The organism is Rhodococcus sp. 15-649-2-2 (assembly GCF_002258645.1).
GTDB lineage: Bacteria > Actinomycetota > Actinomycetes > Mycobacteriales > Mycobacteriaceae > Rhodococcoides.
The window spans coordinates 403699-634384 of sequence record NZ_NPFM01000031.1; the positions used below are offsets into that span (position 1 = coordinate 403699).

Below are 230686 nucleotides of genomic sequence, written 5' to 3' on the forward strand. Positions count from 1 at the left end.
GACCAGGACGTGGTTCAGGTCTGTGCGGCGTGGCATTACTTCTTCTCCTGAAGGACGCTGGTGAAACGGTCGAAGAGGTAGGCGGCGTCGTGCGGACCGGCCGCGGCCTCGGGGTGGTACTGCACGGAGAAGGCGCTCCCGTCGATCAGTTCGACGCCTTCGACGGTGCCGTCGTTGGCGCACGTGTGGCTGATCCGGGCGCGACCGAAGTCGGTGTCGAACTCCTCACCTGCTTCGCCTTCGAGTGCGAATCCGTGGTTCTGTGCAGTGATCGCGATGCGGCCGGTGGTGTGTTCGATCACCGGGATGTTCATGCCGCGGTGCCCGAACTTCATCTTGTAAGTGCCGCGTCCGAGTGCCCGCCCGAAGATCTGGTTGCCGAAGCAGATGCCGAACAGGGGCAGCTTCCGCTCGAGCACTTCTCTGGTCAACACGACGCTGGTGTCGGCCGTGGCCGGGTCGCCCGGTCCGTTGGACAGGAAGACACCGTCCGGGTTCAGCTCCAGAACCTGCTCGATAGTGGTGTTCGACGGCACCACGTGCACGCGGATACCGCGCTCGGCGAACATCCGCGGAGTATTGGTCTTGATACCGAGATCGACTGCGACGACGGTGAATCGAGCGTCGCCGGACGGCTCGATGGTGTAGCCGGCCCCCGTGGTCACTTCACCGGCGAGATCGGCACCGAGCATCGACGGCTGACCGACCACCTGCTCGAGCATCTCGTCCGAGGTGCCGAGCGCGTCGCCCGAGAACACTCCCGCTCGCATCGAGCCGCGGGTACGCAGGTGCCGGACCAGAGCGCGCGTGTCGATTCCGGCGATGCCCACGACATTCTGCGCCTCGAGCTGATCCTGCAGCGTCCCGGTCGAGCGCCAACTCGAGGTGCGGCGGGCCGGATCTCGGACCACGTACCCTGCGACCCAGATCTTGTTGGGATCCTGGGCGCTGGCGGCTTCACCGTCCTCCTGGTTCCAGCCGGTGTTGCCGATCTGCGGCGCAGTCGCAACGACGATCTGTCGGTGGTAGCTCGGGTCGGTGAGTGTCTCCTGGTACCCCGTCATTCCGGTGCAGAACACGGCCTCGCCGAGGGTGCGCCCCTGTGCGCCGAATGTGGTGCCGCGGAATGTCCGGCCGTCCTCCAGAACAAGAACTGCGCTGCTCACGCGGTTTCCTCCTTGGTTTCTCCGGTGGAACTCGCTGTCCACACCGGGTAGATCTGCTTGTCGTCGGCCCGGAAGCCGGTATCTATCTCGGTCCCCGTCGGAAGCTCCCAGCGGATGACAAGGAGCCCGTCCTTGGTCATGACCTTGCCCGCCAACCCGCGTTCGGTGCGGATCGCGCGAATCGATTCCGCCGGAATCCAGATGGGAGATTCGCCGTTCCGATCGAGAAGAATTCCCTTCTCGTATCGGGAGAGTTCACCGGTGGCGCGGTGGCCGATGTCGCCGACGGCGATCCGGTCCTGCCAGCTCGGCGCGATGGTGCTGCCGACGTACAGGCCGGTGGTCGGCTCGATGTGCGTGGCACCCAGATCGTCGGGCACGGCCGGGAATTCACCGATTCGATCTTCCTGACGCTTCTGCCGTCCTCGCCAACCCCAGAAGATCAGCGCGATCATCAGCGCCCAGAACAGAATGAATCCGATGACGATCAGAACTCTGTCCACCGCTCTACTCCCCTGCTCTGTTCGCCACTGAGCCTCTGTTTGCTACGGCGCCTCTGTTTGCTACGGCGCCTCTGTTTGCTACTGCACCGTCGCGGACTGTGATTCGTCCGCGCAACACGGTCGTGGTCACCTTCGAGGAAAAGGTCATGTCCTCGAACGGCGTGTTGTGCGCGACGCTGGCCAACTTCTTGCCCGATACCGTCCAGCTCGCGCCCGGATCGACCACGGTGAGGTTGGCGATCTCGCCCACCTCGATCGGCCGGCCCTGGTCGGCCAATCCCACGATCTGCGCGGGACGCTCGCTCATCACTCGCGCCACACCCCGCCAATCGAGCAGGCCGGTTGTCACCATCGTGTCGACCACGATGGACAGTGCGGTCTCCAGTCCGAGCATGCCGGGACGTGCGATCGAGAATTCGCAGCATTTGTCCTGCTCTGCGTGGGGCGCGTGATCGGTTGCCACACAATCGATCACGCCGTCCGCGAGGCCCCGACGGAGGGCGTCGACATCGGACTTCTCGCGCAGTGGTGGATTCACCTTGTTGATCGCGTCGTACGTTTCCAGACGCGAGTCGTCGAGCAACAGATGGTGCGGGGTGACCTCGGCGGTGATCGAAATGCCCTGTCCGCGTGCCCACTTCATCAACTCGACGGTGCCCGCGGTGGACGCATGGCAGATGTGCACCCGTGCACCCGCGTCTCGGGCGAGCAGGGCGTCGCGCGCGACGATCGATTCCTCGGCCGCGCGTGGCCAACCGGCCAGTCCGAGCCGCGCGGCGGTGGGCCCCTCGTGTGCGACGGCACCGACGGTGAGCCGTGGCTCCTCGGCGTGCTGAGCGATGAGTACGCCGAGCGAGCTCGAGTACTCCAACGCCCGACGCATGATCAGCGGATCGTCGACGCAGTGTCCGTCGTCGGAGAACATCTTCACGCGGCCGATTCCCGCGGCCATCGTGGCCATCTCGGCGAGTTGCTTGCCCTTCAACCCGACGGTGATCGCTCCGACCGGGTGGACGTCGACGAGCCCGACTTCCTGTCCGCGGCGCCACACATGGTCGGTCACGACCACCGAATCGGCAACCGGATCGGTGTTCGCCATGGCGAACACCGCGGTGTAACCGCCCAGAGCGGCAGCGGCCGAACCGGATTCGATCGTCTCCGTGTCCTCACGGCCCGGCTCGCGCAGATGAGTGTGCATGTCGACGAATCCGGGCAGCAGAATGTGGCCGCGGGCTTCGATCACCTGCGCGCCGTCGGCATCGAGGTCGGCACCGATCGCGGCGATTTCCTCGCCGTGGATCAGCACGTCGGTTTCGGAGCCCTCGCCGTACAGCAGGACGCCTCGCAGCAGAACCGAGGACGTGGATGCGGTCATGAAGCGCCCCCGTCCGAACCGACCAGCAATCGGAACAGCACTGCCATCCGCACGTGAACTCCATTCGTAACCTGTTGCAAGACTGCAGTTTTGGGAGAATCTGCGACCGACGACGCAATCTCCATACCGCGCAGCATCGGACCGGGGTGCAGCACGACGGCATGATCGGGCAGCAGCTCGAGCCGGCGCTGTGAGAGCCCGTACGTGATGGAGTACTCCCGAGCCGAGGGGAAGAACCCGCCGTTCATCCGTTCTGCTTGGACGCGCAGCATCAGCACGGCGTCCAATCCGGGCAGTTCGGCGTCGATGTCGTGTGACACCCGCACCGGCCAGCCGGTCACTCCGACGGGAAGCAGAGTCGGTGGCGCGATCAGCACCACCTCGGCACCGAGCTTGGCCAGCAGGATCGCGTTCGAGCGCGCCACCCGGCTGTGCAGGATGTCGCCGACGATCGCGACTCGTCGGCCGGCGATGTCGCCGAGACGTTGACGAACCGTCAGAGCGTCGAGCAGGGCCTGGGTGGGATGTTCGTGCGTACCGTCGCCCGCGTTGATGACGGCAGGACCTCCACCTGATCCTTGGTCGGCAGTCCACTGAGCGATCTGGTGAGCGGCACCGGATGCCGGGTGTCGAACGATGAGGGCGTCGGCTCCGGCAGCGCGCAACGTCATCGCGGTGTCACGGAGCGACTCCCCCTTCGACACCGATGAACTGCTGGCGCTGACGTTGATGACGTCGGCACTCATCCACTTGCCGGCCACCTCGAACGAGACGCGAGTGCGCGTCGAGTTCTCGAAGAAGACCGTCATGATCGTGCGGCCGCGCAGCGTCGGCAGCTTCTTGACCTCGCGGCCGAGCAGCGCTTGCTCGAAGCGTTCGGCTTCGTCGAGAAGTTCGGTGGCCGAGTCGACGGTGAGATCGGCGACCGAGAGCAGATGCTTCATCGCGCCGATCCTCCCTCGGACAGGCTGACACCGTCGCGGCCGTCGTGTTCGGACAGCAACACCGAGACGTCCTCGGTGCGCGCGGTGGGGACGTTCTTGCCCACGTAGTCCGCGCGGAGGGGAAGTTCGCGGTGGCCGCGGTCGATGAGAACCGCGAGCTGCACGGCGCGTGGACGACCGAGATCCCGTAGCGCATCGAGCGCGGAGCGAACTGTTCTGCCCGAGAACAGCACGTCGTCGACCAGCACGACCAACGCGTCGTCGACGCCGCCGACCGGGACCGAGGTGCGCTCGAGTGGGCGGTGCGGCTTGTTCCGCAGATCGTCGCGGTACAGGGTGATGTCGAGAGATCCCAGCGGGGGTCGCACGCCGGAGAATGCCTCGATGCGTTCGGCGAGGCGCTCGGCCAGGGTGGTGCCGCGAGTGGGAATACCAAGCAGGACGACGCGCGGCGAGTCGGCAGCGTCGAGCGCAGTTTTCTCGATGATCTGATGAGCCATGCGGGAGATGGTTCGTCCCACATCGGCCGAGGACAACAATTCGCGAACGGCAGGGTTCGCAGACGAGCTTTCGGGCGCAGGCAAACTACGACCTCCTTCTCCGCCTCTCTGGACGGATCGTTAAAGGATGTCTGACATAGAACTTCGTAGAGCCTAGCAACGCTCTGCGAACCGCACCTACCAGGCTCGCAGAGCGTTCGGTCACAGGACCGTCGAGCGTTCGATCAGTTCTCGGCGTCGCCGGCCGTGTCTACCTGCGGACGGCTCGATACGGCCGCCGCCGCGGCACGCACCTGCGGTGCCACGAGGACGATCTGGCCGAGCACACCGTTGACGAAGCCGGGCGAGTCGTCGGTGGACAACTGTTTGGCCAGCTCGACGGCCTCGTCGACGGCCACGACCGGAGGCACGTCGGTGGCATGGAACAGCTCCCAGACGGCAATCCGAAGGATGGCACGGTCGACCGCAGGAAGACGCGTGAGCGTCCAATCCTTGAGGTGATCGGCAATCACCCCGTCGAGGCGATCCAGGTTCTCCGCAACACCCTCGACCAACGTCGAGGTGTAGTCGCTGACCGGCGCGATGGTGTCGTCGGCTCGAGCGAGCTCGATGCGCTCGGCGGCCAGGTTCACCGGATCGACGTTGCGCGCCTCTGCTTCGAACAGAAAGTCCACCGCGCGCTTCCGGGCCTTGTGACGCGCGCCCAGCTTCTTCGCGCCGGGGGCACCGTTCTGCGCGCCGGAGGATGTCGACTTCTTCGATGACACGTTAGGAGTTCACACGCCCGAGGTAGTTGCCGTCACGCGAGTCGACCTTGAGCTTGTCGCCGGTGTTGATGAAGAGCGGCACTGAGATCTCGGCTCCGGTCTCGAGTGTCGCAGGCTTGGTACCACCGGTGGAGCGGTCGCCCTGCAGACCCGGGTCGGTGTGCTTGACCTCGAGCTCGACGGTGACGGGGAGCTCGACGTACAGCGGGACGCCCTCGTGCATGGCGACCTGAACGCGCAGGTTCTCGAGCAGGAAGCGCGCGCCGTCGCCGACGGTGGCCTCACCGATCGAGAGCTGGTCGTACGTGTCTGCGTCCATGAACACGTAGTCGCTGCCGTCGTGGTAGAGGTACGTCATGTCGCGGCGGTCGACCGTCGCGGTCTCGACCTTCACACCGGCGTTGAACGTCTTGTCGACGACCTTGCCCGAGAGCACGTTCTTGAGCTTGGTCCGCACGAATGCGGGTCCCTTACCTGGCTTGACGTGCTGAAATTCGATGATCGACCACAGCTGGTTCTCCAGGTTGAGAACCAGTCCGTTCTTGAAATCGCTGGTGGAAGCCACTTGCTTCGCGTCTCCTCAATCGTTTGTGCGCGTGACGCGCCGTCGGTCACGTGCGGGATTCGCTCCCGCCCGCGCGCTAGACGGACGTGAGTTCCTTGCTTGTCAGGGTGAGCAGTTCCGGACCCCCGTCGCGAACGACGAGTGTGTCCTCGATCCGAACGCCGCCGCGACCGGAGAAGTAGACACCCGGCTCGACGGTGACCGCTGCACCGCTCAGCAGTGTACCGGTGCTCGTCTTCGCGATTCCCGGCGCTTCGTGGATTTCCAGGCCCACGCCATGACCGAGCCCGTGCAAGAAGTACTCGCCGTACCCTGCGTCCTCGATGACCGAGCGCGACGCCGCGTCGACCGAGACGGTGTTCACCCCTGGTGCGAGCGCCTCTCGCCCGGCCGTCTGCGACTGCTGCACCAACTCGTACAGGTCGCGCTGCCACTGCGCCGGACTACCGATCACGAAGGTCCGGGTCATGTCGGAGTGGTACCCGCCCACGAGCGCCCCGAAGTCCAGCTTCACGAAGTCACCCTCGGCCAACACCGCATCCGTCGGTCGGTGATGCGGCACTGCGGAATTGACGCCTGCAGCAACGATGGTCTCGAACGAGATCGCATCGGCACCGTGGTCGAGCATCGCAGATTCCAGTTCGCGGGCCACCTCACGCTCGGTTCTCCCGGCGCGAATGCTGCCCCTGGCCAGTAATTGGGCGAGCGCATCGTCGGCAGCGCGGCACGCGTCACGGAGCAATCCCACCTCGAACTCGTCCTTGACCATGCGCAGCGACTCGACGACACCGGGTGCGCGCACCAAGTTGACGCCCCCGTCCAACTCGGCCCAGCTGCGATGGGCATCGACCGTCACGACGTGACTCTCGAAACCGATCCGGCCGCCACGGCCCGACACTCCCGACCGGACGAGGTGGATCGCCGATGCGCGGTCGATCTCGGCACGCAGATCCGGCACCTGCTCGGCGACCTGGGTGACATACCGACCGTCGGTGCAGATCACGGTCTCGTTCTCACCGTCGACCGAATCCGATGCCGAGACCAGCAGGGCCGCATTCGAGCCGGTGAAACCGGTCAGATAACGCACGTTCAGCAAGTCGGTGATCAACATCGAATCGAGGCCGTCGGCGGCCAACAGTTCTCGCAGGGCGCCACGACGGGCACCGAAATCAGCAGGCATGCGCTCGACATTACTGCTCGCCCCGACGTGCCTGGGCCCGGACACATCGGACTCGAACTTTGTGGGCCCTGCCACACGAACGGCGACGTGCGGATATGCTGTGCCGCATGACTGGGTGGGCAGTGCGTGGCATAGGTATGGGATTGATCAACGCCGTCGTTCGATTGCTGCTGGGGGCGGCAGTATCGATGTGGCCGCTGAGCGGCTCGGCGTTGCGATGGGTGGCGTATGCCCTCGTGATCCTCGTGATCGTCGTCTGGGCAGGAATCGACGGCGTCCGCGATCGACGCAATCATCCTGATCCCGACGACGGCCAGGACCTCACGATGGTGTGGCTCAAGGCCGCGGTCGTCGCAGGATTGCTCGCTGGACTGCTCAGTTGGATCATCGACTTCTTCGTCGACTTCAGCCTCGGTCAGAACGGTCTGATCTTCGAGCTCACTTCCGGTGCAGCGTTCACCATCCTCACCATTTTCGTCGTTGCCACCATTGCGGTGTTCGTGGGTCGGCTGATCGTCAACCGCGACGCGAAGAAGAAGCTGGCCACCTCCGACGCCGACCGTGCGCACGACCGCGAGCTGGTGAATGCGGGCAGCGCGGAACGCGCCGAGTCGAGTCGCGGCACTCGATCGCAGGCAGAGCAGGCGCGGTCCGAACCGACGCGTTCCGAACCTCAGTGGGCTGCAGAGCACGGCGAAGCCGACACCGAGGTGTTCTCGGCAGTGGACGCCGACGGAAAGCCCCGACTGGACAAGCGCGGCAACCGGCACGGCACCGCCGACGGTTCCTGACTCCCGCTACGAACACACGGGCGGTGAGTGACGCATGACGCGTCGCTCACCGCCCGTTCTCATCTCGTCCGGAGCCCGGGGCCGAGTGTCACAACATGATGGCGGACCCACCGGTTGCCGGGGCCTCGCGACCGACTGCGGAGAATGCGGCGACGAGCAGCGCTGGATCGGGACCCTCCAGCCGTCCCGGCTTGGCCAGACCGTCCAGGACCACGAACCGCAACAGTCCGGCGCGATTCTTCTTGTCCGTCTGCATGCCCTTGAGCAGGTCCCCGAACGCGTGCTCGTCGTAGGTGACCGGCAAGCCGACCGATTCGAGAATCGATCGATGTCTGTCGGCCGTGGCGTCGTCCAGACGGCCGGCGAGCCGTCCGAGCTCGGCCGCGAACACCAGACCGACCGACACGGCGGCACCGTGGCGCCACCTGTACTGCTCGCGTCGCTCGATGGCGTGGGCAAGAGTGTGACCGTAGTTCAGGATCTCGCGCAGGTTCGACTCTCGCAGATCCGCCGCCACGACCTTCGCCTTGACCTCCACCGATCGCCTTATCAACTCCGGTAGAACGTCACCGGTCGGATCGAGGGCGGCCGCCGGATCGGCTTCGATGATGTCCAGAATCTTCGGATCGGCGATGAAACCGGTCTTGATCACCTCGGCCATGCCCGAGACGATCTCGTTCTTGGGCACGGTCTCGAGCGTGGCGAGGTCGATCAGCACGGCAGCCGGTTCGTGGAAGGACCCGACGAGGTTCTTTCCGGCGTCGGTGTTGATGCCCGTCTTGCCGCCGACGGCCGCGTCGACCATGGCGAGCAGCGTCGTCGGCACGTGCACGATACGGACCCCGCGCATCCACGTTGCTGCCACGAATCCGGCCAGGTCCGTCGCGGCTCCGCCGCCCAGGCTGACGATGGCATCGCTGCGGGTGAGGCCGATACGGCCCAACACCTCCCAGCAGAATCCCGCCACAGCGAGGTCCTTACCGTCCTCGGCATCCGGAATCTCGATGCGGTGTGCGTCGATTCCCTTCTCCGCCAATGCCGCACGCACGGCCTCGGCCGTTTCGGCCAGCGGCGGCTGGTGAAAGATCGCCACGGTGGCGGTTCCGGCGAGCTCGTCGACCAGGTCCGTCAACAGACCTCGACCGATGATCACCGGGTACGGGCTGGCAGTCTCGACCTGGACGCGCACTGGCTCTGTCATCGAATCACCTTCATCTACTGGGGGTTTCGTCGTTCACATTGCGCGCGGGCACGGGTGCGATCGCAGTCAGTTTCGAGACCAGCTGGCCCACCACTCGGGCCGGGCTGCGACTGTCGGTTCGCACGCGCACCGTGGCCACCGAACGGTAGAGGGGCCGCCGATACCGCATCAGTTCCTGATACTTCGCGCGGGGATCGGGACCGGCGAGGAGTGGCCTCACCGTATTGGCCCCCGTCCGCCGAAGCCCTTCTGCCACACTGATTTCCAGGTAGACAACCGTGTGCTTCGACAGCAGAGCCCGCGTGGCAGCGGACAGCACTGCACCACCGCCGAGGGAGACGATGCCGTCGTGCGAGGCCAGCGCGCCCGCCACTATCCGCTCCTCGATCTGCCGAAATGCCGGCTCGCCGTCGTGGGAGAAGATATCGGCGATCGTGCGACCGGTCTCTCGTTCGATGGCTACGTCGGTGTCGAACAGCTCCAGATTCAACGCCTGCGCAAGCCGTCTACCGATGGTCGACTTGCCTGCTCCCGGCGGTCCGACGAGGACCGCGTACGGGCTCATCGTGGAGGTCGGGCGGCGGTGCCCTTCACGTAGTGGTCGACGTTGCTCGTCGTCTCCGCCAGCGAATCCCCACCGAACTTCTCCAACGCTGCCTGCGCGACCACCAAGGCGACCATCGTCTCGGCGACGACACCGGCGGCCGGAACGGCGCAGACGTCGGAGCGCTGATGAATGGCGACCGCTTCGTCTCCGGTGCTCATGTCGACTGTTGCCAGCGCGCGCGGGACCGTGGAGATGGGCTTCATCGCGGCCCGCACTCGCAATGGCTCGCCGTTGGTCATCCCGCCCTCGATGCCGCCTGCGCGGTTGGTCGAGCGCAGCACCCCGTCGGGGCCGGGCTTGATCTCGTCGTGGGCGACACTGCCGCGGCGGCGAGCGGTCTCGAAACCGTCGCCGATCTCGACACCCTTGATGGCCTGGATTCCCATCAGCGCTGCGGCCAGCCTGGCGTCGAGCTTGCGCTCCCCGGAGACGAAGGACCCGAGGCCGACGGGGAGGCCGTGCACGACGACTTCGACGACACCGCCGAGGGTGTCGCCGTCCTTCTTCGCCGCTTCGATCTCGGCGATCATCGACTCCTCGGCGGCCTTGTCGAACGCGCGCACCGGGGAGGCGTCGATCGCGTCGAGATCGTCACCTGCAGGCGGCGGACCCACGTAAGGATCGGAGGCTCCGATGGAGATCACATGGGACACCACGTCGACGCCGAACGCCTGCTTCAGGAAGAGGCGCGCCACCGTGCCGATGGCAACCCGGGCCGCGGTCTCGCGTGCGCTCGCGCGTTCGAGAACCGGGCGCGCATCGTCGAAGCCGTACTTGAGCATTCCGGAGAAATCTGCGTGTCCGGGGCGCGGGCGAGTCAGCGGGGAGTTACGTGCGAGATCGGCAAGCACGGCTTCGTCGACCGGATCGGCCGACATCACCTGCTCCCACTTGGGCCATTCGGTGTTGCCGACCTCGATCGCGACTGGCCCGCCCATGGTGCGGCCGTGCCGCACACCGCCGGTGAGCGTGACTTTGTCCGCCTCGAACTTCATTCGGGCCCCGCGGCCGTAACCGAGACGACGGCGGGCGAGTTGGGAGGCAATATCGTCCGAGGTCACCTCGACTCCCGCGACCATTCCTTCGAGAATGGCGACGAGAGCGGGTCCGTGGGATTCTCCGGCAGTTATCCAGCGCAGCACTCGAGCATCTTTTCACGTCAGGCAAGCTGCAGATGCCAGCAGGGTCGCCGCGCACATGGACGGGCCGTGCGGGATACGTGCCCGACTGTGCCCGACGGCAGCGACGATCGATCCCACCACGGCAGTTGCCAGTGGTGCCGAGAGCGCCGCGATCACCCATCCTTCCCCACCGCCGAGAGCTGCGATCGAGCCCACCGACCACGCCAGCTTCACGTCCCCGGCACCGAACGCAGACGGCGCGAGAAGGTGCACGACGAGGTAGATCGCGAACAGTAGAACTCCGCCGAGCAATGCCCTCGCCGACCCCACCGACACGAGCATCGTCGTGACCACGATCGCACCCGGGATCGTCAATTCGTTCGGCAACCGGCGACGCCGTAGGTCGATGGCACTGAGCGCAACGAACCACCATGTCAGCACGCACAGTGGAACCCAGTAGGTGGTCCCACCGAACCGCCACCAGACCCATCCGGTACCCACCGCGGACAACAACGGCAGAAACCGTGGATCCCACCGGACCAGACCGAATCGCATCGCTACCCCGGCACCGGCACCGATCACCGACGCTGCACACAGACCGAACATGGCCCGAAGGGTCGCATCCCTCCCACGGCCGGCCACGGGAAAACACCTGATCGCGGATTGCCCTGTGGACAACCCGCTGGCTGTGGACTACCGGGAAGTCGTACTCACTCGGCAGTGGCCAATGCAGCACGCATGACCGCCCGGGGTGCCGGCTCGCCGGTGAACTGCTCGACTTGCCCGTACGCCTGCTCGAGCAGCATCGCGAGGCCACCGACAACAGTTCCACCGGCCTGCTCCACCGCGGCTGCCAGCGGCGTCGGCCAGGGATCGTAGATGGCGTCGAGCACCAACGGCGCGTGGGCGAGTGCAGTAGCGATGTGTGCGGCTCCGGCCGCAGGCACTGTGCTGACCAGTACGGCCGATGCACTCGCGATGGCAGCGAGACGGGGATCGGTCATGTCTGCGAACTCCGCGCGCAGTCCTGCGGAGACGGCGCACCGGAGTGTGTCCGACGCCCGGTCGGCCGAGCGCGCGACGACGGTGACGGCGTCAGCCCCCAACCCGGCCAATGCGACGATGGCCGGCCGTGACGTTCCCCCGGCTCCGACCACCGTCACGGAACTACCCGACAGGTCGACGACCCCCGCACCGCGTAGGGCACCCACGATTCCGTCCACATCGGTGCAGTCGGCCCGCCAGCCCGAAGCCGTGCGCACCAGTGTGTTCGCCGAGCCGGCCAACACCGCCCGTTCGGTGCGTTCGCCGGCGTAGTTCAAGGCAGCGACCTTGCCTGGCATCGTGACGGACACCCCGACCCATTCGGGACCGAAACCGTCGAGCATGCCCGGCAGCTGCTCACCGGTGCACTCGATTCGGTCGTACGTCCAGCCGTCGAGACCGAGGGCGCGGTACGCAGCGCGGTGCAGTAGCGGCGATTTCGAGTGTTCGACGGGGCTTCCGAGGACTGCGGCCCGCACGTCAGCGCCCGCTGTCGAGGAAGCCTGGTTCGACCTTCGCGATGTTCGCGAGGTGTTCCTCGTAGCTTCGGGTGAACAGCGTTTCACCCGCCTGATTGATGGTCACGAAGTACAACCAGTCACCGTCGGCGGGTGCCTCGACGGCTTGCACCGCACCGATGCTCGGTGAGGAGATAGGCGTTGCCGGCAACCCTTCGCTGGCGTAGGTGTTCCACGGGGTCACACGCGCCCGGTCGGCGTCGGTGGTGGCCACCTCGGTCGTGTCGAGCGAGTAGTTGACCGTCGAGTCGAACTCGAGTTTCTGCGGAACCGCGAGCCGGTTGAGAATCACCCGGGCCACCTTGCTGAAATCCTGCGGCAGGGACTCCCGCTCGACGAGAGATGCAGCGACCAGAGTGTCGTACGGAGTGAGCCCGGAGTTGGTGCCCGCGGTGAGAATCCCGGTGTCCTCGTAGCGAGTGGCACTCTCGGACACCAGCTGCTTCAAGATGTCGGCGGGTGCGGCACTGGGATCGAAATCCCAGGTTCCCGCTGCGATCAGGCCTTCGAGCTGACGATCGCGGTCCGGAACTCCCTCGACGCGATCGGTAGCCCAGGCGGGAACGCCCAGCGCCGCTGGGTCGTCCACTGCTCCGGCCGCATTGAGGTCGTCGTAGCTCACGCATGCCGGAGTGCCGCTCCCCGTTCGATCCACGCAGCTCGCCTCGGAGATCAGCGTGTAGATGCCCTTCTTGACGGCACCGGTGTTCACGTCGCGCGCGTCGTGCAGCTGACGTCCCTCCGAGATGACCATGTTGCCCACCCGGGAGGCGGGGTCCACCAGTTCGCTCACCGCTCGCGAGGCGGGCACGTTACTGGTGAGCAGGTAGAAGCCCGGTTGGACCGAAGTGATGGCGTTGTTCGCAATCGCAGCTTCGAGGAATGCCCCCGAGCTGGCGACGACACCCTTGTCCGCTGCCTCGGTACCGATTTGTTGGGCGGTGTCGTTGGGATGAACCTGAATCACGACGCCGTCACCGGAGGACCCGGCCGCGAAGTCTGCATTCGGGGTCGTGCGATTCCCGAATTTGCTCACTGCGAAATACCCTCCGCCTGCAACTGCGACGATCAGCACCAACCCGAGCGCCAATGCCACGATTCGGCCGCGACGCTTGCGAGTGGACGCGGCACGGTCCCTGCGGCTCGCGGCACGGCTGCGGCCCACCTCCCGCGGCTCCGCGCCGCGCTCGGAATCCGAGCGCGCAGTACGGTCGCGTTCGCGATCTGCGCCAGGTGCAGGCGTGGGGTGCGGTTCGTGCCGTTGCGGCGGCCGCGGACGGCCGTTCATACGGCGATCGAAGTCGCTGCCCTCGTCCACGCGATACCCGATCGGATCGGTGTGCGCCTCGTCGGAGCGCGCATGTCGCCGGTCCCGATCGAAGGACCCATGGTTGTTCACTCGTCGACCTCCGTCGATCCTGAATTCGTCCCTGCGTGATCCGAGACCGCGTCATCCGAGACCGCGCGATCGGCAGTACCGCGAGTCGACACGGCACGGCGCTCGTCGAGCCAGCCCTGCAATATCGCCACCGCCGCAGCCTGATCGATCACCGATCGTTGATTCTTGGCCCGCACACCGCTGTCCCGTAGTGCACGCGACGCACTCACGGTAGTCAGTCGCTCGTCGGCCATTCGAATCGGCACGTCGCCCAACCGTCTGTGCAGGGAACGCCCGAATCTCTCGGCGGCATCGACGGCACTGCCGCGCTCACCGCGAAGTGTGCGGGGCAGGCCGATCACGATCTCGACGGCCTCGTACTCGGCCACGATCTCCGCGACGCGTACCACGTCCGGGGCATCGGGACCCTTGATCTTCGAGCGCGGCACCGTCTCGACAGGCGTCGCGAGCACACCGTCGGGATCGCTGGACGCGATTCCGATACGAACGCTGCCGACGTCGATACCGATTCGCCGGCCCCGGCCCGGATCGTCGACGCCGGGCCGATCGGGGCCACGCCCCAGGTTGGCCATACTCGTCAGCGAGACGTGAGTTCGGACAGTCGAGCCCGGGCAGCGTCGATACCGGCGGCGATTCCGGCGACGTCCGACCCCGACCCCTGGGCCAGTTCGGGCTTACCGCCACCTCGGCCACCGATGCTCGGACCGAAGGCCGCCACCAGGTCACCGGCTGCGACACCCGCATCCTGGGCAGCCTTGTTGGTCGACACCACGAACGGGACCTTGCCGCCGACCGTGCCGAACAGCACCACGACGGCCGGATCCGCACCGAGGCGTCCACGAATATCGGTCACCAGGGTGCGCAGGTCGTTGCCGCCGACACCGTCGGGTGCCTGCGCGACCACCGCGCGAACATCGCCGAACCGCTCGGCCTTTCCGACGAACTCGCCCGCCGAGGCCAGTACCGCCACCGCCTTGACCGCGTCGAGCTCCTTCTCGGCGACACGCAGACGCTCGACGAGGGTCTCGATACGCGCCGGGACCTCCTCGGACGGCACCTTGAGCGACGACGCGATGCCTGCGAGCAACGCGCGTTCCTTGGCGAGATAGCGGTACGAATCGAGGCCGACGAATGCCTCGACGCGGCGCACACCGGACCCGACCGACGATTCACCCAGGATGGTGACCGGGCCGATCTGCGACGAGTGCTGCACGTGCGTACCACCGCACAGTTCCATCGAGAACGGTCCGCCGATCTCGACGACGCGCACTTCGTCGCCGTAGTTCTCGCCGAACAGGGCCATCGCGCCCATCTTCTTGGCACTGTCGAGGTCGGTGACCAGGGTGTTGACCGCGAAATCGGAGCCCACCGCATCGTTGGCGACGTTCTCGATGTCGTCGCGCTGCGCCTCCGAGAGCGCGCCCTGCCACGAGAAGTCGAACCGGAGGTAGCCGGGCTTGTTGAGCGATCCCGCCTGTGTCGCGTTCGGCCCGAGGACCTGCCGCAAGGCAGCGTGCACCATGTGGGTACCCGAATGGCCCTGAGTCGCGCCTTTGCGCCAGGCGTGGTCGACGTCGACGTGGACGGTGTCACCCTCGGTGATCTGACCCGACTCGACCACCGACTTGTGCGTCCAGACCTTCTTGGCGATTTTCTGCACGTCGTTGACCTTGACATCGAGGCCAGGCGCGGTGATGGTGCCGATGTCGGCGATCTGTCCACCGGATTCGGCGTAGAGCGGGCTGCGGTCGAGGATGATCTCGATGCTCTCGCCCGCAACTGCGGTCGGAACGCGAACTCCGTTCGAGATCAACGCCAATACCGTTGCTTCGGAACCGAGTTCGTCGAATCCGGTGAATTCCGTCGGCGAACCGTCGACGAAATCCTTGTAGACCGTGAGGTCGGCATGTGCATGCTTGCGGGCGCGGGCGTCGTCCTTGGCCCGGTTGCGCTGCTCGGCCATCAACGACCGGAAACCGTCCTCGTCGACCGAAAGACCCGCCTCTGCGGCCATCTCGAGCGTCAGATCGATCGGGAACCCGTACGTGTCGTGCAGCGCGAACGCTTCGGCACCGCCGATCTTTTTCGCGCCCGACGCCTTGACCGCCTCGGCCGCGCCCTCGAACAATCGCGAACCCGAGGTGAGCGTCTTGAGGAATGCCGTCTCCTCCCCCACTGCGACGGTCAGAATGCGGTCGAAGTCGGTGACCAGGTTCGGGTAGGACTCCGCCATCGTGTCACGCACCACAGTGACGAACTGCGCCATCGTCTCGTCGGGCGCACCGAGCAGACGCGCCGAGCGCACGATGCGGCGTAGCAACCGGCGCAGCACGTAGCCGCGACCGTCGTTGCCGGGGTTGACGCCGTCGGAGATGAGCAGCGCGGCGGTTCGTGCGTGATCGGCGATGACGCGGAAACGTACGTCGTCGTCGTGATTCGCACCGTATGCGCGTCCCGAGAGTTCCTCGGCCTTGGCGATCACCGGTCGAACGAGGTCGGTCTCGTAGACGTTGTCCACTCCCTGCAGCAGAAACGCAACGCGCTCGACGCCCATGCCGGTGTCGATGTTCTGCTTCGGCAGCGGACCGAGGATCTCGAAGTCGTCCTTGCTGATCCCCTTGCCGCGCTCGTTCTGCATGAACACGAGGTTCCAGATCTCGATGTACCGATCCTCGTCGGCCTCAGGGCCGCCCTCGGCACCGAACTCGGGTCCGCGGTCGTAGTAGATCTCGGAGCACGGGCCACAGGGTCCCGGAATGCCCATGGACCAGTAGTTGTCGGCCATTCCGCGGCGTTGAATTCGCTCGTCGGGCAGCCCGGCGATTTCCTTCCAGAGTTCGATTGCCTCGTCGTCGTCGAGATACGCAGTGGCCCAGATACGCTCGGGGTCGAACCCGTAACCGCCGTCCTCCACGCTGTCGGTCAACAACGACCAGGCGTGCCGAATCGCGTCGCGCTTGAAGTAGTCGCCGAACGAGAAGTTGCCGGCCATCTGAAAGAACGTGTTGTGGCGGGTAGTGATGCCCACGTTCTCGATGTCGAGGGTGCGCACGCACTTCTGGACGCTCGTCGCGGTCTTGTACGGGGGCGTCTGCTGACCGAGGAAGAACGGCACGAAGGGAACCATGCCGGCATTGACGAACAGCAGGTTCGGGTCGTCGAGAATCAACGATGCACTGGGTACTTCGGTGTGCCCCGCCTTCACGAAATGGTCGAGGAAACGCCTGCGGATCTCATGGGTCTGCACTGATACAGGTTAGCGTCGTCGGACCCTGTGCCGACTCGAGGGCCTATCGGCCCCGGATGATCCGACGGAGTTTGCCCACCCTGGTCGCAATTTCGCGCTCGGCACCGTGCTCGGTGGGCTCGTAGTAGTTCACACCGACCAACTCGTCCGGAGGGTACTGCTGACCGAGGACCCCGCCGGGACTGCTGTGCGGATACCGATACCCGACGGCATTCCCCAACCCCTGGGCTCCCTTGTAGTGACCGTCGCGGAGATGCGGCGGTACCGATCCCGACTTTCCGGCCGCTACATCGGCCATGGCCGCACCGAGAGCTGCGATCACCGCACCCGATTTCGGTGCAGTGGCCAGGTGGATCGTGGCCTGCGCAAGCGCCAACCGCGCCTCGGGCATGCCGATCATCTGCACGGCGTTCGCCGCGGCCGTGGCCGTCTGCAGTGCAGTCGGATCGGCCATCCCGATGTCCTCGCTGGCGTGCACCACCAACCGTCGGGCAATGAACCGCGCGTCCTCGCCCGCAGTGATCATGCGCGCCAGATAGTGCAGCGCTGCATCGACATCGGACCCTCGGATCGACTTGATGAACGCACTGATCACGTCGTAGTGCTGGTCGCCGTCGCGGTCGTAGCGCACAGCGGCCTTGTCGACACTGGCCTCGACCGTCGCGAGGTCCAGCGTTCCGTCGGTTGCGGCGCCCGCTGCCGCTTCCAGCGCCGTCAACGCTCGGCGGGCGTCCCCGGCCGCGAGCCGCACGAGGTGGTCCATCGCGTCCTCGGCGATGGTCACCGCCCCGTCCAGCCCACGCGGGTCGTTGGCCGCGCGGGTCAACAGCAATTCGATGTCCTCGGTCCCCAGCGGCTGCAACTGCAACACCAAAGACCGCGACAACAGAGGCGACACCACCGAGAACGAGGGGTTCTCGGTGGTCGCCGCCACCAGCAACACGATTCGATTCTCGACGGCTGCAAGCAGCGCGTCCTGCTGCGTCTTGGAGAAGCGGTGCACCTCGTCGATGAACAGCACCGTCTGCTCACCCGACAGCAACCGGCGTCGCGCGAGTTCGATGACGTTACGCACTTCCTTCACGCCCGCCGACAGGGCCGACAACGCCTCGAACTTGCGTCCGGTGGCCCCGGAGATCAACGACGCGAGCGTCGTCTTTCCGGTTCCCGGCGGACCGTAGAGCATCACCGAGGACGCACCGGATCCCTCGACGAGCCGACGCAGCGGCGCCCCGGGAGCCAGTAGATGAGATTGTCCGACCACCTCGTCGAGGGTCGTCGGACGCATTCTCACCGCCAGCGGCGCGTCGGGCCGGACGTAGGTCGAGGTCGGGCGCGACTCTTCGATCGTCGTCTCCGGGGGTGCTGGGGTGTCGAAGAGACCATCGCCGGGGTCGTCGCTGCTCGAAACATCACTGCCCGACATGTCACTTCCGAAGCCGCCACTCACCGGTCGAACGCTACCGATCGCGCTGTCGAGAATGCGAACGACGTCGTGGCTACCGCTCCCACTTCGCCCGCAACGCGGTCGCGACCGATGCTGCGTACTCGGCGATGCCGGTCTCACCGGCACGCTCGGCGCTGTCGGCCAGCACCGCCCACCGAGAAACGAGCGCCTGCGAGCGTGGAACCGACAGGTGGTGCGCCCGCGCCGCGGCGATGCGCGTGTGGTCGTCGGGCAGGAACCAGTAGGTGGTCAGCCATACCCAGATCAGCCGCGCGTCGAGGATCTTGCTCGCCAGGGCGGTGTCGTCGGCCAGTGCAGGCCAGATCCCGACGACCTCCGAACGCCATGCATCGATCATCGCCTGCTCACGTTCGTGCGTGAGCTCGAAGCTGCACAGGCACCCCGGGAACGAGGCCAGGGCATAGGTGATGTCGAGGGTGGCGTCGCGGAATCCGCCCCACTCGTAATCGAGAAAACGGACACCTTCGTCGTTGACGATGATGTTGTCGGGACACAGATCGGACGGGCTGAATGCGCGGAAGGTGCCGTGCGCGAACAGCCTTCCGCTACGAGATACGCGATCGAGAAGCGCATCAGGGGTGGGACCCACCCCGGGCAAGCCGGCCAACAATTCGGGAACCTCGGTAAGTGCATCGGGAATCTGCGCGGAGATTCCGTCCGTGGTGTCGGGTTGGCCGACGCGACGGAGGAGCGCTGCGAAATCGTCCTCGCGGCCGACGGTCGCGGCATGCATCCGACCGAGCGCCTGGGCCATCGCCATCAGCGAGTTGGTCACTGCGGCCTCGTCCGAGTTTCGCAACAGAGTGGTGATGGGGCTGGCGTCACCGAGGTCGCTGAGTACGAGCAACCGCGCGTCGAGATCGTAGGCGTGCAGTTCCGGCCCCGGCCTGCTGTCGGTGGCCAGTGCATTGGCGAACTGATACGAGGCCGCCTCCCGCAGGAATGCACTCGACCCTGCGATGTCGGCCAACTCGGTATGCAATTCCGACTCGCCGGCCACATCGCGTACTTGCTTGAGCACCAAGGTGCGGGGCAACTGAAAGGGGTTCTCGGAGACCTTGACTCGCAATACGATCGCCTGGCCGCTACCGCCGAGATTCACCGGGTCGATCAGCGTCACCGGAGCTCCGGTGCGCTTGGCGAGGAGGCGCTGCGCTGCTGCTACTACCTCTGATACAGGGTCTGCCAGTGTTGCGGTCATCGATGTCCAAGCTACCCGTTCGCTGCGATCTTCTGTGCTGAGTCGACGACTACGAATGGGCCACGATTGTCCGTTTTGCGGCTTTTCGCACGTCACATTCCCAGATTCGACCAGATGGTCGGTTACCCCCGAACCATCGAATTATGCAGGGTTCGCTACTGCGGTGCAACGTCCACCGACACGGAGATAGTGCTCTCCTCCGCCTCGGTGTAGATGACCCCGCGCAGGGGTGGCACATCGGCGTAGTCACGCCCCCACGCCACCGTCGCGTACCGCTCGTCGACCAATTGGTCGTTGGTGGGGTCGAAAGCGAGCCACCGATCGTTCGGCATCCACACCGCAGCCCACGCGTGGGTCGCATCGACGCCGATCATCCGTTCCTTCCCTGGCGGAGGTTCGGTCGCAAGATATCCCGACACGTACCTCGCGGCGAGACCCTGCGACCGCAGGCAGGCAATGGCCAGTCGGGCGAAGTCCTGGCACACACCCGAACGCGCGGAGAGCACATCGACCACGGTGGTCGAGACCGTCGTGGAACCGGACAGATACCGAAAGTCCGTGAAAATGCGATGCGTCAGATCGACGATGACGTCCGCCAGCGGTCGACCGGGCCGGAAGCTGGGCGCGGCATACGCGCGCACCTCGTCGGTGATCTCCGGAGTGGGAAGATCCAGAGCGAACTCCACCGCGGATGCCCGGGCCGAATCCGCCGGCACGGTCGGGTCGAACAGCGCCATCCGAGCGGACTCCCACGGCGCGGTTGCCGGCCACGACGTGGTCTCGTCCACCGGCCGCGGATAGACCTCCACCAGCGAGTCCGCCGTCACCACCAGCTTCTCGTGATCGTGCGTCACGTGGAAATACACGTCCTCGTTGCCGTAGACGTCGACCCCGAAGGACTGATCGGTCGGCGCAGGTTCCACGGTGACCGATTTCTCCGTGCAGTGTTGCCCATCCATGTCACGCGGTGCGAGAAATCCTCGCCCGTACGACGAGGAGACGCGATCGGAGTAGGTATAGGTCGTGATGTGCTTGATTCGGTACCGACGGCTCATCACCGCACCCCGTTCGCAGTTCGAATGTTCGAGCTACCCCACAGCGGCTGCGTGCCACCCGGCAACGACATGTGCGTCGCGAGGACCACGCGAGACAGCTCCTCGAGGGAATCGTGGATGCCGTCCACCAACTCGATCAGGTCGACCCGGCGACCGTTGGCGTCGACCGATTCCAGATCGCCCGGGTCCACTCGCCGCAACCGCACCCGCATCTGCTCGACGAGTTGCTCGGGCCGTGAGGTACCCGAGGCGTCGGGCAGCGATCCGAGGTCGTCGCGAAGACGATCGAGCTGATACACCAACGCTCGCGGATTTCCCTCGTCGAACAACAGCAGCTGCGCAACAGCCGCCGGACGCGCCCGGCCGCTGTTGCGTCGGCGATAGATCACCGAGGACTCGGCCGCAGACAACACCGAATCGATAACGGCCTGTTCCGTGGACGGTGTGAGGGCGTGGCTGAGGGTTGCCGACAGCAGAGCTGTCAGTTGCAGGCCACGTTCGATCCGTTTGCCCGCGTCCATCAGGTACCAGCCGGCATCTCGAACCATCGACTCCGACGCCAACCCGGACACCGCGAGCAGACCCCGCAGCACGCTCGACTGCGACGCGGCCAGTTGGGCACCGTTGTTGACCGGGGATTCTGCCAATTCTTCGAGCGCGGTGTCGATGCGGTTGAGCACCGCCCACGTGTCGTTCGAGAGCTGATCGCGCACCGCGCGCGCCGCCTGCTGCATTCGATCCACCGATTGCGCCAGCGATCCGAGGCGTGCCGTCGACAGCATCAGCGAACGCAGTTCGACGATCGCGTCGGCGCGGGTCTTCTCGTCGAGGAAACCCGGTCCGGTGCGCGAGACCTTGGTGACCGCTTCGAGCAGGATCGGCAAGCTCTCGCTGCCCTCCAACCACGGCATCGACCGGTAGTCCTGATTACGTTCGCGCGCCGCGATCAGCAGGCGAGTCATGTCCTCGGCACGCTCGGTGTAGCGACCGAACCAGAACAGATCGCCCAGCACACGTGGTGAGCTGACCACGTCGACGTTGGACGCGGCGTACTGCGGCAACTCTTCCACCGTCGCAGGCGGGGTGTGCGGCGCAGAATCGGCCGGCGTGACCCGTTCCAGCGACTTCACCCAGACATCCTTCGAGGCCACCGTGATGAGCGGATCGGTGACCGGAGCCGTGATCACCACCTGCCCCAGTCCACCGCGCATCGGGGTGTACCCACCGCGCTGCGCGACCGTGAACAGCCTCATCCCCACTTGCGCGGGAGCCACCGCCAACTGCTCTCCCGCTCCCCCGCCGATCGACGAACCGACCGGAGCCACCGAGAATTCCGGTACTTCCTGACCGGTCCACTTCCAGGGCTCGGCAACGATCCGATCCCACAAGTCGCGAGCTCCGGCATCCGTGAGATCGTGTCCCACCACCGTGCGACGCGACGTGGTCGACCGCAGCACCAGCGAACGCAGTCGATTACCGATGTGCGAGAGCTGATCAGGGTCACCACCCCAATAGGTGGCAACCGAATCCAGTACCAAATCCTCGTCCAGTAGCGCCCTGCTGAGTGCCGGCAGCAACGGAACCAGTGCCGAGTTCTCGAGTACCCCACTGCCGAGGGTGTTGACCACACTGACAGCACCCCGCCGCAGCGCCTCGACCAGTCCCACCACACCCAGATGCGAGTCCGGGCGCAAGTCCAGTGGATCGGCGAACTCGGCGTCCACTCGACGAAGCACCACATCGACTCGGCGAAGCTTGCCGAGCGACCGCATCCAGAGGCAGCCGTCCCGAACGACGAGATCGGCGTTCTCCACCAACGGGAAGCCGAGAACCGTTGCGAGATACGCCTGATCGAACGCAGTCTCGGAATGCGAACCGGGGCTCAGTACAACCACCACCGGATCCTCGGCGGATGCGGGCGCAGCGTCGCGCAGCGCCAACCGCACCGCACGCGCGAACGTCGAGAGCGGCCTCGGGTTGCTCTCCTGGAACAGCTCGGGCATCGCTCGCGACATCACGCGCCGATCCGCGAGCGCATACCCCACGCCGGACGGTGCCTGAGTTCGGTCGGCCACGACCTGGAATCGACCGTCCGAGCCGCGGGCGACGTCGGCGGCATGCATGAACAACTGATGCGGACCCGGAATGGTGATCGCATGCGCCGCCCGCAGATAGCCTGGGTTGCCGAAGATCAGCTCCGGCGGAATCAGCCCGCGCCGAACGGTCTCCTGGGCACCGTAGATATCGGCAAGTACCGCATCGAGCAACATCGAGCGCTGAACCAAACCGGCTTCCAGACGGTCCCACTCGTCGGCCGCGACCACCAACGGAACGCTGTCCAAGCCCCACCGCACTGCACTGGGCACAGTCTCGGAACCGCCCGACGGAATGGGGTTGTACGTGATGCCGTGGTCGTCGACGAGTCGGCTGACCCGTGACTGCAACGTCTGCATGGCCCCCGAACCGGCCTCGCGCATTCCGTCGATCAACCCCGCCCAATGCGGACGGATGTTGTCGTCGGGATCGAGCATCTCGTCGAAACGATCTGCCCGACCGATCACGGCCTCACGCCGACCCCGATAAGCAAGCCAGGCCGACCCGGCTCCACTGGAGACTTCTTCGCTCCGGCCGGCTCCACCCATCACAGGTTCGTTCCGGCCGGCTCCACCCGTCACAGGTTCGTTCCGGCCGGCTCCACTCAGGGCAGTATCTACGGGCACCATCGAGCCGCTGTTCCTTCCGTCGGTCGATCACCCTCCGACGCCGGGTGAACTCGTGACCGAATTCACCCGAAGCGCGTCGGACCGAGATCGCTACCGGTCGACTCGTTCTGTTGTGCAGGTACGCGTCAGGGCGTGTGAACTCCTGTTCGGCGCAGGTCCAACATGCCGGGAGCACTCACATCGATCGCCTGTCGAGCGTGCATCTCGAGCAATCTTGCTACGTCCACCTTGCCCGAGGTGAACCCACCCTCCTCGAAGCGGCCGTTACGGCGTGCTTCGGCCTCGACGGAGTTGACGGGTGGACCGTCGTACGACCTACCGCCCGGGTGAACGACATGGTACGAGCATCCGCCCACCGCGCGCCCGGTCTGCATCTCCACGAGATCGAAACGCAGCGGACTCTGTACCTCGATCGTCGGGTGCAGAGCGCTCGGCGGCTGCCATGCGCGGTACCGCACCCCAGCGACCTGAACGTCCTGTCGATCGGTGCGCAGCAGCGGCACCGGCACCCCGTTGCACGTCAACAGGTATCGACCCGCATCGGCTCCGGCGACCTGGACCTGGATCCGCTCCACCGAGGAATCCACATAGCGCGCCGTTCCCGAGGACGTCGATTCCTCACCGAGGGTGTTCCACGGCTCGATCGCGCCACGTAGTTCGATCTCGGCGTCGCCGACCACGGTGGTTCCGATCCGCGGGAAACGGAACTCGGTGAACGGGTCCAGCCAGCTGGTGTCGAACTCGATGCCGTGCTCGCGAAGGTCCTCCACCACGCGGCCGATGTCGTTGATGACGAAGTGCGGCAGCATGTACCGCCCGTGCAGGTTCGCGCCGTGCCGAATCAGAGGTGCCTGGAGCGGGGTGTCCCAGAAGCGCGAGACCATCGAACGCACGAGCAGTGACTGCACCATTGCCATCTGATGATGGGGCGGCATCTCGAACCCGCGCAGCTCGAGCAATCCCAGTCGGCCCCGAGTGGAGTCGGGACTGTAGAGCTTGTCTATGCAGAACTCGGCACGGTGCGTGTTCCCGGTGATGTCGGTGAGCAGGTGACGCAACGCCCGATCCACCACCCAGGGCGACGCGGATCGATCTCCATCGGTCAGTCGCCTGATCTCGCTGAACGCAACCTCGAGTTCGTAGAGCGATTCCTCGCGACCCTCGTCGGCACGAGGAGCCTGCGACGTGGTTCCGATGAATCGACCCGAGAACAGGTACGACAGCGACGGGTGACGCTGCCAATGCGTCAGCAGCGACACCAGCAAGTCCGGTCGACGGAGCACCGGCGAGTCCACGGGTGTGACCCCGCCCAGGGTGATGTGGTTGCCACCCCCGGTTCCGCGAGTGGTGCCGTCGTTGTCGAATCCTTCGGTACTCAACCGAGACTTACGTGCCTCGAGGTAGAGGCGTTCCATGAGCTCGTTCTGTTCGGCCCACGAGGACGTCGGTTGAACGTTGACCTCGATCACACCGGGATCCGGTGTGACGGTCAGGGTTTGGATGCGCGGATCCGACGGCGGAGCGTAGCCCTCGATGACGACCGGCGTGTCGATGGTCGAGGCCGCGTGCTCGACGCGCGAGACGAGGTCGACAAAATCGTCCAATCGATCCATCGGCGGCATGAACACGTGCAGAACGCCGTCGCGGACCTCGGCGACCAGCGCGGTCACGGCGGTGCCGCCTACCCCGGACGTCTCGTTCACCAACTGCGCGTACCGCGACTCGGCCGGATTCACCGCACGCGGCGGTTGCTGCGTCAATTGCCGAATGGGTAGATCGGGAGTGGGCGCGGTGGGATCGGACGGGTTCTCGACCGGACCACCGTCCCAGGAGATCGCGCGGAGCGGCAACCGTAGACCGGCAGGAGAGTCGCCCTCCAGCAACACGATTCGGCCTCGGCGCAACTTCCAGTCCGAGCTCTCCCAGCCGGAGCCGTCCTCGGTGCGAGATATCGGCAACACGAACGCCGCAGGCTCGTCCGTGCTGGCGTCGAGCCGCTCGAGCAGTTGTTTTCTGGCGTTCGCGGAATCGGCTCCCGGTTCGAGATCGTCGTCGTCGGCCGGCGGGTCACCGTAGGGCTGACGAACCAGGTCCAACAGTTTCACCAGCGGGTCCTCGTAGGCGGGACGGGCTTGTGAGGCAGGCAGTCCGAGCGCCTTGACCAACTCGTCGATCAACTCCTGCGACGCCGAGTTGTCCACCGGCTCCGGGCGAAGGTCCTCGGCCAACCAGGGATCTGCGATCAGATCGGAATCGTGCCACAGGGCTTGACCGTCGGTGCGCCAGAACAGTCCCACCTGCCACCGCGGCAGCGGCTCGCCGGGGTACCACTTGCCCTGACTGCGCTGTACAAGTCCGTCCGGCGCGTAGATGGTCCGAAGGCGTTCGGCCAGCACACTGGCCAGCTTTCGCTTGTGTGGGCCGTCGGCTGTGGTGTTCCACTCCGGGGCTTCCTGATTCTCGATGGCGACGAACGTCGGCTCACCACCGACCGTCAACCGGATGTCCTGGTCGTGCATCCGCTTGTCGATCTTCGCCGCCGTGACCTTGATCGATTCCCACTGATCGGCCGTGTACGGCAACGTCGTTCGCGGGTCCTCGTGCACGCGGACGACGGTGTTCGAGAAATCGAGTTCGGCCTTGCACTTGCTCGTCGCACCGGAGATCGCGGCCGCCGTGGACGGGTGCGGCGTCGCCGAGAGTGGGATGTGCCCCTCGCCTGCGAACAGACCCGATGTCGGATCCATCCCGACCCAACCCGCCCCGGGCAGATACACCTCGGTCCATGCGTGCAGATCGGTGAAGTCCTCGACAGGACCGGACGGACCGTCCAACGACTTGACGTCCGAGGACAACTGAACGAGATAGCCGGAGACGAAACGCGCAGCGAGACCCATCTGGCGCAGCACCGAAACCAGCAACCATGCCGAGTCACGGCAGGACCCCACAGCAGACGTCAGCGTCAGATCGGGCGTCTGCACCCCGGGCTCCATCCGCACGGAGTAACCGACGTCACCCATGACGGCTTGGTTTGCCATGACGAGAAAGTCGATGGTGCGCAACGACTCTCCGCGTTCGACAACGGCTGCCTGCAGCTTCTCCACCCAGGCCGAGACCACCGGACCGGGACCCGAGCCTGCCTTGTCTTCATCCACCGGACGCAGGTACGGCTCCAGATCAGGAAGGTCGTGCTCTTCGTACGCGAATCCGAAGTGCTCCGCCCATTCTTCGACGAAGAAGTCCAGCGGGTTGATCGACGCCATGTCTGCGACGAGCCCGACCGTGATCGACAGATGGTCGGTGCGCTCGGGAAACACCACCCGAGCAAGAAAGTTACCGAAGACGTCCTGCTGCCAGTTGACGAAGTGTTCCGCTGGTTCGATCTTCAGCGAATACGCCTCGATCGGTGTGCGCGAATGTGGCGCGGGGCGCAACCGAATTTCATGCGGAAAGATCTTGACAGTGCGGTCGAACTGATAGCTGGTGCGGTGTTCGAGTGCAACCTTGATGCCCACGGCGAGCCCCTCGTGATAGTCCCGGTATGGGTGGAACACACAACCCTAGTAGGGCCGAGCCCGGTGCGCTCGGCAAGAATTCGCGATCGGTGCACGCGGGCTGGAACATTTAGGACCCCCGCGCCGTCAGAATGTCGACGCCTTGACACACAGAACTGTCTACGGTTCGCTCAGCCTGAAAATACGGACGAATCGTCGACGTACTTCGCAAGACACTGAAGGGTGAAACGTGAGTGAAAACCCGCCCAATGGACCGCAATACGGTGGCGACCCCAATCCGGACCAGCCGGACCTGAACAAACCGCAGACGCCAGGCAGCGGTTATCCCCCTCCCGGCGGCTATCCCCCTCCCGGCGGCTATCCACCGCCCGGAAACTATCTACCCCAGGCCGGCGCACCCGGTGGATATCCCCCACCGCCTCCCGGTGCCTACCCACCGCCTCCCGGAAACTACGGGAATTACGGAAACCAGGGCTACGGGCAGGCACCGATGGGCCCCAATCCCGGCCGACTCGAGGTCGGTGCGGCGCTGAGCTACGGCTTCGACAAATTCAAGGCCAATGTCGGTCCGTGGCTCGGACTGACCGCCATCGTGCTGGCGGTGGGCGTGGTCGCCTTCGTGGTTACGTTCGCGTCGACCTTCGCTGCTGCGATGGACGCCGGCAATCGCGGTGAGACCCTGGACGTCGGCACCTTCTCCGTACTGTCGATACTCCTGACCGCCGTCGCTACCTTCGTGGGGTACTTCGTCAACGCGGCCTTCGTACGCGGAGCGCTGGACGAGACCGTCGGCCCGCAGAAGCCGACGTTCGGCCGGTTCTTCCAACTGACCAATGTGCCTCAGCTCGCCGTCCTGGCCGCGATCTGGACCGTGGTCACCGTGGTGCTCGGATTCATCCCTTTCCTGGGAACGCTCCTGCAGATCGTGTTCGGCGTACTGACAGCCTTCACTCTGACGTTCGCGCTGGACCGGAACCTGGCCGCGTTCGACGCCATCAAGACGAGCGTCGATCTGGTGGTCAAGAACTTCGGCCCCGTCATCCTGCTGATCCTCGCTCTGGCTGCGATCAATATCGTCGGTGCCATACCGTGCGGACTAGGGCTGCTGGTCACCGTCCCAGTTTCGGTGATTGCACTGAACTACGCCTACCGCGTGCTCACCGGTGGGCCGTTGTCCCCCGCTCGCTGACGACACAGCTCGATATACGCGAATGTCCCCGTAACGCTCGGCGTTACGGGGACATTCGCGTTCGGAAGTCGACTGTTACGCGTCGACCACAGTCTCGGCCGAAGCTAAAGACTCTTCCTTCTTTTCCGGCTTGAAGTCGACGCCCGATTCCTTACGCTGCTGCGGCGTGATCGGTGCAGGCGCGTCGGTCAGCGGATCGATGCCACCACCGGACTTGGGGAATGCGATGACCTCACGGATGGAATCGACCCCGGCGAGCAGCGCGGTGATCCGGTCCCAGCCGAACGCGATTCCGCCGTGCGGCGGTGCGCCGTAGGAGAAGGCATCGAGGAGAAAGCCGAACTTCTCCTGAGCTTCTTCCTTGCCGATACCCATGATCGCGAACACTCGTTCCTGAATGTCCTTGCGGTGGATACGAATACTGCCGCCACCGATCTCGTTGCCGTTGCAGACGATGTCGTAGGCGTAGGCCAGAGCAGACCCGGGGTCGGTGTCGAACGTCTCCATCGACTCCGGCTTCGGCGAGGTGAACGCGTGGTGCACAGCCGTCCACGCGCCGGATCCGACGGCTACGTCACCGCTGGCGGTGGCATCGGACGTCGGCTCGAACAGCGGAGCGTCGACGACCCAGACGAATGCCCAGGCCTTCGGGTCGATCAGGTCGAGCTTGCGGGCGATCTCGCCGCGGACGGCACCGAGCAGTCCACGCGAGGCCTTGACGGGTCCTGCGGAGAAGAAGATCGCATCGCCGTTGTTCGCACCGACGTGCGCAGCCAGGCCGTCGCGTTCGGCGTCTGTCAGATTCTTCGCGACCGGGCCGCCGAGGGTGCCGTCCTCGCCGACGAGAACGTAGGCGAGGCCCTTGTGCCCACGTTGCTTGGCAAATTCCTGCCAGCGGTCCAGTTGCTTGCGGGGCTGAGATGCGCCACCGGGCATGACGACCGCGCCGACGTAGGGAGCCTGGAACACCCGGAAGGTGGTCTCGGAGAAGAAGTCCGTGCACTCGACAAGCTCGATGTCGAATCGCAGGTCCGGCTTGTCGGATCCGTAGCGGCGCATGGCCTCGGCGTAGGTGATCCGCGGAATCGGCGCGGTGAAGTGATGCCCGACGAGCTTCCACAGCGACGCCAGAATTTCCTCGGCCAGCAGGATGACGTCATCCTGAGTGACGAAGCTCATCTCGACGTCGAGCTGGGTGAACTCGGGCTGACGGTCGGCGCGGAAATCTTCGTCTCGGTAGCACCGGGCGATCTGGTAGTACCGCTCGATACCGCCGACCATGAGCAGCTGCTTGAACAGCTGCGGGCTCTGCGGCAGAGCGTAGAAGCTGCCCGGCTGCAGACGTGCGGGAACGAGGAAGTCTCGTGCGCCTTCGGGAGTGGAACGCGTCAGCGTCGGGGTCTCGACCTCGACGAACTCGTGATGCGCAAGCACCGACCGGGCGGCAGCGTTGACGTGCGAACGCAGCCGAATGGCACGGCCGGGGCCCTCACGGCGCAGGTCGAGGTAGCGGTACTTCAGACGCGCTTCCTCGCCCGGCTGATCGTCCAGCTGGAACGGCAGCGGTGCGGCCTCGGACAAGACCTCGATCTCGGAGGCCTCGACCTCGATGGCACCGGTGGGGATCTCGTAGTTTGCGTTGCCCTCGGGACGACCCTCGACCTTGCCGGTCACCTTCACCACGTACTCGGCACGCAGGCGGTGTGCCTGCTCGAGTGCTGCTCCCTCGCGGAAGACGACCTGGGACACACCGGAGGCGTCACGAAGGTCGATGAAGATGACGCCGCCGTGATCGCGTCGACGGGCCACCCATCCCGTCAGCGTCACGGTTCGGTCGACGTGCTCGGGGCGTAATGAGCCGGCGAGGTGGGTGCGCAGCACGGGTGTCCTTTCGAGAAAAATCCGCTGATCGTGTTCTTCGCTCACCGATCCTACGGAGCACATCACCGTAGAAGGAAACGAGATGCCGTCCCGGCATGCGAAGCTAAGGCCGACAGCGGCGGTATCGGTTCGCATCGTCAGATGCTGGCTCGGCGGAGGGGAACTCGGTCATGACGTTCAGAGAAGGCTCGCAATCGGAACCGGGCCGAGTCTCGGTCGGCGGCGGCGGGGGCGGTGGACGCGGCAAGTTGGCGATCGGCGGCGGAGCGGGTGGCTTGGTCGTCATCGTCCTTGCCCTGCTGTTCGGCGGCGACCCGGGAGCAATCCTGAACCAGATCAGTGGCGGCGACAGTTCCGCCGGACAGAACGACTCCGGGTCGTCCGGAACGCTCGACTGTGACGTCACAGAGGCGAACAGCAATGTCGACTGCCGAGTCGATTTCACGGTGGCGAGCCTCGACACCGTGTGGGAATCGCAGCTGCAATCGCAGACCGGCGTCGCGTACGTCCAGCCGGCTGTCAACCTGTTCTCGGGTGCAACGAACACTGGCTGCGGCAACGCCACCAGCGCCGTCGGGCCGTTCTACTGCCCGGCCGATTCCACTGCATATTTCGACACCAGCTTCTTTCAGGTACTAGTCGACCAGTTCGGCTCCAGCGGCGGACCACTCGCGCAGGAGTACGTGGTGGCGCACGAGATCGGCCACCACATCCAGAATCAGCTGGGTGACATCGGGCGCGCGCAAGCCGATCCGCAGGGACCCGAGTCCGGTGGCGTCAAGGTGGAGTTGCAGGCAGATTGCTACGCGGGCATCTGGGCGCACTACGCAGCCGAGACGGTCGATCCGAAAACCGGGGTTCCGTTCCTCGAGCCGCTGACCACCACCGACATCAACGACGCGCTCTCGGCCGCGTCGTCGGTGGGCGACGACCGGATTCAGCAGGCATCCACCGGCCGCGTCAACCCCGAGGGCTGGACGCACGGGTCTTCTGCCCAGCGACAGGCATGGTTCACCGCCGGGTACGAGACCGGACAGGTCGCGGCCTGCGACACGTTCTCGGCGCGCGATCTGAACAACCCGTGATCGCACCACTCAGAACAGCGTGAGGGCCGGTCCCGAGGTCGCCAGTTCTCGGGGTTCGGCGGGCTCGTTGGCAGGCAAAGACCGGGTTTGTTCTACGGCGAACCCGTACGTCTCGAGCAACGGGTCGATACGCCCTCGGAGCCACTGCTTGTACTCGGGCGTCACGTACGCCCCGTGACCGTAGAGCTGACGGTATCGCCGGACCAACGCCGGGTGCTCCTTCACCAGCCAGCTCATGTACCAGTCCTTGGTGCTGGACCGTAGATGCATCGGCAACGCCGTCACACTCGTAGCTCCCGCGTCGGCCAGTGCGCTGATCAGACCGTCGAGATGCTTGGCACCGTCCGTGAGGAAGGGAATCACCGGTGCGACCAACACTCCACAATCCAGGCCTGCGTCACGGACGGCACGGATGAGGTCCAATCGTGCACGTGGACTTGGGGTCCCGGGCTCGAGCTGCTTCTGCAGATCGGGGTCGTGGATGGCGAGGCTGATGCTCACGTGCACATCTACCTGCTGAGCAGCCAACGTCAACAAGGGCAGGTCGCGACGCAGCAGTGTGCCCTTGGTCAGGATCGAGAAAGGCGTACCGGACTCCGTCAACACCCGAATGATGCCGGGCATCAACCGGTATCGGCCCTCGGCGCGCTGATAGGGGTCGGTGTTCGTCCCGAGCGCTACCGGCTCCCTTTTCCAGGATCGACGTGCGAGCTCTTTGCGTAGGACTGCCGCGACATTCGTCTTGACGACGATCTGCGAGTCGAAGTCGTTGCCGGAGTCGAGGTCCAGGTATTCGTGTGTCGGTCTGGCGAAGCAGTACCGGCACGCATGGGAACATCCCCGCATCGGATTCACGGTCCACGAGAAGGGCACCTGCGATTCACCCGGAACCTCGTTCAGGGCACTCTTGCACAGCACCTCGTGGAAGGTTATTCCCTCGAACTCCGGGGTCTGTACGCTGCGGACGAGCCCGGACCGTTCGAGCCCCGGTAGCGCGCCGTCGTCCGCGGCTTCGAGAGTCTGACCGGCCCATCGCATGCACACAGTCGAACATTTGTTCTATGTGGTGTCAAGGTCGGTATCGTTCCCCCGCATCCCCGCTCGGATCCGGCGGCCGGTAAGCGATAGCGTAGGGCCTCAAGTCGATCCTAGGAGTGCACCGCACGTGACCGCCCCGAACACACCGACCCTCGAACCCATTCTGCGCCTGGGACTCACACTGGGACCGGCCATCGAGATCGGTCCGGTGCCCGAAGGCGACCGACTCGTCACCACCGTCCTCGGCGGGGCCGCCCCCGGCCCGGACATCGAGGGCACTCTGGCTGCTCGATCGACAGTCGTCAGCGTCACCCGACCCGACGGATGCACCGAGTTCAGCAGTGATCTCGTCCTCGAATTGGCAACCGGCGGTTATCTTTCGCTCGACTATCGCGGGGTTCAGTTCGGCCCGGCCGAGGTCATCGATGCGCTCGACGATCCCGACCGGGAGGTCGATCCCGCTACCTACTACTTCCGTGGCACGTTGCGAGTGTCGACGGCTGTTCCGAAGTTCACGTACCTCAACCGTGCGCTGGTCGTCACTTCCGGCTCACGATCGGCCGAGGCCGTGGTCCTCGACGCGTTCCTGGTGACCTGATACCTGCTCGCTCATCGGAGCAGCTGGGCGACCTCACGGTCGGTCAGCGTCGCATGCGGAGTGCGGCCCTTGCTGCGAACCAGTTCGATCGCTCGGTACAGGGGCCGTTCGTCCAGTCCGGCGTCACGTGCCTCGGCCCGTAGCTGGTCCACCAGGACCGACGCGATGGCCGCGGCGGGGACGAGCTCGGTGGTCCACAGCGAATCGGCGAGGGTGCGTAGGGCGAGGATCGGCAGTTCACGACCCCCACCGTTGGTGTACAGCGCCAGTGGTAGGACTACGCGAGTGCGACCGTCGTAGAGCCGCAACGAGATCTGATCGATCCCAGCCGTGCGAATCGTCAGCTCGGCCGTCACCACCTCCGGCATCCTCAGCCGGCGAGTGCGCAACCCTCGCGCGCAGAGTTGCGGACCATCGAGCCACACCCGCCGACGCAGGCCCAGCCAGCCCGACAATACTGCGGGGCCACCGATGACCACCCCGACGAGAACGGCAACCCACACCGGCACGAACAGCGCCAGGACGACGGCGAGAACGATCCCGATCGCAGCCGACCCGACAATGATTTTCCGCAGGCGCGGTGCCAGGAACTCCACCGAGACCAGGTCCAAGGCTACCGGCCCGGAAGCGGGCCGAGGGTTATCGGCCAAGGCGGACCCCGAGGGCGTCGACCACGTCGGCCAACGCGACAGTGTCCTGCTCCCCGTTCGAGAGGTCTTTCACCACAACCGATTCCGCTGACAGTTCTTGATCGCCCAGCACCAGCGCGTATCGGGCACCCGATCGATCGGCTGCCTTCATCGCTCCCTTGATGCCGCGATTTCCGTACGCCATGTCCACTGCGATACCCCGTTCGCGTAGCTGCGCGGCGATATCGACGATCGCCAGTTTGGCTGCGGCACCCATCGGGATGCCGAACACCTGACACCGAGACGTGGCCCCCGCAGTCTTTCCCTCGGCGGCCAGGGCGAGGACGGTGCGGTCGACGCCGAGCCCGAATCCGATACCCGACAACGCTTGCCCGCCCAGCTGTTCCATCAGCCCGTCGTAGCGGCCGCCGCCGCCGATGCCCGATTGCGCCCCCAGCCCGTCGTGCACGAACTCGAACGTGGTCTTGGTGTAGTAGTCCAGGCCGCGCACCATCCGCGGGTTCACCAGATAAGGGACGTTCATCACGTCCAGATACGCCAGCACCTCGTCGAAGTGTTCTTTGGCCGAATCGGAGAGGTGATCGAGCATCAACGGCGCGTCCGCGGTCATCTCGCGCACCTCCGGCCGCTTGTCGTCGAGCACCCGCAGCGGGTTGATCTCGGCGCGCCGACGCGTGTCCTCGTCCAAAGGAAGCGCAAAGAGGAACTGCTGCAACAACTCTCGATACTGAGGGCGGCAGGTGTCGTCACCGAGCGAGGTGATCTCCAGGCGGAAACCGGTGAGCCCGAGAGCGCGAAAACCGGCGTCGGCCACGGCGATGACCTCGGCGTCCAACGCTGGGTCGTCGATGCCGATCGCTTCGACACCAACCTGTTGCAGCTGCCGGTACCGCCCGGCCTGCGGGCGCTCGTAACGGAAGAACGGCCCGGCGTAGGCCAACTTCACCGGAAGCGCGCCCCGATCCAATCCGTGCTCGATCACCGCACGCATGACCCCCGCGGTGCCCTCGGGACGCAGCGTCACCGACCGATCTCCGCGATCGGCGAACGTGTACATCTCCTTGCTGACCACATCGGTCGACTCCCCGACCCCACGGGCGAACAGCCCGGTGTCCTCGAAGATCGGCAGTTCGATGTGTCCGTAGCCGGCGTTGCGGGCGGCGTCGAGCAGCCCCTCTCGCACGGCGACGAACTCGGCCGAGTTGGGGGGAAAGTAGTCGGGAATGCCCTTGGGCGCAGAAAAGGTGGTCGGCTTGCTCACGCTCACAGCTTCCCTTGCTCGGGGTCGCCGAGTCCAACGAGGAACGGATTGGACGCACGTTCCTGGCCGATCGAACTCTGGCCGCCGTGTCCGGGCAGTACCACGGTGTCGTCACCGAGCGGCAGCAACCGGGTCGCGATGGACCGCAGTAGCTGCTCGTGGTCGCCGCCGGGTAGATCCGTCCTACCGATCGCCCCCGCGAAGAGGGTGTCTCCGGTCAGCGCCAGCGGGACCGCACCGTCCGGCCCGTCGGCCCGAGCGAGAAACACCACCGAACCCTGGGTGTGCCCGGGCGTGTGCACCACCGAGAACTCGATTCCGGCGAGATCGAGCTGCTCGCCGTCAGCGAGTTCGATCACCTCGGCCGGTTCGCGGAACTCGATGTCACCCAGCACGGCAGCCAACGCTGGACCCGTTCCCTTGATCGGGTCCGACAGCATGTATCGGTCTTCGGGTGCGATGTACGCAGCAATGCCGTACTTTTCGCAGATCGGCTCGACCGACCACGTGTGGTCGAGGTGGCCGTGCGTGAGCAGCACAGCGGTGGGAGTGAGCGAGGATCGCGTCAGAAAATCGATCAGCGGATCGGCGGCGTCCTGGCCGGGATCGACGACGACGCACTCGGACGCGTCGTCCTGGGCCAGGATGTAACAATTCGTCTGAAACATGCCTGCGGGGAATCCGGTGACGAGCAAACCAATCGCTCCTAAAGGCTGAGGCCGAAGTACCGAACAAGCTTAGTGGGGCCGTTCGGATCGGGTCCCCCCAGCATGCTCTCAGGCATTGATGGCACACTCGCGTTGGCCGATTTCGGCCTGTTACCACACGATCGGTCCGTGCAGCGAGCGGGCAAGGTCGATTTTCGGACAAGCGGGAGGAACACGAATTGCCCAGCAACGAGCAACGGCGCGAGGCTGCCAAAAGAAAGCTCGAACGCCAACTCGTACGCCGTGCGGAGCGCGCACGGCGTCGTAAGCAATTGACGATTGCAGGTTCCATTCTCGGTGTCGTCGCAGTCGTGGCCGTCGTCTCGGTCGTGTACGTGGTGACCCGCGGTGACGACGATGCGAGTACCGCCCAGGAATCGACGACGTCCGCACCCGCCGACTCCCTCATCGCGGCGGGACGTTCCGAGCCCTTGCCCGAGACGGTGAACTGCTCCTATCCCGCTGCGGCACAGCCTGCAGCCAAGGAGAACACTCCCCCGCGCACCGACAACGTCCCCACCAGCGACGAGCCGCTGAGCTACAGCATGACCACGAACCAGGGCAATATCGGTTTGACTCTGAACAACCCCGAGTCGCCGTGCACGGTGAACAGTTTCGTCTCGCTCGCCAACCAGGGCTACTTCGACGGCACCACCTGTCATCGACTCACCACCGGTGCCGGTCTTCAGGTGCTGCAATGCGGCGATCCCACGGGCACCGGAAGCGGTGGACCGGGCTACCAGTTCGCCGACGAATTCCCCACCGACACGTTCGCCGAGGGCGACCCCGCTGCGCAGACACCGATCGCGTACCCGCGCGGCACGTTGGCGATGGCCAATGCAGGTCCGGGAACCAACGGCAGCCAGTTCTTCCTGGTCTACGGAGATTCGGAACTGCCGCCTGCCTACACCGCGTTCGGCACGATCGACGAGACCGGCCTCGCCACGCTCGACGCCATCGCGGCCAAGGGAGTGCAGGGCGGCGCATCCGACGGAGCACCCGCCGAGCCGGTCGACATCACGAACATGCTGAGCGACCTGTGAACCGCACCTCTGTCCTTCTGACCGGGCTCTCGGCTACCGCTCTGGTGCTGGCCGGCTGCTCCAGTTCCGCCGAACCCGCTGCCCAGCCTGCTGCAGCAACCTCGTCGACGACGTCGTCCGCTCCGGCGGCAACGACAACACAGCGGCCGGCGTTGGACCTGTCTCGGTTCGGTGCGCTGCCAGCCGTGCCACAGCCGACGACCGACACTGTGTCCTGCGCCTATCCGGCTGAGACGCCGGCCGCGAAGGAGGTCGATCCACCTCCCGTCGACAATGTCGACGTGTACGGAACCGTCGACGTCGCACTGGCCACCAGCCAGGGGCCGATCGACATCACGCTGGACCGGACGCAGGCACCGTGCACGGTCAACAGCGTCGTCAGCCTCGTCCAGCAAGGATACTTCGACGGCTCTCCCTGCCACCGGTTGACCACGTCACCGGGCCTCGAGGTGCTCCAGTGCGGCGATCCGTCCGGATCCGGTCGAGGCGGACCCGGATACAGCTTCGCCAACGAGTACCCCACGACGACATACACCGGCGATCCCGCACAGGCCGAGAATCCGGTGGTCTACCCCCGCGGGACGCTCGCGATGGCCAATGCCGGCCCCGACACCAACGGCAGCCAGTTCTTCCTGGTGTACGCCGATTCTGTGCTGCCGCCGCAGTACACGGTGTTCGGCACCATCTCCGAGAGCGGACTGGCCACCCTCGACGCCATCGCGGCGGGAGGGGTGACCGGAGGCTCCGAGGACGGCGCGCCTGCGAACCCGGTGATCCTGGAGTCGGCAACGGCGTAGACAGATTCGAAATACGAGAGGGTGAGCAGAGAATCTCTGCTCACCCTCTCGTGGTTGTCGGGACCGCTCAGGCGGCCGATGTCAGCCGGTAGACGTCGTAGACGCCCTCGACATTGCGGACCACGTTCAGCACGTGACCCAGATGCTTGGGATCACCCATCTCGAACGTGAATTTGCTGATCGCAACCCTGTCTCCCGACGTGGCGACGGATGCCGAGAGGATGTTGACCTTCTCGTCGGCCAGCGCTTTGGTCACATCGGAAAGCAGTCGGTGGCGGTCGAGTGCCTCGATCTGAATGGCCACCAGGAACACCGAGGACGCCGACGGTGCCCACTGAACCTCGATGAACCGCTCGGACTGCTCCTCGAGTGAGCGAGCGTTGGTGCAGTCGGTGCGATGCACGCTGACCGAACCGCCGCGGGTGACGAATCCGAGGATCTCGTCTCCTGGCACGGGAGTACAGCACTTCGCGAGTTTCGCGACGACGCCGTCCGCACCGGTGACCAACACCCCGGCATCGCCGACCTGGCGAGGACGGGTAGGAATTGTCGACGGAGTCGACCGCTCGGCGAGTTCTTCCTCGACATCGCCGACACCGCCGAGATGAGCGACCAAACGCTGCACCACGTGGCGAGCGGACACGTGATTCTCGCCGACCGCGGTGTAGAGCGCCGAGACATCGACGTACCGCAGTTCGTGCGCGATGGCCGACATCGATTCGGCATTCATCAACCGCTGCAACGGTAGTCCGCCTCGGCGCACCTCTTTCGCGATGGCGTCCTTGCCGGCCTCGAGTGCTTCCTCGCGGCGCTCCTTGGCGAACCACTGACGAATCTTGGTCTTCGCTCGCGGCGATGCCACGAATCCCTGCCAGTCCCGGCTCGGTCCGGCGGTGGCGGCCTTGGAGGTGAACACCTCGACCACTTCACCGTTGTCCAGGGTGCGCTCGAGTGCGACAAGTCGACCATTGACGCGTGCGCCGATACAGCGATGGCCCACCTCGGTGTGTACCGCGTAGGCGAAGTCGACCGGACACGAACCGGCGGGCAAGGTGACGACGTCGCCCTTGGGCGTGAAGACGAAGATCTCCTTGACCGCGAGGTCGTACCGCAGCGACTCGAGAAACTCTCCGGGATCGGCCGCTTCACGTTGCCAGTCGAGCAGTTGGCGCATCCACGCCATGTCGTCGACCTCGGCGTTGTCCTGAGAGTGCTTGCCCTTGGTCTCCTTGTACCGCCAGTGCGCAGCAATTCCGAACTCTGCCGTCCGGTGCATGTCCCGCGTGCGGATCTGCACCTCGAGAGGCTTGCCCTCGGGTCCGATCACCGTGGTGTGCAGAGACTGGTAAACGCCGTAGCGCGGTTGAGCGATGTAGTCCTTGAAGCGGCCCGCCATCGGCTGCCACAGCGAGTGCACGACACCCACGGCGGCGTAGCAGTCGCGGATCTCGTCGCACAGGATCCGGACACCCACGAGGTCGTGGATGTCGTCGAAATCGCGGCCCTTGACGATCATTTTCTGGTAGATCGACCAGTAGTGCTTCGGCCGCCCCTCGACCACGGCGCTGATTCTCGACGCCGCCAGTGTCGCGTTGATCTCGGCCCGCACCTTCTCGAGGTACGTGTCGCGTGATGGTGCTCTATCGGCAACGAGACGAACTATCTCGTCGTACTTCTTGGGGTGCAGGATGGCGAACGCCAGGTCCTCGAGCTCCCACTTGACCGTTGCCATTCCGAGCCGATGCGCAAGCGGCGCAATGACTTCCAGCGTTTCTTTCGCCTTGCGGGCCTGCTTCTCCGGCGGCAGGAAACGCATGGTGCGCATGTTGTGCAGTCGGTCTGCCACCTTGATGACGAGCACCCGCGGATCTCGCGCCATCGCGATGATCATCTTGCGGATGGTCTCGCCTTCGGCCGCGGTTCCGAGAACCACCTTGTCGAGTTTGGTCACCCCGTCGACCAGATGGGATACCTCCTCGCCGAATTCCTCGGTCAACTTGGCGAGCGAATACCCGGTGTCCTCGACCGTGTCGTGCAGCAACGCCGCTACCAGCGTCGTGGTGTCCATTCCCAGCTCGGCCAGGATGTTCGCCACGGCGAGCGGATGAGTGATGTAGGGATCGCCGGACTTACGCATCTGCGATGCATGCAACTCGTCCGCGACGTCGTAGGCCCGCTGCAACAACGCGAGATCGGCCTTGGGGTAGAGCTCGCGGTGCAGGCTGACGAGAGGTTCGAGCACCGGCTTGACGGCGGCGCTGCGTCCGGCGGTGATGCGGCGCGCCAGACGGGCCCGCACCCGCCGCGACGCCGACGTCGGTACCGGTGCCGAATTGCGCGTACCGGACGGAGCCTGCGCGTCGTTCGGCACAGAATCGGGGGAAACAGAATCACGGGACATCGGGGACTCGACTGCGGGGCCGGTGTCACCGGAGCCGGTCTCGCCCTCGGTCACGACGTCGACTCCGGCCTGATCGGAAACGTCAGGCCTTTCGGGGACGGCGGGCCCATCCGGCAAGGGCTGATCGATGTAACGGGTCACTCTCATCACCTCCTGCCACGCGCTCCACGCTGTCGCCGGACGCATCCGGAGAACGCATTATGTAGAGACTTTAGTCCTCATACTCGAACCAGGCAGGCGAGCGGGTAGTCACTGCACCTCTCACGCCCTCCCAGGGCCGTGATCTCGAGAACGACGGCGGCACCGACTATCACCGCACCCTGATCGGCCAACAACCGTGCGGTCGCGTCGACGGTACCGCCCGTCGCCAGCACGTCGTCGATCACCAACACCCGCCGTCCAGCCAGCTCGATCGCCGTCGGGATCTGCAACTCGGCGGTCCCGTATTCGAGGTCGTAGGCCCGCGAATGCACCGGAGGTGGCAGCTTGCCCGCCTTGCGCACTGCCAGCACACCGCAGCCCAGCTCCAGGGCCACACCGGCACCCAGCAGAAAGCCACGCGCGTCGATTCCCGCAACCAGATCGACATCGTGGTGGCCCTGCGCCAACTCCGACACGACGCTGCGCAAGGCGCTGCCGTCTGCGAACACCGGCGTCAGATCGCCGAAACGCACTCCGGGAACGGGGAAGTCGTCGACCCACCGCGTCAGCCGAGCCACGGCAGCGACTGCGTCTGCCCGATCACCTGCGTCGTTCATCGAAGAAGAACCCACCGATCCATGTTCCATCCGGCACCAGCGGCCGTCGGGTTGGGCACCACATCCTGCATTCCGTCGCTGACGACGGTGGTGCGCGGCTCGTTGTACAGGGGAAGCGACGGCATGTCGTTCCACAGGATGTTCTCGCCCTCCGTGGCGAGAGCCAGCACTCGCTCGGGGTCATCGGTCACCGCCAGCTGATCGACGATGGAATCGATCCTGCCGTTGCTGTAGCCGCCGACGTTCAGTCCGATTCCCGTCCTGAGCGAATACCGTGCGACAGCTCCACCTGCCGACCCCGATGGCCCGGGCAGAGAACCACTGCTGCCCAGCACCGCGTCGACGGCACCGCCGCGCAGGGCGGACGGCGTGAACTCCGGCGAGCTCGCATCGACGACGGTGATGCCGGCAGCAGCGCAATCGGCAGCCATGCGGCCGACTTCCTGTGCGCGACGAGCATCCGGTCCCCGGTAGCCGACGCGAACGGTGAGGGCACTCTCGCCTGCCGCAGCAAGTTCCTTGCCCGCCTGATCCAGGTCCGAGCGCCGATACCGATCGCCGACGACGGTTGCGACCGCCGGATACTCGAGGGTGTCCAGTTGCACCAGTCGAGCATCGACGATTCCCGAGCCGAGCCCGGCCGCTGGAGCGTCCGATCCCGGATGCCCGAGCGTGTCGAACAGATCCGATCTCGGGATGCACGCGGCGACCGCTCGTCGCGCGCTCGCGTCGGCCAGTACCCCTTGTGTGGCGAAGGTCAGCTGTTCGAGGCCTCGTGACGGCTCCTCGCTGGTCGCGAATCCCTCGGTCGTGCCGAGATCGACGGCGCCCGCACCGTGGTCGAGCACGTCGAGCGAGCCGTCCGCCACCTTGGCAGCCACGTCGGTGCCCTTGGGCCAGACGACTACCTGCTCGGTTTCGGGCGGAATTCCCCACCAAGCCTCGTTCGCGACGAGAACAAGACCTCCGTCGGCGGTGTACGACTCGACGCGGTACGGCCCGGCCGAGGGCAGCAACGAGGTGTCGATCGCGCCCGGCGTCAGTGTCCATCCGGTATTCCAGAATTCGGCGATGCGGCCCACCACATCGTTGTCGCCGGCCAGGATGGGATCGACGACGTTCGGCACTCCTGCCGCCCGGGCCGCAACGTGCGCAGGCAACAGATCGGTGGCACCGAACAGGGCGCGCCAGTTCTGGTAACTGCGCCCTGGAGCGAACACGACCGTGGCCTCCTTGGCCCCGGGGACACAGTCGATGCGTTGGATGTCCGAGTACCCGGCCGACGACGCCGCGTCGAACATGGGACCGTCGGTGGCGAATCGGCCGCTGTTCGCAGCCCAGGCCAACACGAGGTCGTCGCAGGCCATCGGTGCACCGTCGGAGTACTTCGCCGCTGGGGCAATGGAGTACTGTACGGTCAACGTGTCACCGGGAACCACTTCCGTGGTCCCGATATCGTTGTCCGACAACGCATCCCCCTCGGGACCGAGGTAGCTGAAGCCCACCTGAACCCGGGTGAACGCCTGCCGAGCTCCCGACGCCGCGCCGTCGACCGTTCTGGCGTTGTACGTGTCGACGACGTTGTCGAACGAGTAGCCGATCGAGGGAACCTTGTCCTCGGGCGACGAACACGCGGTGATGGACACCGCAGCGACACCGGCCGCCACCAGTGCCGCGCTCCACCTGCGTTTCACGTGCACTCTCCGTCCCAGTCGAGGGTGGATATCTACCGTCGCTTCTTGTTTCGCTTTCCGGTGGGCCGGTTACCCGGCTGCGGAGTGGACGCCTTGGTGGTGGACACTCCGACGGCCACCGGTTCGGGAGCGAGACCGGCCGCGCGGGCAGCGGCATCGGCCCGCTTGGAGTGGACCTTGCGTGTGTGGGCAGCAACCGGGCCCCACTTCTCCTTGAGCGTCACCAGCAGCGGAGTAGCGAAGAAGATGGACGAGTAGGCACCGACGATCATGCCGACGAGCTGCACCAGCGCCAGGTCCTTGAGTGTGCCGACCCCGAGCAGCCAGACGGCGACGATCATGAGCGCGATCACCGGCAGAACGCCGATGACGGTCGTGTTGATCGAGCGCATCAGGGTCTGGTTGACAGCGAGGTTGGCCTGCTCTGCGTACGTCTTGCGGTGCAGGTTCAAGATCCCGCGGGTGTTCTCCTCGACCTTGTCGAACACCACCACCGAGTCGTACAACGAGAAACCGAGGATCGTCAGCAGTCCGATGACCGTCGCAGGAGTCACCTCGAACCCGACGATCGAGTACACGCCTGCCGTGACGACGAGGTCGAATCCCAGAGCAGCCAGAGCGGCGAACGCCATATCCCGTTCGTATCGGACAGCGATGTAGATGCTGACGATGACCAGGAACACCGCGAGCGCGATCAACGCCTTCTGGGTGATCTGGCCACCCCAGGTCTCACTGACGTCGGACACACTGATCGCATTGGGGGTTGCGGTGCCGCTGTTGTCCTGCGGCTCGAAAGCCTGGAACAACGCCTGACGCAAGCTGTCCACTTCACCGGGGTCGAGAGCTTCGGAGCGAATCTGCACCGTTGCTGCCGCGCCCGAGCCGACCGTCTGCACCGACACCGGGGGCATACCCAGCGAGTCGTTGTACACGGTTTCGACCTGCTCGGTGGAGATGTTGTCGGCGGCCGGCAGGGCAATCCGAGTCCCGCCCTCGAAATCGATGCCGAGCGTGAATCCGCGCACGAGGAAGCTCAGCAGGCACACCAACACGATGACAGCGGTGAGGATGTAGTAGAAGCGGCGACGACCGACGATGTCGAAGGCACCGGTTCCGGTGTAGAGCCTGGACAGCCAGCTGTGCTTGGGCTGGGTGGACTGATCGACACTCGAGTCGTCGAGGGGCGATGGGGTCGACGTGGTCGTATCCGACATGTCATGCCTCCTTCGACGGCGTGGTGCCGGTCTTGACGGCGAGCGCCTTGTTGGCAGCACGCTTGCGTTCGAGCGCGATCTGCTGGACGGCACCGAGACCGTTGACGGACGGCTTGGACCAGAATTTCGACTTCGACGCCAGGTACACCAGTGGCCAGGTCACCAGCACCACGACGATGATGTCGAGGATCGTCGTCAGACCGAGGGTGAAGGCGAAGCCGCGGACCTGCCCCACAGCGAGTACGTACAGCACCGCGGCCGCGATGAAGCTGACCGCGTTGCCGGACAGGATGGTTTTGCGTGCGCGTGCCCAACCGCGTGGTACCGCCGACCGGAAACTGCGACCCTCACGAATTTCGTCCTTGATGCGCTCGAAGAACACCACGAAGGAGTCCGCGGTCATACCGATGCCGATGATGAGTCCGGCAATTCCTGCGAGGTCCAGGGTGAAGCTGATCCACCTGCCCAACAGAACGATGATTCCGTAGACGACGAGACCCGCCAACGCCAACGACAGCGCCGTGAGCAGACCCAGGGCGCGGTAATAGAGCAGGCAGTAGACCAGCACGAGCGCCAGTCCGATGGCTCCGGCGATGAGGCCGGCTTCCAGCGAAGCCAATCCCAGTGTGGCCGAGACAGTTTCGGCTTCGGAGGATACGAAGGACAGCGGTAGAGAGCCGTACTTGAGGGTGTTGGCCAGCTCCGAGGCACTCTGGGCGTTGAAGTTTCCGGTGATCGAGGTGGCGCTGCCCGCGGGGGTGGCACCCTGAATCACCGGCGCACTGATCACCTTCGAGTCGAGCACGAATGCGACCTGCTTCTGCAGGTTGGCGGCGGTGAACTGAGCCCACGTGTTGGAACCGTCCGAGTCGAACGTCAGGCTCACCTGGAACTGGGCCTGTTGGCTGTCGAATCCGGAGGTTGCGTCGGCGATCTGCTGCCCGTCGATGATCGTCGGGCCGAGCAGGTAGACGGCCGTCCCGTCGGTCGAGCACGCAACGAGGGGAAGAGCCGGATCGTCGTTGCCAGCGAGGGGGTCGGCCGCGTTGCAGTCGAGGGACTGCATCGCCAACTGCTGAATCTGCTGATCCTCGCTCTGCCGCAGCGTCTTGGCGTCGGCGATCTCCTGTGCAGCACGATCGGCGTCCGACAGCGACGCATCCGCGGCGGGATCGTCGGTAGCGGGTGCATCGGTCGCGGGAGCGGGCGTCGGATCCACCGCAGACGGATCCTGCGCCGGGAAGACCCGACTCTGAGGAGCGGCCGGTGCGGCGGGATCTGCAGCAGGAGCGGCGGGATCTGCAGGAGCGGCCGGATCGACCGGCGCGGCGGGGTCGGCCGGCGTTTGCTGCGACCCTGCACCCGCGCCCGCCGACGGGGCAACCGATCCCACCACGGGTCGGATGAACAGTCGTGCGGTCTGGCCCAGAGTGCGCGCCTGAGAACTGTCGTCACCGGGCACCGTGATGACGAGGTTGTCTCCGTCGACGACCACCTCGGAGCCCGTGACACCGAGACCGTTGACGCGAGTCTCGATGATCTGCTGGGCCTGCTTCAGGCTGTCCTGCGTCGGCGCATTGCCGTCGGGGGTTCGCGCGGTGAGTGTCACGCGCGTGCCGCCCTGCAGGTCGATTCCCAGCTTCGGCGAGGGGTCTTTGTCTCCGGTGAAGAAGACCAGGGCGTACACCGCTGCTATCAGCACCGCAAAAACGGCGAGATAGCGGGCGGGACGCACCGGTCCGCTGGTAGGTGCCACGGTGAGTGTTTCTCCTCTAAGGCGATGGAAAGTGTCGGTTCCTGCGGGGACTGTCGGCCCGATATGTCAGCGGCGAGCGCTGCGATTGTGCACCACATCGGTCACCGCAGACGAAACCGCTGCCGGATCGAAGTCTCCGACAGCGGTTCGGATCAACGGCTGCTCACTCTTTTTCGAGCCGCTTCGCCGTCTGTTCCACGGTCTCGTCGGGCCCGCTGACGTCGGTCTTGTGCAACGACGGCCCTGCGCTGGTGCTCGAGTCGAGGGCCGCGATGTCGGCGTCGGTGGTGGTCTCGAACTCGGTGTCGTCGAATTCGGAGCCATCGGGCAGCACCTCGCGTACTACGGCGCGAGACCAGGTGGTGATGACGCCGTCCGCGATCTCGAGGTCGATCGTGTCGTCCTCGACCAGAACCACGCGGGCGTACAGGCCCGCCGTGGTGACGACCTCGTCACCGACCTTGAGCGAGTCTTGCATCTCCGTGGTTTTGGCCAGCACCTTCTTCTGTCGACGCGCATTGAGAAACAGCGGTACCAGAAGGGCCACGATCAGCAGCGGAAACAGCAAATCCATCGGAAGGTCAGTCCTCGAAGTTCGGGTCGAAAATCGTCATTGTCTCGTGCGAGAACGCCGTGGGTGTGGGCCTCGCAGCTACCCAGTGTGCCATCACCGGGAACCGATCCGGTCCGTTCGTCTCGTGTTCTGCCCGATTCAGTCGAATAATCCCTGCGCAGCCTCCGAGGATCGGACCGAAATTCCCCCTACCGCGAGGTCCGGCGGCGGGGTCAGACCGAGATGTTGCCACGCGGTGGCAGTGGCAACGCGGCCTCGTGGTGTGCGGGCGATCATGCCTGCGCGCACCAGGAAGGGTTCGCACACTTCCTCGACCGTCGAGGGTTCCTCCCCGACGGCGACGGCCAGCGTCGATACGCCGACCGGTCCCCCGCCGAAGCTCCGGATGAGTGCACTGAGGACGGCACGGTCGAGTCGGTCGAGGCCGAGCTTGTCGACGTCGTACACCACCAGAGCCGCTTTGGCCGTCTCCCGGGTGACGGTGCCATCGCCCCGCACATCCGCGTAGTCGCGCACTCGCCGGAGCAGTCGGTTCGCGATACGTGGAGTGCCACGCGAACGGCCGGCGATCTCGGCGCAGCCGTCTCGGTCGATCGGCACCCCGAGTATTCCGGCCGACCGCATGAGGATGCGCTCGAGCTCGCTCGGCTCGTAGAAATCCATGTGCGCCACGAATCCGAATCGGTCACGCAGCGGCCCGGTGAGAGCACCCGACCTGGTGGTCGCTCCGACAAGCGTGAACGGAGCCACCTCGAGCGGTATCGACGTCGCACCCGGCCCCTTACCGACGATGACGTCGACGCGGAAGTCCTCCATCGCCAGATACAGCATCTCCTCGGCCGGACGGGCGATGCGATGGATCTCGTCGATGAACAGCACGTCTCCCTCGACCAGGTTGCTGAGCATCGCTGCCAGGTCCCCAGCGCGCTCGAGCGCCGGCCCGGACGTGAGCCGCAGCGAGGTTCCCAACTCGGCGGCGATGATCATCGCCATACTGGTCTTGCCGAGCCCCGGAGGCCCGGACATCAGGATGTGATCGGGAGTGCCGCCGCGCATCTTGGCACCGGACAGTACGAGCTGAAGCTGCTCACGTACCCGAGGCTGACCGATGAAATCGGTGAGGTTCTTCGGACGCAGGCTCGTCTCGACATCCAGGTCGTCGGACATGGCGTCCGCGCCCACCTGTGATTCGGCGGCCTGGTCGTCCTCGTCCACGCCGGCCTACCTGGACTTTCCGAGGTACGCCAGGGCCGACCTCAGCGCAATCGACGTCGTGGCCTCCGGCTGCTGGGCGAGTACCGCGTCGGTGGACTCCTCGGCCTGCTTCGCCGGGAATCCGAGCCCGATCAGCGCCTCGACTATCTGGTCACGCACCGAATTTCCGGCACCGGATCCCGGCAGAACCGAATTACCAGCGCGGCCGACCACTGCGTCCACCTTGTCGCGCAACTCGACGACCATTCTCTCCGCGCCACGTTTGCCGATTCCGGGAACCCTCGTCAGTGCTCCGATGTCACTGTCCGCCAACGCCGTTCGCAGCGCGTCCGGTTCGTGCACGGCCAGCGTGGCCATTGCGATCCGCGGTCCGACGCCGGACACGGTGAGAAGCAACTCGAACAGCTCGCGTGACTCCTTGTCCGGAAACCCGTACAGCGTCTGCGAGTCCTCGCGCACGATCATGGTTGTCAGGAGCGTCGATTCGCTCCCGCGGTGCAGCGTGGCCAGCGTCGCCGGAGTGGCGCTGATGCGGTATCCGACGCCGGCAGCCTCGAGCACGGCGTGATCGAGCGCGATGTCGATCACCGAGCCTCTGATCGATGCGATCATCGTGCGCCCGCCTCTTTCTTGGCCATCTTCTCGATTCTGCGTGCAACGACGGCGCGAGCCCTACGCTCCTCGGCCAGACGCGCGTCGTACTTGCGCTTCTGTTCTGCCGCCATGGCTTCTGCTTTCGCCATCCGAGCGATCATCGGAGCCCTCCAGCAATGACAGATGCCCAGCGCAAGTGCGTCGGCGGCATCCGCCGGGGTCGGGGCAGTCTGCAGACCCAGAATGCGCATGACCATCGCAGTGACCTGGGCCTTGTCGGCCGAACCGTTGCCGGTGACCGCGGCCTTGACTTCACTGGGGGTATGGAAGCAGACATCGACGCCCCGCCGGGCCGCCGCCAGCGCGATCACTCCGCCGGCTTGCGCGGTTCCCATGGCGGTGCGGACGTTGTGCTGCGCGAACACCCGCTCGATGGCCACCACCGAGGGCTTGTGGGTATCGAGCCAATATTCTGCTGCCTCGGAGATGCGCAGCAACCGCTGCGCAAGATCCATGTCCGCGGGCGTGCGCACCACATCCACGTCGAGAGCAACCACCGATCGACCCACACCACCCTCGATCAAACTGAGCCCACACCTGGTGAGACCGGGGTCGACACCCATCACCCGCACGCCACCACACCTTCCGCTTACGAACTGTTGTTCGATAGCGTAGCGGAGCGCACCGACGGATCAGGGATACGACACCCGGCCTGTTGGCTCGATCGAGTCGACGCGGTCAGTCCTCTTCGTCGAGCTCGGCCATGACCTCGTCGGACAGATCCACGTTGGACCAGACGTTCTGCACGTCGTCGCTGTCTTCCAGCGCGTCGATGAGCTTGAAGACCTTGCGCGCGCCGTCCGCATCCACCGGAACGTTGACCGAGGCCTGAAAGCTCGCCTCGGCCGAGTCGTAGTCGAATCCGGCCTCCTGCAGCGCGGTGCGCACTGCGATCAGGTCCGTCGGCTCGCTGACGATCTCGAACGTGTCGCCGTTGTCGTTGACTTCCTCGGCACCGGCTTCGAGAACGGCCATCAGGACGTCGTCCTCACTCTGACCGTTCTTCTCGAGAGTCACCACGCCCTTGCGCGAGAACAGGTACGAGACCGAACCCGGGTCTGCCATGTTTCCGCCGTTGCGCGTCATTGCCACGCGTACCTCGCCTGCGGCGCGGTTGCGGTTGTCGGTGAGGCACTCGATCAGAATCGCCACACCGTTGGGGCCGTAGCCCTCGTACATGATGGTTTGCCAGTCGGCTCCACCGGTCTCTTCGCCTGCGCCTCGCTTACGGGCCCGCTCGATGTTGTCGATCGGAACCGAGGTCTTCTTCGCCTTCTGGATGGCATCGAAGAGAGTCGGGTTGCCCGTGGGGTCACCGCCACCCGTGCGGGCCGCCACCTCGATGTTCTTGATGAGTTTGGCGAAAGACTTGCCGCGTCGGGCGTCGATCACCGCCTTCTTGTGCTTGGTGGTGGCCCATTTTGAGTGGCCGCTCATGCGATAGAGCCCCTTCCTGCTCGAAATCAGTGTTGTCGACTTTACTCGCCCGCTACCCCGCTCGGGACCGACCTGCTCCGGCGAGTTCGAAACGGCGGCACACCGTTTCTAACTGCGACGCACCATGTCGACGAACAGTCGGTGCACACGATCGTCCCCGGTGACCTCGGGATGGAAGCTCGTCGCCAGCACCGAGTTCTGCCTCACGGCCACCACACGTCCCGCAGCCGGTCCATGGGGCACGGTGGCAAGGACCTCGACGTCTTCGCCGACGCGCTCGACCCAGGGTGCCCTGATGAACACCGCGCGCACCGGGCCGCCGTCGATGTCGATGACGTCGAGATCGGTCTCGAAGGAGTCGACCTGACGGCCGAAAGCATTGCGCCGCACGGTGATGTCGAGGGAGTCCAGATGCCGCGCGTCGGGTCGGGTATCGAGAATCTCGGACGCCAGCAGGATCATGCCCGCGCAGGATCCGTATGCGGGCATGCCCTCGGCCAATCGGGCACGCAACGGGTCGAGCAGATCGAACACACCGAGCAGGTTGCTCATGGTCGTCGATTCCCCACCGGGGATGATCAGCCCGTCGATCTGTGCGAGTTCGGCCGGACGCCGCACCGTGATGCCGTTCGCACCACTCGACTCGAGTGCTGCCAGATGTTCGCGAACATCGCCTTGCAGTGCCAGAACTCCGATGGTCGGAGAGGTCACTTCAGGCCGAACGGATCGACGTTGGATTTGCTGGTGTCTCGCTCGTACCGCATCAGCCCCTCCTGCACCACCGCGGCGACCATGCGTCCGGAGGTGTCGAAGATTCGGCCCTGAGTCAGCGCCCGCCCGAAATCGGCGGACGGTGACGTCTGGTCGTACAACAACCACTCGTCCGCACGGAACGGCCGGAGGAACCACAGGGCGTGGTCGAGGGAGGCGGTCTGAGTGACGGCGTCCGGGTGCGGCACCTTGGCCGAACCCAGCAGCGTCATGTCGCTCATGTAGGCCAGTGCACAGACGTGGAAGACCTGATCGTCGGGCAACGTATCGCGATAGCGGAACCAGACACGTTGCTGCGCAGCGAAACTCGGATGCTTGACGGTCTGGCCATCGGGAATGAGACGGATGTCCCATTCCGACCACTCCTTGTAGTACGAGTTGTCGTACTCGGCGAGGGTGGTCGGATCGGGCAGAGTCTCCGGGCCGACGACCTCGGGCATGAGGTCCTGATGAGAAATACCGTCGTCGTCGCTGTGGAACGACGCAGACATCGTGAATATTGCTTTGCCGTGCTGAATTCCGGTGACGCGGCGCGTGCAGAACGACCGTCCGTCACGGATTCGATCGACCATGAACACGGCCGGTTCGTTGGGGTTGCCCGGACGCAGGAAGTAGCCGTGCAACGAGTGCACACGAAACTCGGGGGCCACTGTGCGCACCGCCGCGACGAGCGCCTGGCCCGCAACCTGGCCGCCGAACGTCCGGGGTAGACGACTCGGGAAAGTCCGTCCCCGATAGATGTCGTTCTCGATCCGTTCCAATTCGAGAATGTCCTCGATACTGGCCATGGCTGGTGCCCACCTTTCTCCAGTGGATCAGGCTAACAATGGATCGACCAGGCAAGATGGTCGGTGTGGGTCAACCTGTGCCGATCTTTCCCGATCTCCTCGTGGCATCGATCGTCGAATCCTGTCCGGCCGGCGCCCGAACGATCGTCGTGGTGGACGGTGCCGATGCTGCGCGGCCGGTCGAGTTCGCCTCGCGCACAGCAGAACACGCCCGCTCCGGCGGCCGTTCGGCAACCGTGATCGATCTGCACGACTACGTCCGACCAGCGTCGATCCGATTCGAGTATTCACGCCACGACGAATTGAGCTATCGCACACTGTGGTTCGACTACGACGCCGTATCTCGGGAGGTCATCGCACCGCTGCGACCCGGTGGCCGAGGTCACTTCCTGCCTCGTCTGTGGGATGAGGCAACCGATCGATCGGCTCGTGCCCGCAGCGTCCCGGCCGCGCCGAACGAGATCGTGCTGATTGCCGGTCCCATGCTGCTCGGGCGAGGCCTCGACGTCGATCTGTCGGTGCACCTCCGGCTGTCCGAGACTGCGCTACGGCGCAGAACCGATGCGGCCGAAGAATGGACATGCGAGCCCTTGGCGACGTACTACGACAGCCTGAATCGGTCGGACCGTTCCGCCGGCCGGCCGGATTTTTTGGTCCGATGGGACCATCCGGACCGCCCGGCATTGGAACACCGACCCTAGAAGCGAGTCACCAACCGCGCTCGGCGAGCCGGTGTCCGACGGGGAGGTCGTCGACATTGATGCCGACCATCGCCTCACCGAGGCCACGCGAGACCTTCGCAAGGACGTCGGGGTCGTCGAAGAACGTGGTGGCCTTGACGATTGCCTCGGCGCGCTCCTTCGGGTTGCCGGACTTGAAGATTCCCGACCCGACGAAGACTCCCTCGGCACCGAGTTGCATCATCATCGCCGCATCGGCAGGGGTAGCGATACCGCCGGCCGTGAACAGCGTGACGGGCAGCTTGCCCGCCCTGGCGATCTCGACGACGAGGTCGTACGGTGCCTGCAGTTCCTTCGCCGCCACGTACAGCTCGTCCTCGGGCAGCGAGGTGAGTCGGCGAATCTCGTCGCGGATCTTGCGCATGTGCGTCGTCGCATTCGAGACGTCACCGGTGCCGGCCTCACCCTTGGAGCGAATCATGGCCGCGCCCTCGGTGATTCGGCGCAGGGCCTCACCCAGGTTGGTGGCACCGCAGACGAAAGGAACGGTGAAGTTCCACTTGTCGATGTGATTGGCGTAGTCGGCCGGGGTGAGCACCTCGGACTCGTCGATGTAGTCGACGCCCAGGCTCTGCAGGATCTGCGCCTCGACGAAGTGTCCGATGCGTGCCTTGGCCATCACCGGAATACTCACCGAAGAAATGATGCTGTCGATCATGTCGGGATCGCTCATGCGCGACACCCCACCCTGGGCGCGGATGTCGGCGGGAACGCGCTCGAGAGCCATGACGGCGACAGCTCCGGCGTCCTCGGCGATCTTGGCCTGATCGGCGGTGACCACGTCCATGATGACGCCGCCCTTGAGCATCTCGGCCATACCCCGCTTGACGCGCGCGGTGCCGACTCCGTTTTCGCCGGATCCACCGTCGACCGATGCGGCGGGCGTGTTCGAGGCGTGTGGGGTAGTCAAGCGAAACTCCTGTGTTCTTCGACGCTGTTACGGCGCTGCGGGCTGATAGGTGCGATCGCGCGCGGCGCGATGTCGCGCCCAGAACGATAGGCCTTCGCCCGTGCGATTCCCATAACCACTTGAAGATTGCTGGACTGCTCGAAAGGGTCCAGATGCCTACCGAATCGCGCGCACGTCCGGGTCGCCGCGTCGAGCGAGAGCCACGTTCACCTCGTCGAGCAGTTCCGCCAGGTCCTGAGGATAGACGTTCTCGCCGAGGGCGCTGAGCGCCCGGATGTCGGACTCGGTGCACCACTGATGCCCGGTCACGGTCCGTCGCTCGAAGTCGGTGAACCCGGCGCTCTCCGGCTCGAACTCCTGTGTTCGGTGCGCGAAGAACAGTTCCTCGGACCTGATCAGGGTTCCGTTGAACGGGAACGTTGCGACGCGCCGCCACAACGGACCGCGTAGATCGGCTGCAGCGACGCGCAATCCCGTTTCTTCGTGTACTTCTCGCACCGCTGCCTCGCGGAGCGATTCCCCCTTCTCCACTGCCCCACCGATCGTGAACCAGAAGAAGGTGTCGGGCACTGTCGGATCGTGGCCCCGCAACAGCAGTACGCGCCCGCGCTCGTCGAGCAACACCACTCGCGCGGAGGTTCGCGGAGTGGCCCGATTCTCGCTGCCGAACGTCGCAGCGGCAGAACGCTCCGCGATCTCGAAGTACGACGGCAGTGCGGCCGTTCCACCGAGATGCAACCACCGGACCGGTCGACGGATGCGCAACGCCAGAGTGTCGCGCACGGCATCGTTGTGGAACCGCCGGGCAATCAGTACACGAGCCTCGGCGTCGGCCAATTCTGCAACCAGTTGCGGGGGAAGCTCATTCGGTTCGACGACCGCGAGCGCCATCGATACCGCGTTCTCGGCTTCTTCTCGCTGCGACCGGTCGGCTCGCTCGGCTCGGTCCGCCAGCGCGGCGAGTTCTCTGCTCGACGGCACCGAGTCGCGGGTGGCCGCAGACACTGCACGCGCGACGACGGCACGGCGGGCGAGTGCGGCGTCGAGGGACTGCCACGCGAGGTCGGTGCGCACGTGCAAGCGATCGAGTCGATTGGCCGTCCCGTAGGCCCACAGACCGACGACGAGAATCAGGACTGCAATCAGCCCGAGCACCAGAATTGTGACGGCAGACAGGGTCATCAGGTCGACGCTCGCACTTTCTGTCCGCCGAGGGTGACGGTCTCGTAGACCCGCAGGATCTGCTCGGCGACGACGGGCCAGTCGTAGGCGGACACAGCCACCGACGCGGCGTCGACCAGTCGGTCTCGGACGGTGTCGTCGGACAGGATCGAGGTGACGGCTACAGCGAGGGCATCGGAATCGTCGATCGGAACCAACAGTCCGCAGGTGCCGTCCCTGAGCACCCTGCGGAAGGCGTCGAGTTCGCTTGCCACGACCGGTGTTCCGGCTGCCATGGCCTCGACGAGCACGATGCCGAAGCTCTCCCCGCCGAGATTCGGGGCGCAGTAGACATCGGCACTGCGCATCGCGGAGGCCTTCGTCGCGTCGTCCACCTGTCCCAGGAAGGTCAGGTGTGACGACAGTGCGCCTGCGTCCTTGCGCAGTTTGTCCTCGTCGCCGCGGCCGACGACGAGGATCTCGATGTCGGGATGTGATTCGACCAGTGCGGGCAGGGCGCCGAGCAGAACGGCCATTCCCTTACGCGGTTCGTCGAATCGGCCGAGGAAGAGCACCGTACGGCCGGCTCGGGGATAGCCTTCCAGCACAGGGGCATCGGCGAACGCGGGCACGTCGACGCCGTTGGGGATCTCGACGGCATCGGATCCGAGTGCCTCGACCTGCCAGCGTCGAGCGAGCTCCGATACGGCGATCCGGCCGCTGATCTTCTCGTGGTACGGACGTAGGACGCCCTGGAACGTGCTGAGCACCAAGGACTTCGTGGTGGAGGTATGGAATGTCGCCACGATCGGACCGTCCGCAGCCTTGAGGGCCAGCATCGACAGACTCGGAGCGTTCGGTTCGTGGATGTGCAAAACGTCGAAATCGTTGTCCGATATCCACTTTCGGATGCGGGAATACGTCACCGGTCCGAATCGAAGACGCGCGACCGATCCGTTGTAGGGAATGGCGAGCGCCTCCCCCGCCGACACCACGAACTCCGGCAGCTCGACGTCGTCCGACGCCGGTGCCAGCACGCTCACCCGATGCCCGCGCTCGATGAACACCTCCGCCAACTGTTGGACGTGCGCCTGCACCCCGCCGGGAACGTCGAACGAGTACGGGCAGACCATACCGATCTTCACGCGCCCTCGATTCGGGCGCGTCGTTCGGCCGACCAGTCGCTCATCCACAGGGGTTGGAGCATGTGCCAATCGGCCGGGTGCGCCCGAATGCCGGCAGCGAAGTGATCTGCCAATGCCTGTGTGGCGACATCGATTCCGTGCGAGACATCCACCGCGGGAAAGATGTCGAAACCCCACCCGTCACCGTCGAAGTAACCGTGCACCGGCAGCAGCGTCGCCCCGGTGTCGATCGCCAGCTTCGCGGCCCCCGCGGGCATCCGGGTCGGTTCACCGAAGAAGGTCACCGGCACTCCGTGCTTGGCGAGATCACGTTCACCGAGGAGGCAGACCACTTTGTTCTCGCGCAGGCGCTCGCTCAGCGCCTGCAGAGGCGGCTGCTCACCGCCGCTGAGCGGGAAGATCTCGAAGCCGAGGCTCTCCCGATAAGCAACGAACCGCTGGTACAGCGATTCGGGTTTCAGACGTTCGGCAACTGTCGAGAGTCCACCGTGCTTGCGCACCAGCCACATTCCCGCCATGTCCCAGTTGCCACTGTGCGGCAGCGCCAGCACGGCACCCTTACCCGACGCGAGGGCAGCCTCGAGATGCTCCTGTCCGTTCACACACCGGTCGATGACGGCGGCCTGGGCGGCCAGATCCATCGACGGCAACCGGAACGCCTCGCGCCAGTAGCGGGCATACGACCGGACGCTGTCGCGAATCAGCTCGTCGGGCACTTCGCCGGGGGTGGTTCCGAGGACACGAGCGAGATTGCGGCGCAATTGGTCCGGGCCACCGTTTCGGGTGGACGCGAAATCCGCACCGCGATCGAAGAGACCTCTCGCCACGCCCTCCGGCAGCGATCGGACGAGTCGCCAGCCGGCTGCGTATCCGAGGTCGCTGGCTCGTTCGGAGAAGTTCACGACGCGGCCACGTCACCATCGTCGGAGGCCGGTGCCGTCGGAGGCACGATGATGTCGCGAGCCCCTTCCGATCCACGGACCGCGAGCACGCGTTGGAACACCGTCACGATGCTCAGGGCAGCGAGGATCCACATCGCCGGGTAGATCAGACTGTCCAGCCACGGAATGTCGAAGTGTCGACCGACGCCGGTCAGGCCGGCTCCGACGAGAACGATGACGAGGCGATCGGGGCGTTCGATCCAACCGCCGTCGGCCGAGAGTCCGCTGGCCTCGGCGCGCGCCTTGGCGTACGAGATCACCTGCGAGGTGACCAGGCAGATCAGGGTGGCCACCAGCAGCGGCTTGTCCTGCTCGGAATACACCGCCCACCAGGCAAGGCCACCGAAGATCGCGCCGTCGGCCACTCGATCGCACGTCGCATCCAGGACGGCCCCGTACTTGGTTCCGCCGCCTCTGGCCCGTGCCATGGCACCGTCGAGCATGTCGAAGAGTACGAACAGGGTGATGACGATCGAGCCCCACCACAGGTAGCCGGCCGGGTACATCGTCACTGCCGCCGTCACAGTGACGACGGTGCCGATGATCGTCACCGAGTCGGGGGTCAGTCCGGTGCTGTTGAGTGCGCGCCCGAGCGGGGCGGTCACCTTCGACACCGGCGCACGGCCGAAAATGCTCAGCACGGCGCGTGCTCCTCTCGCCTGTTGTTCATTCGTTCCAGGCCGACGCGAGCAGGGCCCGAGTGTCGCGAAGCAACTGCGGCATCACCTTGGCACCGCCGATCACCGTGATGAAGTTCGCATCGCCGCCCCACCGCGGGACGATGTGCTGGTGCAGGTGCTCGGCCAACGATCCGCCTGCTGCGGCACCGAGATTGAGGCCCACGTTGAAGCCGTGCGGGCGCGACACCGTCTTGATGACGCGAATCATCTGTTGGGTGAACGCCATCAACTCGGCGCTCTCGGCGGGCGTGAGATCTTCGAGTGCCGCGACCCGGCGGTACGGAACGATCATCGCGTGCCCGGGGTTGTACGGGTACAGGTTGAGTACCGCGTAGACCGATTCGCCGCGCGCGACCACCAGCCCGTCCTCGTCGCTCATCTTCGGGATGTCGGAGAACGGCTCACTCGACTTGGCCGAGGCCTGTGGGGCCTCGGCTATGTAGGACATCCGATGTGGGGTCCACAGTCGCTGCAACCGATCGGGCTCACCGGCACCGGTGGCGACGATCGACTCGTCCTGATCGCCCATGTCAACTCACTCCTGCGGTACTGGTCTGCACGAGTTCGGCAGTCGGTGATGCATTGTTGCGCTGGGAGATCCAGTCGGTGATCGTTGCTACTGCCTGCGCAACCGGAACACCGTTGACCTGAGTGCCGTCACGGAATCGGAAGCTGACGGCACCGGCCTCGACGTCGCGTTCGCCGGCGAGAAGCATGAAGGGGATCTTCTGAGCTGTCTGGTTGAAGATCTTCTTCTGCATCCGATCGTCACTGGCATCCACCTCGGCGCGCACCCCGAGCTTCTTGAGCTCCTTCACCACCGAGAAGAGGTGGTCCTGGTGCACCTCGGCAACGGGGATACCGACAACCTGAACCGGTGCCAGCCACGCCGGGAATGCGCCGGCGTAGTGCTCGGTGAGCACGCCGAAGAATCGCTCGATCGAACCGAACAACGCGCGGTGGATCATCACCGGGCGTTCCTTGACTCCGCCCGAGGCGGTGTATTCGAGCTCGAAGCGTTCGGGCAGGTTGAAGTCGAGCTGGATGGTCGACATCTGCCAGGTGCGCCCCAGAGCATCCTTGGCCTGCACGGAGATCTTCGGTCCGTAGAACGCCGCGCCGCCCGGATCGGGCACCAGATCCAGACCCGACGCCGCCGCGACCTCCGCGAGCGTGTTGGTTGCCTCTTCCCAGACCTCGTCGCTGCCGACCGACTTCTCCGGATTACGAGTGGAGAGCTCCAGGTAGAAATCGTCGAGGCCGTAGTCCTTGAGTAGACCGAGGACGAATTCCAGCGTGCTGGTGAGTTCGCCGCGCATCTGCTCGCGGGTGCAGAAGATGTGCGCGTCGTCCTGGGTCATGCCGCGCACGCGAGTCAGACCATGGATGACGCCCGACTTCTCGTACCGGTAGACCGAGCCGAACTCGAACAGGCGCAACGGCAGTTCGCGGTACGAGCGGCCGCGGGAACGGAAGATCAGGTTGTGCATCGGGCAGTTCATCGGCTTGAGGTAGTAGTCCTGGCCGGGCTTGCGGACGTCGCCGTTCTCGTCGAGTTCGGCGTCCAGGTGCATCGCCGGGAACATGCCGTCCCGGTACCAATCGAGGTGACCCGAGACCTCGTAGAGATGGCCCTTGGTGATGTGCGGGGTGTTGACGAACTCGTAGCCCTCTTCGATGTGCCGTTGGCGCGAGTAGTTCTCCAGCTCGTTGCGGATCACACCACCTTTGGGGTGGAACACCGGAAGACCGGAGCCCAGTTCGTCGGGGAAGCTGAACAGGTCCAGCTCGGACCCGAGCTTGCGGTGATCGCGGCGCTCGGCCTCGGCCAACAGTTCGAGATGAGCGTCGAGCGCCTCGGTCGACTCCCATGCGGTTCCGTAGATGCGCTGCAGATCCGCGTTGTCCTGGTTGCCGCGCCAGTAGGCTGCCGAGCTGCGGGTCAGCTTGAACGCAGGAACGTACTTCGTAGTGGGGATGTGGGGGCCGCGGCACAGATCGCCCCAGATCCGCTCGCCGGTGCGTGGATTGAGGTTGTCGTAAGCGGTCAGCTCTCCCCCACCGACCTCCATGACCTCGGGATCGTCGATTCCGGACTTGTCGTCGATCAGTTCGAGCTTGTACGGCTCGTTCGCCAGCTCCTCGCGAGCCTGCTCCACCGATTCGTACACCCGACGCGAAAACCGCTGTCCGGCTTTGACGATCTGCTTCATCTTCTTCTCGAGGGCGGCCAGATCCTCGGGAGTGAACGGCTGCTTCACGTCGAAGTCGTAGTAGAAGCCGTCCTTGATGAACGGTCCGATGCCCAGTTTGGCGTCGGGAAAGAGCTCCTGAACGGCCTGCGCCAACACGTGTGCGGCCGAATGCCTGATGACGCTTCGCCCGTCCTCGGTGTTCGCCGGCACGGGCTCGACCTCGATGTCGCCCTCCGGCGACCAGGACAGATCGCGCAGCTTGCCGTCGGGATCGCGCACGACGACGATGGCGTCGGGTCCCTTGTTCGGCAGGCCGGTGTCGCGGAGCGCCGTACCTGCCGTCGTTCCTGCCGGCACCATGATGCGGGCGGGTGGAACGGTGGCGACAACGGGCATGCTCACGGCGATGTACTCCTCGATCGGTTCTTCGGGCCAGGAAGGCCTCCGACAGCCTATCGGCATCGAGCCCCTCGTCGGCCCTCAGCGCGGCGCGTTGATCAGATCGGACTTTCGAGCCACGTCCAGTCGAGTCCGAACCAGCCGCCCACCAGCGCGAACGTTCCGAGCAGCCACAGAGTCGCGAGCACGACGACCGTGGTGAACAGCACGCCGAGACCCTTGACGAACATCGACTGCTTCGAGAACCAGGCCATGAAAGCGTCGTATCTCTTACGGACGAATCGCAGTGCACTCTTGGCCCACGCGAATTCCGACGCCAGGATGCCCAGTCCCGCGAACACGATCAGCCAACCCGGCCCGGGATATGGAATGGCAAGCACACCCAGGATGAGCACGACTGTTCCGACGACTCCGACCGTGATGCGGTACGCGAGGTCGAGAGACTTGTTCTCGGCGATGCGCGCCCGAAAACGCCGGTGCTCGACCTTCGCTGTGTCCATCGGACCTTGGTCTGCCACACCCTGGGGCTTCGACTGTTCGGTGCTCACCGGCTCAGGCTACCGGCCTCGAACGCAAGAAGGTCCACACCGACGGGCGGTGTGAACCTTCTTTTCTGTGGTCCCGGCTGGGATCGAACCAGCGACCTTCCGCGTGTGAAGCGGACGCTCTCCCACTGAGCCACGGGACCGAACGAGGCAAAACATTAACACGAGGTGTCACGGCGAACCGAATCGCCTGCCCGATCGCCGAACAGACAGTCACAGCGCCCAGCCAATGCCGTCACGCCACTGCTTTCACATCGTTCACAGGCACCGAACGCGCGAATTCTGCAGCTGACCACGAGATTTGTGAGTTTCACTCCCGTTGGGTTAATGTTTTCCCCGCACCACGGAGACAACAACTGCCCAGCAGTGAGCGCCTCCGGGGTATGCGGATGTGGCGCAGTGGTAGCGCATCACCTTGCCAAGGTGAGGGTCGCGGGTTCGAATCCCGTCATCCGCTCGAGGGTCTCGACCCATGGTGGAGTGGCCGAGTGGTGAGGCAACGGCCTGCAAAGCCGTGCACACGGGTTCGATTCCCGTCTCCACCTCGCTAGTGCATCGATTGCAGAATCGATGCGAGGACATGCGCGATTAGCTCAGCGGGAGAGCGCTTCCCTGACACGGAAGAGGTCACTGGTTCAATCCCAGTATCGCGCACCAGAGTCAGACGGATCAGACCCCCTTTCGAGGGGGTCTTTTTTGTGTCTCACGAATCAATTGTGGTGATTCACGCCATAGGAGTGCACAGTGGAGATGACGCACACACTTCGATGGAAGGACACTCACGTGTCGGACGATGCTCAGAGCGAACCCACAGTCGACGACGCAACCCTCGAGGATGCGAAGAAATCCGTCGAAGGGCTCGACGATCGCTATCGACCCGGTGCCCGGCCCACCGTGGCGCTACCGGGAACGAACGGCACCGTCGCCGGGACTGCATTCGCCGACATGGTCGACGACAACGGTGAGCTCGTCGACGCCGACGATCAGGATGCATCCGACAGCTCCGAAACCGGCAGCACGGACTCGAGCCACGCAGACACCGACAAAAAGGTAACGTCCTCGAACGATGCCTGAACTCGATGGTCCCGACGCCCCCGCCGACATCGAACTCGGCGGGGGCGTCGCTCATCTGCACACCCCGTCCACACCGTCACGTGGCGGAATTGCTCTCACCCACGGCGCGGGCGGCAACTGCGAGTCGCTTCTGCTGCAGCGCATCGCTGCGGTGTGGGCCGCAGCCGGGTTCACGGTGCTGCGGTTCGACCTCCCGTTTCGAGTACGCAAACCCAAGGGCCCGCCGCATCCGTCTCGGTCGGCCGAGGATCGGCTGGGCATCGCCGCGGCGATCGACCGCCTCCGCGCCGAGACATCGGGCTTCATCGCATTCGGTGGGCATTCCTACGGTGGCAGACAGGGGTCGATGATCACAGCCGAGCGCCCGGATCTCGTCGACGGACTCGTTCTGACCTCCTATCCCCTGCACCCACCGGGCAAGCCGGAAAAGGCTCGTACACAGCACCTTCCTGACCTGCGAACACCGACGGTGGTGGTGCACGGCACCAAGGACCCGTTCGGCACCACGGCCGAACTGAGCGCTGCGCTCGCTCTCGTCCCGGCCCCCACACTGCTCGTCGACATCGAGGGCGCGGGCCACGACCTCGCTCCGATCAAATACGACGCGGCGACGAAAACCCTTGCCGGTGCGGTCTCGTTGTTCTCCGATTCTTCGGTAGTCGTCCCGCCCTTCGACCCGTCACGCTGAAGTGGTCTACTAAGGCATGCCGACCTGGGGATGGTTCATCGTTGCTCTGGTCCTCGTCGATGCCGCGGTGCTTGCAGCATGGTTGTTGGCCCGAAAGAAGCCCGGCTCGAGCCCGGAGACATCGCGCAGCATCGGGCTGATCGGCCTCGATGGCAACGCCCGTGCAGACATTCATCAGTTGTTGGCGGCGAACAAGAAGATCCAGGCCATCAAGATCTTTCGTGAACGGACAGGTGCCGGTCTCATCGAAGCGAAGAACGCGATCGAAAACGTTCAACGCGGCGAACCCTTTCCGTCTTCGTCCACCATCGTCGACGCGGCTCAGTCCGGTCCGACACCCTGGGACGACCTCATCCCGCGGTTGCAGTCGCTGAAGTCGGAGGGCAAGGCGATCTCGGCCATCAAACTGCTGCGCGATCGAACCGGCTTGTCGTTGCGGGAGGCGAAGAACGCAGTGGATCTGCTGTGAGTGTGCGTGTGGCGACAATTGCCGATGTATCCAACGTCGCAGAATTGGCCGCGCAGACCTTTCCACTCGCCTGCCCACCGGGAACTCGCACCGAGGACATCGAGCATTTCGTCTCGAACGTGTTGTCGGTCAGCAATTTCGAGGGTTACGTTGCCGACCCGAACCGAACCGTTCTGGTCGACGAAACACCCACCGGCGAGGTGGTCGGGTACGCGATGCTCGTGTCGGGCGCTCCAGCGGACCCGGATATCCGAACAGCCCTCTCGCACCATCCGACGCTGGAAGTCAGCAAGCTGTACGTACGGCCGGCCGAGCACGGCGGCGGAGTGGCGGCACGGCTGATCTCGTTCGCATTGACCCACGCGCGCGAATCCGGTTGCGCAGGAGCGTGGCTGGGCGTCAATCAACTCAACGTGCGTGCCCAGAAGTTCTACGCGAAGCACGGATTCGAGATCGTCGGCACCAAGACATTCGTTGTCGGCGTGCAGACACACGACGACTACGTCATGCAGGCACGACTGTGACGCGGATTCAGCCGACTGCGGCGAAACGGGACAATGCGAGCAGACGCGAGGTCGCGCGCAGATACTTCTTGCGGTAACCGCCGGCCAACATCTCCTCGGTGAAGATCTCGTCGAGCTTGCCGCCCGAGGCTGTCACCGGGATGCCCGCGTCGTACAGGCGGTCGGCGAGCACCACCAGGCGCAGGGCGATGGCCTGATCCGATGCCGGGTGCACGTTCTTCAGGAACACCGCAGGAATGCCGTCGAGCAACTTGCCGTAGCGCGAGGGGTGCAGCGTGCTCAGATGTGCCAACAGCTCGTCGAAATCGTCCAGGGTTGCGCCGTCGACGGTCTCCGCGCGCTCGACGAGCTCGGACTCGGATGTCGGCTCGGGGGCGGGAGGAAGGTCGCGGTGCCGGTAGTCGGGGCCGTCGACGCGGATGGACTCGAAGATCGAACCGAGCTTCTTGATCTCCCGCATGAAGTCCTCAGCAGCGAAGCGGCCCTCACCGAGCTGGCCGGGCAGGGTGTTCGACGTCGCGACGATGGACACTCCACGCTGAGACAGCTCGGACAGCAGCCGCGAGACCAGCATCGTGTCGCCGGGATCGTCGAGCTCGAACTCGTCGATGCAGAGCACGCTATGGCCCGAGAGTTCTTCCAGCGCCTTGTTGAAGCCGAGTGCGCCGACCACGTGGGTCAACTCGACGAAGGTGCCGAACGCCTTGGGCTCGGGAACGCTGTGGTAGATCGACGCCAGCAGGTGGGTCTTGCCGACGCCGAAGCCGCCGTCGAGGTACAGACCCGCACCGGTGGCCGGGGTCTTCTTGCCGAAAAGTCCGCGCTTGCCCTTGCCGCGGATCTTCTGAACTTTGTTCGCGAATTCCTCGGCCTTCGCGACCGCAGCAGCCTGGCTCGGCTCTTTGGGGTCGGGAATGTACGAGGAGAAGCTGACGTCGTCGAACATCGCCGGCGGGACCATCTGCGCGATCAGCTGATCGGAGGGGACCACGGGATTTCGGTCGACAAGGCGTGCGGGCATTTGTCGAGCGTAACGACGTGGTCTGATCTCTCTCATGCAGCTTCTCGATATTGGGACCTACTTCACATCGGAGCAGGCCGCCGAGTCCGCGTCCACCGTCGGGTCGATTCTCGACGACGATGCCGTCCGCGACCTGTACGCCTACCCGGCAGACCTGGGCCGACCGTGGATCCGCACCAACTTCGTCGCCAGCATCGACGGATCTGTCACCGCGAACGGAAAGTCGGCGGGCCTGGGAACCCCCGCAGACTCACGATTGTTCGGCATTCTGCGAGAGCTGTGCGACGCCGTTCTCGTCGGGGCCGGAACTGCTCGCACCGAGAACTACGGCGGTGTCTCGCTGTCCGCCGAAGCAAAGGCACGGCGGGTGGCGGGCGGATTGGCACCGGTTCCGACGATCGTGGTGGTCACCGCCTCCGGTTCGATCGATGCGGATTCTCGGCTCGTCACCGACACCGAAGTGCAGCCGGTGGTGCTGACCTCGGTGGCGGCGGACACTGCGAAGGTGGGCGCGCTGCGTTCCGCGGGCGCAACGGTGATCGAGGTGTCCGGTGAATCGGTGTCGACCGAAGACATCGTCGACACGCTGAGCGAACTCGGATTTCGTCGCATCCTGTGCGAGGGCGGACCAGGACTGTTCGGGCAACTCGCATCCGACGGGGCGGCAGACGATCTGTGCCTGACGATCTCGCCGATGCTCGTCGCCGGAGAGGCGGGCCGCATCGCACACTCGGCCAGTGGCTCCGACACACCGATGCAGCGGGCGCACGTTCTCGCTGACGCGGACGGAACGCTGCTCACTCGCTGGGTGCGTCGGCCATGAGCAGCGCTCGGTGCGGCATCGATCGAAAAGTCGATAGCCTCGCACGGTGACGCAGAAACGTACGTTGCTCGCCGCCGTCCTCGTCGTGGCCACGATGTGCGCGGCCTGCGGCACCGGGCCGTCGATCCGGCCCGATGTCGCGGTGGAGCAACGATCCCCCGGTCAGCCCGGCGAGCCGTCCGCAGAGGCTCCGCCGGAGCCGGCTGCTCTCCCCGTGCCGACGACTGACCTCGACTGGGCCGACTGCACCGCCGCAACTCTCGGGACGTTCGGGCTCACCTCGACCACGCCCGGACTGACACTCGAGTGCGCCGAATACGAGGCCGATGTCGATGCCAGCGGGCAGATGTTCGGCACGTTCGCCGTCGGCGCTCTGCGCGCCCGACTCGATGGAACGCCGGCCGATGCGGGTCCGCTGGTGTTCACCTCCGGCTCCGATCGATCCTCTATCGCCACACTGGCGACGATGGCAGCCGGTCCGCTCTCGACACTGCTGGAAGCTCACCCCATCGTCGCCGTAGATCGGCGCGGGATCGGCCGCTCCACCGCTGTGGACTGCATCGACGACACCATCGACTCCCCTACCAAGACAGCAGTCGATGCCCTGGGACAGTTCACCAGATCCGACGCCGATACCGCCGACCGCGCAGTCGACGCAGGCCGAGACGCCACCATCGAATGCACCGACACACTCCAGCCACAGGAACTCGCCTTCGGAACCACCTACGCCGCGGACGATCTCGACCGTCTGCGGCAGCTCTGGGGCGTGAACCAGATCGGAGTGATCGGATCGGGGAACGGTGCGCTCACCGCGTTGGCCTACGCGGCGAAGTTCCCGGACAACATCTCGCGTCTGATTCTCGATTCGCCGCCCGGGGTCAACACCGATCAGATCACGCTGGCCGAGCAACGCACCCAGGGCAAGGAAGCAGCCTTCGCGGCGTTCGCACAACGATGCGTCGCGCTGAACTGCTCACTCGGGGCCGATCCGACGGCTGCTGTGGAGCAGCTGCTCCGACGCGCCGCCGGTGGCGAGTTCGCACCGCTGTCCACTCACGAAATTCTCGACGGCATCACCTTCGCGCTCGCATCGACTGCAGGGGACGCGTCGTCCCGGGCCACCACCCTGTCCACGACCTTGTCCGCAGCGGCCGGCTCCGACACCGCAGCTCTGCTCGCTCTCGCCGAACGAGGTCGAAATGCCTACGGCACCGACGGGCAGTTCGTCTCCCGGTGCACGGACGGCCAGCAGTGGCCGTCTCCGCAGGGCGTGCGTGACCTGTCGTCGCAATGGACCGACCGCTACCCGGTCTACGGCACCGACGCCGCCCTGACAGCGTTGCTGTGCTCCTCCTGGCCGACAGCACCGTCGATCCCCCTGCCCACCTCGTTGGACGTTCCGGTACTGGTCCTGTCGAACGCGGGCGACCCGATCGTCGGCAACGGAGGCCTGTCCTCGGTCACCGGGCTGGTCGGGGCAACCGGTGCAGCAGTGGCGTCGGCGGCGTGGCAGGGCAGCGGACACCCGAGCCTCGGCGGATCGCAGTGTCTGCAGAGCGCTGCGGTGAATTACGCGCTCGATACGTCGCTTCCCACCGACGGCACCGTCTGTCCCGCCTGATTCCTCGACCGGACTCCGGCGATCGATACCTGCCGGTAGGTTCCGTCGGTCGGCCCGCTGAACTTGCGGGGTGTCCTTTCTCTGGTGCGGCACCGGCTCGGGTACCGTTCGCGGGTGTCACTTAGCTTTCTGGAGCCGCGTTCAGGGCGGACGACCGCCGAGGTAATCAAGTACGCCCTGTGGCCCATCGCCATCATGACCGTGATCCAGCGGGTGGTCATCAAGGCGGTCAACGGTGATATCACCAACGACTTCAATCCCGTGTACAGCGCAGCTCTGGCGTTCCTGAATCGACAGCCGGTGTACACGGCGAATTTCGACTCCGTCGATCCGCACTACCTGTACCAACCGAGTGCGACGATGCTGCTCTCCCCCATAGCCATCATCGACCCAGAGCGATCTCGCTGGCTGTTCATCATCGCCAGCACCATCGCAATTCTCGTGGCGCTGTACATCCTGCTGCGCATCTTCGGATTCCGGCTCGATTCGGTTGCCGCTCCCGCGCTGCTCCTCGCCGCATTCGTCAGCGAGACGGTGACGAACACGTTGGTGTTCACCAACTTCAACGGCTTCGTCCTCCTCGGCGAAGTAGCGTTCCTCGGGTTTCTACTCCAGCGCAAAGACCTGTCGGCCGGCGTTGCCATGGGTCTGACTCTGGCGGTCAAGCCGATGCTCGCGCCGCTGCTGCTGCTACCGCTGATGACGCGTCAGTGGAAGGTCTTCGTCACCTCGATCGCGATCCCCGTGGTGATGATGGCCATCGCCTGGCCGCTGTCGGTCGACCCGATGAACTTCATCGACCGGACGCTGCCGTACCTGCTGCAGACTCGCGACTACTTCAACAGCGCTGTCGTCGGCAACGGTCGCTACTACGGTGTTCCCGAACTGCTCACCCTCGGCATCCGCGCGGTTCTGGGGATCATGGTTCTGGTGTCGCTGTGGCTGCTGTACCGATACTGCCGCGAGGACCGTCTGTTCTTCTTCGCGACCACCTCGGGATTGATCCTCACCGCGCACTGGTTGCTGGGCTCGCTGGGCCAGATGTACTACTCGATGATGCTGTTCCCGCTGCTCATGACTGTGGTGCTGAAGAACTCACTACTTCGCAACTGGCCCGCCTGGCTCGCGATCTACGGGTTCATGAACTACGACCGATGGCTGTCCGGGCGCTGGATCGAAACGGGCCGTGCCCTCGATTACCTCCGAACCACGTTCGGGTGGGCGCTGCTGATCGTCGTCATCTTCGGTGTTCTCGTCGGGCGCTATTTCGCCGCTCGAAGCGAAGGACGACTGGACGACGGAATCGAACCGAACTACCTTTTGCCGAGCGCGCCACCAGCGAAAACGGCATAGCCCGACAAATCGTATTAGCGTGGAAGCATGAGTTCAGCAACCGACAACAACTCCGCTCCCGCCGTCCAGCTCACCGACGCACAGTGGCGCGAGAAGCTGACCCCCGAGGAGTACGCGGTGCTCCGCCAAGCAGGCACCGAACGCCCGGGCGTCGGCGAGTACACCGACACCACCACCGAAGGCATCTACGAATGCCGGGCCTGCGGAGCCGAATTGTTCCGCAGCACCGAGAAGTTCGAATCCCACTGCGGCTGGCCGTCGTTCTTCGACCCGGCCGACAGCGACGCCGTGATCCTGAAAGAGGACACCACGCTGGGAATGCGCCGTGTCGAGGTCGTCTGCCGCAACTGCCACAGTCACCTCGGCCACGTGTTCGAGGGCGAGGGCTACCCCACGCCGACCGACCAGCGCTACTGCATCAACTCGATCTCGCTGGTACTCAAGCCTGCATCCTGATCGGCGCTGATTCATCCATACTGTGAACATGCGCACTTTCACCTCACCAGAGCAGATCAAAGCGGCCGTCGGCGAAGACCTCGGCACCAGTGACTGGCTGCAGATCACCCAGGAACGGGTCAACACCTTCGCCGACGCGACCGGCGATCACCAGTGGATTCACGTGGATGTCGAGCGGGCGAAGAAGGAAAGCCCGTTCGGCGCGCCGATCGCACACGGATTCCTGAGCCTGTCCCTGGTGTCGATGCTCAACTGGCAGATCTACACGATCGAGAACACCAAGCTCGGAATCAATTACGGCTCCAACAAGGTTCGCTTCATCAACCCGGTGAAGGTCGGAGCCCACGTGCGCCTGCAGACCACCCTCGTCTCGGTCGAAGAGGTATCCGGCGGAGCACTGCAGATAGTGACAGCGGGAACATTGCAGATCGAGGGCGAGGACAAGCCGGCGCTGGTCGCCGAGATCATCTCTCGGGTCGTGTTCTGACCCCTGATCGAACTGGTGGATCGAACGCGGTGATCGGCGGCAGTGGTTCGTCGTAGCGTTCGATCTCCACCAGCACATGTTGTCCTGTGCATCCACGCGACAGCGAGGACGCCCCGTCGTCCGCGGTAAGTACGTTCACGCTGCCGTGCTTGCACATCGAGCCGGGATCAGCTGGATCGAGCGGGTCGTACCAGGCACCCGTGGACAGCTGCACCACCGTTTCCAACATCGCGTCGTCGACAACGACACCGGCCAGGCACGAGCCACGGTCGTTGAACACCCGCACGACATCGCCGTCCGACATTCCCCTGGCCGCGGCCGCAGACGGGTGCATTCGTATCGGCTCTCGGCCCTGAATCTTCGAGTGTCGGCTCACCGCGCCGTGATCGAGCTGACTGTGCAGCCTGGTGCGTGGCTGATTGGCGATCAGGTGCAACGGAAACTGCTGGGCGCGTGGCCCGCCGAGCCACTCCTGCGGCTCGAACCACATCGGATGCCCTCGGCAGTCGTCGTAGTCGAAGCCCGCAACCGTTGCCGAGAAGATCTCGATCTTGCCGCTCGGGGTACGCAGGGCGTTCCCCACCGGGTCTGTTCGGAAGTCGTGGAGGAACGTCAGATCGTCCTCGGTCTGCATTCGGAACGAACCCTCACGCCGGAAGGCCTCGAACTCCGGGGTCGCGACGCCACCCGCGCGTAGATATCCGCGCCACTGCCCGTACAGATGCTCCAGCCACTGCTCCGAGGTACGCCCCTCGGTGAACTGCTCCCCCACACCGAGTTTCGTGGCCAGCTCGGCGAACGTGTCGTAGTCGTCGCGAGCGTCCGCGTACCGGGCGGCGGCCGGCTCCATGGCGACCAGCAACGGATCGTTGCGTGTGCAGCTCAGATCGGACCGTTCCAGTGACGTGGTCGACGGGACGACGATGTCGGCGTGCTTGGCCATCGGTGTCCAGTAGGGATCGTGTACCACGACGGTGTCGGGTCTGCCGAGAGCACGACGAAGCCGTCCGAGATCCTGGTGGTGGTGGAACGGATTGCCGCCGGCCCAGTAGACGACCTTGATGTCCGGATACGTCAATCGCTGACCGTCGTAGTCGAATTGGCCACCGGGATCGAGCAACATGTCCGAGACCGCCGCCACCGGAATCAGATCGGGCACCGGATTGATTCCCTGCGGCAGGGTCGGTAACGGATACGGCACCGGGGCCAGACCGGGCTCGTTCATCGAGCCGTAGCCGTGTCCGAATCCCCCGCCGGGCACGCCGATCTGACCCAACATCGATGCCAGCGTGATGCCCATCCACGGGGCCTGCTCGCCGTGCTGCGTCCGTTGCAGTGACCACGTGACGGTGACCATCGTGCGCTTCGACGCCATCTCCCGCGCGAGATCCGCGATCACCGCAGCCTCGATGCCGCAGATCGTCGACGCCCACTGCGGGGTCTTGGGTGTGCCGTCCGAGACGCCGAGCAGGTACCGCTCGAACTCCGGATAGCCCTCGCAGTACGTGTCGAGAAAGGCTGTGTCGTGCAACTTTTCGTCGGCGAGCACGAATGCGAGAGCCAACATCATCGCCACGTCGGTTCCGGGTCGCGGCGCGATCCATCGAGCGTCGCCGCTCATGTCGTTGCGCAGCGGACTGACCGAGACGATCTGTCCGCCGCGAGCACGCATCGCGTCGAGCGAATCGACCGTCGGATGGTCCGACGTACCGCCGTGATTGATACCGGTGTTCTTCACCGGAACGCCGCCGAAGGCCACGAGTAGGTCGGTGTGCGCGGCGATCACGTTCCAGGACGTGGAGCGCGAGAACATCTTCCAGTGCGCACCGAGTACGTGCGGCATGATGACACCGGTCGCACCCAGTGAGTAGCTGTGCACCGATCGGGTGTAACCGCCGATGCAGTTGAGGAATCGATGCACCTGACTCTGCGCGTGATGGAAGCGTCCGGCACTCGCCCACCCGTACGAGCCGCCGTAGATGGCGCTGTTGCCGTATGTGCCGACAACTCTGCGCAATTCGTTGGACAGGAGCTCGGTCAACTCGTCCCACGACACCTCGACGAACTCGTCGCTGCCACGGTCGTCGGTCGGCCCCGGGCCGCGCTCGAGCCAGCCTCTGCGTACCGCGGGTGAGGTAACGCGCGATCGGTGGGTCACCGACCCGACGAGGTTACCCAACACCGGGGAAGGATTGCTGTCCGAGACCTCGGGATGAACAGCGGTGACATCGCGTCCGTCCGACTCGGCACGAAACATGCCCCAGTGGCCCATGTGCTGGACGCCGGCCACTCCGGTCATCGAACTACTCCGGTCATCGAATTCCGAACGCGCTCAACGCTGCCAGCAGTGCATCCGGACGCTCGACCGTCGGTACGGGATCGACGAGCGCGAAGCTGCACCCGATCTCCCTCGCCGCACCGTCGGCCTCGGCGCTGTCGCCCACCATCAATGTCACCGAAGGGTCGACGCCCAAGCTCGCGACTGCGTGCCGGAAGATCTCGGGCTGCGGTTTGACGTGACCTACCTCGAACGAGAGCACGAACTCGTCGACGTACCGATCGAGACCGCGATCGACGAACGCAGGACGGATGTCGAAGGCGATGTTGCTCAGCACACCGACCCGAATCGACTCGGCAGCAAGCTTTTTCAGGACCGACTCGGTATCCGGGTACGGCGTCCACGAATCGGCATCGATCACCCGCCCGTAAACCGATTCCGCCTGCGCACGGTCCGTGACACCGGACTGCTCGAGCACGTGCAGATAGGCCTGCCGGTGCAGTGCCGGATCGAGGTCTCGGTTTCGCCAGGCATGACGCGTTGCATCGTCGAACTCGACTGTCTCGCCTACCGGCGCGGTCATACGCCGCATCAGTTCCGCGGCTCCGGCACCGTCGACCGGGGTGCCGTCTGCGTCATGGATGCCGTCGAACCAGGTGGGATCCTCCTCGAGCCGAAACAGCGTGCCCGAGAAGTCGAACAGGACGGCCTCGATCGTCGATGTGCCCGTCGTGGTCACGGCAGTGATTCGACGAGTGCGTCCACCTCGACCCGCGGGCCGGTGAAGAACGGGGTCTCCTCACGCACGTGCCGTCGCGCCTCGGTGGCACGCAGATCCCGCATCAGATCGACGATGCGGTCCAACTCGGGAGCCTCGAAGGCCAGAATCCACTCGTAGTCGCCCAGTGCGAACGACGGCACGGTGTTCGCGCGCACGTCCTTGTAGTCACGCGCGGCCTTGCCGTGGTCGGCGAGCATCGTGCGGCGCTCGTCGTCGGGCAGCAGATACCAGTCGATCGACCGGACGAACGGGTAGACGCAGATGTACGCACCCGGATCCTCACCCGCGATGAAAGCCGGAACGTGACTCTTGTTGAACTCCGCCGGGCGGTGCAGTGCGGTGTTGCTCCAGACCGGAGTGCTTGCCTTGCCCAGCGCGGTGGTGCGCCGGAAGTCGGAATAGGTGGCTTGCAGGTCCTCGATGCGCTCGGCATGCGTCCAGACCATGAAATCGGCGTCGGCGCGCATGCCGGCGATGTCGTACACACCCCGCACTGCGACGCCCTTGTCTTCACGACCTTCGAAGAAGACTTTCGCCTCCTTGGCTGCTGCGGCCCGATCGTCGCCCAGCACACCGGGCGTGACCTTGTAGACCGAGAACATCAGATAGCGGAGTGTCGAATTGAGCGCTGAGTAATCGAGGCGTGCCATGGCCCTATCGTGCCACCTCGACCAGACGGGCGGCAGCGGTGGTGGCGGACGCAATACACGCGGGTACACCGACACCGCGCTGCCAGGCTCCAGTGACCTCGAGGCCGGGGAGGTCGGCAACACCGGACTCCACGGCGGCGACGCGATCGAGGTGCCCGGGCGCATATTGCGGCAGACCGCCCGGCCAGCGCTGCACTGTCGCGGCCAGTGGTGGGGTGTCGATGTTCGCAACCGTTCGCAGATCCCGCAGCGCCGTCTCGATCGACTCGGCCTCGGATCGGTCCGAGGCCGTGGAGTCTCCGAACCGGCCGAGCGAGGCCCGCAGCAATACCGCGTCACGCTCCCCCAGGTGTGGCCACTTCCGGCTCGACAATGTGAACGCTTTGACATCGAGGCCTGCGTCCGTGGCCACGAGAATGCCCGAATTCTGGGGCAACTCGGTCGCTTTCGGAAAGGCCAGCGCTACGACCACCGACGACGCCAGCTCGATACTGCGTGCCGCCCGCGAGGCCTCGGGTGCCACCGCGGCGATCAGGTGACCGAGGACGGGCGCGGGTACCGCCAGGACCAGTCCGTCCACGACGCCCACGCGATCGACGTACCAGCCGTTCGCCTCACGGCGTACCTCGCCGGTGCCTGCGTCGACGATCGTCCGGGCATCGGTCGCGGCGATCAGCGCATCGAGCAGCACCGCATAGCCGTCGCGCAGGCCGCCGAACACCGGTCCGGGCGACGGCGTGGGCAATGCCGCCAGCACTGCCTCGGTGAGGCTCGCTGCCCCGCCGTCCAATGCGGCTGCCAACGTCGGAAGGGCAGCCCGGACGCCGATCGAGCTCGCCGAGCCGGAGTACACGCCGCCGAGCAGCGGATCGACCGAACGGCTCACGACCTGGGAGCCGAAGCGGCTGCCCACGAGATCGGCCACGCTGACGTCCGAGCCCGCGGTCCACGTGAACGGCCGTGTTGTTTCGGTCTCGATGAGGTGCAGTTCCTCCGGGTCCACCAGATCCCGCACGGAATCGGCAGAGGACGGGATACCCATCAAGGTGCCCAACGGGAGCGCATGCGTTCGGCCGCCCGAGAAGACCAGCGGACGCGCCGACGACGGGTGCACCAGCTGATCCGACAGGCCGAGTTCGGCGAGCAGAGCCGGTACTTCCGGACGACGACCGATGAACGCTTCCGCGCCGACGTCGAGCGACTCGGCACCGACCTCGGTGGTCCGCAGGGTGCCACCGAGGCGAGGGGATGCCTCGACGAGAGTGATCTCCGCATCGGGACCACAGGCCTGCCGGAGGCGATACGCCGCGACGAGGCCGGAGATCCCGCCGCCGACCACGGCGTAGCGCCGCAGCGTCACAACGAATGCACCAACGAGACCACCCGGGTCAGAATCTCGGGATCGGTGTCGGGCAACACGCCGTGTCCGAGATTGAACACATGCCCCCGCGCACCGGCCGCCACCGCGCGGTCGGCTTCGGCGGCAATACGTCGAACTTCGGCCTCGACGGCATCCCAGCCGGCGAACAGCACCGCCGGATCGAGATTTCCCTGCAAGACCTTGCCGCCACCGACTCGGTGCACGGCGTCGTCGAGCGGAATCCGCCAGTCGACACCGACCACATCGGCGCCGGCCTCACCCATCGCACCGAGCAACTCGCCGGTACCGACCCCGAAATGAATCTTGGGAACGCCCGCCGAGGACACGGCGTCGAACACTCGCGTCGAGTGCGGCAGCACGTACTCGCGGTAGTCGGCGAGCGACAGCGCACCCGCCCACGAGTCGAACACCTGCACCGCGTCCACTCCGGCGGCCAACTGAGCCTGCAGGAATGTGATCGTTGTGGTCGCCAGCGCGTCGAGCAGGGCATGCCAGGTCGCCGGGTCGGAGCGCATCAGCGCCTTGGTCTTCTCGTGATTGCGACTGGGGCCACCCTCGACCAGGTAGGACGCGAGGGTGAACGGCGCTCCGGCGAACCCGATGAGCGGCGTGCCCGCGAGCTCCCTGGTGAGGATCCGCACCGCATCGGCCACCGGCTCGACCTGATCGGCGGTCAACGTGGGGAGCGCCGCGACATCGGCCGCCGAACGCACCGGCTGAGCCACGACCGGACCGGTACCGGCAACGATGTCGAGATCGATACCGGCAGCCTTGAGCGGAACCACGATGTCCGAGAACAGGATTGCCGCGTCCACATCGTGTCGACGGACAGGTTGCAGAGTGATCTCGGCCACCAGATCCGGTCGGAAGCACGAATCCAGCATGCCGATGCCGGCGCGGATCTTTCGGTATTCGGGGAGAGACCTGCCGGCCTGACGCATGAACCACACCGGCCGACGCGAGGGCGTTTCACCGGCGATCGCGGCCAAGAACGGCGCGTCCGGGAGTTCTCGACGGGCGGGGGCTGTGGTGTGTGCTTCGGCGTTCATCGAGTTCCATGCTGCCACGCGTCAGGAAAGCTTCTGCCACCAAGGGCGACACACCCACTTCGGTTCTATCACGGCTCGGCGCGCCTCCGCCGCCGGACAACGTGACGCGTCTAACGTCCGATCACGTGACCGAACCCGAATCCACCGCCGAACCTGCGCCTTTCCGCGCCGCCATCGACGCGATGCATCGGGCCCAGGTACACCCGGCGATCGAAATCGGTCCGATCCGGCCGCCGCAGCGTCTCGCCCCCTACAGCTATGCGATCGGGGCCGAGGTCAAGCATCCCGATTCCGACCAGGTCGACGAACAGAGTGACGGTGACGCCTTCGGCCGCCTGATCCTGCTGTACGACCCCGACGGTGCAGAAGCCTGGAACGGCACTCTTCGACTGGTTGCCTACATTCAAGCGGACGTCGACGAATCGCTGGCCGACGATCCTCTGCTTCCCGAGGTCGGGTGGAGTTGGCTGGTCGACGCACTGGAGTCACGGTCGGAGCCGCTCAACGCACTCGGCGGCACCGTCACCTCGACCAGCTCGGTGCGTTACGGCGACATCGCCGGTCCCCCCAAGGCCCATCAGCTCGAACTTCGCGCGTCCTGGACCGCGACGTCCGAGGACCTCTCGACACACGTCGAGGCCTTCTGCGAGGTTCTCGCGTACGCGGCAGGTCTGCCGCCCGCGGGCATCACGACCCTCGGTCGACGCAGTTCCAGCCGGACATAGTCTCCGGACCCACCGACCGTAGGGCTTAGAGTCACTGTCCATGTCAGCCGAGAGTTCCCCCGACGCCACGTCGGACGACGCCACGTCGGACGAGCAGGTCAACGAGCCGGTCGCCGTTCCGTTGCTTGCCCCGGCTGACGGTGTGCCCGATGTCGTGGACACACCGGACGCCGTTCTCGCGGCCGCGAAGCTCCTCGCCGCAGGTCACGGGCCTCTCGCGGTCGATGCCGAACGCGCGTCGGGCTTTCGGTACTCCCAGCGCGCCTACCTGCTGCAGTTTCGTCGCCGCGGAGCGGGCACCGTTCTGCTCGATCCGATCCCGGTCACCGGCGACCTCGCGCCTCTCGCCGAGGTGATCAACCCGCTCGAATGGGTGCTGCACTCCGCCGATCAGGACCTCCCGGGGCTGGCCGAACTCGGCCTGGTCCCCGCCACGCTCTACGACACCGAGCTCGCCGGCCGTCTCGCCGGATTCGAACGCGTCGGCCTCGGCGCCATCGTCGAACGCACCCTCGGACTGGCGCTACAGAAGGGCCACGGCGCTGCCGACTGGTCCACTCGTCCCCTGCCCGACACCTGGCTCAACTACGCCGCGCTCGACGTCGAAGTTCTGCTCGAGCTTCGCGACGAAATGGCCGCGGAGCTCGAACGACAAGGCAAAACGGACTGGGCGGCACAGGAATTCGCCCACATCCTCTCTCTCGGACCGCCCAAACCCAAGACCGACAGGTGGCGTCGGACATCCGGGATTCACGCGATCAAGTCTCCCCGCACGCTCGCGGCCGTCCGCGAACTATGGACCACCCGAGACGAATTGGCGGCCAAACGTGACGTGGCGCCGAGCCGGGTGTTGCCGGACTCGGCGATCGTGGCGGCGGCAACTGCCGATCCGAAGACCTCGCGCGAGCTCGAGCAACTACCGGTCTTCGGCGGTCCTCGCCAGCGTCGATCTTCCCGCCTGTGGGCGTCGGCGCTCACGCGTGCGCGGGCCCTACCGACCTCCGAGTTGCCCTCCATGGCAGCGTCTTTCGACGGCCCGCCCCCGGTCAATCGATGGGCGCGTCGCGATCCTGACGCGGCGGCCAGGCTCGCCGACGTACGAGCGGCGATGACCGACCTCAGCGAGTCGGTGTCGGTTCCGGTCGAGAACCTCCTGATGCCGGATCTGCTCCGTCGATTGGTGTGGGATTGGCGGACTCCTGACGACGAAGGCCTCGATCCCGGAGAGCTGATCGACAGTCGGCTGACCGAGGGAGGGGCGCGGCCCTGGCAACGCTCGCTGGTGGTACCGGTTCTGGCGAAGGCACTGCACCCTTCCCAAGTTACCGGCGGGTAATACCCGCTACAGTAGGTGGCGCGTCCGGGCACCCGGGCGAGTCGTCCGCATCTGTCGGGAGGATCGAAAAGCGTGTCTGTACCCGCGTCCACCAGCTCACAAAGGAATGTTGTCTTCGTCGACGGCATCCGTACCCCGTTCGGCAAAGCAGGCCCCAAGGGCATGTACGCCGACACTCGCGCAGACGACCTGGTCGTCAAGGCAATCCGCGAACTTCTTCGCAAGAACCCCAACCTCCCTCCCGAACGTATCGACGAGGTCGCCATCGCCGCGACCACACAGACCGGTGACCAAGGGCTGACCATCGGCCGCACGTCCGCCCTGCTCGCCGGACTCCCCCGCAGCGTCCCCGGATTCGCCATCGACCGCATGTGTGCGGGTGCAATGACCTCGGTGACCACCACCGGATCGGGCATCGGCTTCGGCCAGTACGACGTCGTCATCGCCGGTGGCGTCGAGCACATGGGCCGCCACCCGATGGGTGAGGGCGTCGACCCCAACCCGCGCTTCCTCGCCGACAAGCTGGTCGATCCCAGCGCCCTGGTGATGGGCAACACCGCCGAGAACCTGCACGACCGGTTCCCGAGCATCACCAAGGACCGCACCGACACCTACGCCGTCGCGAGCCAGAACAAGTACGACGCAGCGAAGAAGGCCGGCTACATCGCCGACACCCTCGTTCCCGTCGCCACCAAGTCCGCCGCAGGGTGGGGCCTGGCCACCGAGGACGAGCCGCCTCGTCCCGGCACCACCGTCGAAGACCTCGCCAAGCTCAAGACGCCGTTCCGCCCTGCCGGCCGCGTCACCGCAGGCAACGCCGCGGGACTCAACGACGGTGCCACCGCCGCGATCCTCGCCGGCGAGGACACCGCGCACGAACTCGGCCTGAACATCGGCATGCGCATGGTCGGCTTCAGCTTCGCAGGCGTCGACCCGGCCGTCATGGGCATCGGACCGGTCCCCGCGACCGAAAAACTGCTCGGCCGAACGGGATTGAGCATCGAAGACATCGGCCTGTTCGAGATCAACGAGGCCTTCGCCATCCAGGTACTCGCCTTCCTCGAGCACTACGGCATCGCCGACGACGATCCCCGCGTCAACCAGTGGGGAGGTGCCATCGCGTGTGGCCACCCCCTCGCGTCCTCGGGCGTCCGCCTGATGACCCAGCTGAGCCGCCAGTTCGCTCAGCAGCCCGACGTCCGCTACGGCCTGACGACCATGTGCATCGGTCTCGGCATGGGCGGCACCGTCATCTGGGAGAACCCCAACCACGCTGACTACTCGGGAGCAGCCAAATGAGTGACATCACCACAGCGTTCAGCGACGAGGTAGTCACGAACGCGTTCACCAAGATCGTCTCCGTACCGGGGCTCGAGGGCACCATCGCCCTCGTGACGCTCGACAACGGCTTCGATCACACCAAGCCGTCGACCTTCGGTCCCGGCGGACTGGCCAAGTTCGACGCGGCCCTCGACGAGGCCTTCGCAGCGAACCCGGTGGCCATCGCCGTCACCGGCAAGCCGTTCATCTTCGCAGTCGGTGCCGACCTCAACGGCGTACCGAACATCAAGACCAAGGACGAGGCGCTGCAGATCGGGCAGCTCGGGCACAAGGTCTTCCGTCGCCTGCGCGAGTCCACGATTCCGACATTCGCCTTCATCAACGGTGCCGCACTCGGCGGTGGCCTCGAAGTGGGACTGCACTCGCACTACCGGACCGTCGCGGAGAACGCTGCCGCACTCGGTTTGCCCGAGGCCTTCCTCGGCCTGGTACCGGGATGGGGCGGAACCCAGTTGCTGCCCAACATCATCGGAGCCTCGAACGCTGTCACCGTCGTCATCGAGAACGCACTGAACCAGAACCGCGTCCTCAAGCCGCAGCAGGCACTCGATCTCGGCATCGCCGACGCCCTCTTCGGCGGAGCCGACTTCCTCGAGCAGTCCCTCGCGTGGGCTGCTCAGGTGATCAAGGGCGAGATCACCCCGGCTCGTCCCGAGATCGACCGCGGACAGGCGTGGGACGACGCCATCGCCCGCGCCAAGGGCATCGTGGCGGGCAAGACCAACAACTTCGCCCCCGGCCCCGTCGCCGCTGTCGAACTGCTAGAGCTCGCCAAGAACACCGACATCACCGACTCCGCCTCGCTCGACACGGCCTTCGCCGCCGAGGACGAGGCCCTGTCGACCCTGTTGGTAAAGGACGAATTGCGTGCCGGGCTGTACGCCTTCGATCTGGTGCAGAAGCGCGCAAAGCGGCCTGCCGGTGCACCCGACAAGTCCCTCGCCCGCAAGATCTCCGGCGTCGGCATCGTCGGTGCAGGTTTGATGGCCAGCCAGCTCGCGTTGCTGTTCGTGCGGCAGCTGAAGGTGCCGGTGATCCTCACCGACATCGATCAGGAGCGCATCGACAAGGGTGTCGGCTACGTCCACGGCGAGATCGACAAGCTGCTCGGTAAGAAGCGCCTGTCCCCCGACGCCGCAAATCGGTTGAAGGCGTTGGTGTCCGGCTCGATCGACAAGTCCGCCTTTGCGAACACCGACTTCGTCATCGAGGCAGTCTTCGAGAACCTCGACGTCAAGAAGAAGGTGTTCGCCGAGGTCGAGGAATTCGTCTCTGCCGAAACGATTCTCGCGACCAACACCTCCTCGTTGTCGATCACGAAGATGGCGGCCGATCTGAAGCACCCCGAGCGGGTCGTCGGCTTCCACTTCTTCAACCCCGTGGCCGTTCTTCCGCTGCTCGAGGTCGTCAAGGGCGAGAAGACCGACGACGCCACTCTCGCAACGGCATTCGCGACGGCCAAGACACTGAAGAAGTCGGCCGTGTTGTCGGCCGATCTCCCCGGATTCGTCTTCAATCGTCTCGTCACCCGCGCGTCCAACGAGATCATCAGTGCCATCGACGAGGGCACGCCGTTCGACGTCGCCGACGGCGCGGTGGGCGAACTCGGCATGCCGATGAGCCCGCTGACCCTGCTGGCTCTCGTCGGCCCTGCGGTCGCACTGCACACAGCGGAAACTCTCGGCGAGGCATACCCGGAGCGGTTCAAGGACTCCCCCGGATTCCGTGCACTCGTCGAGGCGAAGAAGCCGGGCGTGTGGACGTACGGCCCCGAGGGCCAGGTCGTCGATCCCGAGGTGGCTGCACTGTGGCCACAGGGAGATTCGCCGTCCACTGCCGAGCAGGTGCTCGAACGCACCCGCAACGCATTCGCCGACGAGATCCGGATCATGCTCGACGAGGGCGTCGTCGCGGCTGCCGAGGATATCGACCTCTGCCTGCTCCTCGGCGGCGGCTTCGGATTCTGGAACGGCGGCATCACCCCGTACCTGGACCGCAGCGGTGCATCCGAGGCCGCAACCGGTCAGCGCTTCCTGGCTCCGGGCGTAGCCAGCGTCTAGAACCGCCCGTCGAGTTCGAGGTTGTGGACGGATTTCTCCGGATTTTCGTCCATGACCTCGAACTCGGCATCGTTCGCTCGCGCTATGGTGCGATCCGATGAACAACGAACGCAGTCGGCTGATCGGCATCGGCTATCGAATGTTGGGGTCCTACAGCGACGCCGAAGACGCTGCTTCCGAGGCCATGGTCCGGTGGTACCGACTCACCGATGCCGAACGCGACGCCATCGACGTTCCCGCCGCGTGGCTCACCCGCGTCGTCGGCCGGATCTGTCTCGACATGCTCGGCTCGGCCCGCGTTCGCCGCGAGAGCTACGTCGGCCAGTGGTTGCCGGAACCAGTTTCCGGTCTGCACTCGGTGAATTCGACGGCCGCTGACCCTGCCGACCAAATCGCACAACAGGATTCGGTGAATCTAGCCTTACTCGTCGTTCTCGAATCGCTCGGTCCAGCGCAGCGAGTCGCATTCGTCCTGCACGATGCGTTCGCAGTTCCGTTCGACGACATCGCGGCCGTACTCGACCGCTCCCCTGCTGCGTGCCGCCAGCTCGCGACAGCCGCTCGACAACACGTGCACGGCCGCCACCTCACCTCCGCCGACCCCATCGAGCACGATCGCGTCGTCCGCGCCTTCGCGATGGCCTCGGGAGACGGAGACCTTGCCACGCTCGTCTCGTTGCTTGCCCCCGATGTCACCCTGATCAGCGACGGAGGCGGGCGAGTCTCGGCCGCCCGCAATCCTGTTGTGGGCTCCGACCGAGTCGCTCGTTTCGTCCGCGGCATCACCGCCAAGTCCACCGACCTGGAATGGTGCATCGAGTCCGTCAACGGCCTGTCCGGCATCGTGATCCGACGCGGCGGCGGCGTGTTCGGCGTCGTCGGGTTCGACACTACGGACCGGGTGGTGGCCGACATCTGGATCGTGCTCAATCCGGACAAACTCCGACACTGGACCTGACCCCCGCCATACATTCTCCGAGGCTGCATCGTCATACAGTCGAGACCCGCCACTCGGCAGGTCCGACACTCGATCGATGAACAGGTGGAGACGCGATGAAGCTAGCCGTAGCGGGTGGAACAGGAACCGTCGGAGTGCATGTCGTCGAGGTCGCTCGTGAACGCGGACACGACGTGGTCGTGCTGTCGCGATCGGCGGGCATAGATCTCGTGAGCGGCTCAGGACTGTCCGACGCATTGTCCGGCATCGAGGCGGTGATCGACGTCGCGTCGACACAGACGATCTCGGCAAAAGAATCGACGGCGTTCTTCTCCACCGTCACCCGCAACCTACTGACGGCCGAGACCGAGGCCGGTGTCGGTCATCACCTGGCGCTGTCCATTGTGGGAATCGACCGAGCCCCGCACGCGTACTACGCCGGAAAAGTGGAGCAGGAAAGGATTGTTCGCGCCGGAACCGTGCCGTGGACGATTCTTCGAGCCACCCAGTTCCACGAATTCGCCGGCCAGATCCGCGCACAGATGTCGTTCGGTCCGGTGAGCGTCATCCCGAAGATGGTCTCGCAACCGATCGCCGCACGAGAGGTGGCCGAACGGTTGATCGACCTGGCAGAGCAGCCCCCGGCCGGCCGAGTCGCAGACCTCGGTGGACCACGTGAAGAACGCATGGCCGAGATGGTGCGGCGCGACGCCCGGGCCGTCGGTGCCCGAGGCCTGGTGCTCGAGATTCCGATTCCCGGCGCATACGGTCGCGCAATGCGAGACGGAACGCTGGTCACCACAACCGATTCGGATCACGGTCGACAGACCTTCGATCAATGGTTGGCCGTCCGGACGGGCTGAGCCGCATCTTTGCCGAATATCGGACATTTCACCCTTTTTATGGGCCGAAACCGTCCGGAGTCGAAACGGAAGCTCATTTCGCTCCCATGTCTCGAGCGCGAGGACGATGATGACGAACGACCACCATGGACGCTGGTTCACCTCGAAAGCTGGGTCACGCGATGACGCAATCAACCGATCGGTACACCGCCAAAGTTATCGGAGTCACCATTGCCGCTGCCGTCGGCGGCTTCCTGTTCGGGTTCGACTCGTCCGTTGTCAACGGCGCGGTCGATTCCATCCAGGAAAACTTCGCACTGTCGTCGTTCGTCACCGGTTTCGCGGTAGCGATCGCGCTTCTCGGCTGTGCGGTCGGTGCCTGGTTCGCCGGCCGCCTCGCCGACAGCTGGGGCCGCAAGAAGGTGATGTTGCTCGGTTCCGCACTGTTCACGATTTCGTCCGTGGGCTCCGGGTTCGCCTTCAGCGTCCCGGATCTGATGCTCTGGCGAGTGATCGGCGGACTCGGCATCGGCATCGCGTCGGTGATCGCACCGGCGTACATCTCGGAAATCGCGCCGGCTCGCTATCGAGGCGGATTGGCATCGTTGCAACAGCTGGCAATCACCGTCGGCATCTTCGCCGCGCTCCTCTCGGACGCGGTACTGCAGAACGCGGCCGGCGGGCCGTCCAACGATCTGTGGTTCGGTCTGGAAGCCTGGCGATGGATGTTCCTCGTCGGCGTGGCACCTGCTCTCGTCTACGGCTTTCTCGCCACACTGATTCCGGAGTCACCGAGATACCTCGTCGGCAAACACCTCGACGAGGAAGCGGCTCGCATTCTCGGTGAGATCTCCGGAGAAGTGAACCCGAACGAGCGAGTCAAGGAAATCCGTCTGACCTTGCGCCGGGAGTCCACGTCGTCGTTCGGCGACATTCGTGGACCGAAATTCGGTTTGCAACCCATTGTCTGGGTCGGCATCACGATGGCGATCCTGCAACAGTTCGTCGGAATCAACGCCATCTTCTACTACTCGACGACACTGTGGAAGTCGGTCGGATTCAGCGAGAACCAGTCGTTCGTCACCTCGGTCATCACCTCGATCATCAACGTTTCGATGACATTCGTCGCCATCTTGTTCGTCGATCGATTCGGACGTCGAAATCTGCTCATGATCGGCTCGATCGGAATGTTCGTCGGCCTGGTACTCGCGGCCGTCTCGTTCACTCAGGCAGTGGGCAGCGGCGACCAACTGGAGTTGCCGTCGCCATGGGGTCCCGTCGCGCTGGTGGGTGCCAATCTGTTCGTCGTCTTCTTTGCCGCTACCTGGGGACCGATCATGTGGGTGATGCTCGGAGAAATGTTCCCCAACCGAATGCGTGCGGTCGCACTCGGCATCAGTACCGCGGCGAACTGGGTCGCGAATTTCGCCATCACCCTTGCATTCCCGCCACTGTCCGACACCATCGGACTGGGATTCATCTATTCGTTCTTCGCGTTCTTTGCGATCCTGTCGTTCTTCTTCGTCAAGTACAAGATCAAGGAGACCAAGGGTATGGAGCTCGAGGACATGGTGATCTGACATGCCGATGTTCGTCGTCGAGTACGCGTACTCACCCGAAACATCCTCCGGCCGTGACGATCACCGGACCGATCATCGCGCGTGGTTGCGGGAATTGGAGCGTCGCAAGATCCTCAGGTCGTCGAGCCCGCTCGCCGATCACAGCGGCGCAACGATGATCGTCGAAGGTGTGGACAAGGAAAGTGTGGAACGCATGTTCTCACATGACCCGTTCGCAACGGCCCATCTGATCGACCGAGTTCGGGTCAGCGAGTGGGCGACGGGCGCATAGCCCGTCGCCGGCGATCAGAGGCTCTTGGCCCAGTCCGAGACCCGCTGCACGACGTCCTCGCAGGTGAGGCCGAGTTCGTGGTGCAGCTGCTCACGCGACGCGTGATCCAGGAATCGTTGTGGCACACCGAGATCGCGACATGGTGTATCGACGCCTGCCGCGCGCAACGCGGCCGACAGAGTCGAGCCGATTCCGCCGTGCACACCGCTGTCCTCGATGGTCACCACCAACCGGTAGTCCTCGGCCAACTTCAGCAAGGACTCGGGAATCGGGAGCACCCATCGCGGATCGACGACGGCCACCGAGATGCCGTCGTGTCGAAGTTTTTTCGCTGCGTCGAGGGCAAGTGAACCGAACACACCGACCGCGACGATCAGCACATCGCCCGTGGCATCGGCCGGCTCGGCGAGCACGTCGACGATTCCGTCCAGTCGGCGCACCGCCGATACGGTCTCGGTCACCGCTCCCTTCGGGAAGCGCAGTGCAGTAGGCCCGTCGGACGTTGCAATTGCCTCGGCCAACTCCTCCCGCAGAGTGTCGGCATCGCGAGGTGCCGCCACCTTCATCCCCGGGACGATGCCGAGCAGCGACATGTCCCACATGCCGTTGTGACTGGCACCGTCCGCACCGGTGACGCCCGCGCGATCCAGAACCACCGTGACCGGCAGCCCGAGCAACGCCACGTCCATCAGCAACTGATCGAACGCGCGGTTGAGGAAGGTCGAGTAGATGGCGACCACCGGATGCATGCCCCCGAGAGCCAAACCGGCCGCCGACGTCATCGCATGCTGCTCGGCGATACCGACGTCGAAAAGCCGATCGGGAAAGCGAACCCCGAACGCCGCGAGACCAGTGGGCGCGGCCATCGCAGCGGTGATCGCGACGACGTCGTCGTTCTGTTCGCCCTGCTCGATCAATGCCGCCGAGAACACCGAGGTCCAGTCCGGTGCCGACTTCGACCGAGCGAGTCCGGTTGCCGGATCGATGACACCGGTGGCATGCATCTGGTCTGCGACGTCGTTCTCGGCGTGGACGTAGCCCATGCCCTTGCGCGTCACTGCGTGCACGATGACCGGTCCGCCGTAAGCCTTGGCCCGGCGCAGTGCCGATTCCATCGCATGCTGATCGTGGCCGTCGACCGGTCCCAGATATTTGATGCCGAGATCGGTGAACATCACCTGCGGACTGATGGCGTCTTTCACGCCGGCCTTCATGCCGTGGAGCATCCGGTAGGCCGTGGGCCCGACGACGGGGATCTTGCGGACGATGCGGCGCCCGTTGTCGAGGATCTTCTCGTACTCGGGCTGGAGGCGCAGCGCCGCCAGATGATCGGCCAGGCCGCCGATGGTCGGGGCGTACGAGCGTCCGTTGTCGTTGACCACGATGATCAAGGATCGGTCGCGGCCGGCCGCGATGTTGTTGAGTGCTTCCCAGCACATGCCGCCGGTGAGCGCACCATCGCCGACGACGGCAACGACGTGCCGATCGGTCTCGCCCTTGAGCGCGAACGCCTTCGCCAAGCCGTCGGCGTAGGACAGCGAGGCCGACGCGTGCGAGGACTCCACCCAATCGTGTTCGCTCTCGACCCGGGACGGATAGCCCGAGAGGCCGCCCTGTTTGCGCAGCGTGTCGAACAAGCCGGTACGACCGGTCAGCATCTTGTGCACGTAGGCCTGGTGGCCCGTGTCGAAGATGACGGGGTCACGTGGTGAATCGAAGATGCGGTGGATCGCCAGAGTCAGCTCCACCACGCCGAGGTTGGGACCGAGGTGGCCCCCGGTGGCCGATACCTTCTCGACGAGAAACGCACGGATCTCGCGAGCCAATTCGGCCAGCTCCGCGCTACCGAGGTCGCGCAAGTCCTCGGGCGTCTGAATTCGCGCTAGGACACCCAACGAGATCGCTCCCTCCGGCCGGAAAAACACTGGACAATTCAGTCTACGGAGTCGCTGTGCTCGCGCTGCTCCGCCCAGCGTGGTGTCGGTGACACTACCGTCGCCCGTCGGTGTGCCCTGGATCAGCCGCCCCTAACCTCGACGGTGGGCGAATCGGACACCACACATACAGTGACGCCCATGAGCAACGTCGTCGATGCCATCCTGTGCCGCGTTCACGAACTGTGCCGAGACGACACGACCGGACAGGTGGCCGACTACATTCCAGAGCTTGCCGCTGTCACGCCGGACGGCTTCGGAATAGCACTCACTACCACCGACGGTTACGTCTACGAGGTCGGCGACACCCGACTACCTTTCACGATCCAATCGATCTCCAAGCCCTTGACCTACGCGCTGGCTCTGGCCGATCGCGGACTCGATGCCGTCGCGAACAAGATCGATATCGAGCCGTCCGGTGAGCCGTTCAACGAGATCAGCCTCGACCCGGTCACCGAGCGGCCACGCAACCCGATGATCAACGCCGGTGCGATCACATCGGCATCTCTCATCGCCGGCCGTACTCCGCAGGATCGATTCGAGCGAATACGGGCCTCCTACTCACGATATGCAGGCAGGTCTCTGACCTTCAACGATGCCGTCTACCGTTCGGAGGCTCGCACCGGTAACCGGAACCGCGCGATCGGATACATGCTCCGTTCGTTCGACATCATCGAGCAGGACCCGGACGCCGCCGTCGATCTGTACTTTCGTCAGTGCTCGATAGATGTCACCGCGGCGGACCTCGCAATGATGGCGGCAACCATGGCCAACAACGGTGTCAATCCACGCACCAGAGAACGCGCGCTGGCACCTGCTCTGGTCGAACGAGTGTTGTCGGTGATGACCACGTGCGGGATGTACGACGGCGCAGGCGATTGGGTGGCACAGGTGGGAATGCCGGCCAAGAGCGGAGTCGGTGGCGGGATTCTCGCGGTACTGCCCGGCCAGATGGGGATCGCCGTCTACTCGCCGCGGCTCGATTCCCATGGAAACAGCGTGCGCGGGGTCGCCGCATGCCGAGAACTGTCGAGCCGGCTCGAACTGCACTTCCTACACGTCACACGAGCGGCGAAGTCCTCGATCCGGCGTCGATACGTGCTCACCGAGGCACCGTCACGCAAAAGGCGCTCCGACGTCGAACAGGCCACCCTGGCCGCGGTGGGAGATCGCGCGCGAGTGTACGAATTGCACGGTGACCTGCTGTTCTCCGGTGCCGAGACCGCAGTCCGTGAGATCGGAAATCTGGATCGAGAGCTGGACGCACTCGTCATCGACGTCCGCGGCGTCGACGAGGTCAGTGCCATCGCTCGCAGCATGTTCGAGGATCTTCGCCGGGATCTGGCCGAACACGGCTGTGTGGTGTGCCTGGTGGACCCCAGGGCGATCATGGGACACACCACCTCGAGTCTCGACCCGGCCGATCCGGCGGGTCGTGTCTATTCGAGCCTGGGGTCGGCCATCCAGTGGGCCGAGAATCTTCTGCTCGATCGACATTGTGCAGGTCTGCGACAGCCCACCGAGATCACAGCAGCCGAGCACCCGTTGCTCGCAGGACTGTCGGCCGCCCAGTACGAGGCGGTGAGCCCCTATCTCGAGAAGCGGCATTACGCGCGCGGAGACATCATCGTGCATCGCGGCGACGCGGCCGCAGGCCTGTTTCTCGTGCTGCGCGGCGAGGTGACGTCGACGACCGTGTCGGCCGACGGCGGTACGCATCGGATCACGACTCTGTCGCCCGGGATGAGCTTCGGCGAGATGCCGCTGTTGATGGCAGTGCCGTTTCTGCTCGACATGGTGGCGGACACACCGGTCGACCTCGTGGTGGTGTCGGTACCGCACTTCGAGGCGCTGACTCGGGACGCACCCGAGGTCAAGCTTGCCCTCTTGGAGAATCTGGCGACCGGCGCGTACGGCCAGATGGCCGCGGTGATCAGAACGCTCGGGCGGTTCGACATCGGCATCTGACACCGATGGCCGAACCGCCCGAGGCGAACGTGAATCTGTCAGGCACCCAACGTCAGCATCGTGAGCACCTCGGTGGGCTGCGGCGACCCACCAGCGGGCTCGAGGGAGAACGCGAAGTTCGTCGATGCGCCGAGGCCGTCGACCACCGTGCCCGATTCCGACGTGAGCTGATCCTCGCTCACGACGCCGGCCGATCGAGGCGAACCCTCGACGAACCACATCTGATAGACGCGGCCTGGCGGCGGCTGCGGAACCCCGTCGAGAGAAACCACGACAGCGTTCTGCGACAGTGAGTAAGCGACCGTTGCCGAACCCCCACCGGGGAACTCGGCCGAGGTCTGCCGAGCATCCGGTGCAGCGACGATCTGGTCCGCCTGCGACGGCTGGGGATCGTTGCCCATCGTCTGCGTGACGACCACCACGCCACCGACGGCGACGATCACCGCTGCAGCGGCCGACAGCATCGAGTAGCGCCAGGATTTCGAGCGCTCACGCCGATGCCGGTGCAGCGGAGTCACATTCGGAGGTAGCTTCCGAACCGTTGGCTCCTGGTCGCTCGAGGCGACCCGATCGAGTACCGCCCCGCGCAGTCGGTCGGGAGCAGGTGTCGCGTCGACCGCTGCGGCCAACGCCAGAGTCTCCTGAATCTCGGTCACGAGGACGTCGAACTGAGCCCGCGCGGTGTCGTCCACGCGTAGCCGTTCGGTCTCTATGTCGCGTCGTTCGGATTCGGTCGTCGCGTGAAGGGCGTAGACCTCGGCGTCGTCGAGCAGACGTTGCCGTGACGATTCGCTCATTGCGGGATCACCCCCAGGCATGTCTTCAATTTGATCAATCCGTCTCGTATGCGCGATTTGATGGTAGGAACGGCGACCCCGAGCCGCTCCGCAACTTCGCGATAGGTGTAACCGCTGTAGTAAGCCATTCGTACCGACTCGCTCTGCGTATCGGTCAAGGTTTCGAGACAGGCCACCACGGCCTCCGATTCGAGCCTCTGAGTCACCGTCTCGAGCACTTCGTCGTGCTCGGGCGTGTGGCTCACTGCGCCGTACGCCGCCTCACGATCGGTACCCGACTGCTCGCTGCGAACACGATCGACGGCGCGGCGGTGAGCCAGCGTCATGATCCAGGCGAGCGGGCTCCCCTGATTCGGGTCGTAGTTCGGTGCAGCGCGCCAGATCTGGAGGAACACCTCCTGCGCAGTCTCCTCGCTGTATCCCGGGTCGCGAAGCACTCGCAGCACCATGCCGTAGACGCGAGCCGACGTGGCGTCGTACAGCTCTGCGAATGCCGCCCGATCGCCCTGTGCAACCGATGCCATGAGCCGCCGAAGACGGTCGGTCTCTTCTGCTCGCAAATTCTTCAACTGTGGGCTGGGGACAGCGCAGACCGCGCTGTCGTCCGTGTAGCCCTCGGCAGCGTCGGGCGCCTGGTCACGGCCGGCATCCGACGGTCCGGACAACGGCGCGCTCATCGAAAGGTCGTCCCAACAGACGGGTTCATGATCGAGTTCATCGAACACGACACTAGTGGTCATAGTGCTCTCATATCGAAACCTCCGCGTTTTCCCGCCGCGGTACATATTCGGAACAAACCGGCCGGAGGATGGTTCGGGTTCGCAAATTCGTTTGCACCGAGCTGGACCAGGATTCATCCTTGGTGGAGAATCGGACAATCGTGGGTAATCGGGCGATCGGCCCACTGGAGGAGTCGAGACACATGGCGGCCATCGAGACACACGGTCTGGTCAAACGATTCGGGGCGAACATCGCTGTCGACGGCGTCGATCTGTCCATCCCGTCCGGTGGGGTCTACGGCGTCCTCGGGCCCAACGGTGCAGGCAAGACCACAACCATCAGAATGCTGGCCACCCTGCTACCGATCGACGGGGGTAGCGCACGCGTGTTGGGGCACGATGTGGCGAGCGAACCCGAGGCCGTCCGGCAGAAGGTCGCTCTGACAGGCCAATTCGCCTCGTTGGACGAGGATCTGACCGGTACGGAAAATCTGGTTCTGCTTGCCCGATTGCTCGGCTACTCACGGCCCGCTGCCCGGTCGCGGTCCGAGCAGTTGCTCGCCGCGTTCGACATCGCCGACGCCGGGCCGAGGCAGGTCAAGACTTACTCCGGCGGAATGCGCCGACGTATCGACATCGCCGCCAGCATCATCGTCACTCCCGAGCTGATCTTTCTGGACGAACCCACCACCGGACTCGATCCGCGCAGCCGAAACCATGTGTGGGAGATCATCCGTGCCTTGGTGGCGGGCGGGACGACAGTGCTTCTGACAACCCAGTATCTCGACGAAGCCGATCAATTGGCCGGGCGTGTCGCGGTTATCGACCACGGCAAAGTCATCGCGGAAGGTACGACGGGCGAGTTGAAAGCATCGGTGGGATCGAACTCGTTGCACCTCCGGGTTCTCGACGCGGCGCAACGAACTGCGGCTGCGCGGATCCTGCACGATCTGCTCGGCGGCACTGTCACGGAGGATCCGGATCCGTCGACCGTCACGGCGCGTCTCGACAACCCGGCACAGGCCGCGCCCGTGCTGCCCGCACTCGAGACAGCGGGAATCTCGATCGCGTCCTTCACCCTCGGCCAGCCGAGCTTGGACGAGGTGTTCCTGGCGCTGACAGGGCATGAGGCGGGAGTGGAGCCTGCAGGAACGACCGACTTGTCCGCATCCGACCGAGAGGTGGCGTCATGACTGCCGAAGCCCAACAGTCGACGCCGCAGGCCTCGACCATCATCGATGTGCTCGGCGCTGCCGGACCTCGTCCCCCGCGGCCCTCGTCGCTGTCCACGTCGTTGAGTTTCGGGTGGCGGGCGCTGCTCAAGATCAAGCACGTGCCCGAGCAACTGTTCGACGTGACGGCCTTCCCGATCATGTTCACGCTGCTGTTCACGTACTTGTTCGGCGGCGCACTGGCCGGGTCGACCGACGCGTACATCCAGTTTCTGCTTCCGGGCATTCTGGTGCAGACCGTGGTGATGATCACGATGTACACGGGTGTGACGATGAACAAGGACATCGAGAAGGGGGTGTTCGATCGTTTTCGGTCGCTGCCCATCTGGCGTCCGTCGCCGTTGGTCGGCGCGCTGCTCGGAGACGTGGTCCGCTACACGCTCGCGTCGGTGATCGTGCTGATTCTGGGCTTGGTCCTCGGGTTCAGACCGCAGGGTGGCCTCGTCGGCGTCGTGGCTTCGATAGTTCTGCTGCTGGTGTTTTCGTTCTGCCTTTCCTGGATCTGGACGATGATCGCCATGATCGTGCGCACCGAGGCCGCAGTAATGGGTGTGTCGATGTTCATCCTGTTCCCGCTGACATTCGCGAGCAACATCTTCGTCGACCCCAACACCATGCCCGGTTGGCTGCGTGCCTTCGTCGACGTCAACCCGGTCAGCTTCTTGGTGACGTCTCTCCGCGGTCTGATGCAGGGCGACGTCGACACCGGCCAGTTGGGAGTGACGCTGGTGCTGTGTGTTGTTCTACTGGCGGTGTTCGGACCGATCACGATGCGGCTGTACAACCGAAAGTCCTAGCGCCGCAGTTCGATACCACGGCAGTTCGATATCTCTGCTCATCGGGACGCTGCCCATCAGGACGCTGCGCGCGCTCGATGCCGGCGCACCGCGTCGCGATTGGAACACACCGTTCCGCAGTATCGCTGCGTGCCGGTTCGCGACGTGTCCGCAAAAGCGAGCGAGCAGTCGGCCGCAGCGCAGCGAGCAAGGCGGGACATGCCGCGTCCCGTCAGATGCAACGCGGTGCCGACGCTCACCAGAGCCCGGATGACGCCGCCCAGGGCGATATCGGGATCGCGATAGTGCATGTGCCACCCGTCCCCTGCGTGGTCGGTCAACCTCGGGTACGCCGCCGCTCGAGCCAACAGGATGTTGAGCGCCTGGGCCCGCTCGTTCTCGGTGTCGGCGTCCACGACACGCGCCCACTGATCCAGGAAGTCGAGTGTGTCGGTCAGATCGGCATCGGTGGCCGTCCAATCGGGAACCAGGCCGGCATCGATGCAGCGCTCGCTCAGTTCGGTCGCCGAGGTGGGCGGCGTATTGAGCAGACCGATGCCGAGTTTCACCGCGTATTCACCGTAAGGGTTGATATGCACAAGACCATTACATCACAGTGGGTGTATGCACACCGAACACACCTGGACAACTCATTCCACCCACCACACGAGCGAGGGGCTCGTCGGATACCAGGGCTGCCCCTGCGGAGCCCAACGCATCGTGTCGGTACCCACCGAGACCTTCGCCCCACTCGCCGAGGTTGCTCGTCGCGCCTGACCGATCACTGCAGGGTGCGAGCCACCTCGGGCACCACGGTGTCCAGGGCATAACCGATCGACAGTGCCGAGTTGGTCGAGTAGGACTTCGCGACAACTGGGTCGTCGAACACGATGGACCGTCCATCCGCCACCGCCGGAATCCGTTGGAACAAGGGATTGTCGGTCACCTCCGACGGCGACTTCTCGATCGGAAACACCACGAGCAGATCGGCATCGAGGAGATCGAGCTCCTCCCCCGACACCGGAACCGAAAACCCTTTCGGCACCAGCGCATCGATCGTCGGGCTGGTCACGAACCCGAGCTTCTTCATGAACTCGAGACGACTGTTGGACGAGATGTACGCTCCGAACCCGGTACCGCTGTAAGCACCCACGACGACCGTTTTGTCGACGAACTCGGGATGGGCAGCAGCAGCGGCTCGAAAACGATCGGAGATCCCGACCAGCAGAGCCTCGCCGTCCTCATGCCGACCGAGAGCGGCCGCCACCATGGTGACCTGCTGCTCGAGCGAGGTCAGATAGTTGTCCGACCCCTCGGGCACACCGACGGTAGGCGCGATGGCCGACAACGTCGCAAATCGTTCGGGGTCACCTGAGCTCTTCGTATCCAGAATCAGATCCGGTGCCAGTGCCGCGACCTGTTCGTAGGACGGCTCCTGGGTTCCGATGATCTGCGGCGGTGCGTCGTAGAGACCAGTGGCCCAGGGGCCGACGCCGTCACCGCCGAACGCCAACCAATCGCTCGCACCGACCGGTGAGACTCCCAGCGCCAACGCAGTTTCGGCGTCGCCCCACCCGAGCGCCACGACGCGCTGCGGTGCACTGTCGATGGTCACCGCGCCGAACTTCGTCTCGACCGTGGCGGGGAACGCCGCTCCGGACCCACCCGACTCGCCTGACGGGTCGGGTGTCTCGCCCGAGCCCGAGCTACACGACACGACGGCCGTCACGGACAAGACCAGGACGAGGCCTGCGACAATCGAGCTGCGAATTCTCACACCGGAGACGCTACGACACCTGCGATTCCTTTGGTAAGCCAACCCTACTTTCTAACGAGGCGTCCGATGCACTCCACGTGACTGGTCAGAGGAAACGCGTCGAAGGCGCGCATGTCGGTGAGCTCGTATCCCGCAGCCTGGTAAAGACTCACATCTCGCGCGAACGACGCGGGATCACAGCCGACATGCACCACCGAACGAGGACCTCGGGCGGCGAGGGCGTCGATCACGTCGCGTCCGGCTCCTGCGCGAGGTGGATCGAGCACCACTACCGCCACCGGCTCGGCCAACGCATCCATCGAACGCTCGACGCGTCCCGGCACGAATGAGACCTGAGCGAGGTCGGCCAGCGCCGAACGCCCGTCCTCGGCCGCGCGGCGGGAGAACTCGACGCTGGTCACGTGTCCTTCCGGCCCTACCCCGGCGGCGAGAGATGCCGCGAACACCCCGACACCGCCGTACAGATCCCACGCGCCGTCACCCGGGGACGCGTCCGCCCATTCCGTCACCACGTCGGTGTAGACCTGGGCAGCACCTCGATGGGCTTGCCAGAAGCCGGTGGCGTCGAGGGTCCAGGCCCTGCCCGAGACGTATTCCGTCACCCGACCCGACCCGATCACGGCCTTCTCCGCCCGCGCCCGAGACGACGCTGCCCGACGGGCCGATGCCCCGCGTCGACCCGGAGATCTGCGCCCGGTAGTCGACAGCTGAGCCGGAGCGATCTCCACGACGTGCCGCGTACCGGCTCCGTCGAGCACCACTTGCAGTTCGGCACCCGGCCGCCACTGCTGGTCCGACAATCCCTCGAACGCTACGGAATCCATTTGCGGACAAGATAATTCGTTGACGATCGAGCTACTGCGATAGCGGTGGTAGCCGGGACGCCCGCTGGAATCGACGGCGAGTCGAACGCGGGTTCGCCACCCGGTGCCGTCGCCGGTTCCCGGTAATTCCTCGACGCGCACCTCACGCTCGACTCCAGCGACGCGTCGAAGTTGCTCGGCGACGACGAACGACTTCAATCGACGACCTGCATCGGCGGTCGTGTGGGAGTAATCGCAGCATCCGGAGCCGCCCGGCCCGGCGATGGGACACCGCGTGTCCACCCGGTCCACGGACGCCGACAGGATCTCCACGGCATCGGCTCGGCAGAACGATCCGCCTCGGTCCTCTGTCACCCGGGCCACCACCCGCTCGCCGGGCAGCCCGTGACGCACGAACACGACTCGTCCTTCGTGGCGCGCCACACAGAAGCCACCGTGTCCCGGCGCACCGAGTTCGACCTCGAGCAGAAGGCCGAACCAGCTCTCGGTCACTTGCCCGCCGGGGGCTCGTAGCCGCGACGCGACGCACCCGGTGCGTTGCCGAGCACCTCGCGCTTGGCCTTCTCGGACGACCGCAACTGCCAGGGCACGCTGGTGACCATCACTCCCGGTTGAAACAGCAGTCGGGACTTCAGTCGTAACGCGCTCTGGTTGTGCAGAACCTGCTCCCACCAGTGGCCCACGACGTATTCGGGGATGAACACGGTGACGACGTCACGCGGTGAGTCGCGTCGAACACGCTTGACGTAGTCCAGAACCGGCTTGGTCACCTCTCGATAGGGCGACTCGACGACCTTGAGCGGCACCGACACGTCGCTGGCCTCCCATTCGCGCACCAGCGCGCGGGTGTCGGCCTCGTCGACGTTGACGGTCACTGCTTCGAGGGTGTCGGGCCTGGTCGCCCGCGCATATGCCAACGCGCGCAGCGTCGGCATGTGCAGTTTCGACACCAACACGATGGAGTGCGTTCGGCTGGGCAGCACTCCGTCCCATTCCTCGTTCTCGAGCTCGCGCGCCACGGTGTCGTAGTGCTTCCTGATCATCCGCATCAGGATGAAGATCGCCACCATGGCGACGATCGCGATCCAAGCGCCTGCGGCGAACTTGGTGATCAACACGATCACGAGCACCGTGGCCGTCATCGCAAGACCGACACTGTTGACCACTCGCGAACGCTGCATCTTGCGGCGCTGCTCGCCGTCGGTCTCGGATCGGAGCAACCGGGTCCAGTGTCGGATCATGCCGGTCTGGCTCAGCGTGAAGGAGACGAACACCCCGACGATGTAGAGCTGAATGAGCTTGGTGACCTCGGCACCGAACACGACGACGAAGACGATCGCAGCGCCGGAGAGAAAGAGGATGCCGTTGCTGAAGGCAAGACGGTCACCGCGAGTGTGCAGCTGCCTCGGTAGGTACCGGTCCTGGGCCAGAACCGAACCGAGAACGGGAAAACCGTTGAACGCAGTGTTGGCCGCAAGTACCAGGATGAGGGCCGTGACGGTCGTGATGAAGAAGAAGCCGACGGGGAACCCGCTGAACACCGCCTCCGCGAGCTGCGCGATCAACGTCTTCTGCTGGTACCCCTCCGGCGCACCGATCAGCTGAATATCGGGATCCATGGCGTACTTGATGCCGATCTTCTGTGCGAGCACGATGATGCCCATCAGCAATGTGATGCCGATGGCACCGAGCAGCAACAGTGTGGTCGCAGCGTTACGCGACTTCGGCTTCTCGAATGCGGGCACACCGTTGCTGATGGCCTCCACCCCGGTCAGCGCCGCACAACCGGACGAGAAGGCGCGCGCGATGAGGAACGCGAAGGCAATTCCGTACAGGTGCGAATCCTCTGCCTTCAGATCGAAGGTTGCCGATTCTGCATGAATGTCGTCGCCGAGCACGTAGACCCGGAACAGGCCGTACGCCAACATCAGGAACATGCCACCCATGAAGGCGTAGGTCGGGATCGCGAACGCAGCCCCGGACTCCCGGATGCCCCGCAGGTTGATCGAGGTGATGAAGACGATGGCCACCACGGCGAAGAGCACTTTGTGTTGGGCTACGAAGGGCACCGCCGACCCGATGTTCGACGCGGCCGCCGAGATCGACACCGCCACGGTCAGGACGTAGTCGACCAGCAGCGCGCTGCCGACCGTCAGACCGGCGGCCGGCCCGAGATTGGTGGTCGCCACCTCGTAGTCACCGCCGCCGGACGGGTAGGCGTGCACGTTCTGCCGGTAGCTGGCCACCACCACGGCCATCACCACGCACACGGCGAGACCGATCCACGGAGTGAACGTGAGCGCCGAAATACCCGCCACCGACAGCACCAGGAAGATCTCCTCGGGGGCATAGGCCACCGACGACATGGCGTCCGAGGCGAACACCGGCAACGCGATTCGCTTGGGAAGCAATGTATGACCGAGCTTGTCGCTACGGAACGGCTTACCGAGCACTAGCCGCTTGGCGGCAGTCGAGACCTTGGACACGGACAGAAGCGTAGGCCGTCCGCCTGCGGACGTCTCAACCACGCGCCTGAAACTGCGTCGGAGCCCACCCTCGGTCGATCCCGGAGACGAATCCCCGATACGTTGGTGCACGCCTGCCCGTAGTGGCAGTGTCGGTCCGGCAGTGGTCGACAATCGAGATCGGGACGGAGCTGGGCGTTGTACGTAGTTGTGATGGGATGTGGCCGCGTCGGCGCATCGCTGGCCGGTGCGCTCGAACGCATCGGCCACGAGGTAGCGATCATCGATCGCGACGAGGCAGCCTTTCTGCGCCTCGATCCCGACTTCGGCGGACACCGTGTCGTCGGCATGGGATTCGACCGAGATGTGTTGGTGAGTGCGGGAATCGAGAAGGCCGAGGCATTCGCCGCCGTCTCCTCCGGCGACAACTCCAACATCATCTCTGCCCGCGTCGCACGCGAGACCTTCGGAGTCGACAAAGTGGTGGCGAGAATCTACGACGCCAAACGCGCCGCCGTCTACGAACGCCTCGGTATCCCGACCGTGGCCACGGTCCCCTGGGCGACCGACCGATTTCTGCACAACCTGCTACGTGACGATCCGACCACCAAATGGCGCGATCCGTCCGGCAGCGTGGCCGTCGTCCTGCTCGACTTCAACGATGCCTGGATCGGCAAGAAGCTCTCGGTCCTCGAAGAGGCGACACGTTCGCGGGCGGCCTTCGTCATCCGATTCGGCGTCGGGTTGCTACCGGACAAACGCACCGTGATCCAGGCCGGCGACGAGGTGTACGTCGCCGCCGTCTCGGGCACCGTCGCCGAAGCCATCGCGCTGGCGGGCAACCCCCCTCCGTCGGACGACTGATGCACGACCGCACGTTCCCCACCTCCCCCATCGACCCGAACGGGAAGCCATGAAAGTCGCCATCGCCGGTGCCGGCGCAGTCGGCAGATCCATCGCACGTGAGCTGATCCGCAGCGAACACGACGTGATGCTCCTCGAACGCAAGCTCGACCACGTCGATCAGGCCGCGGTGCCGGAAGCCGAATGGGTGCTGGCCGACGCATGCGAGCTCAGCCTGCTCGAAGCTGCTCATCTCGAAAACTACGACGTGGTGATCGCCGCCACCGGCGACGACAAGGCCAACCTGGTGCTCAGTCTCCTGGCCAAAACCGAATTCGGTGTCGATCGTGTGGTGGCCCGAGTCAACGACCCACGTAACGAGTGGCTGTTCGACTCCGCGTGGGGTGTCGACGTCGCGGTATCGACGCCGCGCATGCTCGCGTCGTTGGTAGAAGAGGCGGTCTCGGTCGGGGACCTCGTCCATCTGATGACGTTCCGCAAAGGCCAGGCCAACCTCGTCGAGATCACGCTGCCCGAGAACACTCCACTCGCGGGAAAGCCGGTCCGAAAGCTTCAATTGCCCAGGGACGCCGCCCTGGTGACGATTCTGCGCGGCGGCCGAGTGATCGTGCCGCAGCACGACGATCCGCTCGAGGGCGGCGACGAACTACTGTTCGTCGCGGCGAAAGAAGTAGAGAACGAACTACGAGCTGCGGTCGGCCTGATCTGACGGCAATGCTCCGTCGGTCCGATCCGCACTCGACGCGACCTCCAGCGTGTGATCGGCCCGACGCACGGCCCAGAGCGTGACCAGTAGCGCCACGCCGGTGAGCGGCCAACCCATGCCGATTCGTGCAACGGCCAGCCAGCCGGTCTGATCCGAGTCGTAGAGCTGCGACTGGACGACGTACCTGGCGGCGAACACTGCCGCCCATGCGATCGTCGCCACGTCGTAGAAGCGCACGGCCGATCGGTTGTGACGCCACGCCGTTCCCTTGCCGTTGAGGTAACCCCAGATGACTCCGACCAGCGGCCAGCGCGCGAGTACCGACAACACGAACGCTCCGCCGTAGACCAGCGAGGTGTAGATGCCGAACAGGAAGTAGCCTTTGGCATCCCCGGTGCGGTACGCGATGAACGCGCAGATACCGACACCGAAGAATCCCGAAATCGCAGGCTGAATGGGACTGCGCTGAACCAGACGCCACACCAGAACCGCAGCGGCCACGCCGAGTGCGGACCACAGGGCGACGGCCAGGCCGAAGAAACTGTTGGCCGGAACGAAAACGATGACCGGCAACGTGGAATAGACGAGCCCGCTCAGACCACCGAGCTGTTCGAGAACGGTGGGAGCCACCTTCTCGACACTGTCCGGTGTGGGCGCATCGGTCGCAGGTTCCGGCGTCGTGGGGGGCGGCACGGCATCGTCGCTGTTGGTCACGACAACGAGAGTGCCATACCCGCGACGGTCAGCTGTCGTCGCGCAGTTCGTAGTAGGGGTTGTAGACGATCTTGCGTCCGTCGCGTTCGCCGACGCGTCCACGAACGAGAACGGTCTTGCCCGGCTCGATACCGGCGATCTTCCGCCGACCGATCCACACGAGCGTCACCGTGTCGGTGCCGTCGAAGAACTCTGCTTCGATGTTCGCGTTGGCAGCCTTCGAACACGCTTCCACGCTGCGCAACCGACCCAACATCGTGACCTCCTCGCCGCGCGAGCAATCGCATGCGCGTCGGGCACCGGACGCTTCGGAAGATTCGGCCATCTCCTCGGCGTCGAGCTGATCGATGTCCTCGGTCAACTTTCGCGTCAACCGGCGAAAGTATCCTGCGGCAGCGGGTGCCATTGTGCGCTCCAGCGGTATGAGTCGTTCCGCAGGCTTCATTCTCGGAAGCAACTGCGGCGACGTGGGGGTTTGCCTCGTCAGGGCGGGTACTTCGCCACTGTAGACCCGAAGTGTCACACTGACCAACCACCGCCCCGCCCGGAACCGAAGCCGTGCACAATCGTGTCGTGCACAGCCGATTCGACACCCTCACCGCGGTCGTTCTACCTGGCACGGGATCGGACGCCCGGTTTGCCGAAGACGCATTCTCGGCAGCGTTCGCCGGTGTGGGATTGACCACCATCGCAGTCGAACCCGATCCGACCGGCGTCGTCGAGAGCTACGTCGGCGCGCTGAACACCGCAACGCGCAGGCACGGCCGAATCGTCGTGGCAGGAATCTCCCTCGGTGCCGCGGTCGCAGCACGATGGGCCGCCGACAACGCGTCGAGCACTGCAGCGTTGGCGCTCGCTCTACCGGCATGGACCGGTGACCCGACGGGCACTCCCGCGGCCCTCAGCGCCCAGTTCACCGCTCGATCGCTGCGCGAGGTGGGGCTCGATGACGTCACTACGGCCATGTCGTCGTCGAGCCCCGAATGGCTCGCTCGCACCTTGCGGCGATCCTGGGCCTCTCAGTGGCCGGCTCTTCCCGATGCCTTGGACGAGGCAGCGCGACACCGGAGTCTCGAGCTCGACGAGCTCGCACGGATCGAGCTGCCGACCGTCGTCGTCGGCGCGGTGGACGACGCGGTGCATCCGATCGAGGTGGCGCGGAACTGGGCGCGCGCGCTACCGAACTGCGTACTCAGAACGGTGACGCTCGACATGATCGGCAACGACGCAGGATGTCTGGGCCGTGCGGTTGTCGACGGTCTCGACCTGGGGTCGCCTCAACCGCCCAGTTGCTGAATTGCCGATCCCGATGCCCCGCGTCGCGGCGCTCGATCGCGCTCGGCCGCAGTCGACTGCGGTGCCGAATTCTGCTCAGATGCCGAATTCTGTTGCGGTGCAACGGGTTCAGCCTGCGGAGCCGGCGGTTGTGGCGATTGCTGCGCCGCCGCCTGCTGTTGCGAGGCAGCAGCAAGTTGCTCGGCGAGCACCTGCGGCAACACCACCGGCAGCGGCGTTCGAACGGGATGCGGATCGGTCCCCCGGTCGACCACGGTCTGCCGAAGAATCGTGTGTGCGAGTTGGACGAGCGGCTGCCCCTCGCCCACGGCGCCCGACGGCCCGGCCAGGACGCATCGGACCATCCACCGATAGCCGTCGACTCCGATGAAACGGAGATCGGCGTTGGCTGTGACGCCGTGCAGCTCACGCCCCCACGGACCCGTCTCGACCGTGGTCTCGGCCTTGTCGTTGCGAAGCGATGTCGCCAGGTCTGCCGCCACTTCGCGCCACTGACCGGGCGATTTCGGTGCCGCGTACGCAGCGATGGTGATGCGCCCGAACTGGGTGACGATGTGCACTGCCTGAGGGCTGCCCGCCTGGGACATCTCGACCTGGAGCTGGCCGCCTTCCGGGAGCGGAATCAATACCGAGCCGAGGTCCAGACGCGTCTTCGCTACAGTCTCGCGATCGTCGTCCAGGTCCTCCAGATCGTGGGGTCCGTCGGCGCCGGTGCCCGTGGGCTCCTCGTCCTCGACTCCATCGACGAATGCCTCCGCATCGGGTGCGGAGGCACTGCCGGCGTCGTTCTTCTTACGCCGTCCGAACATGTTCAGCTCTCTTCTTCTCGGTTGCTTCCACGGTCCCTGCCACCGACCGACGCCGTGGCGGAACTCACTGCTTCAGACTCGCATGGCCGCCGGTCGACCCGTGACCACCGGCCCCTCGAACGGTGTCGTCCAACTCGTCGACCTCGACGAACGTCACCAGCTCGACCCGCTGTACGACCAGTTGCGCAATACGGTCGCCCCGGTCGAGCACGATCGGGGAATTCAGGTCGTGGTTGATCAGACAAACCTTGATCTCGCCGCGATATCCGGCATCGATCGTGCCCGGGGTGTTGACGACCGACAGCCCCGATTTCGCCGCCAGGCCCGACCTCGGATGAATCAGCCCGACGGTTCCCAGAGGAAGAGCGACCGCGATACCGGTTCCCACCAGCACACGTTCGCCCGGCGCGATCGTGACAGGTGCCGTGATCCGCAGATCCACGCCTGCGTCACCCTCGTGCGCACGGGTGGGAATCGGTAGCTCGGGGTCGAGTCGGCGGACGCGCACCTCGGTCAGCGGAGATGCAGGCCACACAGAGTTCGGGGTTCGGTCGGCAGACGGATCCATGCCGGTCTCGGGGACTTCGTCGCTCACGTCGAACGAGACTACGCTGGCCTGCTCGTGCCTCGGTGTGGCGACTACCCTGGTGCTCGTGACTGCAGATCGACAGACCGAACCCGCGAACTCGGAGTCCGGCAACTCCACTCCCAGCACCGGGTCCGCCGACTCGGTGCTCTACTCGGAGCGGATCTGGGTGCCGCTCTGGTGGTGGGCAGCGGGGGCCGCCGTAGCGGTGTTGCTGGCGGCGGAGATTCACATGGGCGCACCGGGCATCCGGGCATGGTTGCCGTACGTCGTGTTGCTGCCGCTTGTCGCCTGGGCACTGTTCGCCTTCAGCAGACTGCGCGTCGAGGTAGTGGCCGAAACCGGTTCGACCGACGTCGAATTGCGCGTGGGCAAAGCACACCTACCGCTCGCTGTGGCAGCCAAGGCAGCGATCGTCCCCGGAACAGCAAAAAGTGCGGCGCTGGGCAGACAGCTCGATCCGCTGGCTTTCGTACAGCACCGCACCTGGGTGAAGCAGATGGTGATCGTGGTTCTCGACGACCCCGACGATCCAACACCGTATTGGCTGATCAGCACCAAACGTCCCGACGCGTTACTGGCAGTACTGTCCGCTCAAGGCGTCGAGGCACGCTGACCTCGCACCCGACCGACGGTCGGGGAACCGACGCACAGACCCGAGCCGATGATCAGGTCTGTGCGGAGAAGATCACGCCGCGCAGTCGCGGCACATCAGTACGCCGTTGGCGTCGCTGGCCAGTCGGCTCCGGTGATGAACCAGGAAGCAGCTCGAGCACGTGAACTCGTCCGCCTGCTTGGGAACCACTCGAACCGAGAGCTCCTCACCGGACAGGTCTGCACCCGGGAGCTCGAACGACTCCGCGGTGTCGGATTCGTCCACGTCCACCACTGCGGACTGGGCCTCGTTGCGCCGAGCTTTCAATTCTTCGAGCGAATCCTCGGATACGTCGTCGGATTCTGTTCTTCTCGGTGCGTCGTAGTCGGTTGCCATTGTTCTCGTACCCCTCATCTTCGTGCGTGTGTGTGGTGGGAGCTGCCGTTGTGGTCGGCTTGTGGCCGTCGGCTGTGAAGAGGGCGCTTGCTCACTCCCACCGATTGTTCGTACCTGTTCGAATCGTTCGTCGTCGCGCGGTGCCCGAAACTACACCGGGTAGTTCCCAAAACTCGCCGGTTGAAACCCGATCGAGACCTCGCTCACCTGATCGATGGTGCACCGGCGTCCGATTCTCGAAGCACCGCGGCCGCCAGACAATAGCCGAAGCCGGTCACAATCTCGAAACCGAATCGCCGGTGAGTCCATTACCTGCATGCACGCCGCAACAACACCGAGGCGGCCGTCTTCATTCCACGATCCACCGAAGGCGTCACGGCGCGGGTTTTCGGCTCCGAAACGGGAGGCGCGCCCCCATCCGGGAAGGGTCGGGCCCGAGTGCGCCGCCGCCGGGCACCGCGGGCATCTACAGTAGGCACCGCGTCGGTGTGAACCGACCCTGTGACCGGTCTCGGCGCCAGCCGAAGGAAAGGCGAAGATCAACTGTGGTTTCTCTGATCACCGAAGGCCGTTCGGCCGACGATCGAGGTCGTCCGTTCCGCCGCCGCCGGGCATTTCCCATTCTCGCCGTGTTCACGGCGCTGGCGCTGCTCGGCGTGGTCGTCTGGGTCAAGGTGTTCACCACATCCGAGGCCACCTCCGCAACCGCCGAATGCAACACGCCGACCACCACGGCCGCCACCGACGGCACGCAGCCCGTGCCGCTGGGTGACGAGGTCGACCCCGACACGCTGCTCGATGTCGAGCCTGCGGCACTGTCCGCATCGAAGGTGCGTGTCTTCAACGCCAACGGTGAGCGCGGCCAGGCGGCTCTGGTGGCGGCTCAGCTCATCGATTACGGTTTCGCAAGCGCACCGGACGTCCAGGTCGGCAACGATCCGGTCTACGTCGATCAGAACATGCAGTGCCAGGGCCAGATTCGCTTCGGTGCAGCCGGGGTCGCTGCAGCGAGCGCGGTATGGCTCGTCGCGCCCTGCGCCGAGCTCATCGAAGATTCCCGCACCGACGACTCGGTCGATCTCGCTCTCGGTACCTACTTCAGCGCGATCCAGCCGAACGACGACGCAGAAGAAGTGCTGCGCACGCTCGCCGGTACGGCGCCGGATGCTGCGCCGCAGCCGCTCGATGCCGACCTACTCGCCGCAGCGCGCGAATCGCGTTGCTGACGTCGACTCGACTCGTCAGCCAAGAATCGGATCGAGAGCGCCTGCGCTGCGCAACGCGGCCAGGAAGGCGTTCGAGATTCCGGGGGCCATAGCCACGGTCGCAGAGCCGTGCGCACTCGTCGAGTTCGCAGCAGGCAGCCGCACCACAGCTCCGGCCTCGGTAGCGATGAGCGCACCCGCGGCCCAGTCCCACGGACTGAGCCCGTGCTCGAAGTGGGCGTCGACCGCTCCCGACGCGACCATGCAGAGGTCGAGCGCTGCCGATCCGATCCGGCGGATGTCTCGTACCTGAGGCAGCAATTCGGAGATGATCGCGCCCTGTACCGCTCGACGACCCGACCCGTAGCCGAATCCGGTGGCCAGCAACGTCATCGACAATTCGGTGACGTCCGAGCACCGCAGTTGCTCCTCGATGCCGTCGGCCCCTCGTACGGTGGCACCGCGGCCCTTCGCAGCGGAGTAGACGAGATCGCGAGCAACGTCGACCACAGCCCCCGCCACACTGACACCGTCGATCTGAACGGCAACCGACACCGCGTAGGCCGGGATTCCGTACATGAAATTCACGGTCCCGTCGATCGGGTCCAGTACCCACCGCACACCGTCGAGCGACTCGTTCTCGCTCCCTTCCTCTTCCCCGAGAATGGAATCCGACGGTCGCAGCTGCGCCAACATCTCGCGCAGAACGCGCTCGGTTTCGGTGTCCACGACGGTCACCGGATCGGTCGGCGTGCTCTTGGACTGCACCGCGTCGTCATCGACACTCGAACCGCCACCGAACACCTGCGGTCGCCGCAGTCGCACGTGCTCGGCGGCACGCGTCGCGACGCGTTCGGCAACCTCGCGCAGCACGTCCACGTCTCGTGTATTCGGTTCGGTGTCCGACCCTCCCGCCGGCACCGGCGTTCCGGGCAATTGTGTACTGGCGGTGTCGTTCTGCGATCCGTCTGATTTCGGCACACGTACATCGCAACACACACCGACGGCCGAGCACCACCGCAGCGACTCACCGAACACATCGGGGCCGACTCGGCGTTCCACGAACACCGAAACGGCACTATTGTTCGGAAGCGACGGCACCACACGGATTCGATCAGGCCAGGAGCGGCATCCACATGACACAGGCAGGTTCGGACAACACCCCCGGCGGGGCAGCGCGCCACGGATTCGGCGTCGACGTCGGCGGCAGCGGCATCAAGGGCGGAATCGTCGACCTCGGCACCGGGGACCTCGTGGGCGACCGCTACAAGATCGAGACTCCTCAGCCGTCCACCCCGGATGCCGTCGCGCGAACCGTCGCGGAGATCGTCGCGCACTTCGAGTGGACCGGTCCGGTAGGCGTCACACTTCCCGCCGTGGTGACCAACGGCGTGGCTCGTTCGGCCGCCAACATCGACAAGTCCTGGATCGACACCGACGCCCGAGCATTGTTCGCCAAGGCCATCGGAACCGAGAACATCACCGTCCTCAACGACGCCGATGCAGCCGGAATCGCCGAGGACAAGTACGGCGGTGGCAAAGGCAAGGACGGTGTCGTCGTGCTACTGACGTTCGGCACCGGGATCGGCTCGGCAGTGCTGCACAACGGGGTGCTGCTGCCCAACACCGAATTCGGCCACATGGAGATCGACGGCAAGGAAGCCGAGCACCGTGCAGCGTCGTCGGTGAAGGAGAATCAGGGGTTGTCGTACAAGGAGTGGGCCAAGGAGGTCTCGAAGGTTCTGCAGACGTTCGAGGCGCTGCTGTGGCCGGATCTGTTCATTGCCGGGGGCGGGATCAGTCGTAAGAGCGAGAAGTGGATTCCGCACCTGACGAACCGCACTCCCGTGGTGCCGGCAACCCTGCTGAACACTGCCGGGATCGTCGGTGCCGCACTCGCTGCGGACAGCGCAGTTCCGTCCGCAGAAACCGGCACATCCGCTGGATCGGCCCACTGACACGCGGCGTCGCCACCCGCGTAGGACGAGGGTCGGTAACAAACTCCTGAGAGGTCGTTACAATGGTGTGTGCCGGTACGCAGCCGGCCAGAATCCGAAGACCTCTCCGCCGGAAACAACTCTGGCGTGACGCCGCACGACTTCGTCACGAAAGGGCGTACGTGGCAGCCACCGATATCCGTCAGACCGTAGATTCCGAGACCGAGTCTGCGGCACCTGCACCTGCTGTCAAGGCACCCGCTGCGAAGGCACCGGCAAAGAAGGCTCCGGCAAAGCGCGCCGCAGCCAAGAAGGCACCGGCGAAGAAAGCCGCAGCGAAGAAAACAGCAGCAACTCCCGCTACCGGGGACGACGCCGATGAGAGCGCACCCGGAATCGAGGACATCGACATCTCCGAAGGCGACCTGGCTGCTGCCGCCAACGATGTCGTCGAGGTCGTCGCTGCCGGTGACGACACCGAAGAGGACGCCACCAGCGAGCCGACCGCCGAGGACAAGGCGTCGGGCGACTTCGTGTGGGACGAGGAGGAATCCGAGGCGCTGCGTCAGGCCCGTAAGGATGCCGAGCTCACCGCGTCGGCAGACTCCGTCCGCGCATACCTCAAGCAGATCGGCAAGGTCGCCCTCCTCAACGCGGAGGAAGAAGTCGAACTGGCCAAGCGCATCGAGGCAGGCCTGTTCGCAGTCGAGAAGATGCGCGAGTCCGCGGAGAAGGGCGAGAAGCTCCCCGTCGCGCAGCGTCGAGACATGACGTGGATCTGCCGTGACGGCAATCGCGCCAAGAACCATCTGCTCGAAGCCAACCTTCGACTCGTCGTCTCGCTGGCCAAGCGCTACACCGGTCGCGGCATGGCCTTCCTCGACCTGATTCAGGAGGGCAACCTCGGTCTCATTCGCGCGGTCGAGAAGTTCGACTACACCAAGGGCTACAAGTTCTCCACGTACGCCACCTGGTGGATCCGACAGGCCATCACTCGGGCCATGGCCGATCAGGCCCGCACGATCCGTATCCCGGTTCACATGGTCGAGGTCATCAACAAGCTCGGCCGCATCCAACGCGAATTGCTTCAGGATCTGGGTCGCGAGCCCACTCCCGAAGAGCTCGCCAAGGAAATGGACATCACGCCCGAGAAGGTGCTGGAGATCCAGCAGTACGCGCGGGAGCCGATCTCCCTCGACCAGACCATCGGTGACGAGGGCGACAGCCAGCTCGGTGATTTCATCGAGGACTCCGAGGCCGTCGTTGCCGTCGACGCAGTGTCGTTCACGCTGCTGCAGGACCAGCTCCAGTCGGTACTCGAGACCCTGTCCGAGCGTGAAGCCGGCGTGGTTCGTCTGCGCTTCGGCCTCACCGACGGCCAGCCGCGCACCCTCGACGAGATCGGACAGGTGTACGGGGTCACCCGTGAGCGAATCCGCCAGATCGAATCGAAGACGATGTCCAAGCTGCGTCACCCGTCCCGTTCACAGGTCTTGCGCGACTACCTGGACTGAGTGACCCGATTCACCGAACGACGACCGTCGATCCTCGCGATCGGCGGTCTTCGTCGTCTGGGCACGGTGGTCGTCACAGAGGTGGTGCTGCGAAGGTTCCGTCCGGCCCGGGCCGATAGTCGAGCACTGCCGTGACGGCCGCGATCGGTAGCGGTCCGTACAGATGTGGAAAGCGCATCGACTCCGGATCGGACGGCACGCCGGGTTCCCATCGAACCGGTGCATTCAGTCGCGCCGGATCCAGACGGAGCAGAACCAGATCCTCACGCCCGGGGAACAGCCGATTTGCAGGTAGATGCACTTGCTGCGGCGTCGACAGGTGAACGAAGCCCACCTCGCCGTACGAGTCCGGTACGTATTCGGCCTGCCCCCGCATCGACAACCACTCCCCTGCGGTGCAGATGTGAACGAGGTCGTCCTGCTTACTGGTCACCGTTTCATTCTGCCGGGTGGAGCCCCCGTCAGGGCGGCGGAACGTCGACAACACCGCGATCTCTGCCGGATGGGAGCCCACCGACGACCACCGCCGCGATGACGGCCACGATTCCGACAGCCTCCAGGGTGGTGGGAATCTGAGTCAGCACCACGGCGCCGACCACCGTGGCCGTAGCCGGGAGAAGCGCCAGCAGCAGAGCGAATCGGGCCCTTCCGACTCGCACCAGGACGTACTGATCGAGAACGTACGGAACCACACTCGACAGCAGACCCACGCCCAACCCCAGAACCCAGATCCGCCAGTCCCCCAGAGCATCGGCATGAGCCAGCGCAAACGGCCCGAACAACGGCACGGCCAGAATCACCGACGCGATGCCGAACCCGGCCGCCATATCGTCGAGACCCTGACCTGCATCGGCAACGGATTTACCCAGAACGATATAGGCGGCCCACAAGGCCGCCGAGCCCAGCGCGAATGCGATTCCCACGAGGCCCACTTCGCCGCCCTCGAACTGCGCGGAGGCGATGGCACCGACGCCGGCGACGACCAGGAGTAGCGCACACACGTCGGCCGGCTTCCTCGACCCGGCTGCTGCAACCGCGATGGGCCCGAGAAACTCGATGGCTACGGCCGCGCCCAGCGGTAGCCGGGCGATGGCCTCGTAGAACATCGCGTTCATGCCGATCGTCGCACCGCCGAATGCAGCTGCCGTACACAGTCGCCGCACGGACCACGTGCCGCCCGCACCGGCGCGGTGCTGCCAGGGCCGCCGCCAGATCACCAACACCAGCGCCGCACCGAAACCACGCAGCCACGCCACCGCGGCCGGATCGACGGTGTCGAACAAGAACACACCGATCGCCGCACCGACGTACATGCACACCGCACCGATCACGAACAGCGACGGAATACCCAGCTTCGATGCGCCGGACAGCGAATGAGAAGTCGAAGCCACAACGGCGACCCTACTGCCGCGGCTCGCTGCGAGCCGTGTCTGCTCTCAGCGAACAGATTTCACGGCGTTCCAGCTCGTGAGGCATGTTTCGTGTTAGTGACAACACAAAGAAACGCGCTCGGGAACAACGCATGACCGCCATACGTCTGACAGAGTGAACGAACCGCGCCATACCGACGCGGCGGACCGGCCCCAGGCGAACGGGACAACCCGCAAGCCAGTACGGAGGAGTCATGCCCGGAACATTGACCAGCCCACAATTGACAGCAGCGGACCGGTGCGACCGGTGCGGTGCAGGGGCTCGCGCGCGTGTCGTGCTCTCGACCGGTGGAGAACTTCTCTTCTGCGGTCACCACGCCGCCGAGCACGAAGCCCGTCTGCGTGAAGTGAACGCAACGGTGATGACCGAATCGGACTCCACGGTGTAGTCCACCGAGACGTCGGGGGAAACAGGTTCGCCACGATCGAATCTCACGGAAAAGCGGACGGTCTTCGGACCGTCCGCTTTTTCGTGCGCTCGCGCTACATCTTTCGCAACTGGGCGATCCGCTCGCCCAATTGATCGGCCGACGCCATCGCCGTCGGCGGGCCGCCGCAGATGCGTCGCAGATCGCCGTGAATCACGCCGTGCGGCTTCCCGGTGCGATGGTGGTACACCGCAACCAAACTGTTCAGTTCACGCCTCAGGCCGGCCAGCTGGCCCGCACTGGCGGCCCTGTCGTTGACGACGGGAGGGGCCGGAACGGCCGGGCCCGCCGCGGGCTTGTCGATCTGTTCCTGCTGACGCTGACGCAGCAGGTCCCGCATCTGCGTGGCGTCGAGCAGACCGGGCAGACCGAGGTAATCCGCTTCCTCGTCGCTGCCCGAGAACGTCGCGGTTCCGAACGAGGATCCGTCGTAGATGACCTGGTCGAGTTCGGCGTCCGCGCCCAGGGAGGTGTACGCCTTCTCCTCCTCGCCGAGTTCGTCCTTCTGCTTGTTCGCGTCGGCCAGGAGCTCGTCGTCGAATCCGTCCTTCTCGCGGTGCGGCTTGCCGAGAATGTGGTCACGCTGCGCCTCGAGCTGAGATGCCAGATCCAACAGCACCGGTACCGACGGCAGGAAGACACTCGCCGTCTCCCCCTTACGCCGCGAACGCACGAATCGACCGATCGCCTGCGCGAAGTACAGCGGAGTCGACGCACTGGTCGCGTACACGCCGACGGCCAGACGCGGAACGTCGACGCCCTCGGACACCATGCGAACGGCAACCATCCACCGCTGGTCGCTCTTGCCGAACTCGGCGATCCGAGCCGAGGACGTGGGATCGTCCGAGAGGACGATGGCCGGCGTCTCCCCCGTGATCACCTCGATGAGCTTCGCGTATGCCCGCGCCACCGTCTGATCGGTGGCGATCACGAGCCCGCCCGCGTCGGGCATTCCGCCCGCGCGCAGCTGAGCCAACCGTGTATTGGCAGCCAACAACACTGCGGGCATCCAGTCGCCCTGCGGGTCGAGTGCCGTCCGCCATGCCCGCGCGGTCTGCTCGGCACTGAGCGGTTCACCCAGTCGGGCGGTGTATTCCTCACCCGCGCTGTCTCGCCAACGCGCCTCGCCGGAATACGCAAGAAACACCACCGGTCGAACGACGCCGTCGGCCAACGCGTCGGAATATCCGTACGCGTGGTCCGCCTTGGACCGCATCAACCCGTCCTGGTCCGGTTCGTAGTTGACGAACGGAATGGGACTGTCGTCGCTACGGAACGGCGTACCGGTCAGAGCGAGACGTCGCGTCGCGTCGCCGAAGGCCTCGCGAATGCCTTCTCCCCAGCTCTTCGCATCGCCGCCGTGGTGAATCTCGTCGAGGATCACGAGGGTCTTGCGCGCTTCGGTGCGCACCCGATGCTTGAACGGATGCGAGGCGATCTGTGCGTACGTCACGACCACGCCGTGATAGTCGCTGGACGTCTGACCGGTCGAGTTCGAGAAGCGTGAGTCCAGAGCGATCCCCACCCTCGCCGCCGACTCCGCCCACTGATGCTTGAGGTGCTCGGTCGGTGCCACGACGGTCACCTGATCGACCGTGCGATGGGCCAGCAACTCCGCAGCCACGCGCAGAGCGAACGTCGTCTTACCCGCGCCCGGTGTCGCGACGGCCAGAAAGTCCTTCGGTGAGGCCACCAGGTACTTCGTCAGCGCACGCCGCTGCCACGCGCGCAGCGGCGCTCCCCCGCTCACGGGGGCAGCTGCCTGCTCGGATTGTGGTGTGGGATCGAACATGTCAGCGCTCACTGGCCGCCGGTTCCTGGCATCGATGTACTTCCTCGCGCTCTCGGTAGCCCTGCAGTGTCCGCCGTGGAGCCTATCGCTCCACACCGACCGATCCCGCATCGCTGGGGTGAACCGGACGCGACACGGCGGGTCGGTCGTTAGGCGAAGACGCCTTTCGTCAGGAATGCTGGAGAGACCATGAGTGAGTCAACAGGCACAACGCCGACACCGGAGCGGTTGTCGGCGAGAAAGCCGATACGTGCGGTGTGGAAAGTGACTCTGCGCACCCTGAGCAAAGCGTGGGACGACTCGATCTTCAGCAAGGCCGCCACGGCAGCGTTCTGGCAAACCCTCTCGCTGCCGCCGCTCCTTCTCGGTGTGCTGGGCAGCCTGGGATTCGTCGGTGGATGGTTCGGCCCCAACACCGTCGACATCATCGAGTCCAAGATCATCACCTTCAGCAACACGCTCTTCAGCAGCAGCGTTGTCGATCAGATCATCGCTCCGACCGTCCGAGACGTCCTCGCGCAGGGAAGCGGCGAGATCGTCTCGGTGGGTTTCCTGCTCTCGCTGTGGGCCGGCTCGTCGGCGATCTCGACGTTCGTGGACTCCATCGTCGAAGCGCACGGACAGGCCGACGCGCGAAATCCCGTCTGGCAAAGGTTCTTCGCCCTGCTTCTCTACGTCGGCTTTCTCGTCATCGCGGTGTTCGTGCTCCCACTCGTCGCGCTCGGACCGGTGTACGTCCAGCAGATTTTGCCCGATTCGTGGATCACGTTCGGCAGCGAACTGATCGACTTCTTCTACTACCCGGCCGTCGGTCTGCTGCTGATCATCGGTCTGACCACGCTGTACAAGCTCGCCCTGCACACCTCGCTGCCGTGGCACCGACTGCTCGGTGGGGCTCTGCTCGCAGGCGTGTTCTTCATGATCGCCAGCGCGGTGCTCCGCCGATACCTCACCTGGGTGACGAGCACGGGGTACACCTACGGCGCGCTGGCCACGCCGATCGCATTCTTGCTGTTCACGTTCTTCCTCGGCTTCGCCGTCGTTCTCGGAGCCGAGTTCAACGCCACGATTCAGGAGTTCTGGCCGGCCCGGGCAACTCGAATGGACCAGATGCGCGAGTGGATCGCGGCGCAGGCAGCGACCGACGACAAGCCGTCGGGACCGGTGACGGCCGTTGCTCGACGGCTCGCCACGGGACCGATCAAGCTGGCCGGAGATCGTGGCCGGCCGGATCGCCGCGAGCCCACCGCCGAGTAGGTCGTCACTCGCCTTTCTTCAGGCCCTCGTAGATCTTCTTGCAGTCGGGACATACGGGAGATCCGGGCTTCGCGGACTTGGTGACAGGAAACACCTCACCGCACAGGGCGACCACGTGTGTACCCATCACGGCGCTCTCGGCGATCTTGTTCTTCTTCACGTAGTGGAAGAACTTCGGCCGGTCGTCCTCGGTGGTCTCGTCCGGCGCAATGTCGGGACGGTCCTTCGTCTGAGTGCTCATGAACACAGATTAATCCGTGGATCCACAGCAAGGGGTAACCGGTTCCACAGCTCGTCGTATGCATTCTGTGAGCGGTAGTGCCACAGTGGAGGTATGACGAGAACCCCAGGGTTCGACGGCAGCGCGTACAGCGACTCGCCGGATGGGCCTGTACTGATCACCGAGGCACAGCAGTCGGTCGAAGAGCAGCACAAGAAGCGTGTACGCAAGTACATGTTCATCATGTCCTTTCGAATCCCGGCGTTGGTGTTGGCTGCCCTCGCCTACGGAATGTGGATGAATCCGTGGATCTCCATGGCGATCGTCGGAGTGTCCATTCCGCTGCCGTGGATGGCGGTGTTGATCGCCAACGATCGACCGCCCCGCACGAAGGACGAAATGAGCCGGTACGACTACCGAACCGTGGACAAGCCACAGTTGGAATCGACCAACCACCGAGTGATCGAACCGGGCGACGACTGACGCCTGCCCAGAGTGCCGATGCGACACTTGCGTTGTGACTGCACCGACTTCCACACCCCCGCTGATCGCCGCATGCTCGCAACTCCGGGAGGCCTTCGAGCGAACCGGGTACGACGCGGACGGCGTCCTGACGATGCTCGGCGACGACGCTCACGCGGCACTCGGACGCAGTGAGCCGGTTCCGGTCCGCAACGCCAGCCGAAATTCCGGCCCATTGGGCGTTCTGGTGCGCCTCTTCCTTCTCGTCGACGACTGCCCCGAGTCCGACGTCGCCGACGCCATCGCACCCTTGAGCGTCGCCGACGCCGTGGCGGCCGGCATTCTCCACCGCTCCGGATCAGCAGTGCGGACGTTGCTCGACATTCGACCGCTCGATGCCGGACACGGCACTCGGTGGATCGTCTCGGATCCGGACGGCAGCATGCGGGTGGCAGAGACCGCGGCCGACCACGTCTTGGGCGTCGGCCAGGCATCGCTGTCACTGCTCCGGGGGACGCCCACGTCCCCGGTCTCGACCGTTCTGGACGTCGGCACCGGCTGCGGCGTCCAGGCCGTCCATGCGTGCGGCTACGCCGAGCAGGTGACAGCAACCGACATCAGCCCGAGATCCATGGATCTCGCGGCCGCGACGATGGCGCTCAACGGCCTCGAGGTCGAGCTGCTGCACGGATCGTGGTTCGAGCCGGTGGCAGGGCGCCGGTTCGATCGCATCGTGGCCAACCCACCGTTCGTCGTCGGACGCGCCGAGGTGCAGCATTCCTATCGTGATTCCGGCCTCGATCTCGACGGTGCAAGCGCACTGATGATCGGGCAGGCCCCGGAGCACCTGGCCCCGGGCGGCACGGCTGCCATCCTGGCCTCTTGGGTCCATGTCAGAGGTGAGGACTGGCGGGCGCGGGTGGCGTCGTGGCTGCCTGCACACGGGGTCGACGCCTGGGTGGTCGAACGCGACGTCGCCGATCCGGCTCTCTACGTCGGTACCTGGATGCGCGACGGTGGCCTCGACCCCCGCGATCCCGACGCGGCCGCAGTTGCGCAGTCCTGGCTCGACCACTTCGCTGCCGCCGACGTGGAGGGAATCGGTTTCGGCTTCGTCTATCTCCGCCGTACCGATACACCGACCGATCTTCTCGCCGAGGAACTCACCCATGGCTTCTCGGACCCTCTCGGTAACGAATCGATCGAGTACTTCGCGCGGTTGGACTGGCTGCGCGAGCACGACATTCTCGATTCGGTACTCACTCTGGACCCGAACACTGCACTCGAACGCGTCTATCTACCCGGCGACGAGGGTTGGGCTCCGGTGGCAGTGCGGGTTCATCGCGGCAACGGCCCGCAATGGCAGCACGACGTCGACGAACTCGGTGCAGCATTGCTCGCCGGGCTCCGACCCGATGGTCTGCCGGTCGGTGAACTGGTCGAGTTGCTCGCTGCCGCGCACGACGAAGACCCCGAAGATCTGGCTGCGCACGCCGTGACGATGATGCAGGGGCTCGTCCGGCACGGGCTGGTTCGGCCGGCCCGATGAGACCGCCGCGGAGTGCCTCGCGCGAGGCGCTGTTCCCACCGGTCTCAGTTCTCAGCAACTTCTCAGGACGACCATGACGTAATCCCTGGTCACACGGGTATCAGAAGGATCGGCGTGGGAACTTATCGGAGTCTCCCGAGCGTTGAACCTTGTGAGACACCACCGACCAGGAGGCAAGTCATGACCAGCCCCAGCACCACGATTCGTCCACGGCCCACCGATGCCGATCTGGACGCCCAGAGCCCGGCAGCCGATCTCGTTCGCGTTTACCTCAACGGGATCGGTCGCACGGCACTGCTGACGGCTGCCGAAGAAGTCGATCTCGCAAAGAGGATCGAGGCTGGTCTGTACGCCAAGCAGGTTCTCGAGAACACCAAGCGTCTGAGCGCGGTCAAGAAGCGCAACCTCGCCATCATCGTTCGCGACGGTAGCGCCGCGCGGAGCCACTTGCTCGAAGCGAATCTTCGCCTGGTCGTCTCTCTTGCCAAGCGCTACACCGGTCGCGGCATGCCCCTGCTCGACCTGATCCAGGAAGGCAACCTGGGTCTGATTCGCGCAATGGAGAAATTCGACTACGCCAAGGGCTTCAAGTTCTCCACGTACGCGACCTGGTGGATCCGGCAGGCCATCACCCGCGGCATGGCAGATCAGAGCCGCACCATCCGGCTGCCTGTCCACTTGGTGGAACAGGTGAACAAGCTGGCCAGGATCAAGCGCGAGCTCCATCAGCAGCTCGGCCGTGAGGCGACCGACGAGGAGTTGTCGAGCGAATCCGGCATCGCGGTGGAGAAGATCGCAGATCTGCTCGATCACAGCCGCGACCCGGTCAGCCTGGACATGCCGGTCGGCAGCGACGAGGAAGCACCCCTGGGAGACTTCATCGAGGATTCGGAGGCGACGTCGGCCGAGAATGCCGTCATCGCCGGCTTGCTGCACAGCGACGTTCGAGTCGTGCTCGGCACACTCGACGAGCGTGAGCAGCAGGTCATTCGACTCCGCTACGGCCTGGACGACGGGCAGCCCCGCACTCTCGATCAGATCGGCAAGCTGTTCGGGCTGTCCCGTGAGCGTGTTCGTCAGATCGAGCGCGAGGTGATGGTCAAGCTCCGGCAGGGCGACCGCGCCGAGAAGTTGCGGTCCTACGCCAGCTGATCGCAGCCACCGACCGGTGGAGCAGCGGTGACCATCCCCGTTCGCGCCACCTGACGCGGTAGCCGAGCCGACGTTCCCTCCCCCCCGGGACGTCGGCTCGGCTTCCGTCTTTTCGAAGCCTGTCTCGTTCAGCGCAGCCGACGTGGGCCGAGATCCGCCTTGGTCGGTTCGGGCCCGATACGCACGCGCGCATCGGTGATCTGCGCGCCGTCGGCGGAGGCCAGCACCGGCTCGCACGAAATCTCCCGAATATCCGGGATGTCCTCTGCGAGTGCGGATATGCGCTGAACCAGATCGATCAGGGCCTTCTTGTCGACAGGCACCGCATTGCGATAACCGGACAGTAGCGGTGCGGCCTTCGGCGCGTCGATCAGTTGGGCAGCTTCGTCCTCGGTCAGTGGAAGTACCCGAAACGCCCGGTCGCCCAACAGGTCCGAGATGACTCCGGCCAGACCGAACGAGATGAGCGATCCGAACGAGGGGTCGTCCTGGACCCGTACGACACAGCCGATTCCTTTTACTGCCATCCGCTGCACGTGCAGCAGCGGCTCGCCCGAATCGGCCGCCAGATTGCGGTACGCCACCCGCACTGCGGAAGCGTCGGCCATGTCCAGACGAACTCCCCCGAGATCGGGTCGATGCCGCCACCGTTCCCCCGTCGCCTTGACCGCCACCGGGTAGCCCAGTTCGTCGGCTGCCGCCACGGCCTCGTCCTCGTCGGTCACGACGCGGAACGGCACGACCTCGAGCCCGTAACAGGCAAGCAGTTCTGCGGTCTCGAAATCCGACAGCCAGCGGCCACGGTTGCCGGCCGAACGCCATCGCTCGACCAGGTTCTTGGCACCCTCGGAATCGATGCTCTTGGGCCGAACCAGGTTCGACACCGGTCGCGAACGCCACGCGGAGTAGCGCCAGGCCGCGGCCAGAGCAGCAACCGCCCGTTCCGGGCTCGAATACGAGGGAACCGAACCACGAATCGGATGACCGCTCGGTCCCCGCACGGCCAGTACGTCGGGAATCCCCTCGGTGGCGAGAAACGTCGACAGCACGGGCTTGTCGGATCCACGGACGGCGTTTCCCAGAGCTGTCGCGAACGGTTCGACCTCGACGGCAACCGGAGGTACGAACACGACGATGACGGCATCGATGTCCGACGCAGCCAGTGCCGCCGAGACGGCCTCGGCGAAATTCTCGGGACCGGCTTGTGGGCCGACGTCGATCGGGGTGCTCGCGTGCAACCCCTTGGCGCGCGCAGCATCGACCGCCAGCACACCGAGCGCCGTCGAGTTGCCGACGACTGCGACCCTCGGTCCGACCGGCAGAGGCTGATTACCGAACAGGACTGCGCAGTCGAACAATTCCGAGATGGTATCGACCTGGATGACGCCTGCCTGTGCGAACAGAGCGCGCACGATCGAATCGTCGATATCGGCACCGATCGCATGTGCTGGCGGAACGGCTCCGCGTCCGCTCTTTACAGCGATGATGGGTTTGCTGCGCGCCACCCGGCGGGCGATTCTGGTGAACTTTCTCGGGTTACCGAAGCTCTCGAGGTACAGCAGAATCACCTCGGTTGCCGGGTCCGAGTCCCAGTACTGCAGCAGATCGTTGCCGGACACATCGGCTCGGTTGCCTGCCGAGACGAATGTCGAGAGACCGAGCCTGCGGTTGGCGGCCTCGTCCAGGATCGCGATGCCGAGAGCGCCGGACTGGCAGAAGAAACCGACGTTGCCGGGCGTCGGCAGATGCGGAGCGAGAGTGGCGTTCAACCCGAACTCGGGGTCGGTGTTCGCCACTCCCAGCGCATTGGGCCCGATCAATCGCATCCCGTGCGCCCTCGCTGCGAGTACCAATCTGCGCTCGCTCTCCTGCCCCGCAGGCCCCGTCTCGCCGAATCCACCCGACACCACCAGCAGTGCTTTCACACCTTTGTCCAGACAGTCGTCGAGTACGGCGTCGATGGCGTCGGCCGGAACCGCTGCGATCGCGAGGTCGACCGGGTCGGGAATGTCGTGCACCGTGGCGTACGCACGAACGCCGCGGACCGACCGGTGGTCTGCATTGACCGGATAGACCGGTCCGGTGAAGTTGCCGGCCAGGAGATTGGCGAGCACCGCGTTGCCCACCTTCGAACTGTCCGTCGACGCTCCGATGACGGCCACCGACCGGGGGCTGAGCACGTTGCGTACGCTGCGGGCCTCGGCGGCGCGCTCACGTGAATTGCGCACCGAGAGCAGTGCCTCGCTCGGATCGATGGCAAATTCCAGCCGCAGCACCCCACCCTCGAAGGACCTGCTGACCTGGTAGCCCGCTTCCCGGAAGACCGTGACCATGTTCCGGTTCTCGGCGAGCACCTCGGCGACGAACATGTTGACCCCGTTCTCGGCGGCGGCTCCGGCGAGATGCTCGAGCAGGATCGGTCCGAGTCCTCGGCCTTGGTGTGCGTCGGCAACGACGAAGGCCACTTCGGCCGAGTTGCCGTCGCCCTCGGGCAGACGTTCGTATCGGCCGACCGCAATGATGTCGTCGCCGAGTACAGCCACGAACGCAACGCGGTCGTGGTGATCGACGGTGGTGAAGTTGAGCACGTCCCGCTGGGGCATGGTGGGGTACGGACCGAAATATCGGAGGTACCTCGTCCGTTCGGAGAGTCGCCCGTGGAAGGCGACGATGCGCTCGGAGTCCGACGGGACGATGGGACGAAGATGCACGACGCCACCGTCGGAGGTCAGTACGTCGGCAACCCAGTGGCGCGGGAACGACGTTTCCGCGCGCTCTCGTGCCAGGTCCTGCGCGCTGGGCTCCGCGGCAGGTTCGTCGGACGGGGAGTTCGACGACGAAGTGCCGGTCCGATCAGTCACGCGGGTCCTCCGGATCGAGGCCGAGCAGCGGGAACACTGCCCGGCGGGTGGCTGTGATCGCCGAGTCGACGCGTTCGAGCGCCCGGTCGGTGCCGTCGGTTCCGGCGAGAGACCCACCGGGTCCGTCCCAGGCGGGATAGTCCACGTCTCCCCCGTCACCCATGGTCTGCGGGAGATCGACACTCGGAGCCATCGTCCGCACTCGGTCACGCCAGGTGTCCGGCAGCGCTGACGTCGGATCGATCTCGCGGCCGAGCGCGGCGGCGATGAGGTACGTCCACGCCCGCGGAACCACACGTACGAGGCCGTATCCGCCGCCGCCGACGGCCAACCATCTGCCCTCGCAGTGCTTGTCGGCGAGATCGCGCATGGCCAGGAACGCAGCATTCTGACCGTCGACGGTCAGGGCGAGATCCGCGAGGGGATCCTCGCGGTGGCTGTCCACACCGCATTGGCTGACGATGATCTGGGGCCGGAACGCCCCGACGGCACCGGGCACGATCGCATGGAACGCGCGCAACCACAACCGATCCGCGGTGCCCGGCAGCAACGGGACGTTGATCGAGGTTCCTTCGCCGCGTTCGGTTCCCACCTCGGTCGACCAACCGGTGTTCGGCCACAACGTGGCTGGATGTTGGTGCAGGGAGACGGTGAGTACGCGGGGGTCACCGAGGAATGCTGCCTGGACGCCGTCACCGTGATGGGCGTCGACGTCGATGTAGGCGATTCTGTCGAATCCGTTGTCCAGCAACCACGAGATGGCGATCGCGGCATCGTTGTAGACGCAGAAGCCCGAGGCCCAGTCGGCCATGGCATGGTGCATGCCGCCACCGATACTCACCGCGCGGCGGGCACGACCCGACGCGATCTCGCGGGCTGCGGCCAACGAACCGCCGGCCAGCATGGCGCTCGCCTCGTGCATCTGCGGAAACACCGGGTTGTCGTCGGAACCGAGCCCGTGGACGACGTCGTCGGGGTCACGCAGAGCCGGGCCCTGCGACGGTGCCTGTTTGACCGCCTCGATGTAGGCGCTGGTGTGAAATCGCAGCAGCTCGGAATCCGGGGCGGCAGCGGGCTCGACGAGTTCGACTCCCGCGAGCACTCCGATGTCGGTGGCGAGTGCCATGGTCAGATCGAGTCGAGTGGGGTTCATCGGGTGGTCGTCGCTCCACCGGTAGCCGAGGTAGTCCTCGCTCCACACGACGATGTCCTCGGGGCGGTTCGGGATGTACTCGGCGGCGCGTGTCGCCTTGTCAGACATACGGACAAAACTACGTTGTCGGGTGGAATGGTGTGGCACGGTTCCGGTGTTGTGCCGTATGTCCCCCTGTGAGAAGCCACGGGAATCGACGAGCGCCGTTGTGGTGCGCCGCGCCCGTGCCGGTTGGGTGCAGCGCCGATTTCGGGGCGCTGACGGTAGGATCGAGCCCGACGAAGGGGTTGAGTGTGAAGGATCTGGTCGACACCACGGAGATGTACCTCCGGACGATCTACGATTTGGAAGAAGAGGGTGTGATTCCGCTCCGCGCGCGAATCGCCGAGCGGCTCGAACAAAGTGGTCCCACCGTCAGCCAAACTGTCGCGCGGATGGAGCGCGACGGCTTGTTGTCCGTCGCGGGAGACCGGCACCTGGAGCTGACCGAGAAGGGTCGCAGTCTGGCGGTCGCCGTCATGCGCAAGCACCGCTTGGCGGAGCGACTGCTGGTGGACATCATCGGCCTGCGCTGGGAAGACGTACACGCCGAGGCGTGCCGTTGGGAGCACGTGATGAGCGAGGAAGTCGAACGTCGTCTGGTCACCGTGCTGAACAACCCGACCACCTCGCCGTACGGAAACCCCATCCCGGGATTGGCCGAGCTCGGTCTCGGTCAGTCGACCCTTGCTCCCGAGGCTCTCATCCGTCTCACCGATGTGCCGGTCGGCCAGCCGACCGCAGTGGTCGTACGCCGTCTGGCCGAGCATGTTCAGTCCGACCCCGAGGTGATCGCGCAGCTTCGTGAAGCGGGCGTTGTTCCCGATGCTCGGGTTACAGTCGAAGCCAAGCCCGGGTCCGTCACGATCACCGTGCCAGGGCACAGCGGTGTCGACATATCCGATGAAATGGCACACGCCGTCCAGGTGAAGAGGGTCTGACCTCACACTGCCGGCGGTGCCGCAAGCGTGTGAGGGAGAGCAACAGTGAAGCTTCTGGTTACCGGTGGTGCGGGATACGTCGGCAGTGTCTGTGCAGCCGTGCTCCTCGAGCGCGGCCACGACGTCGTCGTCGTGGACAACCTGTCCACCGGGAACCGGGACGCTGTGCCCGGTGGTGCCACGTTCGTAGAGGGTGACGTCAGAGACGTTGCCGCGGAGGTGCTGAACGGCGGCGGGTTCGACGCCGTACTGCACTTCGCCGCGCAGTCGCTCGTGGGCGAGTCGGTGGTCGCACCCGACAAGTACTGGAGCGGCAACGTGGTCACCACGCTGGCCCTGCTCGACGCGATGCGGGCTTCCGGAACTCCGAAACTGGTGTTCTCCTCGACCGCTGCCACTTACGGCGAACCCGAGAAGACACCGATCACCGAGGACGCTCCTACCCGGCCGACCAATCCCTACGGTGCCACCAAGCTCGCGATCGACCACGCGATCACGTCCTATGCGTCGGCGTACGGTCTCGCCGCCACCAGCCTCCGTTACTTCAACGTCGCCGGTGCCTACAACGGCTTCGGTGAGAATCGCGTTGTCGAGACCCATCTGATTCCGCTCGTGCTGCAGGTTGCGCTCGGGCAACGCGAGAAAATCTCGGTGTTCGGCACCGACTGGCCCACCCCCGACGGCACCGCAGTCCGGGACTACATCCACGTCGCGGACCTCGCCGAGGCGCACATCCTTGCGGTCGACGCGGCGCAGCCGGGTGAGCACACCATCTACAACCTCGGTAGCGGTACCGGATTCTCCGTACACGAGGTCATCTCGTCCTGCGAGAGGGTCACCGGCCTGCCCATCACCGTCGAACACGCTCCCCGACGCGCGGGCGATCCTGCCGTTCTCATCGCCTCCAGTGCACGAGCGATGGAGGAGCTGAAATGGTCGCCGGAGCTGACCGATCTCGATCGAATCGTCGCCGACGCCTGGGCCTTTCTGCAACAGCTCGGCGATCGTTCCCACGCCGCACACTGACGCGCTCACAGCGCCGTCAGCGTCGACCGAACGGATCGCCGGGTAACCGAACGCCGCATGCACGCGCGCACGCGAATCCACTCTCGGCGACTTCGCGAACCAGTTCCGGGCCGGCACCGGCACTGAGCGATCTGTCCAGCAATCGCGCCAGGCTGTATTTCTCGTCCGCTTCCAGGGCCGCATCGATCGCGATACGGGCCATCGGTCCGTCGCCGCGAACGTACGCACTGAACGCCAGAAGCGTTGCAGCGATGGCTCTCTCGCGCCGTGGAAGTACACGGGAGATCATCGCCCAGAATTCCTCGACAAACCCCGCATCGTCGCCGAGAGTCAAGGCAAGCAACGCGTCGCGAACCTGAACCGCGCGGATCGCGACCGCGATCCGAGCAATGTCGACCGGGTCCAGTTCTGTGTCGTACGGGGCCCGCGCGACGTACGACAGGACGGCCGTCAACTCATCGGTGCCAGAACGTCCGCGGCGACCGAGGCGCGCGATTTCGGCGGCCACGGCCCGTACCGTGCCCTCGGGGCCCGGCGCGATGGTCTCGGCCAACTCGCGCCTCGACCGTCGTACCGAGTAGCCGTCGAGAACGCGGGCGACGGTCAGCGGCGACGTCGACGGATCGGATATTCGGCCGTGCCGCTGCGGCCCGGACACCGACCACCACACAGCGGAATCGGCGATCTCCGCCGTCGCAAGGGCCGCACTGAGCTCTATCCCGAACGCCGCAAGGGTGGTGACCAGCTCCCCCACCACAGCCTCGACGTCGAGCAGGTGCGCACCTCTGACGGTCCGGTCGAGTCGGTCGTCGACGAACACCGCAATGACGGCGGGGACGTTCTCCGAGGCGCAGTAGCCGGCCAGATAGCCGATGACGTCGAGCATCTCCGGTGTAGCCCGGGTGCCGCTGCCGGCGCGTCGATCGATGTGCTCACCTGCCAGCACCAGGTCGTGACGCATCGTGGGACCGACGGTCGCGCCGCCGTCCTTCACCGCGATGAGCACGATGGAACGGTGTGGATGGAAGCCGAGCATCGCAGGTACCGCTGCCATCAGATCGCTGGCATCGCCGAGTAGCACGCGGCGAGAGTGGAAGTTGTCGTGAGAATTCGTCGGTGTGTACATGACCCGAAATTCTCGCGGCGCTCTCGTCGGGGAACGCAGCGTGAGCTGGGCTTCCGTACTGCCCTGTGGAGAACGAGCCTTCTGTGGACGAACCGTCCCGCACGCGCAGTTGTGGGCCGATTCTGTCGGCCCCTCCTGCTAGGCGCGCGTCACCCCTGCTTGACCTTCTGCACCGCCGCGGTGAAGAGCTCGTCCAGCGTCATCGCGTCGGGCGTCTCGGAACCGAACGACATGAAGGTGGCCGACACCCGCACGTTGTCGATCTGTGCCATCAGCGTCAGCATCGACTGAGTGACCGCGTCGCCACCGGCTCCCGACGCCACCGTCTGCCGGACGGCCAAGGTGTCGTCCGCATCGATCGGAGGTGCAGGGGTCAACGTGGACGTCACCGTCGAGGTTGCGCCCGATTTGGTGGCCGTCACCTCGCCGCACTGTTCGAGCTGCTCCATTCGGGTCGAGAGCGGCTCGTCGACTGCTGTCAATTCGATGGAGATGGTCGACCGGCTGTCGTTGTCGGTGCCGACGATCATGGCCGTGCCGGTGGGGCCGAAATCCTGATCGGCCGGCTTGCACCCGGCCGGGCTGACCTCGGCTCCGGCCGGTATTCCGCTGAGGTCGGGGGCCGCCTGCGAGATGGCCTGCTGAGGCAACACCAGGGCGTCGTACGGTGCCGGAAAACTCGACGCGTCGATGAGCAGCGTGTTCAGATCCGTTCCCGGCTGCGACGACATGGTACCGCCGGCGCTGGGTTCGGGGGTTCCCGTGACGGTGGAGCTGCAACCGACCAGCACAAGAGCTGCGATCGCTGCCGAGGTCGCGGCGATGGACAGGCGGGTTCTGCGTGCGGCGGGGCTCACAAGACGTCCTCTTCGGGTCGATGGGACGCCGCAGCACACGCTCCGGCGTCCCACCACTGTCTCATTCCGACCACCTCGAATGCGGCAGGCGACCTACCGCGGTGTCGGAATTCAGCTGCCGCGGGCGATCCATTCCTCGAGGTGTGGTGCTTCGTCGCCGATACGGGTTCCGTCACCGTGTCCGGTGTTGACTCGGGTGTCGGCGGGCAGCGCGAACAATCGGTCGCGGATCGACCCGATGATGGTCGGGAAATCCGAGAACGATCGTCCGGTGGCTCCCGGACCGCCGGAGAACAAGGTGTCGCCGCTGAACAATTCCCCCGCTTCGGGCAGATACAGGCACGTCGATCCGGGTGAATGCCCCGGGGTGTGCAGCGCCACGATGTCGGTTCCCGCGACGGTGACGCGCTGACCGTCCTCGAGAAGCGTGTGACCGACACCCGGGTGGGTCTGCTCCCACAGCATGTCGTCGGCGGGATGCAGCAGAATCGGCGCATCCAGGGTGTCGGCGAGCTCGGGTGCCACTGTCACGTGGTCGTTGTGTCCGTGCGTGCAGATGACGGCTTTGACCGTGCGGCCGGCGACGGCGTCGACGATCGGTGCAGCGGTGTGGGCGGCGTCGACGATCACCACCTCGTCGTCGTCGCCGATCAGCCAGATGTTGTTCTCGACATCCCAGGTGCCGCCGTCGAGGCTGAACGTTCCTGACGTGACGACGTTCTGGACACGAAACGTCCCGCTCACAGGACCACGACCGACCGCAGCACGGTGCCCTGATGCATCTTGTCGAACGCGGCCTCGACGTCGTCGAGGGTGATGCGTTCGGTGACGAACTTCTCGAGCGGCAACCGGCCCTGCTGGTACAGGTCCACCAACTGCGGGAAGTCGCGTTCGGGTAGGCAGTCGCCGTACCAGGACGACTTCAGCGATCCGCCGCGGGAGAAGAAGTCGATCAACGGCATCTCGAGGGTCATCTCCGGGGTCGGCACCCCGACGAGCACGACGGTGCCGGCCAGATCACGCGCGTAGAAGGCCTGCTTCCAGGTCTCGGGGCGGCCGACGGCGTCGATGACCACATCGGCACCGAAACCCCCGGTGAGCTCTTGGATGGCCTCGACGGCGTCGAGAACCGAGGAGTCGACGGTGTGGGTGGCCCCGAGTTCGAGGGCCCAGTCGAGTTTTCCCTTGTCACGGTCGACCGCGATGATCGTCGACGCCCCCGCCAGACGCGCTCCGGCGATCGCGGCGTCACCGACACCGCCGCAGCCGATGACCGCGACCGAATCCCCGCGTGAGACGTGGCCGGTGTTCATCGCCGCCCCCAGCCCGGCCATCACCCCGCAGCCGAGCAGCCCGACGACCGCAGGATCGGCGTCGGCAGCGACCTTGGTGCACTGTCCTTCGTGGACGAGGGTCTTCTCGGCGAACGCACCGATCCCCAAGGCGGGAGTCAGCTCGGTGCCGTCGTCGAGGGTCATCTTCTGCGCGGCGTTGTGGGTGTCGAAGCAGTACCACGGGGTGCCGCGTTTGCAGGCCCGGCATTCCCCACAGACCGCGCGCCAGTTCAGGACGACGAAGTCGCCGACCTCGACGTGCTCGACGCGGTCGCCGACGGTCTCGACGATGCCGGCGGCTTCGTGTCCGAGCAGGAACGGGAATTCGTCGTTGATGCCACCTTCGCGGTAGTGCAGGTCGGTGTGGCACACCCCGCAGGCCTGGATTTTCACGACGACCTCGTTGGGGCCGGGATCGGGGATGGTGATCGTCTCGATCGAGACGGGTGCGCCCTTGCTCTTGGCGACGACGGCGCGGACCTGCTGCGGCATGTGTTCCTCCACTGAAAATCGGGTGTTTCGTGCTCTGTTCAGCCTCGCACAACGCATCGTCACGTGGCGACATCTGCATGGGTTCGACGCCCCGAACCGTGGAGTTCACAAGGTTGTGACCGGGTGGGCACGCAGTCTTTGCGTGCGCCCGGTACCTATGAGCAATGTCTGAACCCATGGAGTACGACCTGGTGGTCATCGGCTCCGGCCCCGGCGGCCAGAAGGCGGCCATCGCGGCTGCGAAGCTCGGCAAGCGAGTGGCGATCGTGGAGAAGGGACACATGCTCGGCGGGGTCTGCGTCAATACCGGAACCATCCCGTCCAAGACGCTGCGCGAGGCCGTCCTGTACCTCACGGGCATGAACCAACGTGAGCTGTACGGGGCGAGCTATCGAGTCAAGGCAGACATCACTCCGGCCGATCTCCTCGCTCGCACCCAGCACGTCATCGGCAGGGAGATCGAGACGGTGCGCTCGCAGCTGCTGCGCAACCGCATCGAACTGATCACCGGTATCGGCAGGTTCGTCGATGCGCACACCATCGCGATCGAGGACGAGTCGCGAGGCGAGCGCATCACCGTGACAGCCGCCAACGTGGTGATCGCCACCGGAACCGCGCCTGCGCGTCCCGTGGACGTCGCGTTCGACGACTACCGGGTACTCGACTCCGACGGAATACTCAATCTCGAGTTCATCCCGGCTTCGATGGTGGTCGTCGGAGCAGGCGTGATCGGGATCGAGTACGCCTCGATGTTCGCAGCCCTCGGCACCAAGGTCACGGTCGTCGAGAAGCGCGATTCGATGCTCGACTTCTGTGATCGCGAGATCATCGAGTCGTTGCAGTTCCATCTCCGCGACCTCGCCGTGACGTTCAGATTCGGCGAAGCGGTCACCGCGGTCGACGTCGGCCCGAACGGTACCGTCACCACGCTCGCGAGCGGCAAGCGCATTCCGGCGGAGACGGTGATGTACTCGGCCGGGCGCCAGGGATTGACCACGGCGCTCGAACTCGAGAACGCTGGACTCGAGGCGGACGCGCGCGGCCGCATCTTCGTCGACGAGCATTTCCAGACCAAGGTCGATCACATCTATGCGGTCGGCGATGTCATCGGGTTCCCGGCGCTGGCCGCGACGTCGATGGACCAGGGCAGGCTGGCGGCGTATCACGCGTTCGGTGAGTCGAGCGCCAAACTGACCGACCTTCAGCCCATCGGCATCTACTCGATCCCGGAAGTGTCCTATGTCGGTGCAACGGAGGTCGATCTGACGAAGGGGTCGATTCCCTACGAGGTGGGAGTGTCGAGGTATCGCGAACTGGCCCGCGGCCAGATTGCCGGCGACTCGTACGGAATGTTTAAGTTGCTCGTCTCCACCGAAGACCGGTCGATTCTCGGTGTGCACATCTTCGGGTCCGGTGCGACGGATCTGGTGCACATCGGACAGGCAGTCATGGGATGCGGCGGTACCGTCGATTATCTCGTCGACGCCGTGTTCAACTACCCGACGCTGTCCGAGGCGTACAAGGTTGCCGCGCTCGATGTCACCAACAAGATCCGAGCGCTGGCCAACTTCGACCGCTGATGGGCCTCACTCGGAACCCCGACGACCACTGGGGAATGAACGACGGCCGTCCGGTTGTTCTTTCCATCAGTGATTCGCCACGTTCGACGTCGGCGTGTACACGGTGCATACGGAGGGTCGGCGTATTCTGACCCGGATCTCGCATCGAGGTACCGACGAGTCGATCCGAAAGGGGCCCGGCCATGACCGAACAGTCGAAGATGTACGAGCTGGAATTTCCGGCACCGCAAATCTTCTCCGACGACGGCGTCGGACCCGTCCTCGTGCACGGCCTGGAGGGATTCTCCGACGCCGGTCACGCCGTGAAGTTGGCGACGACCCATCTGCGCGAGAGCCTCGAATCCGAACTGGTGGCATCGTTCGACGTCGACGAGTTGATCGACTACCGGTCTCGTCGTCCGACGATGACGTTCAAATCCGACCACTTCTCGGACTACGACGCTCCCGAGTTGAATCTCTACGCAGTCAAGGACCGGGCCGGGACACCATTCCTGCTTCTGGCCGGAATGGAGCCGGATCTGCGGTGGGAGAAATTCACCACCGCCGTCCGCCTCCTCGCCGAGCAGCTCGGTGTGCGGCGCACCATCGGTCTCGGCTCCATCCCGATGGCGATTCCGCACACACGCCCACTCGGGGTCACGGCGCATGCCAGTGATCGGGAGCTGGTCAAGGAAGGCAACAGCTGGGCGGGCGACCTACAGGTGCCCGGAAGTGCGTCCTCGCTGCTCGAGCTTCGGATGGCTCAGCACGGCCACGAGTCGATGGGCTTCTCGGTGCACGTCCCGCATTACCTCGCCCAGACGGACTACCCAGGCGCAGCCGAGACCCTGCTCGAGAACGTCAGCGAGGCCGCTGAGCTCGATCTTCCGCTCGCAGCACTCGGCGAGGCTGCGGCGCGAGTTCGCGAGCAGGTGAACGAGCACATCACCGGAAACGACGAGGTGCAGTCGGTGGTGCAGGCGCTCGAGCGTCAGTACGACACGTACGTCGCCGCACAGGAGCAGCAGTCGACGTTGCTGGCCGGTGACGAGCCGCTGCCGAGCGGGGACGAGCTCGGTGCCGAATTCGAGCGATTCCTGGCCGAACAGGCCGGCCTCGACGAGGGCGACGACACCGACCGGCAGTGATACAACACCTAGCGACAGTGTGAGTAGTCACAACGTGTAGTCGTACCAACGGTCGAATCGGACAGCGGGAGCGGATCGAAACATACCTGTAACCGCAAATACGCTCGATGTTCTGCCCCGAACGTCATCTCGTGCGAGAGTCGTAGCGACACGTACTCCGGTATGTACCGTCAGAACACTCGTACACGGCGACGCCGTACTGCGTCGCGCGTGCGGCGCACCAGGGAATGTCAGGAGGCGCAGATGGCTACCACTCCGCGCAGTCGCAAGCTCCGCCCGGTTCCCGACGAAGAACCACGGCTGATCTTCCGGACCATTCACGGCTATCGGCGAGCGTTTCGCATGGCCGGTGAGGGCCCGGTGGTGTTGTTGATCCATGGGATCGGCGACAACTCCGAGACGTGGAACGAGGTGATTCCGCACCTCGCGAAGAACTACACCGTGATTGCGCCGGATCTTCTGGGACACGGACGTTCGGACAAGCCCCGCGCGGATTACTCCGTCGCCGCGTATGCGAACGGTATGCGCGACCTGCTCTCGGTTCTCGGCATCGAGCACGTCACCGTCATCGGTCATTCACTCGGTGGTGGCGTTGCGATGCAGTTCGCCTACCAGTTTCCCAACATGGTCGACAGGCTGGCGCTGGTGTCCTCCGGCGGCGTCACCAAGGACGTGCACCCCATTCTTCGTCTCGCGTCGATGCCCTTTTTGAGCGAGGCCGTCAAGCTACTCCGTCTACCGGGCGCGATACCCGCGGTCAAGCTGGCCGGCGGGGTACTCAGCAAGCTGCACAGCTCACCGCTTCGACCCGGTTCACTGCTGCACGACACCCCGGATCTGATTCGGGTGTTGAGCGAGCTGCCTGCACCGACCACATACGAGGCGTATCTGCGGACCCTGCGCGCTGTGGTGGACTGGCGAGGTCAGGTGGTCACGATGCTGGACCGCTGTTATCTCACCGAGAACCTGCCCGTCCTGCTCGTCTGGGGTGATCAGGATTCCGTCATTCCGGTGAGTCACGCGCGCCTCGCCCACTCGGCCATGCCGGGCTCGACTCTGGAAGTGTTCGAGAACTCCGGACATTTCCCGTTCCGTGACGACCCCATGCGCTTCCTGCAGGTGGTGGAAGACTTCATCGACTCGACCCCGTCGCTGACCTTCGACGAGGTGCGGTGGCGGAATCTGCTCATCACCGGCGTCGGTGAGGACATGATCACCGGAAGCGCCAGCACTCGGATGGCCGTTCTCGGTGCCATGGGTTCGGACGAGCGCAGCGCGACCTGACGCGTCGCCTCGGCCGCGGACGCTCGGTGTCGATGCGGGACGGACGGCAGATCCCACATAGCCTGTAGAGGTGCTCCTCACCGAACTGATTCCCGATGTCTCCGCCGAGAATTCCGACGGCGTCGACCCGGACGTCCTGTTCGACACCTTCACCAGCTGGACCGCCGATCGAGGTCTGACCCTCTATCCCGCGCAAGAGGAAGCCCTCATCGAGCTGGTCTCCGGCTCCAACGTCATCCTCGCGACCCCCACCGGCTCGGGCAAGTCGATGGTGGCCATCGGGGCTCATTACGCCGCGATGGCCGCAGGCATTCGTAGCTTCTACACCGCGCCGATCAAGGCACTGGTCAGTGAGAAGTTCTTCGCCCTGTGCGAGATCTTCGGTGCCCAGAACGTCGGCATGATGACCGGCGACGCCTCCGTCAATTCCGGAGCCCCGATCATCTGCGCCACGGCCGAGATCGTGGCGAACCTCGCCTTGCGCCAGGGTGCCGGCTCGGACATCGGCCAGGTGATCATGGACGAGTTCCACTATTACTCCGAACCGGATCGAGGGTGGGCCTGGCAGGTTCCGTTGATCGAGCTGCCGCACGCTCAGTTCCTGTTGATGTCGGCGACGTTGGGCGACGTGTCGTTCTTCCGAGACGATCTGACCAGGCGCACCGGGCGAACCACAACGGTCGTCTCCGGCACCGAGCGGCCGGTTCCGTTGATGTTCTCCTACGTCACGACTCCGATCAGCGAGACCATCGAAGAACTGGTGCAGACGCACCTCGCGCCGGTGTACGTCGTGCATTTCACTCAGGCTTCGGCTCTCGAACGCGCTCAGGCATTGACGAGCGTCAACGTCGCGTCCAAACAGGAGAAAGCCGAGATCGCAGAGGCCATCGGCAACTTCCGGTTCACCACCGGATTCGGCAAGACTCTCTCGAGGCTGGTCCGACACGGCATCGGCGTGCACCACGCCGGCATGCTGCCCAAGTATCGGCGCTTGGTCGAGAAGCTCGCGCAGGACGGCCTGCTGAAGGTGATCTGTGGGACCGACACACTGGGCGTGGGTATCAACGTTCCCATTCGGACAGTGCTGTTCACCGGACTCACCAAGTACGACGGCATCAGGACCCGCAAGCTACGGGCCCGCGAGTTCCATCAGATCGCAGGCCGCGCGGGCCGAGCGGGATACGACACGCTCGGTACGGTCGTCGTCGAGGCCCCGGAGCACGACATCGAGAATGCGCGGCTGGTGGCCAAGGCAGGCGACGATCCCAAGAAGCTCAAGCGAGTGCAGCGCAAGAAGGCACCCGACGGTTTCGTCTCGTGGGGAGAGCCGACGTTCGAGCGGATCATCGCAGCGAGCCCCGAGCCGCTCACCTCCCGGTTCTCGGTGAGCAACGCAATGCTGCTCAATGTCATTGCGCGGCCGGGCAATTGCTTCTACGCCATGCGCCACCTGCTCGAAGACAACCACGAGACCCGGCCCGCTCAACGCAAACACATTCTGCGTGCGCTCTCGCTGTATCGGGGGTTGGTCGACGCGGGCATCGTCGAGCAACTCGAGGAGCCGGACGCCGACGGTCGGCACGCTCGGCTGACCGTGGACCTACAACCGGATTTCGCACTGAACCAGCCGCTGTCCACCTTCGCGGTCGCATCCTTCGAACTTCTCGACGTCGAGTCACCGACCCACGCACTGGATGTTGTGTCGATCATCGAATCGACGCTCGACGATCCTCGCCAGATCCTGATGGCTCAGCAGCATGCTGCGCGCGGTGAGGCGGTCTCGCAGATGAAGGCCGACGGCATCGAATACGACGAGAGAATGGAGTTGCTCGAGGAGGTCACCTGGCCGAAACCACTTGCAGAACTGCTGGTTCCGGCGTTCGAGATCTACCGCGGCACCCACCCCTGGCTCTCCGAGATCGGGCTCTCGCCCAAGTCCGTCGTACGCGACATGGTCGAGCGAGCGATGACCTTCGCCGAGCTGATCAGTCACTACGGTCTGATGCGATCGGAGGGACTGGTGCTGCGCTATCTCGCCGACGCCTATCGCACACTGCGCCAGACGGTTCCGCCGGAATCTCGAACGGAGGAGGTCCAGGACATCACCGAATGGCTGGGCGAACTCGTCCGACAGGTGGATTCGAGCCTGCTCGACGAGTGGGAGAACCTGACCGACCCCGGTGCCGAGCCCGAAGCCCTCGTCGAGGCATACGGATCCGACGCGCCGCGTCCGATCTCGGCCAATCCCAGGGCATTTCGGGTGCTGGCCCGCAACGCAATTTTCCGTCGAGTCGATCTGGCGGCGCGGCGCCAGTGGAATGCGCTCGACGAACTGGACGACGGTCCGGATTGGGAAGCAGAACTGGATCCGTTCTTCGCCGAGTACGGCGAGATCGGAACCGGCCCCTCGGCCCGTGGTCCTGCACTGTTCAGCCTGAATGTCGGTGCAGAATCCACCACGGTGCGTCAGGTACTCGAGGATCCGGACGGGGACCACGGTTGGTCTCTCGACGCGGTCGTCGACGTGCCGGAATCCGATGCCGCCGGCGAGATCGTGTTCGACGAGATCGTGATCACTGCAGGCTGATACCGTCCAAGCATGGCTACCGACGTGTCCGTCGTCCGTGTGTTCACCGATGCCGACGGCAGGTTCGGCAACCCGCTCGGGATCGTCGCCGCCGACGCCGTTGCGGAGAGCGACCGGCAGCAGTTCGCCGCCGATCTCGGCTTCAGTGAGACGGTGTTCGTCGAACTCACCGAACCGGGTACCGCGTCGGCAACCATCTACACCCCGGCGGTCGAGCTGCCCTTCGCCGGACACCCCACTGTGGGACTGTCCTGGTGGCTCCGCGAGCAAGGTCATCCGGTGACCACCCTCGCCGTTCCCGCCGCGCCGTTGAGCATCCGCTACGACGGCGACGACACCTGGGTTCGCGCCCGCGCCGACTGGGCTCCGGGCTTCACGTTCCATCAGGTTCGCGATGCCGCCGAGGTTGCCGCGGACGACCCGAGCGCCTACGACAGTGGGCACCACTATGTCTGGGCCTGGACCGACGAGAAGGACGGGGCGCTGCGATCGCGCATGTTCGCCCCCATGATGGGTATCGCCGAGGACGAGGCGACCGGCGCCGCCGCCGTCCGGCTCACCGGGGAACTCGGCCGCGGTCTCTTCATCGTGCAAGGAGCAGGCTCGCGATTGCGCACCACGGTCGACGACGACGGCTGGGTGGAACTCGGCGGACGCACCGTGACCGACGCGTCGATCACGGTGTGAGCGGTACGTCCACTTCGATTTCCTCGCCCAGCCGGACGCCCGCAGCCAGTGGGAGTCGGTCGCCGCTCCAGAACTTTCCGGGGTCGAACCAATTTGCCTTCTTGTTGCCGGTGAGCAATCCCATCGAGTCGTAGGTCATGGCGACCACCTCCGCGCAATAGGCGGTTTCGAGGGTGGGTCCGTCCTGCTCGTGTTGTCGCCGCAGCGTCGGCACCCGCCCCCGGAACCACCGACCGGCGAGCGCGGCCGTGGTGGGAAACGCAGTTCCGTCCATGCGCGCTATCGTGCGCAGCAGTGCGTCTTCCTGGTCCTTCGTGACGGTCTCGTCCAATTGCCGCAGCCAGCAACGCTGTTGGTACTTCGTGGCCCACTGAGTGACGGCCGCGCGCAGATCGTGGAGCTGCACACCGCGCTGAAAGTTACCGGTCCACATGTCCTGCAACGACTTTCCCAGTTCTGCGTGCCACATCAGCGGCGGCAGGTCGTCGATCACGACGGCCATTCCGACGTGATTGACCGGGCTGTTGGTCAGCGCCTGAATTGCACGATCGGCTGTCGACTCACCGCGGAAGATCCAGATGTCGCCCGTCCTGGTGGCATCGACGGCGGTATCGAGGCTGATTCGAGACGGGTTCATGCTTCTCACCCTAGGTCTTGGCGGATCGGCAACCGCACGTCGTGACGGTACGGTTGCCGAATGAACGTGTGGAAAGCTCTCGGCCTCGCCGGGATGGCCGGTGTCGCGGCCACCGGGGCGCTGGTGGTGCGGTCCGAGCGCAAGCGGCGCGCCTACGCGCCGAACGAAGTACGCGATCAGCTACACCAGCGGTTCGCGGCTCTCTCGGGTGAACCGGAACCGGCAGCTGCTCCCCCGCTCTCGCGGGGGCAGCAACTGCGCAACAAGCTCCGGTTCAGCCGAGGGCGCTGAGGATTCGCGAGGCCAGCTCTTCGATCTCGGCGTCCGTCATGACGAAGGCAGGCGATATCTGCATCGCACCCTGACCGGCGGCGCGGCCCGAAACCCCATGCGCACGCAGTGTTTTGACGAACGGTAGCGCCTCGGCCGGGTCGGCGAGCTGAACTGCGGCAACCGCGCCGATGCCGCTGCGGATTTCCGAGACCCGATCGTGCTCGGCGAGCGGCGCGAGGTGCGTGTGCAATGCGGCTTCGATGCGCTTGGAGTGCGTCAACAGTTCTTCGCGCTCGATGATGTCGAGGTTGGCCATCGCTGCGGCAGCCGCGCCTGCGTGGCCGCCGTAGGTGTAGCCGTGTCGCCACCAGACTCCGCCCGCGAAAAACGGTTCGGCGATCTTCGGGGCGATGAACACGGCACCCATGGGCACGTATCCCGACGTCAGCCCCTTGGCGGTCGTCATCAGATCGGGTTCGAGCTCGAAGCGCGTCGATGCGAACCAGCTACCGCCGATGCGGCCGAAGCCGGTGACCACTTCGTCGGCCACGAACAGGACGTCGTTGTCGCGGCAGATCTGCCGAACCTCGCGCAGGTAGCCCTCCGGCGGCAAGTAGATTCCGCCTGCTCCGATCACCGGCTCGCAGAAGAAGGCAGCCACATTTTCCGCGCCGACCTCCTCGATCAGCGCAAGCAGTGACTTCGCGTCATCCCAGGAGACCGTTCTGGCGTCGGCCATGAGTTCGCCGTAGTTCTCCTTGTTGACCGGGATGCCGGCCAACGAGGTGCCTGCGACGTGCATGCCGTGGTAGGCCTTCTGCCGACCGACGATCAGCTTCTTGGACGGCTGTCCCATTTCCACCCAGTAGCGGCGTGCGAGCTTGGCGGCGGTGTCGATGGAGTCCGATCCACCCGAGGTGAAGAAGATCTTGCTGCCCGGAACCGGTGCGATGGCGGCGAGACGATCGGCCAGGGCCAGCGTGGTCTCGGGAACGAAGTCGCCGAAGTTCGAGTAGTGGGCAATCGAGCTCAGCTGGGTGGCGACAGCGTCGGCGATCTCGCGTCGGCCGTGACCGACGTTGGTGAACCACAGACCGGCGGTCGCGTCGAGATACTTCGTTCCCTTGTTGTCGAAGATGTACGCGCCCTCGCCTCGCGACACGACGAACGGCCCGTTGGCGGTGACGTTGCCCATGTCGGCGAAGCCGTGCCACAGCGCAGAGGAGTGTGTGGTGGCGGCTGGATCCAGGTCGGAAGACATGCGCTACACAGTAGTGGAGTCCGCTTCGATCGAGTCCGATCCGTACCTCCACCGTCCTGCGAGCCGTCCGAGAGCATTGACTGCCAGCGCCATCAGCGCGAAAGCGACGGTCAGCACGACCAGCCCGACCGCGAGCGCGAGGTATCCCTGTGCCCGCGGATCGAGGAACGGATAGGGGTACCAGTCGACGACGGGTCCACGGACCAAGGTGTAGACCCCGTAGATCAGCGGGAACAGCAACCACGTCAGACTGCGCGACTCGGAGATCTGCCGCCGCGGTGGAGCGAGAATCCAGTCGAGCAGAAGGACCACGGGCATGATGCGATGCACCACGTTGTTGGTCCACGGATCAGCGACGCCGACATCGATGTTCGCGAGAAGGACCGCGTAGATGATGCCGGTGATCACCATGTACAGCGTCACTGCTCCGCGAAAGAGCTGCCAACCCGGAGACCGTGGATCGATCACGCCGCCCACCATGAGTACGAGCACCGTCAGGACGTTGCTGATCACGGTGAAGTAGCTGAAGTAGTTGACCAACGAGAACGTCGAAGAGCCGAGCCCGTTCACGACGATCGAGACGAGCGCCGCGGCGGTGAGGGCCGCGAACAACACCCGCAGCGTCCTGATCGGTACCGGCGTGCGTGGTTCCGCGGTCACATCGTGCGAGATGCCCATTCGGCGATCCTGGCACAGTCGCGGCCGGCATTCACGAAGGTTGCGTAGATACGGATATCCTGGTGTGAGTATGTCTACCTCGAATCCGTCCGGTCAGCGAAAATCTCTCGCCACACGTCTGGCGAACGTCACCATCCGCGACGAGAACCGACTGCGGCGGCGGCTGGACAAGGCCCGCACCGACGACGCGTTCGCAGCCCTCGATCGCGATGTCGCTCGCGCCGAAGCCGTGGTCGCCCATCGCAGAGCAGCGGTCCCCACCCTCGAGTTCCCCGAGTCGCTTCCGGTCAGTCTCCGTAAGGACGACATCTCCGCCGCCATCGCCGAGCATCAGGTCGTGATCGTCGCCGGTGAAACCGGCTCGGGTAAGACCACCCAGATTCCGAAGATCTGTCTCGCACTCGGTCGCGGAATTCGCGGGTCGATCGGTCACACCCAACCGCGCCGGCTCGCGGCACGTACGGTGGCCGAGCGCATCGCCGAGGAAGTCGGTGAGCCACTGGGCGAATCCATCGGTTACAAGGTGAGATTCACCGATCAGTCGTCGGATTCGACCCTCGTCAAGCTGATGACCGACGGTATTCTCCTGGCCGAGATCCAGCGAGACAGACTGCTTCGCCAGTACGACACCCTCATCATCGACGAGGCCCACGAGCGCAGCCTCAACATCGACTTCATCCTGGGTTACCTCGCGCAGTTACTCCCCCGGCGACCCGATCTGAAGATCATCATCACCTCGGCCACGATCGATCCGGAACGATTTGCCCAACACTTCGCCCGCGGCGGCGTACCCGCTCCGATCATCGAGGTGTCCGGCCGCACGTTCCCGGTCGAAATGCGCTACCGGCCACTGACCGTCGACGCGGGTGACACCACGATCGACCTCGATCCTGTCGATGCCACTTGCCAGGCCGTCGACGAGTTGATGGCCGAGGGCGACGGCGACATTCTGGTGTTCCTGTCCGGTGAACGCGAGATCCGCGACACCGCGGACGCTTTGAACGACCGCAATCTGCGTAACACCGAGATCGTGCCTCTGTACGCGAGATTGTCTGCGGCCGAACAGCATCGGGTGTTCTCACCGCACTCGGGCCGACGCGTGGTGCTCTCGACGAACGTTGCGGAGACGTCGTTGACAGTTCCCGGCATTCGCTACGTCGTCGATCCCGGCACGGCTCGTATATCTCGATACTCGTTGCGCACCAAGGTGCAACGACTACCCATCGAACCGATCTCCCAGGCATCGGCGCGGCAGCGAGCCGGCCGCTGCGGCCGCGTCGCCGACGGTATCTGCATCCGGTTGTACTCGGAAGAGGACTTCGAGTCGCGGCCGCAGTTCACCGAGCCGGAGATCCTGCGCACCAACCTGGCGTCGGTCATTTTGCAGATGACCGCCCTCGGGCTCGGAAAGATCGACGCCTTCCCGTTCGTCGAGCCACCGGACCCGCGCAGCATTCGGGACGGGATCGGCCTGCTCGAAGAATTGGGGGCGCTGAAGCCGGCCACCAAGGACGGCACGGCGGAACTCACTCCCATCGGCCGGGAACTGTCGGCTCTGCCGGTCGATCCACGAATGGCGCGAATGTTGGTCGAGGCCAACGGCAACGGGTCGCTGCGGGACGCACTGGTGGTGGTGTCGGCCCTGTCGATTCAGGACGTCAGGGAACGGCCCGCCGAGCATCAGCAGGCTGCGGACGAAAAACACGCCCGCTTCGCAGTCGAGAACTCCGACTTCCTGGCTTACGTCAAACTGTGGACGTACCTGCGCGAACAACGGAACGAGCTGTCGTCCAACCAGTTCCGGCGCATGTGCCGCACCGAATTTCTGCACTACCTGCGGATTCGCGAGTGGCAGGATCTACACGGCCAACTCCGTCAGATCACTCGCGGACTCGGTTGGACAGTGCCCGATGCCGACTCCACCGAAACCGCTCTGCACCAATCACTGCTGTCGGGGCTGCTCTCCCACGTCGGACTCAGGGAGGGTGACAAGCGCGAGTTCCTGGGCGCACGCGGAGCGCACTTCGCGATCTTCCCCGGGTCCGGGCTCTTCAAGAAGCCCCCACGATGGGTCATGGCCGCCGAACTGGTGGAGACCGGACGCCTGTGGGGCCGGATGGCCGCTCGCATCGAACCCGAATGGGCCGAGCGGCTCGCACCGCACCTGGTCAAGCGGACGTACTCGGAACCGCACTGGTCCATCAAGCGCGAATCCGCGATGGCGTACGAGCGGGTGACGCTGTACGGCATTCCTCTGGTCACGCAGCGACCGGTGAACTACCACCGCATCGACGCCGAGGCGTCACGGGAGTTGTTCATCAGACACGCACTGGTGGAGGGCGAATGGAAGACCCAGCATGCGTTCTTCCACAAGAACCGGGCTTTACTGGACGACGTCGGTGAACTCGAACACCGTGCTCGGCGGCGCGACATCGTCGTCGACGACGACGCACTGTTCGACTTCTACGATGCGCGCATCGCCCCGGAAGCGGTATCGGCGCGACACTTCGACACGTGGTGGAAGAAAGCCCGTCGACAGGACCCGTCCCTGCTGGACTTCACGACGGACACAGTCGTCAACTCCGACGCGGCCTCGGTGCTCACCGGCGCGTATCCCGACGCGTGGCGACAGGGTGAGATCCAGTTTCCGCTGACCTACCAGTTCGAGCCGGGTACGGCCGCCGACGGAGTCACCGCACGAATTCCGATAGCGCTGCTCGCTCAAGTTCAGCCGGTGGGGTTCGATTGGCTGGTTCCGGGGATGCGCGCGGAGTTGGTGACGGCACTGATCAAGTCGCTCCCGAAAGCTCTGCGCCGCAACGTTGTTCCTGCCCCCGATTTCGCCGCCGCGGCGTTGGCGGTCATGAAACCTCGTGCGGAGACTCTGGTGACGGCATTGGCGCGCGAGCTGTCGCGGGCTGCACAGTGCCACATCACCGCGAAGGACTTCGACACCGCGGCGCTGCCCGACCACCTGAGGATGACCTTCGCGGCCGTCGACCCGACCGGAAAGGTATTGGGCAGCAACAAAGATCTGACCGTTCTGCGCACCAAATTGTCCGGCGAAGTCGGTCGTCAGGTTGCGAGTGCAGTCGGCGACGCAGAGCGCGCACCGACTCTCGCGTGGACCTCGGGCACTCTGGGCCGACTGGAGTCGACCGTTACCCGTGATGTCGGCGGACAGAAGGTCACCGGGTACCCGGCGTTGGTGCCCGAAGGACCGGGCGTTGCAGTTCGAGTCCTGAGCACCCCCGCCCAACAGCGAGCAGCGATGCGCTCCGGAACACGGACGTTACTGTTGTCGACGGCACCGAAAGGTACCAAAGCGCTGCTGGCCGGTCTCCCGACTGCCGAACGCCTTGCCCTCGGCCAGAATCCGTACGGCGGTGTCGACGCGCTCCTCGAGGAATGCCGAGTTCTCGCGGTCGAGGAAGCAATGGACGCGCACGGTGGACCTGTTCGAGATCCGGAGGCTTTCGAGAAACTTCGAGCATCGGTCAATGCCGAGGTTCCACAGCGCACCGCGGCGGTACTGGCCCTCGTACGCCCCGTATTGACTGCAGCTCTTGCAGTATCGAGCCAATTGCAGACGGCATCGGGTGAGCCCGCCGAGGATGTACGCGAACAGCTCGAAGGATTGGTCTTTCGGGGCTTCGTCACCGAATTCGGTTCTCGCAGACTGGCAGATCTGCCGCGATATCTCGCTGCAGCGACCAAGAGGTTGGCCACGCTTCCGAGCAGCGCAGGCCGTGATGCGGCTGCGATGGACGTACTCGACCGCGTCTACGCGTCGTACGGACGGCTGCTCGATTCGCTTCCGGAAAACCGGAAGAACAGCGCAGGTGTGCAGGAGTTGTTCTGGATGATCGAAGAATTGCGGGTAGGGCTGTTCGCGCAAGGAATTCGGACTGCATATCCGGTCTCGGAGAAGCGCATCGAGAAGGCGATCTCCGATCAAGCGCGCTGACGTGCGGAACCGTCAGTCGATGTCGGCAGACTCTCGGTGCTTGCGCAGCTCATGTATTTCCTTCTCGAAATCCTCGGCCGAACTGAACGAGCGATACACGGACGCGAACCGCAGATATGCGACCTCATCGAGGTCGCGCAGCGGACCGAGAATGGCCAACCCCACCTCGTTGCTGGGAATTTCGGCGGAACCGGCGGCGCGGATGGCGTCTTCCACCTGTTGAGCCAAGAGATTCAACGCGTCGTTGTCGACATCTCTGCCCTGGCACGCCCTGCGCACCCCCTTGACGACCTTCTCACGGCTGAACGGTTCGGTGACACCGCTGCGCTTCACGACAGCGAGCACTGCAGCCTCGACGGTCGTGAATCGCCGACCGCATTCCGGGCAGGAGCGACGACGCCGAATTGCCTGCCCCTCGTCCATTTCACGCGAATCGACCACGCGTGAGTCGGGATGCCTGCAGAACGGGCAATGCATGAAGGAGCCTCCGTCGTAGCCGATGCGCCGACGTCGAACATACGTGTCGGGGCAGTCAGTCGAGGATACTCAGTCATCGGCGGGTGCGATGGGGCCGGTGGTCATCTACCGGGCGCATACTCGACTACAGCCCCGTCGTGAACCTCGACCACACCCGCCGGCTGCACCCCTGCGTCGGCCGACGCAGCTCGTAGGTTCGCGATTCCGATCAGGCCACCGGCAACGACGACGACGGCAAGCACCCACAGCACGAGCGATCGCAACCGGACCGGCTGGCCGTCGAAGTGCGCCGAGGTCTCGTCGAATTCGCGATCGGCGGCCTCCCGGTCGGTGACGTCGGTCCAGGACGGCTCCAGAACCGGCAGGCATGGAGTCGTTCGCGCACCGCGCGTCGCGATTGAACTCCGCAGCGCGGGACGAGCACGGCGACGACGCTCGACGACAGTGGACCGGGTACGGACACCTGCGGTGGTGGGGCGATCGGTGGTGATGGTCATCGGAACCTCGTCTTCGCTCGTTGGATCGATTGTTCGATCAGGCGTTCGATGGACGCTTGTTCGAAGTTCTATCACGAGGCTCCGACAAAGTCTGCAGAAAACGCGACACGAGTCGAACAGATGTTTGATTCAACAGCTGATACACGCTAGATTCGTGTCAGAAACCACACGCCACACGAGTCGACACCATCAACTCCAGTCCGCGCAGACCGAACCACGCAGACCGGATCCAGGACATCAGCAGGAGGCCGACAGCATGAAGGACCAGACCTCGACGAGGTCGACCACGGGTTCCAAGACGACGGGTTCCAAGACGACGGGTTCCAAGACGACCGCTTCCGCGCCCGCGAAGGCCGCGGCTGGGAAGCCTGCCGCGGAACCGACGCCCAAGGCCATGGAAGTCGGCACCGACATCAGCGCCGGCCTGACGGAGCGACAGCGAAAGGTACTCGAGGTCATTCGAGCTTCGGTGACCGAGCGCGGCTACCCGCCCAGCATTCGTGAGATCGGTGACGCCGTCGGCCTGACGTCGACGTCGTCCGTTGCCCATCAGTTACGCACTCTGGAGCGGAAGGGATTCCTACGGCGTGACGCCAATCGCCCGCGCGCGGTCGACGTTCGCGGCCTCGACGAGGTGCAGGCCGATCAAGCTGCTGCTGCGGTCGACGGTTCGTCCGAGGAACAGGACCGCTTGCCGACTCCCACGTTCGTGCCGGTTCTGGGACGAATCGCAGCCGGTGGACCGATCCTGGCCGAAGAGGCCGTCGAGGATGTCTTTCCACTCCCCCGCGAATTGGTCGGTCAGGGTTCGCTGTTCCTACTCAAGGTCGTCGGCGAGTCGATGATCGATGCAGCGATCTGCGACGGTGACTGGGTCGTGGTCCGTCAGCAGTCCGTGGCCGACAACGGAGACATCGTGGCCGCGATGATCGACGGCGAGGCCACCGTCAAGACGTTCAAGCGGTCGAAGGGCGAGGTGTGGCTGCTGCCGCACAACCCGCTGTTCGAGCCGATTCCGGGTAACAACGCTGCCATCCTCGGCAAGGTCGTCACCGTGATGCGCAAGCTGTAGGGCGACGTCTCTGCAGTGACACGCGAAGGGCCGCAGCACATTGTGCTGCGGCCCTTCGCGTTCGTCGGATCAGCGGATCAGAGGTTCAATCCGCGGCCGATGATCTCTTTCATGATCTCGGTGGTGCCGCCGTAGATCGTCTGGACACGAGAGTCCATGTAGGCCTTGGCGATCGGGTATTCCTTCATGTAGCCGTAGCCGCCGTGCAACTGCAGGCACCGGTCGATCAGCTTGACCTGATTTTCGGTGGTCCACCATTTGGCCATGGCGGCTTCCTGGACGGTCAGGGTGCCCGCGTTGAGCAGTTCGATGAACTTGTCCACCATGATGCGGGTGGCGGTGGTCTCGGTTGCCAACTCCGCCAACACGAAGCGGGTGTTCTGGAACTTTCCGATCGACTTGCCGAACGCCTTGCGATCGCGGCAGTACTGAATTGTCATGTCCAGCGCCGATTCCATGGCCGCAGCGGCGACGACAGCGATCGAGAGCCGTTCCTGGGGAAGATTCTGCATGAGGTAGATGAAGCCCATGCCTTCTTCACCGAGCAGGTTGGCCGCGGGCACGCGAACGTCGGTGAAGCTGAGTTCGGCTGTGTCCTGGGCCTTCATCCCGATCTTGTCGAGATTGCGGCCGCGCTCGAAACCGGGCATGTCGCGCTCTACGACCAGCAGGCTGAAGCCCTGAGCACCCTTCTCGGGGTCGGTGCACGCCACGACGATGATCAGATCGGCGTTGATTCCGTTGGTGATGAACGTCTTCGATCCGTTCAGCACCCAGTCGTCGCCGTCGCGAACGGCCTTGGTCTTGATGCCCTGCAGGTCGCTTCCGGTACCCGGCTCGGTCATGGCGATCGCGGTGATCAGCTCACCCGAGCAGAATCCGGGGAGCCAACGCTGCTTCTGCTCGTCGTTGGCCAGCTCGATCAGGTACGGCGCGACGACGTCGTTGTGCAGGGTGAAGCCGATGCCGCTGTAGCCGCCGCGAGTGGTTTCCTCGGTGACGATGGCGTTGTACCGAAAGTCCTTGACGCCGCCGCCGCCGAACTCCTCCGGTGCAGCCGTTCCGAGGAAGCCCTGCTTACCGGCCTCGACCCAGACGCCGCGGTCGACGATGTTCTGCTCTTCCCACTTCGCGTGATTGGGGGCTACGTGCTGTTCGAGAAACTTCCGGTAAGACTCCCGGAACAGCTCGTGCTCGGGCTCGAAAAGTGTGCGTTCCACGCAGATCTCCTTGTTCGGTGCATACCGACGGCGACCTGTGAACGGTGTCATTCGCGGTCGTCGGTACGACTGACGTCACGTTCCAACAGTACGTTCGGGGTGCAGCGAAGGTCGATGACCAAAACGTGCGCGATCCGTGACCGCCCCTGCTAGGTCCGCCGGTCGGCGGTACTTTTCGCGAGCGCCGAGACGATCGGATAGCCCAGCAGGATGCCCAGAGAACCCCACGCGATACCGCCGAGTTCGACCGAGCCCACCGACAGCGTGAGGTCGCCGATGCCCGCGACGAGCGCCGCCGCGACAACGATCAGGTTGACCGGATCGGCGAAGTCCACCTTGGCGTCGGTCCAGATCCGAACGCCCAGCAGCCCGATCAGTCCGTACAGAACCAGGGTCGCTCCCCCGATTACGCCGTCGGGGACGGTGAAGATCAGGGCACCGAACTTGGGCGAGAACGCCAGCACTATCGCCGTGAAGGCCGCGACCCAGTACGCGGCTGTCGAATAGACGCGAGTGGCGGCCATGACCCCGATGTTCTCTGCGTACGTGGTGGTGCCCGAGCCACCTGCGGCTCCGGCCAGGGTGGTCGCCAACCCGTCGGCGATCAGAGCGTCACCGGCCACGTCGTCGAGGTTCTTGCCGGTCATCGCCGCGACCGCTTTGACGTGTCCGACGTTCTCGGCCACCAGGACGATCACCACCGGCAGCGCTACCAGGATCACCGACAGCTCGAACGACGGTCCACGAAACTCAGGCAGACCGATCCAGCTCGCCGCGCTCAGAGCGTCGAGGCGTGGTTGCGCTATACCGCCGGTGACGGCGGCGAAGACCCAGCCCACGACGACACCGAGCAGAATTCCGAGCCGGCCCAGCAGTCCCGGTCCTACGGCCGTGGCCAGCAGAATGGCAACCAGCGTCACTGCAGCGATCAGCGGCTGCGCCTCGAACGACGTTGTTGCTGCCGGGGCCAGATTGAGCCCGATCAACACGACCACCGCGCCGGTCACCACCGGCGGCATCGCCGCATCGAGCACACGCCGACCGGCGATCTTGACGACGACACCGATCGCCGCAAGCACGACCCCGACACACAGGACGGCACCGAGTTGCGCGGCCGGGCCGTTGGCCTGGGTGGCACCGAGCGGAGCCAGGAATGCGAAGGACGACCCCAGATAGCTGGGCACCCGCCCTCTGGTGATGAGCAGGAACAGCACCGTTCCGACGCCCGAGAACAGCAGTGTCGTCGAGACCGGGAAGCCGGTGATCGTCGGAACGAGCAGCGTGGCACCGAACATGGCGACGACGTGCTGCATCCCGATACCGATGGTGCGCGGCCACGACAACCGTTCGTCCGGTGCCACCACCGCCCCGGACTCGACGGTTTTTCCGTTTCCGTGCAGCGTCCAACCCAGATTTCTCATGATGGGAAAAGACTATGGGGTCAGCCGAGGATCGCGCTCACTGCCTCACGGGCGGCGGCAGTGCTGTCGGTCTTCAGGGCAGCCTCGGCAGCGGCCTTGCACTGATCGAGCGTGACCGTAGCCAACTTGGAACCCACATGTGCGACGGCGGCCGACGCAGCAGACAGAGAAGTGATGCCGAGTCCGACCAACACACAGGCCAACAGCGGATCCGCAGCGGCCTCGCCGCAGACGCCGACCGGCTTTCCGGCCTTGGCTCCTGCGGCAGCGGTGTGCGCCACCAGGGCCAATACCGCGGGCTGCCACGGGTCGGTCAAACCGGCGAGCTGAGCAGACATCCGATCCGCGGCCATCGTGTATTGGGCCAGGTCGTTGGTGCCGATGGACAGGAAGTCCACGTGCTCGAGGATGTGTTCTGCGAGCAGGGCAGCAGCAGGCACCTCGATCATGACGCCGGGGGTGAGTCCGCGTTCACGGACGTCGGCGGCGAAGTCCTTCGCTTCCTGCGCGGTCGCGATCATCGGAGCCATCACCCACGGGGACGAGTCGGTCGCCTTCGCGGCGGCAGCGATCCCGTCGAGCTGTCGATACAGAATGCCGCGATCGGCCTCGGCGATGCGAATGCCACGAATGCCCAGTGCCGGATTGGCCTCGTCGGGATGGGTGGCGAACCTCAGTGGCTTGTCCGAACCTGCGTCGAGGGTGCGCACAACGACCTTCTTGCCTGCGAATGCGTCGAGCACCTGGGCGTATATCTCGGCCTGCTCGTCGACAGTGGGTTCGGAATCGCGGTCCAGGAAGCACAGTTCGGTGCGGAACAGACCGACTCCGTCTGCTGCGCTCGATCGCGCTGCCCGGGCACCCGCCCCGTCCTGCACATTGGCGAGGATGTCGACCGCGTGACCGTCGGCAGTCCTGCCTGGGCCGACCCACTGGGACACTCGGTCGAGCTCGTCGCGGGCGGAGACCACGGCAGCGCGGGCCGAGTCGGCGTCGGGTTCGAGGTCGATGCGGCCGCTCGTTCCGTCGACAGCTGCATTCGTACCTGCCGCGATGGCGTCGAGGCCTGCAACGGCGACGATGCACGGGATGCCGAGCTGGCGGGCGATGATCGCGGTGTGGCTGGTCGGACCTCCGAGCGAGGTCGCAAGTCCGACGATCAGGGTGGGGTCGAGGCCCGCGGTGTCGGCCGGCGCCAGGTCGTCGGCGAACAGAATCGACGGTTCGGCCGGCACGGGAACACCGGGCTCAGGAACACCCAGGATCTCGGCGATCACGCGGTCGCGGATGTCGCGCAGGTCTGTCACGCGCTCGGCCATCAGGCCGCCGAGCTGGGTGAACATGGCAGCGAACTTCTCGGTGGCCGCAGCGGTTGCGGCGACGGCAGAACTGCCCTTGGCGATCGAGGAGCGCGCCGCACCGAGCCATCCGCGGTCGGTTGCCATCGCGGCATTGGCCGACAGAACCTCCGACGCAGCTCCCGTCGCCAGCTCGGCGCGACCGCGCAATCGAGTGGCAACGGCGTTCGCGGCAGCATCGAACACAGCCTTCTCGGACTCCCGATCGGCCTCTGCCACCTCGCCGGTATCGGCGGGAATGGACGGACGAGCACCGGGGCGAATGACGGGACCGTATCCGACACCGGGCACGACGGGCGTGCCGCGCAGTGTCGTCTGCGCTGCTCCGGTCCCGGCAGCATCGACTGTCGTGTCTGCGTGTCCGGTCGACGCGGTGCTAACCGATCCCGTCATGTGGTCCTCCTCGGATCCTGCGTGAACAAATGGTCTTCGTACTGATCGGCGAGCTGTGGCGTACTCAATTGCTTGCCTGTGTTGTGACCGAGATTACTCCAAAGCCTTGACATGTCAACACACACGGGCGTAAAACAACATAAAGCAACATCAACCGGGAAGGAGACGCAGGTGTACGCCGAAGAACGACAGCACGCGATTGCCGAACTGATCAGTACCCACGGACGCGTCTCCGTCAACGATCTTTCTGCCACGTACGGCGTCACCACCGAAACCGTGCGGCGCGACCTCGCCACTCTCGACCGAATGGGAGTCGTGCGCCGCGTCCACGGTGGAGCAGTACCCGCATCCGCTCTGACCACACTCGAGCCCGGTGTATCCGAGCGCGAATTCACTCGCGCAGATCAGAAGGATGCAATCGCAGCCGCGGCGTTGTCCTTCCTGCCGCCGGTGGGCGGCAGCGCCGTGTTCGACGCCGGCACCACGACGGGCCGGCTGGCAGGCCTGCTTCCACACGATCGCGAGCTGATATTGGTGACCAACTCGGTACCGATCGCCGCTCGGGCTGCGACCATGCCGAACATCAATCTTCGATTGCTCGGCGGGCGTGTCCGCGGAACCACTCAGGCGGCCGTCGGCGACGAAGCACTGCGCGCTCTCGAATGGCTCCGGGTGGACGTCGCGTTCATCGGCACCAACGCCATCAGCGTCGGGCACGGGCTGTCCACCCCGGACAGCGACGAGGCAGCAGTCAAGCGCGCGATGGTCGATGCAGCGAATCATGTTGTCGTACTCGCTGATTCGTCGAAGATCGGCCGCGAGCACCTGGTGAGTTTCGCCCGAGTGGAGTCCATCGACGTCATCGTCACCGACAGCGACATCTCTACCAACGACCGTAAGAATCTCAGCGACAAAGGAATCGAGGTGGTGATCGCATGATGGTCACACTCACGGCCAACCCGAGCATGGACCGTACGGTCACACTCGACGCACCGCTCGTCCGCGGCGGCGTGCACCGGGCGTCGACGTCGGCCACCGACCCGGGCGGCAAGGGCGTCAACGTCGCTCGCGTTCTCGGCGGATCCGGAGTCGAGGCGTTGGCAGTGCTCCCGGCCAACGTCGGCGACCCGCTGCTCGACGCGATGGCCGCGAAAGGAGTGCGCTACTCGGCAGTAACGACGTCGGGGCTTGCCCGAACCAACATCACGGTCAGCGAGATCGGTGGTACCACCACCAAGATCAACGAGCCGGGCGCAACGGTGTCGGAGCAGACCCGCGCCGAGCTGCGGGAACGAGTGCTCTCTCTCGCAGTCGGTGCCGAATGGGTTGTTCTGTCGGGTTCCCTTCCTCCCGGCCTACCGGTGGATTGGTATGCCGAGCTCGTCACCGCGTTGCGCGCCACCTCGGCGAAGGTCGCCGTCGACACCTCCGACGAGCCGCTCCTCGCTCTCGCGGCAGCGTTCCCGGCATCGGCTCCGGACCTGATGAAACCCAATTCCGAGGAACTTGCCCAACTGACCGGGTACGATTCGGAGGAGCTGGAAAGCGCAGCGGCACAGGGCGATCCCACTGCCGCCATCGCGGCCAGCACCATCCTTCTCGGCCGAGGGGTCGGCGCGGTACTGGCTACGCTCGGCAGCGCCGGGGCCGTACTGGTCACCGAGGACGGTTCCTGGTACGCCAGCCCGCCCCCGATCACCGCAGTCAGCACGGTCGGCGCGGGCGATTCCTCACTCGCCGGCTACATCCTCGCCGATGCCGAGAACTGCTCCGCCGCAGACAAACTACGCCGCGCCGTCGCCTACGGAACAGCAGCCACCGCACTACCAGGCACCACGCTTCCACTGCCCGAGCAGACCCACCCGACTTCGGTGACGGTTCGCGCGCTCGACCTCCCCACGTCCGTCACCCCGTCCACGCTCTCTCCTTCTTCGAACCGTCTCTAGGAGTCTCCAATGTCCAGCCCCACCGAAGATCAGCAGATCATCGCCGAGGATCTGATCCTCCTCGACGCCGATCTCGGCGAATCCAAGGATGCCGTCATCGAACGCCTTGCCGGTGTTCTGGCATCCGCAGGTCGCGCAACCGACACCGACGCTCTGCGTGACGCCGCACTGGCCCGCGAAGCGCAGTCGGCAACCGGTCTGCCCGGCGGCATCGCCATTCCGCACTGCCGCTCCGAGGCAGTCACCTCGGCCTCGCTCGGCTTCGCACGCCTGAACCCGAAGGTCGATTTCGGAGCCCCCGACGGCCCCGCAGACCTCGTCTTCCTGATCGCCGCTCCGGCCGGTGCCGGTTCGGCCCACATGAAGCTGCTCTCCAGCCTGGCCCGAGCACTGGTGAAGCCGGAGTTCGTCACCTCACTGCGCAACGCGTCCTCGGCGACCGAGATCGTCACGCTCGTCGACGGTGTCATCAACCCGGCTGCCAAGCCTGCCGCAGCCACTGCTGCCGCAGCTCCGGTCGACACCGCCAAGCACAGCGCGGCCGCCACCCCGGCCGAAGCGTCAACGGCCCCGAAGCACATCGTCGCGGTCACCGCCTGCCCCACCGGAATCGCGCACACCTACATGGCTGCCGACTCGCTCGTCGCCGCAGGCGAGCGCGCCGGAGTCACCGTTCACGTGGAGACCCAGGGCTCGAGCGGCAGCACGCCGCTGGATCCTTCGATCATCGCCGGAGCCGAAGCAGTCATCTTCGCCACCGATGTGGGCGTCAAGGGCCGCGAACGTTTCGCCGGCAAGCCCGTGATCTCCTCGGGCGTCAAGCGCGCCATCAACGAGCCCGACGTCATGCTCACCGAAGCACTTCGTGCCGCACTGAACCCGGATGCAGCTCGCGTCGGCGGCACCGCAGTCGCGGCCGGCTCCAACGAGTCTGCCGGCGAGCTCGGCTGGGGCACCCGCATTCGCCAGATCCTGCTGACCGGCGTCAGCTACATGATCCCGTTCGTCGCTGCCGGTGGTCTGCTGATCGCTCTCGGCTTCCTGCTCGGTGGCTACGAGATCTCCGGCGTGGCCGAGGATATCGTCGTCAACAACTCGATCACCGCACTTCCCGACGGCGGACTGACGACGTATCTCGGTGCCGTGCTCTTCCAGATCGGCGCACTCTCGTTCAGCTTCCTGGTCCCCGCGCTGGCCGGCTACATTTCCTACGCCATTGCAGACAGACCAGGTCTGGCACCAGGATTCACCGCAGGAGCGGTCGCCGTTCTGGTGGGTGCAGGCTTCATCGGCGGTCTCGTCGGTGGTCTGATCGCCGGCTTCGTCGCACTGTGGATCAGCAAGTGGAAGATCCCCGCCGTTCTGCGCGGCCTCATGCCGGTCGTCATCATTCCGCTGTTCGCCACCCTCATCGTCGGCGCGATCATGTTCCTGCTGCTCGGCAAGCCCCTCGCCGCGATCACCAGCGGACTGACCGACTGGCTCAACGGACTCAGCGGTTCCTCGGTCATCATCCTCGGCATCATCCTCGGCCTGATGATGTGCTTCGACCTCGGCGGACCGGTCAACAAGGCTGCCTACGCATTCGCGACGGCAGGCCTGTCGGTCACCGACACCGCATCACTGCGCATCATGGCTGCAGTCATGGCCGCAGGAATGGTGCCGCCGCTCGCCATGGCACTGGCCTCGACCGTTCGCTCGCGTCTGTTCACCGAAGCCGAGCGTGAGAACGGCAAGGCTGCCTGGTTCCTCGGAGCAGCATTCATCTCCGAGGGCGCAATTCCGTTCGCTGCGGCCGACCCGTTCCGCGTCATCCCCTCGATGATGGCCGGTGGCGCAGTCACCGGTGCAATGATCATGGCCTTCAACGTCACCCTCAGCGCGCCCCACGGCGGAATCTTCGTGTTCTTCGCCATCGGAAACATCCTGTGGTTCATCGTGTCTCTGGCCGTCGGAACCATCGTCTCGGCGTTCCTGGTCGTCTCGGCCAAGCAGTTCGTCAAGGGCAAGAACGCCCCGACCGAGGCCGAACTCGATCCGGCACTCGCCACCGTCTGACACTCGCTACGATCGCAACGACCCCACTACGAAGGAGCAGCACATGCCCAGCACCACAGTCGCCGTCGGATCTTCGATCGGTCTGCACGCTCGTCCCGCAGCACTGATCGCCGACGCCGTCGCCGAAGCCGGCGTGGACGTCACCCTCGCAGTGGCCGACTCGGAGCCGGTGGACGCAGGTTCGGCCCTGATGATCATGACGCTCGGAGCCACCAAGGGCACCGAAGTCACCGTCACCAGTGACGACCAGGCAGCACTGGACAAGGTGGTCGCACTCGTCGAAGCAGACCTGGACGCCTAACGAGAACGCATCGATCGCCGGACGGTGAATCCCACCGCTCCGGCGATCAGCACCACACCGGCAGCGACGGCCGCTCGGAATTCCCATTCCGAGTCCGTCGCTGTCGGCGTCTCCGAGGGCTGATCTGCGCTCGGTGTCGGCGATACCGAGTCCGGCGCTGCGGGTTCGGGGGCAGAAAGCTCCATGGACTGTGCATCCGGAAGTCGAAGAATGGGTGGAAGAATTCCGTCGGTGGGACCGAACCCGGCCTCCGATGCCAGGAGCAGGGTTCCATCGGCCAGGAACGCCAGTGCCTCACCCTGCGGTTGATCGGGTAACGCCACCACCGCACGCGGCGCGTCCGGGTCGACCAACGCCGACGCGATGTCGCCGCCGGACGAACGAAACAGGTACGCATCGGTGTACGTGCGCACCGCGCCGACGGTGCCGTCGGCGCTCACCGCTCCCCCGGTCGCCAGAATCGATCCGACCACGAACGGCGGACCACCGACAGTCCCGGTAGCGGAGAACGCCATGTCGCCTACCTTGCGGAGCGCCGTCGGCCCCGGACTGCTCAGTTCGGTGACGGATTCGTCTCCGGTCGGTACGTACACTCCGCTGACGCCCGAGAGTTCCTTGGTGACGATCACCGGTCGACCGCCGGCTTCGATCAATACCGTCTCGGCGTCGTGCGCGCCGTCGGGGTAGGTGAGCCGGTGCAGTTCGCCCGCGCCCGTTACCGGGTCCATTCGCGTCAATGCCACTGTGTCGCGCCGCATCTGGTTGTCGCCGATGTCGGCCAACCACAGCGAACCGTCGTACGCGGTCAGGTCCTCGACGTCGTACGGGTCGACGGGTACGTCGATCCACCGATCCACAGCACAGTTCGCGTCGAGCACCGCGACCCGATCGTCGGCCCCACTGTCTCCGATCGCGTACAGGACACCGTCGATCGACGTCATCCCGGACAATTCCGCGAGACCGGGATCAGTTGGCAGACAGTATGTTTCCGCATCGATCGGCGCGGCGAACGCCGTTCCGGAGAACGCGGTGGCGGTGGCGACCACAGACGCGGCAACGCCACGCACCACCAGCCGCGGCCCCATCGACGTCAGGCGCTGGGGACGATCGCCGTGAACTCGACGAGCGCAGCTGCCAGCGACTGCGGCACCCGAGCTTCGACGCGAGTGCCGTCCTCCTCGTGCGTGGACTGCACGATTCGACCATCGGTGTGGATCCGCGCGACCAGATCACCGCGGGTGTACGGCACGAGGACGTCCACCAGCACGTCGGGCTCGGACAGGATGTCGCCGAGGTGATCGCGCAGTGCGTCGATGCCCTCACCGGTCTTCGCCGAAACGAACCGTGCGCCGTCGAGCAGCCCGCGCAACTGCGTGAGCTGCACCGGGTCGGCAGCGTCGATCTTGTTGACCACCAACAATTCCGGCGGCATCTTCGCGTCCTGCTCGCGAACCACGTCGGTGATCACTTCACGGACGGCCTTGATCTGATCGAGTGGGAGCGGATCGGACCCGTCGACGACGTGCAGCAGCAGATCGGCATCGGTGACCTCCTCCAGCGTCGAGCGGAAAGCCTCGACCAATTGAGTCGGGAGATGCCGGACGAAGCCGACGGTATCGGTCAGCACGATTGCGCGGCCATCCTCGAGAGTCGACTTACGCGTCGTGGGATCGAGGGTGGCGAACAGCGCATTTTGAACCAGCACACCGGAACCGGTCAACGCGTTCAGCAGACTCGACTTGCCCGCGTTGGTGTAACCGACGATCGCGATGGACGGCACTGTGCCGCTCAATCGCTGTTCCCGTTTGGTGTCACGGGCCTGCTTCATGCCCTTGATCTCGCGGCGCAGCTTGGCCATTCGCTCACGGATGCGTCGACGGTCGGTCTCGATCTTCGTTTCACCCGGTCCACGCAGACCGACACCGCCGTTGCTACCCGCACGGCCACCGGCCTGACGCGACATCGACTCGCCCCAGCCGCGAAGCCTGGGCAACATGTACTCCATCTGAGCGAAAGCGACCTGCGCCTTGCCTTCTCGCGACGTCGCATGCTGCGCGAAGATGTCGAGGATCAGCGCGGTGCGGTCGATGACCTTGACCTTGACGACCTTCTCCAGCGCGTTGAGCTGGGCGGGGGTCAGCTCGCCGTCGCAGATCACCGTGTCGGCTCCGGTCGCGAGCACGATGTCGCGGACCTCTTTCGCCTTACCGGAACCGATGTACGTCGCAGCATCGGGCTTGTCGCGCCGTTGCATCAACGCTTCGAGTACCTCCGAGCCTGCCGTCTCGGCCAGCGCCGCAAGTTCGGTCATGCTGGACTCCGCCTGCGCAGCCGTACCGGTGGTCCACACTCCGACCAGCACGACGCGTTCGAGGCGCAGCTGTCGGTACTCGACCTCGGTGACGTCGGTGAGCTCGGTGGACAGGCCGGCCACTCGTCGTAGCGCGGTGCGTTCTTCGAGCTGCATGTCACCCGACGACGGGTCCTCGTCGTTGAGCGGAGATCGGGCCAACCGCCTCGACCACGCGTCGGACTCCTCGCGGGTCCATGCAGATGCGGTGTCGGGTGAACCGTCGGCATTCTCGACCGGTTCGCCCGCAGGTGATGTTTCATGTGAGTTCGTCATACATCCCCCATGATCCACGAAAATCCCAGCGTATGCACGCGGGTTTCGACTCCGCCCACGCATGGTGCCCGAGGAGACGTCAGTTCTGGGCTGCGAACCATCGGTCGTCGATCTCGCCGCGGGCAAGCAGGACCGAGGGCCCGCGGAGTGTGGCACCGACGTGATCGATGTGCACGCTGACCCGACCACCGAGTACGCCGACGCTCACCTCACCGGTCTCGAGACCCTCGTACGACAGCGCGGCCGCGGCTGCGGCCACAGTGCCGGTGCCACACGACCGCGTCTCGCCGACGCCACGCTCGAACACCCGCATCTCGACACCGCCGTCGTCCAGCCTGGTCAGCAGCTCCACGTTCGCCCCGCGGGGAAAGAACTCGGGGTCCAGGGTCGGCGGTGCGGACAGGTCGAGCGCGCCCAGAGCCGCACGGGTCAGCGTGCCGTCGACGCAGGCCAGATGCGGGTTGCCGACGTCTATCCCGACGCCCTCGTACGAGCCACCCGCAATGGCCACCGAGCTCGAGCCCATCAACGTCACATCACCCATCGCGACGGTGACATCGGCGTCGGTGTCGTCGAACGAGTGCACCGTCACCGCGCGGGCACCGGCCCGCGAACCCACGACGAACTGATCGCGATGTTCGAGGTCGTGCACGCGCAGGTAGTGGGCGAACACGCGAACACCGTTGCCGCACATCTCGGCTATCGTGCCGTCGCCGTTGCGATAGTCCATGAACCAGTCGTCGGGCTCGACACCGGACGGAAGTCGATCGAGTACGCCTGCATCTCGGAGTACACCGGCTCGGGCGACGCGCAGGATGCCGTCCGCACCGATGCCCTGGCGTCGATCGCACAACACCGCGACTGCCGATCTGGTGAGTTCGAGCTCGGCTGACGGATCCGGCAGTACGACGAAGTCGTTCTGAGTTCCGTGGCCTTTGGCGAATTCCATGGTCTCGAGTCTACGGGGGGTCGATGACACCCAGGGCGTCCGAGGTCAACGTGGACGACGCGCCGTCGAGCCAGCACACCCGGTCGTCTCGGCGGAACCAGGAACGCTGCCGTCGCACGTATCGCCTGGTGCCGATGAACGTGCGCTCGCGGGCGTGCTCGATGTCGTACACCCCCGCCAATACGTCGAGAGCCTGCGCGTACCCGATTGCCCGCGACGCCGTGACCCCTTCACGCAATCCGATCCCGAGCAGGCCTTCCACCTCGTCGAGCAGTCCGGTGTCGAACATCAGCCGGGTGCGGATATCGATTCGCTCGTCCAGTTCAGCGGTGTCGCGATCGACTCCCAATATGATTGTGCCCCAGCGCGGTTCACCGATCTTCGGGGCCGATGCCGCGAACGGTTTCCCGGTCAGCTCCACCACCTCCAGCGCGCGGACCATACGACGACCGTCGGTGGGCAGAATCGACGCGGCGGCCTCGGGATCGGCCGCCGTCAACGCGCGATGGATCTCGTCGACCCCGTCGCGTTCGAGCACGTCTTCCCATTTCGCGCGGACGACCGGATCCGTGGCCGGAAAAGCCCACTCGTCGAGCAGTGATTGCACGTACATCATCGATCCGCCGACGATGATCGGTCGCCGGCCTCTGGATCGGATGTCGTCGACGTCCGCGACGGCAGCGCCCTGGTAGCGCGCAACGGTCGCGATGTCGGTGACCTCGAGCACATCCAACTGGTGGTGCGGTATGCCGCGACGCTCTGCTACCGACAGCTTTGCGGTCCCTATGTCCATCCCCCGGTACTGCTGCATCGCGTCGATGTTGACGATCTCGCCGCCGAGCTTCTCTGCCAGATCGAGTGCCAGAGCGGACTTGCCCGTGGCCGTCGGCCCGATCACCGCGATCGGGGTCGTGGCCGGATCGTACGGGCCGGGTTCGTCAGGCACGGGACCACGTTCCGACGTAGTACCCGACACCGAAGGGGGCCCCACGGTAGAGCTCGGTAGCCGTGATGGTGACCGAGCCGACGGTGGCCGCCAGCACCTGCCATGCCGCCCGTCCGCTCACGCCGACCGCCGCGCACAGGTCCGCATCGAGGTTCGCCAGTGCATCGACATCGGCCGCGGCGAGGGCATCGTCGATCCGCAGCTGAATCGCTGCGGCCCGCTCGTCGAACGAGCCCGGTGCCTTGGCAGTCAGCGTGTTCGCGCCGTCTGCCAGCACCAGAATGCCCCAGCTCTCGGACGACGCGTCGAGTTCGCGCCGCAGCTCCGCGCCGTGTGTCGCGCACCATTGGGCACTCGCGTCGGCGGGGACCGTCCGGACCTCGACCGCAGAGTCCGGATCGCTCGTTCCGCGCAACCAACCGGCGATCAGGACGGACAACGGCAGTTCAGGGTCCGGCAGAGTCGACGACGGTCGATCGGACAGTCGCACCACGATGTCGACGCCGAAGCCGCGAAACGTACCGACTGTGGTCGCGTCGTACGTCTCTTCGCTGTGATCGACACCGATCGCCATCCACCGGTCGACCTTCGACGTCAGCTGCGTCACCGCGTCGGCCGCGGCGGCGCGAAGATCGGCCGTCTCGGCAGCACTGGAGCCCATCAGTTCGGGGACGAGCAACGGTGGAGAGGGCACCAGGGCCGCGGCACGAAACACGAACACCACGGTAGTCGGTGGCGCGACTTGGCCGGACGAGTCCACCTCGAGTCGTCTGAGCTGTTTCAATGGTCCGATCGGTCGTCACCTAGTTCAATGGTGTCCAGATCGCGAGTGAAGGCAGCCGTGACGCGCGGCAGAGATGAGGAACAATGACCGACCCGAACGCCGGCAGGCCCACCGAGGCCACATCCTCGGATGCACCTGCCCCGACCCCCGGTGCCGCCCAGCCCGGCACCTCGACCCCCGGCGGATCCGAGCCAGGCCGTGTAACCGAGCAGAGCAGTGCACCGAAGCCCGGCAGCGGCCCCAAGCCAGGCGGGGGGCCGAAGCCCGGTGGTGGCCCCAAGCCAGGCGGCCCAGGTGCTGGTTCTCCTCGTCCCGGCGGTTCGGCCGGAGCCAAACCCCACCCGGCGTCCTCGCACGTCGCCACTGTGGTCCCCACGGTTGCCCCGGCAAGCGATCCCAGCAAGTTCGGCAGAGTCGACGACGACGGCACCGCGTGGGTGACCACCGCCGACGGCGAGCGGCAGATCGGGTCATGGCAGGCCGGCGACGCAGCCGAGGGCCTCGCACATTTCGGTCGTCGCTACGACGACCTGGCCACGGAGGTCGGTCTGCTCGAGGCTCGATTGACCTCGGGCACCGGCGATGCCAAGAAGACCAAGGCCGCCGCCTCCTCGTTGCTGGAGAGTCTGCCGACCGCTGCGGTCATCGGCGATCTCGACCTGCTCGCCCGACGACTCGACGCCGTCGTCGAGCACTCCGACGCCGCAGCCGCCGTGGCCAAGCACGAGAAAGAACTCGAACGAGCCGAGCACACTGCTCGCAAGGAGGCTCTCGCAACCGAGGCCGAGCAGATCGGCAGTGAATCGACGCAGTGGAAGCAGGCCGGAGATCGGCTACGCGAGATTCTCGACGAGTGGAAGACGATTCGCGGGGTGGACCGCAAGGTCGACGATGCTCTGTGGAAGCGCTACTCCAAGGCCCGGGAGAACTTCAACCGCCGCCGCGGCGCGCACTTCGCCGATCTCGATCGCGAACGAGGGGCCGCGAAAGTCCGCAAGGAAGAGTTGGTCGAGCGCGCCACTGCGTTGTCCTCGTCGACGGACTGGGGTCCCACTGCGGCCGCGTTCCGCGATCTTCTGGTGGAGTGGAAGGCGTCGGGGCGGGCTCCTCGCGACGCCGACGACGCCCTGTGGAAGAACTTCAAGGCTGCCCAGGACGTGTTCTTCGCGGCACGGAACGCGGCGGCTTCCGAACGGGATGCCGAGTTCGAAGCCAACGCCGAGGCCAAGGAAGCTCTGTTGGCCAAGACTCACATCGATCCGAGCAAGGATCTCGATGCGGCTCGATCCGCACTGCGTGACCTGCAGGACAAGTGGGATGCCATCGGCAAGGTTCCGCGCGAGAAGATGCAGGAACTCGAAGGCAAACTGCGCGCGATCGAGAAGTCCGTGCACGACGCCGTGGAGTCGCAGTGGCGTCGTTCCGACCCCGAGGCGGTCGCCCGCGCTGCTCAGTTCCGCGAACGGGTGGCCCAGTTCGAGGATCAGGCGGCAAAGGCGACGGCAGCAGGAAAGACCAAGGACGCCGAGCGCGCACTGGCTCAGGCGCAGCAGTGGCGTGAATGGGCCGACGCGGCCGAGAGTGCCGTAGACGAGCTGTGATTCGTCAACGGCACTCCTGACTGGGGACGGCCGATCGGACCTACGGGGCCGAGTGGCCGTCCCACAGTCGCAGCTTCTGTTCGCCCGACGCGGCCGCGATGCGTCGCTGTTCCTGAGCTGCGAGTTGCGAGTTCGTCTTGTTCCACACTGCTTTGAGCCAGTGGAATGTCAACGCCATCACGGCGATCCACGCGATGATCAGACCGATCCCCGGCCCGGCGCCCTGCAGGTTGTCCGGCACGGTCTGCCTCGACCAGATCGAGAGCATCCCGAACACCGACGACACCGCGCAGCCGGCAAGCGCCGCCCAGGCCAACGCCCACATTCGGGTGACGAGCGCCAGTACGGACATGACCACACCGAACGTCAGCACCAGCACGACGAAGATCCGCGACGGCAGTGCAATCGATTCGGCGACTGCCGCATCGCTACCGGAGAGCACATCGAATCCGCTGGCAGATCCGGTGTGCGGCAACGCGAATGTGACCAGTAGGACCAGCACCAGCCCGGCCACGACCATGGCACGCGCGCCGGGGTCCAACTCGGTCATCACCGCTCTCTCGGTTCGTCCGAGTTCCTCTGCGGATCGTGAAGGTACGACGCGGTCGGGTCCGTCTGTCTCGGTCATACGTTGCATCCTGTCTGAACCGGAAGCGGCGCCGGTGCGCCGATCGAGGGAAGTCCGAGGCCGACGCCGATCGGTGCCGTCTTCGGCATGACGCCGCGTTCGTGCGCGTCGCCTGCTGCCGTGCGGCGGTGCGTGAGCACTCCCGCATCGGCGATGAGGTGGTACGGAGCGGCCGCGGTGAGGGTGGTGGTGACGACGTCGCCCGGGCGAATATCGCTCGCTCTGTCGGCGTCGACGGCGAAGTGCACGAGCCGACCGTCTCGTGCGCGACCGCTCATCCGATGCGTGGCGGCATTCTTCCGCCCCTCACCGGTCGCGACGAGCAGTTCGACCTCGGTACCGATCAGCGCCTGGTTGGCAGCGAGAACGATCTCTTCCTGCAACGCGATCAACCGCAGATACCGTTCCTGCACAACTTCTTTGGGGATCTGATCGGGCATGTCGGCGGCCGGTGTGCCCGGACGCTTGGAGTACTGGAAGGTGTAGGCGTTGGCGAACTTCGCGCGTCGCACCACGTCGAGGGTTTGCTCGAAATCCTCTTCGGTCTCACCCGGGAAACCGACGATGATGTCGGTGGTGATGGCTGCGTGCGGCATGGCCGCGCGCACCTTGTCGATGATGCCCATGAACTTCGTCTGCCGATAGGACCTGCGCATCGCCTTGAGGATTCGATCCGATCCGGACTGCAGCGGCATGTGCAGAGTGGGGCAGATGTTCGGAGTGGCCGCCATCGCCTCGATGACGTCATCGGTGAATTCGGCCGGATGCGGAGACGTGAAGCGCACCCGCTCGAGCCCCTCGATCGAGCCGCAGGCGGTCAGCAGAGACGCGAACGCGCCGCGATCTCGAGGCATGTCCGGATCGGCGAACGAGGCACCGTAGGCATTGACGTTCTGACCGAGCAGCGTCACTTCGAGCACGCCCTGGTCCACCAAAGCCTGCACCTCGGCGAGGATGTCGCCCGGTCGGCGGTCGATCTCCTTGCCGCGCAGCGCCGGGACGATGCAGAAGGTGCAGGTGTTGTTGCAGCCCACGGAGATCGACACCCAGCCCGCGTACGTCGATTCCCGCTTCGCAGGCAGGGTGGACGGAAAAGCTTCCAGGGACTCGAGAATCTCGACCTGGGCCTGCTCGTTGTGCCGGGCGCGCTCGAGCAACACCGGCAGCGACCCGATGTTGTGGGTGCCGAACACGACGTCGACCCACGGAGCCTTGTCGACCACCGTGTTGCGATCCTTCTGAGCAAGGCAGCCACCGACAGCGATCTGCATGTTGGGGTTTCGCGTTTTCGCCGGCCGCAACATGCCGAGGTTGCCGTAGAGCTTGTTGTCGGCGTTCTCCCGCACCGCGCACGTGTTGAAGACGACGAGGTCGGCATCGGTGCCGGCGTCCGCAGGAACGTAGCCGGCCTCCTCCAACAGACCCGACAGCCGCTCGGAATCGTGAACGTTCATCTGACAACCGTGCGTACGCACCTCGTAGCTGCGGGGAACTGCCGCCGACGGGTCGGTCACCGGCACGGGATCGGTACTCCCACGATCGGCCACGTCCACGGTCGGAAAAACACTCGTCTGCACCCCTCCAGGGTACGTCCATCGCACCGACCGGCCCGCCGGGGTCGCAGGCTCCACCACAGACTGTGCAGGGCCGATGCGGGCCGACAGTAAAGTTTCCATTACATAATCGAAGATGGCAGGCGAAAACGCCGGTCGGCGAGGAAACTACGCATAGGGTTTCGACTTATGACGCACGCCACCGACGCGCCGGCATCGACACCCCCGCCGGGCGCACCTTCGATGATCTCGCTCAAATCCGTCGACAAACATTTCGGTGATCTGCACGTCCTCAAGGACATCAACCTGGAAGTGCCGGCCGGTCAGGTCGTCATCGTCGTGGGTCCTTCAGGATCGGGTAAGTCGACTCTGTGCCGAACGATCAACCGGTTGGAGCCGATCGATTCCGGTGCCATCGAGGTCGACGGAGATCTACTCCCCGCCGAAGGAAAGGCTCTTGCGGCACTGCGTGCCGACGTGGGCATGGTGTTCCAGTCGTTCAACCTGTTCGCACACAAGACAATCCTGCAGAACGTCATGCTCGCGCCCATGAAGGTGCGCAAGCAGAAGAAGGACGAGGCAGAGAAGAGCGCGTTGGCTCTGCTCGAACGCGTGGGGATCGCCAACCAGGCCGACAAGTACCCCGCTCAGCTCTCCGGTGGTCAGCAGCAGCGTGTCGCCATCGCTCGATCGCTCGCCATGAACCCCAAGGTGATGCTGTTCGACGAGCCCACCTCGGCCCTCGACCCCGAAATGGTCAACGAGGTACTCGACGTCATGACCTCGCTCGCCAAGGAGGGCATGACGATGCTCGTCGTGACCCACGAGATGGGCTTCGCCCGCAAGGCAGGCGACCGCGTCATCTTCATGGCCGACGGAGCCGTCGTCGAGGACACCGATCCCGAAACCTTCTTCAAGTCCCCCAAGTCCGAACGCGCCAAGGACTTCCTCGGCAAGATCCTCGGTCACTGACCCGCTTCACCGTTCACCCCGTATACCCGAACCGATCCTTAAGGACATTCACTGTGAGAATCACCCGACCGCTTCGCTTCGGTGTCGCCATCGCCGCTCTCTCCATCGTCGCCACCGCCTGCGGCGGCGGCGAAGAAGCCCGCACCATCTCGAGCAGCGCCGAATCCGGCAACCTCATCGTCGGCATCAAGTTCGATCAGCCCGGCCTCGGTCTGCGCAATCCGGACGGCACCTTCAGCGGATTCGACGTCGAGGTCGCCAAGTACGTCGCAGGCAAGCTCGGCGTCGACGAGGCGAACATCGAATTCAAGGAGTCTCCCTCGGCACAGCGCGAGACCCTGATCGAAAACGGCGAGGTCGACTACATCGTCGCCACCTACTCGATCACCGACACCCGCAAGGAGAAGGTCGGCTTCGCCGGGCCGTACTTCGTGGCGGGTCAGTCGTTGCTCGTCCGCGAAGACAACACCGACATCACCGGTGCCGATTCGCTCAACGACGGTAAGCGGCTCTGCTCGGTCACCGGATCCACCCCGGCCCAGAACATCGCCGACGAGTACCCCGGCGTGCAGCTGCAGCCGTTCGACACGTACTCCGCGTGTGTGGAAGCCCTGCGCAACGGCACGGTCGACGCCGTGACCACCGACGACATCATCCTCGCCGGCTATGCAGCACAGTCCCCCGGACAGTTCAAGGTGGTCGGCGAGCCGTTCACCACGGAGAACTACGGCATCGGTCTGAACAAGGACGACACCGACGGACGCAACAAGATCAACGACGCCATCGAAGAGATGGTCTCCAGCGGTGCCTGGGAGCAGGCGTTCAACGACACCGTGGGCGCATCGGGCTACCCGCTGCCGACCCCGCCCACCGTCGACCGCTACTGATCGACCCTGTCGTCGTGTTCCGCGTGCGTGTGCACGCGGAACACGACGGTTCGATCTCGCCGAGCCGTGAGGATCAACAAGCACCGTGAACCTATTGAGCAAGTACGGCGATCAACTGATCGACGCGTTCCTCTCGACCATCTACCTGACGTTGGCATCCCTCGTCGGCGCGCTGGTCATCGGAACGATCATTGCCGCGATGCGGGTGTCTCCCATCCCGATCGCACGTGGCATAGCCGCGACGTACGTCACCATTTTTCGTAACACCCCGTTGACCCTGATCATTCTGTTCACCTCGTTCGGCCTCTACCAGACCATGGGTGTCTCCCTCGCGTCGGAGTCGTCGTCGACATTCCTCGACGACAACAACTTTCGCTTGGCGATCCTCGGTCTGAGTGTCTACACCGCGTCGTTCGTGGCCGAGTCTCTACGCTCGGGAATCAACACTGTCCCGGTCGGTCAGGCAGAAGCGGGCCGATCACTGGGAATGACGTTCACCCAGAACATCTCCATCGTCGTTCTCCCACAGGCATTCCGAGCCGTGGTCGGACCTCTCGGCAGTGTCGTGATCGCACTGACGAAGAACACGACCATCGCCTCGGTCATCGGCGTCGCGGAGGCGTCGTTCCTGATGAAGAACATGATCGAGAACGAAGCCGCGATCTTCGTCGTCGGCGGCATCTTCGCCCTCGGCTTCATGATCCTGACGCTCCCGACCGGGTTGCTGTTCGGCTACATCAGCAAGCGATTGGCGGTGTCATGATGAGTGATGCAGTAGCAGTTCTGTACGACGTTCCGGGTCCGAAAGCGGTACTGCGCTACCGAATTCTGACTGTCGTCGTCGCGATCGTCTCGTTGGGCGTCGCGTTCCTGATCTACCGGGCACTCGACTCCAAAGGTCAGCTGACCGCCGAGAAGTGGGATCCGTTCCTCGAATCGACCACGTGGACCACGTATCTCATACCCGGCATTCAGGGCACTCTGGTGGCGGCAGCGCTGTCGATCGTGTTCGCGCTCGTCCTCGGTGCGGCCCTAGGTATCGGCAGGCTCTCCGATCACCGGGTGGTACGGGTGATCAGTGGCGCATTCGTCGAGGTCTTCCGCGCAGTTCCCGTACTGATCCTGATGATCTTCCTGTACGCGGTGTACGCCGACTACGAGGTCTTCAAGGTCAAGTATCTTGCCTTGGCTGCCGTGGTCACAGGCCTGACTCTGTACAACGGTTCGGTCATTGCCGAAATCGTGCGCGCCGGTGTCAATTCGCTACCGAAGGGTCAACGCGAAGCCGCGTCGGCTTTGGGCATGCGCAAGAGCCAGGTCATGTTGCTGGTTCTGCTCCCCCAGGCCGTCACTGCCATGCTTCCGGCGATCATTTCGCAGATGGTGGTGGCACTGAAGGACTCGGCGCTCGGTTACGTCATCGGGTACGTCGAGGTCGTCCGTTCGGGACAGCAGGTGGGCGCGTTCTACAGCAATTATCTGCCGTCGTTGGTGATCGTGGCTGTCATCATGATCATCATCAACTCGGCGCTGACGAAGCTGGCCACCGTGGTCGAACGTCGTCTGCGTTCTCGTAAGCGCAAGGCGGGGGCGACTGCCGTCGTTCCTGCTCTCGACGGCGGTCAGGCAGCCTGACCTCGGATCGACTGAAACATTCGGTAATCCTGGACAAGTAAGGCCCGCAACACCGATGGTGTTGCGGGCCTTACTGTTTCTCGACGGCACCGTCTCGAGGTGGACGATCACATCGAGTCGGGGCCGTCGAAGTCTTCGGTGTCTGCACCTGCGCGGTCGAGTTCTTCTTTGACCACCGCAAATGCCATTCCTTGCGAGTATCCGCGGCGAGCGAGCATACCGACCAGCTTGCGGACTACCTTGTCACGCTCCACACGGGCATCCGGACCACTCGAATCGGGCAGCCTCAGGGTGCGGAATCGCTTGCGTACCAGTTCACCTGCACGCTGGCGCTCGTCGTCGGCGTCGATCAGATCCAATGCGCTCACAGCGAGCTCGTTGCTGACGCCCTTGGTTCGGAGCTCCATGCTCAGCGCGCGTTTGCCCTTGCCCGAATATTTGTGCCGGGATTGGACCCATTGCTGCGCGAAGGACTCGTCGTCGACAAGCTTTGCCTTCTCGAGTCGGTCGAGAACTGCGGCCGTGATCTCGGCAGTGAAGCCCTTCTTCGCAAGATTCGCTTCGAGTTCGTGCCTGCTACGCGCTCGGTCGGTCAGCAACCGAAGGCAGACATCCTTCGCCTGCGCCTCGGTGCCGCCACCCTCGTCTCGCTGCTGCACAGCGACAACAGGTTAGAAGTCGACCGGAGCGACTGCGGGCTCCTCTGCGGTGACGTCCGCGCCGATCTGCAGCTTCTCCATGATCTTCTTCTCGATCTCGTCCCGCACGTCGGGGTTCTCGAGCATGAACTTGCGGGCGTTCTCCTTGCCCTGGCCGAGCTGATCGCCCTCGTAGGTGAACCACGAACCCGACTTACGAATGAAGCCGTGCTCGACGCCCATGTCGATCAACGAGCCCTCGCGGCTGATGCCCTTGCCGTAGATGATGTCGAACTCGGCCTGCTTGAACGGCGGCGCGACCTTGTTCTTGACGACCTTGACCCGAGTGCGGTTACCGATGGCGTCGGTTCCGTCCTTCAGGGTCTCGATGCGGCGGATGTCGAGTCGAACCGAGGCGTAGAACTTCAATGCCTTACCACCGGTGGTGGTTTCGGGAGAGCCGAACATGACGCCGATCTTCTCGCGCAACTGGTTGATGAAGATGACGGTGGTGCCGGAATTGCTCATCGCGCCGGTGATCTTGCGCAGCGCCTGGCTCATCAGGCGAGCCTGAAGACCCACGTGACTGTCGCCCATCTCGCCTTCGATCTCGGCGCGCGGCACGAGTGCGGCCACCGAGTCGATCACGAGGATATCGAGTGCGCCCGAACGGATCAGCATGTCGGCGATTTCGAGGGCTTGCTCGCCGGTATCGGGCTGCGAGACCAGCAGAGCATCGGTGTCGACACCGAGCTTCTTCGCGTAGTCCGGATCCAGTGCGTGCTCCGCGTCGATGAAGGCAGCGATTCCGCCGGCCCGCTGAGCACTGGCCACCGCGTGCAAGGCAACGGTGGTCTTACCCGAGGACTCCGGGCCGTAGACCTCGATGACACGACCACGCGGCAACCCTCCGATGCCGAGTGCCACATCGAGCGCGATCGATCCTGTGGGGATGACGGCAATGGGCTGGCGGACCTCGTCACCGAGGCGCATCACCGAACCCTTGCCGAAGTTCTTGTCGATCTGCGCGAGTGCGAGATCGAGCGCTTTGTCGCGATCGTATGCAGCCATCGTGAGCTCCCTGTGTCGTGTCGTTCAGCTGTGTCGTGTCGATCAGCTTTGTCGTCGGTAACGCTAGAACGGGGTACCGACAAGAAGTTTCTCTGGACCGCTCAGCAACCGTTGACACCAGCATAGGGGAACACGCGTTCGAGTCAACTACCACGACGTTCGACACGCCGAGCAAACTCGATCCGATCCGCGGAGCGCTACCAGCGTTCTCTGGGAACGTCGAACTCGTAGCAGATCGAGCGCCACACTTCCCTCGGGTCGACGCCCTCCTCGATGGCCTGAGCCCCGGTTCGTCCGATCCCGGACAGCACATGATCGGTCAACAGGGAATTGCCTCGAACGGAGCCGAACTCCTCGGTGAGCAGTTCACGAAATTCGGTCAGACGCACATCGTCAACCCTAACGTCCCGTCCCTCGCGCGTTCCGAGCGAGGACCTCGTGGCATACCGTCACCGGATCTTCGACGGACTTCGCGCCTGCCGCCGCCACGGCGGCAGCCCTGGCAAATCGCGGATCGGCGAGAACGTCGGCCACCGCGCCGGCGATGGACGTTGCCGTAGGGGGTCGCACGATCACGGCGCTCCCCTGCCGCGCGGCCCGATTCGCCAGTTCCCACTGATCACCGCCACCGGGCACGGTCACCACCGGAACTCCGTGAATGAGAGCTTTGGCCAACATGCCATGACCACCACCGCACACCACCACATCGGCGTGACGCAGAAGCTCGTCCTGCCGACCGAGGCCCGCATTCGCCCAGTTCGGCAGTACATCGGGGACCCCGTCGAGAACCGACGCCACGACCCGAACCCCGGTGCCGTCCAACCCTTTCAGCGCCATCTCGAGCATTCCCTCGGCACCGGTGAACGCCGTCGACGGGGCGACCATCACCAAAGGGGATTCGCCGTCCGGCAGCTCGAGCAGATCGTCGGTCGGCTCCCACAGCAACGGACCGATCACGTGCGCGTCCCCGGGCCAGTCGGGACGCTCAACCTCCAACGCGGGAATGGTGGCAATCAGACGAGCACTCGGGCCCGGATCCCGGGGCGGGAGCCCGATACTCGTCCTGGCAAGGGAGCGTTGAGTCCGCCCCTGCGCAATCGAGCGTGCCGTCAGAGCACGCATCACGGTATCGCGCAGCCTGCCACGAAGACCGGTGCCGGGAGCCAGACCACTTCCGATGGGCGGCAACCCTTTCGAGGGTGAATACAGAGGATGGGGCGAGAGCTCGACCCAGGGTGTACCGAGCCGTTCGGCAGCCATGCCGCCTCCTGCGGTCAGGATGTCGGACACCACGAGGTCGACGTTCTCCCGCTCGAGGTCGGGCAACAATTCGGTGGAGACGAACGCCGCGCGAGAGTGGATACGCTGTCCGGCGTCCAGATCGTCGTCCTCCGGTCGCGGTGCCAGTCCGCCCAACGGGAATGCCCGCAGCCCGAGCGCACGGGCGTCGGGCACCCAACGACTTCCGGTGAACAGGACCGGTTCGTCACCGGCCCGACGAAACAACAGAGACAGGGCAATGGCCGGAAACGCATGCCCCGGATCGGGCCCGGCCACCACTGCAACTCGCACCGGACCAGCGTGCCACACCCGACTCCACGAGCTCGACGCGTGTCGAGGTCACCGCAGGTGAACGAAATCCCGTCACGCGCTCCGGGGACGCAGATAGGCATCGACCGCGTACGCCATCTGGTGCATCACCTCGGCACCGGGGATGCGCTCGGACACCATCTCGGCGGACTGAACAGCCGACTGCACCATCAGCAGCAACATCGTGGCCAACGCTGTGGGGTCCCCGGGACGAATCGATGAATCACGTTGTCCCACAACCACCAACGACGTCAGAGTATCGATGATCAACGACTGACTGGTACCGAGACGATGCAGGATGTAGGTAGCGAGCACATCGGAATCGGAACGCAGAATTTTCACGAACAGCGGGTGGATTCGGATCCGATCGGCAGCCTCGCCCACAGCGGTCACGATCTGCTCTCGACCGGACGCGGTCGCGTCGAAGCTCGGAATGAGTGCGCTGATCTCGCGGGTGAGCAGGCTGGACACCACTGCCCGGGTATCCGTCCATCTCCGGTAGACAGTAGGTCTGCTGACCTCGGCTCGTCGGGCGATCTCGGCCAGGGTGGTGCGCCTGACTCCATGCTCGAGGATGCACGATCGGGCCGCATCGAGGACGGAGTCTTCGATCGACTTCTCGGGCGCATCCGTCTCGCACGGATGCGTGAACTGAGACGAGGCAGGACTCGACACCGGTCGCTCGGTCACGTGCCTCCCTTCACACTATGGGCCGAAGATCTGTACCACGGGCCGGATCAAGTAATTTCGTTACTGTACCTCACGGCTTCGGTCGCATTCGGTCCTCGATTCAGCGAGAGCATGAATCGGCAATCTACGCCGAAGACAGTCGACGGGGAATAGCGCCGGTCACCGACACGGCAATCGTCAACCCTGGCAAGCTGATCGACGTGACCGACGAATCCGGACGACCATGACCCGATCGGTGACAGTGCTGACCAATCCGACGGCCGGTGGTGGGCGCGCAGCGCATACCGGTCGGCGTGCCGTGGCACGACTCCGCGAACGCGAAATTCACGTCACGGCCATCGAAGGCCGCACCCCGGGAGACGCGTTGGCATTGTTGAACAGAGCCGTCGACAGCGGAACGGACGCCGTGGTCGCGGTCGGCGGCGACGGGCTTATCAATCTCGTGATACAGGTACTCGCCGGCACCGACACCCCGATGGGTCTGATACCTGCGGGGACCGGAAACGATCTGGCCCGCGTTCTGGGGATACCTCGGGGCGATGCAGTCCGGGCAGCCGACGTCGTCGCCGACGATCTCACGCGAACGATCGATTTGGGTCGAGTGGGTGACCGGTGGTTTGCAACAGTCTTGTCCAGTGGTTTCGATTCCCTGGTCACCGAGAGAGCCGGTCGGCTTCGATGGTTCGGCGGTCCTCTGCGCTACAACGCGGCCATGATTCTGCAGTTGGCCACGCTCGAAAAGCTCTCGTACGTCATGGAATTGGACGATGCCGAACTTCGAGTCGACGCCACGCTGGTCGCCGTCGGAAACGGCAGCTGTTACGGCGGCGGGATGGAGATATGCCCCGCGGCTCGAGTGGACGACGGACTGCTCGACATCACCGTCGTGCGGGGAGTCAGCCGAACTCGACTTCTCAGGATGTCGCCTACCCTCTACCGGGGAACGCACATCGATCTCCCCGAGGTCGACACCTACACGTCGGAGCGGGTCACCCTCAGGTGCGAGGGAATCGTCGCATACGCGGACGGTGAACGCGTCGGCGATCTTCCGGTCACAGTGCAGACCGTACCGGGTGCTCTACGGGTGTTCGTGGCCCGGAATCGCTCGTCGGGAGGGTGAGGGACGGACGAGTCAGAACTTGAGCGAAGGATGGTCGTCGTTCGAGGAGATCGCTTTGTACAGCCACACCAGTCCCAAGACGATCGCACCGGCCACAACCAGCCAGAACACACCCTTGATGATGGTGCCGAGTAGCGCGAGTGCGATCCAGATCAGGACGATGAATCCGAGTACTTTCCAGAACATGTGGAACTCCAACCGTATCGACGCGCACCGTGTCGTGTCGCGTACGTCGATCTTGACATCGGTGCGCTCCGAGCACATCGGGGTGAACCCTGAATTGTGTCAGCGGTGCCGCGCCCGAATCCGATCGATCTCGGTGAGTGCCTCGGCCCATCCTTGCAATCGGTCGGTGGCCGACTCGAGCTCGCGGCGGTGGACGCCCACAACCGTCGTCGATGTAAATGCAGCCGGCCCGGTCATGCGTGCAGCGGCCGCGACCAGTTGTTCGTACTGATCGACGCCGGCCGCGAGGTCGGCTGCAGCCGAATCTATTCCGTTACGCAGATGTTCACGTGTGGCGAAGCTGGCTGCCCCTGCTCGTTCCAGAGCGGCGATGTCGACGGCAACACCCTCGAGGCCCTGGGCAGCGTCCGAGGCCACACCGATCGTCTCTTCCACCTCGTCGGTCCCGATCGTCTCGGATCTCGCCAGAATCCCCAACAGCTCGAACAGACTCTTCTCGGCTCCCGCCAGCCGCGCCATCGGTTCGTATGCGGCAGATCCGCGCTGAGGCAGCGTGCGCCTGGCCGGTATCCCTACGGGTACGAGCTGGGATCGCAGCCGGCGGAGCCGGGTGACCGCGAACACAGCCGGAACGGCCATGAGCGCGGCACCTCCGCCGCCGACGAACAGCGACCACTCCGGTGCAGACAGCACAGCCAGTCCTGCAGTTCCCGCTGCCGTCGTGCTGGAGGCGGCTCCGAACCGGATTCCTCGTCGTCTGGCTCGACGAATCTTTTTCAGATGCTTGGCCCGAGGGTCTTTTCGACGTCCGGCAGCATCGAACACGGACGTACCGACACTGCGCGCCGACTCCGCCAGAGACCGCACCAACGCGCCCGACTCCGCTACCGCCGCGGTGATGGAGTCCCGATCGAGCGAAACGGCCGGCCGCTTACGCGACCGGCCCGATTCGTGTTCTTTCCTACCCATGCCGAGAGTGGTGTCAGTCGACAGGCGTGTTCATCCGGACGATCACGCCTGGGCCGGAGGCTCGGGCGTTGCGTTCGGGGACTTGGCGATCGACGGCTTGGCAGCAGCAGAATCGCCGGACGGCAGCGAGTCGCCGGCCATGGACGCGCGAATTTGCTCGAGCCGGCTGTGGCCCGCCATCTGCACCGAAGCCTGCTGGACCTCGAGCATGCGACCCGAGACGGTGTTCTGAGCCAACTCGGCCGAACCGAGAGCATCGGCGTAGCGCCGCTCGATCTTGTCGCGAACAGCGTCCAGGCTCGGAGTGTTACCGGGAGCGGACAGCGTGCTGTCCATCGAGCGCAGCGATTCGCTGACCTTCTCCTGCATCTTCGCCTGCTCGAGCTGGCTGAGCAGCTTGGTGCGTTCGGCGACCTTGGACTGCAGTGCCATTGCGTTCTGCTCGACGGCCTTCTTGGCCTGTGTAGCAGCTTGCAATGACTGATCGTGCAGAACCTTGAGGTCCTCGACGCTCTGCTCGGCGGTCACCAGCTGAGCGGCGAACGCCTCGGCAGCATTGGTGTACTGCGTGGCCTTCTCGATATCGCCCGCTGTGGCGGCCTGATCTGCCAGCGTGACTGCCTGCCGAGCGTTCGCGTTGAGCTTCTCGACCTCGTCCAGCTGCCGGCTGAGCTTCATCTCGAGCTGACGCTGATTACCGATGACGGACGCAGCTTGCTGGGACAGAGCCTGATGCTGCCGCTGCGCATCTTCGATCGCCTGCTGAATCTGAACCTTGGGGTCGGCCTTCTCGTCGATCTTGGAATTGAAGAGCGCCATCATGTATTTCCAGGCCTTGACGAAAGGATTAGCCATGGGGTGGTCCTGCCTCCATCTGTTGCGCCGCGGTGGCCGCGTACGGGTCGGCTGCTCTCGCAGTGACCGGAATGAACCTGTCCGTGCTGAAAAAGTCGGGTGTCTGGTCTGGGTCAGGAGTGGAAACGGAGTACTTTTCCGATCTTAGGCGGCAGCGAGAGCTCTGGCAGCAGGTGCGGGAATCACGACGCGGGTATCGCCGTCGATGCGAGTGGCGACGGCCGCCTCGTCGAGTCGAGCGGCCGCGATGGACGCGTCGGACAGTGTCACGCTGACATCGCTCATGACATCCGAGAGCGGGACGGCGAGGGCATCGCAGATCGCGGCGAGCAGTTCGCTCGACGCCTCCTTACGGCCACGTTCCACCTCGGAGAGATACCCCAGGCTCACGCGTGCAGTATTCGAGACTTCACGCAGGGTTCGGCTCTGTGCGACGCGAGTACGCCGCAGACTATCGCCGAGTGCTTCACGCAATAGCAGCGCCATCTCGCTCCTCCTCGTTGGTGTCCGTGCCGACGGCCGAGCCGTCGAGACGACAACGTTCATATCTCGTTCGTCCGGAGCCGTCATGATGTTCAACGTCCCAGTCGGTCCGATTGGTTCCCGACCCTATATGCCCGTTCACTCCAACACGCGCCGAAGCACCTCCGACACGTTTGCCAAGACTGTAACCCGCCGACGCGTTCACGAGGCGGACACTCCTCGGCGCAGCCGAACGGCCTGCACCACGTAATCGATGCCGGTGTAGACGGTCAGCAGAACCGCGAGAGCCATCAGCGCCATCGCGACCGGATCGACCGCACTCGGCAGCGGGCACAGGTACACCCCGATGGCGAATGTCTGCACCAGAGTTTTGACCTTTCCGCCGCGACCGGCGGGGATCACGCCGTGCCGGATGACTGCGAAGCGCACCGCGGTGATGCCGATTTCCCGCACCCCGATGATCACGGTCACCCACCAGGACAGATCGCCCAACATCGACAGGCCGACGAGCGCGGCACCGATCAGAGCCTTGTCTGCGATGGGGTCTGCCATCTTTCCGAAATCGGTGACCAGACCGTACTTGCGTGCCACCTGGCCGTCGATCCGGTCGGTGATGGCGGCAACAGCGAAGACCGCGGTGGCTGTCAGGCGCCAGGTGGTGTCGTGGCCGTCACCGACGAACAACGCCGCGAGGAACACCGGGACCAACGCGATTCGAAGAACCGTCAAGATGTTGGCGATGTTGAGCAACGGCACCTCGTCGGTCCCACCGGGGGCTGCGTTGCCATGTGGCAAATCCGTGCTGCGCGCACCACTCACGGCGCGGGAGACACCGCTGACCGGGGCACGACCGTTTGCCTCACCACTACTCGACGGGACGCCCTGATCAGGCGCAACGGGCTCGGTCATCGTCGAACTCGCGAGCCGACAGTGTCGAATCCGGCGGCAGGTCCACCCTCGCGCAGTGTCCACCCGCCGAGACGGGGACACAGCTCACTGAACGACACACGAAAAGTTTATCGGTTGCGGTACTGACTACTGTTCACCCCATGACTTCTGGGCCGAATCGGGCGAGTCGCGACACCGCAAATCCCGAATCCGACGCACATTCCGAGACCACGGACCGCCACTCCGCACACGTCGGCACCCTTACCGTGCGTCGTGCCAGGACCTCGGACATTCCCGAGATCAAGCGCCTGATCGACATCTACGCCGGCCGGATTCTGCTCGAGAAGAACCTCGTCACGCTCTACGAAGCCGTACAGGAATTCTGGGTCGCCGAACGTGACGGCGAGGTCATCGGGTGCGGGGCACTGCATGTGCTCTGGGCCGATCTCGGCGAGGTACGAACAGTGGCAGTCGATCCCGCTGCCAAAGGACACGGTGCCGGGCATCTCATCGTCGCCAAACTCGTCGAGGTCGCGCGTGATCTGGCGTTGCAGAAAGTGTTCGTGTTGACGTTCGAGGTGGACTTCTTCTCTCGGCACGGATTCGCCGAAATCGACGGAACCCCCGTCACCGCCGAGGTCTACGCGGAGATGTGCCGGTCGTACGACACCGGCGTGGCGGAATTCCTGGACCTGAGCTACGTCAAGCCGAACACTCTGGGCAACACTCGAATGCTGCTGTCCCTCTGACAGAATTCTCGGGACAACCCCCGAATCCGGAAGAGAGCGCAATGCCCCTCATCGCCGTCAGCTACACCTACTCCCCCACCACCACGGACGGCCGCGACACCCATCGCGCAGCCCACCGTGCATGGCTGGCCGAACTGCTCGAGCAGAAGACGCTGGTCTCGAGTGGCCCCTACGCCGACGGCAGCGGGGCACTGTTGCTGGTCGAGGGGCCGGACGCCGCGACCGTCGAAACACTCTTCGCGCAGGATCCGTTTGCGATCGAGAACCTGATCGAGTCGGCAACGTTCGACGAATGGACTCCGGTCATGGGCACTTTCACGTCCTGATCGCCTTGCTCACTGGCCCACGTGAATGGACCACTGCACGGCCCAGACGGCTGCAGTGGTCCATTCACCCGGCTCGGGAGCCCCTCGGAACCGTCAGAACTCGTCCGAAGCCGGCTGCTCGTCCGGGTCGCCACCCTTGATCGACCACAGCAGACCGTCGAGCTCGTCCGGTTTGACGAGCACTTCGCGAGCCTTCGATCCCTCGCTCGGTCCCACCACTCCGCGGTTCTCCATCAGGTCCATCAAGCGCCCGGCCTTGGCGAAGCCGACGCGTAGTTTGCGCTGCAGCATCGACGTCGAACCGAACTGGCTGGTCACGACGAGTTCGACCGCCTGCAACAGCACGTCGAGGTCGTCGCCGATATCGGGGTCGACATCCTTCTTGTCCGAGACCTTCGCTGCGGTGACGGTGTCGTTGTACTCCGGCTCGGCCTGGTTCTTGGCGAAGTCGACGACCGCCGCGATTTCCTCGTCGGTGATGAACGCACCCTGCAGACGTGTCGGCTTGCCCGCACCCATCGGCAGGAACAGTGCGTCGCCCATACCGATCAGCTTCTCGGCACCCGGTTGGTCCAGGATGACTCGGGAGTCCGTCAACGACGATGTCGCGAAGGCAAGACGCGACGGGACGTTCGTCTTGATCAGACCGGTCACGACGTCGACCGAGGGTCGCTGGGTTGCGAGCACCAGGTGGATACCGGCGGCGCGGGCCTTCTGCGTGATCCGCACGATCGCTTCCTCGACGTCGCGCGGGGCGGTCATCATCAGGTCGGCGAGCTCGTCGACGATCGCGAGGATGTACGGGTAGGGCCGGTAGACGCGTTCACTGCCCAGGGGTGCAGTGATCTCGCCCGAACGGACCTTCTTGTTGAAGTCGTCGATGTGGCGGACCTTGTTGATCTGCATGTCCTGGTAGCGCTGCTCCATCTCCTCGACGAGCCAGGCCAGCGCTGCGGCAGCTTTCTTGGGCTGCGTGATGATCGGGGTGATGAGGTGCGGAATGCCCTCGTACGGCGTCAGCTCCACCATCTTCGGGTCGATCAGGATCATCCGAACCTCGTCCGGCGTCGCCCGCGCGAGCAATGACACCAGCATCGAGTTCACGAAGCTCGACTTACCGGAACCGGTGGATCCGGCCACCAGCAAGTGAGGCATCTTCGCGAGGTTGGCACTGACGAAATCGCCTTCGATGTCCTTGCCGAGGCCGATCACCAGCGGATGGTGATCCTTACGCGTCGACGGCGCGGTCAACACGTCGGCCAGTCGCACCATCTCACGGTCCGAGTTCGGTACCTCGATACCGACCGCGGATTTGCCGGGGATCGGTGCGAGCAGACGTACGTTGTCGGTCGCGACCGCGTACGCGATGTTGCGGGCGAGCGCGGTGATCTTCTCGACCTTCACACCCGGTCCGAGTTCGACTTCGTAGCGGGTAACCGTCGGGCCACGCGTGAATCCGGTGACCGCGGCGTCGATCTTGAACTGCTCGAGCACCTCCGAGATGGCCTCGATCATGGCGTCGTTGGCCTGGCTCCGCGTCTTGGGCGGGTCGCCGTCGATGAGCAGCGACAACGACGGCAGCGTGTAATCCCCATCGACGACGCGATCGACGACGATCTTGTCGTCCTCGGCTGCCTGCTTCGGTTCGGCCGCCTTGACGATCGGCTTGGGCTTCGGCCGCGCAGGAGCGGCAGGCGCGTCGGGTACCGGCACTGCGGCAGCTGCAGGCGTGACGACCTCGGTGGCGGCCTCCGGGGCCGGGGTCTTACGGGCGCGCGGCGGCTTCGCGACCGGGATGTACTCCTCGGTCGGATAGTTGTCGTACGGGTCTGCGCCGCCGTGCACCGGATAGCCGTCGGCATCGAAGTTGGAGTCGTAGTCGCCATAGCCCTCGTCTCCGAATTCGGACCCGAAGTCGGCCGGGTCGAAGTCCTCGTATTCGTCGCCCCGACTGTCGGTGCCGAACAGCGCACGCATGCGGTCCGGTACGTCGCGCACGGTGGTACCGGTGAGCAGCAGCACTCCGAACAGGCCGGCAAGCAGAAGCAGGGGCACGGCCAACCAGACGGTGAGGCCATCGGCGATCGGACCGCCCGCCACATACCCGACGAAGCCCGCACCCTCGGACCGGCCTGAGGCGTCGGTCGGCGAGCCGGCGGCCATGTGCCACAGGCCGAGGATCGGGAGGCCGAGAAGAATCGAGCCGAGAACCAGCCGAGGCCGCACCTCGGGACGGGGTTCGGACCGCATCAGAACGACCGCGATGCCGATACCGAGAACGGGCGCAACATAACCGGCCTCACCGATGACGGCGCGGATACCCACCTCGATCCATTCACCGACGGGTCCCCCGGCACTGAACCACACGCTCGCGGCAACAACGACGCTGACGGCGATCAGCCCCAGAGCGATTCCGTCCCGGCGGTGTCCGTGCTCGATGTCGGCGGCCTTACCGACCGTCCTGGTCGTGGCACCGACACCTCGTGCCGCCATCGACCATGTGGACGCGATTCCGCGGCCGATCGCGTCGAGCGCACCGCGTGACTTCTTCTTGGTGGGCGGACGCCGTGACGCTGCTCCTCTCGCAGGTCCCTTACCGCGAGACGACGCGCTCGCCCGAGTGGTCGCCGGGTTGCGCGGCGCGGTGGGCTTCTTCGGCGTCGTGACGGTGCGCGCCGTGCGACCGGTGCCGGACTTACGAGCGGTGCCGGACGCGCGCGAAGATCCGGATCCGCTGGATCCGGCCCTGGCGGTGGAGGTGCTGGTCTTTCCTGCCATGCACCCAGGCTAGTCGCAACAGCCCCGTCGAAACCATCCGCAACACCAGTAACAGCGGACAGGATGTGCGTCAGAAGCTCAGATCGAGCGCTTTCACTGCAGCGACGTCGCCCGCCGAACCCTCGAACTCGACCTCCAGCTGGTCTCGACCGAACGCGTAGAGAAGTAGTTCGGACGGCTCCCCCACCACCGTCACACCGGCGCCGGAGCCCCCCTTGAACGTGGCAGCACGGCCGTCCGGAGTGCGAGCGTGCACCGGAATCGGTGCCGAGCGGTGCCCTGCTCGTCCGATGAATCGAACCTGCGGCCACAGACGCTTCTCCACCGCAACCGGAAGATTTCGTCGCGTCCAGCTCCCGGTGGCACGGCGCAGATCTTCGTGGTGGACGAACATCTCGCCGAGGTTGATCAGCGGATCCAGCAGAGCGAACGGCGACCACATCGGCGGACCGGTGCGAACGTCCTCGACCACGGCCGCGAACGGTCGATTCGCGACGGAACGCTGAACCCGCTCCGTGTATCCGGCGAGCGGGGGCAGGAGGATGCCCGGCGACGCGTCGAGCCGTCGTTCACGGACGACGAGGTGGGCGGCCAGATCGGCCGCAGTCCATTCACCGCACAGCGTCGGCGCGTCGGGACCCACGTCGAGAAGGGTCTGAACAAGTTGGGAACGTTCGTCCTGGGCAAGGCTCACGCGCTCCAGGCTACGGCCAGACGGAACCAGCGGCATCCTGCCGCGGGATCCCATCCTTTGTCTGGGTAACCTCCCAACAGTGCCGGTATCGGAAATTCTCGTCATCCTGCTCGCCGGCCTCGGTGCCGGTGCGATCAATGCCGTCGTCGGATCCGGAACGTTGATCACGTTTCCGACTCTGGTCGCGTTCGGGTATCCCCCGGTGGTCGCCACGATGTCCAACGCCATCGGATTGGTGGCGGGAAGCGTCTCGGGCACGTGGGGGTATCGCCGAGAACTGCGCGGACAGTGGCATCGACTGCGCTGGCAATTGCCCGCGTCTTTCCTCGGAGCGCTCGGTGGAGCATGGCTGCTGCTGCACCTACCGGAAAAAGTATTCGCCTCTGTGGTTCCGGTTTTGCTCATCGGTGCGTTGATTCTCGTTGTCGCACAACCGAAAATCCAAGCCTGGGCCAAACGGCGGTCGGAGGCGGCGGGTAAGGCGGCGAACCAGATCGGTCGCGGCCGAATGGCACTGGTCACCGTCGGCACTCTGCTGGTCGGCATCTACGGCGGCTATTTCACTGCAGCACAGGGAATTCTGCTCATCGGCGTTATGGGAGCCTTGCTCCCCGAGACGATGCAGCGGATGAATGCAGCCAAGAACTTGCTGTCGCTCGTGGTGAACATCGTTGCCGCAGTTGCTTTCACGATCTTTCGATTCGACGACATCAGTTGGCAGGCCGCCGGTCTGATCGCCGTCGGATCGCTGATCGGCGGTGCCGTCGGAGCCCGGTACGGCCGCCGGCTGTCGCCGGCGGCCCTACGCGGTGCCATCGTCGTCCTCGGCCTCATCGGCGTATGGCGACTGCTCGTCTGATCCCTAGGACTGCGTTTGCTCCCTAGGACTGCGTTTGCGGCTTGACCGCGATGATCGTCGGAACGATCATCGGCTTGCGCCGGTACTTGTCCGCTACCCACCGACCGACGACACGGCGCACGGCCTGCGCGATGCGGTGCGTATCGGACACGCCGTCGGACGCCAGACGCTGCAACTCCGACTCGACGAGTTGACCGGCTTCCTTGAGTGCGGCCGGATCGTCGGAGAAACCGCGACCGGACACCTCGGGTGCGGTCACAGCACGGCCGGTGGCCGAATCGACGGCAACGCTGATCGCGATGAAGCCGCCCTCGCCCAGTACGAGACGATCCGACAGCGTCGAATCGCCGACGTCACCGACCGAGAGGCCGTCGACGTACACGTGACCGACCGGAACCTGCCCGACGATCTCGGCGAGCCCGTCGACCATGTCGACCACCACGCCGTCCTCGGCCAGCACCACGCGGTCCTCGGGTACACCCGTCGCCTTGGCCAGTGCCGCATTGGCGCGCAGATGACGCCACTCGCCGTGCACCGGCATGGCATTGGTGGGCCGTACCGCGTTGTAGAGGTACAGCAGCTCACCCGCCGAGGCGTGGCCCGAGACGTGAACCTTCGCGTTCTGCTGCGTCACGACGGTGGCACCACGCTTGGCGAGGCCGTTGACCACAGCGAACACAGAGTTCTCGTTGCCGGGGATGAGCGAGGACGCCAGCACCACGAGATCGTTGGCCTTGACGTTGATCTGACGGTGCTCGCCCCGAGCCATTCGGGACAGCGCCGACAGCGGCTCGCCCTGCGAGCCGGTGGAGATGAGCACCAACCGATCGTCGGGAAGTGTTGCGGCAGTGTCGACATTGACCTCGAGGCCGTCGGGCACCCGCAGATAGCCCAGATCCTGGGCGATCTGCATGTTGCGCACCATCGAGCGTCCGACGAACGCGACGCGACGGTTGTACCGCTCGGCGACGTCGATGACCTGCTGGATGCGGTGCACGTGACTGGCGAACGACGCGACGATGACGCGCTGCTTCGCCTTGCCGATGACGGTGTCGAGCACGCCGCCGATCTCACGCTCGGGGGTGACGAATCCGGGTACCTCGGCATTGGTGGAGTCGACCAGAAACAGGTCGACGCCCTCGTCGCCGAGCCGCGAGAAGCCGGCCAGGTCGGTCAGGCGACCGTCGAGCGGCAGCTGATCGAGCTTGATGTCACCCGTGTGCAGCACCAGACCCGCATCGGTCCTGATGGCAATGGCCAGTGCGTCGGGGATCGAGTGATTCACCGCGAAGTACTCGCAGTCGAACGGGCCGTGCTGCGTGTGCTGACCCTCGATCACCTCGACGAGGTTCGGACGCAACCGATGCTCACGGCACTTGGCCGCGACGAGCGCGAGGGTGAACTTGGATCCGACGACGGGCAGGTCAGGGCGCAGACGAAGCAGGAACGGGATAGCTCCGATGTGGTCCTCGTGACCGTGCGTCAGGACCACTGCCTCGACGTCGGCCATGCGGTTCTCGATGTGCCGGAAGTCGGGCAGGATCAGGTCGACACCCGGCTGCTGGTCCTCGGGAAACAGCACGCCGCAGTCGATGATCAGCATTTTGCCCTGGTGCTCGAACACCGTCATGTTACGACCGATTTCGCCGATGCCACCCAGCGCAACCACACGCAGGCCCTTGAACGGTGCCTTGGGCGGAGTTCCGAGGCGTTGCGTCGGATCGAACTCGCGGCGCGTGTCGGGACGCTGAGTGCGCGCCGAGTTCTGCACCATCGGCTTGCCCTGCCGGGCACCTGACGGCCGGCCCTGTGTGGGGGCCGGCCGCTCGGACGGCGGTCCGGCGTTTCGGGTTGCGCGTCCGCGCGATCGGTTAGGTCGTGTCATACAAGAACTCCTGCCGCCCGCAGCTCTGCTGCGAGCAATTCGATGTGATCGATGCTCGGTGGCACCTGGGGAAGTCGTGGTTCGCCGACATCGATTCCGATGAGGCGGAGGCCGGCCTTCGAGGCGCTGACGCCGCCGAGGCGTGCGACCGAGCGAATGACCGGAATGAGGCTGACGTTGATCGCCTGCGCCCGCGCGATGTCACCCATCATGAAGGCGGTGTGCAGTTCGCGGAGGCGAGCGGGAACGAGGTGGCCGATGACACTGACGAAGCCCGTCGCCCCGACCGAGAGCCAGGGAAGGTTCAGTGGATCGTCGCCGGAATAGAACTGCAGGCCTGTCGAGGCGATCAGTTCCGCGCCTGCGTTCAGATCTCCCTTGGCGTCCTTGACCGCGAGAATCCGGGGGTGCTCGGCGAGTCGGCGCAATGTCTCGGTCTCGATGGGCACGACGGAGCGGGGAGGGATGTCGTAGAGCATCACGGGCAGGTCGGTTGCGTTCGCGACCGCGGTGAAGTGGGCGTACAACCCGGCCTGAGGAGGCCGCGAGTAATACGGGGTGACGACGAGGAGACCGTGCGCACCCGCACGAGCGGCATCGCGGGCCAATTCCACACTGTGCGCTGTGTCGTTGCTCCCGGCTCCAGCGATGATGCGAGCTCGATGACCCACCGCGGCGATCACGGCGCGCAACAGCTCGAGCTTCTCGTTCTCGGTGGTGGTGGGCGATTCGCCCGTCGTGCCGGCCAGAACCAGTCCATCGTTGCCCTGCTCGACTAGGTGATGTGCCAGCCGAACGCCTGCGTCGATATCCAACTTACCGTCCGCCGTGAACGGGGTCACCATGGCGGTGAGCACCGTACCGAACACAGGCGCAACGGAAGGAGCGGCGTCACCGTAGGTCATGGCAGCAGATTACCCGGTGCTTTGCCCACTCTCGCGCAGCGGGACTCCCCGCTGACACCCAGGCGGGTGTACCCGGTTCCGACCCGATCCGAACCTTGCCGCTACACCTCGGTCACGAACGGGCTGCGGGCCACTTCCGTACCGTCCGGCAACGTCGAGATCTCGAAGTCACCGAACACGTCCGGAGCCACTGACACGAGCTTACGCAGACATTCGACGGCGACGCGGCGAATTTCGACGTCCGCATGCTCCGAGGCACGCATCGACACGAAATGACGCCATGCGCGGTAGTTTCCGCTCACCACCACGCGTGTCTCGGTCGCGTTCGGCAGTACCGATCTCGCTGCCTGCCGCGCCTGCTTGCCGCGCAACGCGGCATTGGTGACCGACTCCAACTTGCCCTCCAGGGCACCGAGCAGCTCGGTGTACGCCGCGCGACTGGCCTCCGTCGCGGTCGCGAACAGTGCTTCGAGCTCGGGGTCCCCCTCGATCGCGGGCGGCAGAACGACATTGGCGTCGTGCTCGGGAACGAAACGCTGCGAGAGCTGCGAGTAGGAGAAGTGCCGGTGGCGAATGAGCTCGTGTGTGCACGACCGGGAGATACCGGTGATGTAGAAGCTCACGCTCGCGTGCTCGAGCACCGAGAGGTGCCCCACGTCGAGCAGATGGCGCAGGTACGACGCATTGGTGGCGGTCCGGGGATTGGGTTTGGACCAACTTTGGTAGCACGCACGTCCGGCGAACTCGACCAGAGCCTGTCCGCCGTCCGCGTCGGTGTCCCACGGGATGTCGGCCGGGGGGACGAATTCGGTCCGAGCAACGAGTTGCACTTTCAACACGACCGTTCGGGGCACCGCTCTACGTTCGATTTCTGATGACACCACACAACACTAAGTGCGGACCACCGCATTCGGCGACGCGTGACGTCATCACGGATCGAACGACGCCACTGTAGCGCCTTGACTGACGTCACCAATGACGTCACACTGGCGTCATGGAATTGGACAAGTACACCGAGTCGCTACGCACCGATCTTCTTGCGGCTGCCGCCCTGGGAGACGAACACACCCGGCAGACGGCGGAGGCACTCGGAAAGGCCGCGGAGGCCTCGGCCAGATTGATGTTGCTCACCGCGCTGTCGGATTTCGCGGCCGAGGTGTCGAACGAACTGGACGGTCACACCGTCACCGTCCGCCTCGACGGCCCCCGGGCGCACGCCGATGTACGACGCGACATCCCGATTGTGGACATGGGCGTAACCGACGCACCCGAAGCCGAGGACTACCCGACGATGGACGACGTCTCCGGCGAAGTACGACGAGTGACGCTTCGGCTGGTCGAACAGATCAAGGAACGCGCTGAGGATGCCGCCAACAACAGCGGTGTATCTCTCAATTCGTGGTTGTCGCAAGCGGTTCAGGGCGCTCTGCGTGATCAGATGCGCAAGGATCGCGGCTGGAACAACTGAGGGGCGCTACTTCTTCTCGCGCCACTCCCGCTCGAACGGGAGCCGCCAGGCGTGCGGCGCGATGAGTTGATGAATTGCGTTGGGGCCCCACGATCCCGGCGAGTACAGGCGCACCGGAGGTGGATCCGCCAGCAACGGCTCCGATACCTGCCACAGTCGTTCGATGCCCTCGGCAGTGGTGAAGAGTGTGTGGTCTCCGTACATGGCGTCGAGGATCAACCGCTCGTAGGCCTCGAGTACATCGCCGGCGCGTTCGGTTTCGTGAATGGCGAACTGCATGCTGAGTTTGTCCAGGCGCATCCCGGGACCGGGCCGCTTGCCGTAGAACGACAGCGAAACCTTGGATGCGTCCGCCAGGTCGAAGGTCAGATGATCCGGGCCTTGAGCGCCGACCCCGGACCCGGCAGGGAACATGCTCTTCGGTGGCTCGCGGAACGCTATCGAGATGATGCGTTGGCCTTCGGCGAGACGTTTCCCGCTACGGAGGTAGAACGGCACACCGGCCCAGCGCCAGTTGTCGATTTCGCATTTGAGTGCCACGAACGTGTCCGTGTCGGAATCGGGCGCTACGCCTTCCTCCGATCGATATCCCGTATACTGCCCTCTCACAACGTTTTTCGGGTCCAGCGGCACCATCGATCGGAAGACCTTGTTCTTCTCTTCACTGATCGCGCGGGGCTCGAGTGCCGTCGGCGGTTCCATCGCCATGAAGGCCAGGACCTGGAAGAGATGGGTGACCACCATGTCCTTGTACGCGCCGGTGGACTCGTAGAACCCTGCTCGACCGTCGAGGGCGAGCTTCTCCGGTATGTCGATCTGCACGTGATCGATGAAGTTGCGGTTCCAGATCGGCTCGAACAACCCGTTGGCGAAACGAAACGCCAGGATGTTCTGCGCCGGTTCCTTCCCGAGAAAGTGGTCGATCCGAAAGATCTGGTCCTCGTCGAACGTTTCGTGCACCCGTGCATTCAAGGCGATCGCGCTCTCGAGGTCGGTGCCGAACGGCTTCTCCATGATGATCCGGGAACGCTTCACCAGATCTGCCGATGCGAGCGTATCGACCACTGCGAGTGCAGCTCTCGGTGGAACGGACAGGTAGTGCAGCCGTTTGGCGCTTCCTCCCAGTTCGATCTCGGCCTCGGCCACAGCCTCTCCCAGCGCCGCCGGTCCTGCCTTCTGCGACACGTAGGTCAGTCGCGAGGCAAAACGACTCCATTGCTCGTCGCCCACTTTGCGACTCGAGTGGGTGTTGATCGATTCGCGAGCGAGAGCGCGGAATTCGTCGGTCGACATCTCTTCGAGCGATGTGCCGACGACGCGGATGTTCGGTGCGAGCTCCGACAATGCCAGGTGCATCATTCCGGACAGGAGTTTTCGCTTGGCCAGGTCTCCTGTCGCCCCGAACAGCACGACGACCTGGGGTGGAAGTTCGGTGGCGGTATCTGTCCGGCGCGAAGTCACAGTGGAAATAGTGGCACCGATCCTGCCGACGTGCACTTCGGCAGAACGCGCACGTCGGCAGAATTCAGCGCAACGCTGCCACGAGGTCGCCGCGCTCCCCCACCACCACTCGTTCGAGTTCGAGCCAGTCTGCCATCTCGCGGAGAACGTCCCGCAGTCGTGGAGCAATGTCGCGGGCGTCGCGGTCCCCCTCGACGTAGGCCGCAATGACGTGCAGTTCGGATTGCGCTCGCACCGCTTTCAGGTCGACGCGTGCCACCAAGTGGCCGTCGAGCAAGAAGGGAAAAACGTAGTAGCCGTGAATCCGCTTGTGCTGCGGGGTGTAGATCTCGATGCGGTAGTGAAACCCGAAGATCCGCTCCACCCGAGGCCTGAAGAAGATCATCGGATCGAACGGGCACAACAGGGCGGCCGCGGTTGCGGTTCGCGGTGTTCTGGCGTCTCGATGCATGTAGGCCTGCGCATTCCACCCTCGGACCGACACCTGCTCGAGAACGCCGTCCTCGACCAGGTCGGCGATCGCGGCCTTGGACTGCTTCTGGGAGAGCCGATAGTAATCTCGCAGATCCGGCTCGGTACCGATTCCCAGTGCGCAAGAAGACTTTTCGATCAGCGCCCGCACCGCGTCCGATTCTTCGACGCGCCTGTGCAGCACGGCTTCGGGAAGCACCCGTTCGCTGAGTTCGTACTGCCGAACGAATCCGGAACGTGCCGGCACGCTCACCACGCCGGCAGCGAAGAGTTGCTCGCAGACGACCTTGACGTCGCTTCGATCCCACCAGGGACCTTTTCGCCCGGGCCTCTCGACGTCGAGATGCTTCTCTATTTCACCCGCGCTGGCCGCGCCGTGCTCTCCGATCACGGCGAGAACATCGTCCACCAACGTCGGTTCACGGTCGAGAATGCGGGCGGCTCCGCCCCATCGACCGTGTCGATACAACTCCATGCGCCACCGCATCAGCGGCCAGTCCTCCACCGGCAGCAACGCCGCCTCGTGCGCCCAGTACTCGACCAACCGCCTGGGGCGTCGGGTGGTGTCGGTCCACGCGGCGTCGTCGACGATCTTTCTGTCGTAGGCGCCGACGCGGCTGAACACCGGCGCGTAGTGCGAGCGCACCACCACCGACACCGAGTCGATCTGCAACAACCCGGTGGTGTCGATCGCGGCGTGTACTGCCGCTCGGCCGGCCGGTGCGCTCCTGCTACGACGCGAAGCCAGACCTTGGGCGGCCAAAGCAGTGCGTCGCGCCATCGCGGCGCTCATGTCTCGCATCGGGCCACCCTGTCACGACCCACCGACACGGTGGGTCAGGTGCTGAAGAGGTTCTTCGCTTTGAGGATCAGCTCGTACAGTCCGTAGGCGAACGGCACGGACACCCACAACCATGCGATCACCATCGTTCCCTGCATTCGCGCGGTGGTCATGCCTTGGCTCCTGTCGAGGTCGTCGAATCGGCGGGTGCAGCCGGATCGGATTCGTGGAATTTCGACGCCACCGGTTTGATGGCTTCGTTCGCCAGGAACCCGACGACCAACAATCCGATCATCACGTAGAAGGCCGGGAGGTACCGGCCGGTGGTTCCCGACTCTCCGGCGTCGGCGATGGCGTTGACGATCAATGGCCCGAGAACACCTGCCACCGACCATGCGGTGAGCAGTCGTCCGTGGATTGCGCCCACCTGGTACGTGCCGAAAAGGTCCTTGAGGTAGGCCGGAACGGTCGCGAATCCCGCGCCGTAGAACGACAGGATCAACAGTGCCGACACCATGAAGAGGATCTTGTTCGTATTGGTGAACAGTGCGATGTACAGGTAGAGCAACGCGCCGACGCCCAAGTACATCCGGTAGATGTTCTTGCGGCCCACCGCATCGGAGACCGACGACCAGACGAACCGTCCGATCATGTTCGTCAACGAGAGGAAGGCAACGAAACCGGCTGCCGCAGCAGCCAGAGACTCCGGCGAGGTGGCGTCGGGAAAGAAGTCCTGATAGATACCCGAGCCTCGCTCGAGGATTCCGATACCGGCAGTGACGTTGAAACACAGCACAACCCACAACAACCAGAACTGCGGAGTCTTGACAGCGTTCGCGGCCGACACGTTGTGCGTGGAAATCATCGCCGACGACGCCGGCGGGGTCCATCCGGCCGGCGTCCATCCTTCGGCCGGCACTCTGATCAACGCGACGCCCAGCGCCATGAACACCGCGTACCCGACGCCGAGCGTCAGGAACGTCTTGGCTATCGAACCGTCGGTGAAGCCGCCGAAGTTCACCATCAGTTGGCTGGTGAGGGGTGACGCGATGAGTGCACCGCCGCCGAAGCCCATGATGGCGATACCGGTGGCCATTCCCGGCCTGTCCGGGAACCACTTCATCAGCGTCGACACGGGCGAGATGTATCCGATTCCGAGGCCGATACCGCCGACGAACCCGTACCCGAATATCACCAGCCAGAACTGGCCGAGTGCCATGCCGAGTGCGGAGATGAGCAGTCCGGATACGAAAAAGACCAGAGAGACGGCCATCGCCCAGCGGGGACCGTTCTTCTCCACTCTGGTCCCGAAGATGGCGGCCGACAGGCCGAGCATCACGATGGCGAGCTGGAACGGAATAGCAGTGACGGTTCCGCTGAGTCCCAGGGCGTCGGGCTGCGAGATGGCGTTCTTGAACACGCTCCATGCGTACGCAGACCCGATCGCGAGGTGGATCGACAGTGCTGCCGGCGGTATCAACCAGCGACTCCACTCGGGCGTAGCAACGATTCTGGAGCGGTCGAGAATGGGGAGGGTCATCGAAATCCCTTGGTATCGAGAGCGGTACAAATATCAACTATCCCCTGCAGTCAAACACGGGCACAGCCCTGCCTGCTCACAATCGGACATAGTTTCTTCACCGAACTCACTACATCGCGCCGGGCATCCTCGGGGCCGCGTAATCTAGGGACAGTGGATATCGAACGGTGGCGTAGCAGATTGCCGGTGAAGCGAGCCTCGGACGGCGAGGTGATCGGGTGGACTGTCGCACACAGCTCGAGTGGATCGACTCCGCGCGACGAACACGACGAGGGGTACCTGGTCGATGCCGTCAATCCGGTGGGAATCACTGTTGCGCAGGGTGTGTCGTTGGAGGACGCGATTGCCGCCCTGGAAGAACGCGGACTGGCGTCACTGTCGTTGCCGCACTGGACAAGAGCTCCGCTGCCTCTGCAGCTCGAGACCGATCTCCTCACGCCGCAGGATGATTGGCAGTGGCGTCGGGTATTGATGACGCAACTCGACGACAACCGAGTGTGGATCAGACCCGCGTACCCGAGTTGGCCGGAACGACTTCTGGAGATTCCGCTGTCGATCCCGGCCGACGACATTCTGCGACCCCAGTCCCCCGCCGATTCCGACTGAGTCAGTAGCTCTTCAGAACAGACCTCAGCGCATCTGCCAGCTGCGTCGATCCGGGTAACCCTCAGTCGGACAGTCCGGCCGAGACCGTGCCGCCCAGTTCGTAGCAGCGCTCGCGAGCCGCCTTACCCCCGTCGGCGAGGTGGAGGGTGCCGAACACCTTCTCCAATCCCCAGCCCGACGCGATGGTCTCGACGCCGCGTGCAGCACCCACGGTGTCGTTGTTGCCGTGAATCCATGCGCCATAGGGCTTTCCGGCGACGGCGTCCAGGCACGGGTAGTAGACGGTGTCGAAGAAGTGCTTGAGCGCCCCGCTCATGTATCCGAAATTGGCGGGTGTGCCGAAGAGGAAACCGTCGGCATCGAGCACATCCGGAACTGTTGCCCCCAGGGCCGGAACGCTGCGTACGTCCACCCCTGTGATCTCGGGATCACGCGCACCGGCGAGAACGGCCTCCAACAACTCGCGAGTGAGCGGGCTCGGAGTGTGATGAACGACCAGCAGAGTGCGCGGCATCGCCCGTCAGCTCTCTGCGCGTTCCAGTGCCACCGCGCGTTTCATGGTCTCGCGAGCTCGCCCACGATCGCCCGCATAGTCGTAGGCCCGCGCAAGCCGGTACGAGCTGCGCCAGTTGTCGGGATCCTTTTCCCACTCGGCCTTGATCTGCTGGAACAGCTCGTCGGCGGCATCGCGTTCGATTCGTCCCGACGGCATCCGAGGAAGGTCGTCGACGTCGAGTTCGAGGCCTTCCTGCCGCATGCGTGATGCCAGCCGCTGATGGTCGAAGCCCGCTTTGAGCGTCGCCCACACGATCCACAACCCGACGATCGGCAGGAGGATGACCCCGATCCCCAGAGCGATACTGGCTACCCCGCCGTTCTGGATCAGCGTCACTCCGCGCTGGCCGAGCAGGAAGAAGTAGAAGCCGAGGATCAGCACCATCACCGCGATGATGGCGACGACTTTGGTCGCTTTGTTCACAGTCGATCAGCTCACAGATCCAGTAGCGGGTCGAGGCCGACAGTCAGCCCCGGTCGGGTTGCGATCTCTCGGACTCCGAGGAGCACGCCCGGAGCGAACGACGTTCGGTCCAACGAGTCGTGTCGGATACTCAGCGTCTCGCCCTGTGTCCCCAGCAGAACCTCTTGATGCGCAACGAGTCCCGCGAGCCTGATCGAATGCACACGCACTCCGTCGACATCCGCACCGCGTGCGCCGTCCAGTTCGGTCGTCGTCGCATCGGGGCTGGGCGCAGTGCCTGCGGCGGCGCGTGCTTCGGCGATCAGCGCAGCAGTGCGATACGCCGTGCCCGACGGCGCGTCGGCCTTGTTGGGGTGATGCAGTTCGATCACCTCGACCGAGTCGAAGAACCGAGCGGCCTGCTGAGCGAAGCGCATCGACAACACTGCACCGATGGCGAAGTTGGGGGCGATCAGCACTCCCGTTTCCGGTGATCCGGCCAGCCATTCACGGACTTGTTCGAGCCGCGGCTCGTCGAAACCGGTGGTGCCGACTACGGCATGGATGCCGTGCTCGATCAGGAACTGCAGGTTGTCCATCACCACATCGGGGTGGGTGAAATCCACGACCACCTGGGCACCGCTGTCTACCAGGTTCGCCAGCGGATCGCCTTGGTCGACGGTTGCCACGAGCTCGAGGTCGTCGGCTGCCTCGACGGCTGCGCAAATAGCCTGCCCGACCTTGCCTCGCGATCCCAGTACCCCTACTCGAACAGGTGCCGTTGCACTCACGTCGTACCCACACTCGTTTCTTCGTCGTCTCGAGGCCCTACCGACCTCAGAGCCTACTTTCCCCGTGGTCCGCACCGGCAGCTACGGTCGACCGGTGACGTCCACTGTTCTGTTCGCCGACCGAGTCGATCTGGTTCGCGGGGGCCGATACCTGCTCAGCGACGCAACGATGAGGGTCGACGAGGGCGAGCATTGGGTGTTGCTCGGTGCAAACGGTGCCGGCAAGAGCACCCTGCTCAGCTTGCTGGGTGCCGTCGTCCATCCCACCCACGGTGCCGTGCACGTTCTGGGTCATCGCCTCGGCCGGGTGGACATGCGGGAATTGCGCACGCACATCGGCCACGTCGATCCACGGCTGAGGATCGACGCTCCGCTGACGTTGTTCCAGGTGGTGCTGACCGGGCTGACCAACACTCCCGACCTGATCCCGAGGTGGTCGGCCACCGAGAACGAGATCGCCCGCGCTCACCGGCTGATCGAGTCCCTCGGTGTCGCCCATCGCACCGAGGCGTCATGGCACACGCTCTCGCAGGGAGAACGTGGCCGAGCGCTCATTGCGCGCGCCCTGCTCCCCGACCCTGCCGTGTTGCTGCTCGACGAACCCGCCACCGGACTCGATCTCGCTGCCCGCGAACAACTCCTGAGTGCGCTCGATTCGCTGCGGGCCGAGCACCCGAACCTGGCGAGCATCCTGGTGACGCACCACCTCGAGGAAATTCCGGTCTCGACCACGCACGCGCTCTTGGTCCGCAACGGAAAAGTACAGGCGCGAGGGTCTGTCGACACTGTGCTGACCACGGAGAACATCAGTGTCTGTTTCGATCATCCCATCGAGATCTCGAAGCAACGTGGCCGCTGGGTGGCCACGGCCTCGCAGAGCTGATGCTCAGTCGAAGACGATGACCTGACGGATCGCGTTACCGTCGGCCAATTCGTCCATGCCGCGGTTGATCTCGTCCAACGTGATACGCGAGGAGATCAGCTTCTCGACGGGAAGCCGACCCTCACGCCACATCTGGGCGTACGTGGGAATATCGCGCGCCGGGACGGCGGAGCCCAGGTAGCTGCCGATGATCGTGCGCGCTTCCGCCACCAGGCCCAAGGGCGAGATGGACGACCGTGCGTCGGGTGCGGGAAGTCCGACGGTGATGGTCTTCCCCCCGGGAGCGGTTGCTGCGACTGCAGTCTCGAAGGCGCGGGCATTACCTGCAGCCTCGATCACGATGTCGGCCTTGATGCCCTTCTCTGCAAGCTCGGCGGGCGAGTAGACCTGTGTCGCACCGAGATCGGTCGCGGTGGACAGCTTGTCCGGCACGCCGTCGACACCGATCACCTCACCGGCACCGACCGATACAGCCGTCAGGACCGCCGCCATGCCCACTCCGCCGAGGCCGACCACCATCACCGACTGCCCGGGCTTCGGAGTTCCGGCGTTGAGCACCGCCCCGCCGCCGGTCAATACCGCACAACCGAGGACGGCGGCGATATCGGCCGGGATGTCGTCCTCGACCGGAACCACGGACTTTCGACTCACCACGGCGTGGGTGGCGAATCCGGAGACTCCGAGGTGATGCTTGACCTCTTCCCCGTCACGGTGCAATTTGATGCCGCCGCCGAGCAATGTCCCGGCATTGTTCGACGCACTGCCGGTGATGCACGGCATCTGGCCGTCGGTGGCGCACCCGGCGCACTCACCACAGCGCGGCAGGAAGGTCATCACCACGCGGGTCCCGACTGCGATGTCGTCGACGCCCGCGCCCACCTCCTCGACGCGGCCCGCGGCCTCGTGGCCGAGCAGCATCGGGACCGGACGAACGCGATTGCCGTCGACCACCGACAGGTCCGAGTGGCACAGCCCCGCGGCTTCGATTCTGATCAGCAGTTCACCGTCGCCCGGCGAGCCGAGCTCGAGGTCGGAGACGGTAATGGGATGCGAGTCCGCGAAGGGACGAGATCGGCCGATTTCTTCGAGTACTGCGCCGCGAATCTTCATCCCGCCAGACTATGCGGCTGCGCCGCATGTGCGTGGAACTTCGTAGTGGGCTACGAGTTTCCGTGCACATGGGCCGTAGGCCCTCACAGCGGCAAACGCGGCCTGAGCAGGTGCGCAACCAGCGCCGTCCACCCGGTTTGGTGCGTTGCCCCGAGTCCCTCGCCGGTGTCCCCGTCGAAGTACTCGTTGAAACTGGGATGCTCGCTCCACAGTGGGTCGGCACTGGACTCGATGCGATTGCCGTCCGCAGGCCGCTTGCCGTCCACCGGCCGGAACAAGCCGGCGAGACCGTTGTCGATCAGATCCGCCGCGTCGGTGAGGGTGCGATGATTGCCCGAGCCGGTGGGGATCTCGATGGTGAACGAATCGCCGTAGTACCGACCGTAGGCGCGAAGCTTGTCGGCCAGCAGCACGTTGACGGGGAACCACACCGGACCTCGCCAATTGGAATTGCCGCCGAACATTCCGGTGCGAGACTCCCCCGGTTCGTACTCGATGGACAGGCTGCGGCCGTCGACGTCGAACGTGACCGGTTCGCGGTACGAGGCCGAGAGCGATCGAATTCCGAACTGCGACAGAAATTCTTCGGAATCGAACATGCGCGCGAGTATGCGCTTCAGCCGCTCGGGCTGGACGAGCGTGAGCAACATTCGCACCTCACCGCCCTCACGCCGCGCCAACAGCGGACTGACCATCTCGGGTCGCCGACGCTGGATCCACCGAAGGCGGGCGGTGAGATCGGGGCATTCTTCCTCGACCCACGGCGGAATCTCGGTGGCACCGAGGATGGGCAGCAGACCGACCATGGACCGGACGCGCATCGGCACCGCGTCGCCCTCGGGCTGGACGAGGACGTCGTAGAAGAACCCGTCCTCCTCGTGCCACAACGAAATATGCTGCGAACCGAACGAATTGACCGCTTTCGCAATCGAGAGGAAGTGCGAGAAGAACTTGGTTGCGACGTCGTCCCAGGCGCTGTCGTGCCGCGCGAGCTCCAGGGCGATCTTGAACATCTGCTGGCAGTAGAACGCCATCCAACTCGTCGCGTCGGACTGCTCGAGTCGGAACCCCGGGGGCAGCGGTGCGGATCGGTTGAACAATCCGATGTTGTCCATTCCGAGGAATCCACCCTCGAAGATGTTCGACCCCTCGGAGTCCTTGCGGTTGACCCACCAGGCGAAGTTGAGCAGCAGCTTGGTGAACACCCGAACCAGAAATTCGCGGTCGCGATAACCGTCGATGCGGTAGACGTGCCACGCAGCCCACGCATGCACGGGTGGATTGACGTCGCCGAACTCCCATTCGTACGCGGGCAGTTGACCGTTGGGGTGCATGGCCCATTCTCGGCACATCAGAACCAACTGTTCCTTGGCGAAATCGGCGTCCACGTGCGCCAGCGGAATCGCATGAAAGGCCAAGTCCCAGGCCGCGAACCAGGGGTACTCCCACTCGTCGGGCATCGAAATCACATCGGCCAGCGCGAGGTGCCGCCAGTGCGCATTACGACCGCCCGGGTCCTGCCTCGATCCCGGGGCCGGTGCCCCCACCTTGTCGCCTTCGATCCATTCTTCGACGTCGTACCGGTAGAGCTGCTTCGTCCACAACAGTCCGGCGTAGGCGCGCCGTGCCACGTGCCGGTCGGTGTCGGTGAGCTCGGCACCGATCACTGCGCCGTAGAACTCGTCCGCCTCCACTCGGCGATCGATGTTGACCGCGTCGAATCCGGTCCCGAACGTCTGCTCGTCCGGCCGGTTGGGCGACAGGCGCAGTTTCACCGATTCCGTTGCCCCGGGCGCGATGTCGTCGAACCGATACCAGAATGCAGCCTTCGTTCCGGTCTGCTCGGGGTTGACGGCATCGACGTCGCCGTCGACGACTCGCCGCCCGATCCCATCCTTGGGATAGGCCGACAGGTTCTCCTGGCCCCACAGCGCCTCCGCGTTGGTTTCGTTGTCGCAGAACAGAACTGCAGGCGTGCCCTCGGCGCTGAGGTAGTAGCGTCCTAGAAACCCGTGGTCGACGGCAATGGCCTCGAGGCCGCCGGCCAGCAGGTCCGGTGGGGTCAACCGATCCAGGACACCGCCCCGGTCGTCGCGTCCCCAGGACCACGTGTTGCGCAACCACAGGTGCGGCAGCAGATCGACCGACGCCGACTCGGGGCCGTTGTTGGTGATGGAAATGGTGATGCAGATGTCGTCGGGTGAGGCCTTCGCGTACGTGACCTGGACGTCGAAGAATCTGTTCTCGTCGAGAATGCCGGTGTCGGCCAACTCGTACTCGCGGTCGTCACGGCCGCGTCGGGCATTCTCTTCCCTCAGTTGGGCATAGGGATATTCCGCGTGCGGATAGCGGTAGAGCCACTGCATCCAGCTGTGCGTCGGTGTTCCGTCGACCGCCCAGAAGTACTCCTTGACGTCCTCGCCGTGATTGCCCTCCTCGTTGGCCAGACCGAACAGCCGTTCCTTGAGAATCGGGTCTTTGCGATTCCACAGCGCGAACGAAAAATTGAGGAACCCGAAGCGATCGCAGATTCCGCCGATGCCGTCCTCACCCCAGCGGTAGGCCCGCTTGTGCGCCTGATCGAACGGGAACGACGCCCAGGCGTTTCCGTCCTCCGAGTAGTCCTCGCGCACCGTGCCCCACTGCCGTCCTGCCAGGTACGGCCCCCACTGACGCCACGGGCCGCTGACGCCGGGTGATTCCGCCAACCGAGAGTGCTCGACGGTGGACGGGGTAGGAACGCTCACGGGATTGGTGGTCACGGCACACAGTCTGGTGGTTGGCGGTCAGCGATGCACGCCGACATTGGCGGCCAGATATCCGACCCGGCGTTGCACCGCGGCGATCTCTCGGACTCCGTCGGTGAGCAGACTGCGCTCCAGGGGTGACAGATCGGCCATGACCAGCACGTCACCGGGCCGGTGGCCGGCGGTGATCTGATCGATCTGATGCGCAAGCCGTAAGCGTTGAAGCAGGGCGAACACTTCGGTGAGCACCGATACATCGTCGTCGGAAAGCATTCCGTTGCCCGACGCTGCCGCGAGTCGTGCCGGGGTCGAGGCGGAGGCCATGCCGACCGAGAGCCCACCCCAGCGAGCGAGGTTGACGATGGGGGTCAAAGCGTGAGCCTTGAGGTCGAATGTGCCGCCGCGCCGGGCCAGCACGTCTCGCAACGAGCGCAGCCGGGCCCGACCCGCCAACGCGTCTCGCAGTTGCAACCGCAATGCGTCCGGGTGATCGACCAGAAGTCGGCGGTAGGCCTCGGGAACGGTGTGCAGTGTCCTCGGGCCCCACACCACTCTTCCGTCGATCATCAGTGAGGACATGATCAGGCCGGAGTCTTCTGCCGGATTGCCACGGTCACCGAAGGGGTTGCTGAGCCAGTGAGCTGCGGCCCTTTCCCACTGCCCGGCCGAGCGTGCGAATCGGGGCGAACTCGCGACCGCGCCGTTGGTGTCCGACGGCAGTCCGGCACCGTCCAGGCTCACGTGCACGCGGGCGGCCAAGTCCATCAGCGCCTCGTCGCGGGTTCGCGGCACCGTGTTCGATGTCCCCCGCGTGCCGGGGTCCGCGGTGGTGTCGGACCAGGTCAATGCACTGTCGACGTCCGAGGACGGCATGGCTTCCCGACGCGCCACACTGCCGAGGGTGATCCAGGCGAACCGGTCGCGCGGCACTTCCGGCCGCGCCGACCATTCGATCTCGACGGCACGGCGGACGAGGCTGTCGACCACGACGGACAGGATCGCGCTGACCGCCATGGCGTCGGTGCCGCCTCGGAACAGATCCACCACCAAGCGCGGGACGAGCTTTCCTGCGTCGGCGAGTTCGGCGGTGGTCGCTGCGGACGTCACTGCCCGGCGGACCACGAAGCTACGCCGGGTGGACGCAGCATGCAGATCGGAATCCTCGACGACACCGAGAACTTCGCCCCGATCGGACAGCACGGGCATGTGCCGCAGCCCCAGCTCGAGCATGTCCATCAGGACGGTGCCGGCAAGTCGGTCCGCCGTGACGGTCTCGGCGGGCGACGTCATCACCTTCTCGATGGGAGTATCGACGCCGATCCCGGCGGCCACCACGCGAACTCGGAGGTCTCGATCGGTGAAGATGCCGTGGCGCGACCCTCGCAGCGGAACAAGGACATACGAGCTGCCCTGCTCGGTCATGTGCCGGACGGCATCTCGAACAGTAGTACCGGCGGAGGTGAACACCGCAGGCGCAGAGACCAATTCACCGACGGTCCGGCCGGCGCTGCCCTCCACCGGTCCCCCACGGTATGCAGAAGAGGAGTTGACGGCATCGGCCAGGAACGCCAGACCGGTGGGCGTTGCGAACAACGGCCGAACCAGCGCACCGGGCAACTGCAGAACGACACTCGGTTCGGTAGCGCGCGCACAGAATTCGACGGTGCCACCCGAGAGCAGCGCCGAGAATCCGAATACCCCACCGGGACCTATCGTGTCGATGGGAACGTCGGTGCGCGAGGTGTCGTCCGGGTGCGTGATCACCACACGCCCGGTACGCACCACCCACACGGTGTCGGCATCGGCCGAGGCATCCATCGGTGAACGGTCCACAACCCATGCACCACTGCCGTACTCGCGTTCGACGGCTGCGGCGGCCATCTCGGCCAGCACAGCCGGCGGCGCGCCCTGGAACGGTGGATACCTGCCGAGAAAGTCGGCCAGCGCCGATCTATCCTCCACGGATCAGGTCGGCGCACTTCTCCGCCATCGTCATCACCGTGATGTTGGGATTGACGTAGGGCAGCTTCGGCATCGCCGACGCGTCGACGACGCGCAGACGCGAAATTCCCTTGACGCGAAGCTCCGGATCGAGAACGGCCATGGCGTCGTCCACCGATCCCATCCGAGCAGTTCCGGCCGGGTGATAGACCGTGTTGTGCGTCTTGTGCACGTAGTCGAGCAGGTCCTCGTCGGTCACGGCCTCGGGCCCGGGGGCGAGTTCGCGTTCGATCCATTCCGACAGTGGACCGTCTGCGGCAATAGAACGGGCCAGTTTCAGACCGGCAAGCATCACCGCGTCGTCGTGGCCGTCCGGGTCTGTGAAGTAGCGCGGATCCACCTTTGCCCGATCACGAAAGTCTCTGCTGCGCAATCGAACCGTGCCACGCGAGCGCCCCTGGGTCACGTTGGGCGTCAGACAGAAGCCGTTGTCGGTGGTCGGATAGCCCCAGCGGAGGGTGTTCATGTCGAACGGAACACTGCCGTAATGCATCATGACGTCGGGATAGTTCAGCGACGAGTCGGTCTGCGCGAAAACCCCGATTTCCCACCACTGCGAGGATGTGGTGACCATCGGCTTGGACGCCTCCCAGAACACCAGTCCTTCGACGTGGTCGTCGAGGTTCTCGCCCACTCCGGGTGAATCGACCCGAACGGTGACTCCCATCTCCTGCAGCTGTGCCGCCGGTCCGATTCCGGAGAGCATCAACAACTTCGGCGTGTCGATGGCACCGGCGGTGACGATCACCTCGCGACGCGCCGAGACGGTGTCGTAGCCGGTCAGGTCGGGACGTTGGTACCGCACACTCGTCGCGGTCAGTGAATCGTCGATCAGAATCTCGCTGATCCAGCAGTCGGTGCGCACCTCGAGGTTGGGCCGCGATCCGATGATCGGGTGCAGGTACGCATGCGAGGTCGACATACGCGAGCCGTCCTCACCCGCATTGATCTGAAACCAACCCGCACCGTTGAGTACAGGCGTTCCGCGGTTGAATGCGACCGTGGGAAGACCTATCCCGGCGGCCGATTCGAGCACTGCCGCACCGCACGGATCGTTCGGTGGCACGTCGCGTATCCGCACGGGCCCGTCGTGACCGCGGCCGGTGTCGTTGTTCTCCACGCGCGCGACGAACGGAAGGATGTCCGACGCGCCCCAGCCCGTCGCACCGGCCGCGGCCCAATCGTCGAGGGTTTCCGCAGGCGGGTGAAAGGCGATGCAGGAGTTGTGCGACGAGCAACCGCCGAGCACTTTTGCCCGCGCGTGCCGCATGAAGCTGTTGCCGCGCTCCTGCGGTTCGACGGGATAGTCCCAGTCGTAGCCGGAGTCGAGCAGATGCATCCACTCCGCCAATTCGAGAATTGCCTTGTCGCCGACGTCGGTCGGACCTGCTTCGACGAGGCAGACACTGACGGAGGGGTCCTCGCTCAGCCGCGCAGCGAGGACACACCCCGCCGTCCCGCCACCTGCGACGACGTAATCGAACTGGGTGTCTGTCACTGCACGCTCCTTCTAGTTGCCCGTGGAGGCATGTGATTTCAGAGTGCCGATGTGCTTGCGCCCCTTGATTGCGTACCACAACAGGCCGACGCCCAGGATGCCGCCGATGTAGACGAATGCGCCGAACGTGTTGTACCAGGGGGTTCCGTACACGGCTTCGCGCGGCCACGCGAGGTTGATCGCCATCCCTGCGCCCCACACCACTGCCGCGATGTTGACCGGCAGACCCCACCTGCCCATCGTGAAGTACCCGCCGGGCTTCAGATCTGCCGGCGGCCACTCACCCTTCACTCGTTTGACCAACAGCGGCCCGGTCACCATCAGATACGCGAGGTAGATCATGATGATCGCGATCGAGGTCAGGACCGTGAAGATCTGCGGCTGACCGATGTTGACGACGAGAATGACGATGGCCAGCACGCCGATGGTCACCGCGGGCACCACCGGGGTCTGGGTCTTCGGATTCACCTTGGCCAGACTCTCGCCGAAGGGCAACGCGTTGTCTCGCGCCATGGCGAACGTGAGCCGGATCGCCGCGGTGTGCACGGCCAGTGAGCAGACGAAGACGGCAATGACGATGCAGATGAGGAAGACGGTGCCCAGCGGGCCCCACATCACCGATTCGACAATGGACTGCAGGCTGCCGTCGGGGCTGCCGAGGGAAGGATCGTTCAGGTCCGGCGCGGCCATGACGGCGAACACCAGGATGGCTCCGCCGATGACGAACGAGGCGAGGATGGCGCGCAAGATCGCTTTGGGGGCGGTGCGCCGAGGTTCGACGGTTTCCTCACCGAGCGAGCTCGCGGTGTCGAATCCGTACATGACGTAACCCGACGCCAGCGACGCGACCAGGAAGGCACCGAGGTAACCGCCGCTCTCACCGGCACCGTAGCCGTTGGAGGAGAAGAACACCTCGGGCCCCCGAGTGATGTTGGCGGCGAGCAGGATCGCGATGAGGACGGCCGCAATGAGTTCGATGAACACACCCGCACTGTTGATCATCGCCATCAGTCGAACGCCGAGCGCGTTGATCGTGGTGGTGATCGCAATCAGAATCGCACCGAGCAGCACTGCGTTGGCCGCGAAGTCGGTGTCGCCCGAGCCGTCACCGATGATCTGGAACCCGCTCCAGATACGTGGCAGATTCAGCTGCAGAGCGAGGGCAACGGCGGCCAGTGTCACGATCGACGCCGTGAGCATCAACCAGCCCGCCGACCAACCGACGATCCTGCGGCCCAACAGCTTCGCCCAGTTGTACACCGATCCCGCCACCGGATACTTCGCGGCCAACTCCATGAAGCACAGTGCTACGCAGAGTTGGCCCACGAAGACTGCAGGCCATGACCACAGGTACGCCGGACCGGCGGTGCCGAAACCGAAGTAGAACAGCTGGAACGTGCCGGTGAGGATCGAGATGTAGCTGACGCCGGCGGCGAAGCTGGCGAATTTCCCGAGACTGCGGTCGAGCGATTCCTTGTACCCGAAATCGTCCATTCCGCTCGAGCTGTCGTTCAGTAATGCCATGTTCCTGGCCTTTCCCATCGTGCACTATCGGGTACCGAACCACCCCGCCGCTGTAGGTGAGGTGTTGTGCCAAATATGCTTCGCTTCTTGATATTCGGACATACCGGACGGACCGAGTTCACGGCCGTTCCCGGACTGTTTGAAGCCGCCCCATTCCGCGCCCGCCGTGTAGACACCGAAATCGTTGAGCCACACCGTTCCATGGCGTAGCCCACGCACCATTCTTTCGCCTCGCGCGGCGTCGGACGTCCGAACTCCCGCAGCGAGACCGTAATTCGTATCGTTGCCCAGCAGCAGCGCTTCGGCCTCGGTGTCGAAGCGCTCCACAGTGAGTATGGGCCCGAATGTCTCCTCCTGCACGATATTCATGGACCGATCGCAATGATCGAAAATCGTGGGCAGAAAATAGCTACCCTTCTCCAGAGCGGGATCGTCCGGTTTCGTTCCACCGATGACCAGCGTTGCACCCTCTTCGATGCCACCCGCGACGAATCCTTCGATCTTCTCGCGTTGCGCCTGCGACACGAGCGGTCCGGTCTCGCTGGCCGGGTCCATACCCGGACCCATCACGATGGTCTTCGCGCGCTCTGCCACGGCGGCCACGAAACGGTCGGCCACCGATTCCTCGACGATCAGTCGTGTTCCGGCCGAACACACCTGACCGGAATGCAGAAACACCCCGGTCAGCACGTGGTCGACCGAGTCGGCGAACGACTGCTCGTCGGCCACCGCGTCGGCGAACACGATGTGTGGATTCTTACCGCCGAGTTCGACGGCTACCTTGGTGACGTTCTCGGCGGCAGCGGCCAGGATATGTCTGCCTGTCGCCAGCCCACCGGTGAAGGAAATGAAATCGACGTCACGGTTTCGGGTGAGCGCATCTCCGAGAACCGCGCCGCTCCCCTGCAGCAGATTGACCACACCCGCAGGTACTCCTGCTTCCTCGACCAGCTTGGTGAATGCGATGGTGCTCAGTGGGGTCACTTCGCTCGGTTTGAGTACCATCGTGCAACCGGCCGCAAGCGCCGGGGCGATCTTCCACGAGATCTGCAGCAGCGGGTAGTTCCACGGTGCGATCATGACGCACACACCGATCGGCTCGTGTACCACGCGGCTGAGAATTTCGGGCCGGTCGACATCGATCAGTCGATCCGCCTGTACCACAGCGAGATCGGCATAGAAGCGGAACACCGACGTGACGTCGTCGATGTCGATCTCACTCTCGCCGAACGTCTTTCCGGTATCGAGGGTCTCGATGTGCGCCAACTTCGCCTTGTCCCGTTGGAGCAAGTCTGCGATGCGATTGAGCAGATCACTGCGCTCACCCACCGTCACCGAGCGCCACGGCCCGTCGTCGAACGCGGACCGCGCCGCTGCCACCGCGCGCAAAGCGTCGTCGGGCGTGGCCTCGTCCACGACGGCCACCGTGCTGCCGTTGGATGGATCGACGATGTCGCGGGTCCCACCGTCACCGGACCCCAGCCACTGCCCGTCGACGAACAACGAGGGGCGCAATGCGGTCGGATCGAATCCTGCATCGGAGTCGGTCACTCGACACCTTCTTCCGTGTGTGGGCCTGATCGTGTGTCTACGGTATGCCCTCAGCGGCCGGTGACTCCATCGATCTGCTCGCGGATGATGTCCGCATGCCCGTTGTGCCGCGCATATTCGCCGATCATGTGCACGTAGACCATCCTCAGTGACATCGGTCCGCCTCGAAAGTCGACCGGATCCTCGAACGAGTGTCGGGCAGCGACCACGTCCGAGGCAGCACACTCGGCAGCGAATCGCGCGAAGTCCGACTCGGCACCCGATGCCGCCGCTCCCAGGAAGTCGGAGTCCTTACCCAACGCGGCGTCGTACATCGGGTCGAACGACATCGAAGCCAGTCGCTCTCGAAACCAGATGCGTTCGACCTTCGCGAGGTGACGGACGAGTCCGAGAAGGGAGACCGTCGAGTGCGAGAAAGGACGGCGCGCAAGCTGTTCGGCATCGGCACCGGCGCAGATGTTCAGCAACGTGGCTCTATGCCAGCGCAGCACTCCTTCGAGCATCGGTCTGTCGTCACCGACGAGCGGACCGTCGACGGGATCGGGCGTGGGCGCTGTGAAGGTCATATTGCAATTGTCGAGCACTGCGGACAGACCCGCCCGAAACAAAGTGTGGAGCCCGAGGAACGACCCATTCGGACAATTCGCATTACGGTGGGGTTCATGACTATCGAAGATGTGGGCGGCAGGCGAACGGTGACGGCGGACGAGCTTCTTCTGTTGGTGGGTGATCATCTCCTCATCGAGGAGGGTGTCGCGACCGGGTTCATCGAAAGCGCCGGACAGGTTGCCGAGAACGTGGCGGTGACGGTGACCGACGGCGTCGACGGAACCACCACGACCGAGCGGGTTTTCCTTCCCGACGCCGAGGTGACCATCGAACCGGCCGATCGCGGACGCGCCCCCGTCACCCTGTGACGGCCGGATACGGCCTGCTCAGAAGTACATCGATGTAACTTCAGAAACTTGGATCACACCAGTCACACTGGTACCGAACTGAGCTAGGGTGGCGGAAACTTGTCACCGCTCAGGAGGGCTACCGACAGTGCGATCCGGCCGAGCACAACCGACGATTCGCGTTGCCGTTGTCACCTGTGCGGCTGCTCTCGCCCTCGGCACGGGCATGGGCGCGGCGACGGCTCAGCCCGACCCGTCGACCCAGGTCACAACGGTTGCAGACGCACCACGTTCCGCCGACGCGCAGCAGTACAACGATGCACAGAATGCTCTGGTCAAGGGCCGATACGACGCCGGTTTCGCTTCGCTGGATGCCGTTGCGGCCGCGGCACCGAACGATGCCAATGTGGCAGCGCTGCAGACGTTCTATGCCAACGCAACCGATGATGCCGCCGCGCGTGCGCAGCACTCGGCCCGTCTACGCACCCTGTCCCCTGGGCTCGCCGACGCTGTCGATCGAGCCATCGCCGTCATCGACGACGCCGCGACCCGGACGATCGACTTCGCGCCGACGACCGACGGACCGCGTACCGCGATCGTGGTGCTCGGTCTCGGTCTGAACAGCGACGGCAGTATGGCCCCGGAGTTGGTCGAGCGGCTGCGCTCCGCCGTCGCGGTGGCAGAGCGTTCCCCCGAGTCGCCCATCATCGTCACCGGTGGAAATCCGCAGAGCGGCATCACCGAGGCCGAAGCGATGAGGAAGTGGCTGATCGACAACGCGATCGCGGACGACCGCATTCATACCGAGGCCACCGCGAATTCGACGGTACAGAACGCGCAGCGCGCCACCTCGCTGGCCGCAGAGATAGGTGCTGAGAATCTGTTGCTCGCAACAACTCCCAGCCATCTTCGGCGAGCGATCTCCGATTTCGAGATCGCTGGGGCCGACGTGATCGGTGCTGCGACAGCCACTCCCGACGATCTCCCGGATCTGCCTGCCCTCGCTACGACGGCACGGTTGGGCATGACCGTCGACGCCACCAAGATCCTCGGGATACCGCGCAACTACTGACGCGTCCACCCCCGTAGCACCGACTCCGTACCGGCGTCGAACATCGCACGACGAACCTCGTCGTCGGGGTTCGTGGGCATCGCCAACTCCAGCGACACCAACCCGTGCACGATCGCCCAGAACGAATGGCTGATCAAGTCGACCGATGCGCCGCTCATGGTGCCGGCCGCGACGGCGCGCGCTACCGCGGCCCGAAGCGGGTCCATCGCTGCGGCGGCGAGTTGCGCCTCTCCGGATACATCGACCGAACCGAGTACGCCGCCGAACATCACCGCGTACAGATGCGGGTTGTGCAGAGCCCAATGCCGGTAGGCAACGCCGAGTTCGCGTAGATCGACCTCGGGGTCACCGGTGACGGGCACGCTGCGCTGCACGTCACCGAAACTCGAGAACGATGCAGCGAACAGGGCCACCAGCAATTCGGCACGACCACCGAACAGCGAATAGATCGCCGTGGTCGAGGTGCCCTGCGCGGCAGCCAGCTTACGGAGAGACAGCGAGTCGACGCCGTGTTGGGCAACGCTTTCCGCCGCGGCCTCGAGTAGCCGGGTGCGTAGTTCCTCATCGTGAATTCTGGGTCTCGCCACTTGCGAAACTTACCACAACAGTGTTTTATAACAGTGTCACATAAATGTACGATCCCTCGAACAGACGGGAACACGTCATGCAACCCATCATCGACGGCCGCCGCACGGTCGACGCCGACCGCGACACCGTCACGGTCTTCCTCATCGGAATGCGCATCAACAATCCCCTTGCCGTTCGCTCCTGGCTTCCCGCGGTGCGCGCGATGCCGCGGATGCTCAGCCATCTCGAGCAGGATCCCGCCTCCGGACTGCTCGGCTACCACTCCTGGTTGGGCCGCACCACCATGCTGGTCAGCTATTGGCGCAACGCGGAAGACCTGACGCGATTCGCCTCCGATCCCGACGCACCTCATGCGCCCGCCTGGCGCGCCTTCAACCGATCGGTCGCTGCGACCGGCCATGTCGGGGTATGGCACGAAACCTATACGGCGACAGCACAGAACAGTGAATCGATCTACGTCAACATGCCGTCGTTCGGCCTCGCTGGAGCCATCGGTGGAATCCCGATCGGCACAGGCTCACACACCTGGAAGCAGCGAATGAAGTCTGCGAAGTAGGCCCGTACGAGCTAGAGGAAGTTCCCCGCTCGCGTGGCGATATCGAGAACGGGCTGAGGAAAGACTCCCAGTGCCACGGTGACGACCACCGAGACCCCGATCGCACATGACACCGACGCGGTAGGCCGCACCATTGTGACGGTCCGGTCGGTGGGATCGGTGAAGAACATCAGCACTATCACTCTCACGTAGAAGAACGCCGCGATCGCGCTGCACACCACACCGACCACGACCAATGCTGCTCCCCCGGCACCCGAGGCCGCGCTGAACACCGCGAACTTGCCGATGAAGCCGCTGGTGAGCGGGATACCGGCGAACGAGAGCAAGAACAATCCGAACACTGCGGCAACGAGCGGTGAGCGTCGACCGACACCGGCCCACCGCTCCAGGTCGCCCACCTCACCACGTTCGTCTCGGGCCAGACCGATGACGGCGAATCCACCCAACGTGCTGAAGGCGTAAGCAAGCAGGTAGAACATCGTGGCCGAGACACCCGAATCACCCACATCACCTGAATTACCCAGCGCGGTCACTCCGGTGAGGATGAACCCGGTGTGCGCCACGGACGAGTAGGCCAGCATGCGTTTGACGTCGGTCTGCGTTACCGCGACAACCGAACCGAGCACCATCGTCGCGATGGCGACCACCCACAGCATCGGCCGCCAACTCGACTCGAGACCGGGCAGTGCCATTCCGAAGATTCGCAGAATCGCACCGAACGCCGCGACCTTGGTCACCGTGGCCATCAGTGCGGTCACCGGCGTGGGGGCACCCTGGTAGACATCTGGAATCCACGAATGAAAGGGCACCGCACCGACTTTGAACAACAAACCCACAGCCAGCAGTGCGGTTCCGATCAGCGCGAGCGATCTGCCCTGACCGTCTGCGGCGATGGCGTCGGCAATGCCGTCCAATCCGACGGTACCGGCATAGCCGTACAGGAACGCGACTCCGAACAGGAAGAACGCGGACGAGAATGCGCCGAGGAGAAAGTATTTCAGCGCCGCTTCCTGGGAGAGCAGCCGCCGTCGCCGGGCCAGACCACACAGGAGATACAGCGGCAGAGACAGTACCTCCAGCGCGACGAACATCGTCAGCAGATCGGTGGACGCCGGAAACAACAGCATGCCGCCGATCGCGAACATCGCCAGTGGAAAGACCTCCGTCTGGGCAACGCCTGCGTCGATGGCCTCCTTCTCCGCGACGCTGCCCGGAGTGGTCGAGGCCTGCGGAGTGAACGAATCGATACGGCGCTCGGTTCCGGCCCCGGTGACGGCGACTGTGCGCTCCGCCAGCAAAGCGACGGCCGGGATTGCCACCAGCACGATGGTTCCCTGCAGAAACAGCGTCGGGCCGTCGATCGCCACGGCCCCGTTCATCGCATATGCCTCGGTGCCCGCCAGCCCGAGAACGGCCGCGAGAGCCGCCACCAAACCGGCCAGCGCAAGGCCGAGATGGACCCCACGGCGTGCCCGCATCGGCACGAACGCTTCGACGAGGACCCCGAGAACCGCGACACCGAAGACGATCAACATGGGCGACAGCAGTCCGTACTGCACCTCGGGAGTGGTCATCGTTGACCTCCTGCACTGTCGACGATCGTGGATTGCACTGCCGGAGTGATGACATCGAGTGCCGGTTTCGGGTACACCCCGAACACGATCAGCAACGCGAGCAACGGGACCACCACCAACGCCTCACGGGGAACGAGATCGGAGATCTTCTCGCTGCCCTCTCGGACCGGCCCCGTCATCACCCGCTGATAGAGCCAGAGAATGTAGATCGCCGACAGCACGAGCGCACCGGTGGCCACGATCGCGGCGACGCCGTATCGACCGAATGTGCCGATCAACACCAGGAATTCACTGATGAATGGGGCAAGACCGGGTAGGGAGAGCGTGGCCAGACCAGATATCAGAAACGTTCCGGCGAGAACCGGCGCGACCTTCTGGACGCCGCCGTAGTCGGCGATCGCCCGTGAACCACGACGGGACACGAGAAAGCCTGCGATCAAGAACAATGCGGCGGTGGAGATTCCATGGTTGACCATGTACAGCGTCGCACCGGCCTGACTCTGACCGGTCATCGCGAAGATGCCGAGGATGATGAAACCGAAGTGCGAAATAGAGGTGTAGGCAATGAGTCTCATCATGTCGGTCTGACCGACCGCCAGTATCGCGCCGTACACGATGCCGATCACAGCGAGCGTGATGATCCACGGGGCGAACGTCTGCGACGACTCGGGGAAGAGCTCGAGACAGAAGCGCAACATCGCGAAGGTGCCGACCTTGTCCACCACCGACATCATCAGCACCGCCGTTGCGGGGGTGGACTGCACTGCGGCGTCGGGTAACCACGTGTGGAACGGCCACAGGGGCGCCTTGATCGCGAACGCAAGCATGAAACCGAGGAACAACGCGTTCAGCACTACCGGATCCACGCCGAGCCCGCCCGATGCCGCCGCATCCGCGATCGTGCGTAGATCGAACGTACCGCCGTCGAACGGGCCACCCGCCCTGGCGGTGACGACGTACAAACCGATGACGGCAGCCAACATCACCAGGCCACCGAACAGGTTGTACAGCAGGAACTTCACCGCGGCGCGCGTGCGCTGAACACCGCCGAAACCACCGATGAGGAAGTACATCGGAATCAGCATCGCCTCGAAGAAGATGTAGAACAGCAGTACGTCCAAGGCGAGGAACGAGACGATCACCATGGACTCGACCACCAGGATCAACGCCATGTAGGTGTGCGAGACCCGGCGCGAACCGTAGTTCGCCACGCGGCTGCCGTCGTTCCAGCCCGCAACGAGGAGCAGTGGGGTCAGGACGGTGGTGAGCAACACCAGCACGAGACCGATTCCGTCGAGGCCGAGCGTGTAGCGCGCACCGAATGCCGCTATCCAGGAATGGTCTTCGAGGAACTGGTATCGATCGCCACCGGAGTCGAACGCGACCGCGAGTACCACCGACACCGCGAGTGTGCCGGTGGCGAAACCCACGGCGACACCACGCGCGATCGTCGGACGATCCGCCGGCACCAGGGCGACGACGATCGCGCCGAGTACCGGCAGAACCCACAGGACGGTCAACCAGGGGATCGTCACAGGACCACCACCATCAGCACGACGAGAACGGCCCCGGCGAACATCGCCAACGCATAGGACCGTACGAAACCGGTCTGGAGCCCCCTGGATCGACTCGACACTCCGCCGACCGATCTCCCCACCCCATCCACGACAGCGTCGATAACAGCTGTATCGGCGTATACCATTGTGCTCGTGAGCTTTTGACCGGGTCGCATGAATGCTGCCTCGTTGAAGGCGTCGCCGTACAGATCGGCGCGTGCGGCTCTGGTCAGTACCGATACGTCCTCGGGTGGAGTCGGGGGAACGTCGCGCGCGATGTACTTCCGGTAAGCGACGCCTGCGCCCACGAGTACCACTGCCAGAACTGCGACAGTGACGACCCAGGCAGGAATCGCGTGCTCCTCGTGCGCCGATCCCACCACCGGTTCCAGCCAGCTCTCGAGGCGTCCACCCACCGCGAGGAAAGCTCCCGATGCCACCGAGCCCACGGCCAACAGAATCATGGGAGCCGTCATCGTCGCCGACGCCTCGTGCGGATGTGCCTGCGCTGCCCACCGTTTCGGGCCGAAGAACGTCATCAGCATCACTCGAGTCATGTAGAAGGCCGTCAGACCTGCACCGAGCAACGTCACGCAGCCGAGCACCACACCTGCCGCTCCCCCCGCCGCGAACGCGACCTCGATGATCGGATCCTTGGCGAAGAAGCCGGAGAAGGGCGGTACTCCGATGATGGCGAGGTAGCCGAGACCGAACGTGACGAACGTGATCGGCATCGCGGCGCGGAGCCCGCCGAACCGTCGCATGTCGGTCTCGTCGTTCATCGCGTGCATCACCGAGCCGGCACCCAGGAACAAGCCTGCCTTGAAGAACCCGTGCGAGAGCAACAGCACGATCGCGAAGGCATAGCCGGACGGGCCGAGTCCGGCCGCGAGCACCATGTACCCGATCTGACTCATCGTCGAGGCCGCGAGCGCCTTCTTGATGTCGTCTTTGGCACAACCGATCACGGCACCGAACAGCAATGTCACCGCACCAACCGTGACGGTCGCTGCACGGGCGGCCGGCGACGCCTCGAACACCGGTCCGGATCGGACGATGAGATACACCCCGGCGGTGACCATCGTCGCCGCGTGAATGAGTGCGGAGACCGGAGTGGGGCCCTCCATGGCGTCGCCGAGCCACGACTGCAGCGGCACCTGCGCCGACTTCCCGCAGGCGGCCAGCAGCAACATCAGCGCCATCGCGGTGGCCACCGATTCACTCGCATCCCCGATTCCGGCGAACACCACGTCGTATTGCACCGATCCGAAGTTCACGAACATGATCATCAGGGCGATGGCCAGGCCGATATCGCCGACGCGGTTGACCACGAACGCTTTTCGAGCTGCCGAAGCGGCCGACGGCTTGTGTTGCCAGAATCCGATGAGCAGGTACGACGCCAGGCCGACACCCTCCCACCCCAGATACAGGCCGAGGAAGTTGTCGGCCAGCACCAGCAGCAGCATGGCGGCGAGAAACAGATTGAGGTACGCGAAGAAGCGCCGACGCTCTGCGTCGTGGCTCATGTATCCGATCGAGTACACGTGAATGAGCGACCCGACTCCGGTGATCAACAGGACGAAACAGATCGACAGCTGATCGGCGCGCAGTCCGAAGTCGACCTGCAATTCGTCGACGGGAACCCAGCGGAACAGAGTCTCGGTGATCGCTCTGTTCGACTCGTCACGACCGAGCATCGAGGCGAACACCAGTGCTGCAACCACGAACGACGACACCGCTGCTGCCGTCGCAGCCAGGTGCCCCCACGGGTTGCAGCGCCGGCCAGCGAGCAGCAGGACGGCCGCACCGAACGCCGGCAGAGCCGGGAGAAGCCACAGGATCGACATCGTTTCTGCTCCCCCGTCAGTTCTTCATCAGAGAATTCTCGTCCATCGAGATCGAGCGACGAGAACGGAAGATGGCCATGATGATCGCCAGGCCCACCACCACCTCGGCAGCAGCGACCACCATGGTGAAGAACGCGAACAACTGGCCGTCCAGATTGCCGTGCATGCGGGAGAACGTGACGAACGCGAGATTGACTGCGTTGAGCATCAATTCGATGCACATGAACACGATGATTGCGTTACGCCTGACGATGACTCCCGCCGCGCCGATCGTGAACTGCAGAACCGACAGATAGAGGTAGTTCTCGGGATTCATCGCTCGTCACCCCCGTCCACCTTGTACTGGCTCCGTCGATCGGCGAACAGGGCGTTGACGGACGACTCCGACTCGCTTCCGTCCGGCAGCAGAGCGCGGCGATCCACGCCGTTGTGACGGGCGAACACACCGGGGCTCGGCAGCGGCGTCACCCGGGAGCCGTCGCGGAACCGGTCCTGCGACATCTCTCGCTGACCCTTCACCGGTCCCAGAGCCTCCCGGTGCGCCAGGATCATCGCCCCGATGGTGGCCGTGATCAACAGCGCTCCGGTCAGCTCGAACGCCCATACGTACTCGACGAAGATCAGCTCGGCCAGGCCTTCGACGTTTCCGGTGGAGTTGGCCGCGTCGAGCCCGACGAAATCGAGTCGACCGGCGCGTGCCGAGTCGCGCAGCAGCACCCCGATGATCAACAGCCCGAAGCCGATTCCGATGACGACGGCCGCGATACGGTGCCCTCGCAATGTCTCGGTCAGCGACTCCGAGGTGTCGACCCCGACGAGCATCAGGACGAACAGAAACAGCATCATGACCGCGCCGGTGTAGACGACGATCTGCACGACACCGAGGAACAGCGCCCCCTGCGCCATGTAGAAGATTGCGAGCACCACCATGGTGGCGGCGAGAAACAGTGCCGAGTAGACAGCTTTCGTGCTCATCACCACACCCAGAGCGCCGAGGACCGCAACGACACCGAGGGTCCAGAACTGCACGGCCTCACCGGTGGACGTTGCCTCGAGGGCGAGCTGCACTGTGGCAGTCATCGAACCGGACCGCGATCGGTGTCGGCCTCGCTCTCGGCACCGGTGACGGTGCCGCGGTAGTAGTCCTCGGCCGAACGCCCCGGTGCCATCGCGTGCGGTGGTGCCACCATGTCCGGCTCCAGCGGTGCCAGCAGTGAATCCTTCTCGTAGATCAGGTCGGCTCGGTTGTCACCGGCGAGCTCGTATTCGTTGGTCATCGTCAGAGCCCTTGTGGGACAGGCCTCCACACACAATCCGCAGCCGATGCATCGAAGATAGTTGATCTGGTAGACCCCGCCGTACCGCTCGCCCGGCGAGAATCGCTCGGTCTCGGTGTTGTCGGCTCCTTCGACATAGATCGCGTCGGCCGGACAGGCCCACGCGCAGAGCTCGCAGCCGATGCACTTCTCGAGGCCGTCGGCGTATCGGTTGAGCTGATGCCGACCGTGGTAGCGAACCTCGGTCGGTTTCTTCTCCTCCGGATACAGCTCGGTCTCGGGTTTCTTGAACATCGTGGCGAAGGTGACACCGAATCCGGCGATGGGACCGAGGAATTCAGGCATCGGCGTTCTCCTTCTGTGACCGGGCCGGGTGTGACCGCGCTCCGGCGTGCCGGCTCGCAATCGTCGTGCCCTGCTTGGGGATGGGAGGAATCGGGAATCCGCCTGCCGCGGCATCGAATTCTTCGGTGGGCGGGGGAGGCGGAAGGTTCCGGACACGTGCGCGCCTTCGCAGCATGAGCAGCAGAGAACCCATAACGGCGACCGCGAAGACCATCGACGCGATGAACGTGACCAGAGGCACGTCGTACCTACCGGCCCCGAGTACGCGCACCGTCGCGATCACCATCACCCAGATCAGAGCGACGGGAATGAGGATCTTCCAGCCGAAGTTCATGAATTGGTCGTACCGCAGCCTCGGCAACGTCGACCGCAACCAGATGAAGACGAACAGGAACACCCACACCTTGACGACGAACCACAGCACCGGCCACCATCCCGAATTGGCACCGCTCCACAGACTCAACGGAATCGGAGCCCGCCAGCCGCCCAGGAACAACGTGGTCGCGAGCGCCGACACCGTGACCATGTTGATGTACTCGGCAAGCATGAACATCGCGAAACGCAAGGACGAGTATTCGGTGTGGAACCCGCCCACCAGTTCGCCTTCGGCCTCGGGCAAGTCGAAGGGCGCCCGGTTGGTTTCACCGACCATCGCCGTCACGTACACCAGGAACGACGGCAAGAGCAAAAGCACGTACCAGGTGTTCTGTTGCGCAGCAACGATTCCGGACGTCGACATGGTCCCCGCGTACAGGAATACCGCAGCGAACGACAGGCCCATCGCAACCTCGTAGGAAATGACCTGCGCCGTCGAACGCAGTGCACCCAGCAACGGATATGTCGAATTCGACGCCCAGCCGGCCAGGACGATTCCGTACACACCCACCGAGGTGACCGCGAGGATGTACAGAACCCCCACCGGCAGGTCGGTCATCTGCAGCGGAGTCGTGGTACCGAACACCGACACCTCGGGCCCGAACGGAATCACCGCAAAGGCCATGAAGGCAGGGACCACCGAAATGATGGGAGCCAGAATGTAGATCGGCTTGTCGACGCCGGTCGGAGTGATTCCCTCTTTCAGAGCAAGCTTGATCCCGTCCATCAGCGACTGCAACAGTCCCCACGGACCGACCCGATTGGGCCCGACGCGCATCTGCATCCACGCCATGATCTTGCGTTCGGCATAGATCGCAACGAGCGGTGTGAGAACCAAGAATACGAAGACCGCCAAGGCCTTGCCGATCACCAACCACCACGGGTCGGTGCCGAACATCGACAGATCGGTCGGAGCGGAGACGATCACAATGCATCTCCCTCGGGTCGTTCCGCAGGCTCCGCCCTGCGCAGCCTGACCACCGCACCCGACTCCGCGCCGAGTGAGCGGTACACCGAGGAACCGGGCGAGTTCATCGGTACCCACACCACGTTGTCGGGTAGATCGGTTACTTTCAGCGGCAACGTGATCGAGCCACCGTCCGTCTCGACACTCACCCAGTCACCGGCCTCCGCCTCGATCGTCGACGCAGTCGCAGCGGACAGTCGGGCCATAGGCGGGCGACCGGTCTTCGCGAGATCGTCCTCACCGTCCTGCATCCGTCCCGAATCGATGAGCATCCGCCACGTCGCCAGAATCGCCTCCCCGGGCTCGAGCGACGGCGTTTCGGCGCGCGGACGCACTCGGGCCACGGCGATCCGCGATCCGTTCCAGCCACCCAGACGGGCCAGCTCACCGCGAGCTGCAGCCGCGTCGGGCAGCAACAGCTCGACCCCCATCTGTTCGGCGATGGCATCGAGAACGCGCTGATCGGGCAGTACCGCGCCTGCCCCGAGTGCAGTGTCGAATGCGCGCGGTCTTCCCTCCCAGTCCACGAAGGTTCCCTGTTTGTCGACTACCGGTGCCACCGGGAACACCACGTCGGCGCGTTCGGTGACCGCGCTGTGTCGAAGTTCGAGACTGACCACGAACGCCGATCGATCCACTGCGTCGAGCGCGGCGCGCGGATCGGGTAGATCGTCCGGGTCGATTCCAGCAGTGATCAGAACGCGATCGGGACCGGCGTCCGCCAGTATCGCGGCGGTATCGCGACCGGAGTCAGCGGGAAGTTCTGCCACTCCCCACAGGGCTGCCACCTCGGCGCGCGCCGATGCATCGGCCACAGGCCGCCCGCCCGGCAGCACATTCGGCAGTGTGCCGGCGTCGAGCGCGCCGCGTTCTCCGGCACGTCGCGGAATCCACGCCAACTGTGCTCCGGTGTCGTCGGCCAACTTCGACGCTGCGGACAGTCCGCCGGAGACTGCGCCGAGCCGCTCTCCGACGAGGACGATCGATCCGGGCTCGCGGAGGAGTTGGGCAATGGATTCGGTGCCTCGATCGCCGACGTGCAATGCGTCGAGCCAGTGTGGCTCGTCGCCTGGAACCGATTGCAGCAGAACACCATCGAGTTTGCGTAGACCTCGACTGGCCCAGGGCGCGATCGAAGCCACCACCAGACCCCGAGTACGGTGCGCCTTGCGCAGTCTCAGGAACACCAGAGGCGATTCTTCTTCGGGCTCGAAGCCGACCAACACCACCACGGGCGCATTTTCGAGGTCGGTATAGGTGACTCCCAACCCGGTCCCTGCGATTCGACCGGCCAGGAAGTCGGCTTCCTCTGCGCTGTGACTACGGTTGCGAAAGTCGATATCGTTGGTGTGCAGAACCGTTCGAGCGAACTTGGCGTACGCGTAGGAGTCTTCGAGGGTCGATCTTCCGCCCACGAGTACCGCGGCACGACCGATGGACGCGGCCAATCCGGCTGCTGCGGCCGCCAGTGCAGCCGACCACGACGTCTCGATCAAAGCGCCCGACTCGTCTCGGATCATCGGGGCGGTGATGCGGTCCGGCTCGGTGGCGTAATGGAACGCCCAGCGGCCCTTGTCACAGTTCCATTCCTCGTTGACCTGGGGATCGTCTCCCGCCAGACGTCGAAGAACCTTGCCGCGTCGGTGGTCGGTACGTTGAGCGCAACCTCCTGCACAGTGCTCGCACACGCTCGGCGACGAGGTCAGGTCGTAGGGTCGGGCTCGGAACCGATACTCGGTGTTCGTCAGTGCCCCCACCGGGCAGATCTGGACGGTATTTCCCGAGAAGTAGGAGTCGAACGGTTCGTTACCGAAGATGCCCACCTGCTGCACCGCACCTCGTTCGAGCAACTCGATGGACGGATCTCCGGCAACCTGAGCCGCGAAGCGAGTGCACCGAGCGCACAGCACACAACGTTCCCGATCGAGCAGAACCTCGGCCGACAGCGGAATCGGCTTGGGATAGGTACGTTTGGTCTCGGTGAACCTGGACTCGGTGCGGCCCGCAGCCATTGCCTGGTTCTGCAGTGGACATTCACCGCCCTTGTCGCACACCGGGCAATCGAGGGGGTGGTTGATGAGCAACAACTCCATGACCCCGCGCTGTGCCTTGTCCGCGACCTCCGACGTCACCTGAGTACGCACGACCATGCCGTCGGCCACCGTCGTCGTACAGGACGCCAACGGCTTGCGTTGCCCCTCGACATCGACCAGACATTGCCGGCAGGCCCCCACCGGATCGAGCAGCGGATGATCGCAGAAACGCGGAATCTGCACTCCCATCAACTCGGCAGCGCGAATCACCAATGTGCCCTTGGGAACACTGACCTCGTGGTCGTCGATGGTCAACGTCACCATCTCTACCCCGGTGACCGACTGATCGGGGCTAGCAGGAGTGGAGCCAGCGGAACGACCGGGTGTCGGTGCAGTCATGACGTCAGCTCCTCTGCCATCAGGGTCGATCGGTGCGGGTCGAATGGGCATCCCTGCTCGGTGACGTGACGGATGTATTCGTCGCGGAAGTACTTCAGTGAGGACACGATGGGGCTGGCGGCACCGTCTCCCAACGCGCAGAAGGACTTTCCGGCGATGCCGTCCGCGATGTCGAGCAGAGTGGCCAGGTCACCCTCGGTACCGGTACCACCGTCGAGGCGCCTGAGGATCTGCACCAGCCAGTAGGTCCCCTCCCGGCACGGTGTGCATTTGCCGCAGGATTCGTGTGCGTAGAACTCGGTCCACCGCAACACCGCTCGCACCACACATGTCGTGTCGTCGAAGATCTGCAGTGCCTTGGTACCCAACATCGATCCGGCGGCACCGACGCCCTCGTAGTCGAGTGGGACATCGAGATGGTCGCCGGTGAACATCGGTGTCGAGGATCCTCCCGGCGTCCAGAACTTCAGTTCGTGTCCCGGTCTGATCCCGCCCGCGTAGCCGAGCAACTCCCGCAGCGTGATTCCCAGCGGTGCCTCGTACTGGCCCGGACGGCAGACGTGGCCAGAGATGGAATACAGCGTGAATCCGGGCGACTTCTCGCTGCCCATCGACCGGAACCACTCGATTCCCTTGCGCAGGATCACTGGAACGCTGGCGATCGATTCGACGTTGTTCACCACGGTCGGACGCGCGTACAGGCCCGCCACTGCGGGGAACGGTGGCCGCAGCCGAGGTTGCCCCCGCCGACCCTCCAACGAATCCAGCAGGGCTGTCTCCTCGCCGCAGATGTACGCACCGGCTCCGGCGTGGATCACCAACTCGAGGTCGAAACTCGATCCGAGAACGCCCTTTCCCAGATAGCCCGCTGCGTAGGCCTCGGCGACTGCGGCCTGCAGCCTGCGCAGCACCGGCACCACTTCACCTCGGACGTATACGAAGGCGTGGGATGCACGAATTGCATACGCGGCGATCACGATTCCCTCGATCAGCGTATGCGGACTCGCCATCAGCAGCGGCATGTCCTTGCAGGTACCCGGCTCGGACTCGTCGGCATTGACCACCAGATAGTGCTCTTTGCCGTCGTTCTGGGGTATGAAGCTCCACTTCGTTCCGGTAGGAAAGCCCGCACCACCCCTGCCACGTAGGCCGGATTCCTTGACGAAGGCAATGAGGTCGTCGGGGTCCATCGCGAGGGCCTTCTCGAGCCCCGCGTATCCGTCGTGACTTCGGTAGGTGTCGAGAGTCCACGAGTCCTTCTCGTCCCAGAACTCGCTCAAGACCGGCGTCAGAGCCATGTCACTCCCCCTTCGTCGATGGATCGGTCTCGGTGGTGTTCGGCTGTGGTGGCACGGTGGCCGAGGGCGCCGGCGCAGGCTTGTCTCGCACCGTCTCCGCTACTGCTTCGGCTCCGACATCGGGGGTCTCGACATCGGGGTGCCCGTCATCCGGATTCGATGCGACCTCGGGAGCAGACATCGCGTGCTCTCGGGCGTAGCGCAGACCGGTGAGAGTGGCTTCGCCTGCGCCACCGGATGATTCGACCGCCTCGGGGCGGTCATCGGGAAATCCGGCGAGAATTCGTTCGGTCTCACGAAACGTGCACAGTGGCGCTCCACGCGTCGGGGTGACCTGAGCACCGGATCGAAGTGCATCGACCAGATCCCGCGCAGACGACGGGGTGCTGTTGTCGAAGAACTCCCAATTGACCATCATCACCGGTGCGTAGTCGCACGCGGCGTTGCATTCGATGTGTTCGAGAGTGATGGTGCCGTCGGCGGTCGTCTCGCCATGCTCGATGTCGAGGTGGTCGCGCAGGGTGTCCATGATGGCGTCGCCGCCCATGACGGCGCACAGGGTATTGGTGCACACGCCGACGCGGTACGTCCCCGTGGGCTCGCGACGGTACATCGAATAGAACGTTGCGACGGCAGTGACCTCCGCACCGGTGAGTTCGAGTACGTCGGAACAGAATTCGATTCCTGCGGGGGTGAGGAAGCCGTCCTCGGATTGCACGAGGTGCAACAACGGCAGCAGTGCCGATCTGGCCTGCGGATAGCGCGCGACTACGATGGCGGCGTCGGCGTGCAGCCGGGCGAGCACCTCGGGGGCATACGACGTTCGTGCACCGCGGCCGGCCAGTTGCACCGCCTCGTCCGGGCGGGCTCCGAGTTGAATCAGCACCGGCTCCGAGTGCGGCTGCGTGGTCATCGGTCCACCCCACCCATCACCGGGTCGATACTGGCGACCGCGGCGATGACGTCGGAGATCATGCCGCCCTCGCACATCGCGGCCACTGCCTGCAGATTGGTGAAGGAAGGGTCTCTGAAATGCACTCGGTACGGCCGTGTCCCGCCGTCGCTGACGATGTGGACGCCCAGCTCACCGCGAGGTGACTCCACCGACGACAGCACCTGCCCGGCCGGGACTCGCATCCCCTCGGTCACCAGTTTGAAGTGGTGGATCAGTGATTCCATCGAGGTGTTCATGATGGTGCGCACGTGATCCTGCGAGTTGCCGAGGCCATCGGGTCCCGACACCAGATCGGCAGGCCAGGCGATCTTCTTGTCGTCGATGACGACGGGCCCCGGACGGAGGCGATCGAGGGTCTGTTCGACGATCTTGAGTGACTCCTTCATCTCCTCGACCCGGATCAGATAGCGCCCGTAACAGTCGCTTCCGGTGTCGGTCACCACGTCGAACTCGTAGCTGTCGTATCCGCAGTAGGGATCGGCGCGGCGCAGATCGTAGGGCAGTCCGGTCGATCGAAGCACCGGGCCGGTGACGCCGAGGGCCACGCATCCGGTGAGGTCCAGATAGCCGACGTTCTCGGTTCTGGCCTTCCAGATCGGGTTGTCGTTGAGCATGAGTTCGAGATCTCGAAGGCGTCCGGGCAGCACCCGGAGAAGCTCGCGCACCTTCTCGATCGCATCGTCCGGGAGATCCTGAGACAGCCCTCCCGGACGGATGTAGGCGTGATTCATCCGGAGCCCGGTGATGGCCTCGAAGACGTCGAGGATCAGTTCTCGCTCACGGAAGCCGAACAGCATCGCTGTTACCGCACCCAATTCCATTCCGCCCGTTGCCAATGCAACCAAGTGGGACGAAATTCGGTTCAGCTCCATCAGCATCACCCGGATCACCGTCGCGCGCTCGGGAATATCGTCGGTGATGTCGAGCAGCTTTTCCACGCCGAGGCAGTACGCCGTCTCGTTGAAGAACGGCGACAGGTAATCCATACGGGTGACGAACGTGACGCCCTGGGTCCAATTGCGATACTCGAGGTTCTTCTCGATTCCGGTGTGCAGGTAACCGATCCCGCATCGAGCCTCGGTGACGGTCTCGCCCTCGATCTCGAGAATCAACCGCAGTACCCCGTGGGTGGACGGGTGTTGCGGACCCATGTTCACCACGATTCGTTCGGTGCCGGACCCGCGGGCCAGTTCGACGACGTCGTCCCAGTCCTGGCCCGATACCGCGTAGATGGTTTCGTCTGTTGCGCTCATCAGTTGTACGACCTGCGCTCGTTCGGGGGCGCGACCCGAGCGCCCTTGTACTCGATGGGAATTCCACCCAGCGGATAGTCCTTGCGTTGCGGGTGACCGACCCAGTCGTCGGGCATCTCGATACGCGTCAGTGCTGGGTGACCGTCGAACACGATGCCGAAGAAGTCGTAGACCTCGCGTTCGTGCCAGTCGTTGGTGGGATACACCCCGCAGAGCGAGGGAGTGTGCGGATCTGCATCGGGCACGGCGACTTCGAGTCGCAGGCGACGTCCGTGTGTGATGGAGACGAGGTGATAGACCACATGCAATTCGCGGCCGACCTGATCCGGGTAATGCACACCCGATGCGCCCGTACACAACTCGAATCGCAGCTCCTCGTCGTCACGCAGCGTCCGGGCCACCACGGGAACAAGCTGCCGCGTGAGATGCAACGTCAACTCGCCCCGATGGATCACCACGCGTTCGACTGCGTCCTCGTACGACACAGCACCGGCTTCGAGAACCGCGGCCAGCCGGTCGACCACTGCATCGAAGTAGCCGCCGTAGGGCCGCACGGCGGTGTCGATCGCTGCGACCGGAGGCTGCAGTCGGCCGTAACCGGATGTGTCACCGGTGCCCTGGACACCGAACATCCCGCGGGGTCCGTGCGCGGTCATCGCAGCAGGCCTTTGAGATCGATCGTCGGGGTGGACGACAGCGCCGCGGCTTCGGCTGCCGCGCGCACCTGCTCTCGATTGACGCCGAGCGGCATTTCCTGAATCTTCTTGTGCAGCTCCAGAATTGCGTTGAGCAACATCTCCGGCCGCGGCGGGCAACCCGGCAGATAGATGTCGACGGGAACGATGTGGTCGACGCCTTGGACCACCGCGTAATTGTTGAACATTCCGCCCGAGGACGCGCAGACCCCCATGGCCAGCACCCATTTGGGTTCGGCCATCTGGTCGTACACCTGCCGCAGCACCGGACCCATCTTCTGGCTGACGCGCCCCGCCACGATCATCAGATCCGCTTGGCGCGGAGACGCGCGAAACGCTTCCATACCGAATCGGGCGAGGTCGAACCGACCGGACGTAGTGGCCATCATTTCGATCGCGCAGCACGCGAGACCGAATGTGGCCGGCCACAGCGAACCCTTACGGGCGTATCCGGCCAACCCTTCGACCGTGGTCAGCAGAAATCCACTGGGTAGCTTCTCTTCGACTCCCATCGATCACGCTCTTTCGCTTTCGCAGAATTGAGAACAAGCACCGTTCTTCGTCGAATCAGTCCCAACCGAGTCCGCCTCGCCGCCATTCGTAGATGTAGGCGACCGACACGTTGACGACGAACAGCGCCATGGCGACGAGCCCGAATGCTCCCAACACGTCGAGGTGGACCGCCCACGGATAGAGAAAGACGATCTCGATGTCGAAGATGATGAACAGCATCGCGGTCAGGTAGAACTTCACCGGAAATCGTTGGCCCGTAGGCGCATGCATCGTCGGCTCGATACCGCATTCGTAGGCGTCGAATTTGGCGCGGTTGTATCGCGCGGGCCCCACCATGGTGCCGACCATCACCGAGAACACCGCGAACGCGATCGCAATAACACCGAGAACGAGAATCGGAACGTAGGCGTTCATTCGGGCATCCGCTCCCTCGATCGACGTCCGCGCCGACGCGAGGTAAATGCGACGACCGTACCAATGTGACCTGAACCACACAGTATGGGTTCGGTACGGATCTCGCGGGATTTCGAGCAGTCCAGTTTCGTAAACCGTTGACGCGCATGGGCCGCGCAGCCTCCGGCCCCGTTCACGGGTGTGACCCATATCACGTGACCTTCGCATGCGGTCCATTCCACGGGTGACGACCAATCCGCGAACATTTCCGGCCGCCCGACCCGGGCTGCCGACATCACGAAGGAGACACGATGAAGTCGATTTCCATCTCAGCGCTCGCCGCTGAGGGACTCGGCACTGCCCTGCTGGTCATTTTCGGTGTCGGCACTGCCGTCATCGCCGGAGACACCGTCGGGACCCCTGGCATCGCACTGGCGTTCGGGCTCACCTTGCTCGCCCTCGTCTACGCGATCGGCCCGATCTCCGGCTGCCACATCAACCCGGCCGTGACGATCGGAGCCCTCATAGCTCGCGCCATCACCCCGATCAAGGCTGTGTTCTACATCGCCGCCCAGGCCGTCGGTGCAGTGATCGGCGCGCTGATCGTGCTGTTCGTCGCGTCCGGCCGTCCCGGATACGACATGTCGTCGGACGGTCTGGGCACCAATGGATTCGGCACCTCCTCGCCCGGAGAATACGGGCTGGCGTCGGTAGCGGTGTTCGAGACGATCGCGACCGGCCTGCTCGTCCTCGTCGTACTGGCCACCACGGCCCCCACCGTTCACCCCGTCGTGGCGGCCGGCATCCCGATCGGCCTGACCCTGACCGTGGTCCACCTGCTTGGCATCGGAATCGATTCGACCTCGGTCAACCCTGCTCGGTCATTCGGCCCAGCCCTCGTCGCCGGCGGTCCTGCCCTGTCACAACTGTGGGTGTTCGTGGTGTTTCCCGTGCTCGGAGCTGTCATAGCCGGCTCGATCCACCGGTTCGTGCTGACGGTGCCCGCATCGGAAAAGACGGTCTGACCTACCGCGATCGAGAGACCGGGGCACCGTCGCGTACCGAGTGCTGCCTCAACAGATCGACCACTGCCCGTCCCAGCCGAATCGGATCGAGCGGATGGGGAACAGCAGCCTCGGCGCGTGACCAGTCTGCCAACCATCTGTCGTCGGGGCGTCCGATGAGAACCAGCACCGGCGGGCACGGGTCGATCTCGTCCTTGAGCTGCTTCGCCAGCCCGAGGCCCCCGACGGGGGAGGACTCACCGTCGAGGATGACCAAGTCGACTCCGCCCGCATCCAAGTGCTCGATGACGACGGCCGCCGTAGCGACGTCCACGTAGTCGATCTCGCCGAGCGCCGGATCCGGTCGAGTTCCCACTGCAGACTTCACCTGAGCGCGAGTCTCGGCGTTGCTGCTGTAGACGAGCACCCGCACACGAGCTGGTCGATTCTCTCTCGCAGTGGCGTCGGACACACCGGCGATGCTACCGCGCGGCCGACGAGGAGGGGCCGAAACAGCCAGGGCGGAAGTGCATTCGACGTTCACAGTGTCGATCAGGATGCGATGGTGACGACCACCGCGGCGGGATATTCCGTGGTGGTCACCGTGAACTCGGGTCGATCGGTACCCACACCGATGAACGACTGCGAGATTCCGCCGGGATCGGCCAGAAAGTCGACCGAGACCACGGCGGAACCTGCATCGTTGCGAATTCGTTCCGGCCCGGCATAAGCCGCCACGCTGTCATCGGATTCCGTCGACGTGCCCGACAGGTCGACCTGCACTATCGATTTCCCGGGCACCGCGACGGGTTCACTCGTGCCGTACCGCACCGCCTCGTCGACGTACCTCACGGTGTACGACACCGGACCGTTGCCTTCCAGCCGATATTCGACGGCCGAAGCCCCTACGAACACGACATCGGTGACACCGACCGGCGACATTCCCGGGTATCGAGCACCTTCGAGACTCGGAGGAAGCTCGTCGATGTAGGGAATCACGGCCGTTGGCGCTGCGGTGGGACCCGGAACAGCGAACGGATCTCCGACAACCAGAGAACCCGTGACCGTCGTGTAGTTCGTGCCGGCCGAGACCTCGTCGATCCCGGTGGTGACGTCGGCACCGGAGCAGCCGGCGAGCAGGACGACCAGTAGTGGCCAGGCCGCCAAGGACGCGGCCGGCTCGCTGCGGTGACCTTCGTGCATCGCCGTACCGTACCGAAGAAACCGTTCGGTTCGGTAGTGGTGCTTCGACGCGATTCGGTCACGATTACGCCGACTGTCGATCCTGCTAGCGTCGGAGCATGGAGCCGAAAAGCTATTCGTCCGGTGAGCGTGTGTTCGGTCCACCCAACGGGACGTTCGACGCAGATTGGGCTGCGACAGCACTGCGGTCCAACCGCCCCGAATTGGATCACCCCACCTCGGTTCGGCTCGTCGAACAGGCCTGGGAGCTCCTTCGGTCACAGGGCCTTCGCGGCGAAGGTCTCACCCGGGCACTCGACCTGGAGCCCGAACTGGCCGCCGCAGTCTCTGCGGTGGCCACCGAGACCGCCGAGCTCTACCTCGACCCCCGGTAGTAGCTGTCGTCACACGGTCCTCAGATCGGGCGGAACTGCCCCACTGCGAAGCCGCTCACCAACACGGCAGTTCCTCCGATTTCGCCGATGATCAGCGCCACCATGAACACGTGAGTTCCCGCGACCGGGTGGACGAACTGGTTCTCGGTGTCACGCCGAATACCGTGCACGGTGTATCCGGCGATCGCGCCCACGAAGAACAGCAACACCACCGATGCCGCGGTCAGATCGACCGGCACCGGCCAGGCACTGAAGTGCGCCAGAACGGCCAACACCAGCGCTGCGAACGAGTACATCAGCGCCGCTCGGTGGGCGATGTCGACGTATCGATGCGCCGTCCCGTCCGCCGAGGTCGACATCTGGCGATATTTCAGCACCCCCAACCCCAGAGCCCACAGCAACAGAAGACCGGCCGCGAGGACGATCACCTTCGTATCCAGCTCCAACTGCATCTTCGGCTCCCCCACTCGATTACGCGCCGAAGGTAGCACCGTCGCCTGCTTTGTTACCGTTCGGCAATGCCTGTCGATCCCGGACTGTCCCAGCGCGCGCACGGAGTCAGATTCGAGTGGGGTCTCTCGGGGGCCGATTCCATCGTCGACGGGGCGGACATCGCCGTGATCGTCGACGTCCTGTCGTTCACGACGACGCTGACGGTGGCGATGGATTCGGGTATCGACGTGATTCCGTGCCGATGGCGCGACGACCGAGCTTCGCAGCTGGCCGAGGAGTTCGACGCAGTCCTCGCCGTCGGCCGTTCGGCTGGCTCTCCGGGCCGGATCAGCCTGTGCCCGGCCAGTATCCGAAACACTCCACCACCAGCCCGTCTGGTGTTGCCGTCACCCAACGGCTCCACCATCGCCTACGAACTCGCGAGCCGGGCCGGGCTGTGCATAGGCGCATCGTTGAGAAATGCCGCGGCGGTCGCGACGTGGATACGTGCCGAGAACCCGACCGCCGTGATTGCCGTCATAGCGTCCGGTGAACGGTGGCCCGACGCATCACTTCGTCCCGCAGTCGAGGACCTGTGGGGAGCGGGTGCGGTCATCGCCGAACTTCTCGATTCCGGAGCAGCCGACGCGTCTGCGGAGGCGGTGGCGGCAGCAGCGGCGTGGCGGGCCGTGAAGCAGGATGTGGCCTCCGAGCTGCTGCGATGCGCGTCCGGACAGGAATTGAACGCGATGGGGCATCCCGAGGACGTGGTGATCGCCGCCGAGACCGGCTCGAGTGGCTGCGTTCCGATTCTGCGCGACGGAATGTTCGTCGACGCAACTCGTCGACGGACGATCGCGGGTTCGACAGAGAGCTGAATCGCCGAGCCGACACGGCCAATTATGTCCGATATTTGGATCGGGACCCCTGATCACGGATCATACGGTGGTGAGTACGGAACGAGTCGCCCCGAAGACCACCGTCGTTGTACCGACGTACAACGAGCGCGAGAACCTTCCCAAGCTCGTCGAGTTGCTCGCCGGGTTGAAGGTGGAGGGGCTCGGCGTGCTGGTCGTCGACGACAATTCACCCGACGGCACCGGCGACATCGCCGACAAACTGGCCATCGACGGCCCTCTCGACATCAGTGTTCTCCACCGCACCGAGAAGAACGGACTCGGCCGCGCATACGTCGCGGGTATGACGCGGGCTCTCGACGAAGGCGCGGACATCGTGATCCAGATGGATGCCGATCTCTCGCACCCCACCGAGGTGATCCCGGCAATGATCGACAAGCTGAACACCACCGATGCGGCCGTGGTTCTCGGATCGCGATACGTTCCCGGCGGTGCCGTTGCCGCAGATTGGCCCTGGCACCGCAAAGCGCTGTCGGCCTGGGCGAACTTCTACGTCAACACGATTCTGCGACTCGGCGTCAAGGACGCGACAGCAGGATTCAAAGCATGGCACGCGCGCACCCTGCGCACCATCGATGTGGCGTCGGTCGAGAGCAACGGGTACGCGTTCCAGGTCGAGATGAACTACCGGACCGTCAAGCACGGCCTCACTCTCGCCGAGGTGCCGATCACGTTCGAGGAGCGTAGCGAGGGCGAATCCAAGATGAGCCTGTCGGTCCAGCTCGAATCGGCCTTGGTGCCGTGGAAGTTGTTGCTGGGCAAGAAGAAGCTGTAACCGGCGCACCGGCCGCCATCACGGCGTGAAGCGTCGGAATCCGCCTTCGGCCCCGATGACCTGACCGGTGATCGAACCCGAATCGGGCGAGAGCAACATCGCCACGACGGCGGCGGCCTCTTCCGGTGAGTTCCACCGACCGCGCGGCATGTGACGCTCTACGAATTCGTTCAGATCTGCGCTGGCCCAGCCGGTATCGGTGGGACCCGGATTGATCGTGTTGACCGTGATGCCTTGCTCGATCACCGCATCGGCCAGGGTCGGGGTGATCGACGCGATGGCACCCTTGCTCACCGCGTAAGGAATCTCTGTCGGCATGGGCCCCTGGTCCTGGCCAGAGGTGAACAGTACGACGCGACCACCATAGGGATGATCGACGTAGCGCCGCGCGAATTCCTGCACCAGAAGCAGAGACGCTCGCACATTCACCGCCCACGTCCGGTCGAGCGATTCCGCCGTCATCGAACCCAGATCACCCAGCTGCGACCGCGCATGGTTGACCACCAGAGAATCGATGCTGCCGAGCGTGGATTCCGCCGCGTCGAACAGGGTTGCCGGTGCCGCCGGATCCACGAAATCGATGTCGAGGTGGCCGAGCCTGTCGGTGGCGGTGGACAACTCGGCCAACACCTCCTGTGCTCCCGGTGTGCCGGCTCCCCACGGCTCGGTGATGTCGTAGCCGTCGCACGAGTGCGCAAAGACGCGGGTGCTCTGGTCACGCAACAGCCGGCGGGTGATGGCGAAACCGATTCCCTCCCGCCGACCGACGCCGGTCACGAGGACTGTTCTGCCGCGTGCGTGCGCGTCCGAGGTCATGCCGCGTCCTTGACCGTCGCGGCGTACACGTCGACGTACTCCTGCCCCGACAGGGTCGCCAGCGCTGCCATCACCTCATCGGTGGTAGCCCGCAGAATGGCTCTACTGTTCTCTCCCCCTGCGTATCTCGTGAAATCCAATGGTTCGCCGACGACCATGCGCACCTTTCCCGGACGCCACATCCTCGAACCCACCGGGTTGACTCCGAGCGTCCCGTGCATCACCACCGGCACTACGGGCGCTCCGGTCTCGATCGCCACTCTCGCCAGCCCGGTCTTGCCCTTGTACAACCGGCCGTCGGGAGATCGCGTCCCTTCCGGATACACCGCCCACACTTTCCGTTGTCGCAGAATGCTTTTCGCAGCATCGAGCGCCGGAGCAGAAGCATCCGCCCCGCGGCGGTCGACGGGAACCTGACCAGTCGCGCTGTAGAACCAGCGAAGCGCCGCGCCCTTGATTCCCCGGCCGGTGAAGTACTCGCTCTTGGCAATGAACGTGACCCGGCGACGAACCAGGAGGACGAGAAAGAACGAGTCGACGACCGTGAGGTGGTTGCCGGCGATGATCACCGGTCCCGTCGTCGGGAGATTGCCTCCACCGACCACCGACGGGCGTCCGAGGATTCGGAGAATCGGGCCGATCAACACATATTTGAAGAGCAGATACCACATCGATCGATCCTCTCGGCTGGACATCGTCACGGCCGAGAGTAGACAATGTCTACGTGCCAGACAACCTTCGGACGCGGCTGATCGACGCGGGTGTACGCCTACTCGACAGCGAGGGACCGGAAGGGTTGACCATCAGAGCGGTCACTCGCGAGGCCGGCGTCTCTCACGGCGCTCCCAGGCGGTACTTTCCGACGCTGAGCGCACTCGCCGCGGCCGTGGCCCGAGTCGGCCTCGTCGATCTCGGGACCGCGCTGAATTCTGCTGCACAACAGTCGGATTCACCCAGAGATGCTGTGGATGCGATGGCGCACGCGTACGTGCAATTCGCAGCGCAGCGCCCGGCGATGTTCGCTCTCATCTTTCGACACGACCTGCTCGCCGGCTCCGGTGAGAATCTGCGACAACAGTCGCGCCCCCTCTTCGAAGCATTCACCTCGACACTCGGCACCGTCGCGCCGGAAAATCCACAGTTCACAGCGATGAGACTGTGGACCTCCGTGCACGGAATAGCCGCGCTGCACTCCACCCGAGCATTCGAACCGATCACTGACACCTCGGCAGTGCCGGACCTGATCCGCTGTGCAGTGCGCGACGTGATCGCAGACGCTAGCGGACCAGGGACCTGACCGATGCCGGCAACTGACGAGCGTTCTTGTATGGACCGACCACCGCGGCACCGAACGGACGATCGAGCAGCACGGCGGCGACCTCGCGCACCTCGTCGTTGCCGACGCTGTCGATACGCGAGAGCGTGTCGGTGATGTCGCGGTGATTGCCGTAGTTCAGTTCGCTACGACCGATACGGTTCATCCGGGAGCCCGAATCTTCCAGGCCCAGAACCAGTCCGCCGCGCAACGAGCCCTTCGCGCGAGCACACTCCGCATCGGTGATGCCCTCGGCCGCAACCTTGGCCAAGACCTCACGAATCACCGTGGTGACCTCGCCGAGGTTCTCCGGCTGGCATCCCGCGTACACCGAGAACGCACCGCTGTCGGCAAACGTGTCCACCGAGGAGTACACCGAGTAAGCCAGTCCGCGCTCTTCCCTGATCTCCTGGAACAGGCGAGAACTGAGCCCACCGCCGACAGCCGAATTGAGCACGGACAACGCCCAGCGATGCCCTTCGTGTCGACCGAACGCCCGCACACCCAGGCACAGATGCGCCTGCTCGCTGTCACGGGTGGTCAGGCTCAACGTGGGAGCGTTGCGTAATCGTGCTGTGCCACCGCGCCTTTCGGCCGGCCGCGCACCCTTCTCCAGATGGCCGGAGAATGCGCGGCGCACGAGCGAGACGATCTGCTTGTGATCGACGTTGCCTGCGACCGCCACGACCATGCGCTGCGGGGTGTAGCGGCGAACGTGAAACGAGTGCAGTTGGGAACGGGTCATCGATTCGATGGATTCGACGGATCCGATGATCGGACGCCCGATGGGGTGATCACCGAACATCGCTTCCAGGAAGGCATCTCCCAGCAGATCCTCGGGATCGTCGTCGCGCATGGAGATCTCTTCGAGAACCACCTGCCGCTCGACGTCCACATCCGCCGATCTACACCGACCGCGAAGCACCACATCGCTGACCAAATCGATGGCGAGTGCCACGTCCTCGTCGAGCACGTGCGCATAGAAACACGTGCTCTCCTTGGAGGTGAATGCGTTCAGCTCTCCCCCGACGCCGTCCATCACCTGGGCGATCTCGAGCGCACTGCGCGTCGGCGTCGACTTGAACAGCAGATGTTCGAGGAAGTGCGCGGCTCCGGCAACACTCGGTTGCTCGTCGCGTGAGCCCACTCCGACCCACACTCCGACAGACGCCGAGCGAACGCCGGGAACGAACTCGGTGACGACCCGAAGCCCGCCGGGCAGAGTCGTGCGTTGCACGCCGGCATCGATGGCGACGTTGTCCGTAACGGCCGAACGGTACGACCCGAGGGGACGTACCGTTCGGCTCGGTTGCTTCTTACTCAGCGCTGACCTCGGCGGGTGCCTCGGGAGCGTCGGCAGGAGCAGCTGCGTTGTCGTCTTCGACGGGAACGAGGCTGATCTTGCCGCGGTTGTCGATATCGGCGATCTCGACGCGCAACTTGGATCCGACGCTCACGACGTCCTCGACCTTGTTGATGCGCTTGCCGTTACCGAGCTTCGAGATGTGCACCAGTCCGTCGCGGCCCGGGAGCAGCGAGACGAACGCACCGAAAGCCGTTGTCTTGACGACGGTTCCGAGGAATCGCTCGCCGACCTTCGGCAGCTGCGGGTTGGCGATGGCGTTGATCATGTCGATCGCGGCCTGTGCGGACGGGCCGTCCGCTGCACCGACGTAGACAGTGCCGTCATCTTCGATCGAGATGTTGGCACCGGTCTGCTCGGTGATGGAGTTGATCATCTTGCCCTTGGGCCCGATGACCTCGCCGATCTTGTCGACCGGCACCTTGATCGCGGTGACGCGAGGTGCGTACGGGCTCATCTCGTCCGGGGTGTCGATGGCCTCGGCCATGACCTCGAGGATCGTCGTGCGAGCATCCTTGGCCTGCGACAGCGCGCCGGCGAGCACCTTGGAGGGGATGCCGTCGAGCTTGGTGTCGAGCTGCAGCGCCGTGACGAAGTCCTTGGTTCCGGCGACCTTGAAGTCCATGTCGCCGAACGCATCCTCGGCACCGAGGATGTCGGTGAGGGCGACGTAACGGGTCTCGCCGTCGACCTCGTCGGACACGAGGCCCATGGCGATACCCGCAACCGGGGCACGCAACGGCACACCGGCATTGAGCAGCGACAGGGTCGAGGCGCAGACCGAGCCCATCGAGGTCGAGCCGTTCGAGCTCAGTGCCTCGGAGACCTGGCGGATGGCGTACGGGAACTCTGCCTGGCTGGGCAGAACCGGCAGCAGAGCGCGCTCGGCGAGCGCGCCGTGACCGATCTCGCGACGCTTCGGCGAACCGACGCGGCCGGTCTCACCGGTGGAGTACGGCGGGAAGTTGTAATGGTGCATGTAGCGCTTGGACGTCTCGGGCCCGAGCGAATCGACCTGCTGCGCCATCTTGACCATGTCGAGGGTGGTGACGCCCAGGATCTGGGTCTCGCCGCGCTCGAAGAGAGCCGATCCGTGGGTGCGCGGGATGATCGCGACCTCGGCGGACAGCGACCGGATGTCGGTGATGCCGCGACCGTCGATACGGAAGTGGTCGGTGAGGATGCGCTGGCGAACCGACTTCTTGGTCAGTGCACGGAATGCGGCACCGATCTCCTTCTCGCGGCCGGCGAAGCTGTCTCCGACCGAGGTGAGAACCTGAGCCTTGACCTCGTCGAGCTTGCTCTCGCGCTCGGCCTTGCCTGCAATGGTGAGCGCCTCGTTCAGCGGGATCTTGGCGGCGTTCTCGACGGCCTCGAAGACGTCCGACTGGTACGCCGGGAAGACCGGGTAGTCGCCGGTGGGCTTGGCGGCCTTGGACGCGAGCTCCTGCTGGGCGGTGCACAGGGCAGCGATGAAGGGCTTCGAAGCCTCGAGGCCCTCGGCGACGACTGCTTCGTTGGGGGCGGCAGCGCCACCCTCGATGAGCTCGATGACGTTCTCGGTGGCCTCGGCTTCGACCATCATGATGGCGACATCTGCGTCGGCACCGGAGCCGGAGACGATGCGACCCGCGACGACCATGTTGAACACGGCCTTCTCGAGCTGCTCGTTGGTCGGGAAGGCGACCCACTGCTTGTCGATCAGTGCGACGCGAACGCCACCGATCGGGCCGGAGAACGGCAGGCCGGCGATCTGAGTCGAGGCCGATGCCGCGTTGATCGCGACGACGTCGTACAGATCGGCGGGGTTGAGGCTCAGGACGGTGATGACGACCTGGATCTCGTTGCGCAGTCCGTCGACGAACGTCGGACGCAGCGGCCGGTCGATCAGGCGGCAGGTGAGGATGGCGTCGGTGGACGGACGGCCCTCACGGCGGAAGAACGATCCGGGGATCCGGCCCGCGGCGTACATGCGCTCTTCGACGTCGACCGTCAACGGGAAGAAATCGAATCCCTCACGGGGGTGCTTGCCTGCGGTCGTTGCCGACAGCAGCATGGTGTCCTCGTCGAGGTACGCGGCGACTGCGCCAGCGGCCTGCTGTGCGAGGCGGCCGGTCTCGAAGCGGATGGTCCGCTTGCCGAACGTGCCGTTGTCGATGATCGCAGTGGCTTCGTAGACGCCTTCTTCGACGTCCAAGGTTGTGGTTTCCGACATGTGTTCTGTTCTCGTCCTCTCGTCTTTGCCGTGCCCGCGTGGACACACCACGAGCCCTCCTGGCTGTGGCGGCATACCTGTGCCGTCCATCTCCGAGATCTCTCGGGACGCGGCTGCGCGGAGGCGGCCATCGATCGAAGCCCACCGGATCTCGTATCCGAAAGGCCACTACCGAAGACCGTCACCACGGCGTGACAGGCATACACGGCGGTGTGCGGATGCCGTGCATCCGCTTTCTCGTGCTGGCGAAACTGTTCTTGCGGTACAAACACAGATAGCCAACGAGGAACAGTCTAAGCACTGCCTCGTTGGCTACTGCACTATTGCTGCGAGTCCGGTGTACACCGGCGCGTCGAACCGTGCATCGGTGACAACCTCGCGTCGATGCGAATTATCGACGCAGACCCAGACGCTCGATGAGCGAGCGGTAGCGGGTGACGTCGACCTTGGCGATGTACTTGAGCAGACGACGACGACGTCCGACCAGCAGCAACAGGCCGCGGCGGGAGTGGTGATCGTGCTTGTGCATCTTGAGGTGCTCGGTCAAGTCGACGATGCGCTTGGTGAGCATTGCAACCTGCGCCTCGGGCGAGCCCGTGTCGGTGGGGTGCAAGCCGTACTCGCCGAGAACGGCCTTCTTCTGTTCGGTGGTCAATGCCACTGGTACTACTCCTGATCAATGACGTCCGCGTGAAAGGAAGCAACGCGTCCCGCCGAACGAACGAGCGGGATCGAAGCCGGTACAGCCGCCGCGGACCGCAGCGAGCACCGAGGGGTCAGCCTATCAGGCTGTGCTCGTCGCCAGAATGGAGCGGGCACGATCGGCGTCGCGGCCCATTTCCTCCACGAGCGCTTCCATCGAATCGAATTTCTCCATCCCGCGCAGCCGCTCGACGAAATCGACCGCCACATGCTGCCCGTACAGGTCGGCCTCACCGTCGAGCACGAACGCCTCGACAGTCCTGGTACGACCCGAGAACGTGGGATTGGTGCCCACCGACACCGCGGCAGGATGTCGCTCCCCCGGCGTGACCGTCCCCATGATCGGACCCGGCCCCAGCACGGTGAACCATGCCGCGTAGACGCCGTCGGCGGGAATGGCGGAGTACATGGGCGGCGCGACATTGGCTGTCGGATAACCCATTTGGCGACCTCGGCCGTCACCGTGCACAACGACACCCTCGACGCGGTGCGGTCGCCCGAGCGCGGCAGTGGCTGCAGCGACATCACCGGCGTCCACGCACGATCTGATGTACGTCGAGGAGAACGTCACGGCGTGCTCGGCGAGCAGGTTGACTCCGTCGACTGCGAATCCGGACCGTTCGCCGATCTTGCGCAGCATCGGGACGGTACCGAGTGCCTTCTTCCCGTAGGTGAAGTTCTCGCCTACGACCACTTCGGCAACGTGCAGGCGTTCGATCAGGATCTCGTGGACGTATCGCTCGGGGGTGAGTTTCATCAGCTCGGGCGTGAACGGCATGACACAGAACACGTCGATTCCCAGTTCCTCGGCGAGTTCGGCTCGCCTCGTCAGGGTCGTCAACTGAGCAGGGTGGCTCCCCGGCCGCACGACTTCCATCGGGTGAGGATCGAACGTCATGAGCACGCTGGGAACGCCGCGCTTCTTCGCAGCGGCCACCGCTCGGCCGATCAGTTGCGCGTGTCCGCGATGAACGCCGTCGAAGACGCCGATCGTGAGCACGCACCGACCCCAGTCGGCAGGTACATCGTCGAGACCTCGCCATCTCTGCACACCGCGAAGCCTACGGCCCGACGGCCGCTCGGTCACTCTCGGCCAGGCGTGTCGCACATGGCAGGTATGGACAAAAAGGTATCCCCACGGTAAATATTTCGGTGTGCCTAACTTTTTTCTTCGCACGAGTGGATTTCGCACTCGACGCGTCGTCATGAGCTGGGTGGTGGCCGGTCTCCTGGTCGTGGCGTCGACCAGCTGTGCCCGCGCCGTGGGCGACGACGATCCGGCTGCACTCGACGACGGCAGACCGCTCGTACTGACGACGTTCACCGTCCTCGCCGACATGGCCGCGAACGTCGCCGGTGAACACCTGCGAGTGGAATCGATCACAAAACCCGGTGCGGAGATTCACGGCTACGAGCCGACCCCGGGAGACCTCCGCACCGCCGAGCAGGCCGAGCTGATCCTGGACAACGGACTCGGACTCGAATCATGGTTCGCGAAGTTCGTCGAACGTGTTCCCGCACCGCACGCCGTGGTGAGTGCGGACGTGGAGCCGGTCTACATTCGCGACGATGCCTACGCGGGAAAGGCGAACCCACACGCCTGGATGTCGCCGGTCGTCGCCGAGACCTACGTGCAGAACATCGCCGACGCGTTCGTCGCACTCGACCCCGCCAACACCGACGACTACCGAGCGAACGCGGTCGCGTACATCGGACAACTCCGCGAGGTCGGTACCGAACTCGACGCCGACCTCTCCGCACTGCCCGAACGTCAGCGTGCACTCGTCACCTGTGAAGGTGCCTTCGGCTATCTGGCCCGTGACTTCGACTTGCAGGAGGCCTACCTGTGGCCGGTCAACGCCGAGCAGGAAGGAACGCCGAAGCAGGTGGTGCGCACCATCGATTTCGTTCGCGACAACGCTGTACCCGCGGTGTTCTGCGAGTCGACCGTCTCGGACAAGGCGCAGCTGCAGGTCGCCGAGGACACCGGCGCTCGATTCGGGGGAAAGCTGTACGTCGACTCGCTGAGCGATGCGTCCGGCCCCGTACCCACATACCTGGATCTACTGCGCTACGACGCACGGTTGATCGCCGACGCACTGGTAGGAGAACGATGACCCGGAAGACTGGGACCCAGCACGACAGGGCCCCGCACGAGAACGGAGCAGCGCTGACGGTCGACACCGTCAACGTGCGATACCGCGACGTCGTGGCTCTCGTCGATGCCAGTCTCACGCTTGCACCAGGGCGGGTGTGCGGGTTGGTCGGCATGAACGGATCGGGCAAGTCGACGCTGTTCAAGGCCGTCATGGGCGTGGTCAAGCCCAACTCCGGCTCGATCACCGTGTTCGGCGGCGACCCCGCCCAGGCGCGCAAAGCAGGCACTGTCAGCTATGTGCCCCAGGCGGAATCCGTCGACTGGACATTTCCGATCAGTGTGCGGGACGTGGTCATGATGGGCCGATACGGAAAGCAGAATCTTCTCCGTACTCCTCGAGCGGCCGATCGACTGGCCGTCGACGAGGCGCTGGAGCGTGTCGACCTCGCCGAGCTCGCGAGCCGTCAGATCGGCCAGCTCTCGGGTGGCCAACGCAAGCGCGCGTTCGTTGCCCGCGCCATCGCCCAGGAGGCGTCTTTGCTGTTGCTCGACGAGCCTTTCGCCGGTGTGGACAAGAAGACCGAAGCCACCATCACCCGCCTGCTCCGCGAACTCGCAGAACACGGCGCGTCGGTTCTCGTGTCCACCCATGATCTGCATGCCCTGCCGGACCTGTGCGACGAGGCGATCCTGCTCCAACAGCGGGTGCTCATGCACGGCAGTCCGGTCGAGGTACTTCGCCCCGAGAACCTCGCTCTGGCCTTCGGCATCGATCCGACGAGGATCGACGAGCTGGGCGCAGGCACTCCACGACCGGCCCGAACCTCGGAAGCGAGCTGAACCGTGTATCTGATCGATTTTCTGGTGGACCCACTCGAATACACCTTCATGCAGCGAGCCCTCCTGGTGACCGTCACCGCCTCGATCGTGTGCGCGGTCCTGAGCTGCTGGCTCGTCCTCATCGGGTGGTCGTTGATGGGCGACGCCGTCTCGCACGCCGTTCTTCCCGGCGTCGCGCTGTCTTACCTGTTCGGGGCACCGTTCGCGATCGGAGCACTGCTGTTCGCCCTCATCGCGGTCGGTGCCATCGGAGTCGTCCGCAACACCACCATCGTCAAGGAGGACGCCGCCATCGGAGTCGTCTTCACCGCGTTGTTCGCGCTCGGCGTCGTCCTGATCTCGAAGTTTCCCAGCCAGATCGACCTCAACCACATCCTGTTCGGCAACCTGCTCGGAGTCTCGCAGGCCGACATGGTCCAGGTGTTCGTCCTCGGTGGCATCGCGCTGGCCGTCATGATCGTC

General features: G+C 64.8%; 220 protein-coding genes and 4 tRNA genes (2 of these 224 running past the window's edge). 80 read left to right on the forward strand and 144 right to left on the reverse strand.

Going from position 1 to position 230686, the window contains the following annotated elements:
• The 9 genes from carB to CH305_RS22635 all read right to left on the reverse strand — a co-directional run.
• Positions 1–36, reverse strand: partial view of a carbamoyl-phosphate synthase large subunit gene (carB, locus tag CH305_RS22595; protein WP_032403357.1) — the beginning only. The gene continues 3306 nt to the left of window position 1, outside the view; 36 of the gene's 3342 nt are visible here — the first part of the coding sequence; the start codon lies at positions 34–36; the stop codon falls past the left edge of the window.
• Positions 36–1166 (reverse strand): glutamine-hydrolyzing carbamoyl-phosphate synthase small subunit, encoded by a 1131-nt coding sequence (carA, locus tag CH305_RS22600; protein ID WP_094704935.1) that lies wholly within the window; start codon positions 1164–1166, stop codon positions 36–38. The genes carB and carA overlap by 1 nt, the downstream gene beginning before the upstream one ends.
• Positions 1163–1669 (reverse strand): hypothetical protein, encoded by a 507-nt coding sequence (locus tag CH305_RS22605; RefSeq protein ID WP_032403356.1) that lies wholly within the window; start codon positions 1667–1669, stop codon positions 1163–1165. The genes carA and CH305_RS22605 overlap by 4 nt, the downstream gene beginning before the upstream one ends.
• A 4-nt stretch (positions 1670–1673) precedes the next feature.
• Positions 1674–3044 (reverse strand): dihydroorotase, encoded by a 1371-nt coding sequence (locus tag CH305_RS22610; RefSeq protein ID WP_256983964.1) that lies wholly within the window; start codon positions 3042–3044, stop codon positions 1674–1676.
• Positions 3041–3988, reverse strand: a complete 948-nt coding sequence (locus tag CH305_RS22615) for an aspartate carbamoyltransferase catalytic subunit (RefSeq protein WP_032403354.1) — start codon at positions 3986–3988, stop codon at positions 3041–3043. The genes CH305_RS22610 and CH305_RS22615 overlap by 4 nt, the downstream gene beginning before the upstream one ends.
• On the reverse strand, positions 3985–4572 hold the full coding sequence (gene pyrR, locus CH305_RS22620) for a bifunctional pyr operon transcriptional regulator/uracil phosphoribosyltransferase PyrR (protein WP_032377801.1): 588 nt from the start codon (positions 4570–4572) through the stop codon (positions 3985–3987). The genes CH305_RS22615 and pyrR overlap by 4 nt, the downstream gene beginning before the upstream one ends.
• A gap of 140 nt (positions 4573–4712) precedes the next feature.
• On the reverse strand, positions 4713–5255 hold the full coding sequence (gene nusB, locus CH305_RS22625) for a transcription antitermination factor NusB (protein WP_052058392.1): 543 nt from the start codon (positions 5253–5255) through the stop codon (positions 4713–4715).
• A gap of 1 nt (position 5256) precedes the next feature.
• Positions 5257–5820, reverse strand: coding sequence for an elongation factor P (gene efp, locus CH305_RS22630; protein ID WP_027496978.1), 564 nt, complete (start codon positions 5818–5820; stop codon positions 5257–5259).
• Positions 5821–5896: 76 nt separating this feature from the next.
• Positions 5897–7000, reverse strand: coding sequence for a Xaa-Pro peptidase family protein (locus CH305_RS22635; protein ID WP_094704936.1), 1104 nt, complete (start codon positions 6998–7000; stop codon positions 5897–5899).
• A 107-nt stretch (positions 7001–7107) separates the two neighbouring features.
• On the opposite strand from CH305_RS22635, the gene CH305_RS22640 reads away from it, so the two are divergent.
• On the forward strand, positions 7108–7791 hold the full coding sequence (locus tag CH305_RS22640; protein ID WP_032403658.1) for a B-4DMT family transporter: 684 nt from the start codon (positions 7108–7110) through the stop codon (positions 7789–7791).
• 88 nt (positions 7792–7879) lie between these two features.
• Here CH305_RS22640 and aroB read toward each other — a convergent pair whose 3' ends face one another.
• From aroB to CH305_RS22705, 13 genes are all read right to left on the reverse strand, one after another.
• Complete coding sequence (gene aroB / locus CH305_RS22645) at positions 7880–8992, reverse strand: 3-dehydroquinate synthase (protein ID WP_094704937.1); 1113 nt, start codon at positions 8990–8992, stop codon at positions 7880–7882.
• Between the two features lie 10 nt (positions 8993–9002).
• Positions 9003–9557 carry a shikimate kinase gene (locus tag CH305_RS22650; RefSeq protein WP_037150533.1) on the reverse strand — a complete coding sequence of 185 codons (555 nt, stop codon included), beginning with the start codon at positions 9555–9557 and terminating at the stop codon, positions 9003–9005.
• The gene (aroC, locus tag CH305_RS22655) at positions 9554–10741 is read right to left on the reverse strand and encodes a chorismate synthase (RefSeq protein WP_032403350.1); all 1188 of its coding nucleotides are present in this window, start codon (positions 10739–10741) and stop codon (positions 9554–9556) included. The genes CH305_RS22650 and aroC overlap by 4 nt, the downstream gene beginning before the upstream one ends.
• Positions 10742–10753: 12 nt before the next feature.
• Positions 10754–11326, reverse strand: a complete 573-nt coding sequence (locus CH305_RS22660) for an A24 family peptidase (RefSeq protein ID WP_094704938.1) — start codon at positions 11324–11326, stop codon at positions 10754–10756.
• 104 nt (positions 11327–11430) lie between these two features.
• Positions 11431–12243 carry a shikimate dehydrogenase gene (locus CH305_RS22665; protein WP_094704939.1) on the reverse strand — a complete coding sequence of 271 codons (813 nt, stop codon included), beginning with the start codon at positions 12241–12243 and terminating at the stop codon, positions 11431–11433.
• Between the two features lies 1 nt (position 12244).
• Positions 12245–13681 (reverse strand): endolytic transglycosylase MltG, encoded by a 1437-nt coding sequence (mltG, locus tag CH305_RS22670; RefSeq protein WP_037150539.1) that lies wholly within the window; start codon positions 13679–13681, stop codon positions 12245–12247.
• Positions 13678–14253: a Holliday junction resolvase RuvX gene (gene ruvX, locus CH305_RS22675; RefSeq protein ID WP_094704940.1), complete on the reverse strand. Its 576-nt coding sequence runs from the start codon at positions 14251–14253 to the stop codon at positions 13678–13680. Before ruvX ends, mltG begins: the two co-directional genes overlap by 4 nt.
• A 5-nt stretch (positions 14254–14258) precedes the next feature.
• Complete coding sequence (gene alaS, locus CH305_RS22680; RefSeq protein WP_094704941.1) at positions 14259–16928, reverse strand: alanine--tRNA ligase; 2670 nt, start codon at positions 16926–16928, stop codon at positions 14259–14261.
• Between the two features lie 43 nt (positions 16929–16971).
• A complete protein-coding gene (locus CH305_RS22685; RefSeq protein ID WP_032403345.1) occupies positions 16972–18354 on the reverse strand; it encodes a replication-associated recombination protein A in 1383 nt (460 codons plus the stop codon).
• A gap of 73 nt (positions 18355–18427) precedes the next feature.
• Complete coding sequence (locus tag CH305_RS22690; RefSeq protein ID WP_032403344.1) at positions 18428–19597, reverse strand: kinase; 1170 nt, start codon at positions 19595–19597, stop codon at positions 18428–18430.
• A gap of 155 nt (positions 19598–19752) precedes the next feature.
• Complete coding sequence (locus CH305_RS22695; protein WP_094704942.1) at positions 19753–20652, reverse strand: transglutaminase family protein; 900 nt, start codon at positions 20650–20652, stop codon at positions 19753–19755.
• A complete protein-coding gene (locus tag CH305_RS22700; protein WP_179278377.1) occupies positions 20652–23375 on the reverse strand; it encodes a circularly permuted type 2 ATP-grasp protein in 2724 nt (907 codons plus the stop codon). The genes CH305_RS22695 and CH305_RS22700 overlap by 1 nt, the downstream gene beginning before the upstream one ends.
• Positions 23376–23500: 125 nt before the next feature.
• Positions 23501–26890 carry a DUF2126 domain-containing protein gene (locus tag CH305_RS22705; RefSeq protein WP_094705276.1) on the reverse strand — a complete coding sequence of 1130 codons (3390 nt, stop codon included), beginning with the start codon at positions 26888–26890 and terminating at the stop codon, positions 23501–23503.
• Positions 26891–27119: 229 nt separating this feature from the next.
• Between CH305_RS22705 and CH305_RS22710 the strand changes: the two genes are divergently transcribed.
• Positions 27120–28079: a hypothetical protein gene (locus CH305_RS22710; RefSeq protein ID WP_094704943.1), complete on the forward strand. Its 960-nt coding sequence runs from the start codon at positions 27120–27122 to the stop codon at positions 28077–28079.
• A 75-nt stretch (positions 28080–28154) separates the two neighbouring features.
• On the opposite strand, the gene aspS is transcribed toward CH305_RS22710, so the two are convergent.
• Positions 28155–29960: an aspartate--tRNA ligase gene (gene aspS, locus CH305_RS22715; RefSeq protein ID WP_094704944.1), complete on the reverse strand. Its 1806-nt coding sequence runs from the start codon at positions 29958–29960 to the stop codon at positions 28155–28157.
• A gap of 170 nt (positions 29961–30130) precedes the next feature.
• Between aspS and CH305_RS22720 the strand changes: the two genes are divergently transcribed.
• Positions 30131–31045, forward strand: coding sequence for a neutral zinc metallopeptidase (locus CH305_RS22720; RefSeq protein ID WP_037153206.1), 915 nt, complete (start codon positions 30131–30133; stop codon positions 31043–31045).
• Positions 31046–31054: 9 nt separating this feature from the next.
• Here CH305_RS22720 and CH305_RS22725 read toward each other — a convergent pair whose 3' ends face one another.
• Positions 31055–32083 (reverse strand): Rv2578c family radical SAM protein, encoded by a 1029-nt coding sequence (locus CH305_RS22725; RefSeq protein ID WP_032403337.1) that lies wholly within the window; start codon positions 32081–32083, stop codon positions 31055–31057.
• Positions 32084–32210: 127 nt separating this feature from the next.
• On the opposite strand from CH305_RS22725, the gene CH305_RS22730 reads away from it, so the two are divergent.
• A complete protein-coding gene (locus tag CH305_RS22730) occupies positions 32211–32681 on the forward strand; it encodes a DUF3237 domain-containing protein (RefSeq protein WP_094704945.1) in 471 nt (156 codons plus the stop codon).
• A gap of 11 nt (positions 32682–32692) precedes the next feature.
• Here CH305_RS22730 and CH305_RS22735 read toward each other — a convergent pair whose 3' ends face one another.
• Genes CH305_RS22735 through CH305_RS22745 form a run of 3 tightly spaced genes read right to left on the reverse strand, consistent with a single transcriptional unit; the run spans position 32693 to position 35287 of the window.
• Positions 32693–33331 carry a hypothetical protein gene (locus CH305_RS22735; RefSeq protein ID WP_032403335.1) on the reverse strand — a complete coding sequence of 213 codons (639 nt, stop codon included), beginning with the start codon at positions 33329–33331 and terminating at the stop codon, positions 32693–32695.
• Positions 33321–34592, reverse strand: a complete 1272-nt coding sequence (hisS, locus tag CH305_RS22740) for a histidine--tRNA ligase (protein ID WP_094705278.1) — start codon at positions 34590–34592, stop codon at positions 33321–33323. Before hisS ends, CH305_RS22735 begins: the two co-directional genes overlap by 11 nt.
• Before the next feature lie 2 nt (positions 34593–34594).
• Positions 34595–35287 carry an MBL fold metallo-hydrolase gene (locus tag CH305_RS22745; RefSeq protein WP_094704946.1) on the reverse strand — a complete coding sequence of 231 codons (693 nt, stop codon included), beginning with the start codon at positions 35285–35287 and terminating at the stop codon, positions 34595–34597.
• Between the two features lie 191 nt (positions 35288–35478).
• Between CH305_RS22745 and CH305_RS22750 the strand changes: the two genes are divergently transcribed.
• Positions 35479–36342, forward strand: a complete 864-nt coding sequence (locus CH305_RS22750; protein WP_032377781.1) for a peptidylprolyl isomerase — start codon at positions 35479–35481, stop codon at positions 36340–36342.
• Positions 36339–37139, forward strand: coding sequence for a peptidylprolyl isomerase (locus tag CH305_RS22755; RefSeq protein ID WP_052058630.1), 801 nt, complete (start codon positions 36339–36341; stop codon positions 37137–37139). The genes CH305_RS22750 and CH305_RS22755 overlap by 4 nt, the downstream gene beginning before the upstream one ends.
• A 67-nt stretch (positions 37140–37206) precedes the next feature.
• Here the strand turns inward: CH305_RS22755 and CH305_RS22760 are convergent, their stop codons facing one another.
• The 12 genes from CH305_RS22760 to CH305_RS22815 form a co-directional block, all read right to left on the reverse strand.
• The gene (locus CH305_RS22760) at positions 37207–39540 is read right to left on the reverse strand and encodes a bifunctional (p)ppGpp synthetase/guanosine-3',5'-bis(diphosphate) 3'-pyrophosphohydrolase (RefSeq protein ID WP_032403654.1); all 2334 of its coding nucleotides are present in this window, start codon (positions 39538–39540) and stop codon (positions 37207–37209) included.
• 218 nt (positions 39541–39758) lie between these two features.
• Positions 39759–40298 (reverse strand): adenine phosphoribosyltransferase, encoded by a 540-nt coding sequence (locus tag CH305_RS22765; protein WP_032403333.1) that lies wholly within the window; start codon positions 40296–40298, stop codon positions 39759–39761.
• Positions 40295–41998 carry an ABC transporter substrate-binding protein gene (locus tag CH305_RS22770; RefSeq protein WP_032403332.1) on the reverse strand — a complete coding sequence of 568 codons (1704 nt, stop codon included), beginning with the start codon at positions 41996–41998 and terminating at the stop codon, positions 40295–40297. The genes CH305_RS22765 and CH305_RS22770 overlap by 4 nt, the downstream gene beginning before the upstream one ends.
• A gap of 26 nt (positions 41999–42024) precedes the next feature.
• Positions 42025–43206, reverse strand: coding sequence for a protein translocase subunit SecF (gene secF / locus CH305_RS22775; protein ID WP_032403331.1), 1182 nt, complete (start codon positions 43204–43206; stop codon positions 42025–42027).
• Position 43207: 1 nt separating this feature from the next.
• Positions 43208–44962 carry a protein translocase subunit SecD gene (gene secD, locus CH305_RS22780; protein WP_094704947.1) on the reverse strand — a complete coding sequence of 585 codons (1755 nt, stop codon included), beginning with the start codon at positions 44960–44962 and terminating at the stop codon, positions 43208–43210.
• A gap of 163 nt (positions 44963–45125) precedes the next feature.
• A complete protein-coding gene (yajC, locus tag CH305_RS22785) occupies positions 45126–45536 on the reverse strand; it encodes a preprotein translocase subunit YajC (protein WP_032403330.1) in 411 nt (136 codons plus the stop codon).
• A gap of 138 nt (positions 45537–45674) precedes the next feature.
• The gene (gene ruvB, locus CH305_RS22790) at positions 45675–46703 is read right to left on the reverse strand and encodes a Holliday junction branch migration DNA helicase RuvB (RefSeq protein ID WP_057478785.1); all 1029 of its coding nucleotides are present in this window, start codon (positions 46701–46703) and stop codon (positions 45675–45677) included.
• A gap of 54 nt (positions 46704–46757) precedes the next feature.
• On the reverse strand, positions 46758–47363 hold the full coding sequence (ruvA, locus tag CH305_RS22795) for a Holliday junction branch migration protein RuvA (RefSeq protein ID WP_032377775.1): 606 nt from the start codon (positions 47361–47363) through the stop codon (positions 46758–46760).
• A complete protein-coding gene (gene ruvC, locus CH305_RS22800; protein WP_094704948.1) occupies positions 47360–47977 on the reverse strand; it encodes a crossover junction endodeoxyribonuclease RuvC in 618 nt (205 codons plus the stop codon). Before ruvC ends, ruvA begins: the two co-directional genes overlap by 4 nt.
• Before the next feature lie 106 nt (positions 47978–48083).
• Positions 48084–48842 carry a YebC/PmpR family DNA-binding transcriptional regulator gene (locus tag CH305_RS22805; RefSeq protein WP_032377773.1) on the reverse strand — a complete coding sequence of 253 codons (759 nt, stop codon included), beginning with the start codon at positions 48840–48842 and terminating at the stop codon, positions 48084–48086.
• 108 nt (positions 48843–48950) lie between these two features.
• Entirely contained in the window at positions 48951–49553 is a 603-nt protein-coding gene (pdxT, locus tag CH305_RS22810) for a pyridoxal 5'-phosphate synthase glutaminase subunit PdxT (RefSeq protein ID WP_094704949.1), read from the reverse strand.
• Entirely contained in the window at positions 49550–50401 is an 852-nt protein-coding gene (locus CH305_RS22815) for an acyl-CoA thioesterase II (RefSeq protein ID WP_094704950.1), read from the reverse strand. Before CH305_RS22815 ends, pdxT begins: the two co-directional genes overlap by 4 nt.
• 38 nt (positions 50402–50439) lie before the next feature.
• Between CH305_RS22815 and CH305_RS22820 the strand changes: the two genes are divergently transcribed.
• Positions 50440–51102, forward strand: a complete 663-nt coding sequence (locus tag CH305_RS22820) for a hypothetical protein (protein ID WP_255182746.1) — start codon at positions 50440–50442, stop codon at positions 51100–51102.
• Between the two features lie 7 nt (positions 51103–51109).
• Here the strand turns inward: CH305_RS22820 and pdxS are convergent, their stop codons facing one another.
• The 9 genes from pdxS to CH305_RS22865 form a co-directional block, all read right to left on the reverse strand.
• Positions 51110–52051 carry a pyridoxal 5'-phosphate synthase lyase subunit PdxS gene (gene pdxS, locus CH305_RS22825; RefSeq protein ID WP_032403325.1) on the reverse strand — a complete coding sequence of 314 codons (942 nt, stop codon included), beginning with the start codon at positions 52049–52051 and terminating at the stop codon, positions 51110–51112.
• Between the two features lie 156 nt (positions 52052–52207).
• Positions 52208–53233, reverse strand: a complete 1026-nt coding sequence (locus CH305_RS22830) for an NUDIX domain-containing protein (protein ID WP_032403324.1) — start codon at positions 53231–53233, stop codon at positions 52208–52210.
• The gene (locus CH305_RS22835) at positions 53233–54357 is read right to left on the reverse strand and encodes a glycosyltransferase family 4 protein (protein ID WP_037153185.1); all 1125 of its coding nucleotides are present in this window, start codon (positions 54355–54357) and stop codon (positions 53233–53235) included. Before CH305_RS22835 ends, CH305_RS22830 begins: the two co-directional genes overlap by 1 nt.
• Positions 54354–55259 (reverse strand): phosphatidylinositol mannoside acyltransferase, encoded by a 906-nt coding sequence (locus tag CH305_RS22840; RefSeq protein WP_094704951.1) that lies wholly within the window; start codon positions 55257–55259, stop codon positions 54354–54356. The genes CH305_RS22835 and CH305_RS22840 overlap by 4 nt, the downstream gene beginning before the upstream one ends.
• Positions 55256–55939 (reverse strand): phosphatidylinositol phosphate synthase, encoded by a 684-nt coding sequence (pgsA, locus tag CH305_RS22845; protein ID WP_094704952.1) that lies wholly within the window; start codon positions 55937–55939, stop codon positions 55256–55258. The genes CH305_RS22840 and pgsA (CH305_RS22845) overlap by 4 nt, the downstream gene beginning before the upstream one ends.
• Before the next feature lie 25 nt (positions 55940–55964).
• On the reverse strand, positions 55965–56507 hold the full coding sequence (locus tag CH305_RS22850) for an HIT domain-containing protein (RefSeq protein WP_037153177.1): 543 nt from the start codon (positions 56505–56507) through the stop codon (positions 55965–55967).
• Between the two features lies 1 nt (position 56508).
• The gene (thrS, locus tag CH305_RS22855; protein ID WP_094610464.1) at positions 56509–58569 is read right to left on the reverse strand and encodes a threonine--tRNA ligase; all 2061 of its coding nucleotides are present in this window, start codon (positions 58567–58569) and stop codon (positions 56509–56511) included.
• A 101-nt stretch (positions 58570–58670) separates the two neighbouring features.
• Positions 58671–59072 (reverse strand): TIGR02611 family protein, encoded by a 402-nt coding sequence (locus tag CH305_RS22860; RefSeq protein WP_094705280.1) that lies wholly within the window; start codon positions 59070–59072, stop codon positions 58671–58673.
• A gap of 116 nt (positions 59073–59188) precedes the next feature.
• A tRNA-Val gene (locus CH305_RS22865) sits at positions 59189–59260 on the reverse strand.
• A gap of 242 nt (positions 59261–59502) precedes the next feature.
• On the opposite strand from CH305_RS22865, the gene CH305_RS22870 reads away from it, so the two are divergent.
• The 7 genes from CH305_RS22870 (at position 59503) to CH305_RS22900 (ending at position 61872) form a co-directional block, all read left to right on the forward strand.
• Positions 59503–59574, forward strand: a tRNA-Gly gene (locus tag CH305_RS22870).
• A 17-nt stretch (positions 59575–59591) separates the two neighbouring features.
• A tRNA-Cys gene (locus CH305_RS22875) sits at positions 59592–59662 on the forward strand.
• Between the two features lie 37 nt (positions 59663–59699).
• Positions 59700–59774 (forward strand) — tRNA-Val (locus CH305_RS22880).
• A 93-nt stretch (positions 59775–59867) separates the two neighbouring features.
• Complete coding sequence (locus CH305_RS22885; RefSeq protein WP_256983967.1) at positions 59868–60191, forward strand: hypothetical protein; 324 nt, start codon at positions 59868–59870, stop codon at positions 60189–60191.
• Positions 60184–60879, forward strand: coding sequence for an alpha/beta family hydrolase (locus CH305_RS22890; protein ID WP_094704953.1), 696 nt, complete (start codon positions 60184–60186; stop codon positions 60877–60879). Before CH305_RS22885 ends, CH305_RS22890 begins: the two co-directional genes overlap by 8 nt.
• 16 nt (positions 60880–60895) lie before the next feature.
• Positions 60896–61348 carry a ribosomal protein L7/L12 gene (locus tag CH305_RS22895; protein WP_037153171.1) on the forward strand — a complete coding sequence of 151 codons (453 nt, stop codon included), beginning with the start codon at positions 60896–60898 and terminating at the stop codon, positions 61346–61348.
• On the forward strand, positions 61345–61872 hold the full coding sequence (locus CH305_RS22900; protein ID WP_094704954.1) for a GNAT family N-acetyltransferase: 528 nt from the start codon (positions 61345–61347) through the stop codon (positions 61870–61872). The genes CH305_RS22895 and CH305_RS22900 overlap by 4 nt, the downstream gene beginning before the upstream one ends.
• Before the next feature lie 7 nt (positions 61873–61879).
• Here the strand turns inward: CH305_RS22900 and zapE are convergent, their stop codons facing one another.
• Entirely contained in the window at positions 61880–62893 is a 1014-nt protein-coding gene (gene zapE, locus CH305_RS22905) for a cell division protein ZapE (protein WP_094704955.1), read from the reverse strand.
• Between the two features lie 34 nt (positions 62894–62927).
• On the opposite strand from zapE, the gene CH305_RS22910 reads away from it, so the two are divergent.
• The 5 genes from CH305_RS22910 to CH305_RS22930 all read left to right on the forward strand — a co-directional run bounded on the left by CH305_RS22910 (position 62928) and on the right by CH305_RS22930 (position 67633).
• Positions 62928–63716 carry a pyrimidine reductase family protein gene (locus CH305_RS22910; RefSeq protein WP_037153167.1) on the forward strand — a complete coding sequence of 263 codons (789 nt, stop codon included), beginning with the start codon at positions 62928–62930 and terminating at the stop codon, positions 63714–63716.
• A gap of 46 nt (positions 63717–63762) precedes the next feature.
• Positions 63763–65337: an alpha/beta hydrolase gene (locus CH305_RS22915; protein WP_094704956.1), complete on the forward strand. Its 1575-nt coding sequence runs from the start codon at positions 63763–63765 to the stop codon at positions 65335–65337.
• A 114-nt stretch (positions 65338–65451) separates the two neighbouring features.
• Positions 65452–66690 (forward strand): glycosyltransferase family 87 protein, encoded by a 1239-nt coding sequence (locus CH305_RS22920; protein WP_094610485.1) that lies wholly within the window; start codon positions 65452–65454, stop codon positions 66688–66690.
• A 27-nt stretch (positions 66691–66717) separates the two neighbouring features.
• Entirely contained in the window at positions 66718–67146 is a 429-nt protein-coding gene (gene msrB / locus CH305_RS22925) for a peptide-methionine (R)-S-oxide reductase MsrB (protein ID WP_057478620.1), read from the forward strand.
• A gap of 28 nt (positions 67147–67174) precedes the next feature.
• The gene (locus tag CH305_RS22930) at positions 67175–67633 is read left to right on the forward strand and encodes a MaoC family dehydratase (RefSeq protein WP_170944821.1); all 459 of its coding nucleotides are present in this window, start codon (positions 67175–67177) and stop codon (positions 67631–67633) included.
• On the opposite strand, the gene CH305_RS22935 is transcribed toward CH305_RS22930, so the two are convergent.
• From CH305_RS22935 to hemE, 5 genes are read right to left on the reverse strand one after another with little or no spacing between them, the layout of a single operon-like run.
• Entirely contained in the window at positions 67611–69932 is a 2322-nt protein-coding gene (locus CH305_RS22935) for a molybdopterin-dependent oxidoreductase (RefSeq protein WP_179278378.1), read from the reverse strand. The genes CH305_RS22930 and CH305_RS22935 overlap by 23 nt on opposite strands.
• Before the next feature lie 13 nt (positions 69933–69945).
• Positions 69946–70650 carry an HAD family hydrolase gene (locus CH305_RS22940; RefSeq protein ID WP_032403311.1) on the reverse strand — a complete coding sequence of 235 codons (705 nt, stop codon included), beginning with the start codon at positions 70648–70650 and terminating at the stop codon, positions 69946–69948.
• Positions 70647–71342: a hydrogen peroxide-dependent heme synthase gene (gene hemQ, locus CH305_RS22945; protein ID WP_032377758.1), complete on the reverse strand. Its 696-nt coding sequence runs from the start codon at positions 71340–71342 to the stop codon at positions 70647–70649. Before hemQ ends, CH305_RS22940 begins: the two co-directional genes overlap by 4 nt.
• A 4-nt stretch (positions 71343–71346) precedes the next feature.
• Positions 71347–72702: a protoporphyrinogen oxidase gene (locus CH305_RS22950; RefSeq protein ID WP_094704957.1), complete on the reverse strand. Its 1356-nt coding sequence runs from the start codon at positions 72700–72702 to the stop codon at positions 71347–71349.
• Positions 72699–73772 (reverse strand): uroporphyrinogen decarboxylase, encoded by a 1074-nt coding sequence (gene hemE, locus CH305_RS22955; RefSeq protein WP_032403646.1) that lies wholly within the window; start codon positions 73770–73772, stop codon positions 72699–72701. Before hemE ends, CH305_RS22950 begins: the two co-directional genes overlap by 4 nt.
• A gap of 125 nt (positions 73773–73897) precedes the next feature.
• Between hemE and CH305_RS22960 the strand changes: the two genes are divergently transcribed.
• The 8 genes from CH305_RS22960 to CH305_RS22995 all read left to right on the forward strand — a co-directional run bounded on the left by CH305_RS22960 (position 73898) and on the right by CH305_RS22995 (position 82864).
• On the forward strand, positions 73898–74497 hold the full coding sequence (locus tag CH305_RS22960; protein ID WP_032403309.1) for a DUF3000 domain-containing protein: 600 nt from the start codon (positions 73898–73900) through the stop codon (positions 74495–74497).
• Positions 74498–74537: 40 nt separating this feature from the next.
• Positions 74538–75833 (forward strand): ribonuclease D, encoded by a 1296-nt coding sequence (locus CH305_RS22965; RefSeq protein ID WP_094704958.1) that lies wholly within the window; start codon positions 74538–74540, stop codon positions 75831–75833.
• Positions 75834–75905: 72 nt separating this feature from the next.
• A complete protein-coding gene (locus CH305_RS22970; protein ID WP_094704959.1) occupies positions 75906–77132 on the forward strand; it encodes an acetyl-CoA C-acyltransferase in 1227 nt (408 codons plus the stop codon).
• A complete protein-coding gene (locus CH305_RS22975) occupies positions 77129–79234 on the forward strand; it encodes a 3-hydroxyacyl-CoA dehydrogenase NAD-binding domain-containing protein (RefSeq protein WP_094704960.1) in 2106 nt (701 codons plus the stop codon). Before CH305_RS22970 ends, CH305_RS22975 begins: the two co-directional genes overlap by 4 nt.
• A gap of 97 nt (positions 79235–79331) precedes the next feature.
• Complete coding sequence (gene sigJ / locus CH305_RS22980) at positions 79332–80192, forward strand: RNA polymerase sigma factor SigJ (RefSeq protein ID WP_094704961.1); 861 nt, start codon at positions 79332–79334, stop codon at positions 80190–80192.
• Positions 80193–80287: 95 nt separating this feature from the next.
• Complete coding sequence (locus CH305_RS22985; protein ID WP_094704962.1) at positions 80288–81034, forward strand: SDR family oxidoreductase; 747 nt, start codon at positions 80288–80290, stop codon at positions 81032–81034.
• A 161-nt stretch (positions 81035–81195) separates the two neighbouring features.
• Positions 81196–82593 carry a sugar porter family MFS transporter gene (locus CH305_RS22990; protein WP_037153145.1) on the forward strand — a complete coding sequence of 466 codons (1398 nt, stop codon included), beginning with the start codon at positions 81196–81198 and terminating at the stop codon, positions 82591–82593.
• 1 nt (position 82594) lies between these two features.
• Complete coding sequence (locus CH305_RS22995) at positions 82595–82864, forward strand: YciI family protein (RefSeq protein ID WP_032403302.1); 270 nt, start codon at positions 82595–82597, stop codon at positions 82862–82864.
• 14 nt (positions 82865–82878) lie between these two features.
• Here CH305_RS22995 and dxs read toward each other — a convergent pair whose 3' ends face one another.
• On the reverse strand, positions 82879–84759 hold the full coding sequence (dxs, locus tag CH305_RS23000; RefSeq protein WP_037153264.1) for a 1-deoxy-D-xylulose-5-phosphate synthase: 1881 nt from the start codon (positions 84757–84759) through the stop codon (positions 82879–82881).
• Between the two features lie 180 nt (positions 84760–84939).
• Between dxs and glsA the strand changes: the two genes are divergently transcribed.
• Entirely contained in the window at positions 84940–86766 is a 1827-nt protein-coding gene (glsA, locus tag CH305_RS23005; protein WP_094704963.1) for a glutaminase A, read from the forward strand.
• 38 nt (positions 86767–86804) lie between these two features.
• Here the strand turns inward: glsA and CH305_RS23010 are convergent, their stop codons facing one another.
• The gene (locus tag CH305_RS23010) at positions 86805–87563 is read right to left on the reverse strand and encodes an anti-sigma factor domain-containing protein (protein WP_094704964.1); all 759 of its coding nucleotides are present in this window, start codon (positions 87561–87563) and stop codon (positions 86805–86807) included.
• Positions 87560–88240 (reverse strand): sigma-70 family RNA polymerase sigma factor, encoded by a 681-nt coding sequence (locus CH305_RS23015; protein ID WP_371828266.1) that lies wholly within the window; start codon positions 88238–88240, stop codon positions 87560–87562. Before CH305_RS23015 ends, CH305_RS23010 begins: the two co-directional genes overlap by 4 nt.
• A 245-nt stretch (positions 88241–88485) precedes the next feature.
• Between CH305_RS23015 and CH305_RS23020 the strand changes: the two genes are divergently transcribed.
• Together CH305_RS23020 and CH305_RS23025 are read left to right on the forward strand one after the other, a co-directional pair.
• Positions 88486–89475: a daunorubicin resistance protein DrrA family ABC transporter ATP-binding protein gene (locus CH305_RS23020; protein ID WP_032403644.1), complete on the forward strand. Its 990-nt coding sequence runs from the start codon at positions 88486–88488 to the stop codon at positions 89473–89475.
• Positions 89472–90311, forward strand: a complete 840-nt coding sequence (locus CH305_RS23025) for an ABC transporter permease (RefSeq protein WP_037153133.1) — start codon at positions 89472–89474, stop codon at positions 90309–90311. Before CH305_RS23020 ends, CH305_RS23025 begins: the two co-directional genes overlap by 4 nt.
• Before the next feature lie 56 nt (positions 90312–90367).
• Here CH305_RS23025 and CH305_RS23030 read toward each other — a convergent pair whose 3' ends face one another.
• Entirely contained in the window at positions 90368–90889 is a 522-nt protein-coding gene (locus tag CH305_RS23030) for a CGNR zinc finger domain-containing protein (RefSeq protein ID WP_176458323.1), read from the reverse strand.
• Positions 90890–90914: 25 nt separating this feature from the next.
• Between CH305_RS23030 and CH305_RS29185 the strand changes: the two genes are divergently transcribed.
• Positions 90915–91067: a hypothetical protein gene (locus CH305_RS29185; protein WP_165430216.1), complete on the forward strand. Its 153-nt coding sequence runs from the start codon at positions 90915–90917 to the stop codon at positions 91065–91067.
• Between the two features lie 4 nt (positions 91068–91071).
• Here CH305_RS29185 and CH305_RS23035 read toward each other — a convergent pair whose 3' ends face one another.
• The 3 genes from CH305_RS23035 to CH305_RS23045 are packed head-to-tail and all read right to left on the reverse strand — an operon-like array spanning position 91072 to position 95377.
• Complete coding sequence (locus tag CH305_RS23035) at positions 91072–92067, reverse strand: iron-siderophore ABC transporter substrate-binding protein (RefSeq protein WP_255182747.1); 996 nt, start codon at positions 92065–92067, stop codon at positions 91072–91074.
• Between the two features lie 44 nt (positions 92068–92111).
• Positions 92112–93383, reverse strand: a complete 1272-nt coding sequence (locus CH305_RS23040) for a class I SAM-dependent RNA methyltransferase (RefSeq protein ID WP_094610473.1) — start codon at positions 93381–93383, stop codon at positions 92112–92114.
• Positions 93380–95377, reverse strand: a complete 1998-nt coding sequence (locus tag CH305_RS23045; protein WP_032403643.1) for an APC family permease — start codon at positions 95375–95377, stop codon at positions 93380–93382. Before CH305_RS23045 ends, CH305_RS23040 begins: the two co-directional genes overlap by 4 nt.
• A gap of 177 nt (positions 95378–95554) precedes the next feature.
• Here CH305_RS23045 and CH305_RS23050 point away from each other — a divergent pair, with 177 nt between their 5' ends.
• Both CH305_RS23050 and CH305_RS23055 read left to right on the forward strand, forming a co-directional pair.
• Positions 95555–96220, forward strand: a complete 666-nt coding sequence (locus tag CH305_RS23050) for a TrkA family potassium uptake protein (RefSeq protein ID WP_032403642.1) — start codon at positions 95555–95557, stop codon at positions 96218–96220.
• A 49-nt stretch (positions 96221–96269) separates the two neighbouring features.
• A complete protein-coding gene (locus CH305_RS23055) occupies positions 96270–96929 on the forward strand; it encodes a TrkA family potassium uptake protein (RefSeq protein ID WP_032377739.1) in 660 nt (219 codons plus the stop codon).
• Here CH305_RS23055 and CH305_RS23060 read toward each other — a convergent pair.
• Positions 96903–97556 carry a DUF3159 domain-containing protein gene (locus CH305_RS23060; protein WP_052058637.1) on the reverse strand — a complete coding sequence of 218 codons (654 nt, stop codon included), beginning with the start codon at positions 97554–97556 and terminating at the stop codon, positions 96903–96905. The genes CH305_RS23055 and CH305_RS23060 overlap by 27 nt on opposite strands.
• Before the next feature lie 112 nt (positions 97557–97668).
• Positions 97669–98046: an OB-fold nucleic acid binding domain-containing protein gene (locus CH305_RS23065; protein WP_032378440.1), complete on the reverse strand. Its 378-nt coding sequence runs from the start codon at positions 98044–98046 to the stop codon at positions 97669–97671.
• A gap of 167 nt (positions 98047–98213) precedes the next feature.
• On the opposite strand from CH305_RS23065, the gene CH305_RS23070 reads away from it, so the two are divergent.
• Entirely contained in the window at positions 98214–98936 is a 723-nt protein-coding gene (locus CH305_RS23070) for an alpha/beta fold hydrolase (RefSeq protein WP_249305459.1), read from the forward strand.
• On the opposite strand, the gene CH305_RS23075 is transcribed toward CH305_RS23070, so the two are convergent.
• Both CH305_RS23075 and dut read right to left on the reverse strand, forming a co-directional pair.
• A complete protein-coding gene (locus CH305_RS23075) occupies positions 98918–99745 on the reverse strand; it encodes a DUF3710 domain-containing protein (RefSeq protein ID WP_037153123.1) in 828 nt (275 codons plus the stop codon). The two genes, CH305_RS23070 and CH305_RS23075, sit on opposite strands and share 19 nt — an antisense overlap.
• A gap of 64 nt (positions 99746–99809) precedes the next feature.
• Complete coding sequence (gene dut / locus CH305_RS23080; protein WP_094705284.1) at positions 99810–100313, reverse strand: dUTP diphosphatase; 504 nt, start codon at positions 100311–100313, stop codon at positions 99810–99812.
• A gap of 163 nt (positions 100314–100476) precedes the next feature.
• On the opposite strand from dut, the gene CH305_RS23085 reads away from it, so the two are divergent.
• Complete coding sequence (locus CH305_RS23085) at positions 100477–100947, forward strand: DUF3093 domain-containing protein (RefSeq protein ID WP_094705286.1); 471 nt, start codon at positions 100477–100479, stop codon at positions 100945–100947.
• Between the two features lie 72 nt (positions 100948–101019).
• On the opposite strand, the gene CH305_RS23090 is transcribed toward CH305_RS23085, so the two are convergent.
• Positions 101020–101322, reverse strand: coding sequence for a DUF4193 domain-containing protein (locus tag CH305_RS23090; protein WP_027496891.1), 303 nt, complete (start codon positions 101320–101322; stop codon positions 101020–101022).
• A gap of 545 nt (positions 101323–101867) precedes the next feature.
• Here CH305_RS23090 and cei point away from each other — a divergent pair.
• Positions 101868–102548, forward strand: a complete 681-nt coding sequence (gene cei / locus CH305_RS23095; protein ID WP_094704966.1) for an envelope integrity protein Cei — start codon at positions 101868–101870, stop codon at positions 102546–102548.
• Between the two features lie 15 nt (positions 102549–102563).
• Here cei and CH305_RS23100 read toward each other — a convergent pair whose 3' ends face one another.
• Entirely contained in the window at positions 102564–103406 is an 843-nt protein-coding gene (locus CH305_RS23100; protein WP_094705288.1) for an inositol monophosphatase family protein, read from the reverse strand.
• 257 nt (positions 103407–103663) lie between these two features.
• Between CH305_RS23100 and ppgK the strand changes: the two genes are divergently transcribed.
• Positions 103664–104485, forward strand: a complete 822-nt coding sequence (ppgK, locus tag CH305_RS23105) for a polyphosphate--glucose phosphotransferase (RefSeq protein ID WP_032403292.1) — start codon at positions 103664–103666, stop codon at positions 104483–104485.
• Between the two features lie 161 nt (positions 104486–104646).
• A complete protein-coding gene (locus CH305_RS23110) occupies positions 104647–105978 on the forward strand; it encodes an RNA polymerase sigma factor (RefSeq protein ID WP_032403291.1) in 1332 nt (443 codons plus the stop codon).
• Positions 105979–106051: 73 nt separating this feature from the next.
• On the opposite strand, the gene CH305_RS23115 is transcribed toward CH305_RS23110, so the two are convergent.
• Both CH305_RS23115 and CH305_RS23120 read right to left on the reverse strand, forming a co-directional pair.
• Positions 106052–106411, reverse strand: coding sequence for a DUF952 domain-containing protein (locus CH305_RS23115; RefSeq protein WP_094610477.1), 360 nt, complete (start codon positions 106409–106411; stop codon positions 106052–106054).
• Between the two features lie 28 nt (positions 106412–106439).
• Entirely contained in the window at positions 106440–107369 is a 930-nt protein-coding gene (locus tag CH305_RS23120) for a DMT family transporter (protein WP_094704967.1), read from the reverse strand.
• Positions 107370–107602: 233 nt separating this feature from the next.
• Here CH305_RS23120 and CH305_RS23125 point away from each other — a divergent pair, with 233 nt between their 5' ends.
• Complete coding sequence (locus CH305_RS23125) at positions 107603–107797, forward strand: hypothetical protein (protein WP_032377734.1); 195 nt, start codon at positions 107603–107605, stop codon at positions 107795–107797.
• A gap of 94 nt (positions 107798–107891) precedes the next feature.
• Here CH305_RS23125 and CH305_RS23130 read toward each other — a convergent pair whose 3' ends face one another.
• Entirely contained in the window at positions 107892–109628 is a 1737-nt protein-coding gene (locus CH305_RS23130) for a DEAD/DEAH box helicase (protein WP_032403290.1), read from the reverse strand.
• A 189-nt stretch (positions 109629–109817) separates the two neighbouring features.
• Here CH305_RS23130 and CH305_RS23135 point away from each other — a divergent pair, with 189 nt between their 5' ends.
• Positions 109818–110885, forward strand: coding sequence for a YihY/virulence factor BrkB family protein (locus tag CH305_RS23135; RefSeq protein WP_052058624.1), 1068 nt, complete (start codon positions 109818–109820; stop codon positions 110883–110885).
• Positions 110886–110889: 4 nt separating this feature from the next.
• On the opposite strand, the gene CH305_RS23140 is transcribed toward CH305_RS23135, so the two are convergent.
• Entirely contained in the window at positions 110890–111126 is a 237-nt protein-coding gene (locus CH305_RS23140) for a DUF3039 domain-containing protein (RefSeq protein ID WP_032378432.1), read from the reverse strand.
• Positions 111127–111219: 93 nt separating this feature from the next.
• Between CH305_RS23140 and CH305_RS23145 the strand changes: the two genes are divergently transcribed.
• The 3 genes from CH305_RS23145 to CH305_RS23155 all read left to right on the forward strand — a co-directional run bounded on the left by CH305_RS23145 (position 111220) and on the right by CH305_RS23155 (position 114268).
• Positions 111220–111588: a DUF3099 domain-containing protein gene (locus tag CH305_RS23145; RefSeq protein WP_094704968.1), complete on the forward strand. Its 369-nt coding sequence runs from the start codon at positions 111220–111222 to the stop codon at positions 111586–111588.
• A 34-nt stretch (positions 111589–111622) separates the two neighbouring features.
• Positions 111623–113116 (forward strand): methyltransferase, encoded by a 1494-nt coding sequence (locus CH305_RS23150; RefSeq protein ID WP_094704969.1) that lies wholly within the window; start codon positions 111623–111625, stop codon positions 113114–113116.
• Between the two features lie 180 nt (positions 113117–113296).
• Positions 113297–114268 (forward strand): sigma-70 family RNA polymerase sigma factor, encoded by a 972-nt coding sequence (locus CH305_RS23155; protein WP_032377730.1) that lies wholly within the window; start codon positions 113297–113299, stop codon positions 114266–114268.
• A gap of 128 nt (positions 114269–114396) precedes the next feature.
• On the opposite strand, the gene CH305_RS23160 is transcribed toward CH305_RS23155, so the two are convergent.
• Positions 114397–117054, reverse strand: a complete 2658-nt coding sequence (locus tag CH305_RS23160; RefSeq protein ID WP_037153243.1) for a bifunctional GNAT family N-acetyltransferase/acetate--CoA ligase family protein — start codon at positions 117052–117054, stop codon at positions 114397–114399.
• Between the two features lie 67 nt (positions 117055–117121).
• The gene (locus CH305_RS23165) at positions 117122–118390 is read right to left on the reverse strand and encodes an acetoin utilization protein AcuC (protein ID WP_052058623.1); all 1269 of its coding nucleotides are present in this window, start codon (positions 118388–118390) and stop codon (positions 117122–117124) included.
• Positions 118391–118575: 185 nt separating this feature from the next.
• Between CH305_RS23165 and CH305_RS23170 the strand changes: the two genes are divergently transcribed.
• On the forward strand, positions 118576–119262 hold the full coding sequence (locus CH305_RS23170) for a metal-dependent transcriptional regulator (RefSeq protein WP_032403288.1): 687 nt from the start codon (positions 118576–118578) through the stop codon (positions 119260–119262).
• Between the two features lie 45 nt (positions 119263–119307).
• Positions 119308–120288 carry a UDP-glucose 4-epimerase GalE gene (gene galE / locus CH305_RS23175; protein ID WP_032403287.1) on the forward strand — a complete coding sequence of 327 codons (981 nt, stop codon included), beginning with the start codon at positions 119308–119310 and terminating at the stop codon, positions 120286–120288.
• Between the two features lie 16 nt (positions 120289–120304).
• Here galE and CH305_RS23180 read toward each other — a convergent pair whose 3' ends face one another.
• The 4 genes from CH305_RS23180 to CH305_RS23195 form a co-directional block, all read right to left on the reverse strand.
• Positions 120305–121414, reverse strand: a complete 1110-nt coding sequence (locus tag CH305_RS23180; protein ID WP_094704970.1) for a DUF4192 domain-containing protein — start codon at positions 121412–121414, stop codon at positions 120305–120307.
• Between the two features lie 149 nt (positions 121415–121563).
• The gene (locus CH305_RS23185; RefSeq protein WP_094704971.1) at positions 121564–122271 is read right to left on the reverse strand and encodes a DUF5642 family protein; all 708 of its coding nucleotides are present in this window, start codon (positions 122269–122271) and stop codon (positions 121564–121566) included.
• 111 nt (positions 122272–122382) lie between these two features.
• The gene (locus CH305_RS23190; protein WP_094704972.1) at positions 122383–123015 is read right to left on the reverse strand and encodes an MBL fold metallo-hydrolase; all 633 of its coding nucleotides are present in this window, start codon (positions 123013–123015) and stop codon (positions 122383–122385) included.
• Entirely contained in the window at positions 123012–124097 is a 1086-nt protein-coding gene (locus CH305_RS23195) for an S-(hydroxymethyl)mycothiol dehydrogenase (RefSeq protein WP_094705290.1), read from the reverse strand. Before CH305_RS23195 ends, CH305_RS23190 begins: the two co-directional genes overlap by 4 nt.
• A 164-nt stretch (positions 124098–124261) precedes the next feature.
• On the opposite strand from CH305_RS23195, the gene sthA reads away from it, so the two are divergent.
• The 5 genes from sthA to CH305_RS23220 all read left to right on the forward strand — a co-directional run bounded on the left by sthA (position 124262) and on the right by CH305_RS23220 (position 131362).
• The gene (gene sthA / locus CH305_RS23200; RefSeq protein ID WP_094704973.1) at positions 124262–125677 is read left to right on the forward strand and encodes a Si-specific NAD(P)(+) transhydrogenase; all 1416 of its coding nucleotides are present in this window, start codon (positions 124262–124264) and stop codon (positions 125675–125677) included.
• A 182-nt stretch (positions 125678–125859) separates the two neighbouring features.
• A complete protein-coding gene (locus tag CH305_RS23205; protein ID WP_032377725.1) occupies positions 125860–126804 on the forward strand; it encodes a proteasome assembly chaperone family protein in 945 nt (314 codons plus the stop codon).
• A 243-nt stretch (positions 126805–127047) separates the two neighbouring features.
• On the forward strand, positions 127048–128088 hold the full coding sequence (locus CH305_RS23210; RefSeq protein WP_032377724.1) for an alpha/beta fold hydrolase: 1041 nt from the start codon (positions 127048–127050) through the stop codon (positions 128086–128088).
• A 70-nt stretch (positions 128089–128158) separates the two neighbouring features.
• On the forward strand, positions 128159–130675 hold the full coding sequence (locus CH305_RS23215; protein ID WP_032377723.1) for an RNA helicase: 2517 nt from the start codon (positions 128159–128161) through the stop codon (positions 130673–130675).
• A 12-nt stretch (positions 130676–130687) separates the two neighbouring features.
• Positions 130688–131362, forward strand: a complete 675-nt coding sequence (locus CH305_RS23220) for a PhzF family phenazine biosynthesis protein (protein WP_094704974.1) — start codon at positions 130688–130690, stop codon at positions 131360–131362.
• Here the strand turns inward: CH305_RS23220 and CH305_RS23225 are convergent.
• Positions 131352–131999: a hypothetical protein gene (locus CH305_RS23225; protein ID WP_032403283.1), complete on the reverse strand. Its 648-nt coding sequence runs from the start codon at positions 131997–131999 to the stop codon at positions 131352–131354. The genes CH305_RS23220 and CH305_RS23225 overlap by 11 nt on opposite strands.
• Positions 132000–132059: 60 nt before the next feature.
• Here CH305_RS23225 and CH305_RS23230 point away from each other — a divergent pair, with 60 nt between their 5' ends.
• The gene (locus CH305_RS23230) at positions 132060–132290 is read left to right on the forward strand and encodes a hypothetical protein (RefSeq protein WP_032377720.1); all 231 of its coding nucleotides are present in this window, start codon (positions 132060–132062) and stop codon (positions 132288–132290) included.
• On the opposite strand, the gene CH305_RS23235 is transcribed toward CH305_RS23230, so the two are convergent.
• The gene (locus CH305_RS23235; protein WP_032377719.1) at positions 132274–133533 is read right to left on the reverse strand and encodes an aspartate aminotransferase family protein; all 1260 of its coding nucleotides are present in this window, start codon (positions 133531–133533) and stop codon (positions 132274–132276) included. The two genes, CH305_RS23230 and CH305_RS23235, sit on opposite strands and share 17 nt — an antisense overlap.
• Positions 133534–133536: 3 nt before the next feature.
• Complete coding sequence (locus CH305_RS23240; protein WP_052058490.1) at positions 133537–134211, reverse strand: Pr6Pr family membrane protein; 675 nt, start codon at positions 134209–134211, stop codon at positions 133537–133539.
• Positions 134212–134281: 70 nt separating this feature from the next.
• Between CH305_RS23240 and hrpA the strand changes: the two genes are divergently transcribed.
• Entirely contained in the window at positions 134282–138178 is a 3897-nt protein-coding gene (gene hrpA / locus CH305_RS23245) for an ATP-dependent RNA helicase HrpA (RefSeq protein ID WP_094704975.1), read from the forward strand.
• Between the two features lie 12 nt (positions 138179–138190).
• On the opposite strand, the gene nrdR is transcribed toward hrpA, so the two are convergent.
• On the reverse strand, positions 138191–138655 hold the full coding sequence (gene nrdR, locus CH305_RS23250; RefSeq protein WP_008716872.1) for a transcriptional regulator NrdR: 465 nt from the start codon (positions 138653–138655) through the stop codon (positions 138191–138193).
• Between the two features lie 101 nt (positions 138656–138756).
• Positions 138757–139152 (reverse strand): hypothetical protein, encoded by a 396-nt coding sequence (locus tag CH305_RS23255; RefSeq protein WP_094704976.1) that lies wholly within the window; start codon positions 139150–139152, stop codon positions 138757–138759.
• A gap of 394 nt (positions 139153–139546) precedes the next feature.
• Here CH305_RS23255 and lexA point away from each other — a divergent pair, with 394 nt between their 5' ends.
• A complete protein-coding gene (gene lexA, locus CH305_RS23260; RefSeq protein ID WP_032377716.1) occupies positions 139547–140224 on the forward strand; it encodes a transcriptional repressor LexA in 678 nt (225 codons plus the stop codon).
• A gap of 77 nt (positions 140225–140301) precedes the next feature.
• Here lexA and CH305_RS23265 read toward each other — a convergent pair whose 3' ends face one another.
• The 3 genes from CH305_RS23265 to ptsP form a co-directional block, all read right to left on the reverse strand.
• Complete coding sequence (locus CH305_RS23265; protein ID WP_032378423.1) at positions 140302–141444, reverse strand: acyl-CoA dehydrogenase family protein; 1143 nt, start codon at positions 141442–141444, stop codon at positions 140302–140304.
• Positions 141445–141593: 149 nt separating this feature from the next.
• Positions 141594–142865, reverse strand: a complete 1272-nt coding sequence (locus CH305_RS23270; protein WP_170944829.1) for a uracil-xanthine permease family protein — start codon at positions 142863–142865, stop codon at positions 141594–141596.
• Between the two features lie 20 nt (positions 142866–142885).
• Positions 142886–144616 carry a phosphoenolpyruvate--protein phosphotransferase gene (ptsP, locus tag CH305_RS23275; RefSeq protein WP_094704977.1) on the reverse strand — a complete coding sequence of 577 codons (1731 nt, stop codon included), beginning with the start codon at positions 144614–144616 and terminating at the stop codon, positions 142886–142888.
• Between the two features lie 171 nt (positions 144617–144787).
• Here ptsP and CH305_RS23280 point away from each other — a divergent pair, with 171 nt between their 5' ends.
• The 4 genes from CH305_RS23280 to CH305_RS23295 are packed head-to-tail and all read left to right on the forward strand — an operon-like array spanning position 144788 to position 148921.
• Positions 144788–145555: a DeoR/GlpR family DNA-binding transcription regulator gene (locus CH305_RS23280; RefSeq protein WP_032403279.1), complete on the forward strand. Its 768-nt coding sequence runs from the start codon at positions 144788–144790 to the stop codon at positions 145553–145555.
• Entirely contained in the window at positions 145552–146562 is a 1011-nt protein-coding gene (locus tag CH305_RS23285; protein WP_094704978.1) for a 1-phosphofructokinase family hexose kinase, read from the forward strand. The genes CH305_RS23280 and CH305_RS23285 overlap by 4 nt, the downstream gene beginning before the upstream one ends.
• 9 nt (positions 146563–146571) lie before the next feature.
• Positions 146572–148620 carry a fructose-specific PTS transporter subunit EIIC gene (locus CH305_RS23290; protein ID WP_032403277.1) on the forward strand — a complete coding sequence of 683 codons (2049 nt, stop codon included), beginning with the start codon at positions 146572–146574 and terminating at the stop codon, positions 148618–148620.
• 43 nt (positions 148621–148663) lie between these two features.
• Positions 148664–148921: an HPr family phosphocarrier protein gene (locus CH305_RS23295; RefSeq protein WP_032377711.1), complete on the forward strand. Its 258-nt coding sequence runs from the start codon at positions 148664–148666 to the stop codon at positions 148919–148921.
• Here CH305_RS23295 and CH305_RS23300 read toward each other — a convergent pair.
• From CH305_RS23300 to CH305_RS23320, 5 genes are all read right to left on the reverse strand, one after another.
• Positions 148918–150006: a hypothetical protein gene (locus CH305_RS23300; RefSeq protein ID WP_094704979.1), complete on the reverse strand. Its 1089-nt coding sequence runs from the start codon at positions 150004–150006 to the stop codon at positions 148918–148920. The genes CH305_RS23295 and CH305_RS23300 overlap by 4 nt on opposite strands.
• 5 nt (positions 150007–150011) lie before the next feature.
• Positions 150012–151547, reverse strand: a complete 1536-nt coding sequence (hflX, locus tag CH305_RS23305; protein ID WP_032377709.1) for a GTPase HflX — start codon at positions 151545–151547, stop codon at positions 150012–150014.
• A 79-nt stretch (positions 151548–151626) separates the two neighbouring features.
• The gene (gene dapF / locus CH305_RS23310; RefSeq protein ID WP_032377708.1) at positions 151627–152496 is read right to left on the reverse strand and encodes a diaminopimelate epimerase; all 870 of its coding nucleotides are present in this window, start codon (positions 152494–152496) and stop codon (positions 151627–151629) included.
• Positions 152497–152506: 10 nt separating this feature from the next.
• Positions 152507–153442: a tRNA (adenosine(37)-N6)-dimethylallyltransferase MiaA gene (gene miaA, locus CH305_RS23315; protein ID WP_094704980.1), complete on the reverse strand. Its 936-nt coding sequence runs from the start codon at positions 153440–153442 to the stop codon at positions 152507–152509.
• The gene (locus tag CH305_RS23320; protein WP_179278379.1) at positions 153435–154157 is read right to left on the reverse strand and encodes a hypothetical protein; all 723 of its coding nucleotides are present in this window, start codon (positions 154155–154157) and stop codon (positions 153435–153437) included. The genes miaA and CH305_RS23320 overlap by 8 nt, the downstream gene beginning before the upstream one ends.
• Before the next feature lie 152 nt (positions 154158–154309).
• Here CH305_RS23320 and CH305_RS23325 point away from each other — a divergent pair, with 152 nt between their 5' ends.
• Positions 154310–155827 (forward strand): DUF349 domain-containing protein, encoded by a 1518-nt coding sequence (locus CH305_RS23325; protein ID WP_094704981.1) that lies wholly within the window; start codon positions 154310–154312, stop codon positions 155825–155827.
• Positions 155828–155867: 40 nt separating this feature from the next.
• Here CH305_RS23325 and CH305_RS23330 read toward each other — a convergent pair whose 3' ends face one another.
• Positions 155868–156455 carry a hypothetical protein gene (locus tag CH305_RS23330; RefSeq protein WP_032378420.1) on the reverse strand — a complete coding sequence of 196 codons (588 nt, stop codon included), beginning with the start codon at positions 156453–156455 and terminating at the stop codon, positions 155868–155870.
• Complete coding sequence (gene miaB / locus CH305_RS23335; RefSeq protein WP_094705294.1) at positions 156452–157969, reverse strand: tRNA (N6-isopentenyl adenosine(37)-C2)-methylthiotransferase MiaB; 1518 nt, start codon at positions 157967–157969, stop codon at positions 156452–156454. Before miaB ends, CH305_RS23330 begins: the two co-directional genes overlap by 4 nt.
• A 282-nt stretch (positions 157970–158251) precedes the next feature.
• On the opposite strand from miaB, the gene CH305_RS23340 reads away from it, so the two are divergent.
• The 4 genes from CH305_RS23340 (at position 158252) to CH305_RS23355 (ending at position 161502) form a co-directional block, all read left to right on the forward strand.
• Positions 158252–158980: an amino acid ABC transporter ATP-binding protein gene (locus CH305_RS23340; protein ID WP_170944851.1), complete on the forward strand. Its 729-nt coding sequence runs from the start codon at positions 158252–158254 to the stop codon at positions 158978–158980.
• Positions 158981–159033: 53 nt separating this feature from the next.
• Positions 159034–159867 (forward strand): glutamate ABC transporter substrate-binding protein, encoded by an 834-nt coding sequence (locus CH305_RS23345; RefSeq protein WP_037173936.1) that lies wholly within the window; start codon positions 159034–159036, stop codon positions 159865–159867.
• Between the two features lie 85 nt (positions 159868–159952).
• Positions 159953–160630, forward strand: a complete 678-nt coding sequence (locus CH305_RS23350; RefSeq protein ID WP_032377154.1) for an amino acid ABC transporter permease — start codon at positions 159953–159955, stop codon at positions 160628–160630.
• Entirely contained in the window at positions 160630–161502 is an 873-nt protein-coding gene (locus CH305_RS23355; RefSeq protein ID WP_032377153.1) for an amino acid ABC transporter permease, read from the forward strand. The genes CH305_RS23350 and CH305_RS23355 overlap by 1 nt, the downstream gene beginning before the upstream one ends.
• A 107-nt stretch (positions 161503–161609) precedes the next feature.
• Here CH305_RS23355 and CH305_RS23360 read toward each other — a convergent pair whose 3' ends face one another.
• From CH305_RS23360 to CH305_RS23380, 5 genes are all read right to left on the reverse strand, one after another.
• Positions 161610–162161 (reverse strand): regulatory protein RecX, encoded by a 552-nt coding sequence (locus tag CH305_RS23360; protein ID WP_032403270.1) that lies wholly within the window; start codon positions 162159–162161, stop codon positions 161610–161612.
• Between the two features lie 12 nt (positions 162162–162173).
• Positions 162174–163211, reverse strand: coding sequence for a recombinase RecA (gene recA, locus CH305_RS23365; protein WP_032377151.1), 1038 nt, complete (start codon positions 163209–163211; stop codon positions 162174–162176).
• A gap of 197 nt (positions 163212–163408) precedes the next feature.
• Complete coding sequence (locus tag CH305_RS23370; protein WP_032377150.1) at positions 163409–163600, reverse strand: DUF3046 domain-containing protein; 192 nt, start codon at positions 163598–163600, stop codon at positions 163409–163411.
• A 10-nt stretch (positions 163601–163610) separates the two neighbouring features.
• Positions 163611–164783 carry a glycosyltransferase gene (locus CH305_RS23375; protein ID WP_176458326.1) on the reverse strand — a complete coding sequence of 391 codons (1173 nt, stop codon included), beginning with the start codon at positions 164781–164783 and terminating at the stop codon, positions 163611–163613.
• A 72-nt stretch (positions 164784–164855) separates the two neighbouring features.
• Entirely contained in the window at positions 164856–165476 is a 621-nt protein-coding gene (locus tag CH305_RS23380; protein WP_094610627.1) for a TetR/AcrR family transcriptional regulator, read from the reverse strand.
• A 238-nt stretch (positions 165477–165714) separates the two neighbouring features.
• Between CH305_RS23380 and CH305_RS23385 the strand changes: the two genes are divergently transcribed.
• On the forward strand, positions 165715–166611 hold the full coding sequence (locus CH305_RS23385; RefSeq protein ID WP_094610501.1) for a diacylglycerol kinase: 897 nt from the start codon (positions 165715–165717) through the stop codon (positions 166609–166611).
• Positions 166612–166623: 12 nt separating this feature from the next.
• Here CH305_RS23385 and CH305_RS29190 read toward each other — a convergent pair whose 3' ends face one another.
• The 5 genes from CH305_RS29190 to pgsA (CH305_RS23410) all read right to left on the reverse strand — a co-directional run bounded on the left by CH305_RS29190 (position 166624) and on the right by pgsA (CH305_RS23410) (position 170013).
• Positions 166624–166797 carry a hypothetical protein gene (locus tag CH305_RS29190; RefSeq protein ID WP_032403626.1) on the reverse strand — a complete coding sequence of 58 codons (174 nt, stop codon included), beginning with the start codon at positions 166795–166797 and terminating at the stop codon, positions 166624–166626.
• Positions 166798–166896: 99 nt separating this feature from the next.
• Positions 166897–167766, reverse strand: coding sequence for a hypothetical protein (locus CH305_RS23395; protein WP_256983970.1), 870 nt, complete (start codon positions 167764–167766; stop codon positions 166897–166899).
• Positions 167767–167808: 42 nt separating this feature from the next.
• Positions 167809–168621 (reverse strand): PspA/IM30 family protein, encoded by an 813-nt coding sequence (locus CH305_RS23400; RefSeq protein ID WP_032377147.1) that lies wholly within the window; start codon positions 168619–168621, stop codon positions 167809–167811.
• A gap of 144 nt (positions 168622–168765) precedes the next feature.
• A complete protein-coding gene (locus CH305_RS23405) occupies positions 168766–169107 on the reverse strand; it encodes a helix-turn-helix domain-containing protein (protein ID WP_094610502.1) in 342 nt (113 codons plus the stop codon).
• A 198-nt stretch (positions 169108–169305) separates the two neighbouring features.
• Positions 169306–170013 carry a CDP-diacylglycerol--glycerol-3-phosphate 3-phosphatidyltransferase gene (pgsA, locus tag CH305_RS23410; protein WP_080734410.1) on the reverse strand — a complete coding sequence of 236 codons (708 nt, stop codon included), beginning with the start codon at positions 170011–170013 and terminating at the stop codon, positions 169306–169308.
• Between the two features lie 140 nt (positions 170014–170153).
• Here pgsA (CH305_RS23410) and CH305_RS23415 point away from each other — a divergent pair, with 140 nt between their 5' ends.
• The gene (locus tag CH305_RS23415) at positions 170154–170741 is read left to right on the forward strand and encodes an amino-acid N-acetyltransferase (RefSeq protein ID WP_230592483.1); all 588 of its coding nucleotides are present in this window, start codon (positions 170154–170156) and stop codon (positions 170739–170741) included.
• Positions 170742–170782: 41 nt separating this feature from the next.
• Positions 170783–171067 (forward strand): YciI family protein, encoded by a 285-nt coding sequence (locus CH305_RS23420; protein ID WP_032377145.1) that lies wholly within the window; start codon positions 170783–170785, stop codon positions 171065–171067.
• A gap of 93 nt (positions 171068–171160) precedes the next feature.
• Here CH305_RS23420 and CH305_RS23425 read toward each other — a convergent pair whose 3' ends face one another.
• Together CH305_RS23425 and CH305_RS23435 are read right to left on the reverse strand one after the other, a co-directional pair.
• Entirely contained in the window at positions 171161–173845 is a 2685-nt protein-coding gene (locus CH305_RS23425; RefSeq protein WP_179278380.1) for a DNA translocase FtsK, read from the reverse strand.
• A gap of 70 nt (positions 173846–173915) precedes the next feature.
• Complete coding sequence (locus CH305_RS23435; protein WP_165430212.1) at positions 173916–174539, reverse strand: TIGR03085 family metal-binding protein; 624 nt, start codon at positions 174537–174539, stop codon at positions 173916–173918.
• 79 nt (positions 174540–174618) lie between these two features.
• On the opposite strand from CH305_RS23435, the gene CH305_RS23440 reads away from it, so the two are divergent.
• Positions 174619–175398 carry a sulfite exporter TauE/SafE family protein gene (locus tag CH305_RS23440; protein WP_094704983.1) on the forward strand — a complete coding sequence of 260 codons (780 nt, stop codon included), beginning with the start codon at positions 174619–174621 and terminating at the stop codon, positions 175396–175398.
• Between the two features lie 22 nt (positions 175399–175420).
• Here CH305_RS23440 and CH305_RS23445 read toward each other — a convergent pair whose 3' ends face one another.
• The 3 genes from CH305_RS23445 to thyX form a co-directional block, all read right to left on the reverse strand.
• Positions 175421–177172, reverse strand: coding sequence for a ribonuclease J (locus CH305_RS23445; protein ID WP_094704984.1), 1752 nt, complete (start codon positions 177170–177172; stop codon positions 175421–175423).
• 107 nt (positions 177173–177279) lie between these two features.
• Positions 177280–178188, reverse strand: a complete 909-nt coding sequence (gene dapA, locus CH305_RS23450) for a 4-hydroxy-tetrahydrodipicolinate synthase (protein ID WP_032377140.1) — start codon at positions 178186–178188, stop codon at positions 177280–177282.
• A gap of 101 nt (positions 178189–178289) precedes the next feature.
• On the reverse strand, positions 178290–179042 hold the full coding sequence (thyX, locus tag CH305_RS23455) for an FAD-dependent thymidylate synthase (RefSeq protein WP_094704985.1): 753 nt from the start codon (positions 179040–179042) through the stop codon (positions 178290–178292).
• Positions 179043–179182: 140 nt separating this feature from the next.
• Here thyX and CH305_RS23460 point away from each other — a divergent pair, with 140 nt between their 5' ends.
• Positions 179183–179656: a hypothetical protein gene (locus CH305_RS23460; RefSeq protein ID WP_094704986.1), complete on the forward strand. Its 474-nt coding sequence runs from the start codon at positions 179183–179185 to the stop codon at positions 179654–179656.
• 6 nt (positions 179657–179662) lie between these two features.
• Here the strand turns inward: CH305_RS23460 and zwf are convergent, their stop codons facing one another.
• From zwf to CH305_RS23475, 3 genes are all read right to left on the reverse strand, one after another.
• The gene (gene zwf, locus CH305_RS23465) at positions 179663–181117 is read right to left on the reverse strand and encodes a glucose-6-phosphate dehydrogenase (RefSeq protein WP_032403260.1); all 1455 of its coding nucleotides are present in this window, start codon (positions 181115–181117) and stop codon (positions 179663–179665) included.
• 64 nt (positions 181118–181181) lie between these two features.
• Positions 181182–182390 (reverse strand): winged helix-turn-helix domain-containing protein, encoded by a 1209-nt coding sequence (locus CH305_RS23470; RefSeq protein ID WP_094704987.1) that lies wholly within the window; start codon positions 182388–182390, stop codon positions 181182–181184.
• Between the two features lie 148 nt (positions 182391–182538).
• Positions 182539–183909, reverse strand: coding sequence for an OFA family MFS transporter (locus tag CH305_RS23475; protein ID WP_037151515.1), 1371 nt, complete (start codon positions 183907–183909; stop codon positions 182539–182541).
• Between the two features lie 153 nt (positions 183910–184062).
• Here CH305_RS23475 and CH305_RS23480 point away from each other — a divergent pair, with 153 nt between their 5' ends.
• Positions 184063–184515: a hypothetical protein gene (locus CH305_RS23480; RefSeq protein WP_052077634.1), complete on the forward strand. Its 453-nt coding sequence runs from the start codon at positions 184063–184065 to the stop codon at positions 184513–184515.
• A 61-nt stretch (positions 184516–184576) separates the two neighbouring features.
• On the opposite strand, the gene CH305_RS23485 is transcribed toward CH305_RS23480, so the two are convergent.
• From CH305_RS23485 to dapB, 3 genes are read right to left on the reverse strand one after another with little or no spacing between them, the layout of a single operon-like run.
• Entirely contained in the window at positions 184577–185029 is a 453-nt protein-coding gene (locus tag CH305_RS23485; protein WP_032403256.1) for a flavodoxin family protein, read from the reverse strand.
• Positions 185030–185035: 6 nt separating this feature from the next.
• Entirely contained in the window at positions 185036–185455 is a 420-nt protein-coding gene (locus CH305_RS23490) for a hypothetical protein (RefSeq protein ID WP_179278397.1), read from the reverse strand.
• Positions 185456–185505: 50 nt separating this feature from the next.
• Positions 185506–186264 carry a 4-hydroxy-tetrahydrodipicolinate reductase gene (gene dapB, locus CH305_RS23495; protein ID WP_094704989.1) on the reverse strand — a complete coding sequence of 253 codons (759 nt, stop codon included), beginning with the start codon at positions 186262–186264 and terminating at the stop codon, positions 185506–185508.
• 94 nt (positions 186265–186358) lie between these two features.
• Here dapB and CH305_RS23500 point away from each other — a divergent pair, with 94 nt between their 5' ends.
• A complete protein-coding gene (locus CH305_RS23500; RefSeq protein WP_094705298.1) occupies positions 186359–187147 on the forward strand; it encodes an ABC transporter ATP-binding protein in 789 nt (262 codons plus the stop codon).
• Positions 187148–187150: 3 nt separating this feature from the next.
• Here the strand turns inward: CH305_RS23500 and CH305_RS23505 are convergent, their stop codons facing one another.
• From CH305_RS23505 to CH305_RS23535, 7 genes are all read right to left on the reverse strand, one after another.
• On the reverse strand, positions 187151–188257 hold the full coding sequence (locus tag CH305_RS23505) for an alcohol dehydrogenase catalytic domain-containing protein (RefSeq protein ID WP_094704990.1): 1107 nt from the start codon (positions 188255–188257) through the stop codon (positions 187151–187153).
• An 83-nt stretch (positions 188258–188340) separates the two neighbouring features.
• The gene (locus CH305_RS23510; RefSeq protein WP_230592481.1) at positions 188341–191019 is read right to left on the reverse strand and encodes a glucosidase; all 2679 of its coding nucleotides are present in this window, start codon (positions 191017–191019) and stop codon (positions 188341–188343) included.
• Positions 191020–191043: 24 nt separating this feature from the next.
• Positions 191044–192885: a putative nucleotidyltransferase substrate binding domain-containing protein gene (locus tag CH305_RS23515; RefSeq protein WP_080734421.1), complete on the reverse strand. Its 1842-nt coding sequence runs from the start codon at positions 192883–192885 to the stop codon at positions 191044–191046.
• Positions 192886–192955: 70 nt separating this feature from the next.
• Positions 192956–194503, reverse strand: a complete 1548-nt coding sequence (locus tag CH305_RS23520) for a GMC family oxidoreductase (protein WP_094704991.1) — start codon at positions 194501–194503, stop codon at positions 192956–192958.
• Between the two features lie 12 nt (positions 194504–194515).
• On the reverse strand, positions 194516–196027 hold the full coding sequence (locus CH305_RS23525; RefSeq protein ID WP_032403250.1) for an APC family permease: 1512 nt from the start codon (positions 196025–196027) through the stop codon (positions 194516–194518).
• A gap of 24 nt (positions 196028–196051) precedes the next feature.
• Positions 196052–197542 (reverse strand): aldehyde dehydrogenase family protein, encoded by a 1491-nt coding sequence (locus CH305_RS23530; protein WP_373454583.1) that lies wholly within the window; start codon positions 197540–197542, stop codon positions 196052–196054.
• An 86-nt stretch (positions 197543–197628) separates the two neighbouring features.
• Positions 197629–198144 (reverse strand): DinB family protein, encoded by a 516-nt coding sequence (locus tag CH305_RS23535; RefSeq protein ID WP_094610512.1) that lies wholly within the window; start codon positions 198142–198144, stop codon positions 197629–197631.
• A gap of 96 nt (positions 198145–198240) precedes the next feature.
• On the opposite strand from CH305_RS23535, the gene CH305_RS23540 reads away from it, so the two are divergent.
• Both CH305_RS23540 and CH305_RS23545 read left to right on the forward strand, forming a co-directional pair.
• Positions 198241–198495, forward strand: a complete 255-nt coding sequence (locus tag CH305_RS23540; protein WP_032398387.1) for a hypothetical protein — start codon at positions 198241–198243, stop codon at positions 198493–198495.
• A gap of 127 nt (positions 198496–198622) precedes the next feature.
• Positions 198623–199546 carry a YdcF family protein gene (locus CH305_RS23545; protein ID WP_094704993.1) on the forward strand — a complete coding sequence of 308 codons (924 nt, stop codon included), beginning with the start codon at positions 198623–198625 and terminating at the stop codon, positions 199544–199546.
• Here CH305_RS23545 and CH305_RS23550 read toward each other — a convergent pair.
• Positions 199540–200133: a TetR/AcrR family transcriptional regulator gene (locus tag CH305_RS23550; protein WP_094704994.1), complete on the reverse strand. Its 594-nt coding sequence runs from the start codon at positions 200131–200133 to the stop codon at positions 199540–199542. The genes CH305_RS23545 and CH305_RS23550 overlap by 7 nt on opposite strands.
• A 44-nt stretch (positions 200134–200177) precedes the next feature.
• On the opposite strand from CH305_RS23550, the gene CH305_RS23555 reads away from it, so the two are divergent.
• Entirely contained in the window at positions 200178–200690 is a 513-nt protein-coding gene (locus tag CH305_RS23555; protein WP_032403247.1) for a DUF4188 domain-containing protein, read from the forward strand.
• A gap of 11 nt (positions 200691–200701) precedes the next feature.
• On the opposite strand, the gene nuoN is transcribed toward CH305_RS23555, so the two are convergent.
• From nuoN to CH305_RS23625, 14 genes are read right to left on the reverse strand one after another with little or no spacing between them, the layout of a single operon-like run.
• Entirely contained in the window at positions 200702–202264 is a 1563-nt protein-coding gene (gene nuoN / locus CH305_RS23560; protein ID WP_052077631.1) for an NADH-quinone oxidoreductase subunit NuoN, read from the reverse strand.
• Positions 202261–203799 (reverse strand): NADH-quinone oxidoreductase subunit M, encoded by a 1539-nt coding sequence (locus CH305_RS23565; protein WP_094704995.1) that lies wholly within the window; start codon positions 203797–203799, stop codon positions 202261–202263. The genes nuoN and CH305_RS23565 overlap by 4 nt, the downstream gene beginning before the upstream one ends.
• Complete coding sequence (gene nuoL, locus CH305_RS23570) at positions 203796–205667, reverse strand: NADH-quinone oxidoreductase subunit L (RefSeq protein WP_094704996.1); 1872 nt, start codon at positions 205665–205667, stop codon at positions 203796–203798. The genes CH305_RS23565 and nuoL overlap by 4 nt, the downstream gene beginning before the upstream one ends.
• Positions 205668–205683: 16 nt before the next feature.
• The gene (gene nuoK / locus CH305_RS23575) at positions 205684–205983 is read right to left on the reverse strand and encodes an NADH-quinone oxidoreductase subunit NuoK (protein ID WP_094704997.1); all 300 of its coding nucleotides are present in this window, start codon (positions 205981–205983) and stop codon (positions 205684–205686) included.
• Positions 205980–206747 carry an NADH-quinone oxidoreductase subunit J gene (locus CH305_RS23580; RefSeq protein ID WP_094704998.1) on the reverse strand — a complete coding sequence of 256 codons (768 nt, stop codon included), beginning with the start codon at positions 206745–206747 and terminating at the stop codon, positions 205980–205982. Before CH305_RS23580 ends, nuoK begins: the two co-directional genes overlap by 4 nt.
• The gene (gene nuoI, locus CH305_RS23585; protein WP_032377107.1) at positions 206744–207289 is read right to left on the reverse strand and encodes an NADH-quinone oxidoreductase subunit NuoI; all 546 of its coding nucleotides are present in this window, start codon (positions 207287–207289) and stop codon (positions 206744–206746) included. Before nuoI ends, CH305_RS23580 begins: the two co-directional genes overlap by 4 nt.
• Complete coding sequence (gene nuoH / locus CH305_RS23590; RefSeq protein WP_094705300.1) at positions 207282–208562, reverse strand: NADH-quinone oxidoreductase subunit NuoH; 1281 nt, start codon at positions 208560–208562, stop codon at positions 207282–207284. The genes nuoI and nuoH overlap by 8 nt, the downstream gene beginning before the upstream one ends.
• Before the next feature lie 26 nt (positions 208563–208588).
• The gene (locus CH305_RS23595; protein WP_094704999.1) at positions 208589–211063 is read right to left on the reverse strand and encodes an NADH-quinone oxidoreductase subunit G; all 2475 of its coding nucleotides are present in this window, start codon (positions 211061–211063) and stop codon (positions 208589–208591) included.
• Positions 211060–212361, reverse strand: coding sequence for an NADH-quinone oxidoreductase subunit NuoF (nuoF, locus tag CH305_RS23600; RefSeq protein WP_032377105.1), 1302 nt, complete (start codon positions 212359–212361; stop codon positions 211060–211062). Before nuoF ends, CH305_RS23595 begins: the two co-directional genes overlap by 4 nt.
• Before the next feature lies 1 nt (position 212362).
• A complete protein-coding gene (nuoE, locus tag CH305_RS23605) occupies positions 212363–213274 on the reverse strand; it encodes an NADH-quinone oxidoreductase subunit NuoE (RefSeq protein ID WP_094705000.1) in 912 nt (303 codons plus the stop codon).
• Entirely contained in the window at positions 213271–214569 is a 1299-nt protein-coding gene (gene nuoD / locus CH305_RS23610) for an NADH dehydrogenase (quinone) subunit D (RefSeq protein WP_094705001.1), read from the reverse strand. The genes nuoE and nuoD overlap by 4 nt, the downstream gene beginning before the upstream one ends.
• A complete protein-coding gene (locus tag CH305_RS23615) occupies positions 214569–215225 on the reverse strand; it encodes an NADH-quinone oxidoreductase subunit C (protein ID WP_037173965.1) in 657 nt (218 codons plus the stop codon). The genes nuoD and CH305_RS23615 overlap by 1 nt, the downstream gene beginning before the upstream one ends.
• The gene (locus CH305_RS23620; RefSeq protein ID WP_094705002.1) at positions 215222–215776 is read right to left on the reverse strand and encodes an NADH-quinone oxidoreductase subunit B family protein; all 555 of its coding nucleotides are present in this window, start codon (positions 215774–215776) and stop codon (positions 215222–215224) included. Before CH305_RS23620 ends, CH305_RS23615 begins: the two co-directional genes overlap by 4 nt.
• 55 nt (positions 215777–215831) lie before the next feature.
• A complete protein-coding gene (locus tag CH305_RS23625; protein ID WP_032403618.1) occupies positions 215832–216191 on the reverse strand; it encodes an NADH-quinone oxidoreductase subunit A in 360 nt (119 codons plus the stop codon).
• A gap of 290 nt (positions 216192–216481) precedes the next feature.
• Between CH305_RS23625 and CH305_RS23630 the strand changes: the two genes are divergently transcribed.
• The gene (locus tag CH305_RS23630; RefSeq protein WP_218828613.1) at positions 216482–217195 is read left to right on the forward strand and encodes an aquaporin; all 714 of its coding nucleotides are present in this window, start codon (positions 216482–216484) and stop codon (positions 217193–217195) included.
• Between the two features lies 1 nt (position 217196).
• Here the strand turns inward: CH305_RS23630 and CH305_RS23635 are convergent, their stop codons facing one another.
• Both CH305_RS23635 and CH305_RS23640 read right to left on the reverse strand, forming a co-directional pair.
• Entirely contained in the window at positions 217197–217646 is a 450-nt protein-coding gene (locus CH305_RS23635) for a response regulator transcription factor (protein ID WP_032403617.1), read from the reverse strand.
• 80 nt (positions 217647–217726) lie between these two features.
• Positions 217727–218377 carry a hypothetical protein gene (locus tag CH305_RS23640; protein WP_094705003.1) on the reverse strand — a complete coding sequence of 217 codons (651 nt, stop codon included), beginning with the start codon at positions 218375–218377 and terminating at the stop codon, positions 217727–217729.
• A 98-nt stretch (positions 218378–218475) separates the two neighbouring features.
• Here CH305_RS23640 and CH305_RS23645 point away from each other — a divergent pair, with 98 nt between their 5' ends.
• Positions 218476–218751 carry a hypothetical protein gene (locus CH305_RS23645; RefSeq protein WP_032377097.1) on the forward strand — a complete coding sequence of 92 codons (276 nt, stop codon included), beginning with the start codon at positions 218476–218478 and terminating at the stop codon, positions 218749–218751.
• A gap of 20 nt (positions 218752–218771) precedes the next feature.
• Here the strand turns inward: CH305_RS23645 and CH305_RS23650 are convergent, their stop codons facing one another.
• The gene (locus CH305_RS23650) at positions 218772–219203 is read right to left on the reverse strand and encodes a hypothetical protein (RefSeq protein ID WP_032403234.1); all 432 of its coding nucleotides are present in this window, start codon (positions 219201–219203) and stop codon (positions 218772–218774) included.
• Positions 219204–219269: 66 nt separating this feature from the next.
• Between CH305_RS23650 and CH305_RS23655 the strand changes: the two genes are divergently transcribed.
• Together CH305_RS23655 and CH305_RS23660 are read left to right on the forward strand one after the other, a co-directional pair.
• Positions 219270–220061 (forward strand): 2-phosphosulfolactate phosphatase, encoded by a 792-nt coding sequence (locus tag CH305_RS23655; RefSeq protein ID WP_094705004.1) that lies wholly within the window; start codon positions 219270–219272, stop codon positions 220059–220061.
• Positions 220062–220131: 70 nt separating this feature from the next.
• Positions 220132–220875, forward strand: coding sequence for a polyprenol monophosphomannose synthase (locus CH305_RS23660; protein WP_032403616.1), 744 nt, complete (start codon positions 220132–220134; stop codon positions 220873–220875).
• Positions 220876–220893: 18 nt separating this feature from the next.
• On the opposite strand, the gene CH305_RS23665 is transcribed toward CH305_RS23660, so the two are convergent.
• Both CH305_RS23665 and CH305_RS23670 read right to left on the reverse strand, forming a co-directional pair.
• Positions 220894–221691 (reverse strand): SDR family oxidoreductase, encoded by a 798-nt coding sequence (locus CH305_RS23665; RefSeq protein WP_094705005.1) that lies wholly within the window; start codon positions 221689–221691, stop codon positions 220894–220896.
• The gene (locus tag CH305_RS23670; RefSeq protein WP_037151464.1) at positions 221688–222362 is read right to left on the reverse strand and encodes a 1-acyl-sn-glycerol-3-phosphate acyltransferase; all 675 of its coding nucleotides are present in this window, start codon (positions 222360–222362) and stop codon (positions 221688–221690) included. The genes CH305_RS23665 and CH305_RS23670 overlap by 4 nt, the downstream gene beginning before the upstream one ends.
• 53 nt (positions 222363–222415) lie before the next feature.
• Here CH305_RS23670 and CH305_RS23675 point away from each other — a divergent pair, with 53 nt between their 5' ends.
• Positions 222416–222988: a TetR/AcrR family transcriptional regulator gene (locus CH305_RS23675; RefSeq protein WP_094705006.1), complete on the forward strand. Its 573-nt coding sequence runs from the start codon at positions 222416–222418 to the stop codon at positions 222986–222988.
• On the opposite strand, the gene CH305_RS23680 is transcribed toward CH305_RS23675, so the two are convergent.
• The 4 genes from CH305_RS23680 to CH305_RS23695 all read right to left on the reverse strand — a co-directional run bounded on the left by CH305_RS23680 (position 222969) and on the right by CH305_RS23695 (position 228337).
• Positions 222969–224255, reverse strand: coding sequence for a pitrilysin family protein (locus CH305_RS23680; RefSeq protein ID WP_052058480.1), 1287 nt, complete (start codon positions 224253–224255; stop codon positions 222969–222971). The two genes, CH305_RS23675 and CH305_RS23680, sit on opposite strands and share 20 nt — an antisense overlap.
• Positions 224256–224322: 67 nt before the next feature.
• Positions 224323–226584, reverse strand: coding sequence for a polyribonucleotide nucleotidyltransferase (locus tag CH305_RS23685; RefSeq protein WP_094705007.1), 2262 nt, complete (start codon positions 226582–226584; stop codon positions 224323–224325).
• A 391-nt stretch (positions 226585–226975) separates the two neighbouring features.
• Positions 226976–227245 carry a 30S ribosomal protein S15 gene (rpsO, locus tag CH305_RS23690; RefSeq protein ID WP_027496764.1) on the reverse strand — a complete coding sequence of 90 codons (270 nt, stop codon included), beginning with the start codon at positions 227243–227245 and terminating at the stop codon, positions 226976–226978.
• Positions 227246–227368: 123 nt separating this feature from the next.
• Positions 227369–228337 carry a bifunctional riboflavin kinase/FAD synthetase gene (locus CH305_RS23695; RefSeq protein ID WP_170944831.1) on the reverse strand — a complete coding sequence of 323 codons (969 nt, stop codon included), beginning with the start codon at positions 228335–228337 and terminating at the stop codon, positions 227369–227371.
• A 154-nt stretch (positions 228338–228491) separates the two neighbouring features.
• Here CH305_RS23695 and CH305_RS23700 point away from each other — a divergent pair, with 154 nt between their 5' ends.
• The 3 genes in view from CH305_RS23700 to CH305_RS23710 are tightly spaced (at most 3 nt apart) and all read left to right on the forward strand, a layout consistent with a single transcriptional unit that may run on beyond the window.
• Positions 228492–229403 carry a metal ABC transporter substrate-binding protein gene (locus tag CH305_RS23700; protein WP_094705008.1) on the forward strand — a complete coding sequence of 304 codons (912 nt, stop codon included), beginning with the start codon at positions 228492–228494 and terminating at the stop codon, positions 229401–229403.
• Entirely contained in the window at positions 229400–230224 is an 825-nt protein-coding gene (locus CH305_RS23705) for a metal ABC transporter ATP-binding protein (RefSeq protein WP_094705009.1), read from the forward strand. Before CH305_RS23700 ends, CH305_RS23705 begins: the two co-directional genes overlap by 4 nt.
• A gap of 3 nt (positions 230225–230227) precedes the next feature.
• Positions 230228–230686, forward strand: partial view of a metal ABC transporter permease gene (locus CH305_RS23710; RefSeq protein WP_094705010.1) — the 5' portion only. 414 nt of this gene lie beyond the right edge of the window; the window shows 459 of its 873 coding nt (coding positions 1–459); its start codon is at positions 230228–230230; its stop codon lies beyond the right edge, outside the window.

Excerpts from the sequence above, each read along its gene's own strand:
- CH305_RS22610 (WP_256983964.1), bottom strand. The coding sequence starts at position 3,044 with ATGACCGCATCCACGTCCTCGGTTCTGCTGCGAGGCGTCCTGCTGTAC.
- CH305_RS22615 (WP_032403354.1), bottom strand. The coding sequence starts at position 3,988 with ATGAAGCATCTGCTCTCGGTCGCCGATCTCACCGTCGACTCGGCCACC.
- CH305_RS22635 (WP_094704936.1), bottom strand. The coding sequence starts at position 7,000 with ATGCCTGCTGATTTCGGTGCCCGTCGTGGCGCCCTGCGAGAACTGTTG.
- CH305_RS22640 (WP_032403658.1), top strand. The coding sequence starts at position 7,108 with ATGACTGGGTGGGCAGTGCGTGGCATAGGTATGGGATTGATCAACGCC.
- aroB (WP_094704937.1), bottom strand. The coding sequence starts at position 8,992 with ATGACAGAGCCAGTGCGCGTCCAGGTCGAGACTGCCAGCCCGTACCCG.
- CH305_RS22650 (WP_037150533.1), bottom strand. The coding sequence starts at position 9,557 with ATGAGCCCGTACGCGGTCCTCGTCGGACCGCCGGGAGCAGGCAAGTCG.
- CH305_RS22660 (WP_094704938.1), bottom strand. The coding sequence starts at position 11,326 with ATGTTCGGTCTGTGTGCAGCGTCGGTGATCGGTGCCGGTGCCGGGGTA.
- ruvX (WP_094704940.1), bottom strand. The coding sequence starts at position 14,253 with ATGGCCAACCTGGGGCGTGGCCCCGATCGGCCCGGCGTCGACGATCCG.
- CH305_RS22685 (WP_032403345.1), bottom strand. The coding sequence starts at position 18,354 with ATGTCGGGCAGTGATGTTTCGAGCAGCGACGACCCCGGCGATGGTCTC.
- CH305_RS22690 (WP_032403344.1), bottom strand. The coding sequence starts at position 19,597 with ATGACCGCAACACTGGCAGACCCTGTATCAGAGGTAGTAGCAGCAGCG.
- CH305_RS22695 (WP_094704942.1), bottom strand. The coding sequence starts at position 20,652 with ATGAGCCGTCGGTACCGAATCAAGCACATCACGACCTATACCTACTCC.
- CH305_RS22700 (WP_179278377.1), bottom strand. The coding sequence starts at position 23,375 with ATGGTGCCCGTAGATACTGCCCTGAGTGGAGCCGGCCGGAACGAACCT.
- CH305_RS22720 (WP_037153206.1), top strand. The coding sequence starts at position 30,131 with ATGACGTTCAGAGAAGGCTCGCAATCGGAACCGGGCCGAGTCTCGGTC.
- CH305_RS22725 (WP_032403337.1), bottom strand. The coding sequence starts at position 32,083 with ATGCGATGGGCCGGTCAGACTCTCGAAGCCGCGGACGACGGCGCGCTA.
- CH305_RS22760 (WP_032403654.1), bottom strand. The coding sequence starts at position 39,540 with ATGTCCCGTGATTCTGTTTCCCCCGATTCTGTGCCGAACGACGCGCAG.
- CH305_RS22765 (WP_032403333.1), bottom strand. The coding sequence starts at position 40,298 with ATGAACGACGCAGGTGATCGGGCAGACGCAGTCGCTGCCGTGGCTCGG.
- secF (WP_032403331.1), bottom strand. The coding sequence starts at position 43,206 with ATGTCGGATACGACCACGTCGACCCCATCGCCCCTCGACGACTCGAGT.
- yajC (WP_032403330.1), bottom strand. The coding sequence starts at position 45,536 with ATGGATTTGCTGTTTCCGCTGCTGATCGTGGCCCTTCTGGTACCGCTG.
- ruvB (WP_057478785.1), bottom strand. The coding sequence starts at position 46,703 with ATGTCCGACGACCTGGATGTCGAGACGAGCCTGCGTCCGAAGAACCTC.
- ruvA (WP_032377775.1), bottom strand. The coding sequence starts at position 47,363 with ATGATCGCATCGATCAGAGGCTCGGTGATCGACATCGCGCTCGATCAC.
- CH305_RS22805 (WP_032377773.1), bottom strand. The coding sequence starts at position 48,842 with ATGAGCGGCCACTCAAAATGGGCCACCACCAAGCACAAGAAGGCGGTG.
- CH305_RS22815 (WP_094704950.1), bottom strand. The coding sequence starts at position 50,401 with ATGGCCAGTATCGAGGACATTCTCGAATTGGAACGGATCGAGAACGAC.
- CH305_RS22820 (WP_255182746.1), top strand. The coding sequence starts at position 50,440 with ATGGATCGACCAGGCAAGATGGTCGGTGTGGGTCAACCTGTGCCGATC.
- CH305_RS22830 (WP_032403324.1), bottom strand. The coding sequence starts at position 53,233 with ATGACCCTGTCTGCCGTCACAATTCTGGTGCTCGGGCTGATTGCAGTC.
- CH305_RS22850 (WP_037153177.1), bottom strand. The coding sequence starts at position 56,507 with ATGGGCGATCAGGACGAGTCGATCGTCGCCACCGGTGCCGGTGAGCCC.
- thrS (WP_094610464.1), bottom strand. The coding sequence starts at position 58,569 with ATGCCCGTTGTCGCCACCGTTCCACCCGCCCGCATCATGGTGCCGGCA.
- CH305_RS22860 (WP_094705280.1), bottom strand. The coding sequence starts at position 59,072 with ATGGACACAGCGAAGGTCGAGCACCGGCGTTTTCGGGCGCGCATCGCC.
- CH305_RS22885 (WP_256983967.1), top strand. The coding sequence starts at position 59,868 with ATGACGCACACACTTCGATGGAAGGACACTCACGTGTCGGACGATGCT.
- CH305_RS22890 (WP_094704953.1), top strand. The coding sequence starts at position 60,184 with ATGCCTGAACTCGATGGTCCCGACGCCCCCGCCGACATCGAACTCGGC.
- CH305_RS22895 (WP_037153171.1), top strand. The coding sequence starts at position 60,896 with ATGCCGACCTGGGGATGGTTCATCGTTGCTCTGGTCCTCGTCGATGCC.
- zapE (WP_094704955.1), bottom strand. The coding sequence starts at position 62,893 with ATGCCCGCACGCCTTGTCGACCGAAATCCCGTGGTCCCCTCCGATCAG.
- CH305_RS22910 (WP_037153167.1), top strand. The coding sequence starts at position 62,928 with ATGCAGCTTCTCGATATTGGGACCTACTTCACATCGGAGCAGGCCGCC.
- msrB (WP_057478620.1), top strand. The coding sequence starts at position 66,718 with ATGAGTTCAGCAACCGACAACAACTCCGCTCCCGCCGTCCAGCTCACC.
- CH305_RS22930 (WP_170944821.1), top strand. The coding sequence starts at position 67,175 with ATGCGCACTTTCACCTCACCAGAGCAGATCAAAGCGGCCGTCGGCGAA.
- CH305_RS22935 (WP_179278378.1), bottom strand. The coding sequence starts at position 69,932 with ATGACCGGAGTGGCCGGCGTCCAGCACATGGGCCACTGGGGCATGTTT.
- hemQ (WP_032377758.1), bottom strand. The coding sequence starts at position 71,342 with ATGGCACGCCTCGATTACTCAGCGCTCAATTCGACACTCCGCTATCTG.
- hemE (WP_032403646.1), bottom strand. The coding sequence starts at position 73,772 with ATGAACGCCGAAGCACACACCACAGCCCCCGCCCGTCGAGAACTCCCG.
- CH305_RS22965 (WP_094704958.1), top strand. The coding sequence starts at position 74,538 with ATGTCAGCCGAGAGTTCCCCCGACGCCACGTCGGACGACGCCACGTCG.
- CH305_RS22975 (WP_094704960.1), top strand. The coding sequence starts at position 77,129 with ATGAGTGACATCACCACAGCGTTCAGCGACGAGGTAGTCACGAACGCG.
- sigJ (WP_094704961.1), top strand. The coding sequence starts at position 79,332 with ATGAACAACGAACGCAGTCGGCTGATCGGCATCGGCTATCGAATGTTG.
- CH305_RS22985 (WP_094704962.1), top strand. The coding sequence starts at position 80,288 with ATGAAGCTAGCCGTAGCGGGTGGAACAGGAACCGTCGGAGTGCATGTC.
- CH305_RS22990 (WP_037153145.1), top strand. The coding sequence starts at position 81,196 with ATGACGCAATCAACCGATCGGTACACCGCCAAAGTTATCGGAGTCACC.
- CH305_RS22995 (WP_032403302.1), top strand. The coding sequence starts at position 82,595 with ATGCCGATGTTCGTCGTCGAGTACGCGTACTCACCCGAAACATCCTCC.
- glsA (WP_094704963.1), top strand. The coding sequence starts at position 84,940 with ATGAGCAACGTCGTCGATGCCATCCTGTGCCGCGTTCACGAACTGTGC.
- CH305_RS23010 (WP_094704964.1), bottom strand. The coding sequence starts at position 87,563 with ATGAGCGAATCGTCACGGCAACGTCTGCTCGACGACGCCGAGGTCTAC.
- CH305_RS23015 (WP_371828266.1), bottom strand. The coding sequence starts at position 88,240 with ATGAGCGCGCCGTTGTCCGGACCGTCGGATGCCGGCCGTGACCAGGCG.
- CH305_RS23020 (WP_032403644.1), top strand. The coding sequence starts at position 88,486 with ATGGCGGCCATCGAGACACACGGTCTGGTCAAACGATTCGGGGCGAAC.
- CH305_RS23025 (WP_037153133.1), top strand. The coding sequence starts at position 89,472 with ATGACTGCCGAAGCCCAACAGTCGACGCCGCAGGCCTCGACCATCATC.
- CH305_RS29185 (WP_165430216.1), top strand. The coding sequence starts at position 90,915 with ATGCACACCGAACACACCTGGACAACTCATTCCACCCACCACACGAGC.
- CH305_RS23055 (WP_032377739.1), top strand. The coding sequence starts at position 96,270 with ATGAAAGTCGCCATCGCCGGTGCCGGCGCAGTCGGCAGATCCATCGCA.
- CH305_RS23065 (WP_032378440.1), bottom strand. The coding sequence starts at position 98,046 with ATGGCACCCGCTGCCGCAGGATACTTTCGCCGGTTGACGCGAAAGTTG.
- CH305_RS23075 (WP_037153123.1), bottom strand. The coding sequence starts at position 99,745 with ATGTTCGGACGGCGTAAGAAGAACGACGCCGGCAGTGCCTCCGCACCC.
- dut (WP_094705284.1), bottom strand. The coding sequence starts at position 100,313 with ATGGATCCGTCTGCCGACCGAACCCCGAACTCTGTGTGGCCTGCATCT.
- CH305_RS23090 (WP_027496891.1), bottom strand. The coding sequence starts at position 101,322 with ATGGCAACCGACTACGACGCACCGAGAAGAACAGAATCCGACGACGTA.
- ppgK (WP_032403292.1), top strand. The coding sequence starts at position 103,664 with ATGACACAGGCAGGTTCGGACAACACCCCCGGCGGGGCAGCGCGCCAC.
- CH305_RS23125 (WP_032377734.1), top strand. The coding sequence starts at position 107,603 with ATGCCCGGAACATTGACCAGCCCACAATTGACAGCAGCGGACCGGTGC.
- CH305_RS23130 (WP_032403290.1), bottom strand. The coding sequence starts at position 109,628 with ATGTTCGATCCCACACCACAATCCGAGCAGGCAGCTGCCCCCGTGAGC.
- CH305_RS23135 (WP_052058624.1), top strand. The coding sequence starts at position 109,818 with ATGAGTGAGTCAACAGGCACAACGCCGACACCGGAGCGGTTGTCGGCG.
- CH305_RS23140 (WP_032378432.1), bottom strand. The coding sequence starts at position 111,126 with ATGAGCACTCAGACGAAGGACCGTCCCGACATTGCGCCGGACGAGACC.
- CH305_RS23145 (WP_094704968.1), top strand. The coding sequence starts at position 111,220 with ATGACGAGAACCCCAGGGTTCGACGGCAGCGCGTACAGCGACTCGCCG.
- CH305_RS23155 (WP_032377730.1), top strand. The coding sequence starts at position 113,297 with ATGACCAGCCCCAGCACCACGATTCGTCCACGGCCCACCGATGCCGAT.
- CH305_RS23165 (WP_052058623.1), bottom strand. The coding sequence starts at position 118,390 with ATGTCTGACAAGGCGACACGCGCCGCCGAGTACATCCCGAACCGCCCC.
- CH305_RS23180 (WP_094704970.1), bottom strand. The coding sequence starts at position 121,414 with ATGTACACACCGACGAATTCTCACGACAACTTCCACTCTCGCCGCGTG.
- CH305_RS23195 (WP_094705290.1), bottom strand. The coding sequence starts at position 124,097 with ATGCCGCAGCAGGTCCGCGCCGTCGTCGCCAAGAGCAAGGGCGCACCC.
- sthA (WP_094704973.1), top strand. The coding sequence starts at position 124,262 with ATGTCTGAACCCATGGAGTACGACCTGGTGGTCATCGGCTCCGGCCCC.
- CH305_RS23205 (WP_032377725.1), top strand. The coding sequence starts at position 125,860 with ATGACCGAACAGTCGAAGATGTACGAGCTGGAATTTCCGGCACCGCAA.
- CH305_RS23210 (WP_032377724.1), top strand. The coding sequence starts at position 127,048 with ATGGCTACCACTCCGCGCAGTCGCAAGCTCCGCCCGGTTCCCGACGAA.
- CH305_RS23220 (WP_094704974.1), top strand. The coding sequence starts at position 130,688 with ATGGCTACCGACGTGTCCGTCGTCCGTGTGTTCACCGATGCCGACGGC.
- CH305_RS23225 (WP_032403283.1), bottom strand. The coding sequence starts at position 131,999 with ATGAACCCGTCTCGAATCAGCCTCGATACCGCCGTCGATGCCACCAGG.
- CH305_RS23230 (WP_032377720.1), top strand. The coding sequence starts at position 132,060 with ATGAACGTGTGGAAAGCTCTCGGCCTCGCCGGGATGGCCGGTGTCGCG.
- CH305_RS23235 (WP_032377719.1), bottom strand. The coding sequence starts at position 133,533 with ATGTCTTCCGACCTGGATCCAGCCGCCACCACACACTCCTCTGCGCTG.
- CH305_RS23240 (WP_052058490.1), bottom strand. The coding sequence starts at position 134,211 with ATGGGCATCTCGCACGATGTGACCGCGGAACCACGCACGCCGGTACCG.
- hrpA (WP_094704975.1), top strand. The coding sequence starts at position 134,282 with ATGTCTACCTCGAATCCGTCCGGTCAGCGAAAATCTCTCGCCACACGT.
- nrdR (WP_008716872.1), bottom strand. The coding sequence starts at position 138,655 with ATGCATTGCCCGTTCTGCAGGCATCCCGACTCACGCGTGGTCGATTCG.
- CH305_RS23255 (WP_094704976.1), bottom strand. The coding sequence starts at position 139,152 with ATGACCATCACCACCGATCGCCCCACCACCGCAGGTGTCCGTACCCGG.
- lexA (WP_032377716.1), top strand. The coding sequence starts at position 139,547 with ATGGAAGTCGGCACCGACATCAGCGCCGGCCTGACGGAGCGACAGCGA.
- CH305_RS23270 (WP_170944829.1), bottom strand. The coding sequence starts at position 142,865 with ATGAGAAATCTGGGTTGGACGCTGCACGGAAACGGAAAAACCGTCGAG.
- ptsP (WP_094704977.1), bottom strand. The coding sequence starts at position 144,616 with ATGACGGGATCGGTTAGCACCGCGTCGACCGGACACGCAGACACGACA.
- CH305_RS23285 (WP_094704978.1), top strand. The coding sequence starts at position 145,552 with ATGATGGTCACACTCACGGCCAACCCGAGCATGGACCGTACGGTCACA.
- CH305_RS23290 (WP_032403277.1), top strand. The coding sequence starts at position 146,572 with ATGTCCAGCCCCACCGAAGATCAGCAGATCATCGCCGAGGATCTGATC.
- CH305_RS23295 (WP_032377711.1), top strand. The coding sequence starts at position 148,664 with ATGCCCAGCACCACAGTCGCCGTCGGATCTTCGATCGGTCTGCACGCT.
- CH305_RS23300 (WP_094704979.1), bottom strand. The coding sequence starts at position 150,006 with ATGGGGCCGCGGCTGGTGGTGCGTGGCGTTGCCGCGTCTGTGGTCGCC.
- hflX (WP_032377709.1), bottom strand. The coding sequence starts at position 151,547 with ATGACGAACTCACATGAAACATCACCTGCGGGCGAACCGGTCGAGAAT.
- dapF (WP_032377708.1), bottom strand. The coding sequence starts at position 152,496 with ATGGAATTCGCCAAAGGCCACGGAACTCAGAACGACTTCGTCGTACTG.
- CH305_RS23325 (WP_094704981.1), top strand. The coding sequence starts at position 154,310 with ATGACCGACCCGAACGCCGGCAGGCCCACCGAGGCCACATCCTCGGAT.
- CH305_RS23330 (WP_032378420.1), bottom strand. The coding sequence starts at position 156,455 with ATGACCGAGACAGACGGACCCGACCGCGTCGTACCTTCACGATCCGCA.
- CH305_RS23340 (WP_170944851.1), top strand. The coding sequence starts at position 158,252 with ATGATCTCGCTCAAATCCGTCGACAAACATTTCGGTGATCTGCACGTC.
- CH305_RS23355 (WP_032377153.1), top strand. The coding sequence starts at position 160,630 with ATGAGTGATGCAGTAGCAGTTCTGTACGACGTTCCGGGTCCGAAAGCG.
- recA (WP_032377151.1), bottom strand. The coding sequence starts at position 163,211 with ATGGCTGCATACGATCGCGACAAAGCGCTCGATCTCGCACTCGCGCAG.
- CH305_RS23385 (WP_094610501.1), top strand. The coding sequence starts at position 165,715 with ATGACCCGATCGGTGACAGTGCTGACCAATCCGACGGCCGGTGGTGGG.
- CH305_RS29190 (WP_032403626.1), bottom strand. The coding sequence starts at position 166,797 with ATGTTCTGGAAAGTACTCGGATTCATCGTCCTGATCTGGATCGCACTC.
- CH305_RS23395 (WP_256983970.1), bottom strand. The coding sequence starts at position 167,766 with ATGGGTAGGAAAGAACACGAATCGGGCCGGTCGCGTAAGCGGCCGGCC.
- CH305_RS23400 (WP_032377147.1), bottom strand. The coding sequence starts at position 168,621 with ATGGCTAATCCTTTCGTCAAGGCCTGGAAATACATGATGGCGCTCTTC.
- CH305_RS23405 (WP_094610502.1), bottom strand. The coding sequence starts at position 169,107 with ATGGCGCTGCTATTGCGTGAAGCACTCGGCGATAGTCTGCGGCGTACT.
- pgsA (WP_080734410.1), bottom strand. The coding sequence starts at position 170,013 with ATGACCGAGCCCGTTGCGCCTGATCAGGGCGTCCCGTCGAGTAGTGGT.
- CH305_RS23415 (WP_230592483.1), top strand. The coding sequence starts at position 170,154 with ATGACTTCTGGGCCGAATCGGGCGAGTCGCGACACCGCAAATCCCGAA.
- CH305_RS23420 (WP_032377145.1), top strand. The coding sequence starts at position 170,783 with ATGCCCCTCATCGCCGTCAGCTACACCTACTCCCCCACCACCACGGAC.
- CH305_RS23425 (WP_179278380.1), bottom strand. The coding sequence starts at position 173,845 with ATGGCAGGAAAGACCAGCACCTCCACCGCCAGGGCCGGATCCAGCGGA.
- CH305_RS23445 (WP_094704984.1), bottom strand. The coding sequence starts at position 177,172 with ATGGTGCAGAACTCGGCGCGCACTCAGCGTCCCGACACGCGCCGCGAG.
- dapA (WP_032377140.1), bottom strand. The coding sequence starts at position 178,188 with ATGACCTACGGTGACGCCGCTCCTTCCGTTGCGCCTGTGTTCGGTACG.
- CH305_RS23460 (WP_094704986.1), top strand. The coding sequence starts at position 179,183 with ATGGAATTGGACAAGTACACCGAGTCGCTACGCACCGATCTTCTTGCG.
- CH305_RS23470 (WP_094704987.1), bottom strand. The coding sequence starts at position 182,390 with ATGCGAGACATGAGCGCCGCGATGGCGCGACGCACTGCTTTGGCCGCC.
- CH305_RS23475 (WP_037151515.1), bottom strand. The coding sequence starts at position 183,909 with ATGACCCTCCCCATTCTCGACCGCTCCAGAATCGTTGCTACGCCCGAG.
- CH305_RS23485 (WP_032403256.1), bottom strand. The coding sequence starts at position 185,029 with ATGCCGCGCACTCTGCTGGTCGTTCATCACACTCCGAGCCCGCTCACT.
- CH305_RS23490 (WP_179278397.1), bottom strand. The coding sequence starts at position 185,455 with ATGGTGCTGATCCTCGGCTTCTACTTCTTCCTGCTCGGCCAGCGCGGA.
- CH305_RS23505 (WP_094704990.1), bottom strand. The coding sequence starts at position 188,257 with ATGAAGATTCGCGGCGCAGTACTCGAAGAAATCGGCCGATCTCGTCCC.
- CH305_RS23515 (WP_080734421.1), bottom strand. The coding sequence starts at position 192,885 with ATGGCCGCCGCAGCCGTCGAACGCGAGTACGGCAGTGGTGCATGGGTT.
- CH305_RS23525 (WP_032403250.1), bottom strand. The coding sequence starts at position 196,027 with ATGGCATTACTGAACGACAGCTCGAGCGGAATGGACGATTTCGGGTAC.
- CH305_RS23535 (WP_094610512.1), bottom strand. The coding sequence starts at position 198,144 with ATGACCTTCACAGCGCCCACGCCCGATCCCGTCGACGGTCCGCTCGTC.
- CH305_RS23540 (WP_032398387.1), top strand. The coding sequence starts at position 198,241 with ATGACTATCGAAGATGTGGGCGGCAGGCGAACGGTGACGGCGGACGAG.
- CH305_RS23555 (WP_032403247.1), top strand. The coding sequence starts at position 200,178 with ATGTACGATCCCTCGAACAGACGGGAACACGTCATGCAACCCATCATC.
- nuoN (WP_052077631.1), bottom strand. The coding sequence starts at position 202,264 with ATGACCACTCCCGAGGTGCAGTACGGACTGCTGTCGCCCATGTTGATC.
- nuoL (WP_094704996.1), bottom strand. The coding sequence starts at position 205,667 with ATGTCGATCCTGTGGCTTCTCCCGGCTCTGCCGGCGTTCGGTGCGGCC.
- nuoK (WP_094704997.1), bottom strand. The coding sequence starts at position 205,983 with ATGAATCCCGAGAACTACCTCTATCTGTCGGTTCTGCAGTTCACGATC.
- CH305_RS23580 (WP_094704998.1), bottom strand. The coding sequence starts at position 206,747 with ATGACTGCCACAGTGCAGCTCGCCCTCGAGGCAACGTCCACCGGTGAG.
- nuoI (WP_032377107.1), bottom strand. The coding sequence starts at position 207,289 with ATGCCTGAATTCCTCGGTCCCATCGCCGGATTCGGTGTCACCTTCGCC.
- nuoH (WP_094705300.1), bottom strand. The coding sequence starts at position 208,562 with ATGTTCGGCACCGACCCGTGGTGGTTGGTGATCGGCAAGGCCTTGGCG.
- CH305_RS23595 (WP_094704999.1), bottom strand. The coding sequence starts at position 211,063 with ATGACTGCACCGACACCCGGTCGTTCCGCTGGCTCCACTCCTGCTAGC.
- nuoF (WP_032377105.1), bottom strand. The coding sequence starts at position 212,361 with ATGGCTCTGACGCCGGTCTTGAGCGAGTTCTGGGACGAGAAGGACTCG.
- nuoE (WP_094705000.1), bottom strand. The coding sequence starts at position 213,274 with ATGACCACGCAGCCGCACTCGGAGCCGGTGCTGATTCAACTCGGAGCC.
- nuoD (WP_094705001.1), bottom strand. The coding sequence starts at position 214,569 with ATGAGCGCAACAGACGAAACCATCTACGCGGTATCGGGCCAGGACTGG.
- CH305_RS23615 (WP_037173965.1), bottom strand. The coding sequence starts at position 215,225 with ATGACCGCGCACGGACCCCGCGGGATGTTCGGTGTCCAGGGCACCGGT.
- CH305_RS23620 (WP_094705002.1), bottom strand. The coding sequence starts at position 215,776 with ATGGGAGTCGAAGAGAAGCTACCCAGTGGATTTCTGCTGACCACGGTC.
- CH305_RS23625 (WP_032403618.1), bottom strand. The coding sequence starts at position 216,191 with ATGAACGCCTACGTTCCGATTCTCGTTCTCGGTGTTATTGCGATCGCG.
- CH305_RS23630 (WP_218828613.1), top strand. The coding sequence starts at position 216,482 with ATGAAGTCGATTTCCATCTCAGCGCTCGCCGCTGAGGGACTCGGCACT.
- CH305_RS23640 (WP_094705003.1), bottom strand. The coding sequence starts at position 218,377 with ATGCACGAAGGTCACCGCAGCGAGCCGGCCGCGTCCTTGGCGGCCTGG.
- CH305_RS23645 (WP_032377097.1), top strand. The coding sequence starts at position 218,476 with ATGGAGCCGAAAAGCTATTCGTCCGGTGAGCGTGTGTTCGGTCCACCC.
- CH305_RS23650 (WP_032403234.1), bottom strand. The coding sequence starts at position 219,203 with ATGCAGTTGGAGCTGGATACGAAGGTGATCGTCCTCGCGGCCGGTCTT.
- CH305_RS23655 (WP_094705004.1), top strand. The coding sequence starts at position 219,270 with ATGCCTGTCGATCCCGGACTGTCCCAGCGCGCGCACGGAGTCAGATTC.
- CH305_RS23665 (WP_094705005.1), bottom strand. The coding sequence starts at position 221,691 with ATGACCTCGGACGCGCACGCACGCGGCAGAACAGTCCTCGTGACCGGC.
- CH305_RS23670 (WP_037151464.1), bottom strand. The coding sequence starts at position 222,362 with ATGTGGTATCTGCTCTTCAAATATGTGTTGATCGGCCCGATTCTCCGA.
- CH305_RS23685 (WP_094705007.1), bottom strand. The coding sequence starts at position 226,584 with ATGTCGGAAACCACAACCTTGGACGTCGAAGAAGGCGTCTACGAAGCC.
- CH305_RS23700 (WP_094705008.1), top strand. The coding sequence starts at position 228,492 with ATGAGCTGGGTGGTGGCCGGTCTCCTGGTCGTGGCGTCGACCAGCTGT.
- CH305_RS23705 (WP_094705009.1), top strand. The coding sequence starts at position 229,400 with ATGACCCGGAAGACTGGGACCCAGCACGACAGGGCCCCGCACGAGAAC.